Here is a 230,686-nt window from a genome sequence, read left to right as displayed (position 1 = left end):
AGCTATTTATGCCGAAAATCAACCGATTATGGGTTCTTTTCGTGATGTGCTTCTCCTTGTACGTGATTAGTCTGTTGATACCGGATGTTAACGCATTGAATTCATACCTGTACCTGAATTCTTTCTTTTGCGTTTATAGTGTTATCGGTTTTCCGATCATTGTATTCCTCGCCGCGCAATGGCAGCGAAAGAAGGTGAGTACATGAACATGAACATGCGCTCCATAAAGACTCTGATTGTTGCTCTAACCATGTTAATGTTACTTCCGGGATGCTGGGATACAAAGGATATTAACAAGCAATATCTGCCTGTTGTCATGGGCGTGGGAAAGGGGAAGACGGAGAAATACAGGATTATTCTTCAAATACCTGATGCAACTGGAAAAACTCAAATTCTTGACAAAGAGGCGAAATCCATTAGTAAAGCGATTGATTTGATACGTACGGATTCCGAAAAAAGCATCGAATTGGTACATTTGAGGCTGTTGTTGATCGACAGGAAAGTTGCAGAGCAGGGGATTGATAACATTATCGATTTTGCTGTGAGAGCGAATGATATTTCGATTAAGGGCTTGGTGGCGGTGATTGACGGTGATTTTGAGAAGACGATGTATCATCAAATCTCGCCAACACCTGAAATTTCTTCTTACGACTTTTTTAGCCAGGATGCCGGATGGACGCCGAATCAATCTATTGTCCGAATATGGGAAGCCTATCAAAACCAGAATTCATATACGGAAGACATGGCTATCCCAATGCTCAAAAACGGTGATCGAACCTTGTTCACTTTTAAAGGCACGGCTGTTATGCGGGATGATCGCATGGTAGGAACACTGAATCAGGAAGAGACGCTTTTGTTTAATTTATTTAAAGGGAAGTATTCAGGGGGAACCATTGAAGTGGCTCAGAACACAAGTGTTCTTATTCAGGATGCCAAAATTAAACATAGGACCCAGTGGTCGGAAAAGGGCCCTTCAATCCAGACGGATGTTACTCTTGACGTCGTCATTACAGAAAGTCCTGAAGGAAAAGGCAACGCGGTGATTGAGAAAGAAATGAAGGAACAATTGAGCAGTCAATTCAATGAAACCGTGAGAAAAATTCATTCCTTAAAATCAGATGTACTCGGAATAGGCATGATATTCCGTCCGAAGATGTCGGAGGGGAAATTAAAGGAATGGAAAACCAAGTGGTTTCCGAAGTTGGAGCAAAAGATCAACGTTCGTGTAAACGTTCTGAACGAAATTTATTTTAAAGAAAATGCCAACGATAATGAGAGTCAGGGACAAATGTTAAAAAAATAGCGTAGCACTGTTCACCTGCCATAAGAGAGGAAATGCTTTACCGTTATGGAGTCGCCCTGGTGGCGACTTTTTTTATAATATCAGAAAGGTTTATCATGACGCTTTATTTATGAAAGATTCAGTTCCAATATTTTATTCACTTGCTCTTCCATTCCCGTAAAAAACAATATGTAGGCTACGGTGCAATGAAATTAAGCATTCTGAGATTGGATAACTCTTCGTAAAATAACATATCGCAGCTCTTACGATTATAAGGGCGGGTTAAGGGGATAACTGTTATTTGGAGAAAATCATTCACAATATATAGCTGTAAAGGAGCGGGATCATGTCCTTCTTTAGAACACTATCCGTACGGGCAAAGGAAGACGAATTGATGGATGATTTCTCCATGGGGGGAGAAGAATTGAGCGAAGCGCTCAAACATTTGAGACGGCTGAACAAAATATTTGCTGCTCCCGCTCCAACCCGTGCAGGGGTGGAGAAGTTATGGAAAGCGATTGGCCGACCAACTACGCTGACCCTTCTGGATGTGGGAGCAGGTTCAGGCGATGTAAACCAGAAGTTATTGCGCTGGGCGGACCAGAAGGGCGTTAAGCTTGAGATTACTCTGGTTGATCTGACAGAGGAGGCATGTGAGGAAGCGAGAAACCTTTTCCGGAATGAACCGAGAATCAAGGTTCGACGTGCCGATGTCAGGGAATTACCGGATGCCTCAGCAGACATCGTGACCGGCTCGCAATTTGTCCATCATTTTGAAGGAAAGCAACTCGTGGAGATGGTCTCGCATATGCTGCGTGCCTCCAAATATGGCGTTGTCATTAACGATATCCATCGGCATCCCATATCTTATGCAGCTGTCTGGGTAACCACTCGAATAATCTCACGCAATCGGTATATTCGTCATGATGGACCGCTGTCTGTTGCAAAAGGCTTCACGGGAAAGGATTGGCGGGAATTGAAACAGCAGTTGAACCATGACACGCTGACCTATGAATGGAAGCCATTGTTCCGCTATTCTGTCGTGATACCCCATCATGGGACGTTATCATAACATCATTACATCAATAGGCAGTTATCTTAAATGGACAATGAAAGGCGGGTGTTCTTACGTGTCTACATCAATGGATGCCATAGTCATCGGAGCGGGAATTGCTGGCAGTACCTGTGCGTTGCAGCTTGCCAGGCAAGGGCATCGGACACTACTGCTGGATCGGCAAGAATTTCCACGTCACAAAACATGCGGTGAATTTATGTCGCCTGAGACAACGGAGATGCTGGATTATTTGGGGATTAACCTTAGTGAACAAAAGATAAAGCCGAGTACCTTGGACCATGCCAAGATTATTATGCCTCAGGGCGGGGAGATCGTGGCACCTTTGCCGGGATTGGCCTATGGCATTAGCAGATATGAGCTGGATCGGATTTTACACGAGCAGGCCACAGCTGCAGGCGTTGAGATCGTTACGAGGGCAACGATAACCAACATTCAGCAGTTAGATGATTATAGTTATGAAGTCGAAGCCAAACAAGGAAATGAGCGGATTCATTATAGTGCAAAAACCGTTATCGGAGCCCATGGCTCGAAGAAGCTGAGGGGGATGACCTCGCCAGCAGAGCTGCGGGATAAAACAGCATATGTTGGTGTCAAATCGCACTATCGGGGGATCACCATCCCGCAACGGGTAGAGTTATATTTTTGCAAGGGAGGGTACGTCGGCATTTCACCGATTGAGGAGGGTATCGCAAATGTAGCTGCATTGCTGACACTTGATACGGTGCGGGGAAGCGGCAAGTCTGTAGAGGATATTTTGCAGTCTGCTTCCTTGACTAACGAAAGATTGGCAGCGAGGCTAGCCGAGGGAAGACCAGTTCAAGGAACACAGGTCTCGATTGCACCACTCCATCTATCCAATGTTCCTGAACCGTGGTCCCAATATCCTCATATTGGGGATGCCATGCTGATGATCCCTCCTTTGTGTGGTGACGGGATGTCTATTGCGCTTCGTTCCTCATTGCTGTGTGCTGAATGGACTGACAGGTATCTTCAAAGGAAGATCAGCTTTGCGCAGTGGCAGCACGAGTATTCGAAGGAAGCCAATCTTGATTTCTCCCGACTGCTCCGGCGTGCACGACGGATTCAAAAGCTGGCTTTTGCCAAAACGAATAAATTCTATCCTGGTTTGGCCCGCATGATCCCTGGTCTGGCGACTTATCTGGTGAAGGCAACACGGTTATCGGAAATTAATCTTGTCCACCGATCATAGATGGCAGCAAAGTGACATCCATAAAGTGAAATCCGTAGGAGTATGGGGCGGCTTATGTCAGCCTCTTTTTGTTGTTTCTCTGCCAATTTTGTCGAGACCGTTTAGAAATCTGCCAAATACTCGTATAATAGAATCTAATTGTAGTTATAGAGACAAGAGTCTGATTTGAATTCGGGAGGCATTATTTTAAGATGAACTATTCATTTTCCAACCGGATTGCTGCATTACAGCCATCCATCATTCGCGAGATTCTGAAGGCTTCTTCGGGTCAAAATGTAATTCCGTTCTCTGCGGGAAATCCCGCTCCGGAGACTTTCCCTATTGAGGCCATTCGCACATTCACCCAATCAATTCTGGAACAGGACCCGGTAACAGCACTGCAATACGGAATTACCGAAGGTTATGCCCCACTGCGGGATACATTGACTACACATCTGAAGACAGGCTTTGACACAGGCAAAGCATCGGATGAACTGTTCATCGTGTCTGGAGCACAACAAGGAATTGAACTCGCATGTAAAGTATTCTGTAATGAAGGGGATACGATTATCTGTGAGAGCCCAAGCTTTATCGGTTCACTGAACTCTTTCCGGGCTTCAGGAGCAAACCTGGTCGGCGTTCCGATGGAGACGGACGGTATGGATATCGGGAAGCTGGAACATGCCCTGCAAACCGAGCAGAATGTAAAGCTGATCTATGTCATTCCGAGCTTCCAAAACCCTACAGGTTTTACCACCAGCTTGGAGAAACGCAAGGCGATCTATGATCTTGCCAAGAAGTATGGAGTCATGATTCTGGAAGATAATCCATACGGAGAACTTCGGTTTAGCGGAGAAGATGTAGCGACGATTAAGTCGATGGATGATGAAGGTCTGGTTATTTACGTAGGCTCTTTCTCCAAGATTCTGTCCGCTGGCTTGCGTGTTGGTTATGTTCTGGCTCCTTCCGAGGTTGTTCAGAAGATGGTTGTTGCCAAACAGGGAGAGGATGTACATACAGCCATGCTGCCGCAGATTCTGGCACACAAGTTCATGACTGAGTATAACTATGCAGAGCATATCAGCAGTATCCGTGCGATTTATCGCAGGAAGTCTGCCTTGATGATTGACAAGCTGCAGGAGCATATGGGTGAGTCCATTACCTTTACTCAACCGGATGGAGGGCTGTTCCTCTGGTGTGATCTGCCGGCTCATATCCCGATGCTGGATTATGCCAAAACAGCTGCTGCGGAAGGTGTAGCGGTTGTTCCGGGCACTGCTTTTCTCGTCGACGAGAACGAACCCTGCAATGCGATCAGACTTAATTTCTCAACACCTTCCGATGAGCAAATTGTGAAGGGCATCGAAATTCTGGGACAGGTTCTGCACAAATTCTAATTGGAGGCATATTTTTATGAATCAACGTTTTCGGATCACTCGATCCATGCAAGAAAATAACGAGGAGCAATCCATCTCCTTGGAAGAATGCAAACAGTATTTTGCATCCAAACCCGACTTTACGTACTCACCTGTTCTTACCGTCCAGGGACCGGAGAGCGTCATGTCCATCGATGGGGATTTCTTCATGTGGGCGTATGAAAACCTGCAGATTCCATTTCGTCTGTATATGGGAGATCTGTATGTTGCCATTGTCAATGAAGCTGTTGTTCCGCAAATGATCGAGGTTGCTACGGATTTGCGAGCCGATGTGATTGAAGGGTAAGCAGAGGCTTGGAATGAAATGCATCCGTCCAATTGTAACCATATAAGTGTCGGGAAAGTCGCCAATCTGGCGACTTTTTTGCTCTGAATCTATTCGTCAGTTTGCTTATTGAAATATTCAATCGATGGGGAATTGACGCTAAGGACCTGTTCGTGATAATTTATATAAATCACAAAATCCAATAAATCCAATGAGGGAAAGGGGTTTTACGCAATGTCGTCAATCGTGCTTGCAGCTGCCGAAGATATACGAAGCGAGGATTCGGAACTTTTAATCAAGGAGCTGAGCGAAGAACTGGGATTGTTATATGGCGGCGATGGTACAGCGGGATTTCAGCCGTCCGATGTGGAGACACCACGAGCAGCCTTTATTGTCGCGCGTTTGGATGGATATCCGGTAGGCTGCGGAGCCATCAGACCCCTTGATGATACATCCGTGGAGGTCAAGCGCATGTATACACGTTCGGATTTCCGTCGCAAGGGTGTGGCCCAGGCCATTCTCGCCGAAGCAGAGCGTCTTGCGCTAGAATTCGGCTACACCAATCTGAAGCTGCAAACTGGCCCCAAACAGCCTGAGGCGGCTGCCCTTTATGAAAGAGTTGGGTACTATCGGATACCGATTTTTCACGGGGACTGGGATCGAGTGCTTGCTTATCAAAAAGATCTGGTACTCAGTGAAACTCACAGAAATGAACATTCTTCCTCATTGAACGCATAGATATCATTTATAAAAAACGAACCGAAATCTCTTGTCAGCATCCAGAGATTTCGGTTCGTTTTTTTGGTGTGTGAAAAGCTAATGGATTCAAGAATAACGGAATTCCTTTACTCTTTTATAACAGAGGCATTGACAGCGCCTTCCATCTGATTATTGTAGGTACGGAATAAACCAAGGCGCCAGAAGGCAGCTCCTTTGAGATCATACCGCTTGGCAAGACCCAGTTTATCATCTATGGAAGATGAAGTTTCACTATTTAAGCTGATACCGAGCAAAAGCTTTTGTTTGGAAACACCAGCATCTAACGCAAGCTGGATGGCCTGATCCACAAGACTGTTCGGCTCGGGAACCTGCGCTTTGGTGCCGACCGGATTATATTGATAAGCCATAATGATGATGTCGTCTGCCAATGAAGCGAGCGTTTTGTAATCATAACCTTTATATGCACTATTTAATGGAGGTACGGCCAAAGATAGAGCGATGTCTTTAGGCAAGGAATCTTTCAATTGCTTGACGTAATCGTTCAGCAGCTTCTGCTGCTCTACAGCATCCAACTTAAAACCTAGTCCTTCAAAATCAAGAACAACCCCTCCGAAGCCATTCTCAGCTATGGCAGCAGTTATGCCCTCAATGGACTTCTTGCGCATACTGCTGTCACTCAGCACCTTGGTCAGTTCTCCGTTTCCATCCAAAGAATAAACCATAAGATACGGTTTAATACTCTGATTCGCTGCATCAGCAACGATGGATTGAGGTGTAACGTCACCGGCAGCAGCAGGAATTTGATACTCATCACCCTGAAGTGTAAATTGACCTTCGCGATCGATGCGACTCCAGCCAAAAGCGACCGAGTTCATGGATGACACCAAATCGATTTCCTTATAGGATTGCAGCGCATAGAAGGCTCTCAAATGCATTTCACGTTGAGGTGAAACAAGAGAAACGGTACGAGTTGACTGGTTCCAGCCTACATTAACACCGAACTGACTACTGAACGAACTGAGTGGAATAAGCACACGACCTTCCCGCTGAACAGGTGGCGCTGCGAGCTTTACTTTTTCTCCATTAACGGTTGCTGTAGTGCTTCCCACTTGAAGCAGGGCTTCCGTCGCCTGACCTTTTACATTTCCAATCGCTTTCACGGTTTGCGTTTTACTGTTCCATGTAATGCTAATTCCCAGGGCTTCGCCAACTGTCCGGAAAGGGACATAGGTGACACCTTTATCAATCAGAGGGGCAGCATCGAATTTCAGAGGAACATCATCCAGCAAGACCGAAATGGCTGGTGCGGCGTAGGCATCATTAAGGTTTGGAGTGGTTCCGAGCAAGGATATGGCAAGAATAGTGGCAGCAGCAGTTTTTCCTATTCGTGTATGAAACATGTTTTTTGTATTCCTCCAACTCATCAAATATAGTAGAATTGCATCTTATCTGAATCATGATCTAGTATAAAATAGTATAGCAAAATTTTCATAGAGTTCCAATTACAAGATATGATGGACTTTTGCAGAGTAATAATTAAAACAAGCGATATTAATTTTAGTGAAGCAGGAGGAGAATGCGATTGGACTTGCGTGAAAAATTGGAGCGTTATGCAGCACTTGTGGTCAACGTTGGTGTTCATGTTCAGAAGGGACAAACGCTTGTCATAACCGCGCCAATATCGGCTGCACCGTTTGTTCGACTAGTTGTAAAACATGCTTATGAGGCCGGCGCTCATGATGTCTATATCGAGTGGAACGACGATGAGATTACGCGTTTAAAGTATGAACTTGCACCAGATTCGGTGTTCCACGAATACCCGGCGTTCCGGGCAGCCGGTTGGGAGAATTTTGCCGAAAAAAATGCAGCTTTCCTGACGATCACGGCACCCAATCCCGATCTTCTGCATGGAATAAATCCACAGCGGATCATGAATTTGAATGCAGCCAAAGGTAAGGCATTAGCCAAATTTCGCAGCTACGGCATGTCCAACAAGGTCAGTTGGTCTATAGCTACGGTTCCATCAATGGCTTGGGCTTCCAAGGTGTTTCCTGATGTTGTCGAGGAGCATTTGATTGATACGATGTGGGAAGCTATCTTTAACGTTACGCGGATTAATTCGGCTGATCCCGTTGAGGAATGGAAGACACATCTTGAGCTGCTTAGAAACAAGACGGATCAGCTTAATCGTAAAAAGTATCGAGCACTGCGATACCGTGGACCTGGTACGGATCTGCGGATAGAATTGTCGCCTAAACATATCTGGGTTAGTGATGCAGATAACATTAATGAAAAGGGTGTTTCATTTTTGGCAAACATTCCGTCAGAAGAAGTATGGACTACCCCGTTAAAGCAGGGGGTGAACGGCACGGTTCGCAGTACTAAGCCGCTAAGTTATGAAGGATATCTAATCGATGATTTCTCCTTGACGTTTGAAAATGGGAAAATTATTAATATTCAAGCAGCGCAAGGGCATGAGGTGCTAAAAAGATTAATAAGCATCGACGAAGGGGCGGCCTATCTGGGCGAGATTGCGCTGGTGCCCCATCATTCTCCTATTTCGGAATCAGGGCTCATTTTTTATAACTCTCTTTTTGACGAAAATGCATCCAACCATCTCGCGATCGGTAATGCTTATCCCTTCTGTCTTGAGGGAGGGAACGAGATGACTGAAGCGGAAAAAGCGGCAAACGGTGTGAACTCAAGCCTCATTCATGTCGATTTTATGTTTGGATCGGCTACTATGAATATTGATGGAGAACTTGCAAATGGGGACTTGGAACCTGTGTTTCGTAACGGTAACTGGGCCTAGAATTAATAATCATAGATCAATAATTGGTAATAAAACGGAGGAGGATTCAAATGTCACCCAGAAACATTTTGAAGGACCAACAAATGAGAAAGGAACGCATTGAGCATATCTTAAATTCAGCCTTACAAACCATGGCTAAACGTGGGATAGATTCAACCAATATTAAAGATATCGCCAAGGAAGCAAAACTTAGCGTAGGCAATATTTATACCTACTTTACATCGAAGGACGAAATTTTCAGTGAGGTTCTGCGTCGAGGACAAACGATGTATGGGAGGACAATTGCACAGATAGCAGACATGGATATAGATCCTCGTGAAAAACTATTCGAGATTAGCAAAGGGTGGTTATCAAACGAGAGTAATTGGGCCTTCACCATCATGCTCCAAAGTATACGAACGAATCAGGCGGTCAGCACCGAAATAAAACAAGCTGCAACTCAGAGATTTACCGACAATCTGGAACCTTTGGCAGAGATTTTTCGCCAAGGACAGGAGAGAGGCGGCATCATACATGGAGATACTCGACAACTTGCCTTTTATTTTGTAAGTCTGATTCAAGGTCTGACCTTGCAGCTCGCTCCAGGTTATGAAATACAAGTAGATATTGACCCGGAAAAAATCGTTCGTCTTTTTATGATACCAGAGAAGGAGGGTTTAACAAGCGATCTGTTCAAGAAAAACAATGATTTAAGTTACATAAATAAAAAAATGTTTGACAGGTAAGAATTGGTATTGATAATATATCGTATAACAAAACGAACCAAAATTCACTTTGTTGATTTGCAAACGCTGAGATTTACACTGCACCGCTCTATATGCTGTGGGAATGGGTAAATCTCTTTTTTCGGCCTCAAAACCAAGTAAACATGTAAGTATTATTGATTAAATGCGAAAGGGTGTCTTTAATGTCTGGGGATATGCTTATGATCAGTGACCTGAACAAAACGTTTGTCGCCCCTGTAGGCGAAATCATTGCGTTAAACAACATTCAGCTCAACGTTCGAAAAGGTGAATTAGTAACCATCATTGGTCCAAGCGGATGCGGGAAAAGCACGTTGCTTAAAATTGTGGCTGGCTTAGATACGCAGTATACGGGAACCGTCCTGCTTAACGGTAAACCAATTGTCGGCCCCAGCATAGAGAAAGGATTCATTTTTCAGGAGCCCCGGCTATTCCCATGGTTAACGGTGGAGAAAAACATTGCAGCCAATCTCTCTCTTAGAGATGTGAATGTCCGCCGAAAGGTAGAGGAACTAATTGATCTGGTCCGCTTAAAAGGGTTTGAAAAATCATATCCTCGCGAATTATCAGGTGGTATGGCTCAGCGCGTCGCCATTGCCAGAGCTTTGCTGCGTAATCCAGACGTATTGTTGCTGGATGAGCCGTTCGGAGCGCTCGACGCTTTTACTCGGTCTCATTTGCAGGAAGTGCTGCTTGATATTTGGCAACGTAATGGAACAACAATGCTGTTTGTAACCCATGATCTTGATGAAGCCGTCTTCCTAGGGGAACGCGTCGTCATTATGAATCCGCGTCCAGGTCATATTCGGAGTATTCTTTCGATTGATTTACCTTTTCCCCGAAAAAGATCAGGTAGTGTATTTCAGGAGATGCGAAGACTGGTATTAAATGAGTTCGAAAAAGTGGATGAGCCTTTATATGACGTAGGCGGCGGTATATAGCGTTATCCATAGACGAAGAAGGAAGTACAGCATATTAAAGGGAGAGTGGATTATATGAAAAAATCTCATCTGGTTCTTGTTATGGTACTCACGTTGTCTTTATTGACAATGGCTTGTGCATCCAAGAGTTCAAATGAAAATGCAAGTGGTTCAGGTACGAGCCAAAATGTAACTGTCAAAATTGGGATTCAGGGAAGCGGTGGCTTATTCGGTAAAGCACGCGAAGAAAAATGGTTTGAACAAGAATTTGAAAAAACAGGTGCCAAAGTGGAATGGATTGAGTTTCAGAGTGGACCGCCTATGACAGAGGCGATTGCTTCCAATAAGCTGGATATCGCCAGCCTGGGGAACATGCCTATTATCGCAGCACAAGCTGCGAATATTCCTTTTAAAATCGTATCGCAAGTTCTGGACGGAAAAAATAACGTTGCGATTATTGTACCTGCCGGTAGTACCGCCCAGTCACTTAGTGACCTGAAAGGCAAGAAGATTGCCGTGACAAAAGGAAGCAATGCATATAACTTTTTATACCGTGGTTTGGAGAAGTCCGGTCTGACGGATAAAGATTTTGAAATCATTCAGTTACAGCCTGATGAGACACAGTCTGCGTTTGAAACCGGCAGTGTCGATGCCTGGGCGACATGGGACCCTTACATTACACTCAATACCTTAACCGGAAAAGGAAAAGTGCTATCCGACGGAGAGCAGCTTGGCGTATTGTCCCCTTCGTTTACGATCGCGGGAACTGGTTTTGCAGAGGAGCATCCAGAGCTTGTGACTCTGTACTTGAAGGTAGTTAATAAAGCATTGAAGTGGGAAAGCGAGCATGAAACCGAAGCGATCGACAGATATGCAGCTGAACGTAGTGTTCCTGCCAGTGTTATCAGTGGGACATTCGAACGTTCCCGCATGATTAACACACCAGTTAATGAAAATATTGTAGAAGAAATGCAGCAAACAGCGGATTTCCAATATAAAGTGAAGAACATTCGGAATCAGGTTGTTGTTAAAGCAATAACGGACAATCAATATATCGACGCAGCTCTCAAGGATCCACTGAAATAAACATAATGACCCCTATAGAAGAGAGGCGTTCACTACATGCAAATGCGTGCGGAAAAGGCGGTTATCCCGCCTTTAATTCAAAAGAAAAACTCGGTTAAGCGGCGAAAACTTTACTTAAGAGCTAGCAATATGGTACTAGGGCTTATCGTTCCGGTGTGTCTGTTAATCGCGTGGGAGGTAGCCGGGACTATGGGATATTTGAACCCCGTTCTGCTTCCAACGCCAAGCAGTATATGGAAAGAGCTCGTCAGCATGACGGAGACAGGTGAACTTGTAAGGCATTTGGGCATATCGACGTGGAGAGCTCTACTTGGTTTTCTGATCGGAGGCGGTCTTGGTCTAACAATGGGCTTGTGGGTCGGGTTTTCTTACAAGACAGAGCGACTGCTGGACCCTTCCTTTCAAATGCTGCGGACGCTGCCTCACTTGGCCATTGCTCCCTTGTTTATCTTGTGGTTCGGTTTCGGTGAAACTTCAAAATTGCTGCTGATCGCTAAAGGTGCTTTCTTTCCGCTGTATGTTAATACTTTTCTGGGTATCCGATCCGTTGACAGTAAGCTTTTTGATGTAGGACAGGTGCTGCAATTCAGCAAATGGCAGATGATCACGAAGTTAATTCTTCCAGCATCTCTGCCGAATATCTTTCTGGGTATCCGATTATCCGTCAGTGTCGCCTGGTTGGGTCTGGTCGTTGCCGAATTGATGGGTTCCAGTGCAGGCTTGGGATACCTGATCAATGATGCTAGATCGTTCTCACTCACCACCGTAGTGTTTGTGGGAATCATTGTTTTTGCTTTCGTGGGCAAACTGTCAGATTCCATCATTAAACTTTTGGAAGCGAGAGCACTACGGTGGCAAGACGGTTTTAAAGGAGAAGAAGCAAAATGAGCAAGCTGGAGATTGGTAAACAAACCGAACGAGCAGGAGACTGGCTGAGCAAAATTCCGGGTCGTCTTCACGGGTGGATTATTCCGTTGGCTATTCTCCTCATCTGGGAATTGGCCTCTGCCCTTCAGCTGGTTTCAGCGACCATGCTACCCGCTCCTTCCAAGATTGCAGAGCAGTTCATCCGTCTAATCTTGAACGGCGAGTTGCTGGAACATCTCGGGATCAGCTCCTATCGAGCGGGCCTGGGATTTCTGCTTGGAACAGCTGCCGGGCTCATGCTCGGCCTATCCACAGGGCTTGGGAAATTGGCGGAGCGCACACTTGACCCTTCATTACAGATGCTGCGGATGATCCCGCTTCTTTCCCTCATTCCATTATTTATTTTATGGTTTGGTGTAGGAGAGTTTTCAAAAATTCTAATGATCTCGCTAGGTGCGTTTTTTCCTGTATATGTGAATACATTTCTCGGTATACGAAACGTTGATATGAAGCTGATTGAAGTCTCCCGGATTTACGAGTATTCAAGATGGGAGTTACTCGGCAAACTCATTATTCCTGCGGCACTTCCCAATATTCTGCTTGGAGTCAGACTGTCTCTGGGCGCGGCGTGGCTAGTCCTTGTTGTGGCTGAAATGATGGGAACCAGCGCAGGTGTCGGCTACATGATACAGGATGCTCGTGCTTACTCGCAAACGGATATTGTATTTGTCGGTATTGTAGTCTTTGCGGTTGTAGGAAAGCTCTCGGATTCGACTGTCCGGCTCCTTGAAAACAGATGGCTTCGCTGGCGAGATACGTTCAAGGGGTAATCCGATAATTGAAACAAGAAGGGGAGATTTATATGGGGACGAGACAAGAGCAACTTCATCTAGGAGCATTCATTTATTATACAGGTCATCATCACTATGGCTGGCGGCGCTCGGATTCAGGAGCGGAACAGATTTTTGATTATAAGTTTTACAGGTCCATCGCACAGACGGCTGAACGAGGCAAGTTTGATATGATGTTTCTGGCTGATCTTCTCTACGTGATGGGCGCTGATCAATCGGCTGCAGGGATGCTGGACCCGCTAACGCTCCTGTCGGCCTTGGCTACGGATACAGAAAAGCTGGGTTTGACCGCCACCGTGTCGACTACCTATAACGAGCCATATAACGTAGCTCGAAAATTTGCCACATTGGACCATATCAGTGAAGGACGTGCAGGATGGAACATCGTGACATCCCAATTGGATGTTGAAGCAAATAACTATGGAAGAACAGAACATCCCGAGCATGGGCTTCGATATAAAATGGCCCGGGAATTTGTCGAAGTAGCCACCCTGCTCTGGGATAGCTGGGAAGATCAATCCTTAATTGTGGATCGGCAGGCTGGGCTATTTGCGGACCCGTCTAAACTAAAGGAAGTTTCATATAAAGGGCAGTGGTATTCTACCCAAGGTACAATCAATGTTCCTCGTTCCCCGCAAGGATATCCTGTACTCATCCAAGCCGGATCATCCGAACCGGGACAGGATTTTGCAGCCAACTATGGTGAAGTGATTTTCACGGCCCAACAGTCTCTGAATGCTGCGAAAGAGTTCTATAATAACGTCAAATCCAAACTCGCTCTATATGGACGCGAACAAGGCAGCATGAAAATAATGCCTGGTTTATCACCGATTTTGGGTAAGACGGAGCAGGAAGCTCAGCGGAAATATCAAGAACTACAGGAGTTAATCCCTCCGGCGGCTGCAGTTGGTATGTTATCCGGTATGCTTAAGTTTGACCTTTCAGAGTATCCTGTTGAAGGCCAGTTGCCTGATATTCCAGATCCCGTAGAAGCTTCCAATGGCATGAAAAGCCGGGTACAGCTGATTATGGACATGGCTCGAAAAGATAAGTTATCCATTCTTGAGCTGGGTCGGAGGCTGATAGGGGCAAGAGGGCATATGCAGTTTGTTGGGACCTATGAACAACTGGCTGATTTGATGCAACAATGGTTTGAAGAATATGGTTGCGACGGATTTAACATCATGCCACCCGTTTTGCCGGGAGATTTGAATGAATTTGTGGATTATGTAGTTCCGATTCTTCAATCGCGGGGGCTCTTCCGTACGGATTATACGGGCAGCACGCTTCGTGATCATCTTGGGCTGGATCGCCCGGGTATAAGTCATTTTCAAAAAGAGAAGACGTTAGATAAGACCTCCATAACAATATGAGCATACCCGTTTTAGTCTGATTTTCAATTAATGGTCTTCCTAAAGAAGAAAGAGAAAAGAAGTCGCCTATTGGCGGCTTTTTTCGTTTGGGACGATATAAGTTCTTGTTCCCAGATAAAAAAATTCAAAAAATTCATCTTCTTTAAAACTATTTTCGACTCTCAGCTGTCTAACATGCGAAACAACATACAAAGTAAGCTTTATTAAAAATGCGGCAATAATCAAAATATACAGTCGCAACGGGGGTGGACAAACTGAGCAAGGAAATTACAGCACTAACTGAACAGCAGTTCAGTGATCGTCTGGAGGCATGTAAAGAAAAGCTTTATCGCTTCGCGTTCTCTTATGTGAAAAATGAACAGGAAGCATTGGAAATCATATCTGAGGCCTCTTATAAAGGTTTTCTATCTTATGAAAAAGTGAAAACTCCTGATTATTTTGAAACCTGGATGACCCGGATCGTCATCAACTGCTCTCTGGATCACATCAGACGAAAGAAGAAATACACGTATATGGAAGACAGTACAATACCGTTTGCAGCCGAAGAGAGTTCCATAGGGCTTGAAGAGCAATGGGATTTATACGAAGCACTTGATCACCTGCTTCCCGAAGATAGGGCATTTATCGTTTTGAAATTTTTCCAGGATCAGCGATTCAAGGATATGGCGGAGGTATTGTCCCTGCCGGAAAGCACGGTGAAGACCAGGTTCTATAAGATCTTAAACAAACTCAAAAAACATCTGACCAAGGAAGAGGTTGATTTTACATGACAGGAAAAGAACGATATGAACAGATCAATATTCCATCCGGCCTTTCCGGAGTTATTCAGCAAGCCCGTCAGCGCGCACGAAACCAAAAGCGAAGAAAAATGATGATCTGGCGTAGCTCCTCCCTGGTTGCTGCCTGTGCTGCGGTGATGATAACAGCTAACGTTCCAGGTGTAGCCAAGGCATTATCCGATGTACCTGTTATAGGTTCTGTCGTCAAAATTTTGCAAGTTGGTGGTGGCGGGGAGCGCACAGATGGGGTTTCGGTTACAACGACCAAAGAATCGGATACACTAAACATTCATTTTCAGATCGATGGTGAACAGATCACCTCTGCTCCATCGTATACTGTGGATCACAAAGAAGGGCCGAATCGTCTGATCTTCACCTTCAATGGGGTACGTCATCTGGATTATGACAAGTTGGAGAAGGATATTAAAGCACTTAAGAATGTAAAAGATGTCTATCAAAATATCATTTTGGATGATTCTGCGATTGGCTTTGTGGTTGAACTGAAGGATGATGTGGATTATTCCGTGTCAGAGTATCAGCAGCCTGGCTATATTCAGTTGAAGCTTTTTTCCGACGGGAAGACAACGCAATCGCATGAGCTTTTCTTTGTCCGTAGCGAAGACATGGAGCAGGGTGAATCACTGGCCATGTTGGCTGAACAATATTCAGCCGATGGCAGCAGCGTTGTGCAGACCCAAAATGGAAAATTTACCGTCGTTATGGGTGCCTTCGAGAACCGTGCAGATGCAGAGAAACACCTGAAAGAATTTACTGACCGGGAGGACTACAGTGAACCACTGCGTGTCGACAGTTGGATGAGTAATGAAAATCCGCAATAATGAAAGTGGCCTGCCTTAACGCAGGCTTCTTCTTGTAGACTTTATTATCGAAGTTCATTTCCGTTATCTTTTACGAGTCGCCCTTTTGGCGACTTTTTTTGTTGTAACTATGAGAAGTGTAAATCTGTAATCTTACATCGTTGTCAGTTTTGTGTAAGTTTGATCGATAGGAGCTGAAGTGGCCTTAATATACACTTAAATCAATTCAACGCACGACATTCACACCTTTAGGAGGCCAAACAATGAAAAGTGCATATGCGGATCTACTGAAAATAGGAAGTAAAAACAAGTCATCTATTCAGTTGAGGAGATCCCTCGGATGTACCGAGATACTTGGGCTGAAATAGATTTAACGCAAATTCGCGAGAATATCATAGAGATCCGCAAATTTCTACCCCGTTCGACCAAATTAATGGCCGTTGTTAAAGCAAATGCATACGGGCATGGAGATATCGAGACAGCCAAAGAAGCAGTAGAGGCAGGCGCGGATTATTTAGCGTGTGCCTTCATTGAAGAAGCCATCCGCATTAGAAATGCCGGCTTACAACAACCGATTCTTATTTTGACTCCGATTCGTCCCGAACTTGTACCTCTGGCTCTTGAACATGATTTGATGCTTACCGTTACACAGGCGTCATGGTTTCATGAGATGAGAAAATACAAGCCTATCCATACCCCACATAAGTTATCTGTGCATGTGAAAATGGATACTGGACTTGGGCGAATAGGTATACGCACGCAAGAAGAGTGGCTTGAAATGGTTCCTTGGCTCAGAGCACCAGATGTAGTAGTCGACGGGTTCTATACCCACTTCGCGACTGCAGGTGAGGCAGACAACCGTTATCTACAGCTTCAGATTCAACGCTTTCTGGAAATGAAAGAATGGAGCAGTATATCACGGATTCCGATCAATCATTATCACTGTGCGGGAAGTGTAGCAGCACTTCGATTCCCGGAATTGTGCATGGATATGGCTCGAATAGGAGCTGCAATCTATGGCTTTTATCCTGAAAAACTAGTACCTAACATCCAACTAAAGCCGGCATTCAGTATGCACAGTAGATTATTGCAAATGAAAAAATTAAAAGAAGGCGAATATGTGGGGTACAACAATGCTTATCAAACAGACTCAGATCAATGGATCGGAACAGTACCTATCGGCTATGCCGATGGATGGTCGCAGAGAATGCAAAATTCGGAGGTTTTGGTGGAAGGGGTTCGCGCAAAAATTATAGGGAAAATCTCCATGGATCAATTGATGGTCAAGCTTCCGATGTATTTTCCGGAAGGATCAAAGGTGACCTTCGTTGGCTATTCAGGCGACCAAGAAATTCAGATTCAGGAACTGGCCAATCATATTGGTGGTGTCTCTCAAGAAATAACGAGTTCCATCACGGACAGAGTGTTACGAATTTATAAAGAAGGTGGGGGAGTTCATCATGAAATCACGGGAAGTCGTACAAAAACTTATTGAAATCAGCGTAAGTAACGAAGAACGGTTTCAAGGACACTTAGTGTTAATCAATGATCAAAACCCAATCAGAAGGCAAGTACAAGTCCACCAACTAGAGTCATTGGATTCATTGCCTTCAATAAAGAAGTTAAATAAGGAGATGCTTCTGGAGATGCAGTGTTTCAATCAATTTCATGCTCTGCTTAAAGCTTGTGGGGGGACGGATGATATTGTCGCTGTCAGCGCATATCGAACAAAAGAAGATCAAGTCCAGATCTATCAAGATTGTTTGATTGAACAGGGTTCGGAATATACTTCCAAATACGTAGCCTTGCCTGACCATAGTGAACACCAAACGGGGTTGGCTATCGATGTGGGTAAATTGGAATCGAATATCGATTTTATTGCTCCTTCCTTTCCGGATACGGGCATTTACAAGTCCTTCAGACAACATGCCATACAATTCGGTTTTATCCTTCGATATAAACAAGAAAAAGAATCAATCACGCGTATTGCTTATGAGCCATGGCATTTTAGATATGTAGGATATCCCCATTCCAAAATCATGGAAGAGAACAATCTATGTTTAGAGGAGTATATCGATTTTGTACAGCAGTATCGGTACCCTGGAGAGCAGCTTACGATTAAAGAAAAGGACATGACAATCCAGATATATTACGTTCCCGCGGATAAAGGGACATCTAGCCATATCCCGATCTTGAGTTGTGATTCTTATCGGATATCAGGAACGAATCGTGAAGGATTCATTGTTACGACATTCTCTAAAAATTAAGTTATAGCAATAAGGATGATTTAGACATATCACATTTTAGGAGGATTTTACGATGCAGAAGAAGTCGATTGCGGTATTGTTTGGCGGATGTTCAGGTGAGTATAACGTATCTTTGAGCTCAGCCGCTTCAGTGATTGAAAATTTGGATACCGAAAAATACAATCTTGTATTAATTGGAATTACACAGCAAGGCTCTTGGCTCCGATATAGTGGAACGGTTGAGGATATTCGCAATGATCGGTGGCATTTGCATCCGAGTTGTATCCCATCCTTTTTCTCGCCGAGTAGAGAAGTCAGAGGACTCATTGAGCTTGTGCATACGGAATATCATGTAACAACGATTGATGTTGTGTTTCCAGTGCTTCACGGCAAATACGGTGAGGATGGAACCCTGCAAGGATTATTGGAACTGTCGGGTATACCGTTTGTTGGATGTGGCATGTTATCCTCTGCGTTATGTATGGACAAGGAACTGGCTCATAAACTGGTGCAGCCAGCAGGCATAGATACGCCGTGTTCCCTTACAATACATAGGAGTGAACGGATGGAAGAAGTGTTATCAGAAGCAGAAGCACTGGGCTTCCCACTCTTTGTTAAGCCGGCTAGATCAGGATCGTCATTAGGCATATCGAAGGTGAACAATAGGCAAGAGTTGATTACCGGAATTGAACACGCCTTCATACACGACAGCAAAGTAGTCATTGAGCAAAATATTAACGGTTTTGAAGTGGGTTGTGCTGTATTGGGCAATTCTGATCCCATCATCGGTATGATTGATGAGATTGAACTACAGGGGCACTTTTTTGACTTCTCGGAAAAGTACTCCTTGATCAGTTCGAAGATTCACTTGCCAGCCCGCATTGATGAAGACACTGCAACGAAGGTTAAGGAGAGCGCTCTGACTATTTATAAAACGCTTGGATGCAGAGGTTTTGCCCGAGTAGATATGTTCCTGACCGCTGATGGAAGAATTGTGTTCAATGAAGTCAACACGATACCTGGTTTCACATCGAATTCCCGCTATCCCAACATGCTCCAAGCTAGTGGCATGACTTATGCAAATATTCTTAACCAGCTCATCGAGCTCGCCATTGATGAGAACTGAGAGCGTGGCTTAACTCGATGAGGAAAATCAAAAAAAGATCGGATTCAACAGCGGGGGAAAGACATCGACGGTTTACAGTGTAGTGAAGAGTAGAATGATTGTTATGATCCCTTTTATGGATGAAAAGCCATGTGAAAGAACTTGGGATTAGAGAAGATCAGCTCATGGTAGGCGGAGAAAGCGCTGGAGGAGGACTTACCGCCACACTTACTCTTTACGCCAGGGATAAAGGAAAAGTGAACATTGCATTTTCAAATGCCGCCAGCATCCTATGATCGATGACAGAATCCGCTAAGGTCAATAATGCCCCCATTTGGAACTCTGCTTATAATGATATTAAAAGGCGGACATTCCATAACATAGGAATGTCCGCCTTTTATAAAAGAATTCTTGAATTATTTATCTATTCAACTTAAACCGTTGTTGCAACGTGCTTTTCACGAGCAATCTTGGTTGCATCAACCATGTTGCGCAAGGAAGCAACGGTTTCTTCGAGTCCACGAGTTTTGAGACCGCAATCCGGATTAATCCAGAACAATTTAGGGTCCAATACACGCAAGGCGCGTTCAATCATGCTCGTCATTTCATCCACACTTGGAACACGTGGGCTATGGATATCGTATACGCCAAGTCCAATGCCCAGTTTATAAGTGTTCAACTCAAAGCTGTGAATCAGTTCACCGTGACTGCGGGATGTCTCGATCGAAATAACATCGGCATCCATCGCTTCGATGGAATCGATCATGTCATGGAATTCGCAATAGCACATATGTGTGTGAATTTGAGTCGTGTCTTGAACCGTGCAAGTGGAAATACGGAAAGCTTTGACAGCCCAAGCCAGATAATCGGCTTGCTCGTTTTCCTTCAACGGCAGTCCTTCGCGAACCGCAGGCTCGTCGACCTGGATCATGCCAATACCTGCTTGCTCCAACGCTTCGACTTCTTGTCTCAGTGCATACGCCAATTGATATGCGATATGCTCGCGCGGGATGTCTTCACGCACAAATGACCAGTTCATGATAGTGATCGGTCCAGTAAGCATACCTTTTACAGGACGTTGTGTCTGGGACTGTGCATATTTGGTTTCTTCAACGGTCATTTCTCCAGTAAATGCAACGTCTCCGAAAATAATTGGTGGTTTGACGCAACGGGAACCGTATGATTGTACCCAGCCAAATTGTGTGAAGGCAAACCCAGCAAGTTTTTCGCCAAAGAACTCTACCATGTCGGTACGCTCAAACTCACCATGTACGAGAACATCGATCTCGATCTCTTCCTGAATTTTGATCCAGATATCAATCTGATCCCGGATGAACGCAGCATACTGCTCATTGTTCAACTCACCCTTACGCCACAATTGACGTGCTTTACGCACTTCTGCGGATTGTGGGAAGCTGCCGATAGTCGTTGTCGGGAAAAGTGGCAATTTCCATTTGTCTTGCTGCGCGATATGACGCTCGGCAAACGGTCGGGAACGTTCCGGCTGTTGAACGCTGAGTGTTGCCACGGCTTCTTGAACAGCAACACGATTGCGCTCTTCGGATTGCTGGAGAGCCTGGATCGTACGATCGGAATTTTCAATTTCAGCGATGATTTCAGCGTTTCTTGAAGACAATGCTTTCGTCAACAGAACGATCTCGTCCAACTTTTCATCTGCAAATGCCAGAGCATTTTTCAGTTCGGATGTGAGTTTAGTTTCACGCTCTGTCGTTACCGGAACATGAAGCAAGCTGCATGAGGATTGCACGATTAAACGTTCAGGTGTTACGAGTTCAGCCAGTTCATCCAACAGCTTCAGTTTTCCTGGCAAAGAGGCTTTCCAGATCCCGCGGCCGTCAATAACCCCAGCACCCAAAACTTTATCCGCTGGGAAACCTGATGCTTTAATGGATTGAATGTTACCGGTAGCGCCGTGAACAAAATCAAGTCCGATACCTTGAACCGGTAGGGCAACAATGTTGCTATAGTTCTCTACGGATTCAAAGTAGGTTTGCAGCATAATGTTCAGACCTGGTACAGCAGCTGCAAATGTCTCATAAATTTTGTTCAGCAGCTCTAGGTCAGCGTCACTTGTTTTGGTAACGAGGATTGGCTCGTCAATCTGTACCCACTGAACTCCTTCATTTGCAAGCTCTTGAAGCACTTGTACATAGAGCGGAAGCAAGCGGTCCAGCCAAACGTTTGTTTCGGACTTATCGTATCCTTTGGATAGTTTCAGGAAGGTTAACGGTCCAACAAGAACCGGTTTGCCTTCAATACCGAGCTTCTCTTTAGCTTCGCGATAAGCAATAAGTGGTTTATTTTCCGTAAGGGCAGGGGAAGCACCGTCCAGTTCAGGTACGATATAGTGATAGTTCGTGTTAAACCATTTTGTCATTTCACTTGCTGCTGCATCTTTTGTTCCCCGAGCAATTCCGTAATAGACGGACAAAGGTACAGCGCCACCGTCATATGCAAACCGTTTTGGAACAATGCCGAACATAACGGCAGTATCCAGAATGTGATCATAGTAACTGAAGTCATTAACAGGAATAAAATCGATACCTTTTTCTTGCTGCTTGCGCAGGTGATCTAACCGAATCTCCTGCAATTTTGCTTGAAAATCTGTTTCTTCGAGCTTACCTGACCAGAATGCCTCCAAGGCTTTCTTCCATTCCCGATCCGCACCAATTCGTGGATATCCCAATACACTGCTTTTTGCCATGACGTAAAACTCCTCTACAATATGTTACCAAAAAGTTATCACATATCCGGAGTTATAATGTAATTCCATTAAGTTATATCTAGCTATAGCCTATGGCTATACCCGCAGGGTCGAGAACACCGCTGTTGGATTCAAACTGGGTTAATCGATCGTTTTAGTATATAATGACGTTTGATTCAGGAAGGGAGAGGTATTCGATGATACGTGGAATAGAGGCATTCACAGGTTCAAGGCATTTCCGATTGAATGAGGTTGCTGAGGGTGTATTTGCTGCGATTGCAGTTCCCGGTACAGGTTCATTGGGCAATGCCACAATCGTTGATTTAGGCAATGCAACGCTAGTTGTGGACACATTCACGACGGTGCAGGCAGCAGAGGATTTGCAGATAGCGGCTGAGTACCTCACGGGAAGAAAGGCTTCTTATGTAATCAACACACATTGGCATAGTGACCACACATGTGGCAATCAAGTATTTGTCCCTGCAGCTCAGATTATTTCCACATCGATTACTCGCGAAATTATGGATACTTTTGTTAGGAACAGAATAACGCAGCAGTTGGCAAAACCAGAAGCGATATATGATGCTATAGACGAACTTGATGAAAAAATACAACGAGAGACAAACGAAAAGTTAAGGCAGGAAATGCAATGGGATAATGCCAGTGATCGTGAATATATGAAGATGCTCCCCGATCTAGTATATTCATTACCGAACTTAACTTTTGATCAGCACATGACTATTCACGGCAGTAAGCGCAGTGTTGAACTTATTACTTTTGGCGGAGGTCATACCCAGAGCGATGCCCTGGTCTTTATTCCGAAAGACAGAATTGCCATAATGGGGGATCTGGTGTTATCTAAACATCATCCGGTTCTCATGTATGCCAATCCTCAGCAATGGCTGGATATTTTGAACAAAGTCGAACAGCTGGATATAGAAATCATCGTACCGGGGCATGGAGAAGTGTGCTCATTTAATGCATTGCATGAAGTCAAAGCCTACATAACGGATCTATTGGAAATCGTGACCGACGCTGCTCAAAGAAACGAAAACTTGGACGAAATCACTGTACCATCAGCCTATCAGGACTGGTTCTTTACTACGTATTTCAAGTCCAATGTGCAAAGCATCTATGAATGGATCGAGAAAAGTGGTAAAAGTAAAACCGATCAAAGGCAGCCAAACGATTGAATGTCATGCTCGTTCAACATTTCTATTTATCTTGGAGAATTCGTAAAGTTGATAGACTCATAATAGGGGCTTCTTAACAAATGTTGAGAAGCTTTTTTGTTTGTCCGACCGTTTTTTTTAAGCTCGATTAGAAGGGACAGCTATACTTGATGCATAATAATGATAACTAGATCATGATTGAACTGGAAAATGTGGAAAGGGTGATTCAATGGGTGTACCTACTTTTCTTGAAACAGGTCATATGACAGAGGGTCTTCCAATCCGGGTGATTCATACCGAGAATCAGTTTAATTTTGCCGCCCACTGGCATGAAGAGGTGGAAATGGTAGTGGTGGATGGAATGAACGGAAGAATAGGCGTGAACAACCATGTGTATGAGCTGAAACAAGGAGATGTGTTGCTTATCAAACCAGGAGATGTTCACTGTTTCTTGCCGGGAACCAATCATCTTACCATTATCCAGTTTCGATTGGAGTTGCTGACGGGAAGTTTCATAACGGATAACGAAGCACAGAATCTACGAGAGCTTTTCAATAAAACGGTGGTCATTCCGTCAAACATCAGTAACGAAAAAAATCTGGGGAAGTATATAGATGCTTTAGCGAATGAAGAGAAGGATCAACAAGCAGGGTATCGCTGGTTAATGGTTGCCAGATTATATGACCTTATTGTTCATATGCTGCGCACAAATGCACCGATTACAGATAAATTAACTTCAGGATGGCCATGTTCTTCTTCCAAAAAATTTGAATTTCTTGAATCGGTCTGTGAATACCTGGAAGAGCACTATGCAGAACCCATTAAACTCGATCAGGTCGCGGAGCACATTAAATTCAGCAAGTTTCACGTATGTAAACTGTTTAAAGAGATCAAAGGAATCACTTTGATGGAATACCTGAACCATTTTCGAATCATCAAATCGGAATGGGCATTATTGTTTCGTGAAGAATCCATTCTGGATATTGCCATTGGTCATGGTTTCAACAATGTGAACTCATATAACCGTCTTTTTAAAAAATATAATGACTGCACTCCTTCTGAATTTCGTAAGAAGCACCGTACAAATATCACAACATATGAAGGATAATTCACAATATTTGAAGAGAAAGCCTTCTCCAAAATCCATATACTCTAATAAATTGTAAGCGTTTCCTTTTTGAAGGAGGGGGCCCATGAAGAAGTTTAAGCTTAAATATATCTCCATGATTGCACTCGTAAGCGCAGTGATAATGGTGTCTGGCTGCCAACCAAGTGGAGCCAACCAGTCCAAGCAGGCGGAGATCACCGTCTGGAGTTTTACGGATGAAGCAGGTTATGCGATTGAGAAATTCGAGGAGAAATATCCGGACATTAAAGTGAATTTTGTCAATATTCCGGGCAATTTCTACATCACCAAGCTTAAGTCTGCACTACAGACAACGTCCAAGGCTCCGGATGTGTTTATGATCGAGAATGCAAATATAAGAGAGCTGATTGATGTGCCGTACCTGGAGAATTTATCGGAGGCACCGTATAACGCCAATGAACTAATTACAGAGCAATATGCTTTTGTGCAAGCTAATGAGAAGGATAGCGAAGGAAATGTTAGAGCGATCGGTTATCAGGGAACGCCCGGAGGCATTTATTATCGGAGAGATCTGGCCAAAGAATATCTAGGAACGGACGATCCGGAGAAGGTAGCGCCGCAAATTGATACATGGGAGAAGATATTCGAGATTGGAGAGAGGGTAGAGCAGAAAAGTGGAAATAAAGTTCATGCCCTTGCCAACTGGAATGCAATATCTAATTCATATGATGGTATCCCATGGGTTAAGGATGGGAAGTTAGTCATCGATCCCACCTATATGAAGGTGCTTGACCTTGTTCGTGAAGCACGTCAGCGGCATGTGCTTGCAGAGTTGGATGATGGTAGCGCCGGATATGCGGCTTCAATGCAAAAAGGTCAGGTGATGTTCTATCCGGGAGCAACCTGGGCCTTGCAATACACCTTTAAGGCGAACGCTCCGGATACCGAAGGATTGTGGGGTCTCGCACCGGGGCCATCCGCTTTTAGTGCGGGAGGAACTTATATTGCGATGTATAGCAAAAGTGAAAAAAAGGATCTAGCCTGGAAGTTTATTGAGTTTTACAACTTTGATCATGATTTTCTGTCTGGGCTTGCGACGGAACAGGACTATTTTACAAGCAATATGGTCGTGAATGATCAGCTTGCAGGCTCCGTATCTTCAGCGTATTTGGGCGGGCAGAAGCATTTTGAGTTTTTCTCGGAAGCAGCGAAGCAGGTTCCTGTATATGAGCGAACCAAATATGACTCAATCATTAACAATGATATCTTCAAAAATGTACTCCAGTTGTATCTCAATAACGACATTCAGACCAAAGAAGAAGCCGTAAAACGAATCAATCGTGATGTCAAATTGAGATTTCCGGAGCTGGAAGTGGATTAGCTTAGAAGTAAGCAAATGCCTTTTAATCATCCGATGACTGGGGGTACAAAACATGTTTGCCAAGTCAATCCGCAAAGACCATTACGGATACTATTTCATTGCTCCGTTTTTCATTCTTTTCGCCATTTTTGGACTATACCCTATTCTGTATTCTCTCTATATCAGCTTCACCAACTTTGATGGAATTACTACGCCGGACTTCGTCGGAATGGGTAACTATATTGCGGTTCTGCAAGATCCTTTGTTCTACAAGACGTTATTTAATACCCTTTTTATCTGGGGTGTCTCTGTAGTCCCACAACTAACCGTTTCGCTTGTACTCGCCTTTATTCTCAACGACAAGTTGCTTAAGGGAAGAGATATTTTCAGAGCGGTTTATTTCTTTCCCAATATCGTTACGGCAGCATCATTGGGTCTACTTGTGAGTCTGATCTTTGATTGGCAATCCGGCGGTTTGAATCATTTTCTGGTTCAAGTTGGACTCATCGATGATCCGATTAACTGGAAAAATGATCCTTGGTTTATGCGACTGATCGTTTCATCCATTCTGTTCTTTCAATACTTTGGTTACTCCATGGTCATCTATCTGGCAGGCCTTCAGGGTATTGATCCGTCACTGCAGGAAGCTGCTCAAATGGATGGGGCGAAAAAGAAACATATTTTCATTCATATCATCGTTCCAATGCTGCGTCCAATCATTCTGTTTCAGATGATCACATCCATTATTGGGGGCATTCAGATTTTCGATCAGCCGTTTACATTGACGAATGGAACGGGTGGTCCGGATCGTGCAGCCATGACGAGTATTATGTATCTGTATAATGTGGCATTCCAAAGTACACGTTTTGGTTATGGAGCGGCCATTGCATTCTGTCTGTTCATCATCATTATCCTGCTATCGGTCGTATCCTTCATGATGACGAAGCGCAAGAGCCGTGCATAGGGAGGGGGAAATGAAATGCCAACCGTCAAACCAGTCGAACAACAAAAAGTTACTCTACAGCAATACGATACTGTGAGGCGTCTGACACTGGGCAAAGTCATTATTTATCTGTGTTTGATTAGCCTAGCCGTGCTCTGTATCATTCCATTTTATCTCATGCTCATCTATTCCACGCATAATAATGCGACGATTGCATCGACATTTACGTTTCTGCCCGGCCCCTTCTTGCTGGATAATTATACGAACATGGCTTCCAAAATCAATATCTGGCGCGGGTTTGCCAACAGCTTTTTCATTGCCGGAACGTCTACGGTGTTATCCTTGTATATTGGTTCCCTAACGGCATATGGCTTCGCCAAGTTCAAATTCAAAGGACGCAACTGGCTATTCCTGTTCTTGCTTGCAACCATGATGGTGCCTGGGCAGCTTGCACTGATCGGGATGTATCGTCTGTTCAGTACGTTAGGTTTGCTGGACAGCTATGCAGCGATCATTTTGCCGGCAGCGGCGAATGCATTTAATGTATTTTTTATCAAACAATTTATGGAGAGCAGCATTCCAGACGAGATTATTGAATCTGCACGTGTAGATGGTGCAGGGGAGTTTCGCACGTTCAATCAGATTGTCTTGCCCATTCTGGGCCCAGCCATATCGGCGCTTGGCATATTCACCTTTATCGGTTCGTGGAATAATTTTCTCACGCCGCTGGTCCTGTTTTTCTCGCTGGATAAATATCCGCTTCCGGTACTCGTTGCATTGGTACAAGGATATTATGGAATGGATTACGGACTGTTATATTTGGGTGTTGCGATCTCGATCTTGCCTATTATCATTGTTTTTGCGATATTCTCCAGACAAATTATAGGCAGTGTTGCCTTGGGTGCGGTTAAAGGATAACATGTGTACGGAACTAGTCGCCTTCTTGGCGGCTTTTTTGTTGTTTACAAGTTATGCCTATTGCAAAAGTGGCGGAATACCATTTTGAAAGCCTTTCCAAAAATCTATGATATACTACGATATGACTGGCATACCATGGAAAAAAGATATTCCACTTATCGTTTTCTTCACTTTCACTTGCAAAGGAGATGTCATGATGTTTAATGTTCTTGTTGTTGACGATGAGAGCGTTCAAAGAGAAGGCATTAAGGATTTGATCTCTCACTACGGCTTTCCCTTTCAAGTATTGGAAGCTGAGAACGGGATGAGCGCAGAGCGAATTCTGGTTCAGAACGCGATTGATATCCTTATCACCGACGTCAAAATGCCGCTTATGGACGGACTGGAGCTTAGCAAACAAGCCAGGAAAACGCAGCAGAACATAAAGATTGTCATCTGCAGCGGTTATGATGAATTTGAATATGCCCGCAGTGCGATTCGGCTGGGTGTAGTTAATTATTTGCTCAAGCCACTGGTCAGGGAAGAGTTCTTACAGGTGATGGAAGATATTACGCAGATCCGTGCTTATGGCGGAGGTCCCGAACCGGAATCAGTGGAATCGAAGGTCATTCAACAGGTGAAGGATTATGTGAAGGATAACCATCAGAGAGATATTTCATTGTCCGAGGCAGCCCACGATGTTTATCTATCTCCAGGGTATTTGAGCATTTTGTTTAAAAAAGAGACCGGGGAAAACTTCTCGAAATATTTGACCGATTACCGTTTGCGGCGTGCAAGCCATCTGCTGGCTCATTCGAATATGAAAATCAATGATATTGCAGGGGCCGTTGGCATAGACAATCATTCTTATTTTGCCAAGCTGTTCAGAAACAGATTCGGTGTCAGTCCGTTACAGTTCAGAGAGTGCGGGGTGCTTCATGATCGGATGGATCAAGAGCAAATTCAATGATATCAAGTTCCGAAACAAGCTGCTGCTGTCGCATTTGGTAATCGCACTCATTCCGATTCTTCTGCTGGGGTTGCTCTCCTTCATTCAATCTTACCGAATTCAAATGAAGGAGTTGCGGAGCGAAGCAGAAGCGAGTCTGGAACAGGTGTCTAACATTATGGATTATAAGATTAATCGGTACAACACGTTAAGTGAGTTCATGGTGCTGAATCGGGATTTATCGCAAATATTTACGAAAGACTACGAAGAAAATTATTATAATATGTACCTGGATTTCCGGGATATCCTGGAGCCGTTGATCTCGAACATCCGGCTGATGGATGATGATATTGAAGATATTACCTTTTATACGTCCGGGGAGTTATTGGGAATCCGCAATAATATTTTGCCAATTGGGGATCTCAAGAGCAAGTCCTGGTATGACGGATTTCGAGGCAGGCGCTGGATTGTGGATGGGGAGAAGCTTTATCTCGTTCAGGAATTGATCAGCAATCCGAAAGACAGCAATTTTATGGTGATCTCCATTCAGCATGATAGCATCTTTGCAGACCTGGACAATCTGTCGGAACATGTAGCCGTTTATATTGAGGATGCGAAGCAGGATGTGATCTTTCAGGAAAACCATGAGCATGTTGCTGCGGCCGCAGGTTCGAAAGTTGAGGAGTCTGGCGATCTGAGTCTTAGCCGCTCACTCGCCAACAACGGCTGGACCATTCACTATAATCTGCTGAATACCAATGCGTACGCCAATGCAATGAGTATTTTTCAAATTACGCTGTTTGTCATCATCCTCAGCCTGATTATTACCTTCTTGCTCATTTATGTTATTTCTAATAACTTTACGCAAAGAATTATCCATATCAAGAACAAGGTGGACAAGGTTGAACGGAACAATCTGGATGTGATTATTCGAAGTTCATCCAGAGATGAATTTGGTGAGCTGACTAACGGTATCGGTAAAATGCTGACAAGGATCAACAGCCTGATCTCCCAGGTGTATCACGCCGAAATTGCCAAGAGGGAAAGTGAATATAACAAGTTGATTAGTCAGATCAACCCTCACTTCCTGTATAATACACTTTCATTTATACGCTGGAGGGCCGAGAAAAGGGCGGATATAGAAACGAGTTATATGGTATCTGCATTAGCCCGTTTCTATAGGACAACACTTAACCAGGGGAAGAATATGGCCACCATTGCGGCTGAGGTGCAGCATATTAAGGCATATTTGGATTTGCAGCTCATCATGAACGATGGCCGATTTGATGTGGATTATCATATCGATGACGATGTACTACATACAGAGGTGATTCATTTTATTTTGCAGCCGATTGTAGAAAATGCCATCAAGCATGGTTTTGTGGAGGCAGCTGCGTCCGATTGTCAAATTCACATAGTGGTTGGCCGGGTGGAAGAGGGGATTAAATTAACCGTTCGTGATAACGGTGTTGGCATGACGCCTATACAGACAGCAGGTTTGTTAACAGGAGAGAACGGCGGGTGTGGTGTCCGAAATGTTAATGACCGAATCAAGCTGTATTATGGTGTGGATTACGGGCTTGTTATTCATAGTGAACGGGGCAGCGGAACGGAAGTGTCAATCGTCCTTCCTGCCACATGATTGCGTGTAATTATATTAAAACATAGCGCTAGTACTGAAGCGGTTGCTGTTGCGACCGCTTATTTGTTACTGTTTATAAAATTTAAACACAGAGAAATAAAGTAAATTGGAGGTCATAAAAAAAGTGTTACATATCCGAAAAATGTGGCATATACGCCAATTTTGAAAACGCATACAATTTGGTTATCAAAAGCAAATCAGATAAAGGGGATGACAGGATGAAGAAGCGTACTAAGATGGCTACGCTGCTGATTGGAAGCATGATGATGGCTGTAATCAGTGGCTGTACAGGGGGCAATAACGAGAGTGCACAACCGCAAATTTCACAACAGGACTATGAACCTTATGGTAAATATGAGACACCCGTGGAATTTACGATTGGCCGAAATACCAATCATGTGAACAATCTGCCTGCCGGCGATACTATTGAAAACAATCTGGCTACACGCTATGTAGAAGACCGGGTGAACGTCAAGGCCAAGGTAGCTTGGGAAACAGATGATATGGATCAGAAGCTATCACTCTCGATGACGACAGGTGACCTCCCGGATGTAATGCTTGTCAGCCGCGAAATATTTAATCAACTGGTGGATAACGATCTCATTGCCGACATGACAGAGGTTTACGAGAAGACAGCATCCGAGGGTGTTAAAAATATTTATGGTTCCTACGGAGATTTGCTACTGAATCAGGTAAAGGTGGACGGAAAAATCATGGGTCTACCTATGACGAATATCGGAAACCAGCACCAATTGCTGTGGGTCCGGAAGGACTGGGTGGATAAAGTAGGCGCGAAGCTCCCAGAATCCGTTGAGGATGTATGGAATCTCGCGAGAACGTTTGTGGAGAAGGACGTTTCGGGAACAGGCAAGACGGTAGGCATGGTCATTGATTCCAATGCGATGAACTTTACGCCGATCTTTGCTGCACACGGTGCCTTTCCGATGAACTGGATTCAGAAAGACGGTCAGGTTGAATATGGATCTGTTCAACCTGAAGTGAAGCAAGCGCTGACAGAGTTGAGCGCCATGTATAAAGAAGGTTTGATTGATAAACAGTTTGCTGTCCGGTCGAACGAAGAGAAGGAAGCCCTAGTTATCAACGGACAGGCAGGAATGGTATTTAATCCATGGTGGATTGGCTACACCAACTACAAGGATTCAATTAAGCAAGATCCTGAAGCAGTCTGGGTTGCCGTATCCGCACCAGTAGATGAGAATGGCAAGTTCAAGACGATCCGGCAAGATCCGGTGGGGGGCGGCATCGTCGTTGTGAAGAAGGACTTTGCGCATCCTGAAGCGATCATGAAATCAGTTAATTTAACAACGGATTTTCTGTACTCCTTAACGGAAGACGCAATCAATTACAAGAAAGAGCATCCCGACGAGTTGCTGACCGATGCAAGCCGCTGGAACAATGATCCTACCCAGATTCCGATGCAAGTCGATTATGATGATGTACTCAAGCGTTATTACGATGATCTGATCAAAGCAGATGAGGCAGGTGATGCTTCTGCTGTTCAGGAAGACCGAGTCGTTTCTTTCAAGGCCTATCAGGAATTCAAAGAGAAAGGAAATGCGATTGATGCAAATACCTACGGTGAATACCTCTCCCGGATCGAAGGGCAGCGTGAGGCGAACAATCCGAACCTGGAAGTGATCCCCGCAGGCTTTTATGGAACAACTGAGACGATGAAACTGAAGTGGGCGAATCTGCAGAAGCTAGAAGAGGAAACCATGCTCAAGATCATTATGGGGGAAGCGCCTGTAGATGAATTCGATAAGTTTGTCGACACTTGGAAACGTACGGGTGGCGATGAGATTACAGGAGAAGTTAACGAGATGAGCAAAAGATGACGATTGCGTGAGCTTAGGTGCGGAAGCCTGATTGTGGACTTTCGCACGGGCTTTCGCCGATAAATCCTGTCCAATTAGGCACATGATGGAGGTGGAAAGGACAATGGCTCAAATGGAAACAACCGTTAGTCAAGAGCGGGAAGTGCGTTACTGGAGGAAAAAGAAACGTAAAACTTTTGATGAAATGACCTATCATATTATGCTGCTGCCTGGCATGATCATGCTGTTCATTTTCTCAATTGTACCGATGTTCGGGGTTGTGATGGCATTCCAAAAGTTCATTCCTGCCAAAGGAATATTCGGGTCCAAATGGGCAGGTCTATCCAATTTCACGTATATGTTTCAACTCCCGGACGCGAAGCAGATTTTCATTAATACATTGGTCATTGCAGTTGGAAAGATTGCTCTAGGGTTGATTGTACCTATCGTATTCGCTCTCCTGTTAAATGAGGTGCGTCTGAAAGTATTCAAGAGTACGATTCAAACCATCGTCTATTTGCCGCATTTTATGTCCTGGGTGGTTCTGGGCACGATGCTGACCATGATCTTTTCCTTTGATGGCATGGTGAACAACTTCCTTGAGTTTCTAGGCTTGGAGCGAATTATGTTCTTGGCGAGCAATGACTGGTTCAGGCCGCTGCTCATTGTGACGGACACGTGGAAGGAATTTGGCTACGGGACGATAGTCTATCTGGCTGCATTAACGGCAATTAATCCTGCATTGTACGAATCTGCCGCAATGGACGGCGCAAGTCGCTGGAAACAGACGCTGAATATCACGCTGCCGGGTATGTTCCCGACGATTATCCTGCTGGGTACGCTGAGTCTTGGTAATGTACTGAATGCGGGTTTTGATCAGGTGTTTAACCTGTATAATCCGCTGGTATATGAAACGGGCGATATTATTGATACTTTTGTGTACCGTATGGGTCTGATCAACATGCAATATTCATTTGCAACAGCGATTGGACTGATGAAATCGGTGATCAGCTTTGTTCTGATTGTGATTTCCTACAGACTGGCTTCGAGGTATGCGGGGTACAGAATTTTCTAGGAGGGTTAGCATGATTCAATCCAAATCGCTCGGCTCCAGGCTATCCCGCCTGTTGATTATGTTTGCGTTAATTCTGATTACGTTCATGTCCTTGGCGCCGATTGTCAATACCATTATGGTGTCTGTCAGCAGTAGTACGGCTGTTAATGCAGGTCGTGTCTATTTTTTTCCAGTGGAGCTGAATTTCTCATCGTATGGCCAGATTCTGAATGATACGAAGTTTTGGAAGGCCTTTGTTATCTCGGTCGAGCGGGTGGTGCTTGGAGGAGCAATCAATATGTTTTTGACCATTCTCATGGCCTATCCGTTGTCACGAAGCGTCACACAATTCAGATCGAGAAACACATATATGTGGATTATTGTGTTTACAATGCTGTTCAGCGGCGGAATCGTACCCTGGTATATGGTCATCAGCAAGTTGGGGTTGATCAACAGCATTTGGGCGCTAGTTTTGCCGGGGGCAGTTCCTGTCTTTAATGTAATTCTCCTCATGAACTTCTTCAAGGGAATTCCAAAGGAACTGGAAGAGGCCGCATTCATTGACGGTGCCAGTCCGCTTAAAATTTTGCTCAAAATCTTCATCCCCATTTCCATGCCGAGTCTGGCAACCATCATGCTGTTTGTCATTGTCGGGCACTGGAACAATTTCTTTGACGGGATCATTCTGATTAACGACAGCTCCAAAATCCCGCTCCAGACCTATCTGCAGCAGCTCAGCCTCACACGAGATCAGATGCAGAATCTTTCAGTCGAACAGTTGCAGCAGTTCAATAAAATCTCCAATACAACGTTGAATTCTGCCAAAATTCTGGTATCCATGATTCCCATTCTGCTGATTTATCCTTTTCTGCAACGTTATCTAATCCACGGAATCGTACTCGGAGCCGTAAAAGAATAGTTCTGATTATCAGCATCATTAGCCGTCTGTCTGAGAAATGTGGAAGGGGGTGAAGGCACGCAACGTCGTCAGGTACAGGCATGTACTGAGCTGGAGCAAGGGATTGACACAGCTTTACGAGTGAACTGTTAGTTAAACGTCGACTGGAGAAGGGAAGGGATCTGATGAACAAAAGGAAAATGGTGAGCCTCACGCTGGTACTCAGCATTATACTGGTTACCACCATGGGGGCAACAAGTGGTGGCAAGAATCGCTATGCCGATCAGGCGCAGTGGGCGCAAGAGAAGCTGCATGAATACTACTGGAATGATGCATCAAAAATGATGAATAATGCTTATCCATCAACACCAGAAGGTGAACAGGCCTTGAATTACTGGTGGAAGGCTCATGCGGTTGATGCATTGGTGGACGGATATGAACGTACAGGAGACAAAGCGTACACTGAACGTGCGGAAGAACTCGTTCGTAGTATCATTGCTCGCAACGGTTCACTTCACAATGAATTTTACGATGATATGGAATGGCTTGCTCTTGCTGGACTTCGTCTGTATGATGCAACAGGCAGCGAAGAGATGAAGGGATACGTATTGGATTTGTGGGATGATATCAAGACCGCCTGGTGGGAAGATGAGCTTGGCGGTATGGCTTGGAAAAAGGATCAGCGATATAACCGAAATGCGTGCTCCAGTGGGCCTGCCGCCATCTTGGCTGCAAGGCTGTATGAACGTTTTGGGGATGAGCGGGATCTGGAATGGGCCAAAAAAATATATGATTGGGAGAAACAATATCTGGTAAACCCGCAAACGGGCCTGGTAGCGGATGGTTTGGTGCTGAAGGAGGATGGCACACTGGATGTGAATGAAGCATGGATATTCACGTACAATCAAGGCACGTTTATCGGAGCGGGTGTTGAACTCTACCGGATAACAGGGAAGAAGACGTATTTGAAAGATGCCGAGAAAACGGCAGCAGGTTCTCTGAAGAGCTTAACGGATGAGAAGACGGGCATATTTAAAGAGGACGGCGACGGGGACGGTGCGTTGTTCAAAGGCATACTGATTCGCTACATGGTTGAGTTGTATGAAGTCGGGCATAACAAGAGCCTTAAAAAGGCGGTTTATCGCAATGCCGATGCCTTACTGAAAGGTAGCCGGGACAATGGATTATTCGGTCAAGCTTGGGGGAAAGCAGCCCAGAACCCACTCGACCTTACCGCTCAGCTAAGCGGCGTATTTCTGCTGGAAGGAGCGGCTAAGCTGGAAGCAGGTAAAGCGGATAAACCAGTGAAGAAGTAGGCATTTGAGTGGATGATAGGTTAATAGGATAGTAATGATTAGAGGTCAGCGCCTGCATGATTTTTTCCAAAAGAAAGATCATGCGGTGCTGTTATGTTCCGGTGTCACTGTTAAACGGTAGATCAGCGGTGAGGTTTCATTCGAAAAAAGCATCGTACCCGATTACTCAGGGTACGATGCTTTTATGTGTCAGGAGATTCATTGTAAGTATGGTTATTACTTGCTAGGGGGTAAGTGGTAGCTTTCACGGATTAAGGAGAAATAGTCATCAGCACGGACAACTTTGAATTCTGTTCCGAGTTCTTCGGTGATCGCCAGTGCATCGGATGGAGTCGTGCTCCATGCAAGCAATCCAAGGGAAACGAACAATGGAGACTTACCATCCCAATTCGCTTTCGCTTCATTCAGCACTTGTAATCCGTCTTGCACCGTACTTATTCCACGAATTGTGGATACGGGTAGGCTATCGTTAACGATTTCCACACCATAGTTGTCTTCATAGCTGATGAATAAGCCGGGCGCATGATAATCCTGTGCATAAGCCTTGGCTTTAAAAGGCGTGAGAGGTACATTCTCGCTGTCTACACGGTTCAACACATAAGGAATGGTCATACCGGTCTTTTTCATATATTTTTCGGTTTGCTGCAAAAATAGCCGGAAGCTTGAGTCGGGCCATGCCTCTGGATAGAAGTATCCTGCACCGGACGGTCCTGCGATCAGCAGGTCATTCGGGGTCGCAGTGTTCACATAATAATTCAATATTGCTGGTGCACCTTCGTAGAGAAGCGGGCTAGAAGTCCAGTTAATCGGAACCTTACCTCTGGCCGGATCATCCCACATCACACGCATGCGATGCTGGTTATACTGAAAATTATCACCCTCCGTAAAGGTATACGTTACATAGATTTTGTTCTCCAGCGCAGGTCGCGGAGATTTTTTCACCGGGGTGAGATTCGGTTTTGTCCCCGAGAAAACAGTCAGGTTGCTGAACCAATCGGCTGCAAGAACATAGACGCCATATCGAGATGCGATCTCAACGGAGCTGAACTCACCTTCGACATCATTGCTAAACCAGCCAAGGTAGGGAGTTCCGGGTTTTACATCAGACATGATCTTCTCGAAGAGTGCTTTTTGCTCAGGTATATTGGAATCCAACCAGAATACCATCGCTTTATTAGCGACTGCATAATCCCTTAAATATGCATAAGGCTCCCGTTGCTCAGCGGAGAGAGGGCGGATATTACCCGCGGATACTTTATACTGATTCCACATGTCCACTTCAGCCGTCAGGTTCTGAGTACCTACAGGAGGACTGAATTCATACACAAAATAATTGCCATTATCGGCGAAACGGTGGCCGCCTTCTCCTTCAGCAACCTTGGAATTTTGTCTATCATACAGGAATTGTTCTTCTTCCGGTGTTCCTGCAATGAAGTTAGCGATCTCTTTTCCATCCGCCTTGACCGTAACCTCATGTACAGCCGGTCCCCAGCCATCTTGAGTAAAGGCGTCATCAAATCGGAGATATACTGAAGATTTTCCCAAGAGTGTAGAAAGATCCAGGGAATACGTATTACGGTTGCTTGCATCTCGAATCTGTTGTTTTTCCTCCGTTATCGTAACAAAGGATTCAGGCATCCCGGAAGGGATGCGAATCGCTGTATCCGGATCAAGTCCAATTAACATTTGGTGGTTCGTTTTCTTCCACAGATTCTCATATTGCCAGGTATAGGCATCTATCCTACTATTGAATTTACCCCGCAGGTCATCCACAATCTTCAATTTGTAAGGGGCTTTGGACAATTTGACTGCTAACTCGGGACTGGCAACCACAGCATTTTTCAATCCTGCGAGCGTGGTTGCTACGTTGATTGTATCAGGTACTTGGGGATCATATACAACCATGCCTTTGACTTCGTTGCGATAAGCAGAGAACACTTCCCAGTAATCCTGATGAAGCGTGTAAGGCACCTTGATGTCCTTAAGCCAGGTCAATTTTCCTTCTTCCTGGGACTCAATCAGATAGATTCGGGGTTGTTCTCTGTTAACGATTCCCTGTAATGTTCCCAGCAACAATTTGATGTCACCTGGCGCATCATAGATGTCGGCTGCATCCAAATGTTTAGGCTTTTTGAAACTTGGCAGTTCACGGTGTTTGGACCCATCAGGTTTGGCAGTCTGCACATCCGTTTTCGAAGCTGAAGCAGCGCCGGCGGTTAATGAAAAAGCGCATATGAGAGCTAAACAGAGCATCGTGAATCTACGAGCCATGGCGAATTCACTCCTTGTTATAGTCAAGAATTAGAGCTGTGCCTTCGTAATACCCACCCTCCTTTTTTGGTCAAAAGCCAATCCACACATCTCTATCCAACACATATTAAATATATTCATATATAATTTTACAAGGGGTTCGACAAAACTTCCCATTATTCCTGGAAATCAGGCATTTTAAATGCGATGATATCAAGGAGATGTTCTTTTTAACTGCAGATAAGCTCAGCTTGTTTATTGCACTTGCAGGTGAAAGGATATATTATATATCTCAAATATTATGAATGAATTGGTGATGTGATCAAAATGAGTACAAATGATCGAATTCCACTGTATCAACAAATCCAGGACTATATCAGACATGTCATAACTCAAGAAAATATGAAACCCGGTGATCGCATACCGACAGAGAAGGAACTGATGGATCAGTTTCAGGTCAGTAAAATTACAGTTGCCAATGCCTTGACCGGATTAGCAAATGAAAAGTTAATTGCCCGTGTGCCGGGGAAAGGCAGTTTTGTAGCTGAAGAAGCGGATAGTGCTTCTATGACCTCAACGCAAGCGAACACAATGAAAGGTAGAGAGGGGACACTGTCTACAGGAATGATTGGCATCATTGTGCCCTCCATCCATGATTATTTTGCCATCCGGCTCGTTGAGGGAATTGAGCAAGCCTTGCGTGACGAAGGATATCGCAGCATGATCATGTTTACGCATGGCAAGGTGGATAAAGAGAAGGATGTCATCAAGGAAATGAAGGCGCTTGGGGCAGAAGGTCTATTAATCTTTCCTGTGGATGAAGAGAACTACAATGAGGAGATCCTCGGCATGAAGCTCTCGGGTTTTCCTTTTGTACTGATGGACCGTTATTTGCCAGGGGTCGAGACACATTATATTGCGGCAGATGGCAGACGGGGCACAAGGCTAGCTGTGGAGCATCTATGGGAGCTGGGGCACCGGGATATCGCTATTTGCTCGGATTCTCCCCTTCAGACAGTTACGGTGCAGGAGCGGATTGAAGGTTATATTGAGGCTTTAAAAGGCAAAGGCGCGTTAATCAATCCCGCTCATATGATCACGGATTTCCAACCGCTAACTGAACTTAAGGAAGCGGAGGCCCACCCTTTGTATCGATATATCCAAAACCGGATGGTCACAGCCTATGTTTCGCTTAACGGCAGGTTAGGTGTGCAAATCTATCAAATGGCCAAACAAGCCGGGCTTCGAGTGCCTGAAGATGTATCGATTGTAAGCTTCGATGATCCCACCTCAATCGTGGAGGAATTCAGTATATTTACCCATGTTAAGCAATTTGAGCGGGATATGGGGTATCGGGCAGCTGCTAAATTACTTGAAGTATTACGTGGTCATGGGGAAGCGAAAAGTTATAGCAAAATGCTGATTGAACCCAAACTGGTCGTACGTCAAACCACCGGAACGGTTCCTCAAGCTTAATTTTCACAAGAAAAGAAAACCTTTTCCGGAGAGAAGCGGAGAAGGTTTTTTTATGTTTGCATAAAAAACATATTGAATATATTCATATCATATATTATAGTCTAGAAAATGATGGATAGTCATACATTGCAACCCAAATCAAATACGAGCTTGGGGAGGTTAAGAAAATGGCACGAGATCGAAAGGAAGAGCGTACCGGATTTCAAGAATCTGCTGCTTACCATCCGGATTATGATCTGCAGACTGACTTTGTGATGGTTTACGGGATTGATGAGTCGATGCAGGAACGCATTCTGAAGTGGAAAGAAAAAGGATATGTGGTTCATTTGATGACTGGAGTTGCTTGGGGGACCTATAACAGCTATCTGGATGGCGAGGTCGATGGGGCAATACATTGGGATGAAGCTCAAATGGACCGGGAAGGCAACATGATTCTTCATGGGAGCGAACCAGTTATTCCATACATGGTGCCTACCATTTCCTTTGGTCATTACATAGCGGATCGAATACGTATTGCCGTTGACGCCGGTGTGGAAGCCATCCATCTGGAGGAACCTGAATTCTGGGTAAATGGAGGCTATTCGGAAGCTTTTAAACGGGAATGGCAGTTGTATTACAAAGAGCCTTGGATTCCGCCACACGCTTCACCTGATGCACAATTTCGAGCTTCCAAATTAAAGGCATATTTATATACACGTGTCCTGGACCGATTATGTGCCGAGATGAAGGACTACGCGTTAAAACGTTATGATCGTGTTCTTCGCTTTTATGTTCCGACCCATAGTCTGATTAATTACACACAGTGGCGTATTGTCAGTCCACAATCTCAACTCTTAGAGCTGCCCTCCATCGATGGGTATATTGCACAGATCTGGACCGGGACATCTCGAACCCCTAATGTGTATGAAGGGTTGCGTAAGGAACGTACGTTTGAAACCGCTTACCTCGAATACGGCGTCATGCAGGAACTGGTTCGTGGGACCGACAGACGAATGTGGTTCCTGCATGATCCGATCGAAGATAACCCGAATTACACCTGGGCTGATTACCGCCAGAACTATTTAAAAACGGTGGTTGCCTCACTGCTGCATCCCGGGGTCGCTCATTATGAAGTCGCGCCTTGGCCTCGACGCATCTTTCAAGGCACTTATCCATCCGAGGATGGCACTGGTAAGGAGCAAATTCCGTCAGACTATGCCACAACTTTGCTTCAGGTCATGCACACCCTTGGTAACATGAATCAGGATGTGATTGAAACAGCAGAGGAGCCATTACAAGTTGGCGTTTTTATTGCAGACTCAGCGATGTTTCAACGAATGAAGCCAGACCCTAATGCACCTCATGCCGGTAAATATGATGGAACAGATCCTGAAGGATTCCAGGAGGATGGCGATACAGAACTGCTAGATTTCTCTCCTTTTTACGGTCTGACACTGCCGTTATTGAAACATGGTATTCCTGTCCGTCCACTTCAACTGGATAATGTAAGGCGGTATCCGGGTTACTTGGCAACTTATCGTGTACTCATACTGAGCTATGAATTTATCAAACCGGAATATCCGGACATTCATTATGCCCTTGCACAGTGGGTACAGGATGGTGGAGCGTTAATCTATGTAGGCGATGACAGCGACCCGTATCACGACATTCGTGCGTGGTGGAATCATGACCGCAAGCAAGGGCAGTCAGATCAGTCGTATAACTCCCCTCGATCACATTTGTTTGAACAGCTAGGTCTAAAAGATAAGAGGCAAGGTGTCAATAAGGTAGGAAAAGGGGTAGTTTGCTGGCTGAAAGAACATCCGACTGACTTCACTTTATCCAAGGCAGGGGCTGATCGGCTGCGCCATTCTGTCAAAGAAACAATGGAAGCTGTCCACGGACCAGAACTACAGTGGGAATCGAAGCCTTATTTCAAAATTAGACGAGGTCCCTATCTAATCGTATCGGTTCTCGATGAATCGGTCAGCGAAGAGGCAGTAGTCATTCCAGGACCAATTGTGGATTTGTTTGATTCAAAGCTCTCAGTGCTGAGTCAGTTGACCCTAAATCCGGGAGAGCAAGCCTTGCTCTATGATATTGAAGCGGGTCGTCCAACGGCTGGAGAAGTATCCGTCATTGCTGCTTCTTCCCGAATAGAAGGTCTATCCCAGTCGAACACAGGTTTTCGATTCATTGCAAGAGGACCTGCCAACATGAAGGCAACAGCAAGGTTGTACTGCAAGGATAAACCATTATCTGCCGAGTATGTGGTTCGAGAGCAGATGGCCCCAGTGGTATGGGAATGGGACCCGGATTCGAAGACAGTGCTTCTTCAGTACGAACATGGCAACGAGAACAATGCAGAGGTTCATGTCCGCTGGACTTCCTGAATTCACAATACAACCTGATTGATGTAACAGAGAGGAGTATACTAGCATGCCCTACGAACCGATAAGGCCAGAACGGTTAAAACAGATGTTAAACAAACTTCGGGAAGCCATATATGAGCCGATTGACGAATTGGAAGTGACGGCTTGGGTTACACCAGAGCCCGTACCTTACGAGGAACGGATGACCGGCACGAAAGTGACACTCAAGCAAGGAGAACAATGGGGGGAGTTATGGGACTGTGCCTGGTTCCGTTTTGCAGGTAATCTTCCGGCAGTCACAGGTAACCAAACGACGGTCCTCTTGCTGGATGTCAATGGAGAGCTGTGTCTGGTTGACCATGAAGGATCACCTATCCAAGGATTGACGACGATTAACTCCGAATTTGATTTTTCATTAGGTCTCCCTGGCAAACGAGTCGTGCAGCTCAATGAGACGTCTGTGAATGGCCAGGAAGTTGAAGTGTGGGCAGATGCAGGCAATAACGATCTGTTCGGCAAGTATCGGGGAGGAACATTGAAAGAAGCACTCATCGCCTTCTGCAGGGGAGATATTCGGGATCTCTATTACGATACCGAGGTGCTCTTGGAGACCGCAGAGCAGCTCCATGAAGGTTCCGCCCGGAAGGAAAGAATCTATCAGACGCTCTATGATATTTCAGTACAGTTGATCGATTTCTCGAAAGAGAATGTCGAGCAAGCGAAAAAACGAGTAAATGAACAGTTAACCCTGCAGGGGGGCGATCCGGTCTTAACTCTAAGCGCTGTGGGTCATGCTCATATTGATTTGGCCTGGTTATGGCCGATCCGTGAAACGATCCGTAAAGGAGCTAGAACGTTCTCAACCGTGCTTCGCATGATGGAGCGTTATCCCGATTATGTGTTCGGAGCGAGCCAACCGCAGCTGTACGATTGGATGAAGCAGCATTATCCCAAGCTTTATGACCAGATCAAGGAACGTGTACGTGAAGGCAGATGGGAACCGCAAGGCGCCATGTGGGTAGAATCGGATACCAATGTGCCTGGTGGTGAATCACTCGTACGCCAGATTTTGTATGGCAAGCGTTATTTTCAGCAGGAATTTGGCCTGGAAATGAAATCGCTCTGGATGCCTGATGTATTCGGCTACTCGGCAAGTTTGCCCCAGATATTAAAGAAATCCGGTGTGAATTACATGATGACCCAGAAGCTCTCCTGGAGTGAGTATAACCGGCATCCTCATCATTCCTTTCTGTGGGAGGGAATTGATGGTTCAGCTGTATTAACACATATGCCGCCAGAGGATACTTACAACAGTCCTGCAGCTCCGCGTTCGATCATCAAAGCCGAACAGGGGTATCTGGATAAAAATGTATCAAGCCATGCGCTAATGCTCTTTGGTATAGGAGACGGAGGCGGAGGGCCTGGCGAAGAGCATTTGGAGCGGCTGACACGGGAGAAAAACCTGCTTGGCTTGTCCCCAGTTATACAGGAACCATCTTGGAAATTTTTCGAACGACTTAATGAAGAACGTGAACGGTTCCAGACATGGCGCGGTGAGCTTTACCTGGAGAAGCATCAAGGAACACTGACCAGTCAGGCGCGAAGCAAGCGGTATAACCGGAAGATGGAGAAAGCACTGCGCGAATTGGAGTTCGCCTCAGTACTTGTGGCTTCACAGCTAGGCAAGTCTTATCCGTCCGAGTCACTGGAAACGATATGGAAGGAAGTCCTCCTGTATCAGTTCCATGATATCCTTCCCGGCTCTTCCATCAAGCGTGTGTACGATGAGTCACTCATACGATATGAAGAACTTTTAGATCAGACAGAAAATATGATCAACGAAACCTACAGCCATATGGCAGACCAGATCCTTTCAAATATCGAATCCTTATCCAGCTCCTCCGTGGTGATATTCAATTCATTGCCTTGGGAGCGTCAGGAATGGATTCACACGAATGGAAGCTGGCGCAAGATTCAGGTTCCATCCATGGGATACGCAGTGGTATCAGATCATGTGGACCAGGGCGCTATAGATGAGATCGCATCATGTGCCCAGTTAGTTCCGGGAATACAAGAGTCGGAATCTCACGTTTCCGCTGAAGAACGCTGTGTGGAGAACGACACATTCATCGTGAAGTTTGATCGGAATGGAGCCATTATCTCCATCCGGGACAAGGCTGAAGCGCGTGAAGTCATTCCGCAAGATCATCCCGGAAATGCACTTCGTGTGTATCAAGATGAAGGAGATGCTTGGGATTTCAGTCATGACTATTCCGCACATACAGGTATGCCATTAACGCTTCACGACATTCGCGAGCTTCGTGAGGGTCCAAAAGTCGGGCTGGTCTTCGAATATAACTATGGAGAATCCACTCTGATCCAGACCGTGGTTCTGACAGAAGGCAGCAGACGGATTGATTTCGAGACTACCGTGAATTGGAGAGAGAACGGGAAAATGCTTCGAACTTCATTCCCGGTGAATATCCGTACAGATCAGGTTCACTGTGAGATCCAATTTGGCAGTTTGACCAGACCAACTCATCGGAATACCATGTGGGACTTCGCCAAGGATGAGATATGTGCTCATCAGTGGATTGATTTTTCGGAGCCGGATTATGGAGTCGCATTGCTAAATGATTGTAAATATGGTCATAGAGCCATCGATAATGTGCTTGGTCTGAATTTGCTGCGCAGCAGCTCGTATCCTGATCCGGAAGCGGATCGTGCGGAGCATACGTTCACCTACTCGTTATATCCGCATCAAGGCAACCATGTTCAGGCTGAGATCTATCGAAGAGGTAATGAACTGAACATTCCGCTTCGTACAGTTTCCTTATCATCTGGATCTGGTAAGCAGAACGGTAAGCTCCCATATTCGAAAACATTTCTTCAGCCGGATCATCCACACATCATGGTGGAATCCGTCAAAAAAGCCGAGGATGGAGACGACATCATCGTCCGTCTATATGAAACTTCGGGAACACATGCCACCTCGGCATTACATCTTGGATTCCATATAGCAGAAGCCTGGACGACTGATCTTATGGAAAATATCATTTCACCCGTTTCATTTGAAGGAGCATCCGAGATGGCTTTATCCTTCACGCCATTTGAAATCATCACGTTACGATTGAAGTTAGGACAGTTATAGCTGGGATGGTTGACCGTCCATCATGAGAAAGGAGAGGTTGGAATGTGATCAAGACACGAGTGAGCAACAATCGATTGATGAAACGAATCTGGCAGCATAAACTCTTTTATTTGTTTATGCTGCCCGGAATCGTCTGGTTTTTCCTGTTCTCCTATGTACCGTTATATGGAATTCAGGTTGCTTTTAGGGATTACAATTTCGTTGGTGGATTCACCGGAAGTCCATGGGCAGGCCTTAAGTACTTTCAACAGTTCTTCAATTACTATCAATCCGGTGACATCATCCGTAACACGATCATTATCAGTCTCATGAAACTGCTTATTGGCTTTCCGATGCCAATCATTCTTGCACTCCTCTTAAATGAAGTTAGAATGATTAAATTCAAAAAGACGGTTCAGACCCTTTCTTACTTACCTTATTTCGTATCCTGGATCGTTGTGGTTACGCTGATGCAACGACTCCTAACGCCATATGGTGGACCAGTCAATGACTTATTAGGTTCATTTGGAGCCGAGTCGATCCAGTTCCTAAACAATCCAACATGGTTCTATCAGATGATCGTCGGTTCAGACATTTGGAAGAATATCGGTTGGAATTCCATCATCTTTATGGCCGCGATTGCGGGTATTGATCAGCAGCTTTACGAAGCTGCCAAAATGGATGGTGCGGGACGCTTCAGACAGATGTGGCATGTATCGCTTCCAGGTATCCGCAATGTAGCTATCATATTATTCATACTCGCTGTGGGCAGTCTGATGAGCGCAGGTTATGAACAACTGCTTCTCCTGAATGGACCGGCAACCGCAAGCCTTGGCAGTGTACTGGACGTGCATGCCATTAACTCCGGGATTCGAGAAGGACGTCTCAGTTACGCTGCAGCTGTCGGACTATTCCAAAGTGTTATTGCACTCATTCTGGTTGTAACCGTTAATCGCATCGCCCGCAAAGTCAGTGATGTATCCCTGTTCTAAGGAGGTGACCTTATGGAACGAAAATGGTCCTTATTCTCGGTGCTTAACTATATTTTTCTTGCTTTGGTTGGATTCTCGATGATTTACCCGTTTATATATATCTTGGCTTATTCACTGAACGACGGTAAGGATTCGATGCAAGGCGCGATTTATTTTCTTCCTCGCCAATTTACGTTGGATAACTATGCTCAGGTATTCGATAACGCACGGATCTGGAAGGCATATCAAATTACGATTATGCGCACCGTGCTGGGTACTTTTCTCCACGTTGTATTGTGTACACTCATGGCCTATGCACTTTCCAAAAAAACATTGCCAGGTCGCTCCTTTTTCACCTTTTACATCTTTTTGCCTACGATTTTCAGCGCAGGATTCATCCCGTTCTTCATTACGCTCCAAAAACTGCATCTGATTAATAGTTTCTGGGTATACGTTTTGCCCTTGTTGTTCAACTTCATGCACATCATCATTATTCGGACATTTCTGCAAGGGATACCGGAGGAACTGGAGGAATCGGCCCGAATTGATGGGTATGGTGATTTTCAAATCTTCGTACGTATCATTCTGCCTCTTTCCGGGCCGGTACTTGCAACGATCTCGCTGTTCATTGGGGTAGCCCACTGGAATGACTGGTTCTCTGGCGCCTACTACGTATCTAACAAAGATTTGATACCGGTGCAGACCCTACTGCAAGAAATGCTGACAGAAGCAGAGGCATTATCCAATTCGATGCAGCGTGCAGCACAGCAGGGTGGTCAGACGGTTGGTGGAGTCGGTGGAGCAGGAGCAACACCTGAATCACTTCGAATGGCATTGCTTGTCATTACGGTTTTCCCGATCTTATGTATATATCCGTTTCTACAACGATATTTCGTGAAGGGGGTTATGATTGGTTCGGTTAAAGGGTAGATCATCCTGACCTGAATTTGCTAGAGCTTTACCGAGATCATTTATTCAAGGAGGCGATTGGTTTGAACAGGATTTGGTCGAAAGGCGTATCCATCTTGCTCGTGTCCATCATGGTTGGAGGTTTGCTGAGCGGTTGCACGAATTCATCAGGGAACGGGGAAGGCGCAGAAGGCGAGAACGGAAATAAACTCAAAATCTTGCACAATTGGAATGGCTCAGGCGGATCGGATAATGGGATAACCCCTGTTGAGGAAGTCATCAAAGAGAAAACTGGCGTCACATTAGAGTGGGAATATACGAAAGGCAGCGAGACGGAGAAAGTAAACCAGATTTTCGCCACACAGGATTTGCCGGATATCTACACCGGACCTGCATGGGGCGGCGAGCTGGACGGGATCATCAAGGCTGCCAAAGAAGGACAGCTGGTAGATATATCCGATAAATTGGGGGATTACCCGAACCTGGCGAAATCCATTGCAAAAGAGAATGTGCCGCCAGCATTGTATGAAAAAGCGATAGATGCGTATGACGGCAAGAAATATTTACTTTTACAAAATCAGCCCGCAACGAACGAAGACGGCATGGATTGGCTGTATGGCTTCTATGTTCGCAAAGATATCGCTGAGAAAGTCGGCGTGGATCCTCAGTCTGTCGTGACGAAGGAAGACTTCTATAACTTCCTCCAAAAAATCAAAGATGCCAACCTGAAGGAGAGCGGTCAGCCCGTGTTTCCGCTGGGAGGCTTTAGTAACGGATGGTCCGTAGGCATCGGAAACACGATGTTCTATTCGGGCGCAGGCTATGTAGACAAAGGTGACGGAACGGTAGAACATAACTTTTTCACCAAAGGATACGAAGAATACACGCTGTTCTATCGTAAACTGGTCGAAGAAGGGCTGATGGACCCCGAAGCCTTTACTCAGACGGATCCTATTGCTAAAGAAAAAATTAATCAAGGACGCATTGCTATCCTTGCCGCACATTATCCGGCCATTTTGGACGCCTCCAAAGAATATGTTACTTCACATCCTGGAAGCGATTACATTCCACTCGGACCATTGGAGAGGGCAGATGTTGACCCGAGCCGGCCTGTTGATCTTGGCATTCAAGGAAACAACGTAACGGCTATCACCAGTAGCTGCAAGGGCGCGTGTGTAGATGCAGCGCTCAAGTTTCTCGATTACATGGCTTCTGACGAAGGCTTCATGCTGGCCCGGTACGGAGTTCAAGGGGTTCATTGGGATATGAAGGATGGTAAACCTGTACCGAATAAAGAATGGTTCGATAAGTTTACAGCAGATCAATCCGGTAAAGTTCGCAAAAACGAGGGCATTTCCATTGGGCTGGAATCGATTACGGGGCTTGACCGGATCAATTCGGCAGCAGGTGGCGACATCTGGGCAGACCAGGAAAGACTAGATGCCATGGAAAATGCCCGGAAAATCCTGCGTCCAAACGGCATTCAGGTAATTACAGCCTACAACCCGGGCGATGTGATCACCAAATCACCGGAATGGGAAATGTTGAAGCCTTCCATGGACCGGATGGGAGATGCCTGGAAGGAAGCCATTTTCGCAAAATCGGATGAAGCGGCCCTTAGCATTATCAATGACCTCAGGGAACAGCTTCGGAAGACCGGATACGACCAAGCGATGCAGTTCACCAATGAAAATCTGAAAGGGAAAGATATCGTAACTGTTCAAATGCCGAACTGATGCTGAAGGGTTAAATTACCGATTATTACGGAAATCAAATAGGCTTTGCAGCGCCTTGGTTAACAAGGCGAGCGAAGCCTTTCCCTTTTGGATCAAGAAGCACAGTTTTCGTTGGAAAAATGAATTGAAGGAGATGTAATAAATGACGACGTTTAGACCACCTTCCGTACCTTTGATCACGGTAGACCCTTATTTTAGCGTATGGTCTGCTGCTGACCATCTCTATGATGATCACACCAGGCACTGGACGAACAAAACTCAAGGTATGGTTGGCATGATTATCATTGACGGCAAAATCAGAAGGTTTATGGGGAAAGTAGGCGTTCGCGAAGCTTCAACCGTTGAGGAGCCTGACGTGCTCAATCAGACAAATCTAACCGTTGAGCCGGTGACTACCCGTTACACCTTTGAAGGAGAAGGCATCGAACTTGAGGTTCATTTTACCACCCCCCTATTGCTCGATGATCTTGAACTGTTATCCAGACCTGTGACGTATGTTACGTTCCATGTTCGAGCGATAGATGGTCAAGGCCATCAAGTGAAAATCTATTTTGATGTGACAGGTGAATGGTGTGTACATACTCCTGATCAGCAAGTCACCTGGGAGTCTCATGTAATTAATGAACAGTTACACACCATGTCTATAGGAACGGTGGAACAACCTATATTAAAACGTGCCGGAGATGATACGAGAATAGACTGGGGTTATATGTATCTGGTGGTTCAGCGATCTCATCAATCTCAATCGGTCATCCATGCGGTATCCAAGCGTGAGGAGTATGCCCGGTCAGGTCTTTTTAAGACAGGAGATGATTCTATCCAGCCAAAGTCCATATCTGGCGATATGGCTATTATGGCAACTGAAATGGATTTGGGTCTTATCCATGAAGAGCCAGCATCCCGCTACCTAATGCTCGCCTATGATGATATTCATGCGATTGAATATTTTCACAAACCGCTGAATGCGTATTGGAAGAAAAATGGTATGACATTTGAGGAGATGCTGGTAAAAGCAGCGGATCAATATGAAGAGGTAGTACAACGATGCGACCGCTTTAATCGGGAACTCTTAACGGAGAGTCAGGCTACAGGTGGGAACCAATATAGTGACATTCTGGCATTGACCTATCGGCAAGCGATTGCTGCACATAAACTGGTTGCTGATGAAGCAGGAGAAGTATTATTTTTCTCCAAAGAGAATTTTAGTAACGGCTGTATCGCGACGGTGGATGTGAGCTACCCCTCGATTCCGTTGTTTCTGAGGTATAACATCGAATTGGTCAAAGGTATGATGCGTCCAATCTATAAGTATGCCGAAAGCACGGATTGGACGTTTGATTTTGCTCCACATGACGTGGGGACATACCCTCAAGCTAACGGCCAGGTTTACGGAGAGAACAAACTTGAATACCAGATGCCTATCGAGGAATGTGGCAATATGCTCCTGATGGCAGCAACGGTAGGCAAATATGAGAAGAACGCGGAATTTGCACGTGAGCACTGGGGACTTCTCACAACTTGGGCTTCATATTTGCTGCAACATGGACTGGACCCTGACAATCAACTGTGCACGGACGACTTTGCCGGACATCTGGCGCACAATGCGAACTTATCGATTAAAGCGATATTGGGCATTGCCGCCTATGCGTATATGTGTGATGAACTTGGTTTGCCGGATGGTGCCGTTTATCGTGAAGCGGCTGCAAAAATGGCAGAGGAGTGGTCCTCCATGGCGACAGCAGGTGATCACTACAAGCTGACTTTTGACAGCTCGGATGAGTCATGGAGCATGAAATACAATCTGGTGTGGGATCGTTTGTTGGACCTCAACCTTTTCCCAAAAGAAGTGGCTGCTAAAGAGTTGGCGTATTATCAGCTAAAACAGAATCGATATGGCCTACCGCTGGATAGCCGTGAGACATACACCAAGTCCGATTGGCTCGTATGGTGTGCCTCCATGAGCGAAACGCAGCTTCAGTTCGAACAGCTGATTTCACCTCTGTGGGACTTTATGAATGAAACATCGAGCCGTGTACCAGTTACAGATTGGTATGACACCATCACCGGAAAGCAGTTAAATTTTCAAAATCGGTCGGTTGTCGGTGGATTTTTCATTCCTTTGCTGAGAAAGACATCTGTATCAAAATCATGATGAGATCAGGTGATGAATTGGAGTTGAAAATCACGGATATTCATAAATTACAACAGCAGTTCAAAAATCCTGAGGCGACGTATCGTCCACAGCCCTTTTGGTTTCTGAACCACAGTTTTAGCAAGCCAGAGCTAGAAAACCAAATTCAATCCATGGTTGAAGCAGGGGTTGGCGGCGTTGTATTGCATGCACGTCACGGGATGCAGGCCTCGTACCTGTCAGAAGAGTTCATGGATACGTTGGATTTCTGCACAAAAGAGTGCCAGAAGCGTGATATGGTTGTCTGGCTGTATGATGAGGACAATTGGCCGAGCGGAACACTGGGAGGTAAACTGACCAGGCAGTATCCCGAATATCGGATGAGATACTTGAGGGTTGAGGAACGAAGATATTTACACGATGCACAGCAGGAAATGTTATCTCTCGATTTTGCCACCTACGCTAACAATGAACTCATCGCAATTCTCGCTTATCGTGCCATCCAGCAAGAAGGGGAATGGCTGATATATGATCAACCTGAGGATATTACAGAGTTATGCGGACAGGAATGGAAGCCTGATAACGACGAGGATTATATTATACTTGCCTGCTGGTCCTGTGAAATTGCTGAAGGGATCACGTTTGCAAAAGGGTATTATCTGGACACGTTGAACCCGGAAGCCGTGCAGGCTTTCATTCAGTCGGCATACGAGCCGTTTCAGCAATTTCAGCCTCATTTCGGTGTGACCATTCAAGGTGTATTCACGGATGAACCTGGGCTCATGATCCACGACGGTTTTTTTGGAGTCGAAGCCATCCGAACGTCGGTTCAGGATGTGAATGCAACTCTGCCCGGAATCGTATTCGCTTGGACACATGGGATGGTGGAGCGGTATGAGCAGGAGAACGGATATGATCTGATTCCAAGATTAGGCGCGTTGTTATATGGTATGGCCGATGGCAGCAGGTCTGCGAGGCAGGACTATTATGATACGATTACCCGTTGGTATGTGGAAGGTTATCATGAAGCTATTCGTTCGTGGTGTGAATCACACAGCTTGCTGTACATCGGCCATACGCTGGAAGAACCCGTCTGGGGGCAGGCTCGGTCGCAGGGTAATCAAACCCGTGTATTGCAGCAGTTCCATTATGCGGGTGTGGACTACCTAACACATGGAATCGGTACAAAGGAGAATCCACATCGTATCGTATCCGTAAAGACGGCCGCGTCTGTCGCACAGTTGGATGGAAAAAAAAGAGTTATTTGTGAGTCGTTTGGTGCAAGCGGTCATGCCTATGCCATGCGACAAAGGCGTCTCGATGCCAATTTCATGGCATTTTTGGGTGTTAATTTATTTATCCCGCATGCATTTTACTATTCATTTGCAGGGTATCGGAAAACGGATTTTCCACCTACGGAATTTAAGCATGCACCGCATTGGCCACATTATCGGACTTTTGCCGATTATCTTGGTCGGTTGAGTGTACTGGGTTCTTCCACGAAGCGTACACCTGAAGTACTTCTGTTATCACCGATCCACACGGTATATGAGCATATGTTCTTATCCGGTGAATCGAACCAGCATCCAGCTGCGGATCAACTGTTTTCATTATTGTCAGACCGCATGCTGCGCAGCTCTATTGATTACGATTATGTGGATGAGTGTCAGCTCAGGGAGGCGAAGATTACTCATGCTGGAGGATATCAGTTTAACGGAGTACTAAACGAATATTCGATTTTGATTTTGCCGGAAATTACGGTCATGTCTGTAGATATCGCAAAACAGCTTGTGACCTTTGTAAACCGTGGTGGAACGCTTATAGCGGTTGGGGCAATTCCTTGTGATAGTAAGCGACAGCGCCAAGATCCGGAATTACGGAAGTATATGAACGAACTATATGGCTCCGATCCTCAGCCAGGGGAATTACAAGCGATTGGCAAAGGGTACAGCCTATTCTATTCCATGAAAAACACAGCTCATAACGACACACTTATGAACTTTTGTGTTCAGTTAAGAGAGTTAACGACATCATCACCAGCCATTGCCTGGAAACAGATCGAGGGGCAAGCTGAGGATCTCATTAGCGTTGAACGCAAAATTGAAGATCATGTGCACACATGGCTGATGAACTGGTCGGAGCAGCCCGTGACCATTCGACTCCATCAGAAACCTGTGAAAGAACACATAGAAGAACAGATGGAAGAATGGAACTTGGAAAACGGGAATATAAACCCGTTGAGTCAAGATGCTGTTCTAACATTTGTACCGGGAGAGCTTCGGGTTCTATCCGTTAGACCGGATCATGTACCTGATCCGCTTCACACTGAAGATTCGACGCATCCCAAACCGCAAGAGCCTATAAATCATAAAGTGCAACATACCACCGATGTGTTGGTACTAGGTGATCATTGGCAGTTTCAGACCGTCGAACCCAATGTGCTTGTGTTAGATCAGTGGAAGGTCATATTGAATGACCGTCAGTCCAGAATGAATGCAACGATGCCAGGCCAAGTCAACACGTACCGGACAACATTTGTCGTAACAGAAGAATGGATCGAGCTTGTGAAATCACAGCGAGATGCAGTCTATTTAAACGAACCTGGAAATGAGCAGATCTTCACGATCGAGCTAATCCTTGACGATATCGAGCAAAAAATCCCATCCCATATTGGTTTCCTCCAACGCAGACGTAATGTTGAAATCTTTATTAATGGAATACGGATGGAAGCACTCCAGCCTTCACTGTGGCAAGATACTCATTACGCTGGTGTGGATATTACCAAACATCTGGTGAAAGGCGAGAATGAGCTTGAAGTTCTCACGGTTTCATTGCTGGAACCTATGCCAGCCATTTCATTTCCTGCTTATCTGGTTGGTTCATTTGCTATACAAAATCAGACTACATTAACCATTGAACCTGAACAAATGACTGGGGTTTGGAATGTTGAAGGTTATCCTTTCTATTCGGGAGCAGGAGTGTACTCACAGCAAGTGAATTTGTCTGGTATCAGCTTGAATACGGCCAATGAAATTTGGCTGGAAGCGGAAGACATTAGAGAGACGGCTTGCCTGTACGTGAATGGGGAGCAGGTTGGCATCCGGTTATGGCCACCCTATCATTGGAACGTCACGTCTTACATGCTGCCAGGTAATAATGTAATCGACATTCATGTGGCTAATACACTAGAGAATCTATACGGAAAGTCTTCACTACCTTCGGGCATGAATGGGCAGGTAAAACTTGTAACTAAAATATTAAAATAATGCACGATTCAGGTTTAGGTTTTGGATTCGTCGGGAAAGAATATGAACACATTAAAGTCGCCATATTGGCGGCTTTTTTTGCATTGGAACAAAAAGACTGAGCTTTACTTCGCTGGAAATAATTATATTTGAACCGAGTTATTCATCAAATGATAAGACCTCACACGTAATGAAAGCGATTTAAAATTGTATTGACGAAAACCATTTTCATAATTATTATGTAAATGAAAATAGTTTTAGAGAGGTGGATATCACTGTGAAGCAATATTTTGAGAAGGCTCAGAAGTTTGGTAAATCGTTTATGCTTCCTATTGCTGTTTTACCAGCGGCGGGTCTATTACTGGGGATTGGAGGGGCTTTGTCCAACGCCAATACGATTAACTCGTATCCATTTTTGCAGATCACATGGTTGCAGCAAGTGTTTACGGTGATGAGCAGTGCAGGAAGTATTGTGTTTGATAATTTGGCATTAATCTTTGCTATTGGTGTGGCTGTTGGACTCGCTAGAGCGGACAAAGGTACAGCAGGATTGGCAGCTGGACTTGCCTATCTGGTCATGAATGCATCGATCAATGCGATGCTGGTCAATTCGGGTAAACTTGCCGCGGATCATTTGGCTAGTGCTGGTCAAGGTATGGTACTTGGAATCCAAACCTTGCAAACTGGTGTACTCGGAGGGATTGTTGTCGGATTAGTTACCGCATGGCTTCATAATCGGTACAACAAAATAGAACTTCCTCAATTCTTAGGGTTCTTTGGAGGTTCACGTTTCATTCCTATCGTTTCATCTTTTGCGGCCATCTTTATTGGTATTGCTTTGTTCTTGATCTGGCCAACCATCCAGCTCGGCATAACGCAGCTTGGAGGTTTGGTCGATAGAACTGGGTATATCGGAACACTGTTATACGGATTTGTTTTACGGATGCTGGGTCCACTTGGGTTGCACCACATCTTTTATCTGCCTTTCTGGCAGACGGGAGTTGGAGGAACAATGGAGGTTGCGGGAAAAGTTTACGAAGGAACACAGAATATTTTCTTTGCTCAATTGGGAGACCCTGCAACCGAGAAGTTTTTCTCGGGTACATCCCGATTTATGTCAGGACGTTTTATCACGATGATGTTTGGTTTGCTCGGTGCGGCACTCGCTATTTATCATACGGCCAAGCCTGAACGTAAAAAAGTAGTTGGCGGATTGATGTTGTCTGCGGCACTCACTTCGTTCTTGACAGGAATTACGGAGCCTCTGGAATTCTCATTCCTGTTTGTTGCTCCAATCCTGTATGTCATTCACGCCGTATTTGATGGATTGGCATTTATGCTTTCACATATTTTTGAGATTACAATCGGTCAGACTTTTTCAGGTGGATTAATCGACTTTATCTTATTCGGGGTACTTCAGGGTAATGCCAAAACGAACTGGATTATCGTTCCCATCATCGGAGTGGTCTGGTTCTTCCTTTATTACTTCACCTTCCGAATCTTGATTGTGAAGCTCAATTTAAAAACTTCGGGACGTGAGGAAGAAGTAACATCAGAGCCAGACGCCAAAACGCAAAGTCAGCAGTCTAATACACCCGCATCAACGAAAGGTGAAGAACGCTCCATCGCTATCCTGAATGGACTTGGCGGTGCAGACAATATTAACGAATTGGATTGCTGTGCAACACGGCTTCGCGTATCTGTGAAGGATATCGAGAAGGTTCAAAAGGATGCGCTTACAGCTACTGGAGCCAAAGGGGTAGTACTTGTCGGTAACGGAGTGCAGGTTATTTATGGCCCTCAGGTTACCGTGATCAAAAATGAAATCGAAGAAATTATGGAAACGGAGTAATTGCAATGAATGGAGATAAATTAGATAACTTAGGTTTACAAGGTGGTCTCGTTGTATCATGTCAGGCTTTGGAGCACGAGCCACTTCATAGTTCGTTGATTATGGGACGCATGGCAGTCGCGGCAAAAGAGGGGGGAGCGATCGGTATTCGTGCGAATACTGCTGTAGATGTGAAAGAGATCAAAGAACAGGTTGATCTTCCCGTCATAGGTATTGTGAAAAGAAACTACGGAACCAATCCCGTATTTATTACACCAACGATCTTGGAAGTGGATGAACTTGCCGAGGTCCATGCAGAGATTGTTGCGGTTGATGCCACTTTGCGTGCACGGCCGGACGGTAAATCACTGGATGAATTCGTACATGAAATTCGCACCAAACATCCTCAACTTCTATTAATGGGGGATATTGCAACGAAAGAGGAAGCCGTTAATGCAGAACGACTTGGTTTTGACCTGATCTCCTCTACATTGGTCGGATATACAGAGGAGACAGCAGGGATTAAACTGTATGATAATCAATTTGCAGCCTTGAAAGAAATTCTAACTAGCGTACAGACGCCTGTTGTTGCGGAAGGGAATATCATGACACCGGAGATGGCGGCAACGTGTCTGGAAGCTGGAGTCTATTGTGTCGTTGTTGGTGGAGCCATTACGCGTCCTCAACAAATTACGGAGCGTTTTGTCTCTGAAATTGCCAAATTGAAAAAAACTTCTCCTTCTGTCCTATAAAAAAGAGAAGTTAACAAACAGCCAACGAATCAAGTTGGCTGTTTTGTTATTCAGCAGAATATAGAGCTTTTAACGTTTGCTGCCGCGCACTAAGTAAATGTTCATCCTCAAGTAATAGCAGTGAAATCACATCCAGGATGTAAATAATGGCCAACTGGCTGTTGATAAAGTTCACATCTCCGGTTCGCCCAATATCCGGTGTGAAAATGCACAAATCCGAGATTTCGGAGAGGGGGGTGTGATCAAAATTAGTAATTCCAACAACTTTGCTTCCTCTTTTTTTGGCAGCATTTAATGCATCACTGACTTCTAAGGTTCGTCCTGAATTGGATAAACCAATAACCAGATCATCTTCCCCCAAAAGAGAAGCACTCATGATCATCATGTGTGAATCCGTCACCGCATCAATGACGATATCCATCCGCATTAGTCTGTATTTGAACTCCAGAGCAGATAAACCTGAACTTCCCAAACCATACACATAGATTCTGCGAGCTTTTTTTATGTACTGGACCACTTGTTCGATTCTGTCGGTATCCAGCATTTCTGCGGTTGCGTTGATGATATCATTGTGGATCTGCTGTGTTCTTATAAAGAAATCCGTTTGATTGCGGGGTTGATCCACTTCACGGTTAAGTCGAATTTTAAAATCTACAAAGGTAGAACAACCTACTTTTTTACAAAATCGAGTAATGGTTGACATGGAAGCATTGGTGTAAGCAGCCAAATCCCTAATATTAATATTATTAATGGATGATTTATTACGCATCACATAATCAGCTATTTCCTTTTCTTTCGCTGAAAAACGTTGATATTCAAGCTGCAGCATGTCGATGACACTAGATGACATTATGATTCCCCTTTCCCAGAACATGTTAACTTTTGTATAGTCTATCCTCATTAGTCTACTTCCTAAAAGCCAATTCATCAAACCTTTAAAAATAGTCTGTATATTTTGATCCAAATAGGAGGAAAACCATATTAATTATTATGTTAACTAAAAACATTGTCCATATTATAAGTCAAATAAATGTAAGAGTTTACATAAGTTTTACTTCCCGCTAACCGGTTGCTGATCTTCCCTTGTTATGCTAGGCCTGTTTGGATTTACATAAGCCAACCAATCATACATACAAAGGAGAGAATTATGATCAGTCACCTCTACAAAAAGATGTTATCCATCCTGTTATCGATTGCTTTGATATTCGGATGGCTTGCGGGATTTGGGGGAGTTAATTCAGCCCAAGCCGCATCATTGTCTGAGCCTGAGATGCTGTTAGAGCGTAATGCCAATTGGCATTATTTCGATCAGGGTCAGGATCTACAAGCGGAATGGCGCGCTTCATACGATGATTCGTCCTGGAATTCAGGACAGGCTCCATTTGGTTACAAAGACAACGGTAATGGCGTAAGCACTTCCTATTTTGGATCACTCAAAACGGAAGTCAGCTACGGTCTGGACAAAAAAAATAAACCCCGCACAACCTATTTCCGGACCAACCTAAACGTTAACAAAGATCAAATTGACGGTTACGGGCAAATTCTTGGCACATTCGGTATTGATGACGGTGCAGTGATCTATGTGAATGGTGTGGAAGTCATTCGTTTTGGCATGCCGGATGGAGAGATTGTGTACTCTACTCAAGCAACCTCAAATAAGGACTTGCCGGTAATGTATGAGAATATCGACCTAACTGAGCCAATGAAAGCCAATTTGCATGAAGGCTCAAACGAAATTGCGGTCGAAGTGCATCAACAGAGCGACAGCAGCTCTGACCTGTATTTTGACATGGAGCTTAAAGCCTTGGCTAATGCGCCATCGCTGGATATCAGCAAAATAACGGTTACCTTCTATGGAGATGCAACAAGTAGCAAAGGCTTCACTTGGTATACTCCTCTTGCATCTGCACAGAGCACTGTTCAAGTGGTGCCGAAACAAGGAGGAGGCGTTGCCGACTTCAGTCAGGCCCAAATTTTCAATGGGCGTGCAACCGTCGCTTCCAACTCCCCGGGAGAAATGGTGCATAAGGCGGAAGCGACAGGCCTTTCCCCTGACACTTCTTATTCTTTTCGTGTTGGTGATCAAGATCTGGGTATATGGAGTGAGGTTGGAACGTTCAAAACGGCTCCGGTTGATGGAGCATTTACCTTTATTGACCTGACGGATACACAAGCGAAGGAAGAGGATGAGGCGATCCTGTCCGGCTCTACTCTATCCAAAGCACTCGCGACTGTTCCGAATGCTGAATTTGTCGTCCATAACGGAGACGTTGTGGAGAATGGCACTTCAGAGCAAGAATGGAATTGGCTGCTTGGTCATTCGCAAGCCACTCTTATGAACACGACCATTGCACCGTCTGCTGGCAATCATGAGAATAAAAATTATGCGTTCTACGAGCATTTTAATGTGAAGCAGCCAGACGGTGCTGCAACGGTAACAGGCGCATATTATTCGTATAATTACAGCAAAGCTCATTTTATCGTATTGAACTCCAACGAGGATTCATCGGCCTACGCCAACTTCTCGAATGAGCAAGTCGCATGGATGAAGCAGGATGTAGCGGAAGCAAAAGCCGCAGGAGCCAAGTGGATTATCGTTAATATTCATAAAGGCCCGTATACGACATCGAATCACGCCACGGATAGCGACATTATTGGTGCAAACGGGGAACGAAAAAAAATCGCCCCGCTCATGAACGAACTGGGGATTGATCTGGTCCTTCAGGGACATGACCATATCTATGCACGGACGAAGCCGATCAAGAGCGATGGTACCGCTGAAGATGTGTCCAAAATAACGGAGACCTTCAATGGACAGAGTATCGAATACGCGGTCCAACCGGATGGAACCATTTATATGATTCCTGCTACCGCCGGGGCCAAAGTATACTTCAAAAACGTAAAACCAGAACTTGGTGAAGCGTACTTCAGCTTGTTCGAGCGTGCGGAAGAAAACCACTCACGGCAATATGGCGACACCACGAGCGCAGCCAGAGGGCAGGTTCAGAACTTCGTTTCATTGACTATTGACGGAGACAAGCTGTCCGCCGTAACGTATGAGATTGACCAAAATAAGAATGCAGAACCATTTGTCGTGGATACTTTCGGGATTATCAAGGAATCGGATACAGTTCCTGTTCCAGAACAGGTAAGCAAGGTAACGGTAACGTTCCATGGAGATCCTACCAAGAGCAAGGGGTTCACGTGGTACACTTCAGATCAAGTAACGAATAGCGACCTTCAGGTTGTAGAGAAAACAGCTGCAACACCTGATTTCACGCAAGCCAAATCGGTTCAAGGGCGCTCTGCAAAACCTGCGAATGCTCCTACAGAACTGATGCACAAAGCAGAAGTGACAGATCTGAAAGCTAATACAACTTATTATTTCCGTGTAGGGGATGTTTCCCAGCAAGTATGGAGCGAGACAGGTACCTTCCGTACAGCACCGGAGAAAGGCAAATTCACTTTCATTGATCTGGCGGATACACAAGCGAAGGAAGAGGATGAGGCAATTCTATCCTCTGAGACATTAGCCAAAGCATTGGCTACAGTACCGGATGCACAATTTGTCGTTCATAACGGGGATATCGTGGATACTGGTGTGAAAGAGGAACAGTGGAACTGGCTGCTAGGGCATTCGCAAGAAAGCCTCTTAAATACAACCATCGTTCCGTCCGCAGGGAACCATGAGGACAAGAATTATGCGTTTATCGATCATTTCAACATCCAGTCACCGGTGAATTCCGCTACGGAGACGGGAGCTTACTATTCTTATAATTACAGCAATGCGCATTTTGTTGTGTTGAACTCCAATGAGGATTCGGATGAGTATGACAACTTCTCATTAGAGCAAGTCGAGTGGCTGAAGAAAGATGTTCAGGCTGCCAAGAAGAATGGATCCCAGTGGATAATCGTTAACATTCACAAAGGGCCGTACACGACGTCAAATCACGCAACGGATTCGGACATCATGGGAGCAAACGGTGTACGTACCAAGATTGCACCGATCATGGCGGAGCTTGGCATCGATTTTGTACTCCAGGGACATGATCACATCTATGCCCGCACAAAACCGATTGATCAGCAGGGGAAAGCGCGTCAGCCTGAAATGATCACGGAGATGCAAAATGGACAGAAAATCGAGTACTCTGTGAATCCGGATGGCACAATCTATTTGATCCCGGCAACAGCTGGTCCAAAAGTGTATTACAAAAATCCGAGCACAAGTCTCGGTGATGCTTATTACAATCTTTTTGAACTGGCAGAGGAGAATCATGCAGCCAAATATGGTCCTGATCCGAATGACAACCGTCGACCAATGCGCAGTCAGGTACAGAATTTTGTGGGCATTACGATTGACGGCAGCAAACTGACAGCTGTAACGTATGAAATTGACCAAAATCAAAATGGAGCAGCGCCGTTCATTGTTGATCAATTCGGTATCGTGAAGAAGACGGAACCATCGAATCCGGGACCAGGAACGTCCAATCCGGGAACATCGAATCCCGGCTCAGGTTCAGGTTCAGGTAATGGTTCCGGTAGCAGTAATGGTTCTTCAGGAACCGGTGGCGATACAACAACCGGAAACGGTTCGAACAGCGGTAGTGGTAGCGGAACTGATTCCGGCAACAAACCGGATACTGGATCTGGCAATAACGGAAACGGAGGCACTGCGCCAGCCTTGAAAGATACAGCCGGACACTGGGCAAAATCAGCAATTGATAAAGCCGTGACGGCTGGATTCGTCAATGGTTATGGTGATCAGACCTTCCGTCCGAATCAGAAAGTCACACGTGCCGAGTTCATTACGATGCTGGGCCGTGCCTTGAATCTGAATACCGTAAGCGAGACTATTCACTATACGGATGATAACAAGATTCCTTCATGGGCGAAGCCTTATATTACAGCCGCTGCATTCGCTGGCATTGTCAATGGTTACGAAAATGGCTCGTTCGGTCCTAGCAAGACGCTGAGCCGGGCGGAGATGGTAACTATGATTGCACGCGCTGGCGGAATTCAAACGAATTCCAATGCGAAACTGGATTTCAAAGATGCAAAGGATGTCCCAGCATGGGCCGTATCCTATGTAGCTTCTGCCGTGGAAGCAGGTCTGGTGGGCGGTGTAGGTGGCAATCGATTTGCTCCGATGCAGACAGCTACCCGTGCTGAAGCAGTTACACTTATTGTTGGGCTTCTTGAACAATTGAAATAACGCTAAACCTAATTTCCTGGAAACCAATGCGGAACGTTCCCGCATTGGTTTCTTGTTTTATTCTGGAGACCAGGAAATATTAGAGACATTGCAAAAGAATCAGAGTCCCTGTACAGTGGATGAATCATTAAGCAACAATGACTCCAAGAAGGAGGGTATCTATGAAGTCACACACCTCTGAGCGTATTAAATTCCCGGCAGGGTTTTGGACAGGCTTGCATCAATTAGGGATTGCTGCCCACGATGTAGCTCGCAAAGCACAACTGCCGCTCATGATTATAACTGAACCAGCCGTCACGACCGCTCAATATTTCGCGATCTGGCAGGCATATTCCGATCTCGTTGGTGACACTGCCGAAGGAATCATCAAACTTGCAAGCGTCTTTGAAACGGGGAAATACCCGCCGAGTGTCTTAGCGACCTACCATGCACGTGACTACCGTGATGCATTACACCGAATGGCTCGGTACAAACAACTTTGTCCCCCTGAAAGCTTGCGTATCACTGAGGAGGGCGATGATTGTTCAATTGAACTGGAATGGTCTAACGAACAACCAGGTCCGTCATTGCTGGTTGGAGTCACACTGGCATTTCTCCTCGAACTTGGGCGCCGGGGAACAGGTCAACCTTTGACCGCGCGGCTTGTCGAATTTTCGCACACCATGGGTGATGTTCGAACCCTTGAGACTTATTTTGGCTGCCCAATTCGGATTGGTGCAACATGTAACCGGCTCACCTTACATCGCAAAGATTTGGACCGTCCGTTTCTTTCATACAACGAAGAGTTACTGGAGATCCTTACTCCCGCCCTGGACCGATCGCTGAATGAACAGCAGGGCAGTCGTTCTATTACAGACATGGTCAAATGGATTATGAAACGCAGTCTCACAGGAGGTCGCCCCGACATTCAGGTCGTTGCCAAGGAATTGGGTATGAGCGATCGGACCTTGCAGCGCCGGCTTACAGAAGAGAATACAAGTTTCAAGCATCTATTGACGCAAGCAAGACATGAGCAGGCACGAGCCTACTTGGCAGACCCTACACTGGACATTAAAGAAGTAGCTTTCTTAATTGGATATGAAGACCAGAACTCATTCTACCGTGCCTTTCGTTCATGGGAAGGGGATACGCCAACGAATTGGCGTACGGAATATTTAGGAACGAATTCGCTATCCGAAGGATCGCCAGAATCATCAACTCTTCATTAACTGAATGCTTTATATCATTTGGCGTGTGATGCAAGAACTTTGGCGCAACACGCTAGTTACTCGGCTATGTAGACAAGGTAATATAAATCCTATCCGGAGCACAAGACTGTTTATAACATGATAACGATTCAGCTTGCCGCTACAAGAAAATAAAAGGAGTAGTTGATATGGATATGGGTTTATACGGTAAAACAGCTTTGGTTACAGGATCGACGAAGGGGATAGGGAAAGCCATTGCCATTGAACTTGCCAAAGAAGGGGTTAATGTGCTCATCAATGGACGAAATGATGCAGAGGTTGAGCGCGCAGTTCATGAAATAAAGACCGAGTTTCCCGCTACCTCACCTCAAAAAGCTACAGCTGATCTGGTGGACATTGGTCAAAGAGAAGCCTTATTTGAAAAATACCCCCAAATTGATATCCTAGTGAACAATATGGGAATTTATGAAATGATGCAATATGAAGATATCAGCGATGAGGTTTGGGAGAAATACTTCCGTACGAATGTTCTCGCTGCAAATGCTTTGTCCAAATTTTACATGCCTAAAATGTTGCAAAATGATTATGGCCGCATGATCTTTATTGCGAGTGAAGAAGCCATCATGCCTTCAGGACAAATGCCTCAGTATTGTATGACCAAATCCATGTTATTATCGTTGTCCAAAAGTTTATCGAAATTAACGGTAGGAACAGAAGTTACCGTCAATACAATCATGCCAGGACCCACCCTCTCTGAAAATGTGCAACAAATCATAGAGAGCATCTACCCTGATGAATCGATGACTTTTTTAGAAAAAGAGAAGGATTTTATGCGCAAAAACCTGCCTCAATCCGAAATTCAACGATTTATCAAGCCTGTTGAGATAGGCAGATTGGCCACATTTGTGTGCAGTCCGTATGCATCGGCATTCAAAGGTTCTCCAATCCGTATGGATGGGGGAATGGTGCCAACCATCTTCTAAACTTTGCTTTTCACTATACAACTGAACGTAAAGAACCTTGAGGGAAGCCCAAGGTTCTTTTTTCGTTTCCATATATCTATAAGCTTAATGGATCAAATCCGATTCGTTTTCTGATACACTGATTGATTTTATAACAAGCTCACTGAAAGCTTTAACGGCTGGAGATAGCCATTTTTTCTTTTTAATCAGCATATGGGAGTAAAGGGGGTCAAACTGTTCGGAATGACTCACAATCTTAAGTTTTCCTCGTTCCACGTCCTCTTTAACTGTCATGTAAGGTAAAAAAGAAAAGCCGAGTCCACTCATAACGGTTTGTTTGATGGCTTCAATACTCCATAACTCCATCGTTTGAAACGGAGGAATATCATGTTTTACAAGATGTTTTTCAAACATGGTTCGATAACTGCATCCTTCTTCGTTGGTGATAAAAAAGGTGGGGTTGTTCTCCAGTTTATACGCATCAAAATGTTCCGGGCCGTCATTGCTGGAAACCAGTACTATTTTTTCCTCGATTAGCTGGTAATGAATGCATTTTTCCGGATGCAGCTCTGGGTACACCATCAAAGCTACATCTACACGCCCACTTATCAAATCAACCTGGTTTTGCTCACATGTACCGTTGGTAAGGATGAATTGAACTTGAGGATATTTCGATGAATACTCTTTGATGATCGGACTTAATCTGGAAATTGTTAAAGACTCTGGTGCAGCTATCCTTAATATACCTTTAACTTCCTGTTCGCTTCTTATACTTTTAATCTGATCATGAGTTGCCAGCAAATCTTCTGCCAGCGGTATTAATTCCCTCCCCAGATGTGTAAGCTTCAATTGTCTTTTTTCGTATGTGAAAAGCTCCCCGCCAATCTCTTCTTCGAGGGACTGTATATGAGCCGTGATCGTGGATTGTGTGTAGCCCAATTGGGATGCGGCACCGGTATAGCTTCCAACCTCGACAATCGTCTGAAATGTGACAAGATGTCTAATTTCCATCCAAGTTCTCCTTAGCTTGAGACATGTATCGATAAAAATGATAATGCTTTTAATTATTTCGATTTTATTAAGGGTTTAATTCATCATACAATAAAGTCCTTCAGATCGTAAATGATTTCATTGGGGGGTACAGCTTGAATATTGTAGCATTTCTAACGTATGTGATCGTGACCTCCATAACACCTGGACCAAGCAACATCTTGATGATGAATGAGGCACGGAAATTTGGCTTTATTAGATCATGGAGATTTAATGGTGGTATTTTAGCGGGGTTTGGCTTATTGGGGATCATAAGCGGCGTATTTACAACAAGCCTATATCACTGGTTGCCAGTTGTAGGGCCGTATTTTAAATGGGCTGGTGCAGCATATATGCTTTATCTGGTGTGGCTTATGATGGGGAATAAAAGTTCGGAAAAGGATTCGAGGGATGTGCAATCGTCATTTTTATCCGGTGTTATGCTCCAACTTATCAATGTCAAAAGTATATTGTTTTTTCTAACGGTGATGAGTGCTTTCATTTTGCCTTCTTCACCTTCTGGCGGGAGTCTTGTTATTTATTTGAGTTTATCGATCCTTCTGGGATGGTTGTCGTTACTTGTATGGTCGGGGTTTGGCTCTATGTTCAAAACCTTTCTAACTGTCCATGACAGGTCATTTCGATTGCTGATGTGTCTGTTGTTGACATACTCAGCGATACGTATTTTTATTTAACTCAAACCGTAGGAGGATAATTGAAATGAAACCGTTCAAGATCGCTATTCCAGAGCAACAATTACATGATTTATCTAACAGATTGAAACAGGTTCGATGGCCCTCTCGATTCTCTGAAGAACCATGGGCTTTGGGGACAGATTATTCCTTTTTGAAGCGATTAGTGGATTACTGGAGTTCGGAGTATAACTGGCGCGAGCAAGAAGCAAGACTGAATCGTTTCCCGCAATATATTGAGAACGTGGATGGTTTCGATATACATTTTGTTCATGTTCGAGGTGAAGGAGTTTCATCACGGCCGATGCTACTGACTCATGGTTGGCCAGGATCATTCGTAGAAATGTTAGAACTGATTCCTTATCTAACAACCCCATCATTATATGGTGGACAGGCTGAAGACGCATTTGATGTGATTATTCCTTCTTTGCCGGGATTCGCATTTTCGAGTAAACCCACTCAGCCTGGGGTAGGTTCCAAATATGTAGCTACACTTTGGGCGAAACTGATGGATCGTCTGGGTTATGAAAGGTATTTTGTACAGGGAGGGGATATTGGAGCAGGAGTCTCAACGTGGTTAGCCTTCATCTACCCTGAGCGGGTGAGAGGACTTCATCTTAATTATATTCCTGGAAGCTACAGGCCACCACTTACTCAGAATACACCTTCGATGAGCAAAGAAGAGCGCACATACCTTGACTCCGTAGCGGAATGGTCGGAACGAGAAGGCGCTTATAGCGCCCTTCATAGAACCAAGCCGGAAACTTTGGCTTTTGCACTGAGTGATTCCCCGGCAGGTCTTGCCAGCTGGATGCTAGAAAAATTTCGGGGGTGGAGTGACTGTAAAGGAAATATTGAGAGTTCCTTTTCACTTGATCATATCCTCACGAATATCTCGATATACTGGTTTACCAATACGATTGCATCTTCCATGCGAATCTATACTGAAGGTGGCAAAATGCCACTGCATTTCACGGAAGGCCAGCGCATTACTGTTCCAACAGGGGTTTCCGTATTTCCCAAGGAGTTGCCGATGCCTCCACAAAGCTGGGTAGAGCGTGTGTATCATGTTACGTACTGGGAGGAAGCGGATAAAGGGGGGCATTTCGCTGCGATGGAACAGCCAAAGTTATTAGCTGAACATCTTCATCGTTTTATTCATTCCATTAATTAATTTCTCATACAATCCTTTTCTGGACTTTAACGGGAACAAAACGTAACCATTCAGAAAGTCGCCTGTTGGCGGCTTTTTATATAGTTATGCAAGTTTGTTTATGCAAGTTTGTTTGGTTACGAATGATATTCTCTAACCGTATATATGCAGTTTCTTCCTCCAGCCAAAATATACTCTCCACGTTCAATATGAACTTGATCCCCCAGAACCGTTTTGAATAAATGCAATTCATTCTTACATAAGCCGGTACATACTGCTGCAGCTTCACAGATGGGACAATGCTTCTCTATAAATAAGAGGCTACCATCGCCTTGATCCTTAACCTCGGCCATATAGCCTTCATTTGTTCGAATTTCAGCCAGTTTCTCCAGCCTTTCCTTCACGCCGGATGCATCACCAATGTACTGAAGATATTGTTCTTGCATATTTTTATTCCGAACACTGAGCAGCTTGTCCAGTCCTTCATTTCCGAAAGCTTCTTTCATGGAATTGATCAGACTGACGGATAACTCCGAATATCCACTAGGGAAAAAACGATCAGCAGCGGGGGTTAATCTCCATAGCTTGGTTGGTCGACCCATGGGACGAGCCTCTTCTTCGAAAGTAACCAATCCTTCTTCTTTCAGTGCATTTAAATGCTGCCTGATAGCCATTCCAGATAACGCAAATTGGGAGGAGAGTGCCACAACATCCATTCCACCTTGCTGTTTAAGCAGGTTAATGATTGCTTTTCGGGTACTGGTTGAGGCATCCTTTTTCGTTTGATCCCGGCTCATGGTGAACCTCCTTTTTAAGCAACTGAATCTTCATTATTTCATACATTTTAAACAAATACATTGACAAAGTCAAAGGCGAACTGTAGTTTAAACTTTGTAAAGTAAAATGTTTACTAAGTATCCGGATACGGTGTATACATAAAATTCTCTTGGAGGTCCCATATCATGTCGTCCCATTCTCAAAGTATTTTCAGTCCGCGTTATTTTGCATTATCCATAGGAATTATATTGTCAGTGATGGCTGTTGGATTTGAAGGTTTGTCGGTAACGACAATTGCTCCTTCAATTGCTGGAGACCTGAACGGTCTTAACCTGTTCGGCTGGATATTCAGTACATATTTGCTTGCACAGATTATAGGCACCTTGGTTGTTGGTCGGATTATTGATAGAAGGGGACCTGCAGTACCATTTACGCTCGCACTTCTATTGTTTATTGTCGGGCTGGTCGCAGCCGCAACTGCAGGAGATATGTACACCATGATCGCGTCACGGGCCATGCAGGGTTTGGGTGCTGGAGCTATGATGACTTGCGTGTACACGGCCATTTCCTTAAGTTATCCGGACGAATTACGCGCCAAAATACTGGGAGCATTCGGTACAGCCTACGTTCTTCCGTCCATGCTTGGTCCATACATTGCAGGCCTTATTGCAGATCAGTGGTCATGGCGCTTTGTGTTCTGGGGGATTCTACCAATCTTGTTGATTTCAGCACTCCTTAGCTTACCTGCATTTACGAAATTAAAATCACAGCCTGCCCAAGGGGCGAATGGATCTGCCGCAACTTGGATGGCACTGCTATTAACGATAGGTACGGGGACTTTATTAGTGGGACTTGGCAAGCTTCCGTCAATTATTGGATTTGTTATTGTCCTTATCGGGGGAGTACTGATGGTATACCCACTGCGCAAACTGCTGCCGGAGGGAACCCTTGCTTTGCGAAGAGGTATGCCCGCTATACTCGCTACGCGTGGATTGTTCTTCGCTGCTTATACCAGTACACAAAATTTCTTGGTATTGGCTTTAATTGAGGTCAAAGGCATTACACCTTCTCAGGCTGGTTTAATTGTAGCAAGCGCTGCACTGAGCTGGTGTGTCATTGCTTATTTGCAAGGTCGTTGGGACTCGGCAGATCAGGGTCGTGGACGTCATAGACGAATTATTACTGGTGTTTTCCTGCTTGCCATCGGAATTACCATCGTATTTTGGGTTCCTGTTGTGACCGTTACCGTAGCGGTTATAGGCCAGATCATAGCTGGAATAGGCATTGGATTAGCACATCCGATTAGCGGTGTTGTTGCGTTTTCCCAAACAGGAGAGGAAGGCGTTGGCAAAACCTCGGCAAATCTGCAATTTGCAGATTCGTTTACACCGGGCGTAGTCATCGGAATCGGTGGTTCCATCCTGGTGGTGTGTCAAGTTGGCGGGATGTCATTGCAATCAGGATTAATCGTAACGATGGGCTTTCATCTGTTGTTGATTGTCTTGAGTTTGATTGCCAGTACTCGGATTGCTCCAGTAACAGACCAAATAAGAACGGGACTGCAATCGTTGGGTGTGAAAAACAAATAAACGGGGGTAAGCCAAGGAAGGTGTGATGGTACGATGTTGACTTCGGATACCGAGAAACTTTTCACAGCCTATCGTATTATTGGGACGAAATGGACGATCCATATCCTATGTACTCTTTCGCAAGGTCCTAAGAAATTCAGCGAGATTTACGAAAATGTGCCTTCCATCTCAGAAGCGATCCTATCCAAACGATTAAAAGGTCTTCAGGATGATCAGTTGGTGAAGAGAAAAGTTCGAACACATCCCATACAGATCATGTATGAACTTACACCCAAAGGGGCCGCTCTAGCTGCTTTCATACCCTGTTTGATGGAATGGTTTACTACAAATATGAATTAACGCAATGGAATATCCTGCGATTGCCATCATTTTTTCCGGAGGTTTTCTGAATGAACCATGTGTTAATCCTATCAGATACGCATCACATTGTTAAAAGTTTAAGTTTGTTGATTCAAACCGAGCCGTCGTTACATGTACTGGAGGCTACTCGTGATGTGATCGGCAACATGGATCAACTTCCGGATAATTCTGTGATCATCGTAGATATGAATGTGGACAATATTGAGCTGCTAATAGAACAATTTCCCGAGAAATATCGAGTGATATTGTATAGCGGATCGCTGGAACTTATGGATATTCCTATCCATCTGCAATCAACAGGTTGTCGTTATTTTAATGCATATACGAGTCCTGAAGAAATCATTAAGATTTTAATGGGCTGCGTTTGAAAAGCAACAGCTTAGCCAAAAAATACGCTCCAAGGAGGTATAACAATGATTCAGGTCAGTGAAGCAGCAGCAGAAAAAATCGTTGAAATCCTGGCAAGTGCGGATACCCAGAATTCTTTCCTTCGGGTCGGGGTGGATGAGGGGGGATGCAGTGGTTTATCCTATAACCTTATCGTAGATGAACAGCAAGAAGAAGGGGATATTTTATTAGATAAAGGTGTGTTTCGTATATTGGTTCACACCAATTCGGTCCCATATATTGAAGGACTTGAGATTGATTACGAAGAAAGTGGAATGTTAGGGGGATTCACCATGAATAATCCTAATGCAAAAGTTTCATGTGGATGCGGGGCCAGCTTCCGATTGGCGAATTACCGTGGTGAGGTCAAAAAATGTGATTAATTGTCAGGATGACGGAATATTTTCAACCAATATCTCATATTAAACATACAATGAAGGAGCTTTCTATTGGCCGATCGTGCAATCATGTCTTTTCAACTCAGGGAGAGAATGTCATGAATATTTTTGAAAATCACATACCTTTGGAAAAATTGAAATGGAATGAGCCATTAAAAGACCACACGTATATCAAACTGGGTGGTAAAGCAGACATACTTATCCATCCTACAACGAAAGAAGAAATTATTAACGTGATTAACATTGCAAAAACACATCAAATACCTCTGACGGTCATTGGAAAAGGATCAAATGTCATTATCAAAGATCAGGGCGTACGTGGAATAACGCTTTCTCTGAGCCAATTTGATCAGATTAAAGTCTATGGTGACAAGATTGTAGCGCAGAGCGGTTCCAACATTATTGATGTGTCACGTACAGCTTTGGATAACAGCTTAACAGGTCTGGAGTTTGCATGTGGGATACCCGGAAGTACAGGTGGCGCTTTATATATGAATGCAGGAGCTTATGGTGGTCAGATAGATGAGGTCGTTGAACGAGCGCTAGTGGTTACTAAACATGGAGAGCTGCTTAACATGGTCCGAGATGACATGCAGCTTGGTTATCGAAACAGTATCTTCCGAACGGATCACTACATCATACTTGAAGTGGAATTTAAGCTTAAACCAGGGAACAAGGATAACATCTCGAGTACCATGCAGGATTTAACGTTTAAAAGGGAATCCAAACAACCGCTTGAATTTCCCTCTTGCGGAAGTGTATTCAAACGTCCAGAGGGACATTATGTTGGAAAACTCATTCAAGAATGTAACTTACAAGGCACTCGCATTGGGGGAGCAGAAATTTCCAAGAAGCATGCTGGTTTTATCATTAATGCAGATGACGCCACTGCTGAGGATTATTTGGAATTAATCAAATTAATTAAAAAAACAGTGCGTGATCAATTTAATATTGAATTGGAGACGGAAGTCATTATTTTGGGAGAGTAGGCTGCTATGAACAGTGAGCTAAGTGTTGTCATCTATATTCTGGTTCTCCTTAGTTCACATGAAAATGAGAAGTTAACCAGTACTCAGATCTCTGAAAGGATTCGGGTGAACCCGGCAAGGATACGCCGAGTCCTTAGCTCGATCAAAAAAGTGGGATACGTTAAGTCAAAAGAAGGTATAGACGGTGGTTATGTTTTGTCCAAAGACCCGCATGAGATAACCTTGAAAGATGTGTACACCCTGGTATCTTCCAAACCGCTTCAGACCCCCAAACCATCCATGATGACAAAAGGGAATTTAACAGCAGAGGTAGATATTCAGCTCGTGAACATTTTCATAGAAAGTGAAAAACAGTTAATGCAGCAGTTAGAAAAAATCACCCTAGGCAGTATGCTTCATGTGATGAAGGAATGTGCGTTGGGAAACGTGGAATCGTTTGATGATAAAGAAGAAATCATTGGAGGTTAATGTTGTGAAATTAATCGGATTGTCCGGGTCACTGATTGGATCAAAGACACCAGTAGGTGTGGATGCTGTACTCCAATTCGTAAAAAATAATCATCCAGAAATTGAAGTTGAACTCATAGATTTAAGAGATTATAAAGGGATCGAATTTTGCGATGGTCGCAAGTTGGAGGATTACAATGAAGACACCCAGTCGGTGGTTCAAAAATTGATAGATGCTGACTTTTACGTGATCGGCACACCAATATATCAATCCTCTCTGACAGGCGTACTGAAAAATGTATTCGACCTTCTGCCTGTGCAGAGTATTTACAATAAAGTGATGGGTTTTCTAGCAACCGGTGGCACCTATCAACATTATTTGGTAGTGGAAAATCAATTAAAACCGATTGCCGGCTTTTTCCGCTCTTATGTCGCCCCAAGCTATGTATATCTGAATAGTGATCATTTTGATGCTGAGAATAACATTAAAGATACTGAAGCCTTAAGTCGTCTGGAAAAGTTGGCTGAGGAGCTGGTCTTCATGCAGACTCAATTAAAAGCTTGATCCCGCTGAAATAAGCAAGGAGTCGCCAATTTGGCGGCTTTTTTGTTTTAAGTTCAATATAAATCTCATAACAAGAGTATAACTATTAAGCAATTCAATGCGTTATATTCATAAAGATTATAGATACGATAGCTCTCTCAAGAAATACACATCTATTAAGGTAACTAATGTAGAAACTATTACAATGGAGGGTATTATGCTCAAAACGAAAAAGAATCGACCGTTTACGAATTTGAAAGGTCAACTATTCCGATGTATCGTCGCAAGCTTTACAGCTGTGGGGCTTCTTGCTCTGGGGGGGAACGCCGTTATTCTGTCTCAAGCACATGCAGACGCACCTGATGTTTCGGTACGCAACTGGTATTCCTACATGGGGATTTCGGTACCAGAACTTAAGCCTTCCTGGACTGCAAAGGTGGACAATTATTTGAATATGAACGAACCTTATATTGGTCATCAGGCAGTAGCAGAAGAGGGTAAGGTATTCACTTTCGCTGATAGAAAACTGATCTCATTGGATGCAAAGACAGGCAAACGGCTATGGTCTTACGGAAAAGGATTAAAACCCTATGTTGTTTACCATAATAACGTCATTTACGGTCTTACTGGGGAGCATAAGCCTTATGCTTTGAACGCGAAGACAGGAAAAGCGATTTGGCAATCAGGCTCATCCACCTGGATCGATACACGATATCGTACAGAAATGTTAGTTCCAACGGGCGATACGCTTTATATTATCCAAGGCAGTACAACATTTGCATTTGATATGAAGACGGGCAAGCTGAAGTGGAGGGCTGACGAGCCGCTTGGTGAAGGAAACGGTACCGACTACCTGGAGGAATCTAATGGCGTCGTGCTTCGAACCTTTTATGTACAGGGGGCACTTACGTCCATTCAACTAAATGCATATGACAAGAAGACAGGCAAAAAGTTATGGGACGATTTCGGTCAAGGAGAAGCACTTCAAATTAAAGACGGTCTCGTGTATTCGGTTGATTATCATTCTTCCAAACTGACAGAATATCAATCAAAACCGGAACGTAAAGTGAGTGTGAATGCCTATAACCTCAAGACTGGCGTACAAAAGGGGAGCCTTGAATATAACTGGAAAATGAATGGTGATCCACCGTATGACTATGGGTATGGGAGTGTATTTGCAAGCAATGGAAAGGTATACATTGAACAAGGAGATCGGGTGGCGGAATACAACTTTGACAAATATATAGCTAATGCAGATCCTCTTCGGACTTATCCGCGCCCTTTTTATAAAGAAAACGGGCTGTCGCTTGGTATCGTGCAGGAAAGGCTGATATACAAAAATGAAACAACGGGAGAACTAGCGGGTATCAAGCTGGTGAATGGTCAGGAAATCAAGTGGTATGGCGACGCCCCTGTTGCTCAAATTAGCGTGTACGGCAAAGGAATGTACCGAACGCAGCGTAACGGAACAATGTTCGGAATTAATATGTTGACTGCTACACCCGTCTTTCGGGTAACCACCGGGGCAGATTTACACGAAGCGACGCTGAAGACAGATGGTATGATCATAATACAGGCGGAGGGTAAACTCCTCGGTGTAAAGCTGCCCGCATCGCTGAGATAAGCAAAGACTGAGTTGTGCTTCCATAAAAGAAAAGAACAAAGGTAGCCGGTCAGTGTGATCGGCTGCCTTTGTTTGTTTTTCATCTTCATAAAAGCAGAATTCATACTAAAGAGGCCAAAAAGTCAAAAATTATTTTTTCTCATGCGTGGCTTTTTTGCTTCCTCCGGTGTCTAATTAAATGTAAATCAAGAGGAGGTTCCCCACCATGTCAGGAGCTCATGACACGAAACCTGTTTATCCGGATGAACAGGACAGCATCGCCATCTTTGAGAACATGTATGAGCAATATCGTCAACGAATCAGCAAATACTTCTCACTGAAATTGAATCCGTTGGTTGCAGATGATTTGACCCAACAGGTATTTTTGAAAGCAGTCGAAAATATTCACAGCTTTAAAGGAAGCTCTAATTTATTCACCTGGATCTTTAAGATTGCTCAGAACACGGTGAAGAACGAATATCGCAGGTTATCGCGACAAAAAGAATCTCCTTATGATTTTACAGATTATGAATCGCAATCGATCTCTCTTGAATTTACGAAACATGTTGATATTCGCATTGATATTGGCTCTGCGTTACAAAAGCTGGATGAGATTGATCAGGAAATTATTGCATTACGCTTTTTCGTTGACTGCACCTTGCCCGAAATATCCAAGATTGTTGGACGACGGGAAAGTGCAGTAAAGAACAGACTGTACCGGGCTTTGGAGAAATTAAGAAAAGAACTGAAAGAGTGGGGGGATATTGCCATCATGTCTATTCAAGACCTGATTTCCATTGTAAATAAAGGTGAAAACCAAGATACGAATGATCGTACGAAGAAAGTGCATCAAGATTTGTTCGATGAGCTCAACAATAGTGTTGAACGAGTGTCGACCAAATATAAACATCATCCATCACAAAAGGTAGTTATTGAAATTTATCCTGATCTGCCAACGTTCCATCAAGCTGTCGGCGAAACAGATGCTCCGAATTGGTTTATGGGCACATATGAAGGGCGTACTCTGAAAATTGTCTCTCCATTGGAGCCGGGACCGGAGCATACGTATCAATCCATTCTGAAAGGCACAGTCCACTTGTTCGCCATGTGGCTAATCAGCGATATTAATCCTGCAGCTCCGAAATGGATCAGACAGGGCATTGGTGGATATGAAGCTAAACAGATGTCCCAAGATTTCATTAAAGGATCAACGGAAGATAATATTCGTAACCAGTCGATTCCATCTTTTGATGAATTAAATAACGATACGTGGGATTTTGAAACGATGAAAGGTTTTCAGTTCTCTTATATGATGGTGGAATTTGTGGTTGAGCGATACGGGATAGAGGCATTAAACAAACTGATTCGTAATCCTCAAGATTTTGAAGGGATCTTTCAATGTAGTGAGACTGAACTGTATGAGCAATGGGTGAAGTATATAGAAATATAATAGAAATACAACCTTATACTTTTGTTTATAGGCTCGGTGATAAATCGGGCTTTTTTTGTATTCGTAAAGTCTTGGAGCATTGAGGTAGAGGAATTCGTTCATATTTGACTTAGAGTACACTTTAAGTTGTAAACTTGAAGAAGACACATCTGGAAGGAGATTATTTTGATGAACCAGGATAATAAGCCAAAAACCTCACAACATAAAATAGGTTCCGGATTCAACCATCGCACGACAGCTGAGGAAGTGTTGAATAACACGGATTTATCCGGGAAACTTGCTATCGTTACAGGTGGATATTCCGGATTGGGACTGGAGACTACACGTGCACTCGTTCGTGCTGGAGCCAAGGTTGTTGTAACCGCACGTCGGTCAGCCATCGCCAAAGAGGCTCTTACAGGGCTAGCTGGTGTAGAGATCGATGAAATGGACCTCGCAGATCTCACCAGTGTCCGTGCTTTTGCCGATCGTTTTCTGTCAAGCAACCAGAGTATCGACATGTTGATCCTTAATGCGGGGATTATGGCTTGTCCAGAGACTCGCGTAGGGCCGGGCTGGGAAGCACAATTTGCTACGAACCATCTTGGACATTTCACACTAACTAACTTATTATGGCCGGCACTCGTAAGTGAGGAAGGAGCACGGGTTGTATCTGTTGCATCAACAGGACATCATTTCTCACCAATTCGCTGGGACGATATGCAATTTGAGAACGGCTATGAAAAGTTTCCTGCTTACGGACAGTCCAAAACAGCAACCATTCTGTTTAGCGTTGAACTGGATAGACGTGGTGCAGATCAGGGAGTGCGTGCGTTCTCTGTGCATCCGGGTGGAATTCTGACGCCGCTGCAACGACATATGCCGAAAGAGGAAATGATCGCATTGGGCTGGATTGATGAGTCTGGTCAAGTTGCCAATCCAAACTTTAAAACGCCAGAGCAAGGGGCAGCAACGCAAGTATGGGCAGCGACATCTCCGCAACTTGAGGGAAAAGGTGGCGTGTATTGCGAGGATTGTGACATCAGTGAGCCAGCTCCTGCGGATGGAGCCTTCTTTGGAGTCAAGGACTATGCTATCGATCCTGAGCAAGCCCGTCGTCTATGGGAAGTTTCCGCCCAGTTGACTCAAACGGATTTACCAATCTCTTAAGATCTGTTTTCTGTTCACGAGGAAAGTCGCCTGAAATGGCGGCTTTTTTTGTGTTGGAAATGCCCTTCGTGAACAGCATCCTGTGCAAAAGATGTTTTAAAATAAAGTTCAAGATTTAGAAACTTAATCATTTCAAAAGAGAAACGTAAAACGCATCAAATCCTTAGACTCGATGCGTTTATTTTATATTGAAGTCACAGGTTTATTTTTTAGTATAAGATCCTAATTGTTTCTGTGAAAAAGAATGAACGGAGTTTTTGTTTCTCAGCCACATATTGCCTTTAACAATTAAAACATAGACAGCTACGATAAAATAAATGGTGCTCCACATCCAATTTGCTGGTGTTAACATATTCTGTTCATAGGCACTTTTAATGTACCAGATTCCAATTGGCAAATGCAGAAATATCGCTGAAAATAATCCGGGATTATATATACTTTTTGCCTTTATATTGGCGAAGATGCCATGCCAGATAATCTGGAAAAAACCCATTAATACAGGTGCCAGACCCAGCCATACAATGGAAGGGAAGAATACAGGCGGTAAATAAAACACATAGGCGATAATCAGATTAATAATCATGGCTGACTGCTGATTTAACGGGTATCTCTCAGGTGTCTTACTTTGGAACAGAGCTTTATTAAACAATCCTGCAAAGTAACCCGGCCATCGATATTCTTCAAATTGGTGCAGGAGTATGGCAATAAAGCTTAACCACAAAATGCTGTTAATGCGCGGAAGTGTTCCCCAATCCAAGATGAGATAAATGCATACAAGGCATGCAATGATCAATCCCAAGTCTTGCCAATGTTTTCTTAACATGTTCAACTGAATCGCCTCCATCAATGTTGTTTAATGAAAGTATCTTTCAAAGAGCAAGTCAATTTGTGCTTCTATCGGAGCAATCTTCACAGATGCTCCTTTTTCCAGAATAGGACTCATAAGTGCCGGGAGAAAAAGCGCCCCGAAAACTTGCGTCATCATTGTGGTCAGTCGTTCCGGTTGTTGCTCTCCGGTTATCTCTTTTAACGTATTTTGAACTTTGGGGAACCCCAATAAATTTAAGAATGAACCGTATTCCTGTTGAGATGAGAAATCTGCTGAACCCATAAGAATAATTCTGGATAACAATTCGGGATATTCACGGATGACTTGTAAATAATCCATTAAGAATTGCTTTAATCGATCTCGGGCGGGAATAGATAATTCATCGAGTATAACAAAGGTATGCTGAAAGCTACTCAGAATCATTTTAATAGATTCACTGATCAAATTTTCTTTGGAGCCGAAGTAATAATTAACCAGGGATACATTTGTGCCAGAGGCTTCGGCAATTTTTCGAATGGTGATGCTTTCAAATCCACTTTGTTTGGTGAACTCCAGTGTGGCTTGCATAATCTTTTCTTTTGTTTCACTTTTCTTGTCTGGTTCCATATGTAAAACCTCCAATAAAGTTATTCAAACAATGTTTTAAACAGTGTTTGAATTTATATTAGCACGATTTCCTAATATTGCAAGTCATACATTTGGATTATTGACCATTAACTAAGAAACATCATATCGAAGGCTTTTTATGAAGACATGTGCAGTTTTTCGTGGTGTTTTACTATGAAATGCGGAAAGGTTGATGTAACAAAAATATCTCTAAACAAAAAGTGCTATACCTGTGGTATGTTTTACGTACGAATACCGCTTTAATGTGAGAGGAGATTGTGTGCCACAAGTGAAAAGAGTAATTCGGAGCAAGTGGTTTCTATGGATAACGGGTGTTGTCGGTATTTTGATCGCTGCATTTTGCGTACTATCCTTCTTCCTCGTAAATTCGGTAGCGGCTACTTTTGAAGCCGGAAGTGTTGAAGGAAAATATGCTCTGCCCGGCACGTACGAGGTAGATACGCTAGAGATCAAGGACAAACAAGGCGAGAAGCTCTACAGGGTTTATTCTCCGCAATCAACGGATGTCTTGCACCCGCTCATCGCTTGGGGCAATGGAACGGGGGCATTACCTGACAATTATGATCAGTTGTTAAGACACCTGGCCAGTTGGGGATTTATTGTCATAGATACATACAGCCAAACCACAGGTACAGGAAAAGAAATTATGGCTGCGATAGAATATATGCTTAGTGAAAATGAAGCGACGGTCAGCCCGTTCTATCACAGGATTCAAAAAGATCAGGTCGGTGCGGCAGGGCATTCCCAGGGATCAACAGGTGTGATTAACGCTCATACCAATTTTGAGAACGGGGATCTCATCAAAACGGTAGTTTCGATTGCTCTGCCTGATCTGAAATATTGTGATCCAGAGGATGTGTATGATACATCAGCGCTGAAGGTACCATTTTTTGTTATAGGGGGAACCCGAGATTTCATCATCTCCCCGTCAGATTCCAACAAATTGGCGTTGGAGAATACCAATCCGGCTCTTCCGGTCTTAATGGCCATGGCTAAAGGCGCAGCACATACAGCGATAGAGCAGGATGGCGGGCAGCATAGAGGTTATCTGACAGCATGGATGAGATATCAATTAATGAATGATTCGGACGCAAGAACGGCCTTTGTTGGAAAGCATGCTGAAATAGGAACGAATAAACATTGGAAGGATGTTACTTCCGCAAATTTACAATAGTCATAGTTCACATAAATCGAAGGACCCTTCTCAAATGGAAGGGTCCTTCTTCGTAATTACGTTGAACTCTCAATAGATTACTATAAATATAAACGTTTTCAGTAGTGGTATCCTGTTAAATACCAAGTAACGGTAGCTATGATTTCGCCTTTGCTGTTGACTGTCTGGGAATAAGCATCGTGGGTAACTTAACCTGAAGATACTCACTGCTTGGATTCTCCACTTGTTTCAGGATAACTCTGCCCGCTTCTCGTCCGAGTTCAAGTTCCTGCTGAACAACAGCCGTGGGCGGGATGGTACAGAACTCCGGAAATTCGACATCATCGAAGAACACAACGGATAAATCTTCCGGTACAGAGATCCCCATCTGCATCGCCGCTTGAATAACATGAGGGCTGAAATTGGAAGACAGAAGGGCCGTCATCTGTGGATTTGCCTGTAAAAACTTCTGAATCATCATGATAACCTCTTCATCGCTGTCACTCATGGCCAGACGTGTCATCTGTATACTGCGATCAATCAGAATATGACGGTCCTCCAAGGCTTTCTCATACCCATGCAATCTGTCCTCAATACTTGATGTCCCCTCTGCAAGAGTGGAAATAAAGCCAATTCGACTGTGCCCAAGCTCATGAAGATGCTTAACTGCCTGAATAGCTGCCTCATGGTTGTCTGAGCTGATGGAGTTGGTCTCCACCCCTTTTAGATTGCGGTCCAAAAGGACTAGGGGGAAGCGATTTAGCGTAAGCGCAAGAATCTCATTGTTATAGTGTTCACCCTCAACGGGATAGATAATTAGTCCTCTAACGCCTGCCTGTTTCATTTCCTGAATTTTGAGAATCTCCGTCTCTTGTGAATCATTCGTCTTGGCAAATAACAATTGATAGCCATTCTCTGAAAGGGTGTCCTCAATTCCGCTCAGCAGATTGGCGGTGAAGCGATTGTCGAGACGGGGGAGAAGGAACCCGATCGTTGGTGCTATGAGCTGCTCTTTTACCGCTGATGTGATGTTATGAATCTCCTCGGGGCTGTGATCGTTAACAAAGGTGCCTTTGCCTTGAAGTCGGTAGACAACTCCTTTATCGACCAAAGCAGTGAGGGCATTTTTCACTGTGATACGGCTCACACTGAATTGCTCAGCCAGTTCATTTTCGGAAGGAATTCGGCTGCCTGGTTTCCAATTTCCGCTTCGAATCTGGTCAATGATATATGTTTCGATTTTCTTGTACATTGGCTTGAAGGTTCTAACCATCGCATTTTATCTCCATTCACTATTAGTTCGTTCTAAATATATTATATTAATACAACATATACAAGTGCTAAAAATCAATAACAAGTGAGTAAGACAAGAAGAATGAAATTACGAACAAATATAATAAAAAAACCTTATGAATAAACAATTTATTAGGAATACACTTTGTTAAGTTGTATCTAAAAATAAACATTTACAAGTAAAAGTATGTTGTTTATATTGTTTTTAAAGTTTGTTGGATAAAGCGTTTCCAACGAGCCTTCCCAATCTTATCTATGCTTCGAATTTTTTATCAAGTGTTCTTTAATTTAAAAAGGGGGTGCAGCGGTTTTTAACGCCAATTTGTTGTCGTGGAATATTCATTAAGCCAGAAACGATCCAAAATTAAAGATAAGGGTGGTTGCGGGATGAAAAAAAGAGCAGGCATGATCGTTACTTTGTTAACTGTTTTCTCACTCATTGTAAGCGCTTGCGGTGATACGCAGTCCGGGGGGACGGAACCCAAAGCGAGTAAAGAGCTGACGATGTGGACGTGGAAGGTTGCTTACACGCCAGGGATTGAAGCAGCTGCGAAATTGTATGAAGAGAAAACAGGAATCAAAGTCAAACTCGAGACCTTTACACCAGATGATACGTATCGCCAAAAATTCCAGGCGGCAGCCAACTCCAAAAATTTGCCGGATATCGTGAACTGGTGGGCAACGGCAGGGGATTCCATAGAGAACTCGGTGCTCGAGCTGTCTGGTGAAGTGAGTGATGATCTGTTGAACAGCTACTACAGTGCTGCAATGGACCCGATCATCGTTACACAGAGTCAGGTTGACTCTTGGAAAGAAGATAAGAATGCCACCACAATTCAAAAGTCACTGAAGACTGGCCAGTTCTACGGACTGCCGCTTGATATCGGAGGATTCTTTACTTTCTATGGTAACAAGAAGCTGATCGAAGAAGCAGGGTTGACAGCCGAAGCGCCCAAAACGTGGGAAGAATTCGTCACCATGATGGAGACTGTCAAAGAGAAAACAGGTACTCCTGGGCTTGTGTTTGGTGCCAAGTTGCCCGATCTGTGGGAAAACTGGGCCGGTTCGGCACTGTCCATCATGCTGAACGAACCTCAAGGTTATATTGATCTGCTCGAAAGAAAGTCCAAACTAAGCGACCCTTCAAATCTGCCGGTAGTGAAAGCCATGGAGACACTGGCAAACAAAGATCTGCTTATGCCGGGAATTTTGTCAACGGATATTGATGGAGCAGACCAGGCGTTTGCTGCTGGCAAAGCCGCTTTCGATCTCGGTGGTTCGTTCACAATGTCTACCCTACTGGCTATGGGAATGAGTCCTGACGATATTTTCACCTTCCCGGTACCTCCGCTTGAAGGATCTAAAATTAACAGCTGGACGACTGATCCATTCACGTTAACGATGTTGTCAGTAAATAAAGATTCGCAGAACAAGGCTGAAGCGCTCGATTTCATTAAATTCCTCACCGGTGATCCGGATGCTGCTGTTGCTTTTGCTAATGCGGCGTATACAGTACCTGCGCTGAATCTGGGCGATCGTGCAAATGATCTGGACCCGAACCTGAAATCAATTTCAGATGCATTCGCTGCCGAACCTGGTCCTTACAGTCAAGCCTCACCAGCAATCAATACGTATCGTGGCAAGCACAAAGAGTGGGAAGTGTATGCCCAGTCCATGCAATCCATGATCGAGAAAAAGATGACTGCTGAACAAGTCGCCAAGAAGTTCGACGACACCATGGAAAGTCTGAAAGCGAGCGGGAACTAGAACACCAAAGCAATTGGCAAGCCCCGTAAGGGGCTGTCGATTGCCAAATTGAGAGCAAAAGGTGATTGATCATGATAAAAAGTCGAAATAAGTGGATGCCGTATCTCTTTTTACTACCTGGTGTGCTTTTGTTTCTAGCCATCGGCGTGTATTCGGTCGGATTCTCGATCATGCTCAGTTTTTATAACTGGTCCGGGATCGATTTTTCCACCGCAAGGTTTGAAGGTCTAGCGAATTTTCGTCAGTTCCTGCTCGGTGATGATCCGATTGTAACCCGAAATTTCTATAATGCCGTTCTGCACAATCTGATTATTGCCGTTTCACAGGTTGTGGTCGTCGTCCCAATCGCACTTGTGCTGGCATTTGTGCTGCAAAATACGAAGGCAGCAACGTGGTACCGGACGATTTATTTTCTGCCGATGATCGCATCTGGCGTAGCTATCTTTTATGTATGGAAAGGTTTGTTTGAACCTAGTGGAGCATTCAACTCACTCTTCTTATGGATGGGCTTGGATTTCCTTGCTGTACCTGGTGGAATGCTGGGGAGTTCGTCTACTTCTTTACTCGGTATTATTTTGACATCAATATGGGGCGGTCTGCCTGGAACGCTGATTCTGTACTACGCTGGTCTGACTTCCATTGATCCGACACTATATGAAGCAGCAAGTGTGGATGGTGCCAAGAAAACAACCATGATATTGAAAATTACCTGGCCGTTACTGAAGCCAATCACGCTTATTGCCGTCATTCAGATGGTGAACGGAGCCTTTCAGGCCTTTGAGAATGTGTTCATCATGACAGGCGGCGGACCGGCTGGCAGTTCGGAGGTTATTGGTACGCTCGTGTACCGTACAGCTTTTCTAAACAATGATTATGGTCTGGCCAGCGCTATCGGCTGGGTATCATTTCTGATTACAGGTGCCATTGCCATATTCAGTATTCGCTCATTCAAGGCAGACATCTAAAAGGAGGAGCACATGGTCAAATATATTAAGCATATCATTCTAATCTTGTACGGATTGACCTGCCTGTATCCTTTTGTCTGGATGATCGGCACTTCGCTGAAGTCATCACAGGATGCACTAGCCAATCCACAGAGTCCGTTTCCACAAGCTGCACCGATGTGGTCCACATTTGGTGACGTATGGAACAAATTGAACTTCTATCAGTTTTTCATCAACAGCGTGATCGTAAGTGCAGTCGTGATTATAGGCGTTATTCTCATCTATACCATGATGGCCTATTCGTTTGCCAAATTTGTCTATCGGGGCAAAAAATTCATCTATTACACGTTTATTGCCTTGCTACTCGTTCCAGGTGTAACCACATTGATTCCGCTTTATATCAACATGACCAATCTCGGGCTGCAAAACACGTATATTGGCATGATTCTGCCCATGATTAATGGTGCTGCACCCTTCGCCATTTTCCTATTCACCAGTTACTTCCGCACAATCTCACATGAGTTATACGAGAGCGCAGTACTGGATGGATGCAACAATTTCAAAATCTACTACAGAATCTATCTGCCATTAGCGTTGCCAGCTATCGGAACCATTGCGATTCTGAACTTTATCGGAAGCTGGAACAATATTTTGTGGCCGATGATCATCGTGGATAGCCGGGATATGTTTACGTTACCGATGGGACTCATGTATCTGGATTCATCTTCATTCAAGAAATGGAATGAACTCATGGCAGGGGCTTTGATTACGGTCATTCCAATCCTGCTTGCCTTCCCGTTCATGCAGAAGATGTATGTCAAGGGCATGACGGTAGGTTCAGTAAAAATGTAAATACACAACAACTAAATCATACAAGATTGGGATGAAATGAATGACTACAAAAACCGCGCATATTGTCGCACATTCTCACTGGGACAGGGAGTGGTATTTATCCTTCGAGAAGCACCGAATGTTGCTCGTTCAGCTCATGGAGGATTTAATCGAGACGTTTGAAAATGACTCGGAATTTACCAATTTCCATCTGGATGGGCAGTTTATTGTACTGGAAGATTACCTGGAAATCATGCCGCATAGGTCGAACCAGGTCCGCAAGTTAATTGAAGAGGGCAAGCTGATTGTCGGTCCATGGTACATCCTTCAAGATGAATTTCTCGTCAGCAGTGAAGCCAACGCACGTAACCTGTTAATTGGTATTCAAGCCTCAGAACAAATGGGAGGATATGCGAGAATCGGATATTTCCCGGATTCCTTCGGCAATATGGGTCAGGCACCACAGCTCATTAGCCAGGCAGGCATTGAGGTAGCTGTATATGGACGTGGAGTGAAGCCAGTTGGATTCAATAACGAAATTCAGTCTGGCAATGAACATACCTCCAAATACTCGGAGATGTATTGGGAATCTCCCGATGGTACTCGTGTACTGGCGATCCTGTTCGCCAATTGGTACAACAATGGCATGGAAATTCCGGTGGAACCAGAGAAGGCGAAAGTTTACTGGGCCGAAAAACTGGCTGCAGCAGAAGAGTTTGCTTCAAGTTCGGAACTCCTGTTCATGAACGGATGTGATCATCAGCCGCTTCAGAAAGATCTGACACAAGCGTTACAGACGGCTACCGAGATTATGCCAGATGTGGCGTTTCGTCACTCCAGCTTTCCCGATTACATTCAGGCTCTGCAAAAAGCGAAACCCCAATCATTGGACGTCATTCGCGGTGAACTTCGAAGCCAATGGACCGACGGCTGGATCACACTTGTAAATACGGCTTCAGCAAGGGTGTATATCAAACAGCAAAATGTAAAAAGTCAGACGTTACTGGAGAAAGTGGCTGAGCCGCTGGCAGTCATGGCCTCTCTGTCCACAGGCATTTATCCACGGCATGAGCTGTTATATGCCTGGAAGACGTTACTGAAGAATCATCCTCATGACAGCATCTGTGGGTGCAGTGTTGACGAGGTCCATAGGGAAATGATGACCCGATTTGCCAAATCGCAAGAAGTGGCTGAAGCCATATCAGTTCAGAGTGCTCGTACAATAGCCGAATCCGTGGATACATCTGGCTTTGACGCAGATTGTGCGTTGCCTTTTGTAGTGTTTAACACTTCGGGACATCGACGATCCAATGTGATTGTAACTAGGATGGACATTGAGAGACGTTACTTTGACCACCGGCCTCCGCATGAAAAGTATCAGGAGTTTAAGCGTGAATATGAAGCCTTTGACTCGAACGATTGGGTTGTATTGGACGCGGAAGGCAAGCAAGTGGAAGCCGTAATCACACCCATTGGACCGACATTTGGATATGATTTGCCGGATGATCGATTCCGTCAACCTTACTGGGCATATCAAGTGGATGTAGAGCTTCATGTCCAGAACATCCCTGGTTTTGGATATCATAGTTTTGCTCTTGTGCCTAAGAGTGTTTCTGGAGAGAATGCGCTTAGCGAACTGACTACCACTGAACTTGTTACAGAAGAGCAAGTGATGGAGAACGATTATGTGCGGATCGAGATTGCGGGGGATGGGTCGTTTACCATGTTGGATAAAGTGAACGGTCGTAATTATACAGGGCTTGGCATTTATGAGGATACGGGGGATATCGGAAATGAGTATATGTACAGGCAACCGGATCAGGAAGCTCAGTTGACTACGCAGGGACTGCCTGCCCAGATTAAGCTGGTACATCATACACCACTGAAAGCCGTTTATGAGATCGTGCATATCTGGAAGCTCCCGGTAGGCGCAGATGAACTGCTGGATGAAGAGATCCGCTCCATGGTTCCATTTCGTTACCGGAAATCCCGGCGGTTGGATGAAACTAGGGAGGTGAGCATTCGTACAGAGCTGATCCTTGAAAAAACGGGTCGTTCGGTTGGCATTAAAAGTTATATCGATAACACGGTTCAGGATCATCGAATTCGCATGTTGTTCCAAACGGGACTCGAAGCAAGTCATGTTACCGTTGACTCTATTTACGAACTGGCAAAGCGCCCGATACAGCCGGAAGCGGAATGGAGAAATCCCAGCAATGCGCAGCATCAAAATGCATTTGTCAGTATCAGCAATGGTCGTGAAGGGCTAACGATTGCGAATAAAGGTCTTAATGAGTACGAAGTATTGGCTAATCAGAATACTATTGCTGTGACACTGCTGCGTGGGGTACGTGAGCTTGGGGATTGGGGAGTATTTGCAACGCCTGAAGCACAATGTCTCGGACAGCACATTATGGAAATGGAGCTCATTTCACATGATTTGGATGTTATTGAGTCCGAGGCTTATGTGCAGGCGTACCAGTTCCCGGTTCCCTGGACCGTTCAACAGACAGGGGTACATGGTGGAACGTTACCCACTACCCACGAGTTTTTGCAATGGGAGGGTGATCATCTCGCTTTTAGTGCGCTTAAAAGGGGCGAGGCAAATGATGATATGCTGTTCAGGGTGTTCAATGTATCATCGGAGACGACTTCACTGAAAGTAACGCCTTCGTTTGAGGCTAAGGAAGTGTACGAAAGTACAATTGTTGAAGATCAAGGTGAAGCCATGAAGGTAGCGGATGAGGGAAGTTATGCTTTGAATGTGGGACCGGCAAAAATTCAGACGATCGGCATTCAACCCACAATACGTTTGATATAAACAATTCAGTCTTGGAGTTCTCTCCACTGCTGCGGATTGAAAACGGATGCATCATGTTCCACATACGACAACCCTGTTTTCGTGCAGCTTGATTACATGATCAAGTTAATGGGAGGTACGATTGTGAACAAACGATTATGGTTAGGTGCCAGGTGTACCATTTCAGTTATGTTGACTATTGTCATGTTATGTTCAGGGCTATACATCACACCAGCGACCACACACGCGGCAGCAGAGGGGGGAGATATTACTGAACAGGGAGACGTCCATCTAAATGATGTGTCACCTGACTCGGTAAGTATTACGTTGGGGGAAACTCCTGTGCAGCAGGGCATAACGGCTCGTCCCGGCGATGGACCTTCAGCAGGGCTTCAAGTGGGGATATCTGACGGCAAGGAGTATTGGAAAACCAATCAGACGGTGAATCCCACAAATCCGGCCGATAACATCCTGTATTTTTACTTTAATGTTGCGGATGAATATTTGTTTGAAAATACCGATCAGGACGTGTTCGTCACTGTTGAATATTACGATAGCGATAGCGGAGCGATGTCTCTGCAATACGATTCGAAGCAATCCAATTTCAAGGATGCTCCTTTGTTCCGGTATGAAAATACGGGAACCTGGAAGACACATACCTTCAAGCTCAGTGATGCCAATTTCGGTAACCGCACCCATGATGCGGATTTCCGAATCGGGGTTAGCGGTGCAGGGGCACCAGCCAACAATCCGGAACTTCATCTGGCGAAAGTAACTGTCCATAAGCAGCCTCAGCAACAGGGAGGTACTCAGGCGAAGGTTTATGATACGGAATTCCCTACATCAGATATCGTCATTGCAGATCGGAGCGTAACCGATTATGGAGCAATAGGGGACGGTGTCTCGGACGATACTCAAGCTTTCAAAGAAGCGCTGGCAATAGCCGGAAATCAAGGCGGCGGAGTTGTGTTCGTACCATCCGGAACCTATAAATTAACCGGAGAGCTGGTTATTCCAACAGGCGTTACACTTCGCGGAGATTGGGGGAACCCCGACGAGCATGGCGGGTTAGTCAAAGGCACAATCCTTGCTGTATATGGCGGCAAAGGTCAAGCTAACGGGAACAGCTTCATAAAGATGGAGCCTTCCAGTGGGGTAACACATGTGTCGATCTGGTATCCCGAACAGAATATGAATAACCCGGTGGCCTATCCATGGACGATGGAACAGCTTCCAGGTGACAGTGCTACGGTGAAAAATGTAACACTCGTCAATGCGTACCAGGGGATCAAGATTGGCCCGGAATGGAACGAACTTCATTATGTGAAGGATGTATACGGCACCACACTGAAAACCGGTATCTTTCTGGATTTCACAACAGACATCGGGAGACTGGAAGAGCTTCACCTGTCCCCGAATGTATGGGCGAACTCTGGTTTGCCAGGAGCACCTGAGCAATCTCAATTGCGTGAATATATGATACAGCAATCAGAAGGTATCGTAATGGGGCGCTCGGACTGGGAGTATATGTCGAATATTCATATCTCGGGTTATAAGACAGGCATACGAATCACGACAAGAACAGGAAGCCTAGAAACAGCCAATGCGCAGCTGTACAAGATTCAGATTGACGACTGCAACGTTGCGCTGAAGATTGAAGGCGTCAATGATTATGGATTGCTGGTGACAGATAGCCAATTCGAAGCGAGTGCTGGTCCGAATCCTGTTGCCATTTATGCAACGGAAGGTTTTCACTCCATTGCCCAGTTTAACAGCGTAACGGTGGGCGGGGAGCCCAAACATGCGGTGGTGAATGAAGGGCGTGGAACGTTGTCCTTTGAGAGTAGCTCTTTCGAGAATTGGGGTGAAGGAAGCGGAGATTATGCCATAGTTGCGAAGAGTGGTTCGCTTATACTGGGTAGTTCTACCTTCGCCAAGCCGGATCGGCACCTGCTTCTTCAGGGAGATGTGGCAACAATCAATGCCATACATTCCGGATACGAAGGCAACCTTGCAGTGAACGATGAAAGTACCTCGGCGGAACTGAACATCCATAAGGAAGAAAATTTGGTGTTGGAAACGATCCCTAATGTTCCTTCAGTAGATATTGCTGTGCAGCCCAAGCCGGGTACTCGCGAATTGTTTAACGTAGTGAGCCAGCCCTATTTGGCTGATAACACAGGGAATACGGATTCATCCCAAGCCATTCAACAGGCATTGAATGATGCCGAAGCAGCAGGTGGAGGAACGGTCTATATGCCGGCTGGCATATACCGCGTCGAACAGGCTTTGGTGGTCCCGACTGCCGTAGAACTGCGGGGCAATTATGATGTACCTCATCATACGATCGGGAATGGAACCGTTATTTTTACGAACTATGGAGAAAACGACCCGGATGCCGATGCCTTCATTCAGCTGAAGCAAGCAGCTGGATTACGCGGATTATCCGTCTATTACGATCAACAAACATGGTCTGATGCCAATCCGGTGAAGCCTTATGCCTGGACTGTGCAAGGTCAAGGGAAAAACGTATACCTGATCGATACAACCTTGGTTAACCCTTATCAGGCTGTCGACTTCGGCACCCATGATACAAGTGGTCATTATATCGATTATGTAGCGGGATCTCCGCTCAAGGAAGGCATATATCTTGGTGGCGGGTCAGACGGAGGATACATGCGGAATGTGCAGTTCAATCCGCATTATTATGGTCGGAACAATTATCCAAATCATCCATCGAATGATGAAGAATTTAATCAAATTTGGAATTATCAAAAAGAGAATCTGGACGCCTTCCGTATAGGGGATGTTACCAATCAGGTTATTTTTAATACATTTGTATACGGATCAAAGTACGGTATTCATTTTGAAGAACAGAATGGAAGAGGGCCCGAAGCTATCGTTATTGGTCATGGCACGGATGGCAGTAAAAAGGGAGCCGTATTACAACATGCGGGAACAGCTGGTCTTTCGTTTATCAATACAGAGCTTGTTTCCATGAGTACAACAGACAAGGTATACGTGGAGGTTGGGCCAGATTTTGGTTCCAAAGCGGTGTTCTTCAATACGTCCATGTGGGGAGACACAACAAGATCTTTTGATATTCACGGAGGAGATATCCGCATACAACAGGGAAACTTCACAAACGTTGGTGAAATCGGCATTAATGCAATCGGTGGTGATATTACCCTCTACAATTCCTATTTTCAACAGCCACGTACGAATCATGTGGTTGCAGGTCCAAACGTAGAGAAGATGGTGATATCCAACAACCTGTTTAATGGCGGTTTTCAGATTGAGAATGAAGCCCCTCCTGGAAAAGTGACGGGTACCAATCTGTTTCCTTTGGCACTCAAACTGAACCAGCTTGGGTATGATCCATCCAGACCAGGTGATCCCGGAAGCACGCTGACTTTGACTAATGTTGCAGGTGAGGCTTTGCTTAAAGGGCAGATCGAACTGATTGAACCGAGTGTGTATCAGGCGATGTTTAAGCCAGTACGATTTGAGGGGCTGGGCATTGGGAAAAGCAAGGATGTGGCGCTTCCCTATATATCAAGTGACTTGCTCAAATTCAGAGTAACGCTTGAAAACGGATTCCGTTATGAGACTTCAGTCAAACTGTCACAATCCTTTGCGGCACAAAAAGATGCTGTTGGAACGCTGCCATTCATTGAGGTTTCCAGTCCGGAGCATTACAACAGTGTCGGTGGAAGCTGGGGAGGTCCGAATGACCTCAGCATTCAAGCTAAAGCAAGTTGGGATGCGGAAAATTTGGTTCTCAAGGTGGACGTCAAAGACGATATTCACCATCAATCCAATACCAATGGCGATATATGGCAAGGAGACAGTTTACAGCTCGGTATTGACCTTGGTAAAGAGGATGGTGCGGCCAGCAAACAGGTGAATGAGCTTGGTTTTGCACTGAATCAGGAAGGTGTCATCACGAAATGGAGATGGCGAGCTCCGGAAGGGGTTGCACCAGGATTATTGGAATCCGCATCAGCAAACATTACCCGGGACGAGACGACTCATATTACTCATTATCAAATTACGCTGCCTTTTGCAGCACTTCATCAGGAAGGATATTCATTCCAACCTGACAAACCTATCGGTTTTGCATTGCTTGTCAACGAAAACGATGGCGAAGGACGATCAGGCTTTATGGAATTTAATGGAGGGATCGGTACAAGTAAAGATGCACGATTATTCGGAAACTTGTACCTGCTTACGGGTGATTATGTGACATTGTTGGAGCAATCGGCCGAGGCGAGTGTTCGTACTGCGGAGCAAAAGAAAGATGTTACCTCTATAGATACAGCAGCCAACTTCGTCACTCTGCTACCAGGCGGCACGTTAAAGTCCTCATTACTCGTGAGACTCGCTGTTCTTACATCAGGTTCCAATCCGAATCCCGGGGGACCCAATCCACAGCCAGGCTCGGGTTCTGGTTCGCAGCCAGGTGCTGGAGGGGGCCCTACGACTGGAGGGAAGAATGAACCAACACCCGCCGCTCCTGGTGCTACAATGCAGCTTCAGCCCAAGCTGGATAAGGCTGCTGCATTGGCAACAGCCGAGCTCACCAACAAGATGATGGAGGATGCATTCAACCGCATCACCCCTGATCAGGACAGGAAAAAGAAGCTGATTGTAGATATCGAATCCGTAGATGATGCTGAAGGGTATGCTCTGACACTTCCATCCAGCTTTTTGCAGGAAGTACCATCTACCCATTGGTTGGAGATTCGAACAGCATGGGGAGTGCTGCTGGTTCCGAGCAATTTGCTGGCCAATACCAAAGGAACGATTGGAGAGCGTATTAACTTGGTATTAAGTAAGGCTGATCGAAGCACTTGGAGTGCCAAGATGAAATCAGACTTAGGAGAGCGGCCTGCGATTTCATTATCTGTGATATCGGATGGAAAATCCGTTGCATGGCAAAATTCCATTACGCCAATCACAGTAAGTTTACCCTATCAGCCTAATGTAACTGAACTGCTGGACCCGGAAAAACTCGCAGTACAACGTATCGCGGATGACGGGCAAATGATCTCCATTCCAAATGGGAAGTTCAATAAAAAATCGGAACAAATGATTTTCAAGACACGACAAAACGGAGTTTATGCAATCACTCAGGATAATCGAACATTCCAGGATATACAGCAACTATCATGGGCCCGCCATGCCATCGAAGTTCTAGTGTCCAAAGGGGTTATTCGTGGAATGACAAAGGCAGAATATCAGCCTCAATCCATGATCCGCCGAGCGGATTTCGTAACTCTGCTTATCAATGCCTTAGAATTACAACCAGATCAGGGAACCAAGGTGGAACGCTTCGCGGATGTACCTGAGCATGTTTATTACGAACAGTCCGTGAATACCGCAAGAACGCTGGGCATCATTCAAGGGGCAGGCGCGGATCGATTCTCGCCAGCGTCTCCAATTACCCGGGAAGAAGCAGCGGTTATGATCTACCGAGCTATGCAAGTTATCGGGATGCAGCCTCCTCCTGAAGGTGAATCCGGTCTGAATGACTATAAAGATACTCATTTGATTAAGGCATATGCCCGCGATGCCATTGATTCATTAACCAAATCAACAATAATGGAAGGAAGCAATGGCAGCTTCCATCCGGAAGATACAATGACACGTGCTGAGACCGCAGTGCTGCTGTATCGTTTATACAACCGTTTGCCTTAAATCTTCCGATAGGATTGAAATGGAGCAGATGAGGAGAGTGAACACATGGCTAAAATTACACGGATAGAATGCATACGTACAAGGCACGACGGAAGCTGGACCATTGTGAAGATTTCGACGGATCAGGATGGTCTTTACGGATTGGGTTCTGCTTCCGATCTTTATAATCCCGAAGCGGTGGTACAGGTCATCGAGCAACTGCTGGGACCATTGCTCATAGGGAGGGATGCATCCCAGATTGAAGATTTGTGGCATCTCATGCATATGAGCGGATATTGGAGAAATGGGGCAATACTTCATACGGCCATTGGTGGAATTGACATGGCCCTGTGGGATATCAAGGGCAAGGAAGCGAATCTACCGGTATATCAATTGTTAGGAGGGGCCTGCCGTTCGGCAGTTCCCTGTTACGGCCATGCCGGTGGTGCTGATATCAGCGAGCTGAAAGAGGATGTATCTCGTTTTATGGAAGAAGGATACACGGTCATTCGAGTGCAGATGGGAGGTTACGGTGGCGGGGGATTTGTTAGCGGCAAGGACGCGAATTTGCCGCGCGAGCCCTGGAGCAGCGGTCCTGTATTCGATGAACATGCGTATCTGCATGCGATCCCTGACATGTTCGAGAAGTTGCGCCTGGAATTTGGTAATGGGATTCAGTTTACCCATGATGTGCATGAGCATTTGTCCCCCATTCATGCCATTCAGCTGTCGAAGCGGCTGGAACCTTATCATATTTTCTTTCTGGAAGATGCACTTGCTCCGGAACAGATCGGTTGGTATCGACAGCTGCGTCAACAGAGTGCTACGCCGCAGGCCGTGGGAGAATTATTTGTTAATCCTCAGGAGTGGACTGGTCTGATTCAAGAGAAGTTGATCGATTTTATCAGAGTTCGGGTATCGAAAGCAGGCGGAATCAGTGCTTGTCGCAAGATCGCTGCACTTGGCGAAGCCTACGGAGTACGAACAGCCTGGCAGGAGGGTGGGGAGAATGATCCTGTTAACCAGGCAGCTGCTGTCCATCTGGATATGGCCCTGTGGAACTTTGGTATCCAGGAAATCAATCATTTTAAACCTCATGAGTTGCAGGCATTCCCGGGACATATCGTCAGAGAGGGCGGATATCTATATCCTTCCAACAAACCGGGACTGGGCATTGAACTGGATGAAGTGAAGGCCAGATCATTACTAAGTGACTCATGGGATCACAACAAATATCATCGGCCGTATCCTCTAGACCGCAAAGCGGATGGGACATTGGTGCGACCCTAACGAAGTGACAAGAACAGACAGGAGAGATATAGGAATGAAGACGATTGCAGTTACAGGCGGAGGCGGAAAGCTGGGTTCACAGGTCATTGAGAAGCTGCAATTACAAGGTCATGATGTCGTATCGCTGGATAAACACCTGTCTGACCGGGTGCGTTGCAGACAGATTATTGTCGATCTGAACGATTATGGTCAAGTCGTGGGAGCACTTGCCGGAGTGGATGCGATCATCCATCTGGCCGCAATTCCTGCGCCGCTTCACTACCCTCACAGCTACATTTTCGCTAATAATACACTTTCCGGATACCATGTGCTGGAAGCAGCCTCTTTGCTCGGTATAAAAAAGGTGATCATGGGCTCCAGTGAATCATCCTACGGATTTGCCTGGGCCAATAAACCCTTCGCTCCCGATTATTTCCCGGTGGATGAACAGCATCCGCAACAGCCGCAGGAATGTTACGGCCTGTCCAAGATCGTTAATGAGGTCACTGCAGAGATGTTTCATCGGAGAAGTGGGATACAGGTGATTTCCCTCCGTTTTTCAATGATTGTCGGACCAGGAGAGTACAGACATTTGGCTATTGCGAAGGCGGAAACGTTCAAGCACATATTGTGGAGCTACATTGATATCAGGGATGCCGTGGATGCTTGTTTGGCTGCTCTGCACGCCGATTATGATGGGGCTGTTCACGTTAATGTTACCGCTAATGATACGTTAAGTGATCGGCAAACGACAGAATTGCTCGCCACCTTTTATCCTAATGTAAAAGATCTACGGACACCTTTCTCTAGTCGACAAGCCATTGTTAGTAATGGAATGGTGAAAGAGCTTCTGTCCTGGGGCCCGAAGCATTCGTGGGCGGATGAAGAACAGGAGTAGCTTATACGCAACTAAAATGAATAGGGGGATAATATGCTAAATTTCATGCAAAAAAACAAGAAGGTTTTGGCTTTTGCAAGTGCGGCATTATTGATTCTTACGTTGTGTTTGTCTATATCACCTTCCATCGTATCGGCAGCTTCCGCGTTTAATCAAACGCAGGCTTCCAGTTATAACAGTCAATCCGGAGTCCAACTGGAAAGTTCCAGCGAGGGAGGGCAAAATGTCGCATTTATCGACAACGGCGATTACATTGTATTCAACAATGTGGATTTTGGTAGCGGTGCCAATTCAATCGACGTGAGAGTAGCCAGTAATAACAGTGGCGGTACGATTGAGGTCCGTCTGGATAGCCTAAACGGGACACTCGCGGGAACTGTTGCTGTTCCAGCTACGGGCGGGTGGCAATCCTGGCAAACGAAGTCCGGGTCAATCAGTGGTGCCACTGGTGTACACACAGTCTATCTTAAATTCACGGGCGGAACCGGCAATTTATTCAATCTACTCTGGTTCAAGTTCAGCGCTTCCGCCGCAGGCAGCGGAGGCGATGTCGTAGGCAAGCTGTATGCCGGGTATCAAGGCTGGTTCAACGCAGCCGGAGACGGTTCACCGAACGGTGGCTGGGTGCACTGGTCCAAAAATAGCAGTGCGCCATCAGCAAATGGCAACGTGAATTTCGAGTTGTATCCAGACCTTCGCGAATATTCCAAGCTGTATCAGACTAGTTTGGCGAACCTCGGTAATGGTTCTCCTGCCAAATTGTTCTCCTCTTACGATCAGGAGACGGTCAACAAACATTTTGAGTGGATGCAAACCTACAATATCGACGGTGCAGCATTGCAACGGTTCGGCGCAGATGAGAGTGACACACCTAACAACTGGAAAAGCAACCGGGACAGCGTAGCCGTCAAGGTTAAAAATGCCGCGGAATCTTATAATCGCAAGTTCTATGTCATGTATGACATTACGGGCATGAATGCGAGCAATTGGGTACAGGCAGTTAAGCATGACTGGACGACCAATGTTGTGAACAACATGCACCTGCCATCATCTTCGGCCTATGCGAAGCAGAATGGCAAAATGGTTGTCTGCATCTGGGGTATTGGCTTCACGGATCGGCCGGGTACGGCAGCAGAGGCGGCCGATTTGATCGGTTGGTTCAAAAACCAGGGGATCTATGTCATCGGTGGCGTGCCTACGTATTGGAGAACGGGAAATAACGACTCTCGATCTGATTTTATGAACGTCTACAAATCGTTGGATATGATCTCGCCTTGGTCCGTTGCCCGCTTCGGCAATATTCAGCAAGCGGACAGCTTCAAAACCAATCAGCTTCAACCTGATCTGGCTTTCACACAGCAAAATGGAATTGACTATCAGCCAGTGATCTGGCCGGGTTCGGCTTGGTCGAACATGACTGGTGGCCCAAGAAACGAGAATCCTCGTCTGCATGGAGACTTCATGTGGAGGCAGGCCTACAATCTGAAGAGCATCGGTATCAATACCGGATATATCGCGATGTTTGACGAGTACGATGAAGGTACGGCTATTGCCAAGATGGCAGAGAACAGCTCCATGATTCCAACCAATCAATATTTTCTAACGCTGGATGCCGACGGTGTTGCCGTATCTTCAGACTTTTATCTCCGACTTGCAGGGGATATCAATCGCATGTTCAAAAACCAGATTCCAGTGACGGCAAACCATCCAACAAGTCATCAATAGAGCCCAAATGGCATGATTTTAACAAGTTCGTATACGTTCAGGAGGATTAAAAATGACTACTAATGATATTGGCTTCGAAACCACACGCCAAAAGACGACATCCATGAATCCAGCAATCACATCTATATATACAGCAGATCCTTCGGCCCATGTATGGAACGACGGTAAAATTTACATTTACGCATCTCATGATATGGACCCAGCCAGAGGTTGCGATCTCATGGACAGATATCATGTTTTCTCCTCGGAGGATATGGTTCACTGGTTGGACGAAGGGGAAATACTCCGTTCAGACGACGTTTCCTGGGGCAGACCGGAGGGCGGCTTCATGTGGGCGCCTGACTGTGCATACAAGAATGGGACCTATTACTTCTATTATCCGCATCCAAGTGATTCGAACTGGAATGATTCCTGGAAGATCGGGGTTGCCACCAGTAGCTATCCAGCGCATGGCTTTACGGATCAAGGGTATATCGAGGGGCTTGGCGGGTTTGCACTGATTGACCCGTGTGTAATTGTAGACGATGACAATAGCGCCTATATCTACTATGGTGGCGGCAGTGTCTGTCTGGGAGGCAAGCTCAATGAAGATATGATGTCACTGGAGAACGGCATGACAGAAATGCAAGGACTTGAGGATTTTCATGAAGCGGCCTGGGTGTTCAAAAGAAACAATCTTTATTATCTTACCTATGCGGACAATCTGGAAGACAACAACCGTATGAGATACGCAACAAGCGAGAATCCGCTTGGCCCATGGACGTACCGAGGCATTTTTTTGGAGCCGACAGGCTGTTCCACGACCCATGGCTCTGTAGTAGAATTCAAAGGGCAATGGTATCTTTTTTATCACAATCAAGCGATCTCTGGAGAAGGTACGCTGCGTAGCGTATGTATCGACTATCTGGAGTTCGATGAAGATGGTTCCATCAGACCTGTGGTTCAGACAAGGGAAGGTGTAACGTCCGTTGGTCCAGCCCCGGTTCCTGCACGGCAACAGAAAGTTTATGCAGGTGCAGCTTGTCAGGTTTTTGGTGGAGCTGAAATCAGGACATTGCAATCCGGTCAAACCGTGGTCGGGAATCTTCAATCCTCAGAAGCGTACGCCTTGTTTAAGAATATAGATGGAGGCGAAGGCGGAAGAACATCGATTGAGCTTCATTATGCGACTGGTGAACAACTAGCCAAATTGCATCTGACGATTAATGACCAGGACTATTCTTTACTGAATGCGCTATCCACTGGCGGTTTGCAGGAGTTCGGCGGAATCACCAATGTCACCGTTCCTTTGGAGCCGGGTAATGTTAACACAATCCAAATTTCAGGTGGACATGGTGAGATCAATCTTTTAAGCCTCACCGTTACCCCATTGTTGGATTAATACGTAAGAAACGGGATAGACGTTTAAACCTCAGGAGAGTTTTCCTGAGGTTTTTTCTTGTGAATATGAACGAGTGAGTTCTAATAAAAAATAAGCACTTTTTTCCAACAAAATGCCAATTAAATGACAACGAAATGTTATTTCTATTTGTAACTGCTTACTTTATGCTAGATTTCAACACCCGATGAAGAGACTGGATTATGTCTGTACATACGGTTATGAGGGTTAGCCGTTGTGCAGAAGAAAACAAGTTCTTCGGATGTAAGACAGAAGCGCACGTAGAGAACCTTGATGTATTTGTAAGCGGTAACAAAAAACAGACTAGGAGGAAATCATGTGAGGAAGAGTCGTCGATTCATGTTCACGCTGTTGGTCATTTTATTAATGGTTTCGTCAGTGCCACTCCCTGCCACAGCCTATCAAAATCCGCAAACGTTACCGGATGAATGGGGACAATATGGACTCGGGGACCCCTATGTATTGAAATTTAATGGATACTATTACCTGTATGTAAGCACAAGAGATACGGACGACGGTGTCAAAGTCTGGAGCTCTAAAGACCTGGTGAATTGGTCGTACCGTGGATTAGCTGCAACAGATCCCATTACGCACGGAGCTTATGCTCCTGAAGTTGTTTACTGGAATGGCATGTTCTACATGTATACATCACCTGCCGGAAAAGGACATTACGTGCTGAGCAGCACAAGTCCTACCGGACCCTTCAATGTAGTAACGGGCAACCTTGGAAAGTCGATTGACGGTAATGTGTTCATTGACGATGATGGCTCGTTCAGCTTCTATCACGCAGCACAGGGCCGAATAGATGCAGCACCGATGAGCAGTCCGACTGAGATCGGAGTGAGTGCGTCAACAGGAGTGGGGATGGGAGGCTGGACTGAGGGTTCAACCGTCTTCAAACGAAATGGAAAATACTATATGACCTATACAGGTAACCACGTATTTAGCAAAGGATATCGGGTGGATGTGGCAGTTAGCACCACAGGTCCGAGGTCCGGATATGTTACGGATAGCACAAACCCGGTATTAATTCGTACAGAGGGTCCAACCGTGGGATTAGGACACAACACTGTAGTAACAGGACCTAATCTGGACACTCACTATATGATGTATCACAATTTGGAAGGTAACGGAATCATTGGACCGCTGCGGCATCTGAACATGGACCGAATTGTATGGAATAACGACAAGATGATCGTGCAAGGTCCGACTTCAACGGATCAACCCAATCCAGAAATGCCTGTTTTCTATGACTACTTCGATCGTACTGCAATCGGAAGCAATTGGTCCAACGTGAACGGTGGTAATTGGGGCATCTACAATCAGGAACTCATGTGGCAAAATTCAATGGGCAGCTCAACTTGGTATAAACAAGTGACGGCTTCGAGCAGCGCATCGGATTATACGGCTGAATTTAACATGAAGGAAATGAATCGGGGAACGTCCACCAATCCGAGATACGGCGCTACATTCTCCTATACGAATGAGAACAACTACGGTGTTGCGCTGATCAGTTCGAAAAACAAAAGACTTGAGACATTTTTCCGAATTAACGGTGTGGATCAGGCTTGGCAAACATTCGATCTGCCTGCCGACTTCAATTATTCGAAATGGCATAACATACGGATAGAAAAATCGGGATCAACGTTTAAATACTACGTAGATGGTATGTTCAAAGCAACGCGTACCGCCAATGTAGGAGCAGGCAAAATTGGTGTTCTGACAGAGGATACACATGCGGACTTCGGCTATACTGCTTTTAGCAATGATGTGAACGGAAGCAGTGCATGGAATGCCTCCAAGCCGATTCCAGGCACAATCGAGGCCGTTCATTATATGAAAGGAGGCGAAGGTGTCGCTTATCACGATACAACGGCTGGGAACCTGGGCGGGGCTTATCGGACCGATGCCGGGGATATTCGCCTGAATAACGAAGGACTGTTCAACTTAGGCTGGAATCAGACGGGAGAATGGTATAAATACAAAGTAAACGTAGAGTCAAGTGGATATTACGATATTGATTTTCGCATGGCTACCTCGTTGGACGGGGCTCAGATCCGAGTGTGGGATGGTTCGACCGACTTAACGGGTATCGTCAATGTACCTAATACGGGCGGATGGGATAATTGGAAAAACATCTCCAAGAAAAAGGTCTATTTAAATGCTGGACAACGGGAATTAAAGGTTGAATTCGTAACAGGCGAAGCTGATTTCTCAAGAATGACGTTTCAGAAGAATGCTGATGTGACAAGTGTAAGTGATAATTTTAACGACGGCGACGATAATGGATGGACACGGTTTGAAGGAACCTGGGCTGTAGAGAATGGTGAATACAGTGCAGGGAGCACCGGACCTGCTAAATCTACATTTGGGGATACAGGATGGGCAGATTATACGGTAGAGGCGGATATTAAGATGATTGACTCAGGGGGAGACGGGGGTTTACTTGTCAGAGTGAGCAATCCATCCCACGGCACAGAGCGAGGCCAGAACAATTATGATGCATTACAAGGATATTATGCTTATCTGACCACAAGCGGAGTCAGTCTGGGCAAGATGAATTATAATTGGGCGCTCCTCAAGAGCAACGCGCAGTCATATTCCACCAATACCTGGTATCATATGAAAGTTGCCGTTAATGGTACAAACATCAAAGTTTATGTGGATGATATGGTTACTCCGAAGATCGATTATACGGACAACAGCCTGAATCCGTTCACGCATGGCAAAATCGGTGTTAGAACGGCAAACAAGCATACGCATTTCGATAACGTATCGGTTACTCCCTGAACCCGGAAGCCAAACGTTGAGAATGCAAATCGTTGTAACAAGAACTGGAATGCATATTAAGCCGCCAATTGGCGGCTTTTTTGCCTTAAACGATATAAACTATTGCGACCAAATGATGCCTTCCTCTGATCTCCTTCACCACCGTCATTTCCCATTAGCCAATCCAACCCATTTCATTGATAATTGAATGATGGATTCGTCAGGAGAGGGTGGTTGGTAATGAAGAGTAGTGAACTTCTGATTGGATCGCATGTATCCTTTGGAGGAAAAGAGATGCTTCTCCAGGCTAGTAAAGAAGCCGCTTCTTATGGCGCATCTACTTTTCTGATGTACACTGGCGCACCTCAGAATTCGAAACGAAAACCTATTTTGCAATATAATACAGAAGCAGGCCATATGCACATGAAGCAGCATGGCATTTCCAACATTGTAGTACATGCTCCATTCCTGATAAATTTGGCTAATAGTTACAAACGAGAAGTATTTGATTTTAGTGTACAGTTCCTGCGGGATGAGATTGAACGAACGGCAGCGCTGGGATCCAATCAGCTGGTCCTTCACCCCGGTGCCCATGTTAACGCTGGGGTAGACATCGGCATTCGGCAAATTATCCGGGGATTAAACGAAGTATTACAGGACGAAATTTACCCTGAGGTCCAGATTTCGTTGGAAACGATGGCTGGAAAAGGAACAGAATGCGGAACAAGTTTTGAAGAACTGGCACAGATTGTCGATGGCGTGCAACGGAATGAACGACTCTCCATATGTCTGGATACTTGTCATGTTCATGATGCCGGATACGATATTGTTCATCATTTTGATGGAGTACTCGAGCAGTTTGACAAGGTTCTTGGCCTTGATCGACTAAAAGTACTGCACATCAATGATTCCAAAAATGTACGGGGATCGAGGAAAGATCGCCATGAGAACATTGGACACGGACATATCGGGCTTCAGGCCTTGGATTATATTGTGCATCACCCCCAACTTGCGTCACTTCCAAAATTGCTTGAGACGCCGTCGATTGGTAAAATTAAATATAAAAGTGCACCTTATCGACATGAAATTGCCCTGTTAAGAAGAGAGTGCTCAGAACCTGTGCAGAAGGAAGAGGATTCTTTAGAAAACAGTAAATAGAGAGAATTACAAACATCCGCTCACTCATTCCATGTTTATTCTGACGGGACATATGTTAAAATGGATGTAGAACGTTACTTTTTACTAAAAAGGAGGCCGCCATGCAGCCAATAGAGCCTCAAGACATCCAACACCGGATCAATCAACTTCTCGATCAGGACCTTTATTTACACCTCGAACTCACGTCAGGTGCTTACGCCAGTCACTTCGATAGCACCCGGCACCCGGGGTCGGCATTCATTTCCAATGCGGTCATACGATATACGCAAGGATCTATCTCGGGCACTGGCCCATACCGAGTTGGCTTAAAAACCACTCACGGCTGGATATACGCTGAAGGACTTACACACATTGACGAGCTGGAACAAGAACGACTTATTCTGGCTGGTCACGATAGTCAAGGAAAGCTGGTTGTAGCTTTACAACTTAGTCGGGAATTGTTCTGATGAAAGCGGAGGATCAAATAAGCATGAATAACAAACAGATTGAACATCAGCGCATTTTAGTTGTGTTTCCCCATCCCGACGATGAAGCGTTCAGTTCATCGGGAACATTGGCGAAATACATAAAAGGCGGTGCTCAAGTCACTTATGCTTGCCTGACTCTAGGGGAGATGGGACGTAATATGGGCATCCCTCCATTTGCCAACCGGGTCACCTTGCCAATAATCCGTAAGGATGAACTCATAGAGTCCTCCAATGCGATTGGTATTCAAGATTTAAGGATGCTCGGTTTTCACGATAAAATGATCGAGTTTGAAGATCCTGAACTGCTAGATGGCCATATTTTGGCCCTGATCAAGGAGCTTAATCCTTCACTGGTCATTACTTTCTATCCGGGCTATAGTGTGCATCCCGATCATGATGCAACCGGAGCTGCGGTTACGCGAACGATTGGTCGACTGCCTGAAGAGGAGAGACCAATTGTGTACTGCTGCGCATTCTCGAACAATCACGAGGAGAGCATCGGAAAAGCGGATGTGATTGAAGATGTGAGTGGATTCCTCGCCGAGAAAATGGCATCGATTCGAGCTCACCGTTCGCAATTCCAAGCGCCTGAACTTGTCGGCAAGCGGGAGTTGGATGATGAACAAATCCGAAATCGGTTTGGAAGAGAAGCGTTTTGGACCTATAAGTTCGATTAATTTTACAGTTTGTACAATCTAATTTTCGTAAAAAGTCGCCATTATGGCGACTTTTTTTCGTTTTAAACATAACATATTGTTCAGAGGTGATTGGATTGGGAAGGGGCAATCGTATGGTTTCCATTCGCTTGCACGGGTAATAACATATTGACCATTAAACTCGTAAGGAGTGATACAATTGAAAGAACTTCGTTCTGTTTTTATTAAAATCCCGATGCTCTTTATGTTTGTTGCACTTACAGCTTGCTCTGGAGAAACGGAGCCGTCGTCCACCACTGAAACGTCAACACAAACAAATGAATCGGTTACAGCTCCCACCACAGAAAACGAGAAAACATCTGAAACGACACGACCGCAAACAGAAAGTTTTGATTTGATGTCAGGGGAGGGCAATTCTTCACAAACGGCAACCTTACATCAAGGAGAGGGTTTTTCATTGTACGTGTTCGAGAAGTTTTCTTTTGACGCTGCCAAAGGCCGCTTGTCGCTGACAAGCAATCCGGACTACTATGTAGATATTGAACCGCTGCCCTCAGATTATGATCTGGAAAAGCTTAAGACGACTGGGCAAGAGGACTTGGAAAAATTCGGTGAGGTGACTGATTATAGTGGAGAACTGATCGAGCATCCGCTTGGTTTCGCTGAGCTTTATCTTCAAGCCTCAGCTGAAAAAGGGATAAACGATTATATGGTCTGGAAATCAGAAAAAGGTGACGCTTTTTTATTCCGTCTTCACAATCCCAAAGGTGAAGAAGCCTCTGATTTCGCTGGTCCGGTCCTTGTGTCCTTATCCACGGTTCAAGGCGAATAGTTGTCATCGTCATCTTAAGGAGTGAAAGGACATCGTAATACCAAAAATGCGAAGAAAAGGAATCATTCGAATTACTGCGATACTCATTTTACTTTTGCTCATATCATGCATCGCATTTGTTTATGTGAATGACAGACCTGGCGGACTAGCCGACCGGCGTATGTCCAAAGCAATGGGAATGAGTGAAATCATACATATTCCTATAGGAAAAACTGCTGAAGAAGCGATCCGAAAGTTTAGAAATAATGATGATTCATTACAAATTATTCATCAAGAACCGGTGGACGGCGGCATAATTTTGTTTAAACAAAAAATGGGTCAGGAAAATAACAGCAATCTTCAGATGGAGTATGCTCGGAAGATAATATTCGGATGGAAGTGGGCTTGGGGTGGCGGATATTCCATTGGTGAATCATCTCAATTCACGTCTGCAATGGATTACATGAGCATACCTGAATTGAGTCATATATCGACACCTTTCCCTATGCTGTTTGGACATATACTAGACCCGGCTATTCAGCGTGTAACTGTCGAGTTCGAGGGGAATGAGAAACCAGTACTTGCGGAAGCCAAGCTGGTTGAGGTGGGCCCGGAAAGCATAATCTGGTTTGTATCACTGCCCTCGTCTGCAACAATTCCGTATGAAATAAAGGGATTCAATGATAAAGGGGAGCTCGTAACCCATAAACAAATGGATGATCCGAATGGCATGGGTTCCATGGTTCTGGAAGAGCGTTAAAGAGTGATCGTACGGGACCTGCGAGTAGGGCGGGATCGTCAAGTTTGGAAAACAATAAAAAGGGAACAACCCATTGTTGAGGGTTGTTCCCTTATACGTTACAAGGAAATTCGAGTTTACAAAAAAATAAGTAAAAGAATTCCGACTACGAAGCAATAGTATGAAAAGTAAATCAAGTTCCCTCTTGCCATAATTCCCATGAACCATCTCATTGAAAAGTAGGTTACGATAAGGGTTGTAATGAACGCTAAAATGTAAGGTACAGCCAACTGCGCTCGGTGCGGATCGGTTACAATGTCAGATGCACCTAAAATTACACCACCGATGCTAATCGGAATGTAGAGCATAAAGGAAAATTTCAACGCCGTTTCTTGTTTCATCCCGACAGCAATAGATGCAATGACTGTTGCACCAGAGCGGCTTATTCCCGGTATAAGAGCCACCGCTTGAGCCAGACCCACCAGTACTGCGTCTTTCGCAGACAAATCGCCATCTCTTTTGCGCCCGCGAAGGTTTCGAATGAGCCATAGGGCAACCCCTGTAATCAGTAAACTAATCGCAACCGTATAGACAGAAGTGAATATTTCTTCAATTTTATCCTTGAACAGCACAGCCCCGATCGCAGCAGGCAGGGTACCAATGATTATGTATAGACAAAACATAAAATCTGCTTTGTACTCCGCATTGCGAGAGACTAGGAATCGCCAGCCTCCTACAATAAGTTTTTTGATATCTTCCCGAAAGATAAACATAATGGCAATCAGTGAGGCTGTGTTCGTCAAAATTTCAAAGGATAATCCGTTCTGCTCCATGCCAAGCAATCGTTGAACGATAATCAAATGTCCGCTTGAAGAAACCGGAATAGGCTCTGTAGCCCCTTGTACGATACCTAATAACACATATTTCAACCATAAAATAAAGTCTTCCATTGTATCCTCCTACTCATTATTTTCGATTGGCTTTGACATATTTCAGTTGGGCCACAATAATGACACTAATAATCACCAAAAGGAACCACGAACTGATCTTGCTAAAACTGACCAGCTGCCAGGAATCATGCTGGTCAGGGTATTTCCAGCCGTTAAAAAATGTAGCTATATTTTCAGCGGTCCAGATGAAAAAACCTACGATGATAAAAGCGAGTGTTAACGGCATTCGATAGGTAGTTAATCGTACCCGATAGATAATCCATGTTTTTCGAAAAACAATAAATACCAGAGCGGTCAACCACCAACGGAAATCGGGAATAAAATGATGTGTGAAAAAGTTGATATAGATGGCTCCACCTAACAGAAACGAAGATGCAAACCCAGGCCAGCCTGTCATGTCCATACGCAATCTGCGCCATATTTGACACATAAAGCTTGCAACACTTGCATACATAAATCCGCTATAAAGGGGGACACCAAAGAGCTTGGTATAACCAGGCTCGGGGTATGACCAGGATCCCATCCATACCTTATACATCTCCAGTACCAATCCAATCACGTGAAATATACATATGACTTTGATTTCATCACGTGTTTCCAATCCGCTCCGGTACATAAGGTATTGTACTGCTAATAAAACAAGCAGAATGGCATCATAGCGATAGAGAAAGGGTATCTGAATTACGCTAGAAAGGGCCAACGTTCCAAAGATCGCCACAGGAAAAATGCAACTCATCGCCTGATGATAACCGAAATGCAGGAGCTGTACTAAAGGTTTCAAGTTATGTTTATCTCCTTCCTAAGCCTTGTTCATAATAATATAGATATGGTCCGTTTGTAAAAAGAGAAAAAAAGATCTATATATTTTCTTATTTTCAATTCGTGCTTAATCAAAGACAAATAAGGCCCCTCGTCAACTAGAGGGACCTTGTTTTTTTGGACAATTCAATTATGCATTTGCAGACAGCTTGTAGGCAGATTTAATCGTATGTTCGATGAGCGTCGCAATCGTTACAGGACCAACACCGCCTGGTACAGGTGTAATTGCTGAAGAAGGAACAAAGCAAGCTTCGTAATCCACATCTCCGACGTTGCCTTTGTTATAACCTGCATCAATAACGACAGCACCTGGTTTAATCCAATCTCCTTTAACAAAGAGCGGTTTGCCGACGGCTGCAATTATGATATCGCCAAGCTTCACGATTTCCTCCAGGTTCACGGTTTTGGAGTGGCAGGTCGTCACCGTTGCATTCCGGTTTAGCAGCATGGCTGAGACAGGTTTGCCCAGAATTGGACTTCTTCCGATGACAACCGCATGTTTGCCCTCGATCTGAATATTGTAGAAATCCAGAATACGCATAATAGCCTGTGGTGTACAGGAAGGGAATTCTGCATCTCCAAAAGCATTAAGTGCAAAACCGAGGGTCGTTACACCGTCAACGTCCTTCTCGATGCTAATGGCATCAAAAGCTGCTCTTTCATCGATGTGATTCGGGACAGGGTGCTGAAGCAAAATACCGTGTACGGAAGGGTCATCATTTAGCTTGTTAATTTCTTGAATTAATTCATCTGTGGTGGTATCCGCAGAAAGAACGACCTTAATAGAATGCACGCCTAATCGAGCACAAGCATTTCCTTTCATTCGCACATAGGTCGCTGAAGAAGGATCATCTCCGACGAGAATTGTTGCGAGACAAGGCTGAATGCCTTTTTCCTCCAGAATGGCAACCTTCGAGGCCATGTCTTCCTTCATAAAATCCGCTACCGTTTGTCCATTCAAGATCAGTTTGTCAGTACTCATTTTCACATCGCCCTTTCAACATAAAAAAGAGGCAAGGAAATAAATATTCCTTACCTCTGCCCAGGCGTACGGCTTATTACAAAACCATATGCTCCCTCACGGTTCACCGTGTTCGCCAGTTACATATGATCGTTTGAATTGTTTAGATTGATAGTACTTGAAAAAGCAAAATTGTTCAATAGTTAATGGATTTCACTTTGATTTGTATGGGGTATTAGTTTCCCTGGTAGCCACAATCTTCGTCATATAGTTGATAACTGTTATCACTCGTGTTATATTGTTAACTAGTAAACTATTTAATATTAAATTCCTGAATTAGTTTAATCATTTAAGGGTTTTTTATTATTTATAAGTAAATAAGGAGCGATTGAAGAATGGATTCAAACGATCGAACAAAACAGTTACTGTATGACCAATTTATCCGATTTTTACATGTTTATGAGAATCACAAGGATACGGAAATTGAACATTTTCTAAGTATCGCTCAGCGGGAAAGCATGGACAAAATCCCTCAGCATTTGACCGCGGTTCATATGATAGATTGCATTGGCAAACATGAGCCTATTAACAACACGGGTATTGCTGAGGCGATGAATTTGTCCAAAGCGAGTATTACCAAGATCGGCAACAAACTGTTGGAGGAAGGATTCGTCAAACGTACGAAAATGAATGACAACAAAAAGGAGAGCTATTTCCGTTTGTCACCGCAAGGCAAAAAGATCTTTGAACTGCATGAACGTTTACATGTACTTGAGGCTGAACGGTTCTATCGTTCTTTGGACAAATATTCGGAACCGGAGCTGAAAATAATACATCAATTTCTTCAAGACAGCAGCATGGATATGGAATCCAGATAAACTGAAGGAGAGTGAAACACTTGAGTCTGGCAGAATTGATCAGGGAACGCAGAAGTATTCGTAAATGTAATTCTACACCGGTGGAACAGGAGTTGGTTGTTGAATTGCTGCACAAGGCAACACGGCTTCAACCATCTGTTGAATTTGGCTCATGGCGTGTTGTTTATGCCGGAACTCCCGAAGCACGCAAACGGTTGGTAGACTGCATGCTGGAACAGATGTCGCAGAGCAAGTTCGGCAAGTTGATTCCGGGAAAACTGCTGGATGTGTTTAAAAAGAGGTTTACCGATATTCCTGCTCATGTCATTGTTATGTCGACTGTAGGACCGGATCGTCTGACCAATGACCGCAATTATGCGGCTGCCTGCGGGATGATGCAGAGCTTCCAACTGCTGGGATGGGAACAAGGGTTAGGAATGCTGTGGGATACAGAATCCATGATTCAGAATGAAGGCTTTTTCAAAGGAATTGGACTGCGTGAGGATGAAAGATTTGTTGGCATTCTTCATATGGGATATTACGACAAAGCGCCAAGAAGCCGGAAAAGAACACCAGCTGAGCAAAAGTGGACTGTATTTCAAGGTCAGACTACGTAGAAGGGGAGGATGTAAATATGGAATTGGCCAATCTGCAAGGAAGCATACACAGTCCAAAAGATTTTTTGGATCGACCGGTATCACAGGAGCTAATCCTTGAATTGCTCAATCACGCCGTGTGGGCGCCAAATGATGGACTTCGTGAGCCGTGGCGATTTATTTTTGCCGATAATCGTAATGGGAACCTCATGCAGGGATTGCAGGAGCACGCTCCAGCCTATCTTCTGGTCTTGATGAAGGAAGAGGCGGATCATCATAAGCGGGAAGAGGACTTTGCAGCTGTCTGCTGTCTGATCCAAAATTTTCGTTTGCTTGCCCATGAACAGGGGCTGGGTGTGCGCAGCACGTTGCATGACTGGATGTACGACCGGAGCCGTGCTGAAAAGTTTGGCGTGTTAGGCAACGAGCGGATTGCTGCGGTTCTGGAATTGGGATATGGCGCTGTACAGCTGGAAGGGAAAGCTGAGATGGCTGAACCTCAGCTCCAGTTCGAACTGCTGTAGCGGGAAAGATATAGGGAAGAGAATTAAAATGAAAGAGGAACGACAAAACCTTAGCAGGGATTGTCGTTCTTTTTTTATGCGGTACGTATACGATTTGAAGATTAAAAATCAGCTAAAGCGGATACACACGACTAATCCAGAGATTCACCTATTTTAAAAAAAGATATTTCTATAATGTGTTAATTTCCTTGTTATAAGAACTGAATCGTGTTCTATTCTGTAAAGTAGATAAATCACCATCTAAATTCTTCAGATTTGGAAGGAATGCTGCGGCGGCCGAACAAAGCAAGGGGAGCAGTCCCAAAGACAAGAATAAGAAAGGCAGACCATAGAGTTCTGCAACCGCTGCACCTGCAAATGCACCTACAGGCTGCAATCCGCCACCAATGAGGAACCGTATTGAGTTGACTCGGCCTTGCAGAGGTCCAGGTACAAGAGTGCCATGCAAAGATGAACTGAGAGAACCAAAGAAAGGTCCTGCTGCACCAGCGGCACATAACGCAACGAGCGCAAACGGGTAACTCGGGAATAGGCCCAGTAAGGCGTTAAAAAGCCCGATGGCGGCTAGGCTGCACAGCATGACTGTCCGTCGTTTTTTGATTTCACCCATCCACGAAATGATCAAAAGTCCTACTAATGTGCCACATGCTGAAGCAGTGGTGAGTGTACCCATAGCAGCGGCATCCCGATCTAACACTTCACGAACAAAAGGAATCATCATGGTCCAGATCGCTACAGAAGACATGTTGCTGATCGAAACCATGCCCATAATCGAAAGCATAGCCGGGAAACTGCGATAAAAGGAGAATCCTTCATGGATATCTCTGAGATAAGCCTTAATTGAAAAGGACGCCTTAGCTGCTACTGGCTTCTGCATTGTGGGCAGATAGAGCAACGTGGCAATCGCGGCGGTGTAACAAACGGCGTTGATGCCCAGCGTTGGCAATGCCCCAGCTACGGCAGTAAGAGCTCCGGCTAAGGCTGGGCCCAACAATGCAGCTGCATTACGGCAGCCGTCGATTACCGCGAATGCACGCACCAGTTTGCGTTCATCTGATACTCCGGGGACAATTGCCATTGCGGTGGGCATGAATAGGGCAGAACATGCCCCGCTTAGTCCTGCGGCCAGAAAAAGGTGCCATAATTGCAAGTGGCCAGCGAGTCCCAGACTCAGCGGTAATAAGAGAGCAAGCAATCTAACAGAAGCAAGCACTGCCATGAACCGCCCTCGGTGTAACCGATCGGATAACGGCGAGCCGAGCAACCGAATGACCACTTCTGGAATGCTAAAGCTTAGTGCCATCGCACCCATAGCCATCTTAGATGCAGTTATTTCATAGACAAGCCATTCCATAGCCAGAAGACCAAATACGTCACCAAATGAACTCAGAGTGACAGTAGCAAGTAAACCATAATAACTGCGTTTAAGCATGAGTGTTCCTCCGTGTGCGTAGGTTAAAGGGCATTATCATTATTCTTCAATATAAGCTGAAATCTGTTCCGAAAGCTTGTTGAGTGCTTCTAAACGCAAGCTGTAAGAGGTAGTTTTCTGGTTATAATGCACGATAACAAGCCCCGCTGCTCTCAATGAAATAAGGTGGTAGTGTACCGTGCTCTTAGAAAGTTTAACCTCGCTAACGATCTCAGTGAATGTTAACTGCTTTCCGGCTAATAAACGGAGGATGTATAATCTGGTTTCGTCGGACAATGCTCGTGTTAGACGCAACAACCGATGTTCAGGCCGGCCCGTTGCTGGTGGGAGAATATCGGCAGAGTAACTGGTGAAAATCAGTTCATCAAAGATGGCTGAGGTAACAAAGGGACGAGCATGATATTGAGGGATTAGAATCACTTGTTTGAGCAGTGGGGTGGGATAAAGACGCATACCCTCCGTTGCCTCCTCATAGACCTCTAGGTCATTGGTTCCGTTTAGCATGGACCGTCTGGTTTCAGCTTCTAAGGCAAGACCTTCGATAATCGCCGAATCAATTTGGCTGAAATAGTGGGTATCCCATTCACGCAGCGCTTCGGATGTCCGGCTGCGCAGTTCCGGGAGATTGGAGGGAACGGACAACTTCACATTAGCAGCGATGTCATATAGTTGGCCCGTGGTTAGGTCTTCAAGCCAATCCAAAAAACCACTCACTGAGCGTTCACCAGGACAACTCCAAATATAAGGTGCAAGGCTAAAATCATCTACAAGTTTCATCGTCTCCCGCATTTGTTGCAGTTTGGCAGGTGCGAACCGATCTTGTACTTCTCTGACCCATAGTTTTCCAGCATCCAGAGCATTATGATTCTGTTTGCTCATGAAAACCGTCAGGCTGCTTACACATTCATAAATGGGCGCGAAATCAACTTCCACTTTGTAGTTCATAGCTCGAATTTTCCCCTCGCCTTTCGTGTTCTATATTTATAGAACAACTAATTTGTTTTATTGTATACGAACAATTATGGGTTTGCAACAAAAATGTCCAATGATTTACTTAATCTCTTCAACGAAAAAAGACGTTCCACGGGTGGAGAGCACCTGGAGAAGCGTCTTTATGATTTATAATGACAGCAAGATGAGCAGACTGATTTTAAAATAACTGAATAATACTCACCGAAAGTGTATATTGAAACTTTAATCTTGGTTGAGTGCTGCTATCTGATCTTTGACATTTACATCACTCAATCCTCCGTGGTAACAAACAACGGATGTAATGTCGAGATATGCATACTTTCTTAACGAGAGTTTTGCTGCGTTCATATCCGGTGTAGTCGGGGCGTGAATTCCACCAAGCATACCGTCTACACTGTACATAGAGTCCCCGGCAATGAGGGTTTTACTTTCCTTCAAATAAAGACTGATATGACCGGGTGTATGTCCAGGTGTGTGAATAACGCGAATCCCACCGCAAAACGGCAGTTCCTGACCATCTATTAAAGTATGATTTACTGTGCCCTTTGGCGGATTATCCAGGTGACCATCTTTTATCAGAGGCAGTTCCCCTTGGATGTACGGCTTATCCAATTCGTGTGCATATACTTTAATAGTGTTGCCACGCATCTGTAAAATCTCCGGAAGATTCCCTATATGATCGACATCCTGATGGGTCAAAATCACCGCATTTAATTTGTCTAGAGAGACACCAGCCTTCTCCATTGCCACACGTAAATCCTCAAATTGACCTGGAAAACCAGTGTCTATTAGAATATTCATTTCTTGGTCCTTTAAAAGAATGGGGTGTATCACATTCCCATGATAGTCTAGATGGAGCATTTCGACTCCCTTTGAAATTTCCATAATATTAGTCCTCCGTAGAAAGAAATAGTATCTCTTTGTAAACGAATCAACTCCGTAAAAAGATACGGGGGTAGAATTGAAAAAAAAGATTAGTGTTTTCTTGTGAACCAAACCAAGTATAGGATGATCTAATGAATAGAAGGAATGAAGGAAAGGGGGAGCATTGGTGGATTTATCAGAAAAAGCCGAACTTGCAAGACAAGGAGATAAGGAAGCTTTTGTATTTTTAATACGTGCTGTTCAACAAAGCCTATTTGTTATAGGAAGATCAATCGTTAAAACGGATGAAGATTGTGCAGATGCGATACAGGAGACCATTGCTAAAGCTTTTTCTAATGTACATACACTGAAAGAGCCAACTTATTTTAAAACTTGGATCATTCGGATTTTAATCAATGAGTGTAATCGGATTATTAAGAAAAAAAAGCGAGTATCCCTTGTCCCTTATGATATGAGAAAGACATCTTATAAGGGGGATTTTGAACAAATTGAGCTGTTTGAGGTAATTGACGAATTGGATGAACAGCTTCAAACCATCGTGACACTTTTTTATATCGAGGACTTATCGGTCAAGGAAATATCTAGAGTGCTTGTAGTTTCCGAAGGAACAGTAAAGTCAAGGTTATTCAGGGCCAGACGACAATTATCAGAGCTCGTTCTAGAGGAAGGAGAGGGCAAATATGAATTTTCATGATCCGGTTGACCGTGAGATCAAGCAATTATTAAATGCTAAAAGAAAAGACCTTATCATTCCTGATACAGTTCAACTTGCTATGGAGAACGCACTTTCCTCCATTTCTGAACAGAAGGTAAAAAAGAAATATCCCCATAAAAAATGGAGATGGGCAGCAGCAGTTATAGCCCTCTTTTTCATCCTAGGAGCGGTTTCGATTTATTCCGTACCAACATTTGGTGAAATGATCCGGTCTTTATTTGCCAAGGATAACCCAGATATTGGACTTTTGCGGGCACAAGAATTGGGACTAGTGCATAATCCTCATATCAAAGTAAAGGACAAAGGTTATACGCTGGTAATTGATGAAGCTGTTGCAGACCCTACCCGAGTGACGATGGCTCTTCAACTCTTTGATAAAAAAGGTAAGCACGATCGCTATAAGTTACTCCTTGGAGATCTGAACAACATTACAATCAAAGATGCTAACGGTAAAGACTTGGACACCATGTACGATATGGGGTACACAAATGATTTTTATTATATGGTTGCTTTCTTCAATGAGCCCTTGCAAACAGACAAGATTACAATAGAAGGGAATATTGGGACGCTTGGCAACAGAAACGAGCCTTTAATTGAAGGAGATTGGAACTTTAGCTTTGATATAGATATGAGAGAGGCTAACCAGCAAACGAAGATAGAAGAATTATCTGGTAGCTACACAACGCCACACGGAATGACAGTCACTTTAAAGAGGTTAACGAGAATGGTGCAAGGAGTCCGTTTTGAACTGGAGACTGAACTCAATAATGCTGCAATGGCAAGGTCACCCGGTGATTTATGGGAAAAGCAGATGTTGAGCTTTCACTTTGAAACCATAGAGAATGAAGAAATTCATTCGGTAAATTCGAGAAAGAATGGTGACATGGTTAGTCTGATGTCTACTGATTATGCAGTCATTGGAGACGGAAAGATACGTTGGAGTTATATTTTCAAGTACTTGCCAGAGCACGAACCATATCGTTTTATTTTGGATGGTTACTCGGTCGCGGAAACAGACGGTAGCAGAATTTCCTTTAGGCCATCGGACCTGATAGAACCCAAAGCTTTTCAAATATTAACAGACCGCATAGAGTTGGTTGGGACGTCGCTTGAGGACTCACAAAACCCTGATGCCACATTTGAAACCGCCGTATCGTTCTACGGGGAAATGGATAACGAAATAAACAATGAAGAATGGAAAGCATACGATTCAGCAGGCAAGCAGTATGACGTTAGTAAGTGGGGGATTTCAACCTTAAAAAATACGCTTTCTAATAATTGGAGAGAGGGATTTATTAGTATGGGAAATCGCGATACGCAGCAGCCTTATGAATATCGGATTATGGGGTTAGACCACATTCCGGAGGAACTTATCCTGGTAAGACGTGTAGTGGATAAAAGGTACAAAGACCCGGACTGGTCCGTAATGCTAAAATAATTTATTAATGTGTAGTCTATCCATCACTAATATCCTCAGCATCACTTTCACAGCCGCCCTTCTGGGCGGCTTTTTTGCATATTTGTTTTCCTGTAGGTAGAAGTCGATTTTTAGAAGGAAAACAGACATAAATCTAAACATATTAGAGATTAATCTTTAGTTTGTCAGGTTTTTATGTAACCGCTATCATTCTATAATTTAGTCAGAAAGGAGGTAAAAGTAAAAAAAAGAATTGCATCAAATGGTAATTGAGAACTTCAACCGAGAATCAGACGAAAGCAGTCGATAAGGCAAATACAATCATATTGGGAGGTAGAGTATGTTTAAATTTAGCAAAAAAATGTTGACGGTCATTCTTGCGGCTTCCATGAGTTTTGGCGTGTTTGCAGCAACCTCAAGTGCAGCGACAGATTATTGGCAGAATTGGACCGATGGCGGCGGTACGGTTAATGCTGTGAATGGATCGGGCGGAAATTACAGTGTGACATGGCAAAATACGGGGAACTTTGTTGTTGGTAAAGGCTGGAATGTTGGATCTCCAAACCGGACAATTAACTATAATGCTGGGGTTTGGTCTCCATCCGGCAATGGCTATTTGACACTCTACGGGTGGACAAGAAATGCACTTATTGAATATTACGTTGTAGATAGTTGGGGCACATACCGACCAACCGGAACGTTTAAAGGTACTGTCAACAGTGATGGAGGAACCTATGACATCTATACAACGATGCGATACAATGCACCTTCCATTGACGGTACACAAACCTTTGCCCAGTACTGGAGCGTAAGACAGTCGAAGAGAGCGACCGGGGTTAACTCCGCTATTACGTTCAGTAACCATGTGAACGCATGGGCAAGCAAAGGAATGAATCTGGGTAGCAGTTGGTCTTACCAGGTGTTAGCGACAGAAGGATATCAAAGCAGCGGAAGTTCCAACGTAACGGTGTGGTAAGCAAACCCATGGTGACTCATTAAATGAAAGTAAATCAGATTCTTATACATTAGGGACAGGCTCAATGCCTTTTCCTCAGTTCTACCATCAGTCCGGATATGTTGAAGGCCGTTTCAGTCAGACAAATGGCCTTCGACGTTGCCGGATGAGAATGGCAGGCATCATAGCCAATTATTTTCCCATTAGCTTAAAGGAGATCGTTCAATGAGAAAGCTGTTGATGTTCTTTTTAATAGCAACAATGCTAGTGATCAGTGCTTGTTCGCAGGATAAACCCGAACCGAAGGATAACCTTGTATTCGTGCAAGGTGGAACGTTTAAGAACAACAAGACCAATTTTGCCGGTAGAAATGTGACCCTGTCGAACTTTTATATCGGAAAATATGAGGTAACTCAAAAAGAGTGGGAAGATGTCATGGGAAATAATCCCTCCGGATTCAAAGGAGAACAATTACCCGTAGAAATGGTGAGTTGGTATGACGCGGTAGAGTATTGCAATCAAAGAAGCATACAAGAGGGCTTGAAGCCGCATTACAACATCGATAAGGGCACCCAAGACCAGAATAATAAGAATGATAACGATAATATAAAATGGACAGTAACGATTAATGAGGGAACTAACGGTTACCGACTGCCTACAGAAGCGGAATGGGAATATGCCGCAAGCGGAGGTCAGGAGAGCAAGAATTACACATACAGCGGTAGCAACAACGCCGATGAAGTCGCATGGTATTGGAAGAACGCCGGGGACAAAATCTTAACTGGAGACTGGAACTGGCCTGCCATAGAGAGCAACAAAAACAAAACCAAATCAATTGGTACCCAGCAGCCCAACGAGCTTGGAATCTACGATATGTCTGGCAATGTCAGAGAATGGTGCTGGGACTGGTACAGCGATGCTGAGAGTCAACTCCCATCATTTCGGGTTGTAAAAGGCGGAGGGTGGATCGGCGGTGTCAACAACAACGAGATTGCTTTTCGAGGCAAATTCGATGCAAATGGTTTTGGTCCGGATCAGGGTTTTCGTGTTGTTCGCGGAGAATAGTCGAAACGTTGTAAAGTACCCAACCAGACTAAACTGCTCTCCTAAGCCGCAAAGTAAGTGGTTAAAGCAAAAGAGGTGCTCAAGCTAATGATGATTAGCCAAGGCATCTCTTTTTGAATTGCTTTTATTTCAATCTAATGCAGCGATTGATCATGTTCCCCTTGTGGTACGTCAGAAGCTTGAATACGTTTAACGAAGAATCCTAGCAACAAAGCAAGAAGACTAATGAAAAAAGCAACCTGAATCGCGACTTGCATCCCGCTCACCAATCCGTTTATCGCTTCGGCAGGTGCCATGGGATCGGAAGAGGATTCCAAATATTTTTTAGTTCCGTTCGAAAATATGCTAATGAACAATGCTGTACCGATTGCTCCCGAAACCTGCTGTAACGTACTCATAATGGCAGTGCCATGTGGATAAAGCTTCTTGGGAAGTTGATTAAGCCCAGTCGTTTGTGCAGGCATCATAATCATGGAGATGCCGATCATCAAAATGATGTGAAGCGTAATTAATACTCCTGTACTCGTTCCGAGATCAACTCTGGATAGCAGGAATAAGGATACAGCTGTAATGACAAGTCCAGGTACGATCAACACTCTCGGTCCAAATTTATCGAAAAGCTTGCCAGAGATTGGAGACATGATTCCATTGGCGATACCTCCCGGCATTAATGTCAAGCCTGCTGCCAAGGCTGTCATCATCATAGCCTGCTGCATATATAGTGGCAATATAAGCGCTGTCGAGAAGAGTGTCATTGTCATGACGATCATTAGAGAGACAGTCAGAGCAAACATCGGATATTTGAATGCCCGCAAATCCATCATGGGTTCTTTGACGACCAGCTGTCGCCAGGTGAACAAGATAAGGGATATGAAGCCTGCAGTAATGGTCCAAATGACCTCTGGTTCTGACCATGATACTTCGCCGGCTGTACTGAAACCGTAAACGATACCACCGAAACCGATTGTTGAGAGTAAGATCGATAACAGATCAACCTTCGGTTTTGTAATATCAGAAACATTTTCCAAATACATAAATCCGAACACAATGGAAACCACGACTAACGGAATAACAAGGAAAAATAACCAATGCCATGATAAGGAATCAATAATAAGACCTGATAAGGTAGGACCAATAGCTGGACCGAACATGAGAACGAGACCCATCATGCCCATAGCCGCACCACGATTGCTTGGTGGAAAAATAATAAGAATGGTATTCATCATAACCGGAATCAGTAATCCAGTACCCGATGCTTGAATGATTCGTCCAATTAAAAGTACAGGAAAAGAACCGGAAAATCCGCAAATTATTGTACCTACCAAAAAGAGTAGCATCGCCGATAAAAACATCTGTCGTGTGGTAAACCATTGCTGAAGCATGGCTGTCACGGGTACCAGTATACCGATAATCAGCATATAGACAGTGGACAGCCATTGAATTGTGGACGCTCCTACTTCGAATTGCTTCATTAAATCCGGAAATGCAATACCAAGCAATGTTTCATTTAATATCGCTACAAATGCTCCTATGATCAAGGCTATGATAATGGGTCCTCGTTTTATGGAGCTTAAATCCAAATCTGTCTTCGTTGAACTACTTCCTTTTGATATCATTTTATTGCCTCCTATTGATGTGGTTTCTTTTTTTTCGTTTCATCCACTACCTAAGTATAAGGAGGTTTATTTACTCGAAATACACCGGATATTTTGTTGATTAACAATTCAAATAGTATAATAACTTTAGAAAACTAATTAGAATCGTTAAGGAGACAAGAAAGTGGAGCTTCAGCAATTAAAATATTTAGTGGAGGTTGCCAGTCAATTGCATTTTGGCCGTGCAGCTGAACGTTTACATGCTTCCCAGCAGACGGTAAGCCACCAAATTGGGCAATTAGAGAATGAGCTTGACCTCAAGCTATTCAAACGAACAACACGCAAAGTCGAATTGACTATGGCTGGAGAGGCACTATTAGCAGAAGTCCAACTCGCTTTCAAGCATTTGCAACGGGGGATAGACGAAGCCAAAAGAGCAGAAACCGGCAGAAGAGGAAGGCTGACCATCGGTTATTTTGGAATTATGCTATATACCGTTTTGCCAAGTGCTATACGGCTTTATCGTGAGCTCTATCCCGATGTCGAGATTGTTATGCAAGAGATGGAATCCGATCAAGTGGAGCAAAAACTGTTACAGGGCAAAATAGATATTGGTTTTTCAGTTGATCTAAATGACAAGCATAGTGAACACAGCATGAATTGGCTTCCGTTTTCAACGGAGCCCCTCGTCGTAGCTCTGCCCAAAAAACATCTTTTATCGGATAAACAACACATTACTCTCGCAGATTTAAAAAATGAATCCTTCGTTATCTTAAATCGGAATGATTCCCCAGCCTTGTTCGACTCCTTTATTCTGTTATGTCGCCAGGCTGGGTTCACACCCCATATTGTGCAGCAAGTGGCAAGTGACCAAGCAGTAGTCGGTCTCGTAGCCACGGGCATCGGTGTCGCTTTTGTACTTGGATGCATGAGTAAAATGTTTGAGAATGACGTTACGTTTATCCCGCTCACGGAACCAAGTTTTGAATTAACTTTGGCAATCTGCTGGCTGCGCAGCAATCAGTCCTCGCAAGTCGATCATTTTGTAGACGTCATGCGAAGCTTTAATGAAGTCTAGATATATAACATATAGCATAAGATCCGAGAAAGAAGGAGTTACTTGGAGAGTCGCCTAACAGCGGCTTTTTTTACTGTACCTGCAAGCTCGTTTTACAAGCACAGGATGGAAAACTTGTTACAAAATCATACCATTCGATTCTTTATTTTGAAGGATCAAAAAGTATCCTACGACACAAAAATGATCGGATCATACAAAAAAGTGCGTACTATTCAACGGTTAGGGCACCTGATAATCTAACATTCGAAGGGCAAGTTGAATTGTCGTTCAATATAAAAAACGTACTGAAGGGGTGGGAAAAATGCCAGCGTATCAACTTCACTTGAAAGATAAACGGATCGTATGGGGAAACGCAATAGATGTGGAGTCTCTCATTGGCACATATCCACAGGACTCGATTAGAACAGGCGAGAATGTGGCTTTGGATTGGAAATTGCCTGACGGCATATATAGAGCAAAAGAGGTCGTCATAGAGCTGGATAAACTGCTTGAGGCGATTCTGGTTCAGCTGGGCGAACCGATAAACGGTGATCCTTCGGTGTTATTGGATAGCCTTCAAGCCAATTTGGCAATCTCCGGTGATTTGTCATCGCTACCGCTTGGTCCATTAGCTTTGAAGGATAAGGCAGGTGTTGAAATTACGACACAGGCGGCACGCATTGGTGAACAATTGGTTCACTGGGCAAGAGAGATTAATTCTGAAAAGAGGGCACTGTCGCAATATGGAATAGAGACCCTTGGAGAGCTGGAATTTAGAAGTCATTGCTACGGTCATACCCTAATACCGGAAGCTATTGCTCAGGTTTGGGGTCCCGCTGGGGGGCCGAGAGTTATGCAGTTATATAATGAATACTTACACCAATTTGTGTTACTGCGGGATGCATTACTTCCTTTTGCCAATTGGGAACAAGTACCTTTTGAAGTCAAGGAACACGCGCAATTCAAAGGATTACGTTTTCTGGAGCCTGCCCGTAAGGTCTTTTTAACTCAATTGCTTGGGAAGGAATTAACGCACAAGGCGATTGTCCAGTATGCACAGAGTGTGCTTAGCTCGGGTTTGACTTCGGTAGGTTACGGCTTTCAATATCCTTTGGGAACGGTGTTGCCCGCTGGATTGGGAGAGTCGGCTGGAACGGCTGCGCGTTATCTTCTGAAATGGCATCCGGTACAAACCATTGAGACTAAAGATACAAAAGATATAGTTGCCATCTCATTGGAATATGAATATGACGATTATTATGCTGCACCACGAAATGAAGCAGGAACGGGTATACCTGGCAATAAGGATTACCTTCATATTTCAGAAGACCATAGTGATCTCCCATCCATCGCAAGGCTGCTTCCGAATACAGGGTCAGATCGAACAACCGTGCGTTTCACTGTGGAGAGAGATGGTCATGCATCATCTAGTGTAGAATCTAGTGTGGATCTTGGTCAGCTTTTCAGGGGACATCGATTTTCATATCGGCCTGAAGAGAACAACCATTCCAAGGCAGCTACTGTGAAGCGAACATCAACGAGCATTCATCAGGTAGCAGACATTTTGTCGCATTCCGGATTGGTGACAAATACGGATAATGGAGTCCATATCATACCAACAGGCGGAAATGAACTTGTACAGTGGGCTTTGTTAGGCAAGCTGTATCCCGAAAATGTGGTGTTAGTGGACAAAGGAGATCAAGAGGAGCTGGAAGCAGCTTTGGTTTCTGGGAAGGGGTATGGAACGCAATTTTTGGTGTTGTAATGCTATAAACCATTCGTGACAGATGATATGACGACGGCAGCGTACTCGTACAGAGCTGCTGCCGTCTAATTACGACTACTTTAATTTACATTAGCGATGTCGCGGCGAGAGTCATCATTGTCGCAAGATACTTCGTCGGGGAATTTCTCGATATAAGTCGTGCCAAACTTGCACAACATCTGTAGCATGGGGGCCAGTTCCTCGCCCAGATCGGACAAATAATATTCTACTTTTGGCGGTGCAACCGGATAGACCTTGCGAATAATCAGGCCGTCACTTTCAAGCATTCTGAGCTGCATTGTAATCATGCGTTGGGTTGCGTCAGGAAGAAGTCGCTGAAGCTCATTAAACCGAATGGGACCTTTAGTTAAGTGATTGAGTATAGAAATTTTCCATTTGCCGCTAAGTAAGCTCATAACAATTTCCGAGGTACAGCGATAGGTTTTATTTCTAAAGTTAATCATCCTCCAACACATCTCTTTCACTTTGATTTTGTACTCCCCACTCACATAAACCTTCCAGAACGGGCAATAACGTTTCCGCTTTATCGGTCAGTCTGTACTCGACTTTAGGCGGGACTTGAGGATACTCTTTCCGTTCGACCATACCATCCGCTTCCAATTCTTTTAGTTGTGAACTCAGTGTTTTAAACGTAATCGCTCCAATTTGTCTTTTCAGTTCATTAAAGCGTACCGGTTGGTTTTCTGCTAAAAGATAAATAATGACCATCTTCCATTTGCCGCCAATGACAGACAATGTATAGCCAAAAGGCGTATCTTGAATATGTTTAACCTTACCTTGATATTCAGCCATGCTCATATTTATGCTATCCTTTCGGGTAGTACCTGTCATAATTGTGCGTACTACTTTTTGATTTGCGTTCAGTTTATACTAACCTTACTTTGAAGTAAAGGAGAGAAAACATGAATCAAAAAACAATACGTCTGTTAATGCCACAATGGCAAGGCGGGAATAATCCTAACTACTCTTTTGGCGCGGAACTGCTTGCCTGGCTGGCTCCTGATAATGATCAACCACTGATTCAAGTTCCTGTACAAGCATATGATGGAACTCCACTGGAAAACGAGAATGGTGTAAATGGGAGGAAACAACTCCTTGAACAATTGGAAGCAGCCCAGCATATTATTCATGCTCACAAGCCTGACCGCATCGTCATGTTTGGTGGAGACTGCTTGGTCGAACAAGCTCCGTTTGCCTATTTAAACGAACGGTATAATGGAGAGTTAGGCTTGATCTGGATCGATGCGCACAGTGATTTGGTTGGTTACGTGGGATATGATAACGGACATACGCTACCACTGGGCAATCTTTTGGGAGAAGGGGATGAGGAGTTTGCACAACATGTAAAAATTCCTCTACAACCTGAAAATGTCTTTATCGCGGGGTTGGCAACGCCTACAGAACAGGAGGGCGAAGTGATCTCAGAAGCGTTTGAACGATTAGGTATAACGACTGTAGAATCAGATACAGAAATGATTCAAAGACTTGGCATTAGAACTTCCGGAGCTGAAGAGTTAACAAAAAGTACGGAATCCATAAAAGAGTGGATCAAAGAAAGCGGTATTAAGCATCTCGCTATTCACCTGGATCTAGATGTGCTTGATCCTAAGGCTTTTCGTTCGTTATTATTCGCGAATCCTGAAGGACCTTATACGTTCTCTCCTGCGGGCAGCTTGCAAATCTCCCAGCTCCTGCATCTACTCAAAGAACTATCGGAAGAAACAGATGTGGTGGGATTGGGTATAACCGAGCACATGCCATGGGATGCAATTAACCTGAAAAACCTGCTGGGGGAAATACCTATTTTAAATAAGTGAAATTATATGCGAGGGCTAATCATCGCTGAACAATATAATTTATCTCACCAAAGCAAAAAAAAGGGCCGTATATGACTACGGCTCCTTTTGTTTATCTTTCTTATTACTTGCCTCTGAATGAGAGCTTCAATGAAAAGGAACTGAACGATCTTCCGGAAGGGTCAGATATCAAGTTTACGTGTACCGATCCACTTCACCATCTCTGGGTCGTTATGAGAAAAGAATAGACTCTGCTTCGTATCTAATGCAGTAATCGATTCCATATCATCTTGGCTTAATTCAAAATCAAAGATATTGAAGTTCTCAACAATTCTTTCTTTACGAACAGACTTCGGAATGACAACGACATCTCTTTGTGTCAACCAGCGCAAAACGACCTGAGCAACAGATTTATTCACTTTTTTCCCAATGGATAGCAATACATCATTCTGGAAAAGATCATTTCTTCCTTCAGCAAAAGGCGCCCAGGATTGAATCTGAACATTATTCTCTTTCATAAAAGCAGCACTTTCGATTTGTTGATTGAAAGGGTGTGTTTCAACCTGGTTTACGGCAGGAACTACCTCGGTATGAATGATTAAATCGATCAGACGATCCATCTGGAAGTTACTAACCCCAATGGCACGGACCTTTCCTTCACGATACAATTCCTCCATTGCACGCCAAGAGCCGTACACATCGCCAAAAGGCTGATGAATTAAATACAGATCCAACACATCCAATTGCAATCGTTCCAGAGATTTTTGGAATGCTTTTTTAGTGTTTTCATATCCAGTATCCTGAACCCAAAGCTTTGTAGTAATAAATAACTCTTCTCTTGGGACACCACTTCGTTTAATGGCTCGACCAACGGCTTCTTCGTTCAGATATGAGGCAGCTGTATCAATCAGGCGATATCCTGCCATAATGGCATCGTAAACGGTTTGTTCGCATTCATTTTGATCTGCAATTTGATAAACACCAAAACCCATAATGGGCATCTCCACACCATTGTTAAGTATTACTTTTTCCATGTTAAAGCCCTCCTTTTTATATATTTATTATGTACCAAATCATAATTCTAGCGTTATATCATTCATATCAAATGTTTGCCTAATTATCTCACAGGACGTATAAAATTGATTTTTGACCTTCAAGTAAAAGACTTCTATTCTGCCTCGAATAGAAGTCTTAGGATTCTCCTTTAAAAATTACCCTTGCTCAAAACGTCCAAGCGGATCAAAAGAACTAAGCTTTCTTTTATAGCTTGACCCAGGCTACCAGGCCATCGGGTTGATCCGGGTTAATACCGTGCCGTTCGGCATTAGCCAAAGCGGCTATTTGCGAGATGAAAATGAAAGGAATACCCCGTACTGCTGTGTTAAGTGGATGACTTGTTGTGATCTCAAGGTCTATGAACTCTTGCGGGATGCCCATCGCCCGATCGGCAAATGTAATAATGGTGGCTCCACGCTCCTTAATATCCCTCAACAGATTGCGTTGATGCTCAATACCACTGTCCGATAAGGCAGCGATCACTAAAGTATCCGAGCTTACGGTGACCATCGGCCCGTGCCGAACGTCAAGAAGATGGTATGCGTGGGCTTGTGTCTTGGCAATCTCGGTCAGAGCGATGGCGCCCTCGGCTGCCAGCCCTTGTAGTTCACCGTCTGCGAGCAGGACTGCGTTTGTCCAATTGAAGTTGGAGACGCGGCGGATGCTGTCCTCTACACGTGCCATGTAGGCTTCACCTTGATGAATCGCTTCCTGCATATCGATAATCAGCTCCTCATCACCAGCAAGAAAAGCGGCAAGCAGCAGATTGGCTGCATACAGATTGGTTACTGTGCGGGTCTGGCAAACGCTATGGTCGAAAGCCCAGGGCAGTTCCAGAGGGAAATCGGCGCTTTTGGATAACGGCGAGTCCGTTACACAAGAAATCGTTAATAAAGGAATACGTCGATCAGACTGGAGCAAACGCAATGCTTCAACGACTTCACTCGTACTGCCAGATCGTGACGGCGCTATGATCAGACTACCCTCCAGCATGGGACGATAGCGGTCTGCATGGAGCATGAGATCACCCGCGGCAAGTGACATTGCAGGCAGGCCGGCACGCAAACGGAAGGAAAAAGCGGCCGCTTCGCTCAAGCAATAACTGGACCCGGCGCCAACAAAGGTTACGGAGGTAATCGCTTGAGCTTGGACAAAGGCAGTAAATTCCGTGCGCTTGGCCAGTAAATAGTTGTACGTCTGCTGCAGGGCCTTATATTGTTCTTTTACTTCACGATAAGTCAAACTCATAAAAAATACCTCCCGGGAATGATTTAGATTGATAACTTCAGTTTGTGATCTTTTCGATCAAATATATAGTTATATGATTGTGTTAATCATAATTATGCCTTTACAACGCACTAAATTGCAATAGTTTTCCAAAATAATGATTGATTTAATCAAATAAAAAGATTATTATGATCACAAGCTAGAAATTATCAAATGTTTTCCCATACTCATCTGACCCGTGAAGGGAGGTGCAGGATCGTTCAAATCGTCGCGAGCGACGAAACCTTAAAAGGGGGAATGGATATGCCACTGATCTCGTCCACTGAAATGCTGCAAACAGCTCGCAGAGACCAATACGCCATCGCTGCATTTAATGTTCATACCCTGGAGATGCTTCAGGCTGTCGTTGAAGCGGCTGTAGAAACTGAGTCACCACTCATTATTCAAACTACGGTGGGTACAGTCAACCACTTGGGTCCAGATTACATTGCTCATGCGGCTAAAACCGCAGCGGACTTGACGGATATCCCTATCGCACTTCATTTGGATCACTGCACTGATTTTTCAACGATTATCCGATGCATACGAGCAGGTTATACCTCTGTAATGATCGATGCATCCATGTATCCTTTTGAAGAAAACGTGAACCTAACCCGTAAAGTGATGGAGGTTGCCCAGGCATCTGGCGTAAACGTGGAGGCAGAGCTTGGCAAGGTTGGCGGCGTTGAGGACGATATTGTCGTTGAGGAACAGCATGCTTCCCTAGCAGATCCGGAAGATTGCGTACAATTTGTTGAACGCACCGGCGTAACTACCCTCGCTCCAGCAATTGGTACCGCACACGGTATTTATAAGGGACAGCCGAACATAGATTTTGTACGAATTGAAACCATTGCGAATCGAGTATCGGTTCCTTTGGTGCTGCACGGTGGTTCGGGCATTCCAGCTGAACAGATTCATCGGGCGGTTGCACTGGGGATGTCCAAGGTAAACATAGCCACAGAGCTGCGTATTGCTTTTTCCGAAGCTATCAAAGATGTATTTGTAATCCATCCAGAAGAGAATGATCCACGCAAATACATGGCTCCGGCGAAGGAAGCAGTTAAACGGCTTGCCATGGAGAAAATACGGTTATGTGGAAGCACTGGCAAAGCCGGCGTAGTCCGATGATTACCACAGTTACACTCCATGCGGCCATCGACCGGACGTTGTATGTTGACAAGTTTGGCGTAGGTCAAGTGCATCGAGTGACAAGACAGGTTAATGAGCCAGGTGGCAAAGGCAATAACGTAGCCAAGGTGATCCGGCAGCTCGGCGGTGAAGTCACAGCTACAGGCATTATTGCCGGCAATAACGGTGTATTTATTGAGAGAAATCTGACTGAACGGGGAATACGGACTGCTTTTATCCAATCAGAGGGAGACTCCCGAGTCTGCCTTAACATTGTGGACGATTCCAGTGGTACCTCTACAGAGCTGCTTGGGCAGGGCCCAACCATGTCAGAAGCCGAAGTTGAAGCGATCAAGAAAAAAGTACAGGAGCTCGCCACTCAGTCCAGTGCAGTTGTGATGTCTGGAAGTTTACCCCCAGGTGCGCCGGACACATTGTACGCAGAATTAATTTGTATTGTCCGTTCAGTAGGAACGAGAGCCTTTCTGGATACAGGTGGAACAAGTTTCAGCATTGGACTGAGTGCAACGCCCCATTTCGTGAAGCCAAATGAACTGGAACTGGCCGAGTGGCTGGGGCAAAAGCCGAAAGACATTAACGGATGGGCCCGTGCAGCGCACAGGTTGGCGCATCAGGGCATTGACGAGGTGTGCATAACACTCGGCAGTGACGGTGCTCTGGCTATTTTAAATGGAAAAGCATATCTGGCAAAACCGCCATCCATTCAGCCTGTGAATACGGTAGGTTGCGGAGACGCCTTTGTTGCCGGCATGGCATATGCAGGAGAACGCGGTGATTCGCCCGACTCCAGACTGCGTATGGCTATCGCGGCTGCCGCAGCGAATGCAATGTCTTCCAAAGCAGGTGACATCGATCATGTACTCTTTGAGAAGTACGTACATCAGGTGCAAATTATACCTTTATGATAGTTGAAGGTTTGGAAAACCAGCTTCATATCCCTCATGAATAACCGTTAGATAGATGCTTTTCTTATGGGATGCAGTTCATGTCGACATATTGCAATCCATCCTTTCATCCTACACAATAGAGCTAGCACGGGCTGAAGTTAACGGATATCATGCAGGCCCAGACATATTAAAGGAGAGACTTATGCAATATTCAAAGGGTGAACTGCGCAGAGCACAAACATTGGAACTGATTAAATCGCATGGGAAAATATCGCTGCAAGAGATTGTCCAGACGGTTGGCTGCTCGGAAGCAACCGCAAGACGTGACTTGGACGCACTTGAAAAAGCGGGCGAGATTATTCGAACAAATGGGGGAGCCATATATGAAGGAGGCCTGACGTCGGCGGTATCGGAGCTGCCTTTTGCAGCAAAACGCGATTTCCGACGGATGGATAAGGAACGGATTGCGGCCACGGCGGCAGCCCTTGTTAAAGAGGGAGACATTATCTGCCTGACGGGAGGTACAACGACGTTCTTTATTGCGAAAGCACTCAAAACGCACCGTAATATTACGATTGTCACCAACGCGGTGAATATTGCTTATGAATTGGCTGATGCCGAAGATATTCAGGTCGTCGTGATTGGCGGCGTTATGCGGTCTAAAAGCTACGAGTTATGCGGTCCGCTGGCGGAAAGCGTAATCGACAAAATTAACATTACGAAAATGTTTCTCGGGGTGGACGGAGTAACGCAGAATTTCGGCTTTACGATGCATTCCGAGCTTGAAGCTCGTATTGCCCAATTAACAATGGAACGTTCCAGCGAGGTTTATGCTGTATTCGATCAAAGCAAGATTGAGAAAAGTGCTTTGTTTACGATTGCTCCCTTAACTCAGGTGACTGGAGTGATTACGAATAAACAGCCGGAGGGATGGTTTGAGCAGGCGTGCCGGGAGCATCAGATTGCGATACATACAACTTCAGACCACATTGCTTCTATATAAATACACGTAAAACTCAAATGTCCTTCCCTTCATATGCTGGCTAATTTGCAGGACAAGGGAGGATATGCGAATGCATTTTTCCAAGTTTATGCTGATCATTGCGATGGTTTGTGTTGTATTCGCTGAAGCGGGCTGTTCCAGCTCCTCCTCTTCAGGCGGCGATACATCCGCAGACCCGCAAGGTAAGGTGAATCTGGTCTTTTGGAGTCATCAGGAAGACGCCATTGTGGGCGCATACAAGAAATTAATATCCAAATACCAGACCTTACACCCCGATATAACGATCGAGTATCAGACCTTTCCATATGATGTATACAGCCAGAAGCTGAAAGCCTCATTCTCCGCGAAGAAACCACCCGATATTGCCGAATTTTTCGGCACGTGGGTTCCCGAATATTCCAAGAACGACCTGCTTGTCGAAATCCCTGATAGTGAAAATGTAAAAAAAGAGTACTATGATGCTCCCCTTGGGGGATATTTGCGAGATAACAAGTTATATGGGCTGCCACTTGAGTACAACATTGAGAATGGCGGCATGTTGATTCACCCGCAAATGCTCAAAGACCAAGGCTTCGATCACGCACCGTCCAACTGGACAGAGCTTGTGGACTACGCCAAAAAATTGACTGTCCGTGAGAACAATGTCATCAAAGTCAAAGGCTTCGATTTTGTATCTGCAGACAATATTACGTTTACTTTCTTATCCCTTATTTTGCAGCAAGGTGCAAGTTTTATGGGTGAAGACGAACATGTTAATTTCCACTCACCGGAGGCGGAGAAAGCGATGTCCACCTTGGTTTCGCTCGTGGCCGATGACAAAGTTGCGGATTTAACCACGTTCGGAAGCGAGCTGGATACCTCTGACTATTTTTTTCAGGGGAAATCAGCCATGACCTATCGCGGTCCGTGGACGATTGCTGCGGGACAGAACAACTACAAAGTTGATGATTTTGAATACGTTTCCGTGCCTTCCTTTACGGAAAATCCACCTGTTTTTGCTGCCGAATCCGGTTGGGGGCTAGCGGTGTCCAAGAAAAGCAAACAACAGGAGGCTGCGCTTGATTTCATCCAATTCATCTCGGAGAAGGACAACCTCTCGACCTGGAATACGGATACCTTTACCGTTCCAGCCAAAAAAGAAATTGCCGAAAACCCGGAATTCCTGAAGAACAATCCTCATCTAAAGCCCTCGCTGGACATATTGGCGTTAGGTCAATGGATCGGTCCTATAGCAGACCGGGATTTCTTCTTCAAGCAGGTTAACGACAATTTCCAACTGATGGCCAGTGGGCAGCAGAATGTTCAGGACGGGTTAGCGAACATCGAACAGACAATCAATGATAATCAGGATCAACATAAGTGATAGGGGTGCTGGGGTATGAGTACTGCTATATCTACCAACAAGGCGGAAAAGGTTAACCCAGCGGTAAAGTCAACAGCTTACAGGGCAAAACGAAGGTTCATCATCATCTCACTCGTACCGATCTTGCTTCTGTTCGGGGTGTTTGCTTTCCTTCCCATCGCTTGGAGCCTGGGCTTGTCCGCATTCAAGTATGATCCGCTCAGCTCAAACGCGATATTCGTGGGGGCGCAGAACTACATTCGTATGTTTCAGGACTCCATCTTTCTGAAGTCATTGTGGGTAACCTTCAAATTTGTATTTATCGCCGTATTGATCAACATTGTTATTACACTGTTGATTGCTTCAGCGATACAGCGAGTCCGCATCCCTTGGCTCAAAAATGGCTTTCGGACCGTATTTTTTCTTCCCACGATCGCTCCGCTGGCGGGAACGGCTATCGTATGGAATACCATGTTCAATTACAATGACGGCTTGTTCAACATGATTCTCGCCAAGCTGAATATGGCGCCGATCCAGTGGCTCAGTGATCCGCATTATGCGCTCTATTCCATCATTATGATGACCTTGTGGGCTGATATTGGCTATAATATCGTTCTTTTCATTGCTGGACTCGATTCTATCCCGGATATGTACTATGAAGCAGCGACGCTGGAGGGAGCGGGCCGATGGCATGTCTTTCTTCACATCACACTGCCACTGCTGCGCAGAACGTTGCTGTTTGTATCCATCACGACAGTTGTTTCCTATTTTCAGGCCTTCCCACAATTTCAGATTATGACCAAGGGCGGACCCTTCAACGAAACACGAGTGCTGTCATTGCAAATCTATGAACAGGCATTCTCCAGCTCCAATATGGGGTACGCATCTGCTATGGCAACCGTATTTCTAATGATCATCCTGCTTGTGACGCTACTGCAACTTCGGTGGGGACGCACGCAATGGGAACATTGAGAGGAGAGGGGAGAAGAAGCCGATGCCGCGTAAATTCAGCCTGTGGGAAGGGTTTACTATCGCAGTTCTTGCAGTTATAGCTTGTGTTATGCTTTTGCCTTATGTATGGATGGTGCTGTCATCACTAAAAAGTAACATGGACATCGTCTCGGGTTCCGGCGGTTTTTTTCCAAGTAAGCCGAGTCTGGACGGATACCGAACGGTTTTTAGCGAGGCGCCGTTTGTCACGTGGTTGCTGAACAGTCTGGTGACTTCCGTCATTATAACAGTGGTGACCTTGTTTACTAGCGCTCTAGCCGGATATGTTTTTGCCAAGCATCAGTTTAAAGGCAAGAAACTGCTATTCATTTTGATCCTGGCAACCATGATGATTCCCTTTCAGGTTATTATGATTCCCACGTATCTGATCACCGCTGAGCTTGGACTGGTTAACCATTTGCTGGCGATTATTTTGCCTAATCTGGTTAGCTCCTACGGCGTATTTCTGGCCAAGCAATTCATAGAAGAGATTCCACAGGAGCTGCTGGAGGCAGCAAGGATGGACGGTTCTGGCGAATTCAGGCTGATGCTTCGTATCGTTATGCCGCTTATTCTGCCGATGTTGTCAGCGTTGGGGATATTCACGTTTATGAACTCCTGGAACAACTATCTGTGGCCATTGATTGTATTAAATGATGAGAGCAAGATGACCGTTCCACTGGCATTGGTCTATTTTAATGGAACGCATCAGGTCAATTACAACGTCGTTATGTCAGCTGCGGTACTGATTACAATACCGGTTATTATAATGTTCCTGATCTTCCAGAAGCAATTTATTAAAGGCCTAGCTATGACGGGCATGAAATAACGGGTGAGGAGAAGAGTTATGACTAAAATCTCAATTATCGGAGCAGGCAGTGCATTTACGCGAGAGATCGCTATGGATATCCTGCTGATTGAAGGCTTGGAGGGTGGCACCATTGCCCTGGTTGATATTGACCAGCGACGGCTTGAGTTGGCACGTAGGCTGGTACTTCAAATCGTAGAACGGACAGGAAAGAAGTGGGAGGTGCTTGCCTCTACGGATCGCAGAGAGGTCATCGGCGGTTCACAGTTCGTGATTAACCAAATTGAAGTAGGCGGACTGGAGACGGTTCGTTATGAATATGAAATTCCGCTGAAATACGGGGTTAAGCAGTGCATTGGCGATACACTTGGACCCGGAGGACTATTCAAGACACTCCGTACCCTTCCCAGCTGGATTGAAATCGTGCGGGACATTGAAGCGCTCTGCCCAGACTGCATCATTCTAAACTATACCAATCCAATGTCGGCGGTTACACTCCTGACTTCCCGCATTACGGATATTCCGGTAGTGGGACTATGCCACTCCATTCAGAATACGTCGGCTCAACTGGCCGAATATGCCGGAGTTCCATATGAAGAGATGTCATGGAAAGCCGGAGGTATTAACCACATGTCCTGGTTTGTGGAGCTGTCGCACGCAGGGAGGGATCTGTATCCAGTACTACTGGAGAAAATGAAAACTCCTGAACTGCTGCGGCAGGACCCGGTCCGCTTTGATGCGATGAAATACCTGGGTGCATTCGTCTCGGAATCCAGCGGCCATTTCTCGGAATATATCCCATATTACCGTAAACGCCAATCGCTTATCGACCAGCACTGCAACTCAGGTTATAACGGAGCTACGGGGTTCTACGCTGACAACTGGCCGATCTGGCGGAGAGAGAATGATGAGCAGATCGTTTCACAGCTTGAGGGAACGGTACCGCTTGAGCTGAAATCCAGTAATGAATATGCTGCCATCATCATCGAAGCAGTATTGAAGAATGAGCCGAAGGTCATTTATGGTAACGTTCCTAACCGGGGGCTGATTGAAAATCTGCAGGCTGATGGCGTGGTGGAAGTGGCCTGTCTCGTTGATGGGAAAGGCGTTCAGCCCTGTCGCTTTGGAAGACTGCCCGAGCATTTGGCCGCATTATGCCGCTCGAACATGGCTTTTTTTGACCTGGCTGTAGAAGCTGTGCGGAGGAGTGACAGGGAGATGGCTCGCCATGCACTGATGCTCGACCCACTAACTGCTGCCGTATGCTCCCTGGAGGAGATCGGAAGTATGTTCGATGAACTGTATGAGGCGGAACAGGGATTTGTTCCGGTATTGAAATGATGCAGAGACAACAAACAAGTCCCGTTGTTGTCATTGCTGGCGAGCTAAATGTAGACGTCATTGTATCGGGAACGGATGTCATGCCGGAATGGAATCGGGAGAAAATGGTCGATGGCTTCGAGATTGTACTTGGTTCCTCTTCAGCAATAACGGCCTGTGCGCTGGCAAGTCTGGGAGCGGATGTGAGATTCGTTAGCGTAGTGGGAGATGACGATTTCGGCAAATTCTGTATAGCTGAGCTGCAGCGTATGGGCGTAAATACAGAGCATGTAACCCGATTATCTGGCATCAAGACAGGTGTAACTCTGTCGCTCTCCACACCCGATGACCGCGGGTTGTTAACTTACGCTGGCAGTATCCCATTGTTAACACCGGATTATATCCCGGAGTCCCTGCTACAGCAGGCCGCACATCTTCATTTTGGTTCCTATTATTTACAGGATGGAATGAGACCTCATTGGCGAGAGCTCTTTACAAGATTGCGGGCAGATGGAATCAGCACGTCTTTTGATACCGGTTGGGATGTATCCAATCAATGGGACCGCGAGGGCATAAGTGCACTACTGACGGTGACTGATTTGTTTATTCCCAGCGAGGATGAACTGCTGCACATTTTCCCTGCCGACGGAGTGAGCCATGTGCTTGATTCCATGCTTCCTGATGTGGCGGGTATTGTAGCGGTCAAACAAGGGTCAAAAGGTGCTACACTGCGCGAACTGGACGAAAGTAGAATATCGGCCGAATCTTACACTTTGACGCCCTTCGATACGACAGGAGCAGGAGACTGTTTCAACGCAGGAATCATATATGGATACTTGCTTGGAATGCGAAGCGATGAACTGCTGCGATTTGCCAATGCATGTGGAGCATTGTCCACACTTGGCATTGGTGGCACAGGGAGTTTGCCGACGATGGAGGCTGTTCTTCTTTTGCAGGCTGAGCATGAACAATAAATCCTGATTTTAATCTAACACAACCAAATTGATCAAAGGGAGTTGAGAATATGTTGAAATTCGGTAAAACATTGCTGGTGGGATTAAGTATGGCGGTAGGGATAGGACTGATTTCAGGCATTGAATGGTCCTCATCTGCTGCAGCAGCAGGTACGGATTACTACGTAGCGACAAACGGAAATGACTCCAACACGGGAACGAGCAGCGCTCCATGGAAGACGCTCCAGCACGCAGCGGATGCTGTTCCTGCAGGCAGTACAGTGCATGTTCGTGGCGGTGTGTATAACCAGAAGCTGAAGATCACCCGCTCAGGCTCTGCTTCACAAGGGCCGATTGTATTCACTAACGATGGTACGGAGACACCGATTATTGACGGCACAGGACTTTCGGTTAGCGGGATTGAAGGGTTGATTGACCTGACCGATGTGAATTACGTTACTCTTCAAGGATTTGAAATTCGCAATTATACTACAGCTACCAAGGACGTCATGCCCGTAGGCATTTATGTTCACGGATCGGGCAGCTTTATCAATTTGTCTGGCAACAAAGTCCATGATATCAAAAACACGGCCACTCCAACTGGTAGTGATCTGCTTGGCCGTGACGCACATGGGATCGCCGTATACGGCACAAAAGCACCTGAATCCATTCACGATATTACGATTAGTGGTAATGAACTGTATAATCTTGTGCTCGGCTCCAGCGAATCGCTGGTTCTCAACGGGAACGTGGACACCTTCTCGGTGACGAATAATGTTATTCACGATAACGACAACATTGGCATTGATCTCATCGGTTTTGAGGGGAAAGCGCCGAATACGGCTTACGATCAGGTGCGGAACGGACTCGTGAAGGGCAACAGAGTCTACAATATCACTTCCAACAATAATCCTTCGTATGGGAAGTCACTTCCGAATAACAGTAATGCGGCCGATGGCATTTATGTGGATGGTGGCAAGGATAGTATTATTGAACAGAACTACAGCTACAACAATGATATCGGTATCGAGATTGCGTCAGAGCATGCCGGTAAATCTACCAGCAATATTACAGTACGCAGTAACGCAGTCTACAACAACCGACTCACCGGCATCGCGATGGGCGGTTATGATACTAAACGCGGCTCCACAGTAAACTGTAAGATCGTTAACAATACCGTATACAAAAATGATACGCTTGGCGATGGCAGCGGCCAGCTTTACGTTCAATACGATACACAAAATAACGTAATTAAGAACAACATTTTCGTAGCCAGCTCTACAGATGTATTGATTTACAATGAATACACCAAGAATTCCGGAAACGTTGTGGATTATAATCTTTATTTTGCCCCTGCCGGAAGCAATGGAGCCAGCTGGACATGGAAAAATAAAGATTACACAGGATTCTCCGCTTATAAAACGGGAACTGGCAATGACGCGCATTCCTTGTTCATTGATCCCATATTTGTGAATGCTTCGGGATACGATTTCCATCTTCAATCTACATCTCCAGCAATTGATGCCGGGAACACGGACAATGCAATTATTGGAACACTGGACATTGAGGGGAAACCAAGAGTACAGGGAGCTGCTGTGAATATCGGCGCTTACGAGTGAGACTTATAACCTAACGGGAAGACTCTCCCGAAGGCAATCCAACAAAGGCAGCTGAGTAATCAGCTGTCTTTGTTTTATTTTATTTTAAGAGTACTAACCCATTTTAAATAGCTGTACCTGAATTAGACCTTACGTAAACTCATATTTAGGTAGGGAGCGGCATTTCCATTTCGAGCCAAGGATAGTAAAATCGGTTATAGCATGATTAATGCTAAGGTTAATTCACAACTGTAGCGAAGAAAGGAGGGGATGGAATGAAACTCGGTTTTATCAAGTACAGCATGATTATCTATTGGGCCATAATCTTAATGCTAGTTTTGAGTGCGTGTTCCCGATCAGAGCAAAATGTAAATCCGTCACTCCCACAACCCGCTCATCCTAAACAACAGCCAGCTGAATACAGGCCAAACCCTGATGAACCCGGATGGAAGCTTGATAACACACCTGTGGATTTGACCTGGTTTGTGGGTGCGAACTGGTATGGTCACACATGGGGTGAGAGCATAACCTCCAAGATTGTAACTGAGAAAACAGGTGTCAACATTAAATTCGAAATGCCATCCGGCGAAGCCAGTGAACAAATTGCGCTCATGATGGCCTCCGATAAGCTGCCGGATTTGATAACAATAGGTTCGTGGGAAAGTGCGATTAATAAGTTGTGGGAAGGAGATCAGGTATATGCCTTAAATGAATTGGCGGAGCAATATGATCCTTACTTTTTCAAGGTCGCTGGGGACGGTGCATTGAAGTGGTATCGTCAGGAAAACGGCAATACATATGGCATTCCAAATGATTCATACAGCCCCAGCCTGATGCAGGCCACTGGTTTGACGGCTGCGAACCAAACCTTCTTGGTGCGAAAAGATCTGTATGAGGCTATGGGAAGACCGGATTTGAGCACTCCGGAAGGCTTTCTGAACGCACTGCAATTGTTAAAGGATCAGTATTCTGTGTATAAAGGTCAGCTCATCAGTCCTTTCTTTGCTCAGGGGAATGTCTCTTACGGAATGACTGATTACCTGCAAAACCTGCTGGCTATTCCGCATGAAAAGGACGGCAAATTTAACGACCGTATGACCGACCCGGACTATATCACCTGGCTAAAAACCTTCCGCACAGCATATGAGCGAGGCTTGATTAATGTAGATTTTCTGGTGGACTCGAATGCTCAGGTAGAGGAAAAAACCAGTAATGCCCGTTATTTTATGATGATTCGCGAGTGGACTGGTATGGCGGCTATCAATCCGATCCTGGCTGCGGGTGCATATCCGAATTCGTACTACATCGCTGTGGATGGACCGCAAAACAGCCACGGTGATTCCGCCAGACTGTTCCCTGGCAACATGGACGGCTGGATGGTTACGATGATTAGCAAATCCACCAAGAGTCCTGAAAGAGCCATCCGATTTTTGAGCTATTTAGCGAGCGAAGAAGGCCAAAGGGATGTATTTCTGGGCAAAGAAGGCGAAACATGGGCGGTGAGGGATGGCAAACCGCAGTTGACAGCCGAAATGGTCCAATTGCTTGACACAGATAGGGAGCGTCTGGAAAAGGAATACGGTATCATGGATACCTACTGGATGCTGCGCAACCCTGCTTTCGTTAACCAGTGGAGACCAGAAAAGGCGGCATCCGTTAAGCAAATGGAGGAGTTCGCGAATAAACAGGCGGATATGGACAGCGGCATCTATAAGGGAATAGATCCTGTTGGAGATTCCGATATAGCCTTATCCTGGTCGCGTATTTCTCAGAATTGGGAAGAAGTTCTGCCTGAACTGATTACTGCCAAAGATGAAGCTGCTTTTGATAAAATATTCGAGAATTTCTTGGCCCGCCGTGTGAATTACGGTTTTAATCAGGTAATGGAGTACCGTCAGACCGAGCTGGAAGCGAGAAAAGCTAAGATGGCTGAATAATCATTTCCTAACAACCTCGCTTTCTATCGACTAACTTGTAATATATGGTATAACAAAGGTGGTGAGGATTTCAGAGTGAATTACCTACTGACTAGATTGAGGAAACTTTACCGCAATGCCCGTATATCCCAAAAGCTGTTTCTGGCGTTCAGCCTGATGATTGCCATTCCCGTTATTTTAGTATCCTTTTTATATATTCGCATGCAGGAAACCCAGCTATACAAGGACGCTATGTCAGCGGGCAACAGCCATGTTTCATGGTTAAACGAACAATTGCGCAGCAGAATGGACATCATTGAGAACGCTTCCAACACGGCGCTCACTCAAAAGTCATTTGTGGATTTTATTCATTCCAATATGCTTGTGGATGGACTACGACTGGTGAAGTTTAAGCAAAACCAATTTGAGCAAATGCAAAATATCATTCAGAGTAATGCGATGATCAGTGAGCTCAGCTTTTACGTGGATAACCCGAACTTGTATGAAATCTGGCCTGAAATCTATCATTATCAGAAATTTTGGCCGCAAGATTACTGGGCTAAGCTTCGGGATGAAGGTGGTGCGGCTTACCGCTTATTTTCTTTTAAGGATGGTGAACATACGCTATCATACTACCGGCTGGTTCGCCTTCAGGGTCAGGAGAAAAAAAGGCCTAGTATTATGGAAATTCGCGTTCCACACAGTATGTTTTTCAGCGATCTGCTCCAGGAGAGCAAGGGAGACTTCTTCTCTGTTTTAATGAACGAAAGCGATCCTCCCCAATATGTTTATAATCCTGAGCATGAGTTTTCTCGAAAAGCCGGAGAAGGACTGGACGAAATCCTTGGTGGTATTCATCGCCAGCTGGATGTACTGCCACAGGAAAGTCCCGTTAAGATTAAGGTAGGTGATCAGAGCTACTATGCACTGTACCGATATATCGCTCCGCTAAATACTTATGTGGTCGATATCGCCTCCCATCAGGCATTGATGAAGGGGCCACGCAGCTGGTATGCATTTGTGGTAACGATTACATTATTTGTTCTGCTGCTCATCATGCTGCTCGTATCACATACAACTCGGCGCATTTTCCGACGGCTGGACAATGTACTGGCTTCAATGCGTCAGGTACGAAAAGGAGAACTGGATGCAACGATTGATACCGGCCTTGATGAGAACGAAAGAGGGGATGAGATTGATGAAGTGGCTGTGAGCTACAACAAAATGTTACATGAGGTTAAACGTCTGATGACACAGGTCGTGGATAAACAATTGATCGCCAAAAATGCACAGCTGCATTCACTGCATTCGCAGATCAACTCTCATTTCTTGTATAACGCACTGGAATCTATTCGAATGCTCGCGGAGGTTCAACGGCAACCTGCTATTGCGAATTCATTGGTATCATTAGGTTCGCAACTTCGCTACAGCATGCAGTGGCGCAGCGATACGGTTGCGCTTCGCGAGGAACTTGCCAACATTCAAAGTTACGTTCAATTTATTAATTTAATGGAAGGCGGCAGCATCATATTGAGGGCAGATCTTCCGCAGGAGGTGCTCCGCTATGCAATTCCTAAAATGTGCATGCAGCCTATCGTTGAAAATGCAGTGCATCACGCTGCACCATCAGGCGGGAGTGTGTGTATTCAGATCACCGTTTCAGTGGAGAATGACCGCTTGCTCATTAACATACGAGATGATGGTGAGGGGGTAGACCCGGAGATGTTAGTACGACTGCAAGGGGCACTGCGGGGAGACTCGGATTCGCCGATTGTTACCAGCAAGAACGGACTTGGTTTGGAAAATGTGAATAAGCGGCTGCAGCTTCATTATGGCGAGGATTACGGTCTTTGGATTGATAGTGTTCAGGGCGTTTATACCTGTGTAACGATACGTTTGCCTTGGGAAAATGTAAATCTTGGAGGGTGGTAGGAGTGATCAATATTCTGGTTGTGGACGATCAAAAGCATATCCGTGACGGTCTGCAGGCGATGCTGCATCAATTTCCTCTGGAGCTGAACAATATTTACTGTGCCGCAAGTGGGATGGAGGCGCTAATCCTTTTACGCCAGCATAACATTCACATTGTTATTACTGATATTATGATGCCGGACATGGACGGGCTGGCACTGATGGCACAGACCAAAGAGGAGCGCATCGAGGTGGAATACCTCATTATTAGCGGTTATAGTGATTTTACATATGCTCAAAAAGCCATCGAACTTGGGGCAAAGGGATACTTGTTAAAACCTTTGAAGCGAGAGGATCTGCAAACTTCACTAGAGCATGTATGGCAAGAAATCCAGACACGGCAGGCTCTTACGCACAACATTCAGCATATCTCCCGTCTCGCCCGAGAGACTGATCGTAAAGAATTACGAATGTTTATGCGGGGAGCATTAAACGATGAGGCTTGGATCCTCCAAATCCAGGAACAAAATCCTTCGCTTTGGCACAATTATCGCTTATGTTTGCTGCGAGAGAAATGTTGGATCAACCAGCCGGGTTCCAGCAGCGTCCATAGCATGGAAGCTATTGCTTATGGTGTGTTCGGTAGACAAGGTTGCGTTTGCCTGCAACACAGCCCGCATCTGATCCTCGCAGTGAGTGCAGCCATAGACCCGGAGGCTTTGCCAGCGGCGCTCAAGGAAGGAATGATCGATGCGATAACCGTTATGACTGACCCGCAGCAAGGATTGAAGACGTTGCCCGGCAGTTATACACAAGTACATGAGTTATTCCACCATAGTTATCTGTTTCCAGATCAATATATCATCCTGCCAGCAGCTATTGAGCATATGGAGCAGCAGTGGCAACTCCCTTATGAAGAGCTTTATGAACTGTTCCAGTCTGTTGGGACTGACGATAGTGGTAAAATTGCTCAGGGCGTGTCCGCAATATTTCATAAAAATGTGCTGCAACGCTATCATATTCGCTATACCCAACAGCTCTGCGGCGCCACAGTGCAGATGATGGAGGAATACGAACGAGTTGTTCGTCCCTACATGGGTGAAGAATCGCTGGATCTTGAATCTTTGCGTAATCTCTTTGATTATCCGGGGATGCGCGATTATATTCAAGCGCTGCAACAGCAGCTGCTTCGACTGAATCAGTTTTATTTTGAATATAAGCACAGTTATCGCAATTCTCAGGATCTAAATGAAGCCATCCGTTTTATACACGAAAGCTATCATAAGCCGCTGGACCTTGCGATGGTATCCAATCATGTGTCGCTTAATTACGCCTATTTCTCAAATCTGTTCAAGAAGAATATTGGCAAAGGTTTTGCCGAATACCTGAGAGATGTACGTATGGATAAAGCGCGGCGTCTTCTAGCCGAAACCGACCATAAGATTGTTGAAGTGGCTGCTATGGTAGGCTATGAAAGCTACAAAAGCTTTACACGAGCGTTCCGCCTTGCGATGGAAATTCAACCCACAGAGTATCGACAAATGATGCGCCAAAAGGTAGAACGTGAAGTGCAATACCACAGTACAAATATATAAATTGAATCAAAACCCAAAAAAATGGGATATAACAAAAATAATTGTACCTTTTCAGCAGTTTATCCTATTCGATAGAATAAAGATGTTCCCCGATGTAAGCGATTACCTTTAAACGCATAGATTGGGAGAAACTATTATCCTATCAAAGGAGGGCAATTATGAAACCATCTCACTTTACGGAGAAACGGTTTATGAAAAAGGTACTTGGTTTGTTCTTAGTGGTTGTGATGCTGGCCAGTGTTGGTGTGCTGCCAACTACAAAAGTTCAAGCAGCTGGAACGACAGTTACCTCAATGGAATATTTCTCACCAGAAGATGGACCTGTGATTTCAAAATCTGGCGTTGGCAAAGCCAGCTACGGATTTGTTATGCCTAAGTTCAATGGGGGGGCCGCTACCTGGAATGATGTTTACAGTGACGTGGGTGTTAATGTGAAAGTGGGTAACAACTGGGTTGATATTGATCAAGCCGGAGGTTATATCTATAACCAGAACTGGGGGCACTGGAGCGATGGAGGATTCAATGGTTATTGGTTCACCCTTTCCGCAACAACCGAAATTCAACTGTACTCCAAAGCGAATGGGGTTAAGCTTGAATACCAACTTGTATTCCAAAATATTAACAAAACAACCATCACAGCGATGAATCCGACACAAGGGCCGCAAATTACAGCAAGTTTCACAGGCGGTGCAGGCTTTACATATCCAACGTTCAACAATGATTCTGCGGTGACCTATGAAGCCGTAGCTGATGATTTGAAGGTATATGTAAAACCCGTAAACAGCAGCACATGGATTGATATTGACAATAATGCAGCCAGCGGCTGGATTTATGATCACAACTTTGGCCAATTCACCGACGGTGGAGGAGGTTACTGGTTTAACGTAACGGAATCGATCAACGTCAAATTGGAATCAAAGACTTCCTCGGCTAACCTTGTTTATACCATTACGTTTAATGAACCTACAAGAAATTCATATGTCATTACGCCATACGAAGGTACAACCTTCACAGCAGATGCGAATGGTTCGATTGGAATTCCACTTCCCAAAATTGATGGGGGTGCGCCAATCGCCAAGGAACTGGGCAACTTTGTATACCAGATTAACATCAATGGACAATGGGTGGATTTGAGTAACTCCAGTCAGAGCAAGTTTGCATACTCGGCTAATGGCTACAACAACATGTCTGATGCCAACCAGTGGGGATACTGGGCCGATTATATCTATGGTCTTTGGTTCCAGCCAATTCAGGAAAATATGCAGATTCGTATCGGATATCCGCTGAACGGACAGGCGGGTGGAAATATTGGTAACAACTTCGTCAACTATACCTTCATCGGCAATCCAAATGCTCCGCGTCCGGATGTATCCGATCAAGAGGATATCGCAATCGGAACTCCAACCGACCCGGCTATCGCGGGCATGAATCTTATCTGGCAGGATGAATTTAACGGAACTACGCTGGATACAAGTAAATGGAACTATGAAACAGGCTATTATCTCAATAACGATGCTGCTACCTGGGGATGGGGAAATGCAGAACTGCAGCACTACACAAACAGCACCCAAAATGTATTTGTACAGGACGGAAAGTTGAATATCAAGGCTATGAACGATAGCAAATCTTTTCCGCAGGATCCGAATCGGTATGCACAGTATTCCTCCGGTAAGATTAACACCAAGGATAAACTTTCCTTGAAGTACGGCAGAGTAGATTTTCGTGCCAAGCTTCCTACTGGTGATGGCGTTTGGCCAGCACTGTGGATGCTTCCAAAAGATTCTGTATACGGCACATGGGCTGCATCAGGTGAAATCGATGTTATGGAAGCGAGAGGACGTCTTCCAGGGTCTGTAAGCGGTACTATACACTTTGGTGGACAATGGCCCGTGAACCAGTCTTCGGGTGGCGATTATCACTTCCCAGAAGGGCAAACTTTTGCCAATGATTATCATGTGTACTCCGTAGTCTGGGAAGAAGACAACATTAAATGGTATGTAGACGGTAAGTTTTTCTATAAAGTCACTAACCAGCAGTGGTATTCCACAGCTGCACCGAACAACCCGAACGCGCCTTTCGATGAGCCGTTCTATCTTATTATGAACTTGGCAATCGGTGGAAACTTTGACGGGGGCCGTACTCCGAACGTGTCCGATATCCCGGCAACTATGCAAGTAGATTATGTACGTGTGTATAAAGAACAGTAATAAAACAGCCGTTTGCGCGATTGGGGTCGTGTCGAGGCCATTCACCATAGTTATCGGTGATGAGGCAAATTGAACGGAGAAGACTGGAAGACCAACAACAGAAATGTTGTTGGTCTTTTGGTTTGAGAAGGTAGCTGGTTAGTCTTAAGCGAAACTAATCTTTTCTACAATAATGAAGCAACCTTCGTTCAACAATTGAACGAAGGCTGCTTGTAATTCCATGAAAATGCTTTTAATGACGGGAATATGATTGCGCTGGTACTACAGAGGCCTCTTCACGAACTGCCGCTTGTACTGTTGGACGTGTTACCCCAGCTGCTTCTTCACGAACTGTGGCTTGTGCTGCCGAACGTGTTACTACAGAAGATTCTTCACGCACAGCCGCCTGTGCAGATGGACGTGCCACTACAGCTGCTTCTTCGCGAACTACCGCTTGTGCTGATGGACGTGTTACTACAGGCGCTTCTTGACGGGCTACCACTTGGGCATCCGAACGCGGAACCACCGAAACTTCATCACGAGCTGTCGCTTGAGCTGTTGGGCGTGCTACCACTGGGGAATCTTCACGATCTGATGGGCGTGCTGCTGCAGGAGCTTCTTCACGGACAGTCGTTTGCTGTGATGGACGCGTTACCGCGGAGGCTTCCTCACTCGAAACCACCCTCGGAGTATTGCTGGAAGCCCAAGCTGTTGTCACTGTACTAATTGCAGCAACGACGAATAGCGTCGATATCGCTACAACAAAGGTTTTCTTTTTCACATTCTTTACGTTAAGCATAAAAGTTAATCTCCTTTTTAGTTGTTTGCCATCCCCGGATAAAGAGGAGCAGAATTGTATAGGTAGATTCCTTGATCCTGCCACTACGTTCAGGATGGTTTCCCCATATCGTTTACGATCCGCAAGGGACATTCCCTTTACAACTTCTTCATCGCAGGACAGTTCACTCCACGTATGAATATCTTTCGAAAGCATATGAACCAATGGATTGAACCAATGCAATGCACGGGCTACTAATATGAGCGCCTTGATCCATAGATCTTTCCTTTTCAGGTGGATCAGTTCATGATGGAACACCATACCGATATCCACACTTTCAGAATTCTTCAGAGGCAGATAAATAGTAGGTTTCCTCAATCCAATTAAAAAAGGACTGCGAATTAGAGCGCTGTAAGCAAGACGAACCTCGCTCTTGAGACCCAGATTCTCCTTGATTACAGGGAGCAGCATAGCAACATCGCTAGTCTTCGGAACGCTGGTTCGCGTAAGTTTTAATGTCTTGAGAAACCTGTGATAACAATATGTTTGCCATGCTACAAAAGCTATGGTCCCGATTCCCCATAAGCATATAAAAGCGAGAGCTACGTTTGCTGAAATGGTCTGTACCTGGATGGCAGGAGCCGGATTGAATGGTCCAGGTAAAACTTGTTGAACATTTAAGGGTAACTCGTTTAATGTAGTACTGGATGTAAACAATGAAAAAATCCAATGAAAGACCAGAAAGATGGGCAATAGATACAAAGCTAAAGCCATTTTCCCAATTCCAAAACGCCATTTTGCAGGAATGACTTGAAAGGGAGCAAGGCGCAAAGACAGAATGAAAGCGACAACGACACTTCCGGCAACAGTCAGCGTAGACAGTAACACAAGAATGGTATTCATAGACTACACCTACTTTTCTGAAAACCATTGTCTCAGCTCTGCAATGTCTTGATCAGAAAGCTTGTCGCCATCATACAAAGCTGAAATCAAATTTTTTACAGAGCCTTGATATAATCCATCCAGGACTTGTTGTGCCTCCAATAGCTTGTAGTCTTCGGGCGAAATACGGGGGACATACTTGTTGGTACGTCCATCCCTTGTAGCTGTAAGAGCCCCTTTGTCTACTAGCCTAGAGAGAAAGGTGGAGATGGTTCGCGCCTTCCATGCTTTACCCCTTAGGGAAAACATGTTCAGCAGTTCGGTGGAGGTGACAGGTGGCTCACACTCCCAGATCACTTCCATCAGCTCCATTTCAGTATCCGATAATTTTTGAAGATGGTTCACAGTGAACACTCCTTAACTTCGTTATGCGTCCATATCGAAGGTTATTACTACACTACGTAGTAGATATAAATTACTACAACGTGTAGTAGATAGTCAAGTATTGAATGGATGCTGCGGAATCAGAGGCAGGTCTGTACTAGCTATCAGCTCAATCTTTGATTGATTATAATGCAGAGACGAATGTCTGGAGTATATACTTAGTCATAAATTCTGAAATCACTATAGAGGAGAAATGATATGAATCTGTTTCATATACAATCTACATTGCAAGAGATCGATTGGACCGCATCGTTCCTGGAGAATAACTTTATCGGTATTGGTTGGCCGGCGACAGGAGATTTGGAGCATGAGCCTGCAGAAGAATGGAAAGAGCAATTAGTTCAACGCTACAGGATAGGAAAGACGGAAATTCGTGATGTCCTGGACACGCTCCATACTTTTGCCTACGTCATGCAGGACGGGGATTATGTTTTGATAAATGATGATGAATGGACATATGTAGGGGATTTGGGTGATTATTTTTACGATGATTCCAACGGAACCGGAGAGGAATACATATGCCACCGACGAGGCGTTACCTGGCTGGGACGCATTCCCTTAGCAGAGTTAAATGATAAAGCACTTGCACTTGTGAGTCATTACTCAATCATTGCGAAATTCGAACACCCAATTATACAGGCTCAACTGGAGCCCTGGGTTTCGATCACCTCTGTAGCCACTGAAGGAGATAATCATTCTTCAGTTAGAGTAGATGAAGGCACTATTCAAGAAGCACTCAATGTTCTAAAAAAGGCATTGCATAGCGAAGAAGAGGACCTGCGAATCCGTGCAGCAGCGGCAATTTTACAATACGCCAAATCCTAGGGCTTTCTCACTTTGTTTTCTTTAATATCGGGCTTTCTAGTAATGGAGAAGAGGTGGGACAAAGGACATATGTATATGAGTTAAATAATAGTTAGTGTTGACCAGACGCCAAATGGTGTCATAATATTTAAGCGACACTACATGGTTTCGAATGAAATTAACTTCCTTTTCTTGGCAATCATATGTAAGAGAGAATTTTTTTAGAAAACACAATAAAATGATTAGCATGATGAAGGATGGTCCCTGATGACAACTAATAAAACTAATCCCAAGGTGGATGAATATTTAAACAAAGCAAAGAAGTGGAAGGAAGAATCAGAGAAGCTAAGAGAGATCGTTCTTTCCTGCGACCTGACCGAAGACTTTAAGTGGATGCATCCTTGTTACACGTTGGAGAATAAAAACATCGTTATCATTCATGGATTTAAGGAGTATTGTGCGCTTCTTTTCCATAAAGGAGCCTTGTTAAAGGATAAGCAGGGTATTCTAATTCAACAAACAGAAAATGTACAAGCTGCTCGCCAGATCCGGTTCACCAATCTTCAACAAATCGTTGACATGGAAACCATCCTGAAAGAGTACATTCTTGAAGCCATTGAGGTTGAAAAGGCCGGATTGAAAGTGGAACTCAAAAAGAATACAGAATATGTTGTTCCAGAAGAGTTTCAAACGAAACTGGATGAAAATCCTGCTTTGAAAACGGCTTTTGAAGCACTGACACCTGGACGTCAACGAGCATACCTTTTTTATTTTTCCCAACCGAAGCAATCCAAGACTCGCGTGTCCAGGGTGGAGAAATCTACACAGCAAATTCTGGATGGAAAAGGGTTAAATGATTAAACCGTTAATTTAATTTGGGAAGCAGCTGTTTTAAAATTCATTTATATGCGTTGAAGCACCTGCCTTGGTAGGTGTTTTTTTGTTTTGTCTTTTGTCGAATATGAAATCATCTTGTCAAATGTACTATTGCATGGTATCGTTGATAACGATTATCAATATCATTTGAAAAAGGTGGGTTTATTTTGCTGAAACGAAGAAATTCGATATGGATTATATCTGCATTGATTGTATTGCTCGTACTGAGTGCATGTGGTCAGTCCGCAACATCAAGCAATACAACGGAGACCGCAAACACAACCGGAGCTGCGGACAAGGAATCATCAACCGGCTCAACTTCTGCGTCTGATGCCGATACTACAACAGGTGCCGAAGGAGAGACTGTTACATATCAATCGGATGCAGGTGAAGTGGAAGTACCTGTGGAGCCGAAACGAATTATCGATCTGACCGCATTTTCAACAGGGTACTTTGTTGCACTCGATGCTCCAGTCGTCGGAGCCTTGTCAGGTGCAATAAACAACAAGTACATCAAGGATCAGCTCAAAAGTGAGGGGACAACAGATCTGGGAGAGCAGCCAACAGCTGAGCAACTAATCAGCCTAAAGCCTGATCTGATCATCGCATACACAGGTACGGAAGGTCTCGACAAGTTGTCGCAGATTGCACCAGTGGTACAGTTACAATATGGTAAGCGCAATTTCAAGGATCTTATGTTGGAGATGGGCAAACTGACTAATAGAGAAGCCGAAGCAAAAGACTGGATCACACAATGGGAAGCGAAGATCAATGAGTTGAAGCCAAAAGTGCTTGCCGCTGTAGGAGATCGTACAGTCTCCATTTTGAATCCATACGCCAAAGGATTATTTGTATTTGGTCATAATTACGGTCGTGGCGGTGAAATACTCTATGACGAATTTGGCCTGAAGGCACCAACAAGGGCTCAGACAGAGGCAATTGATAGTGGCACAGGCTGGGCCTCAATATCGATGGAAGTGTTACCGGAATATGCAGGCGACATCATCTTCACTAGCCCTTGGTCAGGAGATACAACCGATCCGAAGATTGTTTACGATAATACGGTGTGGAAAAACCTAACTGCGGTCAAAGAGGGCCATGTGTTCCAGCTTGATCCGACCTCTGATACATACAACGACCCTGTATCGCTTGAAGGTCAGCTGAAGTTTATTTCGGATAGCCTGCTTTCGGTGAAGTAGCCCTTGAGTAATATATATTCTTTCAACCCTTTGGCGAATTCGGACCAAAGGGTTTTTCAATTTCATTTTCATGATAATATGAGATGAAGTATGCGAAATAAATCTTGGTTAGGAGAAGATAATATGGACGTTTTTTCAGAATATCTAGCACGAATTGATAACCTGGGACATCGGGACCGTACGGAAGAAGTTTTAGAATGGATTATCAAGAAGTACCCAAATTTAGTACCTAAAATAGCGTGGAATCAGCCCATGTTTACCGATCATGGCACATTTATTATTGGATTTAGTGTATCCAAACATCATTTGGCTGTGGCGCCTGAGAAGGCAGGGATTAATCATTTTTCCGATGAAATTGTAAAGGCCGGTTATGAGCACACCAAGGAATTGGTGCGTATCCGGTGGGATGGACCGGTTGATTTTTCATTACTGGAACGAATGATTGATTTCAACATTACGGAAAAAGCAGACTGTTCAACCTTTTGGCGGAAATAGGCATGATCGATAGCCTACAACAAAAGACCTCGCTCTCACTTACGTCGGTGAGCGGGGTCTTTGTAATGGGTCATTCAGCAATTGGTTTGCACATTGCACCAAAATAATCTATGACTACGCTGCGAAACGCGATAGCTGCTTTCGAGATATATCTGTTTTTATGCGACAATAATGCAATTTCCCTCACTAGGTTCTGATCCTCGATCCGGAGATATACAATTCGTTCCTGCGGGTTTCTTGCTGTATTGGGTATAAAGGCAATCCCGATCTCCGCCTCCACAAGTGCAGTTAATCTTGCAGGCTCATCTCCTTCATAAACATACTTCGGTACGAATCCGACGGATTGACATTTGGAGTCCACCAGATCACGAATACCATATCCTTTTTTCACCCCCACAAACCACTCATCCTTAAGCTCTTCTAATGTGATGCTGCTTCGATTCGCATATTGATGACCGAGAGGCACAGCAACTACAATTGGGTCCTGGAACAGCATCTGACATTCGATATCATCTCCCTGGATTGGAGGGGAAGACAGACAAAAATCAATTTCGCCTCGGTGGAGAAGCGTGCACATATCGTCCAACGTAACCATTTGTACATGAAACTGAACATTCGGCTTATTTTTTCGGAATTCCCGCAAGATTCCTGGTAATGTGCTTGCTGTAGTAACTGCCAATTGAAGTGTACCGTGATCCGGGTTGGAGAGATCAGCAATTTCCTGTTTTCCCTGTTCCAATTCGAATAAGGCTTTTTCGGTCCGTCGAAGGAATGTTCTTCCGAATTCGTTTAACCGCAGTTTTCTGCCCAATCGATCAAATAACGGTGCACCCAAGTCATCCTCCAAACGTTGTATCGTCTTGCTCAGTGAGGATTGAGTGACATGCAGCTTACCCGCAGCTTCTGTCACATGTTCACATCGGGCTAACGTCAGAAAATAGCGTAGCTGAAGAAGTTCCATTTCGCACCACTCTCTTATTCCTTTTAGTTCATCAAATCATAACATAAAATGCGTTGGAATAAATAAAGGGATTCCATTAAGATGACAACAGAAGAAGGAGGGATATACATAATGAATGCTCGAAATATATGGTTAATGATATCTGTGGGCTTGGGAATTATGCTGAATCCGCTCAATTCCTCCATGATATCTATAGCAATTGCAAGACTACAACAGGAGTTTATACTTGATGTTACGACCGTGTCATGGATTATTTTTTCCTTTTACATTGCAAGTGCTGTGGCTCAACCGGTCATGGGCAAGTGCAGTGATCTGTTCGGCCGCAGAAAGATATTCCTTATCGGTCTGGTTGTTGTCTTTGGTTCCTCCATGTTAGCTCCGTTATCTCCAGACTTTTCTTGGCTTATCGTATTCCGGATCATTCAATCTGTTGGCACAAGCATGATGGTAGCCGTCGGAATGGCGATTGTAAGAATCCACGTTACTGAGAAACAGGCTGCTGCCCTGTCTATCCTTGCGATGTTCCTGTCTGGTGCAGCCGCGGTAGGCCCTTTTATTGGCGGTGTATTGATTCATTGGTGGGACTGGCAAAGTATTTTTCTAGTGAATATTCCATTGGTAATCGCAAGCTTTATATTCGCCTGGAAAACCATTCCCAAAGAAGCGACCCTCAAATCCAACTATGGCGACATGTCCATCAGAAAATGGTTCCTGCTGATTGATGCGCCCGGCATACTTTTGTTCACCGTTGCATTGGTGACTCTGCTAATGAGCGTGCTTTCCGTTAAATCAACCGGACATCTTTTAACTTGGCACCTTATGGCAGGAGGGATCGGATTGCTTGCATTAGCAAGTTTTATCCGACATGAATTGAAAACAGCGTCCCCCTTTATTCCGCTGAGGGTATTTGCCAAATATCCCGAAATGACCTGGGTGAATGTACAATTTATGCTGGTTAACACTCTGTTTTACGCTCTGTTTTTTGGTGTGCCATCTTATTTACAGCAGGTACGCCATCTGAACGAAGTTCATACAGGACTATTGATGCTAACCCTTGGTTTATGTTCACTCATCAGTTCTCCTCTCGCCGGACGCTGGATTGACAAATCAGGTACGCGGCCAGCTTTGATCGTTTCAGCGGTGTTAATGACGTTCGGGTCCATCTTGATTGTGGCATTGGATAAAGGCTCACCAGAGGTGAATGTCATCTTGCCCTTAGCTGTATTTGGTATAAGTAATGGGCTCAACAGTGTTGGTATGCAGGCGGCTTTGTTTAAAAGCACACCCAAAGATATGATCGGTGTCGCATCAGGTATTTTTAATACATCGAGATATCTGGGGACCATTTTGTCATCGTTGTTGATTGGAATTGTCATGGGAGACACATTCAGTTTTATAGGATTTCAAACGCTTGGAATCATCCTGACAGTATTAGCTGCATCTTTAATCATCATGACCTTACGACGCCAGAAATCATCCTCAACGCAGACGTTATAGTGCCGAATCTCATAATTCATATCATTACGTAGTCATATATTGCTTTCGAAATTGAAGCGGAGACAACCCGATATACCGTTTGAAACAGGATGAGAAGTATGGAGCATAACGAAAGCCCACTTCTTCTGCAATGCGATCAATCAACCAGTCTGTAGTAACCAGTAATCGCTTTGCACGTTCTAAACGAAGTTCATTTAAATATTCAATTGGTGTTTTACCATACTTCATCTTCATGCAACGGATAACATAGTTGGGATGAAAATGGAGAGCTGCTGCCAACGTTTCATTCGTGACCTTTGTCTTGTAATTCTGTTGAATATATATTGCTGCTTGTTCTGCTAATCGTGTCTGCACGGAATCCATTACCCGCAAGCTGCCTTCTTCCAGCATGGAAAGCAATTCACCTAGCAAGCGCTGCTCCTGCCAAAAGGAGCTATCCATTTCTAGTGTCAATAATTGCTCCAGAAGATTGAAAGCCGCTTGTGGATGGGCTAATTTCGAATGTTTAGGAAGCCTTAACGTATAAGGATTGCCAAACGGTCTGGAGGAATCTTGCAACTCCGGTTCATGATCAGAAGAGGTCAGCAAGCTTTCATATCTTTCAACATGCTCGAAATGCAGCCAGTAAAATACCGTTTTCTGTGAACACGGCCTGACCGAATAGTGTTCTCCTTCTGGCAGCAGGATTAGTGAGTCTCCTTTCTCCAAGGTCCATTGCTGATCATTCTCTCCAATATATAATTCTCCCTTGACCACAATCAGTACATCGTAGATACCAAGATTTTTTCGGTTCGGATGTTGATCTCCGATTTCATATTCAGAACGTCCTGCTCCTAGATAATAGGGGAGTTGGGGGACGTTAAGCTCTATGATTCCATCTCCATTCAAAACAGATAACCCTCCCTATTAGTGTTAAATTTTATAGAAAAGAGTTCAATTCAATTCTATTTTCCCATGTAATCACAGCTTATAATTGAAAACCACAAGAGTCAATTTTATAGGAGGAATTCCATAATGCGAAAAGCCAAAGTAGCCATTCAAGACACCTTCTGGAAAGAATACTCCGAATTAGTCCGTCAGACTGTCATTCCTTATCAATGGGAAGCGCTCAATGACCGAATCGAAGGCGCGGAGCCGAGCTATGCCATCCGTAATTTCCGAATTGCAGCTGGCTTGGAGAAAGGTGAATTCGGGGGATGGGTATTTCAGGATAGTGATCTCTACAAATGGTTGGAAGCGGTTGCTTATTCGATCGGTAACCATCCTGATCCCAAGCTGGAGAGCATCGCTGATGAAGTGATTGATCTGATTGGTCAAGCTCAACATGAAAATGGCTATGTAAATACCTACTTCACCATTAAAGAGCCTGGAAGACAATGGACCAATCTGTATGAAGCTCACGAGCTATATTGTGCTGGACATATGATAGAGGCAGCAGTTGCATATTATCATGCGACAGGGAAGCGCATTTTTCTCGACATCGCATGTCGGTTCGCTGATCTCATTGATAGCTTGTTTGGAACCGAGCAAGGTAAAATTCAGGCGTATTGCGGGCACCAGGAAATTGAATTAGCTCTGGTTAAACTGTACAACGTTACAGGAGAACAACGTTATTTGAATCTGAGCAGTTATTTCATTAATGAGCGCGGTAACAAGCCAAGTTATTTCGTGGAAGAGTGGGAACGCCGGGGACGGAAAAATATTTGGTCACAGGGGACTCCCAATCTTGAGGTATATCAGTCTCATCTGCCAGTGAGAGAACAAACGGTCGCTGTGGGTCACTCTGTTCGTGCAGTCTATATGTACACCGCCATGGCCGATTTGGCACGCCTCACGAATGATTCAAGTTTGCAAGAAGCCTGTGAGCGGCTCTGGATCAATACAACGCGCAAGCAAATGTATATTACCGGCGGCATAGGTGCAACACATCTGGGGGAAGCATTCACGTTTGACTATGATCTGCCTAACGATACGGTTTATGCAGAGACCTGTGCTTCCATTGGACTAATTTTCTGGGCACGTCGGATGCTGCAATTGGAAGCCAAAAGTGACTATGCTGACGTCATGGAAAGAGCACTATACAATAATGTGCTTGGCAGCATGTCCAAAGATGGACAACATTTCTTCTATGTAAATCCACTAGAGGTATACCCGGACGCAAGTGAAAAAAATCCAGACAAACATCATGTGAAGCCCGTACGGCAGAAATGGTTTGGTTGTTCATGCTGTCCGCCTAATGTGGCACGTTTATTGAGTTCACTTCATGATTATATTTATGACATATCTAATGACGGAAAAACGGTGTATGTGCACTTGTTTATCGGTAGCGAGCTTCAATGGGTGACAGGAGACGGTCTGCAAGTAACAGTACACCAACGATCCGAATTACCGTGGCATGGAAAGGTGGAGTTCTCGATTTCTTTGGCTGGTAATGATGCTAAAGCTGCTCCATTTGAGATTGCAGTCCGCATTCCTCAGTGGTTTCAAAGTCAGGATCCAATATTAAAGATCAACGGAGAACCTCAACATTATCGTAAGCATAATGGTTATGCAAAAATGGAACGTGCCTGGTCCGATGGTGATACAGTAGAGTGGATATTGCCACTAGAGACCCAATTGATCGCTGCTCATCCTCTGATCCGGCCAGATGCTGGGAAAGCTGCCATCCAACGCGGCCCACTCGTTTATTGCCTGGAGCAAGTGGATAATGGATCTCCACTGTCTTCACTCTCATTCGCAGAGGAGCCAGAGTTGAGAGAACACGAAACGCCTGAACTGCTTGGTGGCTGCATTACTGTAGAAGTTGATGGGCTACTTGTGGATGAATCCGTGTGGTTGGATAATCAACCTTACCAGCCGTTACACAAAAACGTCAAACCAGTACAACTCACAGCAAACCCTTTTTATTTATGGGGCAATCGACAAGCCGGAGAAATGAATGTTTGGCTTCGTACCTGATTCTATAATTCGTTTGTGACACCTTTCATTGAAAATCGGTAAAGAGACACAATTACAAAAAGTCGCCTAAATGGCGACTTTTTGCTTTATGGTCATGCTCATTTAATACAAACAGCTTCTTTTTTTAAACGAAATTTAAGATCCGCATTAAACCAATGTAAGGTTGATCTTCTATACTTGCCTCTGAGCTTCAAAAATCATTCGAGGGAGAGATTTATATCAATCATACACGTTCATACACATCAAATCGAATCAGAATAACAGCCATCAGCGCACTCGCTATGATTCTGACCGCATGCCCGATCATAAGTACGGGTAGTGCTGCCGCTAATGCAGCTCCTGTATCAGCTATTTCACAAGCAACAAAAGATATTCAGGCTCAAGCGCCTATCCAATATCGAATTCAAGCCCGGCTGGATGAGAAGAAGATGACCATAGAGGGGAGTGAATCCATTACTTACAGAAATACGAGCAAAGATACATTGAAGCAACTGGTTTTTCATACTTATGCTGATGCCAATCTTTCGGAATCGACACAGACGACCATGTTTAAACATTCCAATGAAGAGATTAGCAAAAATAACCCTGATAAGAAACCGGAAGACTTTCTTGGAGGAATTGATATTGAGAAGGTGACGACCGGTGGGCAAGCCCTTGATTTCAGTAATAAAGACCAAGCTATGTCGGTGAAATTGGAGCAACACCTTCAGCCTGGTGAATCCGTGACGGTTCAAGTCCACTTTAATCTGAAGATTCCCTATGGCTCACAGCGGTTATCGTATTACAAAGATATTATCAATGGGGCTCATTGGTTCCCTGTAATGTCAGTCTATGATGAGGCCAAGCATGAATGGGATAGCAAACCTTATAGTAAAACATTTGAAACGGATTATTATACTTCCGCGGATTATGAAGTTCAGTTCAATGTTCCCGATCAATATCAGGTAGTGATGCCTGGTACGATAACCACACGGGATGATGCAGAGACTGGACGCAAAGTGGTATCCACCGTAGCTGAGAATACGAGGGAGTTTGCTTTCTTTGCCAGCCCAAACTTCAAAGTGGACAGCGTAACCCGGAATGGCCTCACCGTAGAGTATTATTATTTTGACAACCAGCCAGGTAAGAAAAAAATCGTTGATGGGTATGTTGATCAAGCATTCAAAGCCATTGATTTTTTCAGTGATAAATACGGTAAATACCCTTATCCTGAATTTCGGATTGTTGAATCATATGTAGAAGGTGTAGCTATCGAGTATTCAAGGCTAATCCAAATGGGGCAAATCGGAATAAATTCTGCTCCAGAACAGGACACCGTATTTGTGCATGAAATCGCGCACCAGTGGTTTCATGCGTTAATCGGGAATAACTCGGAGACAGAGTCTTTCCTGGACGAAGGATTTGCAGATTTCTCCAAAGTGTATTTTTCTGAGAAGCAGGGGGATACGATGAATGGCTTCAAGTCCATCCAATTTGACGATTCCACTGTGGATAAGGCTATTGCTTCAACTAATGACGAGGTGGGAGATTGGGCAAGCCCAGTTTATTACGATAAAGGCCGTCAAGCGATATACCAATTGTACCGTTCCGTCGGTGAAGAGAAATTCGATGCCTTTATGAAAGAGTATTTTAAACGCTATGTGTACCAAAACGCTACGATTGACGGACTTCTTCAAACGATAGAAGATGTACTGGGGAAAGAGGCGCGAGATGATATGAAGACGGTTTTATATGAGCCTAATTTTACGCTGAAGCCCGAGTATCAACTGTCGAATGAGGAGAAAACGGCATACCTGCATGATCAGTTTCAATCGCTGTATGGATCAGCGTTAACTCAGGTTCCGAATTTACCTTTTGAAACGATGAGCCGTGTGATGGATAAAGCCCTTCAAGGTGAGCGATTAGCCATTGTGCTAAGTGATCAGGTGAGCAAGGCAGCGAACAAACAACAGGAAGCTATGGTAAACCAACTGACAACTCTTCTGGATTTAACCGGAGTGAAGTATGACCTGATCCAGGACCGGCAGGAATTGAAGCGAAAAATGAAAAAAGAACTGGCTACCAGCAACCTGATTGTACTTGGTAACGCCAAATCAAATGGTTTTGTACAAGCATTAAAATCCAGCATTATAGACCGTGCTACCCATATCGGTTTTCAATGGAAAACGACTATGAACCAACCGTCTGCTGCGGGAGCCTATGTGATCAAACACCCTTATAATCAAAATCGTTTGATGCTGCACTATTTCTGGAATGAAGATCATCTGAGCAGTGGGAGTCTTGAACCATTTATGATGAAGATGCAAGAATCCATTGGATTCAGCAGCGCTTATTATCAGTACTATATGTTGGACAAGAAGGGCAAGGTAACATTGGATAAAAAAGTGGAAAATCCACTTTCAAAATTTTTCGCTGAAGAATAACCCGAAGTGTCCATTCTTATAAAGAAAGATTAAATACCTTGGCAATTGTCATGCGAAGATCATCATATTGTCTGTTATAGAGTCGCCTATATGGCGACTTTTTTTATTTAAGTTCATTTTAGGTTTTTAAAACCTGTCCTGAAGGGTAAATATAACGTGGATCTTTAAATGGATGTAAAATAAAACGTTGCGGAGGAACATGAAGAATGTTAGGGAAAGCATTGATTGTTAATATACTGCAAATAATAACAATATAATGTGCAAAGACACCTAAAAATGTACGACACGACAGTAACATCAATGACAAGAAAATGATTAGGATTCGGAGAACACCGAGATGAGGAGGACATATGAAAACAACCAAGGTCTCATTTTTTGTACTATCACTAATTCTGCTCCTAGTGGCGGGGTTATCCGGATGGTCGGGGGATGCCAATGCAAACTCCAATTCAGGTAAAACCTATGTGATCGGCACGGACATCACATTTGCACCGTTTGAATATCAAGATGAAAATGGGGATTATGTAGGCATCGATATGGATTTGCTGGATGCGATCGCCAAAGACCAGAACTTCAATTATCAAATCAAAGCCCTGGGATTTAATGCGGCTGTGCAAGCTCTTGAGTCCAATCAGGTGGATGGCGTCATTGCCGGGATGAGTATCACGGATGAACGCAAACAAAAGTTTGATTTTTCAGAATCCTATTTCGATTCAGGTGTAGTTATGGGTGTGAGCGCAAATAACGATACCGTAAAAAGTTACGAAGATCTTCGCGGTAGAAAAGTCGCCGTGAAGACTGGCACAGAAGGGTACAGCTTTGCTGAATCCATCGCCTCAAAATACGGCTTTACCATCGTTCCGTTTGATGATTCTTCACAAATGTATGACGATGTAAAGACGGGGAATTCAGCAGCGTGTTTTGAAGATTATCCAGTACTGGCTTACGGGGTAAAACAAAATAACGGTTTAAAAATCGTGACCAAGAAAGAAGATGGGGCTTCCTATGGATTTGCGGTTAGCAAGGGGCAGAATCAGGAACTCCTAAAGATGTTTAATGACGGCCTAACGAATATTAAGGTAAGCGGGGAGTATGATCGTATAAAAGAGAACTACCTTGGCGAGAATGTTGTCGCAAACCAGGGTCGTTGGGAATTAGTTCAAAAATCTCTACCTGTGCTGTTCAAAGGTATGGGGAAAACACTCTTGTATACGATTATGTCGCTGTTTTTCGCCTTTATCATCGGCTTGATTTTTGCTTTTATGAAAGTGGGTCAAAATAAGTTTCTTCGTGTTGTTGCTACTGTATTTGTGGATATTTTCCGCGGGATACCGTTGATCGTCCTGGCATTATTTATTTATTTCGGGATTCCTCAGGCGATGGGCTTCACCATGCCACTGTTCCTGGCCGCCATTCTGACGTTGAGTCTAAATGCAGGAGCGTACGTAACGGAAATTATTCGCGGGGGTATTCAATCGATTGATCGTGGACAGATGGAGGCCGCCCGTTCATTGGGGCTTCCTTATCGCAAAGCGATGATAAAGATTGTAATCCCTCAGGCCATACGGGTTATGATTCCTTCATTCATTAATCAGATGGTTATTACATTGAAAGATACGTCGATCTTGTCCGTTATTGGTCTGGTGGAGTTGACGCAATCCGGTAAGATTGTCATCGCAAGAACATTCGCCTCTTTTGACATTTGGTTGACTGTTGCGATTATGTACCTGATTGTTATCATCACATTGACTAAAATTGCTGACTACCTGGAGGTGAGGGTTCGTCGTGGGTAAAATTAAAGTAGAAGGATTAAAGAAAAGTTTTGGCACGAATCATGTGCTGAAGGGCATCGATATATCGCTCAACGAAGGTGAAGTTGTCTGTGTCATTGGACCTTCAGGTTCAGGTAAAAGTACGTTTTTGCGCTGCATAAACCAGCTAGATGAGATCACAGCTGGACGGGTTATCGTAGATGATAGGGATCTAAATGATCCCAAAACGAACATTAACAAAGCTCGCGAGAACATAGGTATGGTATTTCAGCACTTTAACCTGTTTCCTCATTTCAGCGTGCTCAAAAATATTATGTTTGCACCCAAAGAACTTGGGAAATTAAAAGAACAGGAAGCACGTGATACGGCACTTCGTTTACTGGATCGGGTTGGTTTGTCGGATAAAGCTAACAGCTATCCCAACCAACTTTCGGGGGGACAAAAACAACGCGTAGCGATCGCTCGTGCGCTTGCCATGAATCCGGACGTTATGTTATTCGATGAACCAACTTCGGCGCTCGACCCCGAGATGGTAGGCGAAGTCCTTGGTGTAATGAAGGATCTTGCGAGCGAAGGTATGACGATGATTATCGTGACTCATGAAATGGGCTTTGCCCGTGAAGTTGCGGATCGGGTTGTCTTCATGGATGGTGGATATGTTGTAGAGCAGGGCACCCCTGTTGAAATATTCGGAAATCCAAAAAATGAACGGACGATCAGCTTCTTGGAGAAAGTACTCTAAAAAGCCAAATCAAAACCCCTTCAAGATCATTTCTTGAGGGGTTTTTGGTGTGCATTTAATTTGAATGGGTCATTGCTCGTAGACGTTTTACATCTTCTCTTGGCGGAAAACCAAACATGCGAGAATATTCACGACTGAATTGTGAAGGACTTTCATAGCCGACCTGGAAAGCAACATCCGCAGCATCCGTCGATTCAGACAATAACAGACGCCTTGCTTCCTGCAGTCTTAATTGTTTTTGGAACTGAATAGGACTCATGGCGGTAACCTCTTTGAAATGTCTATGCAGTGAAGCCACGCTCATTTTTCCAATCTCCGCAAGCTCCTCGATGCGAAACGTTTGATTATAACTACTTACAATCCGTTCAATCACATCTCGGATGCGGTACGTAGCACTTCCTTCAAGTGCAATCTGCTCTAACATGCCTCCATGCTCACCTTCAAGAACTCTGTAGAGAATTTCCTTGATGTACAGAGGGGCCAATATCGAGATATCCTTTGGTTTATCCAGCAACCGGACTAATCGAATTAGGGCATCCAACATCGTTAACTCCGTCGGGCTAACATATATGCCTCGTTTGGCATTTTCCTTCCGCCTACCTCGCAATTCGGTATCGCGTAATACATCCAGCACTTGCTCCGGCGTAAATACAAGATTTAGAGCCAAATAGGGAGCGTCTGAGGAAGCCTCAACCACTTGTGCGGTAACCGGAAGGTCCAAGGAGGCCACAAGATAATCGGCTGGACTGTATCTGAAGCGCTCCTCGGCCAGCCATACATCTTTTGCACCTTGAACAATAATGCACAAGGACGGTTTGTAAACAGCATGCTTCGGACCGGTCACTGATGAGCGACGAATAAAAAATAAAGAAGGAATCGCAGTTTCATTTAAACCTTCGTGTTCTGAATATTGCTGAATAACACGGGCAAGATCTTCCTGTTGCTTATATATGGGCTTAGACATAATATCCTCCTTCAACGGAATAGCCCAATTATAAACCATGAAGATCCTATATATAAATGGTCTTGAGAAGATTAGGCAATCTTTTGCGATGAATTGGTTATCGGTCTTAAATTCACTTGGTGCATAATTGGATGACAGAGACACGGCAACAGCCTTACTTTTTTAGAGAGGAGAATCAGAATGAAAAATCGTTCTCTCGCTATTAACGAAATGCGTTCTGACTGGAGGTGAGAATTTGTTTACACGGATTAAAAATCTGTTTGAGATAAAAGGATATCGTTTATTCATCATTTGCATTCTGCTGGTCGGAATAGGTATTTCAATTACTCAGCCATATCTGTCCTTGTATGCCACCGAAGTTTTGGGAATGAGCATGGGAACCTTTGGCGTTTTCATGGCAGTAAGTTCATTAGGTGGAGTACTGGTCAACTCGCTTATTGCCAAACGGTCAGATCGCGGCTTGGATCGGAAATGGTTAATTATTTTGGCAATGATATCGTCTGCGTTGGGATACGCTTCATATTTGGTATTTGATCAATTCATTATTCTGTTGGTTGTCATAACTTTTTTTAGTGGATTAGGCGCACCTGCGATGCCGCAAATCTACGCCTATGCACAGGAATCGGCAGTAGCAAGTCAAAACAATGATAAAACGTTCGCAATGTCTATATTACGTTCACTTGTGTCCTTAGGCTTCCTGATTGGACCACTTGTCGGTACAGTTATATTGGGTGTACTTGGATATAAGGGTCTCTTTCTGGGCACGTCCTTTATCTATATTACCATCGCATTTCTTGTTTTCTTTTTTCTACAAAGACGAAAATTAGTCCAGCAAAATAAGGATAAAGTAAAAAGCGCACACACTTCATCGCTGAAAAACAAAAAAATCATGCTGCCGTTTATCGCCTTTATCTTCCTGTTTGCTGTAAATGCGATGAATACCATCAACACACCGTTGTTTATTGTTCATGAGCTTCAGGGTACACCGATGGAAGTTGGATTGGTCGTTAGTATCTCTGCTTGTTTGGAGATCCCCATTATGCTTGTATTAGGTTCCTTGGGCAAGAAGATATCAAACCACACTTTGTTGATAATCGGTTGTTTTGTTGGGCTTGTTTATTACGCCATCTTAAGCCTATCCACCCATTCCTGGCAGCTTATCGCGGCGCAGCTCCTGCAGGCAATATATGTAGCCATTGTGATGGGGAATGGACTAAGCTATTTCACGGATTTGTTGCCTCATTCACCGGGACAGTCCACGACGCTCTATTACAATGGCTCTATTATTGGTCGTCTTGTGGGAAATATGGGCGGCGGTATTCTTGCCCAAATCATCGGATTTCGTCATGTGTACTGGATGTGTATCGTTATCATGATTTTCTCTGTGTTGATCCTATGGGCGACAAGGGTTCATTCAAAAGCCAAACCAACAGCAGGACACTCCGCGTAGTTCTTATTGCTTCAATTCCATGTTCAAAAGAAAGAGGCTGGCAGGTGTTCACTCAGGTGAATCTTGTTTAGGCTTCTTTTTCATCTGCAATGGCCTTCTCGCCCGTTGAATAAACCAATTGGTTACGAACCAGGGAGGGCAGGAATCTTAGATAGAAAAAGCTGACAGCGATCGTGCAGAATGCCAGCATGTAATGCAGCCAGGTGACCGATAACCAGAATGGAAAGGTGAGGGCGATACCTCCCAGAGCCAGTGAGTGCCCAAGCATCATAATTGGCTCGATTAATGAATTAACTCGGCCCATATTTTGCGGGGGAACAAGCTCTGGCATCCAACTGCCAAGCGCAATGTTAATGGGAGCTATGGTGATTCCCGCCAACAGGATGAGAACAAGATAGACTTCGATCCGCACGGTTGTTCCAAGTCCTCCGATGAGCAGGCTGGAAATGATTAGCCCCGATATCAAAATCGGAGTTCTTGTGAAGCGCCGGATGAAGTGAGGAGCAATGATACTGCCTATCAGAAAGCCGATCCCCATAAAGACAGTAATAAGCGAAGAATGAACGACGTAATTGTCGGGGCTTAGCTTGTATTTCATGGTGAAGATGGGGAGTACAGAGAAGACACCGTTTACAATACCGAAAAACAGAAATCCACTAATCAGTACGAGAAGCAATCGATTTTCGGAAATATACCGAAGGCCATGCCAGAAATCCTTAAAAAGAAGTGATAGCCGTAGTTCCCGAATAGAGGTTCTTCCGTTGGGGATACGGGCACGTTCGGGGAAATCTCCCCAGGCTAATAGAAGACCGGAGATCAGGAAACTGACACAGTCGATGATAAAGGCACCTTTAATGCCGATAAAATGATAGGCCCCTGCTCCTAAGCTCATGCCAAAAAGCATGAACATCCCCATGATCATTTGATTGAGGCCGGAGGCCTGAACGTATTGGTCCTGATCAATGCTGCCTTGCAGCAATCCCATTTCTGCTGGACCAAAAAATTTGGATATCGAGCTGCGTAAGAAGAGCATCAAAAAGCAGAAGAACAGCATGTCATAATGAACAAATAATAGCAGCAGCAGGGTAAGGCCTGCCCTGATCCAGTCACTGTAGGCGGCAATATGCTTGCGGTCGAATCGGTCAGCGATGACACCAACGATCCAGAACACAGTCAAGGTAGGCAATGAATACATCAGCTCTGCCATCGTAGCGAGTGATGGGCGCTCACTATACCTGTCTACCAAATAAAAGGCGAATGCCATATTTCCAATCACGGTTCCTAGCTGTGACGCAAAAGCCGCAATGAAAAGCTTACAGAACGTTGAATTACGAAAGAGCGTCTTCATTCCTTCCTTCCCCCCTAATGTTACATCTCTTTGATCGATACTGGATGGAGCAGATTCTTCAAATAAAGCATCAGTGCCTCATACTGCATCCGAGTGTTTGCTTTTTCAGGACCAATGGCAATGTAGTGAGTCATAATCCCCTCCTGAAAGGAAGCTGCGAGTCTGGATATATCCATAATGTTCATGACAGGTGAGAACTCTTCACGTTCCACACCGATTCGAAGCAGCTCCGCAAACTGTGCGATTCCCTTTTCATATCGTTCAAGAAGCAGCTCGCGGCGTGGCTCTTCGCGCCACCCGACCAGAAAGTACTCATAGAACGCTGGCATCAATCCTCCGTGGGGAGAACGATGGAGTTCTTGCAACTGCTGGGAGTAAATCGTAGTCACCATTTCCCATATGGAGGAAGAGGAATCCATTAGCTGATTGATATACTGTTCATAATCGGCATCCTGATAATCCAGTAATGCTTCGAAAATATCCTCTTTGGTCTGATAATACAAGTAAATCCAGCCCCGACTCATTCCAGTTTCCTGAATGATATCCTTTAACGTCGCTGCACCATAACCCTTTTCGGTAAACACCCGTTTGGCTGCTTCAAGTATTTGCAGATTTCTCCGTTCTTTTTGAGTATCTGTTAGTTTGGGTGACATTTCACCACTTCCTTCCCGTTTCATCAAAATGAACCTCGTGTCATTTTTATAATAATGACACGAGGTTCATTTTGCAATAGAAAAAAATAATCAACGCAAGAACAATTCTTCAAGTGCGTTGATTATTTTTATATCACTCATCCAAATTGAAATTCTTCAACGAATAAGTAGTCATTTGCATGTTATTGGCGTAGTCAATTTGAAAGATACAGGAATATATCACGTTTAATACGTAATCAAAGGCAATTTGTGATGAAAACGTACCAATCTTTGCATGTTTTGTTTCGTCATTCGGCACCTGGATACAGATCGTACTCATCTTGGCCAACTCACTTTGATGATTCGCGGTAATCGTAATAAATGGAATTTTTGCACGCGAGAAATGTTGGGCTGCCTTTAGGAAAATGGGCGATTTTTCATGATAGGTCAAAAAAATGGCGCAATCCTGTAGGGTAAGATTTATGGTGTGGTAGGCCCATTCAGATAGCTCTGTTGTGATCACGACGTATTTATTGATTTTAATCAATTTATTCTGAAAGCTCTTCGCGCGAATCTGAGAATCCCCCAACGCATAGATGAAGATTCGTTTCGCCTGATCAAGCAAATGGGCTGCTTCTGTTAGAGAGGCTTCATCCATAAAAGCAAAGTTTTTCTCAATCGTTTCTTTCATTAGTTCAGCTATATCTTTTGCCACCTGGAGTGAAGATTCGCCAAGAGCGAACGGATAATTGGGATCGATATTGGAGATGTTCTGAGCATCCTGCTGAAACTCTCGGGCAAGCTTAATACTGAACTCCTTAAACCCTGAAAGTCCAAGCTTATGAGTTAAGCGATTGATGGCAGAATGTGACGTGAATGTAGCTTTGGCAAGCTCTTGAATATTCAAATGAAGCATTAGCTCCTTATGAGTCAGAATATAAGAAGCGATGCTTTTTTCATTTGGTGTAAAGTGGTTCATGTCTGTTAATTGGGTCAATATTTTCAACAGGTTCACCCCGGATTCATTGAAATAACGTTGATGTAGAGCGTCCAGTAAACATTTTGTTTAAAAAGAGGGCATCAGAATTACAAAACATTGATCAAATGTACCGTAATTTCTTCAAAGCTCCTCCGGAGGATTTTCTTCTTCTATAATAAACAAAAAAGAGCCTAAGGGGGAATTCATATGTTAACCATCGGTTACATTGGCAATGGCAAAAGTACAAATCGTTATCATCTTCCTTTTTCATTGAATCGGGATCATTTGAAAGTAAAAACGATATACGCCCGTCATCCGGAGAAAACGGAGTGGGAGAAAGTTCCTGGTGTTCTGTATACAGATGATCTTGCAGCTTTTATGAATGACGATGACATTCAGTTAGTAGTGGTATGTACACACACCGAATCTCATTATGAGTATGCAAAGAAGGCACTCGATCACGGAAAGCATGTACTTGTTGAAAAACCTTTTATGCTGACCAAGGAAGAAGCCGAATCCATTTTCCAATACGCCAAAGAAAAAAATCTCTTGATTCAATGTTATCAGAACCGACGATATGATTCGGATTTTCTGACGACTAAGAAAGTGATTGAGTCAGGAAAGCTTGGCGATTTGCTGGAAGTGGAGATGCATTACGATTATTATCGACCGGAGATCCCGAATGCTACCACCCATTTTTCCAAATACAAAAGTTATTTATACGGGCACGGTGTTCACACCATTGATCAAGTATTATCCTATTTCGGGCAACCGGACAAGATACATTACGATGTCCGTCAATTGCTGGGGCCTGGCAGAATGAATGATTATTTCGATCTGGACTTTTATTACGCTTCGCTGAAAGTATCAGTCAAATCTAGCTTTTTCCGCTTAAAGCCCCGCCCGAGTTTTATAGTATACGGCAAAAAGGGAGTATTCGTAAAACAAACTGAGGATCGTCAAGAGGAACATCTGAAGTTATTTTACCTTCCTGAGGGACATCCCGATTTTGGTAAGGATTTGCCTCAACATTATGGCGTACTGACATATCTGGATGACGCAGGAATCTACCATGAAGAAAAAGTAATCTCTGAACAAGGCGATTATGCAAGAGTGTATGACGATATCTATGAAGCCATCAACCATGGCAAAGAAAAAGTGATTCAAGACAAAGAAACGATCGCGGTTATGGAAATATTGGAAAAAGGTATGAAGGAGTGTAACTAATATGAAACTTGGAATTGTCGGAGCTGGAATGATTGTAAAGGATCTATTGAGCTTTATTCATGAAATTCCTGCGATTACGTTAGAGGCCATATGTTCCAGACCTGGTCATCAGGATAAATTGCTAACTCTGCAAGAAGAGTATGGTATTGCACAAATATATTCGGAGTACAGCGAGATGATTGCAAATGATGAAGTGGATACGATCTATATCGGACTACCAAATCATCTTCATTATGCATATGCCAAAGAAGCGTTATTGGGCGGCAAACATGTTATCTGTGAGAAGCCGTTCACTTCCAATTTGCAAGAATTTCTTGAACTTAAAGAGATTACAGGGCAAAAACAGCTGGTGTTGGTCGAAGCCATCACAAACCAATATTTGAAGAACTATTTGTCTATGAAGGAGAATCTGCACAAACTGGGTGACATCAAAATTGTGGAGTGCAACTATTCCCAATATTCATCCCGCTATGAGGCTTTTCAGGCTGGAGAAGTGCTGCCGGCATTTAATCCGGAAATGTCTGGTGGAGCCTTGATGGATATTAATTTGTATAATATTCATCTGGTCGTAGGGCTTTTCGGGAGTCCGAAGAAGGTGGAATACTGGGCCAACATGGAACGCGGAATAGACACTTCAGGTATGTTGCTTTTGGACTACGGTGAGTTCAAGTGTGTGTGCATTGGTTCCAAAGACAGCACAACCCCCAATGCAACGAACATCCAGGGCAATAGAGGGTATATCCATATGACGAGCTCGACCAACAAATGTGAATCCTTTGATCTTGCGCTTCATAAGGAAACGCCGATTCGGGTAGATGTTAAGGATCATCCTCATCGCATGTATGACGAGTTTGTTGAATTCGAGCGTATGATTCGTGAACAAGATTTGGAGAAAGTCACAGATATGCTTGAGCATAGCGAGAAGGTGATGGAGGTTATTGAACAAGCCAAACAATCTGCCAATCTTGTATTTGGACCTGATCGATAATATATTCTGAAATTACAGTATGATTATTGTATTATCTTTTTGTGCATTTCCCAAGATGACTGTGTTAAAATGCGGTGAAAGATATAAAAAGTTTATATGTCAGTGAACCAATAACAGTCTTCTTGGGGAGTATTTAATGATAACGATTAAAGACGTAGCAAAGTTAGCGGGTGTCGCGAGTTCAACTGTGTCCTATGTACTCAACGGCAAAAAACATGTAAGTGAGCACACAAGACAGAAAGTACTTGCAGCAGCAAGTGAGCTTAATTACATCAAGCACGGAGCCGCATCCGAATTAAAGCGAAAAAACACACAAACGATTGGTGTTATTGTTCATGATATGTCCGTCCCCTATTTTTCCGACTTGGTGAGTGGAATTGAATCCAGCGCCATAAGTCAGGGATATGATCTGATCGTATGCAGTTCTTTAGGCGGAGAGCGATCGACAGCCGCACGCTTTATCAGAGAGAGAAGGCTGGACGGCGTGATTGTAATCGCTGAAAATATTGAAGATGAGTTGTTGTTGCAGGCTGCTGAAACGGGATTTCCTATTGTTGTGATGGACCGGGAACTCCATAGTGAGCATATTGTAAATGTTCTGATGGATGATGAGCAGGGGGGTTATATGGCAACCCGTTTCCTTCTGGATAAAGGTCACCGCGCAATAGCCTACATTAGTGGACCTTTAAGTTCGGATTGTAATCTGATGCGATATCAGGGTTATCTGAGAGCTATGCATGAAGCTGGGGTGGAAGAAAATGAGAATTGGAGACTTGGCGGCCAATTTCTGAAAACTGGTGGCTACAACGCAGCCAAGTTGCTAATGGAGGGAGAGCTTCCAACGGCAGTCTTTTTTGCGAATGATGAAATGGCCATTGGTGGCTTAGAGGCATTTAAAGAACACCAGGTTTCCATACCCGAAGATCTATCCATTATTGGATTTGATAACATACATGTAACCGAATACTTAAATCCGCCTCTTACGACTTTTCGACAACCCAAAACAGATGCAGGCTCCTTTGCTGGACATGTACTCATTCAAATGTTAAAAGGAGAAGCTGTTGAGTCTACTTATAGGATCAATATACAGTGTGTCGAGCGAGACTCTGTTTCGCAGATGATCCTTTCTGAATGATGAGTGCACATACATTTTCAATGAACACCCTTAAGCCCTAATCACGGGCTGTTTTTCTTTTCATAAGAAATTATCCTCTTAGATCTTCTGAGACTGTAAAAAAGGTTTATCGTCTCATTCAAATGGATATCATTCCAAAAACATTGATTTCCGTTTCCTGTTATTCTATTATTAAAAGCTAAAAAGGCGGGACTATCCATGTCCATGAGAAACGGAAAGATAATCAAGGCACCACAAGAGATGGAACGTGCACCAGACAAGCAAGGAAGCTTAAAACAGAATGGGTTATCCGTTATTCAATTCTGTTTGCATACACAGGGGACAACAGGTTCATTTTTTCTGAAAGATCACATGTTGTTGTTCGTTATATCGGGTGTGTATACGGTCCGATTCAAGGATCAGGAGTACACTGTGCGCAGTGATGAAATGGTGTTTCTTCACAAATCGATTCGTATTGATTACATAAAGTCGGGTGAACCCGGCTCTGAATTTATGCTGGATTATATGATGTTTTTCCTGAATGAAAGTATGCTCGAAGAGTTTGTTCAGTTTTCTGGCTTCAAACAGACAAGTTGTGTGAATCAAATCACTCCGGTGTCCATTATTCCGGTCAATGAACTCACTCGCTCTTATATAGCGTCATTGAAACCCTATTTCGAACATCCAGACAAGGTACAAGATGGACTTGTCCGGCTTAAATTCATGGAACTTCTGTTTCATCTGGCGCAAGCCAATGAACAATTCTTACATCAACTACTGCAACCGAATCATAATCAAAACAGTACCTTCGGCAAAATAATGGAGGAGAATATCACGAATCCCATCTCCATAAGCGATTTGGCTTATTTGTCCGGCAGGAGCCTGTCTACCTTCAAGAGGGATTTTCAGACGCTATACCACACTTCACCCTTGAAGTGGATTCGTAATCAGAGGCTGGACAAAGCCAAGAAACTATTGGCCGAGACGTCTCTGTCCGTCACCGACGTCTGTTTCTCAACAGGTTTCGAAAACGTTGCCCATTTTTCCAAAGTGTTTAAGCTACAGTTCGGGCTTCCGCCCTCGGAGTTTAGACAGCAATGCAAACGAAGCGAGGAAAAGATTAAATAGGGCCAGCATATTCTGTCCATACTCTAATAACAAGTGACTATGTGCAACTTTTGTGTAAAGCGCTTCGCGATAAAATATCGTGAAACGCTTTTTCCTTATTCGAGACAAATGAGCTAAATAAACAAATCCAATGAGCTTAGCAGCAAAGAAATGCATCTATTTTCTTGTTATTCTTGACACATGCGTTACAACGTTGTCTCAACCTAAATGTCGAGGAGGATTAACCAATGGAATATGTGAAATTAGGAAATACAGGCATGGATGTATCTCGGCTTTGCCTTGGCTGCATGGGATTTGGTGAACTAGGACGTGGTTTTCATCAATGGGTGTTAAATGAAGAGAATAGTCGTCCCGTCATTCAGAAAGCGTTGGAGCTAGGCATTAATTTCTTTGATACAGCAAACGTATATGCTGGCGGAACAAGTGAGGAGATTCTCGGTCGGGCTCTTAAGGACTACGCTAATCGAGATGAAATTGTCCTTGCAACAAAAGTGTTTTCCCGCATGCATGACGGTCCGAATGGCGCCGGACTTTCTCGAAAGGCAATTATGAGTGAGATCGACAAGAGCCTCAAGAGGCTGGGAACGGACTATGTGGATCTATATCAAATTCACCGCTGGGACAACCATACCCCTATTGAAGAGACCATGGAAGCATTACATGATGTGGTGAAGGCAGGGAAGGCAAGATATATTGGTGCTTCTGCCATGTCAGCATGGCAATTCCAAAAGGCTTTGTATGTCGCCGAGAGAAATGGATGGACTCGCTTTGTATCGATGCAGAACCACTATAACCTAATTTACCGTGAAGAGGAAAGGGAAATGATACCTCTTTGTCAGGAAGAGAAAATCGGAGTAATTCCTTACAGCCCACTTGCTTCTGGTCGGTTGACCAGAGATTGGCAGGAAACAACACAACGTTCCGAAACGGATCAGGTTCAAAAGGCCAAATACGATGCGACAGCCAGCACCGATCAATTGGTAGTAGAGCGGGTTGCAGAAATCGCAGAAAATCGCGGCGTTCCCCGGGTACAAATCGCTCTTGCCTGGTTGCTGCACAAGAATCCGGTTACAGCTCCGATTATTGGTGCTACGAAGACATCCCATCTCGAAAATGCAGCTGAAGCTATATCGATTGCGTTAACATCAGAAGAAATGGCTTTCTTGGAAGAGCCGTATGTGCCTCATCCGGTATATGGACTTAATGTTGGATTTAAGTAATGTAAGAAGAAAAACCAATCCGGAAAACGGATTGGTTTTTTTGAACAGAACAACATAGAAAACAGACTAATTCTTTCTTTGTTGTTTGATCTCATTACTCGAGTTCCGAAAACTCTTAGGCGTTTGGTTTTGATGTTTTTTGAAAGACTGAATGAAGTTATTTACATGGTTAAAACCAACCCTATGAGCTATTTCAGTTACTGTATAATCGGTTGAAATTAATAGCTCCATGCTCTTTTTGATCCGGTACTTAATTAAGTAATCATACGGTGTCATATGAATGGTCTTCTTAAAACTCCGGGTGCACTCCGAGATGCTCAGATGTGCTGTATCAGCAATTTCTTGCAGTGTGATATTCGTTGAATACTGCTGATGGATAAAGCTGAGCATGAGTTGAAGGCGCTCTTGCTGAAGCTTTACATATTTGGGCGCCTCCTCGGAGGAAAGCGTAATATTATGAATCAAAATTAACCACAATTGTACGGTTTTGATCGAAACCTCATATTCCCAACCCCATTTTTTTGTCATATCAAATCTCTTTTTCATATCCCATAACATATCTAGCACAATCTGTTGCCATTCTACATCGCCCTTGATTACCAGCGACACCAGTGAAGAGTCTGTATAAGGTAAGACATAATTTTTCTCCATGGCACTATCTGCGTAGAAGGCTAACAGCTTTTCAGGGAAATTAAAACTCACATATTGACCGTTGTGGGTCAGATGTGTTGTAACATGCAAGACTCCTTTATTAATTAGGATAGCTTGACCAGCTAATAACTCATGATCAACACCGTTTACCTGTATAACCAACCTTCCTTGAGTAACCAATGTAATCTGTAGTTCTTCATGCCAATGCAAGTCATTAAATCCTCTACCTTCAGGAATAATTTTCTCAGAATTAGCTGTGTACATAATGTAAGGAAATGAAGCATCAGGGAAAAGAATCGTCTCGTGAAGCTGCTTTGACATTTAAATGCGTCCTTTCGAATGGTGATATTTATATATAATATAGCGATATTATTACACAATTAAAATATTAACGATGATATTATTATATCCAATCTTTGTTTTATCACCTTAATCCTGTGCACAGAATTTGGATAGAACATGTTGAAGGAGTAAGTATGAAAATGAATAAATCGTTGTATCCGCCTCATCCGTACCTGTTGCTTTTTATCAGCATTTTGTCCATCTCCATTTCTTCCATATTAATAAAGTCCTCAGAGACACCAACCTCTGTAGCTGGGATGTACAGATTGTTCATAACCGTAATACTAATGCTTCCTTTTGTTCCTTGGAAAAGTCTTCGAAACTTTAAGATGAGCAAAAAAGATTGGAGTGTTGTATTTTTAGCCGGATTCTTTCTCGGGTTACATTTCTTATTCTGGATGGAGTCACTGGTGCATACCTCCGTTGCAAGTTCCATGGTCATTTTATCGTTGCAGCCCTTATTTGTAATGGTCGGGTCATACTTCATCTTCAAGGAACGAGCAAACATGGTTACGATTCTATGTCTGGTCACAGCTCTTGCAGGGTCAGTTATTATCGCATGGGGTGACATCGGAGTATCTAGAGAGGCGTTGATCGGAGATGGATTATCTTTATTGGGTACCATCGCGGTTTCGGCATATATGCTTGCTGGACAAAAAGTCAGTCATAAAATCGATGCAAATGTGTACAGCATTATTGTCTTCTTTCTTGCGGGGAGTGTCTTGCTTATCTACAGTCTATTTAATCATATCTCCCTGACCGGATATAACACTTCAGATTGGATGTATTTCTTGTTGCTTGCCATAATCCCAACCATTTTTGGACAATTTCTTATTAATCTATTATTGAAATCTTTAGGCGCAACGACGCTTTCTGTAGGCATTATTGGAGAGCCTGTTCTTGCGATCATACTCGCCTTTGTATTTCTGGGAGAGACCATCTCTCTGTTTCAGTTTATAGGCGGGATGATGACTGTACTCGGCATGGGGGTATATTTTTGGGCAAAATCCTGGCGATACACCGTTTCTGAAGTTCGAACTTGACGTGAATTTACACAACTACAACTATAAGACAAGTAGAAGAGGAGAATATATATATGGCTACCATTGATGATTTTTTGAAACTGGATATCCGTATCGGAACCGTTACAAAAGCTGAGTTTTTTGCAGAAGCGAAAGTACCTGCGATCAAACTTGAGATTGATTTTGGAGAAGAGATTGGAATAAAAAAGTCTAGTGCACAAATTACTAAAAGATATGCAGCCGAGAAATTGATCGGTAAACAAGTCATAGGGATAGTCAACTTTCCGCCGCGCCGGATAGCCGGGTTCAAATCAGAAGTATTGGTTCTGGGAGGAATACCCGAAAAAGGGGATGTCGTTCTGTTAAAACCAGATATCAAACTGCCCGATGGAACTCCGATTGGATAATAGCTCGTTTTGTCATATTGGCGTAACAGACAACGGGTAAGATGGCTATCGAGGTGATTGATCATGAAGAAAATATCAGCCAAATCGAGTTGGCCAATCGGAAGAAATGTTTTACTCTCGGCGGCCATTTTGGTTGCACTAGCTGGATGCAGTTCTAACTCTGCTTCTCCAAAGCCATTGGAGATTTCAGGGATGAACAGCAGTCAGGAGGAGAAGCAGGCTGTTCCTTCGGAGAAAATGAGCTACTGGAATGAACAGCGAAAAGGGACCAATTTTATGAACTCCACATCTCTTCCTGATAACTATGGAGCAGCCAAGGAACAGGGCATAGAGTTCGTCCGGCTTGCGCCCGATAAGTGGAGTAAGGATCGAGATTTTTTGTTTAACGACAAGCCAGATGCCAATATCAACGCAGATTTTTTGATAGGCAGCTCGGATAAGTACGTAGGTATCGTGGAAGCGGATTTTGCCCGACTCAAAGCGGATCTGGACGCCGCCGAGGCTAAAGGGATGAAAGTGATTATTACAGTGCTTAGCTTACCGGGAGATCGCTGGCGGCAGTTTAACGGGGCCAAGAATGATGATCGGATCTGGAATGATACTGAATATCACAAGCAGGCTGCTCAGTTTTGGAAAGATCTTGCAGCACGATTGAAAAATCATCCTGCCGTCATCGGCTATAACCTGATTAATGAACCTCATCCGGAAACGGGTACGGGCTTTCATGACTTCTGGACGCAGGATTATTCCGATTGGTATGCCAAAGTGGAACATACCGCAGCTGATCTGAATTCACTCTATGACACGATAACCAAAGAGATCAGGACGGTAGACCAGACAACTCCCATCATTTTGGATTCGGGGCTCTACGCAACACCTTGGGCCTTTACGTATCTGAAACCGATTAATGATCCTAACGTGTTGTATGCTTTTCATATGTATGAGCCTTATGAGATGACAAGCCAGAACAAGAAAAAAGGATTTACGTATTCTTATCCGGGGAGCGTAAAGGTTGGAGATGATGAGACGGAAAAAGAGTTTAACCGTCAGACTCTGAAACAATTTGTCGAGCCTGTCGCCAAGTGGGCTTCTGATCATAACATACCTGCGAACCGGATTATAGCTTCCGAATTCGGAACGAACCGAATGGTTCAAGGTGCAGAACGCTACATGTCGGATCTGATATCAATCTTTAATGAATACGGATGGCATTGGGCCTTCTATGCATTTCGTGAAGATACCTGGGATGGGATGGACTATGAACTAGGCAGTGAGAAGCCCAACTGGAAGTATTGGGATGCCATAGAAAAAGGAGAGCAGCCATTACGCGGTACGGTAGACAATCCGATTTGGAATGAGATCAAGGAAAGCCTGACGAAGTGAAATGGATAAAGATCACCATTGCATTAGTGCTTGTTCTATTAGGGATCGGCTGTTATGCAAGGGAGATTGAACCTAAAGCTCTGGCAGTAACTCGCCTGGATATCGTCAATGAATTCGTGCCAGTATCTATGAATGGAATTCAAATCGTGCAATTTTCTGACACCCACTTGGGTTCCGATTATTCGGTGGATCAGCTTCAATCCTTAGTTGATCGTATGAATCGTCTGAAGCCAGATATCGTAGTGTTTACTGGAGATTTAATGGATCATTACACACGCTTTGGCTCAGATAATAGAAAGAAAGCACAACGAGTATTAGCGAAAATAAATGCACCTCTCGGAAAATATGCGGTTTACGGAAATCACGACAGGGGGGGAGGAGGAAGCCAAAAGTATAAGCAATACATGCAGGACGCGGGGGTTACCGTATTGGTCAATGAGGTACACGCGATCCGTACTGCTACAGGGGATAAAATAAACATAGCCGGACTCGATGATTTTTTGCTTGGAAAGCCGCAAGTTAAGCGTACGCTGCAATCGCTCCGTAAACAGGATTTCAACCTGCTACTCGTCCATGAACCGGATGTTGCGGACCAATTGAGCGCATATCAGATTGACCTGCAACTGTCCGGCCATAGCCATGGTGGGCAAGTCAGAATTCCTTTGATCAAACCGCTTATTACAACTGCATTAGCTCACAAATATGTCGCAGGACTATACTCCTTGCAAGGCAAAAGCAAGCCGCTAAAGCTATATGTCAATCGAGGAATCGGAACCACCCGAATGCCTCTGCGCTTCTTCGCAAAACCCGAGTTAACCGTGATTCGTTTGACTGCCGCTGTAAGCTGATGTTAACTAAGTAAAGCTACTATTCACGGCAGATGCAACCTAGAATGCAGAACAGCCTCCGAAAAATTATTCGGGGGCTGTTCTTGATTTGAAGTTCATTCTGATGATGAATTCTGGAATAACTAGCAGCAAAGCAATAGAGCCATAAATACTTACAGTGTAGCTTGTAACATAAGCCAACCCGAATCCCAGATGAAAAAGGGAAGTGATGAGGTGAATCAACATGTTCGTGAAGCAAAAGGCATAACTTCGAATCATCCAGTTCCGGTGTTGAACCATTCGTTTCTGTTTAATTTGAATGAGAGCAGTAATCGTAATGAATAGCCAGATGATATTAAGCGCATTGAAACCGATACTGCCTATTTTCCCTCCAGTAGCGTAAGGGGCCATATAACCGGAAGTCAGTACAACAAGCGCTACGGACACAATGTAAACATAACCATTTATACGGTGGAACCTGCGGCTCTTTTCAAAAATCCGATTAGAGAAGTTGAGTAATCCAGACGCCATGGCCAAACATGCAAACGCAACATGAACGTACATGACATTCAGCCAGATCGGAAGATGAAGCTCACGCTTCGAACCGGTCTTATGGCTTAAAAAGCTTGAAGCTTCAGGGTCTATCCAATAGTTCTTCACTAGAGCATACACAATAAAGAAAATACTGACGCAGGCCAGCCATCCGTATAACGTTCCTCGTTTCTTCATATCAAACTACAACCCCCGAAACTCTTTTTTGTGCACATAGCTAACCAGGCTAGTTTATTCGTTTTCCTGTTAATTTGGAAGCAGGAAGAAGGCCAGCCTTAGCGATTCCATTCATTTTATCTCCATCCACGGCAACTTCGAATTTCAGATTCAAACGCATAGGTTTAGTAATTGACAGGCTCCAGGTCAACTTGTTGTCGCAGAGTACAGGGTTCATAAATGGGATTGTTTCGTTACCTTGTGTTGCCGTGCCCTGAATCACACCAGAAATTGTCTTTATGTAGAGTTTGACCTCCAGTTTACCGACAGGTGTAGCGATTGTTGTGTCCCAATTCCCATTAAAGACGGTTGTCTGAGTGTTCTCATTAAGCAGTATGCCAGAGGTCACTACCGTTTGATTCATTACAATGTTCGGTTCGTTGTCCGTCAACGACTTGTGAGTGGTGGGCGCAATGCCCTTTGCTCTCCAAACGGTTCCTCTACGCTCATACTCAAACAACTGCTCTATCTCGTGTGCGATACGTGGTCCCAGTTCACGTTCGACCAGATACAACGCAACATCAAGCCCCGAGGTCACACCGCCGCCAGTAACCAGATTACCATCATCCACTACGCGTGCCGGGACAGGAATTGCCCCAGTCGCACCAAGTAAATCCATACCCAAACGATGTGTTACAGCAGATCTTCCTTCCAGGAGTCCTCCCATAGCTAACAAGAGGGAACCACCGCAGACTGTAGCGACTAAGATGTCTTTGTGGTCGAGAGCTGTCTTGATCATTGTAGTCAATTCCGTATTCATGGCTTTACCAAGAATGGCAGGAATCGAGTCTGGACCATCTCCTTCAACATTACCGGCTGCACCAGGCACAAGTATGATACCCCCACGTTCCGGGTCAAGAGTGTTGCTCGCTTCAATTGTCAAACCATTCATACCACTAGTCACTGGTCTTGGACCTTCAGCCGTGACCATCTCTACTCTTACGGCGTTGTCGGTATGCATGGAAGCGGCGCAAAATACTTCGTAAGGTGCAACGGCATCCAATAGGTCGAAGCCATCAAATAACACGATTTGAACAGTTAACATTTCATCCATCCCCTTATCTTTAAGTCGTCTGTACTCACAGTTAGAATCGTAACAAACGAATATCTCAAAGGAAGTCCTAAAAAGGTCACAAAACGATAAACAAATCATCACAGAATTTAGTCTCGACTTGGTAAAGGAAGAAAAAATGATAAACTAGATGGCAGAGGTGGGATAAGCATGAGTATGTATCATACGATACTTGTTGTAGATGATGATCAGAGCATCGTCGAGCTATTAAGGGACTTTCTAGAGAATGACCAATTTCACGTAAAGACTGCTTGTGATACGGAACAAGCTTGGGCCATACTGCAACAGCATTCCATAGATTGCATTGTACTGGACATTATGATGCCGGGACAAAACGGATTTGAGCTATGCCGTCGAATTCGAGGGGACAGCAATGTTCCAATCCTTTTCTTGAGTGCTCGCAGTGATGATGTGGACAAGATCCGTGGCCTTACGCTCGGAGGAGATGATTATATCGTCAAAACGGCTTCGCCTGGGGAAATTGTTGCCAGAGTGAAAGCCGTGTTACGGCGCACTACTTCCAGGCAACCCATGGAAAGGAAGATATTGGATTATGGACGTATCCAGTTAAATCTGACTGCAAGAGAAGTCCTGGTCGAAGGGGGAAAAGTCGAGCTTACACCTAAAGAATATGAGTTGTTGCGATTATTTGCGGAGCACCCGAGGCAGGTTTTCTCCTACGAACAACTGCTTGCAAAGTTTTGGGAAGGTGTAGGCGACAGGCATACCATTCGGGTACATCTTAGCCGGCTTCGCGAAAAAATTGAATCCGATCCAAACCATCCACAATTCCTCATCAACGTGTGGGGAGTAGGATACCGTTTTGAGGGAGTGTAACATGAGAAAACTCCGTATTCGTACATTTACTATGCTTTGTTTATTCTTGTTGCTTACATTACCTTGGATCTTTTTTGTCACGGCTCACTTTATGGACACTCAGTCGTTTAGCATCTCTACAAGCCAACAGCAAAATGAAACGCTGCAAAGACATCTCACTGAGATGATCCACATGATTGAAGTTGGTACGGATAAATGGACGGATACCGGTTGGCAAAACGAACTTCATACTGAGTTGAGCAAAGCAAAGATGGATGTGGAGATTGAATCTGCGTCCAATTCGGAAATATATCGTTCCAGCCCGAAGCGTCACAGTCGATTCTCGTCGACCGAACAGTTCTCTGTCATAAAGGATGGGGAATTGCTGGGGAGGGTTGTTCTTTATTTGCCTAAATCCAACGGAGTTCCAATGATTGCTGCATTTTTCGGACTGCTGCTTTCTTTCTTTGTGGTTGGAGTTGAAATGAGAAGATTCCTTCTTAAACCTCTTGAGAAAATGAGCAAGGCGGCCAGAAAAATTGCAGCAGGACATTGGGAAGTCCAATTACCTAAATCCAGAATCACGGAAATTGCCGAAGTCCGTGATGGATTCGAAGTTATGGTGAAGGGGCTTGAACAATCCCACCGTAAACAAGTGGAGCTTGAGGAAGAACGCAGATTTGTCACCGCAGCCGTTGCACATGATTTACGCACACCGCTGTTTGCCTTGAGGGGGTATTTGGATGGATTGGAACAAGGAATAGCTCAGTCACCGGAGAAGGTCACCCGATATATTGCCGTATGCAAAGAGAAATCCGCTCAGTTGGATCGATTGGTTGAGGACCTCTTCACTTTTACAAAAATGGAGTACTTGGAAAGTGAACTTAACACAAGAACGCTAGATTTAACACAGATCCTCCGAAGGTCGATAGAGAGTGTGAGTCCACAAGCTGAGCAGAAACATATTTCTATCTTAAACCAATTAACTGACGGTTGTTTTATTAACGGAGATTCGTATGTATTGGAGCGTGCGATGAACAATATATTGGAGAATGCCGTTAGATATACGCCATCAGGTGGCGCAATAACAGTCCGATGCTGTAAAGACGGCAAGAAAATCAGGTTTACAATCCGTGATACTGGACCTGGTTTCTCTTTCGAAGAATTAGAGCGCGTTTTTGAACCTTTGTATCGTGGGGAAACGTCTCGAAGTCGTGCAACTGGAGGCAGTGGATTAGGATTAACGATCTCACAACGAATGATGAAGCAACATGGAGGCGAACTTATGGTAAGTAACCACCCTGACGGTGGAGCAGTTCTGACAGGATGTTTACCGCTAACTGACCCGAATTAAAAAGATTTGAGCGGTCCTTGTCTCCTAAGATTAGGGTATGTTATTTAACGCGTATTATGATGGATTTTGACTTCAGACTGGAAGAGAGGTAAGCCTTATCCCAGCTTCCAGTCTGGATATCACGATATTATGCTTGATTTGTTAACGTGTTAGATATAATATGTTCATATGTTTAAACTCTTGAACGTAATGGAGTGATTTAAATGCAAGCCATGGTAATTGAGAAATACGGGAAGAATGTTCCCTTGATACAGAAAGAAATGCCTATTCCTCAAATCGGAGATCATGATGTATTGGTGGAAATCCATGCAGCAAGCTTAAATCCGATTGATTTTAAAATAAAGGAGGGGAAGGTAAAGCTCCTGCTGAATTACAAGATGCCATTGATCCTTGGAAATGATTTTTCCGGTGTTGTGGTCAAGGTGGGTAAACAGGTAAACGCTTATAAACCTGGAGATGAGGTATATGGAAGACCTCGTAAAGACAGAATTGGAACTTTGGCTGAATACATTGCTGTCCATGAAGAAGACATCGCGCTGAAGCCCCAAAACTTAAATTTTGAAGAAGCAGCATCCATACCACTGGTCGGTCTTACGACATATCAAGCCTTTTACGATATTTTGAACCTTCAGAAAGGCCAAAAAATTTTGATTCACGCAGGCTCAGGAGGGGTTGGCACGTTCGCCATCCAGTTGGCCAAATTAATGGGAGCTTATGTTGCTACTACTGCCAGCGATAGAGGTTACGCATTGGTCCAATCCCTTGGTGCCGATCGTATTATCAATTATCGTAAAGAAAATTTTGAAGAAATACTGTCGGGATATGATGCGGTGTATGACACGATAGGAGGCGAGGTGCTGGAAAAATCCTTCCAAGTACTTAAGCCGAATGGGAAAATAGTATCTATTTCCGGTTTGCCGAACGCGAGATTCGGGCGAGAAGCCAACTTAGGCTGGTTAAAGACCACACTGCTATCGATTGTGAGCCATAAGATAACAACTCTTGAGAAGAAAAACCAAGCAAAATATCATTTTCTGTTTATGAAACCAAGCGGGATGCAATTAGAGCGAATAAAGGGTTACTTGGAGGAAGGTCTCATTAAACCAGTGATTGATAAGGTTTATGATTTCAAGGATGTTGGGCAAGCATTTCAGTATCTTGAAGGTGGAAGTGCCAAGGGAAAGGTCATCGTTAAAATGAAGTGAAGTGTTCAATGGAGATGGTTACCGTTCTTGTCCGAATGGAGGGCAAGAACGGATACTATAACTCTCGTTCTCGTTATTTTATCGGTATCCAGATTTGTGGCGGCTTGTGAGGTCCTGAATATACTTCAAGTTCAGGTATACCCGCATGCTCGTAAGGGTTGGAAGGAAACCATTCAGAAATAATCTGCTTCCATAAACGCTGCATACTTTCTGGCATCGGACCTTCAACTTCAAAGACACTCCATTTAGAAGCTGGAATTGTGAAGGATGATAATCCTTCAGTCACTTCACCATCATAAGCCGTAGCAATCCAATATTCCATCTGCTTCTCCTGGATTTCGTTCTGATCCACACAGACACCTAACAATCCTTGAATTACACCATTATTCAATTCAAATAAACGATCTTCTGTACCACTCGTATACGCATCCTGCCACATTTTGGATATGCCTCGCAAGTTTTCCCCATCGATATAAGAGAAAGCCTGCTTTATCCCTACTAATGTAAACGCAGCTTGTTCAACAATTCTGTGATTCATCGGTTCTGCTCCTTTTAGACTTAATTGAATAACTAAACGATTATACGATTTAACAGAGGTACTGTTCTTACGTGCTTCACTGGGGGCAATTCCGTGCTGTCTACGAAAAGCTTTGGAGAAAGATTCAGGAGTGTCATAACCATACTTGAGCGCCAGATCAATGATTTTGTGATCACTCTGTATGAGTTCATTGGCTGCCAATGTTAACCGTCTTCGTCTGATATACTCGGCTACCGTAACATCAGTTAATAAGGCAAACGTACGTTGAAAATGAAAGGGAGAAATATGAGCTTGAGCTGCAATTTGCTCCATAGTCATATTTTCGAGTAAATGTTCTTCCATATATGCAATAGCTGCCTGTAATGATTCGATCCAGTTCATACGGTTAACCACTCCTTGATTCCTATAATAGATGAAGACTGATTCAAGAACCTGTCATTATGTGCTTTCATTTGTCCGGTTAGGGAAAGAGGGAGAGGAAACCCAATACACACGAAAAAAGATGACCCTGATGAATTCAAAGGCCATCTTTTTCAAAAAAAAGAATTGAACGGAAAATAACGCTATGATATAATCGTTAGCGCCATTGACAAACAAAATGAAAGTATGTACTTATATTTATCCCTAATTTAATTTTACATCTGGAATTTTGATTTGTCAATGCTCTTTTTCATCCCAAAAATAGGAAAAGGAGTGGTTCGGAGAGATGCAAACACAAGATTGGCAGCTGGAACAGGAACGTCTAGAGTCTGTAAGAAGCAAACTGCAGGCCAGAATCACAGAATTGGAGCCAGAGGTTGCCGGAATGCGTGACCAGGCTTCGGAAATTCGCAAGCGCTTTTGGGAAGAGGTGACGATCAATACCAGCACCCACGAAGATTTCGAAGAGACTTTCTATACCATTAACCAGCAGTCCGCGGTATTGGCCGAGCGGGAACGCGGTCACATGCGGTTGGCACAGCAATGGAATAACATGAAGCGTTTGCTCCCGTCCCCTTATTTTGGCCGCATCGACTTTCAGGAGAAAGGTCTGGCCCTCCCCGATCAGATCTATATCGGCGTATCTTCTTTTGTCGACGAAGACGGATTGAGTTTTCTGATCTATGATTGGCGTACACCGATCGCGAGCATGTACTACGACTCTTCCCCTGGCGTAGCGTCCTATGTGACACCGATCGGGCGAATCGATGGCACAATGCAGCTCAAACGGCAATTTCAGATCCATAACGGAGAAATCCGCAATATGTTTGATGCAAACGAAACGATTGGAGACCAATTGTTGCAGCAAGTGCTCGGCAAAGGTGCAGATTCACAAATGAAAAGTATCGTGGCAACCATCCAGAAGGAACAAAACGTCATTATCCGTAATGACACAAGCCGAATGCTAATCGTACAAGGAGCAGCTGGTAGCGGTAAAACTTCCGCAGCTTTACAGCGGGTGGCGTACTTATTATACAAACACCGCCAGACGATTAGTGCTGATCAGATCGTCCTTTTCTCACCGAATCCGATGTTTGGCAGTTATATTTCCACTGTCCTTCCGGAGCTCGGCGAAGATAATATGCAGCAGACTACTTTTCAACAATTTCTCGACTATTGGCTCGGCTCTTCGTTGCGTCCGGAGGATGTCTTTGATCAGATTGAATATGTACTAACCTCGCATGGAGCTCCGGGCTATGAGGCGCGGCTTCAGGGGATTGAATATAAAGCCTCCGATGCTTTTCTGCAAGCCTTGCAGAACTATGGAAACTGGCTGGGGCAGGAAGGCATGCGATTCAACAGCATTCGGTTTCGAAATCGTGATTTGATTACTGCGGAGCAAATGAGAGCCAAATTTTACGGCTATGATCGTTCCCTGCCCTTGCTAAATCGCGTTGTACTCTTACAGGAATGGTTGCTGAAAGAGCTGGCTTCGCTGGAACGCAAAGAACGTGAAGAATCGTGGGTACAAGAAGAATTGAATTATCTAGACAATGATCAGTATGCGGATATCTTCGAAGTGCTGCATAAAGATAAGGAAGTATTCGATATCGCGGAACAGTACGCCCAAATTCGCGAGAAAATAAGCAACAAGCGTCGGGAAGATGAAGGTGATTTTGACTTTGCCCAGAAGGAGGAGGAACTGCTCGGCCGCAAGATCGTGAAAGAACGTTTTAACCCACTAAGAAAAGGTATCAAGAAATTCTCGTTTGTTGATATCAAAGGTATATATGGCGATTTGTTTGTTGACGAAGCCGCTTATCGGGAGAAAACGAATGCTACGTTTATCCCCACGCTATGGCCTGAGATATGCAGTCAAACCAAGGAAAGCCTGCTCCAGAACGCGTTGTTCCATGAGGATGCGACTCCCTATTTGTATGTAAAAGAAATGATTGAAGGTGTTCGGACAAACACGGAAATTAAATATGTCTTTGTTGATGAAGGTCAGGATTATTCAACATTTCAATATGAATATCTCAAAAAGCTGTTTCCCCGAGCTCGTATGACCGTGCTCGGCGATTTCGGGCAAGCGATCTTCACACAGGCTACTAATTTAGCCGCAGCTGATTCACCACTAGTCCGTCTCTACGGTGAAGCCGAAACAAGTCTTTTCTCCCTAGTACGCAGTTATCGCTCTACGAAGGAGATCGTTGAATTTACAAGAGCGATGCTTCCAGAAGGAGATGAAATTGTACCCTTTGAAAGAAAAGGCCTAAAGCCCCTGCTGACGAGAAGCAACGACAGAGAGAAGCTGGATGCACAAATGGTGGCAGATATCGCGTCGCTAAGAGCCGAGGGATTTGATTCCATCGCTATTATTACGAAGACCGCCGCCGAAAGCCATAAGGCCTATGAATCGTTACAGATTCAAGGAGGCGAAGCGTTGCAGCTCGTTACGAAGGAAACGTTCAATTTCGAAAAAGGTATAATGGTCATCCCTGTGTACCTTGCCAAAGGTGTTGAGTTTGATGCAGTCTTGGTTTATGATGCTTCGTCTGGAGCTTATGGTCGCGACAATGAACGGAAACTGCTTTATACGGCGTGTACGCGAGCTATGCATCGGCTTCATCTGTACATGACGGGCGATTGGTCACCTTTCATACAGGCCTTGCCAGCAGATTTGTATGAGGAATCAGAAGTTTATACAACGGAGTAAACATGCTCGCATTGTCTGATATCTAGCAGCGTATGAGAATTGAACTACTTAAATAAGTAGCACTAGTCGCCTTTTAGGCGACTTTTTTTTGAATTTCTAAGTCATTATAGAGACGAACCTGTCAGCGATAACCTTTGGATTATTTCCATATTGTTATACTCAGCATAAATTTTATTATATGGGTGGACTAAGCTTACAGTTATATAATAGAAATACGTAACCAGAAGAATAGATTGCATACATAAAGTATAGAGGAGCTAAGATCATGTTAACCAAAATGAACGTGCAGGGAAGCTGGGAGCTTCAACTGGATGAACATAAACAAGGCGTACAAGGTCCATTTAACGATACCATAACGCTGCCGAACACGACTTCTCATGCGCGCAAAGGAAGAAAGAATGATGTGGCTCACATTGGGTCTTTGACTGATGAATATTCATATGAAGGATGGGTGTGGCTGAAAAGGGAGATTGATATACCTTCAACGCTTGCTGGCAAGAAATGCAGTTTGTATCTGGAACGCACGCGCATAACCAAGTTATGGGTCGATGGTGAAGAAGTTGGAGCGCAGGATAGTCTTAACACCCCCCATGTGTATATCTTGCCGGAAGGGCTATCGGAGGGAGAACACACCCTCACCATCCGGGTCGATAATACGGACTATCTGACGAAAGGCGGGCATCTTACATCCGTTGATACTCAGACCAACTGGAACGGAATTACCGGGAAGCTGGAGCTTCATTTTTACCACGACGTGCACTTGGGTGAGGTACAGATCTATCCCAATGCTACAGAGCGAACATTCAGAATCACAAGTACATTGTCCAAATCGATACCAGGTACTGTATTGTCCGTTACTGCGCAAACCTTCAAGCCACTCTTAAAAGAGACTTATGGATATGTGGCATCAGACAGAAATCATGTGGTGAATGAGCAAACCTATCCATGTAACCAGGATGAAGTTAACGTGCTCTACAATATGGGAGTCGACGCATTGCTCTGGAGTGATTCAGACCCACATCTGTATGTGCTGACCCTTACTCTGATGGGTGAACATGGCGATGTGCTGGATACAACTGAGATCATAACAGGACTGCGAGATTTTGAAGCAAATGGAGATGCTTTTACCATCAACGGTCGAAAGACCTTTCTTCGTGGAAAACATGATGGTCTAATCTTCCCGCTTACAGGTTACGCGCCAACCGATGTGGATGAATGGCTGCAAATCCTGAGCATTTCCAAATCGTATGGTATAAATCATTATCGTTTCCATACCTGTTGTCCGCCTGAAGCAGCGTTCACCGCTGCAGATATGCTTGGCATCTATATGGAGCCTGAATTGCCATTTTGGGGAACAATCACGGATGAACTTGACCCACAGCATAATCAGGCTGAACAGGACTATCTCATTCGAGAAGGCTTTGCCATGCTCAAGGCGTATGGGAATCATCCTTCTTTTGTAATGATGTCACTCGGTAATGAACTTTGGGGCAGTAAAGAAAGACTGAATGCCATTATCAAAGCGTATAGAGCATTTGATCCACGCCCTCTGTACACCCAGGGTTCAAACAATTTTCAGTTCACTCCGCTGATTCTAGAGGAAGAAGATTTTTACTGTGGCGTACGTTTTTCCAAAGATAGACTTTTCCGCGGCTCTTATGCCATGTGTGATGCACCGTTGGGTCATGTTCAAACCGACGTGCCTGGTACTCTGAAGGACTACGACGACATGATTTTGCCCGTTGGAGCAGTTTCAGAGAATGAGAGAATTCAAGCAGAAGAATCTGAAATTCAAATTCAATATGGCACGGAAGCCAAGACCGTGAAAGCCGCTTCTGTTGAACAACAACTCATTCCACATCTACCCGTCATCTCCCATGAGATTGGACAATATGCCATGTACCCCAATTATGAAGAGATCGAGAAGTATACCGGATCGCTGAAGGCAAAAAACTTCGAGGTGTTTCGGGAACGATTGCAATCCAAAGGAATGGGACATCTGGCTGAACCCTTTTTCAAAAGCTCTGGCAAACTTGCAGTAGCCTGCTATAAGGAGGAGCTTGAGGCGGCATTTCGATCCAATCATCTGGCAGGATTTCAATTGCTCGATCTTCAGGACTTTAGTGGACAGGGGACAGCACTGGTAGGTATTTTGGATGCCTTCATGGATTCGAAAGGGCTGGTTACTCCCGAGGAGTGGAGAACGTATTGCTCCGATGCAGTGCTTCTGGCCCGATTCGAGAAATTTAACTACAATTCGGGTGAAGATTTTAATGCCCACATTCAATTAAGGTACTACCGAACAGATTCATTGAGGGGTCATACTGTGGAGTGGGAAATGCGTGATTCGGATCAGCGAATTGCACAAGGAAAAGACGAGATTTCCTTTGTCTCTGGAGAAACTTGGTTTGAGATTAGCCAAATTAAGTTCAAGCTGCCTGATGTGAAAAAGATGACGCCGATCACTCTATCCCTGCATATTCCAGGTACCGATATTCGGAAACAATATGACCTATGGATATACCCTGATCATGATGTGACAGCTATTGAACATGACTATATTTATAAGGAATTGTCCGATGAAGTCATTAATTTACTGGAAAAAGGCGAGTGTGTGCTGTTACTCCCAACACTCGAGGATAACGATAATTCAGTTGAAGGCACATATTGTACCGATTTCTGGTGTTATCCGATGTTCCGATCCATTTCGGAAAGCATGAACAAGCAAGTTCCCATCGGCACACTCGGACTTCTAATTAATAACGCACACCCAGCATTGAAGCACTTCCCAAGTGAGGTGTATTCCACTTATCCTTGGTGGCATATCGTTATGAATTCACGGTCTATTATTTTGGATAAGGTCGCAGAAAATGTTCAGCCTTTCGTTCAAACCATCGATAATTTTGAACGTAATCATAAGCTGGGGCTGCTGTTTGAATGCCAGGTTGGAAAAGGTAAGCTGCTTGTTGGGGCACTAAATTATGATAAATTGATTAATCAGACAGAAGGGCGCCAGTTACTTTACAGCCTTGCACAATATGTAAAAAGTGAGGACTTCCAACCGGAAGCCAAGATAGAGCTGGATGAGCTTCAACAGTTGTTAGGCAAGAAATAGAACCTGAATAGCAGGTTCTTAGTGACAAAAACATCCACCGATCAGATCCGCCATACTAAACGCGAGTTTGTTCTCAGAAACTAACAAGAAACCCTTCAAACTGTTTTTTTTTACAGTTCGAAGGGTTTTCATTAATTATAGACGCTTAAAAGTGTCACTACTGTTTTACTCCCAAAAGCATCGACGTAATCAACAGTAACATAGTTAGTTAACAAGACTATTGTTATGTAAACTAAATAAAAAGTCAGTTTTATTTCTTTTTACCTTAATGACATAAAACCTCCATCATATGTAAACCGTAATGGGGTACGCATGAAGGAGGATACATATGAAAAGCCATGTGCATCAAAAAGAAGAAGATAAACTGAGCTGGATTAGTCTTTCCTTATTTGGAGCAGGATGTACGCTAGGGACCGGATTTTTCCTCGGAACAAGTCTGGCTATTCATTGGTCCGGTTTATCCGTGCTTGTACTTTTGGTGCTGGCTGCTGCGGGGACCTATTTTGTATTTGGAGCATTGGCTCAGATGACGGCAGAAGATCCGAAAGAAGGGGCTTTTCGAACATATGCCGGGGAAGCGTTCGGCCCATGGGCCGGTTTCGGAAGCGGATGGATGTATTGGTCTTCCGAAATGCTGATCATGGGCAGTTCATTAACGGCGCTCGGATTATTCTCTCAATTTTGGTTTCCTAAGTTTCCATTGTGGGTGTTTGTGGCAGTATACGCATGCATTGGATTGTTCATCGCCGCATTGGGAGCCAAAGGGCTAACTCAAACAGAAAATGTGCTCGCCGTAATCAAGTTAGCTGCAACGGTTGCTTTTATCGCGATTGCAGCTGCGGCTTGTCTTGGCTGGTTAGATGTGAAGATTACACCGCAGAAAATAACGAATGAATGGTTCCCTCACAAAATAAAAGGCGTGTGGACTGGGTTTATTTATGCCTTTTTTGCCTTTGCCGGGATTGAGGTCATGGGTTTAATGGCAGCCAAGCTGAAAGAACCTAAGGACGCTGTGAAGTCAGGCAGAGTGATGTTGTTAACCGTCAGTACGCTGTATGTTGTGGCGATTGCCTTGATCCTGCTACTGGTCCCCGCTGCTAAGTTAACACCAGACGAGAGTCCTCTCGTCAAAGCAATGTCATCGATTGGATTTACGGTTGTGGTTCATATTCTCAATGGGATTTTAATAATCGCAGGATTCTCCACGATGGTCGCTTCAATCTATGCGATTACGTCCATGTTGGTTAAACTGGGTGAGGACGGAGATGCACCGAAGATGTTTACGAAGACTTGGGGAAAAAAGAACATGCCCCTATATTCATTAGGATGCACTGCGGCTGGATTAATCCTTTCTACTCTCCTGGCATTATGGATGCCTAAGAGCCTATTTGAATATGTAACAACCGCAGGTAGCTTGGTATTAATGTATACCTGGCTTCTGATTTGCATCACGTATATCAAGAAAATGAAGCCAACAAGTTGGAATCGCATCAAAGTGTGGATCGCCATGGTCCTTATACTTGCAGCAGTAGCTGGCACGGCTATGGAAAAAGCCAGCAGAAGAGGTCTGCTGGCAAGTATAGGTCTTGTTGTATTGATAGCCTTGATTACTTACATTGTAAACAAAGTACGAAAACCGCAATCTTCGCCATCTACTGAGCCATCAAAGCCTTGAATGGGTGGACTGGTATCAGCTATTTCGTCAATTTGCTAATGGCTTGCTTCATGCGCAAAAAAGGACATTTGGAAGGGGTCTGCTCGTCATCGGGCAGGAAGTATTGTTTCCATTCCAGATTATCCTGCTCCCCATACCACATGAGCGAAGGATGAGCCGGAACGGCATCATAGGCTGCCAAACGCTTACGAATCAAGGTTTTCATTTTCCGGCCAAGAGGTGTGTTGTCATTAATGGATTCAAACACCCACCTTGGTTGAAAAGCAAACATAAGATAAGGGAAGTGCCTACTGGCTCTAAGCTCGTGCGCGGGAGTGGCACAGAAACAAAAGTAAGGCTCCCCGCCAAAGCAAAATTCCCATGTGGCTTCATGCGGATCAGTTGAAATATGTTCAGGCCAGGAGGCAGTATCGAGTGAACTTACCCGGTTAAGCATCTCCCAGAACAAGGACTGATACTGCTCCACCGTTGTGTTGTTTCTCAAATCATCCGGTGTCTCGCAAATGACAACCAAAGAAGCGTAATGTCCCGTATCCCGGGAAACGGGTCCATATTGACTAAGTAATTCCGCCATGTCTTCAGCAGAAGCTTGTGTACGCGGATCCCTGGTGAATCCGTATCTCAAATGTCCTGAGAGAAAACCCATCCTTCCGGGAACACAAGGATACGTATTACCCTCATCTGCAATCATATTGGAAAATTTTGAATAAGCGTCCTGCTGCCATTCGGGCAGACCTTTGAATGATGCATTTATTTCATCGGCACTGTACAGCTCTGCCATGGATTCCCCAACTCCATTCCACATGATACCGTTAACGTATTAATGCGGATGGCGTTGGGTGACTGTCCAGTGTAGTTTTTATGTCAGAAAAAGATAGATCGTACAGCTTCAAAACCGAAGTACAGGCCAAATCCGATCAGACAGATCCCCGAGATAATGGAGATCCAGCGCAAAACGGTTTCGTTGCTGCGTTTATGAAATCGACTAGCCATGCCAGCCATGATGACATCCCAGACAAGGATGCCTATGAAAATACCAGAACTGTATATTAGCAGATGAGCGGTGTCAGTATGCTTCACGGTTGTAGCAAGAATAGAGCCGTAAATACCGAGCCAAAATAAAATATTCAGCGGATTGGACAGGGCCATGAGAAAGCCAGAAACAAAAGATTTCCCAACCCTCGCTTCTGCTGTAGAAGAGGCCTGAATGCCATCTTTTAACTTAGATAGTGTTTCCACACCGGTATACACCAGAATAAAGCTGCCAAATGACCAAAGAAACGAGCGCATGAACGGCGTGTCCAGAAAATGAGCAACTCCAAAGTAGATCAGAAGCATGTACACCAAATCGGCAAACATGGCTCCCAGTCCCAGAATCCAGGCATGCATAAATCCGTGGCGGGCTCCGCGATCCAACTGAGCGGCATTAATCGGACCAATTGGAGCTGATAGTGAGATTCCCAGAATAATATAACTAAACAGTACAGACATATACGCGTTCACTCCTTAACGGGTTCGACGAATTGTACCGGTAAGTCACACACATATGGGTACAAGTCATCGTATTCCCGTCTGGAGCAAATTAGAACAAGCTGTTCGTCGCTTAATCTAATAAGGACTCTACATCCAGCTGAATAGCTGTACAATGATATCCGTTGCATGAGCTTTCTTCACATGGGCAGGCGGATAAACCGACAACCAGATCGGTCAATGCCTCCATCTCCACATAATCACCAGCACGCGAATCAGGAGCTACGACATCAATCTTGCCCAGATCATCTACAACCGATTTCATAAACAGATTAAATGGATAATGCTGATCCGGTGGCAAAATCCCGAACGGTTCAAGAGCCTGATTTAGGTTATGATAGCAGCTGGCATGATCTTTTTTGTCATATAATACTTCATACATTTCCGGACGACAGGCGGAGTTGAAGAAATCATGAACACCAACCGTGTCGCGAACGATCTTAAGCAATGGTTGATATTGATTGGAATACACGGATTGTCCTGGTTTGATCCGGTAGGAGCGCAAAACGTCCATCGTTACACCTGGATCTAGTCGATTATTGGCATTTTGAGCATCATATGCAACAAAATCAACGACCTGCTGCCCCTCCAAATCGGTCACCCGAATTAATGAACCTTTATTTACCTTAACGGCATAACCCGTTTTGGCCGGGATACGAACAGACTGCTTATGGCGTTCCGTTGTATTCATATTCATTCGTCACATTCCTCCGCTGTTTTTGCTTTCAGTATGCGGAGCTGACATGGCTTTCATGCACTTTGGCAAACATACGGCTCACATTGAAAATGATGTAGGTTGTATTCTGTTTTTATACTGGAAACAGTGGATTACCCTTCATGCCGACCCATAGTTCGGATGTTTCCAGCTGACCAGCCAGATGAAGCAACCAGTCTTCACGGCCTTTCGTTGCCATAATCTGTACACCCATCGGCAGGCCTTCAGGAGTCAGATGCACAGGAACACTCATGGCTGGTTGACCCGTCAGATTCGCGAGCTGAGTGAACGGAGTGTAGGTAAGACTTGGCTCAAACATCTCATAAATCAGCTGCTGCTGCTGGATCTTGTCCAAATCGCTAATACGCATCAGATGCTGAATCTGTTCATCATGAGGTGTCAATTCGCCGATTTTGGGTGCTGGAAAAGCATTGACAGGTGTGACATAAAAATCATAGCGTTCAAACAATGTGGACATCTGAGCTGCGGCAACATCCCATTCGGCCAGACTATGTACGAATTCGGCAGCGGATACTTTTTTGCCGGCTTCAGCCAGCACCCAGGACTCGATCTCCATATCAGCAGAGGTTAATGCTCTGCCCATAGAACGTTCCATCGATGAGATCATCGCCGCCATTTCGCCGCTGTTCATCATGTAATAGTTCTCCATCAATTTGACTCCATTAACCGGACTCAGCTTTTCTTCAACCTCATGACCTTGTTCTTCCAGCCAGCGGACGAGCTTGTATACAGATTCTTTGGCTTCCGCGCTGACAGGTGTCCCCACAGGCGAATCCGTAGTATACGCAATTTTCAGTTTGCGTTGATGAGGATAGTTCATATCAGCCAAGTAGCTGCCCGGAAAGAGGGGAGCATGGAACGCAGCTTCGGGTTGAATCACTTGCAATGTATCAAGCAAAGCAGCGCTGTCGCGAACTGAACGAGACAATGCAAAATCAATCGAAGCACCCTGCCATTGACGGCCAACACCCGGTCCAACAGGTGTCCGCCCACGTGTAGGCTTGAGTCCGAACAGGCCGCTGAATGAAGCAGGGATTCGGATGGAACCGCCACCGTCACTGGCTCCCGCAAGGGGTACAATACCCGAGGCTACTGCGGCAGCGGCGCCTCCACTTGAACCGCCTGGCGAGTGATTCGTATTCCATGGATTTCGACTTGGTCCGTGAAGACGGGGCTCGGTAATATTTTTCAGGCCAAATTCCGGTGTATTGGTATGTCCAATGATAATGAAGCCTGCATCGCGCAAATGGGAAACGAAATTAGAATTCCGCTGCGCGCGATGCTCACTGAGAAGAAGAGAACCCGAGGTGAGAATTTCACCTTCCAGGGATTGAGAGATATCTTTCAATAACAAGGGCACGCCGGCAAAGGGCTGCTCTCCCGGACGAACTATACTCGCTTCCTGACGTGCACGTGTTTCATATGTACGAATGACTGCATTAAGCTGCGGGTTCACTTCTTCGAGGCGTGCATACGCCGCTTCCAGCAATTCGACAGGGGATATCTCCCGTGCGCGAACCAGTTCAGCCAAACCTATGGCATCGTAAGATGTATATGAAAATGATGAAGATGAAGACATGATGATCGTTCCTCTCTAAATTGACTTAATCTACTATTCCATAAGTCATCGTACCACCGGAATAGCGAAAAGACAAAAGGCACTGAACATCTCAAAGGATGTCCAGTGCCTTAATTGATTTGCTTTTATATAAAATTCAATTCGTACGAAGTTTTGGTGCACCGTCAGCCGGAGTCGCTGATCGTTCTTGCTGTTTGGAGATGGCGAATAGGGCAATCCAGATGAGGATGAAGCCCACCAGTTGCTCCCATGTAATTAATGTACGGAATGCAATCCAGTTTACCAGTACACCGGCCATCGGGAAGCTCAGTTCTGCAAGCGTTGCGACTGAGGCCTTGGTGGAAGAGAGCCCTTTGTAATATAAGAGAAGACTCAGTAAGCCTGGCAGTAAAGCCTGGCCCAGAATATTAAGTGCTACAGCCGCCTGTTCACCTGTAGCGGAAGGGAATGTCCAGGCAGCACCTTCGTTCCACGTCATAAAGATCAGTAGCGGCAAGGCTACGACAAAGCGCAGAGAGGTGACCGTTTCATAACGGGTTTGCCCCAGCATCAGCCGCCCCATAACCGTTGAACCGCCCCACAACGCAGCTGCACCCAGTGATAACAGGCTGCCTGCATGAACCCAATTGTCCCAGTTGCCAAGGGGAAGGGTAAATCCGAAAGTGAGCAGGTATGTTCCTGCAAGTGCAATGATAAACAGTCCACCGAAGCGGCGAGGCAATGTTTCTTTCAGCAGCAGCTTAGCCAGAACAATCGCAAATAGCGGCTGCATCTTTTGCAGTAACAAAACAGTGTTGGGATCGTTATGCGTAAGTGCCAGAGTGAACAATACCGTGGCGAGAGCAGATCCTCCCCAGGAGATAAATATCACGGCTATCCAGTGGCGTGCACGCAGGTTTTTCAAATCGGCCCGGAACTTCCACAAGACGGGAATTGCCACAAGGCTGACAATAATATGTTCCACCAGTACAATCTGAGTGGAGGTCATCGTTTTGAGCAAAATAATACGGAACAGTGGATCTACACCCCAAAGGGCGGCGCCGAGCACGACGAGCCAGAATCCGGTATTACTTCGTTCCTTGTGGTAAACTGTTGATGCAGATTGGGTCTTTTCCATATTCAGGACTCCTTCGTCAGAACACGGAATCTTCAGTTGGCAAAATCGACAAAAGCCCCCGTTTTGGTATACACCAAATAAACGGGGGCTCAATCATTAACATGTCGTACGAAAATAAGCCTTTCCGTAACGGCATGTCAATGTGTTGATCTTCTCTCATCCGGACTGTACCGTCGGCCTTGGAGTCACACCAAGTCAGTCGCTGAATCCCTACATCGGGTCAAACAGCGAGTCGCGGGCTGGTTCCGAAGAACATCACCGCCGGTTGGGAATTGCACCCTACCCCGAAGATCCTATTCAATTATATTGTGTTGAACAAGCTGTAACATTAATAAGTCCATCTTATTCCTGTAAGCGCTAGCAGTTCAAGTGTTTTTTTAGAATATGATATTCCAGCTTCCCTGTTGTCTGCGTAATAATACAATCTGCCCTGCATGATACGCATCGTGTAGTACCCAGCGAGCTAGTTCATGTGCCCATTTTTCATCCGTATCCATGTACGGAGCTTCAAGATCGGATTCTTCTAATGAAGAGAGCTGATCACGAAGCTGTCCGGCTAATTGTGTTGTGTTTTGCATAAGTGCACTCCAGCCAGTGGTATCGGAAGGGTCGCCGGGATCTCCAAAGGTGGATTCATTGTTTTCGGCAGGTGTACCGGAGGGTGTTTTGCCCTGAATACGACTCAACAAGCGATGATTATAGTAATACATATGGTTAACCAACTGCCAGATGCTTAATCCACCGGATGATGGAACCCAGGCTGCCTGTTCAGCAGTCAGTCCTTCGAGTGCCTTGGATAAAGGCACAATCCAGTTACATTGATCCCAGGTATCATCTTTCTGAATGAGCAATAGTTCTGTTGCTGTTGTAGTCATTGATTTTTCCTCCCTAAAATGAATTCATGGTAACTAGCTAAAGTGCTTAAATGTGGTTACAATTAATATAACCCAAACACGAATAATTGTAACTATCTTTTTAATTTTAGATGGTTACAATTTAGCGGAGGTACGTATGGATAGACTATGGACTGATTTTGTAAACAGTGATTACCATGACTGGCGTGGTGGAAATCGCTCAGAGGACAGGCTTGGCAAAGCCGAATGGCAGCAGGCATTCCTCAAACAATGGCAACTGAATGCATCTGTACCTGCTTCTTCTGAAGAAGAGGGAGTTTTGAGAAACTTCAGAAATGAATTGCAGGCTATTGCAACTGGTTTATCTGACGGAAATGCATTATCAAACAAAGACCAGGAATGGCTTAACGGCATAATGGAGGAAGGTCAAGTCATAAGAAGACTGAACGCTGGAGATGAGGGACTGAATCTTTCACTTATTCCTGTAGGAACTCAATGGCAGCAGGTCATGGCAGAGGTCGCAGCCGATTTTGCCATCACTGTAGTTGAAGGGGATGGGGGAAGAATTCGTATCTGTGACAATACGGATTGTCGTTGGATTTTCTATGACGATACACGTAGTAGAACCCAGAAATATTGTGATGACAAGATGTGTGGTAATCTGATGAAGGTTAGAAGGTTTCGGGCAAAACAGAAGAAGGATTAGCAGCAAGAGTAGGGTATATGCAAGGAAAGTGTGATTTATTGTACTTTGCAACAGACAGGAAATATTCAATAAGATTTGTATAAAACCAAAATTGAATCTTACTATCCACTTCTATATAATGGTTATATACTTAAAATATTTCAGCTAGTCATTTCATCAGAGATTAACATCCAGGATTCAAGCGTATATCCAACAAAAAATAATGATTGGAGATGTGTCTTGTGGGGACAAGTTATCTACTGAAAAATGGTTGTGTATTGTCTATGGATTCGTCGGTGGGTCAGTATAAACGGGCGGACGTTCTCATTGAGGATTCTCTTATTACTGCTATCCAGCCCGATCTGAGTTGTATTGAAGCGGAAGTGATAGATGCATCGGAGATGATCATACTCCCTGGACTTGTAGATACGCACCGGCATGTATGGGAGTCACTTGTAAAAACAGCGGGAACCAACTGGTCACTGCCGGTCTATCTGCAGAATCTCTACTATGGAGCGATGGGAAGTAAACTCCGGCCACAAGACAGCTATATCGCCAATTTGCTGGGTTCATTGGAAGCGCTTAATGCAGGAGTGACCACGGTGCTTGACTGGAGTATGCCTTATTCCCCGGAGCACACGGATGAACTGATTCGCGGACTTCAGGATGCGGGTATTCGGTCGGTTTTCGCTTATGGTGTACCAGGTGAGACGCCCTACTGGAACAGAGAAAGCAAGCTGACGTATTCGAATGATGTGAGAAGAGTTAAGGAACAGTATTTTTCTTCACGGGATCAGCTGCTCACGTTCGGTCTTGCTATTCGAGGTCCGGAGTTTAGCCATTGGGATACCACGGTGAAGGAAATTCAGCTTGCCCAAGAGCTGGATGCGATATGTTCAATGCATGTTGGCTTTGGAAGCTGGGGGTCTGTAGATCGTTCGATAAGTAAAATGTATGAGGCTGGTTTACTGAGCCCAGGTCTGAACGTCGTACACGGAAATACAATGGATACGGATGAATATAAAATGTTGGCCGATAGCGGCGCATCACTGTCCGTCACACCGGAAGTAGAGATGATGATGGGGCACGGGTATCCGGCAACGGGGTACTTCCTTGAAAATGGTGGAACCCCAACGCTCGGAGTCGATGTTGTAACATCAACAGGTGGGGATATGTTCTCCCAGATGAAATTTGCGCTTCAAGCTGAACGTTCCCGTGAAAATGAACAACTTTTGCTCCATGGTGAAATGCCTGGTGAGCTTAATCTGCAATCCAGTCAAGTGCTGAGATTTGCAACTTCTGCTGGAGCGAAGGCTCTGGGACTTGAGCGGAAGGTTGGCACACTTACGCCAGGTAAAGAAGCCGATCTGATTATGATCCGAACCACCGACCTTAACTTGTTCCCGGTGCATGATCCGGTTGGAGCCGTCGTTCAATTTGCCAACCCATCCAATGTGGATACTGTGTTTGTAGCAGGTCGTCCGGTGAAGCGCGGAGGCAAGCTGCTGCATGTCGATCTGAACGAGGTCCGGCGGAAGGCTTTGGACAGCAAGGAATATCTGCTATCTCAATATCGGATGTCGGATGCAGAACGAATTGTATTTTCATAAGTTAGACAATCCATGTGAGTGAAAGTTGATTCTCTTCTGGAATGAAAAGAGAGAGTTTTCATCTGGCTTATACATTTAATAGCATTACAAGTGAGGGGCCGCATAAGGGTATGCGGCTCTTTAGCGTACCTGATTATCGTGCAAGATGACAGGTGGAGCAAGGAATAAACCACAAAAAGAGGCGAAAAGGCACTGTATTGGCATGGTTGCATGTAACAACGAGTTTATAATGCTTTGTTGAAGAAAAAAGCTGTTAAAAAACTGCGCATAATATAAATTATACGCAGTTTTGTTTTAAAACGATTTTCATATTCACCCCTGCCCAACAGATCATGATAATTTTCGTCTGGAATGGACAGAATATACCATCATCCCAAAATAAATTTAACAAAGCAACGCGACAAAGTGTAGAAATCGATAGATTTTTGTAGTTGGTCAGTAAGATAGAACAAAGGGATTTTTCATAGAACAGATGAACCAAACAAATATTTGAAGTATAGAGACACAATCATCATTTTCAATACGAGAGGAAACTGTGTATGAACCAAAACCAGAATCGATCTTCCCTGTTTAGAAAAAAGCCGATTGCCACCGGAAATAACGAAAGCAATATGTTGAAAAGGGTGCTTGGCCCATTGGATCTGATGACTCTTGGGGTAGGTGCGATTATCGGTACGGGTATCTTTGTACTCACAGGCGTTGCTGCCGCAAAATATGCAGGCCCCGGTTTGGTACTGTCTTTTCTGCTGGCAGGTATTATCTGCGCCTTCGCTGCTTTGTGTTACTCGGAGTTTGCATCCAGTGTGCCTGCTTCAGGAAGTGCGTATACATATAGCTATACCGCTTTTGGCGAAGTCATTGCCTGGATTCTAGGATGGGATCTTATTCTGGAGTATGGATTTGCGAGTGCCGCTGTTGCTAGCGGTTGGTCTGGATATTTTCAAACGTTATTGTCCGGATTCGGATTGCAATTACCCCATGCGCTCACCAGTGCATTTAGTCCTGAAAAGGGAACCTATTTTGATATCACCGCAGCAGCGATCACGTTAATCATTACGTTCCTGCTCACCCGAGGGGTGAAAGAGGCTGCTCGTGCCAACGGAATTATGGTAGCGATTAAAATTATCGTAGTTCTGATCTTCATCGGTGTGGGTGTGTTCTATGTGCAGCCGGATAACTGGCAACCATTCCTTCCATTTGGTATCTCCGGGGTAACCGCAGGGGCGGCAACGGTATTTTTTGCTTACATTGGGTTCGATGCTGTCTCTACGGCTGCGGAAGAAGTGAAACGTCCTCAACGGGACTTGCCAATTGGTATCATTGCATCTCTTGCGATCTGTACCGTGCTTTACATCGTTGTATCCTTGATCCTGACAGGGATTGTACCTTATCACATGCTGAATGTGAGTGATCCAGTTGCCTTTGCTTTTGAATTTGTGCAGTTGAAAGGATTGTCCTGGATTGTTTCGCTTGGAGCGATTACAGGGATTACCACTGTATTACTTGTTATGATGTATGGTCAGACACGTTTGCTTTATTCCATGTCACGGGACGGACTGTTGTCTCCGGTTTTCTCCAAAGTCAGTGGCAAAAGCCAAACACCTGCTACCGGCACTTGGGTTGCTGGGATCATCGTCGCTTTATTCTCGGGATTCATCTCACTTGGCCATCTGGCAGAGTTGACCAACATCGGAACACTGTTCGCTTTCGCGGTTGTGAGTCTGGGGATTATCGTATTGCGGAAAAACAACCCGGAACTGAAAAGGGGATTCCGCGTGCCTTTGGTTCCACTGATTCCTATTCTAAGTGCTGTTGGCTGTATGTATCTCATGACACGTCTTGCGGCTCTGACTTGGATTACGTTCTTCGGTTGGTTGATTATTGGTTTAATCATCTACTTTGCCTACGGTCGTCATCACAGTCATTTGAATCCGGCACGGCGTATATCGGACTCGTTCAAAAGAACAAATGGGAAATAGCTGTCATAGCTGATTCATACATTGTAGAGATATCGTGAAAGATTAGTAAATTAATTTGTCACACTGAAACTATACGTTAATAGAGTCAACTCAACTGTCTCATACCGTATCGCCAAAACGGCGGGGTATGGGGCTTTTTTTTGTGCGAGCAGTTCGTGTGTTATGAAAAAAATGCTGATATTTAAGGTTATATTTGGGTCTCTAATAAGTAATATATCTATCCATTTGAGCGGAGCCGGGGTTGCGGTCAGGGCAAATATGACATATATTTGGGGGTGTGACATGCCATCAGACATAGGAGAGGGGATGTATCATGAACACACCATTACATACCAATCAACATCACCAAAATTCGAATTTCGGTTTTGCGTTGGCTGACTCAGCCGTACTTGCCGAGGCGAAGCTAATCCTTTCACATCCAGAAGACACAAACGAATTTCAATTGGACATTGATCCACAGCGCCTTTTGAAGGATGGACGCAAAGTATCGGTTGTTGCGCGGCATATGGATACACCGCCGGATCGGCAAGATACAATTATCATATATGGGGAGGAGTTGGGATTTGCACAATATACAGTTGATCTGCGACCAGACAGTACATGCTCACTCACTCTCATTGAAGGAATAGATCATCCGATCGTATTGGATTTGGGAGAATTTGCAGAAGGGGAGTACGAGCTGCGAATTTCACTGCACGTGAAAACACCCCGCATCGCAGAAGGACCACTGGAGCCCGAGCAGCACGCCATGGTGAAATATGCTCAGGTTGTAACTGTAGCGATATGTCTGTTTCCAGCCGAAGCTGTGCAGATGAACGCTGTACCCGAGAAGGTATGGACACGGGATAATCATGTGTTTGACTCCTACGGCAGTGGTGGCTTTATTCTCGCAGATTTGCCTCGTATGGCGAAACGTGTAGAAGATCTGATCGGTTCTGGAAACCATAATCTGATTGAACAATTCAGTGAGGGTGACCTTTCGGACACCTTGCTGGAGGAAGGTCTCATGGCGATTGCCTGGGGAGTAACACCATGGTGTTATTCGATATATTCGGCTCCGGATGAACATTCGAGAACTTTACTTTCGGTAGACAAGCTGGGTGATGAACCTCAGACTACGGGAATATACCGTGTGCATCCTGGAATTAAACAATTAAGTATCGTGCCGGTAAACGAATTGGCCTACTGGCCATCTTGTGCAGAGAAAGCATGGCCTGTAATTGATGTTGCGGGTGAAGGTGAGACGCTGCGTATGGACTTGTATGTTCAGGTCTGTGAATCAGTGAATGGACTGCACGAAAATCCACTACCTTCATTTGTACTCACCCGCAGTGAGGGACAACCCGAAGCGATCATTCCACTAATCGATGTTGTAATTGTAGATTAATAAATAGAAGTGTGGTGACGAACACAGATGATGACCGAAGAAATTCAGGAGCAATACGCCGATGAGCTTGAAGCTTTTCATATATGGATGAAAGATGCGGGCTACACGGGACATACGGTAAAATCATACACAGGTGACGTTGCTGAATTTCTCGTCTCTATTCATGGAAAGTCACTGGAGCAGGTCAAAAAACTTCATGTGTTATCCTTCTTGTCCCGAGCTCGAGAAAGAGGGGTCAGTGACTCGACACGAAATCGGAAACACGCAGCGGTGAACTGTTTTTATAAGTCATTGATTGAGCTTGAATTGGTGACCAATAACCCAGCTTTCGGAATCAAAAAATCCAAAACCGAGCAAAATCGGGCCCCCGTCTTCCTTGATGAAAGCGGTTTGGAACGATTTTTGCAATCGGTTGAGGGTAAGTACCGTACACGAAACCTGGCTATTTTTCTACTCATGGGATACATGGGATTGCGGGTCGGAGAGGTGCATGCCTTGAACTGCAAAGATTATAATGCGGAACGGCGCTCACTGGATGTATTCGGTAAGGGCCGGAAATGGCGTACATTGCCTGTGCCTGAGACCGTTGCCGAACTGTTATCCCAGGCTCTTCAGGAGCGGCTGGATCCATGGCGGGCGAAAGAAGAGGCATTATTCGTCTCGCAAAAGGGGAAACGATTGTCGATACGCAGTATTCAGCTTATATCAACCGAAACTTTTGAACGCTTTCAGCAGGAATCATCCTCCAATCAGCGTGTGAACTATTCCAGTCATAAACTGCGTCACTCATTTGCGACCATGATGCTTAGACGCGGAGCAGATCTGCGAACGGTTCAGGAGCTGTTGGGTCACTCCTCCATTCAAACCACCACAGTGTACACCCACGTAACCAGCCGCGAGAAGGAAGAAGCGATGGCCTTGCTGGATGTCAAACTTCCTGCGTTTGCGGCTGATATGTAAGAGAAAAGCTTCGTTTATATAATAGAAGAAAGTAATGATAGAGAAGCCTGTCTACGTGACAGGTTTTTTTGTGATTTTATGGTAGAGGAGTATTAATACATTTAATGGAAATATGAGAGGTGATCAGAAACAATAAAATAATTAAGCTGTATATGTAAACGGAATAATTATTATGTTAACTTAAATTCGAAATCAATGTATACTTTTCTTTTCCATATGAAATAGGGTGATATACTAGCCAGAGATTGACCTTCAATTGAAACTTAAAGATATACAATAGTGTAAGCTATGCTAGCTCAGTTTGGAGGCTACTATTAATACTTATTTATAATAAGACCAAAGGACCACTCGCATCCTCATAACGAAGATACAGGTGATCCTCTAGTTATACAATCTTAACGATATTGCTCATGATAAAATAACGTGATTAGTCAAACGCCCGATTTGGATTTACTCCAGTCCGGCAATCTGTTCCTTCAATTTGTTGGCAGAGGCTTGGAAAGCGACTTTCTCTGTCTCATTCAAAGGAAGTGGAAGAATCTCGCGCACACCGTTGCGATCAACTACACATGGAACACCCAGATATACATCGGATACGCCATTGTAATCTTCCAGCAATGTGGAAACGTTCAGTACGGAGCCTTCATTGCCCAGAATGGCAGCCACAATACGGTCCAAAGCCAGCGCAATTGCATAGGAAGTGGCTCCTTTGGCATTAATAATCTCATAAGCCGCATTTTTGGTCCGATCAAAGATATCCTGTTGTGTTTCTTCATCCAGATCCAGATTCGTTCCAGCAACGTTGGCGAGGCTCCACACCGGTACTTCGGAATCGCCATGCTCCCCGATAATATGAGCGTGAATACTGCGTGGATCAATTCCTTTGTTTTTACCAATAAGGTAACGGAAACGTGCGCTGTCCAGCAACGTACCAGAACCAATCACGCGCGAAGCGGGCCAACCGCTTTGTTTCCAAGAAGTATAGGACAAAATATCTACAGGATTCGTTGCAATCAAAAGAATACCATGGGAATTAACTTCAGTAATACGTTCAATGATCTCTTTGAAAATGCTTGCATTTTTCTTCAGCAAATCAATGCGAGTCTCTCCTGGTTTTTGGGAAGCACCCGCAGTAATAATAATGATGTCTGCGTCTTTGCAGTCGGAGTAATCGCCTGCCCATACTTTAACGCCCCCAGTAAATGGGAGACCGTGATTCATATCCAGCATTTCGCCGGTAGCCTTATCATGATTCACATCCACAAATACCAACTCGGACGAACGCTGTCTTAACATCAGCGTGTATCCCGTTGTTGTTCCCACCGCACCCATGCCTACAATAACGACACGACTTGGTTTGAGCGCTGCACTGTTTACCATTTTCATATCCTCTCCTTTTTGGGGTATACTTCCATCCATATTAAGGGATAAGCGTTCGAAAAGCGAGCCATGTCTATAAACTTTTTCACATTTCATGTCTTTTTGCAGAAGATTTCGTCGAAAACCTGGTTTATGTTTTAAAGAAGAAACAGATGCAGCAAAAAGATCGCTGTCTGCTTCCAGAGAGTGGAGATGAACCTTTTCGACATCGTTTGTGGTAGAATAGGAGCAGTGGATTCAGATGAATCGTAAAAACAACATGAATGGACAGGCATGCGCGCCTGCTTATTGGATGAGAGAGGTGGAAACCACTTGCGTTCGCAATGGATCAAAATAGCGCAGACAGCATTGCTGTCTATCGGTATAGCTGCTCTGCTGGCGGCTTGCACCGATTCGGGAGAGACCCCGGTGGCAGAACCGCCGCAGGAGCAAGAAGATAACGGGAATATGGGCCAGACTTTAACCGTTGTTCCCCCCGCAAACAGTACACAAGCTGCGGATACAGCCAAATATCAAATTCAGACCCGTTTAACCGATTTTCAGCTGCTTAACGGTAACGGTGGATTAGCATGGGGAGTGACGCGGAACGCCCTGCGTTTGTATTATACTCAGGATCAGGGAAGTACCTGGACCAATATCTCACCTTCGGAAAATGTTCAGTTTCCGGCTAATCCGCAATATGGACAAAGCATTTATTTTGTAGATAGTACACATGGATGGATCGTTCGTGAAGGAATGGGCGGAACAGATACGATGGTGCTGCGCACGAACAACGGAGGAGCTAGCTGGAGCCTGTCCTCTTTGTCCAAAACGGATAAGGTGACGGCCATCACATTTGTTTCTCCTGAAAAAGGCTGGATACTGACAACAGTGGATACTTCCATTGGCAAGCAAGACAAGAAACTGTATCTTACCGAAGATGGCGGTATTACCTGGAATCAGATGACCTCCAGTGATGAGGACGGCAAACCAGCATCTGCAGAGATCCCCACACGGGGTTATTCAACTGGGATGACTTTCTCGGACTCGGATCACGGGTTCTTGACCGCTCTAGAGTTCGGTACGCCGAAATTGTACGTTACAACGGACGGGGGCCAGCATTGGAAGGCGGGTCAGTCATTCTTTGACCGAAACAAATTTAACGGGTGTGGTAATTTTAACATCAGCTCGCCACAATTTTTTGGACGGGAAGCTAAAACAGCTTGGATGTCGATATCCTGTTCTCAGGGGGAGAGCACCAAATTCAACGGATTTTTCACAACCAATGGTGGAGAGAGTTGGCAGTTATCAACGTTTAGTCTGAATAAACAAACCGGAATCAATCGCGGTCTGACTCCCACATTTCTGAATTCTTTGGAAGGCTGGGTCATGCAGAAAGGCAAGACTTATTACACCAAAGATGCCGGCAAGACTTGGAAAGCACTTCCTACAAGTGAAGTATTGGAAAACATTCTTAAAGAGTACCCTGAGATCGTCAAGCTCCAAATGGTTTCTTCAAAACTAGGCTGGATTTTGGTCGAAAATACAGATGCCAAAAGATCACTGTTGCTGCAAACCGTAGACGGCGGTGTGCGTTGGAAAGTACTATAATTGTGGTTGAATAGAACGTGTTTAGAAGAGGAACCTCCGGGTTTCTTTTCATTTTAATTACTTTGTGAATTAAATCACAATAAATCCCTTCAAATGATGTTATATTGAATTCAAGAAGAGATGGGAGTGATGAACATGAGAACGAATGAACAAGCTCAATTCACGCAGGCGGACGAGTTAACCAGATATATGCTCCAATTATGCTACACATGTGATGATGCCAACCGTTGCACTACTGAGGAAGAAGTCAAAGCCTGCATGGCGAAGTACGCACAGGCAGATGAGCCTGAGCAGACGGATGGTGGAGAAGTAACACGCGGATATATGGATCTGATGTACGCTTAAAGTGTAGAAAACAAAAAAGGCGCTGACAGCATAACGCTATCAGCGTTTTTTTGTTTGTGTTTTAGTACCCCTAATGAGCTAACCTACCATGTCAGTAGCCTTTCTTTGTTGGAAATAGATTAATAATAGTTGTTTTGTCCATACCTCCATCTAACTACACACGTACATTAAACTATATTTATAGGGAGATGTCTTGATTGAGTTGTCCAGATGAGAAAATGGTCCCCAAGGCTTACAGGCGATCCAAGGAATACTAGGTGTAGAGGGCATTCCAGGATCATAAGGTCCAGCGGGAGCAGTAGGCCCTCAAGGCGAAGCAAGACCATGCAGGCCGATAGGCGTCTGGAGTAACGGGAGTAGAGCTGGCGTAGCAGGTTCAACGGATCCGACTGGTGTTACTGGCGCTACAGGTGCAGTCGGAGGTTTTTCCCTTCGACATATTGGATTTGGATCCGAATAACAAGTTCCGTGTTAACGTGCATATATATTACAGGAGACGGGTCAAGACTCCGGCTGTCCTAGGTTTGATGAACGGAGGGGAGAGACATGGGCATTGAATCATCCTGGATGTTTGATTTTTTTGGAACCGTCTTTCCGGTAGTATTTGTCCTGATTATAGGTATTGTTCTTCTGTCGGTAGGGAAAGAAGTGTGGAGATGGGGGCGTAATAACTCAGAGCCTCTGCTTACTGTACCTTCACGTATTACCAGCAGAAGAATACAGATGAGTCAGTCGCACTCCGAACCAGGAAGTACAGCCCGTACGCTTTATTACATCACTTTTGAAGTGGAGAGCGGGGATCGTCTCGAATTCAAAGTGAATGGTGATGAGTACGGTTTGTGCGCCGAGGGAGATGAAGGTCGACTCTCTTTCAAGGGAACGCGTTATGTAGGCTTTGAACGCTACAATCGTTTGTATTCAGAGCGTGTACGCGGATAAACCGGCTGGCTTGCGCCATAGTGGCGTAAGCTTTTTTTAATTTCTTTTACGGACAAGCGTTTCTTAATGGGGCTAACGGGTTTCTATATAAGAAGAGACTTTATTCAATTTATGGTCCATATTCGGTGAGTTGATGTAGACTTATATGATGAATGGACCATCCCAATAGAGGAGGAAATGATGATGTCATTTACAGATCAAGTCGTGGTTGTGACGGGAGCAGCCAAAGGAATCGGTCGAAGTGTTGCTGAGGCCTATGCGGTTGCAGGGGCTAAAGTCGTACTTGCAGACTATGAGGAAGCGGAAGGGGCTGCTGCTGCTGCTTCGATTCGCAATGAAGGCGGAGAAGCCATCTTTGTCCAATGCGATGTACGTCAAGAGAAGGATATAACGAACCTCATTCAAACGACAATGGAAGAATTCAAACAAATTGATGTGCTCATAAACAATGCGGGTGTCTCCAGATGGAAATCTCCCTATGAGCTAACGCTGGAAGAGTGGGACGATATACTCAATACCAATGTGCGAAGTTGCTTTCTCGCAAGCCGGGAAGCGGCCAAACATATGAAGCACAACGAAAATGGTGGAGCGATTGTAAACATGGCCTCAACACGTGCGTTTATGTCAGAGCCAGAAACAGAGGCCTATGCTGCATCCAAGGGAGCTATCGTGGCGTTGACACATGCGATGGCGGTCTCCTTGGGTAAGGACAAAATTCGGGTCAATTGTATCAGTCCGGGATGGATTGAGACAGGCAATGTTGAAAAATTGAAGCTAGAGGACCATGAACAGCACCCAGCAGGACGTGTAGGTGTTCCTTCGGATATCTCCCGTGCTTGTTTGTATTTGTCCGATCCGAGCAATACCTTTGTCACAGGGACCAACCTGATTATTGATGGGGGCATGACCCGAAAAATGATATATGAGGACTAGTACCGGGATTTCTCCGGTCAATTGTAAACTTTTGAAAACATAGCAGAAATAAGCCCAAGTTAAGCACTTGGGCTTATTTGTTTTTGGTAACTCGGTTGCTATAATAAATGTGATTTTACCACAGTACAGGAATGGAGGGAGAATATGTTCGGGAACTCATCCCGGAAAGTGTTTTGGCTATTACTGCTGATTGGAGGGATTATAATGACAGGCTTTGAATCTACTGCTGAAGCTGACGCAGATATACGAGCAGCCTGGGTATGGCAGGCCAAGTCTGTCAGTGATGGAGGAAATGAGCTGCTGGACAATGCGGCTAAACATAAGATTAACAGACTTTATGTGAATGTGGATATGAATCTGTCAGAAGAGGTCTATCATACGTTTATATCCAAAGCCAGCAAGGCAGGAATCGCAGTTGAAGCTCTTGGCGGAGATCCTTCATGGGCAGTGAGTGGTCGTGAAGGTCCAATGCTCAAACTGGCGTCCTGGGTGAGCAATTATAACCTGGCTGCAAAGCCGGAAGAGCGTTTTGACGCCATTCACCTGGATATCAAACCGTATGTATTGCCACAGTGGAATGAAGATGCCAAGCCGCTCGTCCAGTCCTGGGTTGTTAATATGAAGCTCTTGCTGGAACAGGTGAAACAGAATGGGGCGGTTGAAGTGAATGTCGACTTGCCTTTTTGGCTGGATTCATACACGGTGACAGGTAGCAGAACTACTGACGATGCGGATAACGAGTCGTTGTCACACTGGTTTATCGGACAATTTGATAATATTACACTGCTCGCTTACCGTGACAGCGCGCAAGGAAACAATGGCATTATACGTTTGGTAGAACAAGAAATGATATGGGCTGACGCCAGAAGTGGTTCGATTACCGTTGGCGTAAATACCAAGCCGATGCCTGGGGAAGAGTTCACGACTTTTGCTGGCAAAGGTGCGGCGCAATTGGAGAGTGTCTTAAGTGAAGTGGCATCTGCATTCACAGATCATGCTTCCTATGCAGGTTCGGCTGTGCATGACATCGTGTACTGGGGGCAGCTGGAGCCAGGGGAAGTACCATTACCAGAGAATCCATCCAATCAACCTGAAATCCGAGGAACCTATATCTGGCAGGCTTCTCAGGTTACGAATGACGGTGGAGATCACATTCTGGAGTTCGCCAAAGCGCAAAACATTAATTGGTTATACGTCCGGCTTGATTTGGATCAACCGTACTCCAGTTATCGCAGTTTTGTGAAACGTGCTCAGGCTCAAGGTATTGAGGTTCATGCGATGGGCGGTCATCCAATTTGGGGTAAAAAGGAAAATCGGCCACGGATACAGCGCTTGATCGATTACGTGAAAAATTATAATGCCGAATCCGAACCGGATGAACGTTTTAAGGGAATCCATCTGGATATTGAACCGTACACCTTACCTGAATGGGAAAATGATCGGGATACGCTGCTGACCGAATGGGCTGCCAATATTGCTTATTTCCATGAAGAGACGAAAAAGGACAGTGATCTGGAAACGAGTGCTGATCTGGCTGTTTGGCTCGATACGTTCCCGTTACCGGGAAGAGACATGACTGTCAGTGAATACATGATCTCAACACTGGACCACATATCTCTAATGGCATTCCGCAACATTGCTGAAGGCTCCAATGGAATTGCCGACGTCGTCAGTCAGGAAATGAAAATTGCGGATCGTTTGGGTAAACCACTCCTGATCTCGGTGGAGATGAAAGAGAATTTTGAAGGTAAACATATTTCATTTTATGATAAGGGAGCAGCGGAGATGGAACGCCAGCTGGCACTGCTTCCAGATCTGTTAAGTGAGTATAAAGCCTACAAAGGCAATATCGTCCATGCTTACGATTACTGGATTCAAGCCAAGCCCTGAATAGGCAGGTTATATAGGAAATGTTATGTCTCGGGACTTCACTTAGGGTGAGGTTCCGGTTTTTTTTTATGGTAAAAAAATAAAATCGTGTCACCGAATGGGCATCTGCACAATACGATATACGGTGATGAAGAGGTTCAACAAGGGAGGAAACAGGATATGGCTGTTATTAAAGCCAACTCGGAAGACGTCAAGCTGCTCGCTAGACTGATGAGAGCGGAGGCTGAAGGTGACGGCGAACAAGGCATGCTGCTTGTAGGCAATGTGGGTGTAAACCGGGTGCTCGGCGATTGCTTGGATTTCGGTGATATTCGGGACATTAATCGAATGGTGTTTCAGAATCCGGGTGGCTTCGAGTCTACGCAAAAAGGGTACTTCTACCAACGGGCAAGATCATCGGAAATACGCTTGGCACAGCGTGTCATTAACGGCGAACGCTTCTGGCCAGCCAGCAACTCCCTGTGGTTTTTCCGTCCGGTGGGGGAATGTCCACCAACCTGGTATAACCAGCAAAATACAGGCCGTTTCAAGGCGCATTGTTTCTTCAGTCCGACAGGCGAAGACTGTCCAACCGTATATTAAATTTTGGGAGGAATCATTATGATTAACCAGCCGTATCAACCGACACAAGTTATGGGCCAACAGGCCAATTCGCAAGTCCAAGGAACATCATATAAAATCGGTAACGGTATGCCAATGATGTCCCCAACACCAGGCATGGTTTCACCTAGTTCCACAAGCGTACCTCCGCTCGTATCAAGCGGTGCTCCAATGACACCTACGGGTGGAGTGGTAACCACTACTGCGCCACAGTTTGAACAATCCTACATTGAAAATATTTTACGGCTTAACCTGGGGAAATGTGGAACATTCTACATGACATACGAAGGCAACAAAGAATGGAATGCCCGCATTTTCCAAGGCATTCTGGAAGCTGCTGGTCGTGACCATATCATCATCAGTGACCCGAACAGCGGAAAACGGATCATGCTTCTGATGGTCAATTTCGACTATGCTACATTCGATGAGCCGTTGTTGTATCAATATCCAGGTGTGATCGGGAACTATCCGCAACAACCGAGCAGACGTTAATCTGTAGAGAAAAAAGAACATAATTATAATACGGTAATACTCAGGCTGTCTCGCATGCGTTTATAATTACGCAAACGGGGCAGCTTTTCCTATATTATGATATAAAGCATAAACAAATAAAAAATTAAAGCATAAGCAGAAGTAACCTTTTCCTCCAATCAGGGCACTTAAAGATAAATACATCAAGCAGCAAGCGCACAGGAAGGAGCAAAACATATTGAAGACATGGATCGATGGAGCACTCCAGGGGCAAGCCGAGGCTTATGAGCAACTGGTGACGCAATTTAGCGGGATGGCACTGGCTGTTGCTTATCAAAAATTAGGGGATACGTTCCTGGCCGAAGATGTGGTACAAGAGGCATTCACGGAGGCCTTTGCAAATTTGTCCAAACTGGACAACCCTGATGCTTTTCCCGGATGGTTCAAAGTCATCGTGGAGAGACAGTGTTACCGTCTAATGAGGCGTAAGCAGCATGGCACCGTCCCGGTCCTGGAGATTGAGGATGTAATTCAGGAAGAGAATCTGGCTCATAATCCTGAAGAACAGGCTTTGAAAGGAGAGGTGCATCGCCTCCTGCGAGATTCGATTTCCAATTTGCCAACTTCCATGCAGCTTGCTGTTGAACTGTTTTATTTTCAGGGCTACTCGCTCAAGGAAATGTCGGAATTTCTCGGGGTTAATGTTCCGGCTCTGAAGAAACGGTTGTATGATGCCAGATCCAGGCTCAGACGTTCATTGCCTGTGGCGGATGTGATTTCAGTATTTAGTGATCTATACGAAGGAGGAAAAGGAATGCTTCACATTATGAATGGTGACCATGCGGCAGATCGATTAAGACAAAGCGGGATTCAAGGTGAAATTTTGGTCTGGCGAGAGCTTTATACATTTGGACCGATAACAAGAAATATGAGGAATGAGAAGGATCGAAGTGAACGAGCACAATATTTGGAGCATCACTTGGGTATTCCACAGACTGAATACTTGAAAATCAAGGAACTTGAGCAGACACTAAAGTCATTCCATCAGCACGAAGAGATCGTCCTGTGGTTTGAGTATGACCTCTATGATCAGGCAATGCTATCGTATTTGCTGCACTATTTCAGGGAACAGGACCTGAAGAATACAAAGCTGAATCTGTTATGCATCGATAACTATCCAGACATAGAACATTTTCGGGGACTTGGGCAACTCACACCCTCACAGATTGGACGTTTATCAGGTACCTGGCACGTGATGGGGGTGGAGGAAATCCAGGCTGGCAGCGAGTTTTGGGCAGCGTATGCATCATCTGACATTCAGGATCACAGGGACTACTTGCTAAAAAATACATCGGTGCTCCCTTTTGCACATGCTGCATTCAAGGTCCACCTGTCCCGTCTGCCTTCTGTATCGAACGGACTGGGCATAATTGAGCAATCGACACTGGAGGCTATAAGAGAGGGCGTGAATAGTCCTTATCCATTGTTCAAGCATGTTGGAGACCAATTGCATATCTTGGGAATGGGTGATCTGGAGTACTGGGCTCATCTGAATAGAATGACAGAGGAACCACATGCTTTACTTCAATTAAGCGGTGTACAAGCTTTTCCTAACTTCCAGCAGCATCATGATGAATTTCGTCACGCTGTCTTGTCTTTGACCGAACTCGGTATTCAGGTGCTGAATGGAGAAGTAGACTGGGCACTATTAAGACATGATACTTCTTATACTTCCTGGATTGGTGGTCTTCAGATAGGCGAAGAGGAAGACACGCCTTGGCGCTGGGACACCGTTAATGGGAACGTAGTGATCCTATAGAGAATGCGATGGCATCAGAAATAAAATAAAAGCAGTAGAGGGGTAATTGCTTAGCTAACGTGCCAGCTAATCCTCATCATCCATAAAATCATGAAAAAAGAGTATCCTGCCATGCCTGAGCATGAGCTAGGATACTCTTTTTGTTAGTTCAACCTTTATTCTACTTGGCCGCATCCAACTTCAATGCAGTTACCATCTTACGGAACACATCCGTATTATCGAGATAGCCGGAGAACAGGTGGGACCCTGGTCCCGAGGCGTTGATTGGCACATCGTCGAATGTGTGGACTTCCTGGCCTTCATCATGAGGCAGGTTACCCGTGTAGTGAACACCGTCCGGGTCTTTGTCCGGGTTAGCGATATACCATGCCTTGTCTTTGACGTTAGGGTCCTGGATGGTAGGACTGATTGGCACCGGATTAGCGAGATAATCCTCATTGTTATCCGGCATATTGCCCCAGCCAACAGCGATCTTCCACTCGGAATCCGGATTGTCCGGGAATCCATCACCGTTTGCATCCACATACGTCGGGAACTTGGAATCAGCATATGTGCCGATCAATTCACGGAGTTCGTCACCCGATTTACCTTTGGCGGCTTCCGTGTTATACGTTCCGTTTAGAGTAAGGGAATGACCGTGGTCGGATGTGACGATAACGAGCGTATCCGGGTGTTTCTTCGCATATTCCTTAACCTGACCAACCGTTTGATCGAATTCAATTGCATCCCATACGGAGCGTTCAAAATCCATCGTGTGAGCCTGTTTATCAATCGATGCACCTTCGACCATCAGGAAAAATCCGTTTTTGTTCTGTTCCAGCACTTGAAGGGCTGTGTCAGTCATTTCCATCAACGTTGGCTGATCGGTATCCTTGCCCACAATTTCTGCATTGTTAGGCTGAGTATACTCCCGGTCATAATATACGTTCATGTTGCCTTTGCGGAATAATCCAAGCAATGATTTGGTAGAGGCAGACTTGTCCAGATTTGTTGCATCTGTCACGTAGGTATATCCTTCTTTTTTGAACTCCTCCACAATATTACGTCCATCTTTGCGTTTTCCGCCGTCAGCTGCTGGAAGGAACCACTCCAGACCACCGCCAAGAATAACATCCGGTCGATTGGCTTCATTCAGATACATGCTCGCAATCGCTTCTTGCTCCCCGCGCTTACGAGTATGTACAGCCATTGCAGCAGGTGTCGCATCTGTCACATCCGCAGTCGTTACAAGGCCGGTAGCCATGCCACGTGTCCGCTTCACCAGCTCAACGATGTTTTCCACCTTCGGATCGTCAAAAGGGTCTGGTGTATTGTCCGGGTAGACACCCTCGGCATTGACGGCCGTTTTGTGACCAGTTGCATAAGCGGAAGCACTATTGGCTGAATCGGTGACGATCGAATCCATTCCAGAGGTGGTGACCATGCCCATGGCATCCATTTGTTCCATCTCCAGCCAACCCTTGAATTTGCCTTCGTTAATACCCTTGGATACAACACGAGCGGCGGTGCGAATATTGGCACTCATGCCATCGCCAATCATTAGAACGACATTTTTGGCTTGCTCACCGTTTGTCAGTGTCGCCGTGTCTTTGGAAGGATCGAACACTTGGTATACGACCCGTGAATATGTACGCTTGCCTGTAGCCGTCGTCTCGGCGGTTACCACAATGGAATCACTCTCTTTGAAGGCAACATCCCGTATGGTGTATTCTGTGCTCAGTTCGGTGCTGCTTGTCCACGTTCCGGACTTGCCGAAGTATTTGTCCGGTGACAAGCCATTAACCTGGATTTTAATGTCTTGCGATTTTAACTTGGCACCGTTCAATTCAACTCGGAAATCGAGCTTCTGGCCTGCCAGAATCTGAGCGCGGTCAATAGGTAAAATGGTAAATGCGGCCGGGGCCGTCTGTTGCTGGGCAGATACGGGTTCAGCATTGACCTGCCAAGGCACGGCTGTAATTGCAACAGCCGCGCTAAGTAGTAGAGCATTCCATTTCATAGCATGATGGCTTTTCATGAACATACCTCCGAGATCAATTTGTTGTTCTATTTGGAAGTATATAGCTGAATGATTAACTGAGCGTAAGAGAAAAGTTAAACCGTAAGCAAGAAGATGCATATATTTGTTAGTAAAACGTAAAAAAAACTGCGCATTCGGTACATTTGTTAACGAAATAGCCTGTATGCATCATTTCGTTGTCATAGGACACGGATTGACTGTGTAGTGTAGAATTATATAATAAAAGAAGCATATCCTTGTTATTCGACAGAAGAAGGTGGAGGTGAATGCATTGGGAAGTTGAAACTGCATATGAGCGGCAGAATGGCAAATATCCTACATTTTCGAAGGAGGTGGACCTATTTGCCGAAGAATGACGGCGAATAGGAAGATAATTTGAGTGACCCCTTACCGAGTATATTAAATTTATTTTTAATTGCTTTGCTTGTATTGATGAATGGTTTCTTTGTCTCGGCAGAATTCGCGATGGTCAAAGTTCGTGGCAGCCGGATTGAAGCTTTAGTGGAAACAGGTAATAAAAATGCGATTTATGCTTCTAATATTGTACGCAACCTGGATGCTTATCTGTCTGCGTGCCAGTTGGGCATAACGCTTGCTTCACTTGGACTCGGTTGGCTAGGAGAGCCAGCGATTGCTCACCTGTTAGAGCCCATGTTTACTGCATTTGGAATGGGTCCGGTATACGTACACGGTATTTCCATTGCCATTGCTTTTGTTATTATTACGATTTTGCATATTGTACTCGGGGAACTTGCTCCCAAGACGATGGCTATCCGCAACTCAGAGACGATCACGTTATGGTCTGCGGCGCTACTTACGTTCTTTTACAAATTAATGTATCCCTTTATATGGGCATTGAATGGTATGGCGAACAGCCTGCTGAGAGTGTTTCGCATGGCACCGGCCTCGGAGCATGACTCAGCGCATAGTGAAGATGAAATACGCATTCTGATGAAAGAAAGCAATAAGAGCGGTTTAATTGATAATACTGAATTGGCGCTTGTTGATAATATATTTGATTTTACGGCAACAACCGCCCGTGAAATTATGATTCCGCGGACGGAAATGATCTGCCTGAATGCCAATCAGTCCATGCTGGAAAATCTGGAAATTGCCAGTGAGAGCATGCGTACCCGTTATCCGGTTTATAACGGTGACAAAGACCATATTATCGGTTTTATTCACATTAAAGACCTGATGCGATCTCAGCTTACAGATACCATCTCGGTAATTCGGCCGATTCTCGCAGTACCCGATTCCACTCCGATCAGTGACCTGCTCAAGCGGATGCAGCGTAGCAAGACACAGATTGCCATCCTGATTGATGAGTACGGAGGAACCTCCGGCCTTGTAACGCTTGAAGACATCATGGAAGAGATCGTGGGCGAGATTCAAGATGAATTTGACCAGGAGCGTCCGGTGATTGAGAAAGTGGATGAGATGGAATACTCTATTGACGGGCTCATGCTGATTGAAGAGGTTAGTGAGCGCTTTGGCCTGGATATGGACCGGGCAGATTATGATACGATTGGCGGCTGGTTATACTCCAGAGTAGAGACCATCCCACCCGAAGTAGGGCAGTCGGTAGAGTATGATGGATATGTCTTTGTCATTCAAGAGACCGAACATAAGCGGATTTCGCGTGTGAATGTGATTAAGCTGGATCTGATGGTTGAAGGCGAAGGCGCCTAATCCAAAGTATTATTTATGGAGACAGGAGATTCCAGTCTATAGAGAGGCCGTACGGTGGATTATTCCATTGTGCGGCTTTTTGTTTATCCTATAATCGTAGCATGCACGGCTGCAAACAGGGTATAATGGAACGACTTTGCAAGATAGGAGAGGTTGAGATTGAGCTATCGCATTGAGGTTGGATTTACGCCTGTATTTGAATTCATGGCCAGTTTGCATACATATATTTGCCGGAAATCGCATAAAAAGATTGATTTATCCATAGCCTGGGCGCAAGAAACAGAAGGGCAGCTAACACCTGAGCTTGCTGCTGTCTTGCAAAATATGAACGTGGATGATGATTGGAAATGGATGTATCTGCTTGTCTGTTTGCAAGTGGAAGCTGAGGAGCCAGAGGATTTTATTGAATGGTTTAGCCAACGAACAGTGCCTGATCTTCATGACATTTTTAGTCGGTACAGTTTCCCTTATACGGATGATATCGCTGCTTTCCAGACCAAGATGACCTATGTCTTAACCGGCTGGAATGAGCAATATTTTCGTTTGCTTGATCCCGCCATCTTGCAGCATCTGCGCCAGGAGGTTCTGAACCGCAAGGAACAGTTAAATCAATCTCCCCAGAAAGAGGTACTCGACGATGCGACCAACGGGTTGATGTTCCGGGACATGAAGGGGCTGGATAGACTACTGCTTGTGCCACAATTTCATTTTCAACCGCTAAATGTCATCCTGCATTTTGGGGATACTCTGCTGTGCCATTATTCCTCCAGATTGTATATGGGAGATCACGAATATATTCCGACCCATCATTTGCGTGTGATTCGCAGCTTGGGAGAGAAGAACCGACTGAAAATCATGCGTTTTCTGCATCAGGGACCACGTTCGTTCATAGAAATTGTTCGTCACTTGAAGCTCTCCAAAGGAATTACTCATGACCATCTTTCCAAGCTTCGTGGAGCAGGGTTGGTCTATGCGCATTTTGAAGGAGAGAGCCTGGTTGAGTATTCACTTCGTCTTCATGCACTGGAGCAAATTTTACCGAATGTCATGAATTATTTGGAGCAATAACGTTTATCAAAATGTGGTTTTTAGAAAAAAAGTATTCCTCTGATACAGCCGTATGTTTGTTGTGGTCGAACTGAAATTTATTCAGTAAATCCGCGCAAAACATACGGCTATTTTATCGCTTTAAAGTGGATATTAATGGGTTTAATATAAATATTTTTTTGTGGTTCTCTATTTACAGAACCAAATGCGGTTCTTATAATAGGGCTTATCGAACTTATACCTTACTAATTTCATAGGAATTATATATATTCTGGATTATTTCGGGAATTAGGAATGGCTGAGCGAGAAAAATATGGATCATTTATGAATTGGGGAGGATTTTATGAGAGTGAAAGGTTTATCCGTGGCATCGTTAATCATCAGTAGTGCGATTGTGTTATCGGCATGTGCTGGAGGTGGGGGAGCAGAGACCACTATTGCTGGAAGCGGGACAACAAATTCGGGCACACAAGCGACTCCGGTTTCAGCAGCACTGGATGCACCCTTTCAGGCAACGGACCTGAATCAATTACCTGAGACGGCAAAAAAACGAACGGATACGGTGATTGTGGGACTTACGGATCCCAGTGGGGCTTTCACACCGTACTTCCATCAGAGTGGATATGATGGCAACGTTGCTTCATTGCTATTTGCTTCACTTGTGACCGTAGATGAGAAAGGATTGCCTGTTCCTGATCTTGCTGAAAGCTGGGATGTGTCAGACGATCAGCGTACATACACGTTTCATCTGAGAAAAGATTCCAAGTTCAGTGACGGCTCCGCGCTCACCGCAGATGATATTGCTTTTACATGGACCATTCTGCATGACAAGTCGTATGACGGTGGATTCGATATTTTCTCCACCAAGGTGAAAGGCGGTAAAGCGTATACCGAAGGAAAGGCAGATCACATCGAGGGTATTAAGGTCATTGATCCGTTAACGATCTCGGCCACGCTGGAACAACCCAACGCAACTGCTCTGCTTACATTGGGCTCAGAGGTGTTATCCAAAGCCTACTACGGCAAAGACTATCAATTCGGCAAGCTTGAATACATTAAAAATCTTCATGCAACACCTGTAGGCAATGGTCCTTATAAACTCGAAAAGTTCATTCCGGGTCAGGAAGTTCGATTCGTTGCCAACGAATTCTACTACAAGGGCAAACCGAAAACCGAGCACTTCATATATAAAACATCGGAAGGAGACACCTGGCAGTTTATTGAGACCGGAGAGATCGACTTCACTTCGTTCACGGCTACCCAGGAGAATATCGATAAGCTGAAAAATATCCCATACCTTAACCTTCTGCCTTACACACCAAGTACATACGGATATTTACAGCTTAATCTGGAGCATGAACAGCTTCAGGAAAAAGAAGTGCGTCAAGCCATCACCTATGGCCTGGATCGTCAGTCCATCTATGTGGACGCCAACCAAGGGGCAGGGGCTGTTGCCAACATCCCGACTTCACCTATTTCCTGGTCATATACGGAAGAAGGTATTAATCCATATGCCTATGATCCGGACAAAGCCAATCAATTGCTAGATGATGCAGGATGGGTGCCTGGAGCCGATGGCATCCGTGAGAAAAACGGAAAGAAATTGTCCCTGCATTTCCTCGGAACGAAGAGTCCGGCCACGGATATCTTCATTGCGGTGGCCAAAGAAAACTTTGAAGCGATTGGCGTGCAGTTCCAGCCGGAAGTCTTCGCTGATTTCAACTCGCTTGTTTCCAAAGTGGAGGGCGGCGATTACGATGTAGCTTCCTTCTCTACACCGATGTTAACGGATCCTTCGGACGGTGTACTGCAATTTGTGGATGGTGAGCTGAAGGGCTACGACAATCCCAAAGTGAAAGAGCTGTACAACAAAGGTCTGGCTACGACAGACATTGAGGAGCGTAAGACAGTATACAAAGAGCTGTACCAGTTGCTCAACGATGAGCTGCCTGTCATTTTCACCAGTTACAAAAAAACAGTCTACGCCTATAACGGTCGGATCGATGGACTCTCTGTCAGTCCATACCGCGGGATTGCAACCAGCTTGCCGGAATGGTCTCTGAAATAAGCGGTGGTATGAATCAAGAAACATCAATACCGAAATAAACAAAACGTCCCTTGTGTTTGCGATGTCGCAGATGCAGGGGACGCATTGATAAGGAGCCTGATATGAGCACTTACATTGTGAAACGGATGACATATATGGTTCTTATTTTGCTGGCCGCTTCCGTTCTGATCTTCAGTCTGTATGCACTTACCCCTGGCGACTACATCTCCAGCAACATTAAGCTGAGTCCTGAGCGCAAGGCCGAACTGCGAGAATTATATGGACTGGACAAGCCCGTTATCGAACGATATCTCATCTGGATGAAAAATGCTGTACACGGGGACTTCGGATATTCATTGGCACAACAAAAGCCAGTGCTCTCGCTGTTCAACGAATATATCTGGAATTCATTCCTGTTAGCTGCGGTGACCACATTCCTGACCTGGTTTATCGCGGTTATTATCGGTGTGATCGCTGCCTATAAGCAGTACTCGTGGTTCGATACCTTCGTGATGATAGGCATATTTGCAGCCATGTCCGTGCCATCTTTCTTTATCGGATTGTTTTTGATCAAACTGCTGGCGGTTGACCTAAAATGGTTGCCTCCAGGCGGCATGATGACTACAGGAAGTAATGCTACCGGTCTGGCCTATGTCAAAGAGGTGATTCAACACATGACCTTGCCTGTAATTGTTATGACTCTTCTTGGGGTAGGCTCACTTACCCGTTACTTCCGCAGCAACATGATTGATGTGATCAAGCAGGATTATATTCGCACAGCACGAGCCAAAGGTTTAAAAGAAAGCAAAGTGTTATACACCCATGCCTTGCGCAATGCTCTGTTGCCTGCGATAACACTAATTGGATTCGAGCTGCCGTCCTTATTCGGTGGTTCACTTATTATTGAGAAAATATTCAGCTGGCCGGGTATCGGCCAGTTATATATGCAGTCCTTTTCGCTACGGGATTATCCGCTGCTGATGGGCTTTACCATGTTTATCGCCATTCTGACCGTCATTGGAACGCTGCTGTCTGATGTGCTCTATCACATCGCAGATCCGCGTGTCCGTTTGCAATAAGGGGGCTATGAACATGACAATCTCTTCATCGTCTGTAACGAGAAATGCCGCAGAAGCTGCCTTACCTTCAAAGGTTCCGGCCAAGTCTTCTTTATGGAAATTGTCGATCCGAAGACTGCTCAAGAACAAACTTGCTGTTGGCGGATTCATCGTGGTTTTGTTGATGTTTGTTGCTTGTTTCATTGGACCGCTGTTCTCACCATATACCGATAACAAGATCAATATGACAGCGATGAAACAAGGTCCCGGCATTCATCACTGGCTTGGTACGGATGCGCTTGGTAGGGATGTGCTTACCCGTGTGCTGATGGCTGGTCGTATCTCGCTCACTGTTGGTTTGGCTTCCATGGTTCTATCCGTATTTATCGGCTCCTTGCTTGGAGCCATCGCCGGATATTATCGTGGCATTGTTGATCAGGTCATTATGCGGATTGCCGACTTGCTGCTTACGATCCCTGGATTGCCGCTGCTGTTCATTTTCGGCGCGTTGTTATCGGATTGGAAGGTTCCTCCGGATTCCAGAATGTATATCGTCATGTTGATGCTCAGCTTTGTCAACTGGCCCGGTATGGCCCGAATGGTACGGGGACAGATGTTAAGCTTGCGAGAACGTGAGTTCATGCAGGCTGCTATTGTTCTTGGCTTGCGTGACCGTCGCAAACTGTTTCACCATCTTCTGCCCAATATCGTTCCGCTTCTCATCGTCATGGCGACTCTGAATATCGGAGGGTCCATTCTCAGCGAATCGGTACTTAGCTTTTTTGGACTGGGTGTCATGCCCCCAACGCCTACATGGGGCAATATGATCGATGCAGCCAACAACATGATTGATTTTCAACAGCATCCGTGGTTATGGATTCCGCCAGGGCTGTCCATTTTCGTGACCGTTATTGCGATTAACATTTTTGGTGATGGTCTTCGAGACGTATTAGATCCCAAACAGAAGAGAAGGTGAGCACGCCTCATGCAAAATATGATTGAAATTGAACAACTTGAAACTCATTTTTACTCAGAAGAAGGAAATGTCAAAGCCGTGGACGGCGTAAGCCTGAATGTACGTGAAGGGGAGACGGTGTGCATCGTTGGTGAATCAGGCTGTGGAAAAAGTGTAACCGCCATGTCGATTATGGGTTTGATCGAGGAACCGGCAGGTAAGGTGGTTGGCGGTGCGATCCGGTTTGGTGGACGGGATCTGCTCCGTGAAAGTAAATCCTCACTGCGCGCCATCCGGGGCAATGACATCTCCATGATTTTTCAGGAACCGATGTCCTCTCTGAATCCCGTGTTGAAGATCGGTGAGCAATTAATGGAGCCGCTGATAGTACACTTGAAAATGAGTAAAAAGCAGGCTCGTGCCAGAGCGGTTGAGCTGATTGCCGAAGTTGGCATTTCACGTCCCGAACAGATTGCAAACAGCTATCCGCATGAGCTGAGTGGAGGTATGCTGCAGCGCATTATGATTGCCATTGCCATCTCATGTAACCCGAAACTGTTAATCGCGGATGAACCAACTACCGCACTGGATGTGACCATTCAAGCGCAGATATTGGATATGTTACAACACATCAAGTCCCAATCAGGAACCTCCATTCTGATGATTACGCATGACCTTGGCGTTGTAGCCGAAATGGCGGATTATGTCGTTGTAATGTATGCAGGCAAAGTGGTGGAAGAGGGGGAAGTGGTGCAATTATTTGAATCTCCCAAACATCCATATACCCAAGGATTACTACGCTCCAAGCCAATTATCAATCAACGGCAGGATGAATTGTATTCGATACCCGGACATGTACCTGATCCACTGTCCTTAAAAGATTCCTGTCATTTTGCTGATCGTTGTGAGCACTGTATGTCGATATGCACCAAGCAAATGCCGACGCTGAAGCAGCTTGGACCCGGACAGAAGGCTGCATGCTTTCTGTATGAGGAGGCATTGAGTCATGTCTGAACCTCTATTGGAAATTGAACATCTCAAAACCTATTTTCCAGTTCGCAATGGCTTATTGAATCGTACAGTAGCCCATGTGAAAGCGGTCGATGATATCAGCATCACGATCCATGAAGGCGAGACGTTTGGATTAGTGGGTGAATCCGGAAGTGGCAAGAGCACCGTTGGAAGAACGATCGTGCGATTAACGGAAAAAACGGAAGGACAGATTCGTTTTCAAGGTGTTGACTTGCATCAGTTATCTATGCAGGAAGTGCGGAAGATCCGTCCGCAGCTTCAACTTATTTTCCAGGACCCCTACAGTTCACTGAACCCGCGCATTCGCATTGGTGATGCGATCGGGGAGGCTGTATTGGATCACGGGTTGGCTACCGCAAGCGAGGTTCGTGATCTCGTCAAAGAGGTACTCGGAGCCTGCGGATTGTCATCTTATCATATTGATCGTTTTCCCCATGAGTTCTCTGGTGGACAGCGACAACGGATTGGGATTGCGCGAGCTTTGATCTTAAATCCGAAACTGATTATCGCAGATGAACCGGTATCAGCACTGGACGTGTCTATTCAGGCTCAGATTATTAACCTGTTCAGACGGCTTCAGCAAGAGCGTGGCCTTGCTTACTTGTTTATTTCGCATGATCTGAGTGTGGTGGAACATCTGTGTGACCGTATTGGAGTGATGTATCTGGGCTCCATGGTCGAGACGGCCTTCAGAGATGAGTTGTTCGGCAATCCACTGCATCCGTATACGAAAGCCCTGCTATCAGCTGTACCTGTACCGATTCCCAAATTGAAACGGGAACGAATTGTGCTTAAAGGGGATATCCCCAGTCCGGTGAATCCGCCAACTGGATGCAAGTTCCATACACGTTGTCCATGGGCAGAAGATATCTGCAAGCAGCAAATTCCAGCGTATCGGAACGTTGGAGCGGATCATTTTGTAGCCTGTCATTTGGTTTGAAGCATGTGAGAGTAATTTCATATCAACGGTATCTTATGGATACGTAATGGAATTATTTAGGTTTCATCCATTCTGTATGTGTTCATTCGAAGAAGTATCAAAGTACCAAAAGACGCTGCCGACATGTAAGTCGGAGCGTCTTTTATTTTTTTGAAACCTTCTAACCACTACATCCGTTTAATACTTACACAAAATCAAATTTGGAAAATGAAGGGTGGATACATATGCGGAAATTAAGAATAACGTCCATGCTGAAAGTCATGATTGTTGCAGCACTAACGGCACCCATAATTCTTGCGCTACCAACCGAAGAGGTTGCTGTTGCCAGTCCAAGTATCCAGCCTCACGCGCTTACTCCACCGCCACCGCCTTTGGAACCAAGTATTCATGCACTGACTTCCCCAAAATATATTTATCAGGCAGAGGGGACGGTTATACCTGGAGGGGGGCTGACTGCGGTTGTAAATACAACAACAACGACCTTCTCGGAAATGAAATCGCTGCAAGTCGATTATCGACTTGAACGCTGGACGGGATCGGCCTGGATTCTCTATCAATCCGGTTCCAAGAAGAAAACCCAAACGCAGACCCTGAATGCCCAATCGAGCTGGACCGTGATAACCGGCTATTACTATCGAGTCGTCAGTCTTCACACGGCCGATGATGGGGTCAAGCCTGAGACGACAACACATATTTCAAGCAATGTATTATTTTAATTTACTTGCGAGTACTACCTGGAAATTTTTGTTCCTGCAGGTCGTTGGCAATGGCAGTCATCTCTTCTTCCGAGACGGTTCCGAATAAGCTCATATTGACAGAACCCATCATCCATTGAAAGGTATTATAGGGGGGACCGAGGTACATAAATGCATCGCTGCCATCAGCCAATTTGACGATACTTGTTTCGCGAAGCATGGGCCCCTCAATGACCTGACCAGGCGAAACATAGGCATAATCAAACTGAATGACTTCTTCTTCACCATTTTTGCCTTCGCCGCTATAACGAACCCTCATTCGTTGAGATTCGTAATAATCTTCCGGATTGACGGGATTGAGGGTATCCAGCATGAGCTCAAATTTGATCTTTGTAAACCGCTCGGGAATCGCTTTTGATAACAAAAAATCACCCATAAATCCCGAGCGTGCTATTTCCTTGGTTACAACAATAGGTTCAAGTAAATGTGATGTCTCATAGAAGGGGAGAACAATATCTTCATCCTCTTCTGGTTCGTCTCCAGAATAGAATTTGGGAGCTTCATTAACTCCTCGTTCAGGAGGTGGAGGGGTCTTAGCTGTCGACGGATCAGCGCCAAAATGAGTAGTGCGATCCTCAATAACAATGGATTTCATCCCATTGCCCCATTCCTTGATCGATTGTACAAAAGGGGAGACGGCTTGCGTCCCGGTAGGCATACTGAAGATGACGGCGCCGATGGTCACGGACGCAGCCACAATAACAGATAAACGTATGGTGCGCATTCTTTTCTTGCGTGCGCCAACCCGGGAAATTTCCTTTTGAACTCGGAGCCAGGATTGACGCATAGGTTCGGTGTTGGAAGCAGGGGTGGCAGATGCAGCCTGATGGAAGGCTTCGTCAAAAGCCATATCAAACGCGGCATCGAAAAAATCGTCTTCCAGCTCTGAATCGAATGAATCAATATGCTTATCGGATTTGCCTTTGCTCAATACTTCCACCCCATTCCTTATGTAATTTCTTTTTGATACTTCCGCGGGCTCTGAACAAACGTTGCTTCACAATTTCTTCGGATGTATCAAGCAGATCGGCCATTTCCCGATAGGAAAGACCCTCTTTCCAGCGTAGCTCCACAAGTACACGGTATTCCGGCTTAAGCTGTTCCAGATAGAATTCGATGGATTCCTGCATCATTTGAGTCTCCACCGTGCTCTCTACGGAAGCGGCCGTCTGATTAATTGTCTCCATATCTATAAAAACACTATCCGTATCCAGTTGGTTACGGTTATTTTTATTTTTTCTCAGATAATTAATGGCGGTATTCCGTGTGACAACCTTCAGCCATGCTTTCAGTTTGACTTCGTTGTCGAAGAGAGGTTTGTTTTTAATGATTTTAATAAAAGCTTCCTGAATGATATCTTCTGCTGCTGCACGTTCTTTGATGATGTAAACGATGAGACCATGTACCATATTATAGTATTCGTAGTACACTTCTTCTTGAAGCTGCGGGCCCAAATTATGGAAATCTGAGGCTAAGAGTAATTGGAGCCGATTGGCCATGATGTTCTCCTTTCTGGTGAACAATCCACAAACATTGGTATCATTTCATTTTACAACATTATATGGAAGCGATACAATGGGAGGTTAGTCTGACAGAAGCAGAAAAAGTATAGCCGAAATAGAAAGAGGCCGCCTCACTAACCACTAAATCATGGTCAGTAGGGCAGCCTCTATGAGTTACTTAATAATCGCAGAATAACAGGTACAAATGGCTTAGAAAGCCCAGTCACCGTTCAGGAAGATGGCTTCACGCTCACCATTCGCTGTCACGCCATAAATATTCGTTTCCGGCGATCCCATCATGAAGTCTACGTGAGTAATGCTGGAGTTCATGCCGCGAGCTGCAAGCTCCTCGGTTGACAAGGTTTTGCCACCATCGATATTGAAGGCATAGGAACTACCGATAGCGAGGTGACATGAAGCATTCTCATCATATAGCGTTGTGTAATAGAGAATACCACTTTCCGAGATTGGAGAATGGAAGGGCACCAAAGCGACTTCACCGAGATAATGGGAACCTTCATCCATATTGATGAGTCTTTCTAGTGTATCTTGACCTTCTTCGGCGTGGAAATCAATGATGCGTCCTTTTTCAAACGTAAGAGAGAAGCGATCAATGATACTTCCGCCATAACTGAGTGGTTTGGTGCTGGACACTTTACCGTTCACCCCAAATTTGGCTGGTGCTGTGAATACTTCCTCTGTCGGGATGTTGGCCACAAAACGAGTGCCTTGTTCATTAATGCTGCCCGCTTGCGCCCAAATGTGCCCTTCAGGAAGATCAACGGTAAGGTCGGTTCCCGGTGAGACAAAATGCAGAGTTTTATATTTTTTGCTGTTCAGGGCAACTGCTTTGTGCTCCAAACGCTCAATATGCTGCTCCCAAGCCGCTACAGGATCTTCCAGATCAGCTCTTACAGCAGCAAAAATGGCTTCCCAGAGCTGTTTCATCTGCTCAGCAGGGGGAAGGTCAGGGAATACTTTGGCGGCCCAATCCGGCGAAGGACAGGCTACTCCTGTCCAGCTCATTTTGTCTGCCTGCTGATACTGACGATATTTGGACATCGCCTGACCGTATGTACGCTGATGAGTGGAAATGCGTTCTGGATCGATGCCTTTTAGCAGGTCCGGGCTGGATGACAATACGGTCAAGAACGCAGCATTGTTCGCTGCCAGCTCCTCAAGCTCAGCGGCATGCCATTTCGGTACATCTTGGAAGGAGTCCTCAGGGGCCATTTCAAACCGCAGTCGATTGACAGTTTCGTCTCCATATTTGATGATAACTTTCTTTGCTCCGGCCTCGTAGCCTTTGCGCACCAACAAACGCACGAATTCAGCTGTATCAATCATCGCGCTGATAACGAAGATTTGTCCGGGCTGAACGTTGGCTCCAACTTTTACAGCCAGTTCAGCATAACGATCCAGTTTTTGTTCAAAACTCAACATATCAAGTTCCTCCATATCATGAATGCCCCGCATACGCAGGAAAAGAGAGGAGTGACCCTCTCTCTCATTTACACTATTTTAAATTAGAAAGCCCAGTTGCCTTGAAGGAAGATTGGCTCTTCACTACCTTCAGAAGTAACACCGTGAATGTTCATTTCTCCTGATCCAATCATGAAATCCACATGAGTGAGACTGGAGTTCATGCCATGGCTGATCAATTCCTCTTTGGACATCGTTTTGCCGCCTTCCAGACAGAAGGCATAGGCGTTCCCGATAGCCAAATGGTTGGATGCATTTTCATCAAAGAGGGTGTTGTAGAACAAAATATTCGTGTCTGAAATTGGCGATTGATGTGGAACGAGAGCTACTTCACCCAGATAATGTGCGCCTTCATCCATTTCAATCAAGCTTTTCAATGAATCGAGTCCTTGTTCGGCAGTATAATCGACAATTCGGCCATTTTCGAAAGTGATGGAGAAGCCGTCGATCAGGTTGCCGCCATAGCTCAGTGGCTTGGTGCTGCGAACTGTTCCGTTAACTCCAGTTTTCAGTGGAGCTGTGAACACTTCCTCTGTAGGCATATTAGCAACGAAGACATGTCCCTGCTCATTGATGCTACCACCGGATACCCACAGATGTCCTTCAGGAAGCTCTATTGTCAGGTCTGTGCCAGGTGCAGTATAGTGAAGCTTTTTGTATTTTTTCTCGTTAAGCAGATCTGCACGGGAGTCGAGATTCAGCAAATGTGTTTTCCATTCTGCGACAGCATCCTGCTCACCGATACGAACGGTTTTGAAGATGACATCCCATAATTTATCAATTTGCTGCTGTGCCGGAAGATCAGGGAATACTTTGGCCGCCCATTCAGGGGAAGGAACGGCCACAATGGACCAGCTGAATTTGTCTGCCATCTGATAGGAACGATATTTCTCCATCGCTTTACCACGAACTTTCTGACTAGTCACGATGCGTTCTTGAGGAACGCCTGCAAGCAGATCCGGATTTTCTGCAATAACATGCAGAATGGCGGCACCTTCTTCTACGAGTTCAGTCATTTCTCCGGCAAACCATTTTGGTTCAATAGAGAAGGATTCTTCTGGTGCGAGATCATAATGAAGACGTGTAATAACCTCATCGCTCCAGTTTACTTTGACCAGCTTGGCACCTGTGCCATAAGCAGCTTTGACGATTAGGCGTACAAAATGTGCTGCCGAGATTGGTGCGTTCACGACGAGAGTCTGCCCAGGATGGACATTAACACCGACTTTGACAGCCAGTTCGGCATATTGTTGTAAATTCGTTTCAAAATTGTTCATGCTATTTTTTCCTCCTGTTTGGTATAATGTCGTAGCTGTTTGTTATTATAGTCCTCATTACAGGTATGTAAGGAGTCAGTATGGTTCCCTCATTGAATAAGGTATACGTTGCTACGATATATATTGTACAATTAACCAATAATAATTACCAAACTAGGTTTACCATAAATTGTGGAGACCTGCAACTGAAGAGAGATTAAAGGAGAGAACGATTGTGAATATTGAGATTATTCGTGCAGAGATGCGTCGTGAAGATGAGAAGAATTATGTAGGTAATACGGTTTTTCGTACAGAAGGCGAAAAGTCAGTTTATGAGATTACGTTTATGAGCAAGAACGGCAAGGATTGGGACTATAGTCTGCATTTCACTGAACAATCCGGTGATGAAGATGAATTGTTGCGTATGGACGAGCTGCTGGAAAACGATGACGATATGTACAATCAGCTGCTTGATGCGGCACTGGACGCTTTCCCGGCATAATAGGATCGAGAGGTTCTTGTTCTAATATGGAATGTAGCTGATTATACTAGACGGTGTATGCCTGAAACAGGGCGTCCACCGTCTATTTTATTGGGAATAAGGAATAGTTACTCCAGAAAAGGGAAGTCTATGACAGATGAATGGAACCAGAGAGACAATCCGCCTGAATGGGAGGTAACCGTGAATGGCATCTGACAATCTGATTACAGCAGGAATGACGGGACTTGAAGAAGTCGCGCACGATATCCTCAGTCTGCGTACACTGTTCGTTAATGTTTTGTTCATCGGGGAGCCTGGAAGCAGGAACTGGGTGCTCGTGGACACTGGAATGGCGAGTTTCACTGATCAGATTCTTCATGTTGCAACTGAACGCTTTCCTGGTCCACCGTCTGCGATTATTTTGACACATGGTCATTTTGATCACGTCGGGACCGTCATCGAACTGGAACAATTCTGGGGCGTCCCAGTGTACGCACACCCGCTGGAACTGCCTTATTTGACAGGTGTGAAGGATTATCCTCCGGCCGACCCTACTGTTGGTGGCGGTTTGATGGCACGACTGTCATTTGCTTACCCTAATGAAGCTATTAATCTGGATGATCGGATATTCAGTCTGCCGGATGATCATTCCATCCCAGGTGTTTCTGGCTGGGAATGGTTGCATACACCAGGTCATACACCGGGCCATGTGTCGCTATTTCGAAAAGAAGACCGTACACTGATTGCAGGAGACGCGATCGTCACCGTGAAACAGGAATCGCTCTGGAGTGTGCTGCTTCAGGACAAACAGTTGCACGGTCCACCGGCGTATTTCACGACGGATTGGCAAGCGGCTCATCGATCAGTTCAGCATATTCGTCGACTGGAGCCCATAGTTGCTGTTACCGGGCACGGACATTCCTTAACCGGAGAAATGCTGAGAGATTCGCTGGAGCGACTCGATCTTGATTTTGAACAGACCGCCGTTCCGGATCACGGCAAATATGTGGATTAATAGAGCAGATGCCATACATGGGTATTCCATTGAAATCTGGAATGATTCATTACGGCAGCATAAGGGGATGGAGACAGCCACGGAGCATCGTAGCTGTCTTTTTTGTCGTTCCATCATGAATTTGTTCTCTATCATAGATTGGTATTTTGTGCCCGGTCATGATATAGTCGAGCCGTATAATATAACCTTAGTATGCAGGAGGTACATATAACGATGACACAGCAAAATGCAGCTTTCGAAGAACAATTTGGAGGTATACCAGCCGTCTGGCTTCGTTTTAATCAATTCGAAGCGGCAGTTATTCCGAGTGTGGGTGCCAACCTGGTCGCTTTCCGTGATACAGAGCAGGGATTCCGTTATTTGCGGGAGCCAGACCAGGAACAGATGGATGAATTTATGGCTGCACCTGCCGTATACGGTATTCCGATTCTTTCCCCACCAAATCGCTATGAGGATGGTCGCTTCCCCTGGAATGGTGAAGTTTATCAACTACCTATAAACGAACCAGCTACAGGCAACCACCTGCATGGATTCCTGCATGATGCCGAGTGGAAGGTTGATGGGTTCGGTTCTGACGAGTTGGAGAGTTATGTTGTGCTCAGTCAGGAAGTGAAGGAAGGACATGAGTTCTACAAATACCTGCCGTTCACCTTCACAGTGACGCTCCGTTACTCGCTAAGTAGTCTGGGACTTCAGCAGCAATTGAATGTTCGGAATAACGGGAAGGAACGTATGCCGAACCTGTTCGCATTCCATACAGCCATTAGCGTACCTTTTGCACCGGAAAGCCAGGCATCCGATTACACCGCCAAAATAACGATTGGTCAGCGTCGTGAATTGAATGAACGTTCTTTACCTACAGGACAATTTCAACCGCTTACACCAGAGGAAGAGCAATTAAAGGAAGAGGGCGTTAGTCCGTTTTTTGCAGCCATGGACAACCACTACACGGCTGAACCACAGAACGGTCGCAACTATATGGAGCTTACTGATCATCGTACCGGTGACAAGCTGGTATATGATGTAGGGACTTCGTACAAGCACTGGATGATCTGGAATAACAATATGGCTGGCGGATTCTTCTGTCCTGAGCCACAGATGAACCTCGTTAACGCCCCGAATGTACAAGGCATTCCTGCTGAAGAGATCGGTCTGATTGGTCTTGAGCCGGGCGAATTATTCGAGCAAACCAGCCGTCTATATCCGATCAAAGCTCAAAAATAAATACTCAAGCACTTTGCTTCACGCTTACATTTTTGTCGAAAAGGTGAAAATTGCACAGGCAATCATGTATAATATGACAAGATACACAAGCTTTGCTCATAAAAAGCATTTTGCATAAATCCCAAAAATGACTTTGGAATCAACAGATGTAAGATGCTGTGAAGAAAAGAATGTATACGTATTTTTTTAGAGACCCAAACCATCTTTTTGGAGGAGGAAAAGCAAGTGGAATACCGCATTGAGAAAGATACGTTAGGTGAAATGAAAGTACCAGCCGACAGGCTGTGGGGAGCTCAAACGCAACGCAGTAAGGAAAACTTTCCGATTGGTCGCGAGCATATGCCGATGGAAGTCGTGCGTGCTCTTGCCATTTTGAAAAAAAGCGCTGCAGCTAGTAACCATAAATTAGGTAAATTGTCCGCTGCCAAATCGGATGCGATCGCTTATGCCGCTGATGAAATTATTGCAGGTCGGATTGATGATCATTTTCCTCTCGTGGTATGGCAGACGGGTAGCGGAACACAGTCCAACATGAACGTAAACGAAGTCATTGCCAATCTGGGTAACCAGTTGCTTGAACAAAAGGGCAAGGAAGAACGTCTGCATCCGAATGATGATGTAAACATGTCCCAAAGCTCTAATGATACATTCCCAACGGCTCTGCATGTTGCAGGAGTACTTGCTGTTGAAGATCAACTCTTGCCGGCAATCGCGGTGCTGAAATCCACTTTTGCAGACAAATCGGAACAATTCAAAGATATTATCAAAATTGGACGTACTCATCTTCAGGATGCAACGCCAATTACACTCGGTCAGGAGATCAGCGGCTGGGAAGCGATGCTCGATAAGAGTGAACGTATGATCCGCGATAGTGTGAATTATATGAAAGAACTCGCAATTGGTGGTACAGCTGTGGGAACCGGAATTAATGCACATCCTGACTTTGGTGATTATACAGCCAAGGAAATTGGCAAGCATACCGGCAAGGATTTTGTATCCGCACCTAACAAATTCCACGCACTTACAAGTCATGATGAAGTGGTCTATGCTCACGGTGCAGTTAAAGCGCTTGCAGCTGACTTGATGAAAATTGCCAATGATGTTCGCTGGCTGGCTAGTGGCCCACGCAGCGGTCTGGGAGAGATTCGTATTCCGGAGAACGAACCGGGCAGTTCCATTATGCCAGGTAAAGTGAATCCAACTCAGAGCGAGGCGATGACCATGGTGGTTACGCAAGTCATGGGGAACGACGCTGCGATTGGCTTCGCGGCAAGTCAGGGTAACTTCGAGTTGAATGTGTTCAAACCGGTTATTATCTATAACTTCCTGCAATCTGTCCAGCTCCTTGCTGATTCCATTGTTGCATTCAATGATAAATGTGCGGTGGGTATTGAGCCTAACCTCGGCCAGATTGAACACAATTTGAATAACTCGCTTATGTTGGTTACCGCTCTTAATCCGCATATCGGATATGAGAATGCAGCCAAAATTGCCAAGCTTGCGCATAAGGAAGGACTGTCTCTGAAAGAAGCAACATTGCAGACAGGTCTGCTTACGGAAGAGCAATTCGATCAGTATGTTGATCCAGCGAAAATGATTGCCCCGAAAGCTTAATCAGTCATTATCATGCGAACTTCATTCCAATAAACAAGCGACCTGCATACGCAGGTCGTTTTTTAACTCGTGCGGTTCTTGAACTAATGCTTGTCAGTAAATACGTATACATATAAACTACATATGCGACTGTTTTTTTAATTGATCGGAATTGTTTATTTCATTGGAGGTTTCTGCGTTGTCGAAAAAGAGAAGATTTACGATACGCTCCAAAATTCTATTGGGCTATCTAGTGGTTGTGTTGTTATTTGGTGCCGTTTTGCTGGTGTTATCTGCCCAAATTGATGCATCGCAGAAGGAAATCGATTTTATCAGCCACCACGACCTGGAAGTGCATAACCTGACCAATGCAATTGAGAAAAATGTTCTGAATATGGAAACAGGACAGCGGGGATTCATGATCACCGGGGAAGAAAGTTATTTGGAGCCATACAACCAAGCGCTAACCCAGTGGAACTCCAATTATGCCGAACTGTATGAGCTGGTTAGTGATAACCCATCCCAGCAGATGACTCTGGAAACCATCAAAACACATATTGTCCGCTGGATTGATGTTGCCGGATCAGCCTCGGTGGCCCTAAAGAGACAAGGAGATCAGGATAAAGTCATTGAATTTTTCCATTCCGATCCAGGGAA

At 44.8% G+C, this 230,686-nt stretch carries 190 protein-coding genes and 2 riboswitches (2 of these 192 running past the window's edge); of the genes, 146 read left to right on the top strand and 44 right to left on the bottom strand.

The annotated features are described in order from the left end of the window. From ACR1R9_RS12640 to ACR1R9_RS12610, 7 genes are all read left to right on the top strand, one after another. A protein-coding gene (locus ACR1R9_RS12640) for a GerAB/ArcD/ProY family transporter (protein ID WP_326065604.1) crosses the window boundary here: on the top strand, window positions 1–206 show its final stretch. It extends 865 nt beyond the left edge of the window; only the last 206 of its 1,071 coding nucleotides appear in the window; its start codon lies beyond the left edge, outside the window; its stop codon occupies window positions 204–206. Continuing rightward, window positions 203–1,303: a Ger(x)C family spore germination protein gene (locus tag ACR1R9_RS12635; protein ID WP_076288469.1), complete on the top strand. Its 1,101-nt coding sequence runs from the start codon at window positions 203–205 to the stop codon at window positions 1,301–1,303. Before ACR1R9_RS12640 ends, ACR1R9_RS12635 begins: the two co-directional genes overlap by 4 nt. 325 nt (window positions 1,304–1,628) lie before the next feature. Then, entirely contained in the window at window positions 1,629–2,354 is a 726-nt protein-coding gene (locus ACR1R9_RS12630) for an SAM-dependent methyltransferase (protein WP_433923537.1), read from the top strand. A 58-nt stretch (window positions 2,355–2,412) separates the two neighbouring features. Continuing rightward, window positions 2,413–3,567 (top strand): NAD(P)/FAD-dependent oxidoreductase, encoded by a 1,155-nt coding sequence (locus ACR1R9_RS12625; protein WP_433923538.1) that lies wholly within the window; start codon window positions 2,413–2,415, stop codon window positions 3,565–3,567. A 191-nt stretch (window positions 3,568–3,758) separates the two neighbouring features. Then, window positions 3,759–4,943, top strand: a complete 1,185-nt coding sequence (locus ACR1R9_RS12620; protein ID WP_076288472.1) for a PLP-dependent aminotransferase family protein — start codon at window positions 3,759–3,761, stop codon at window positions 4,941–4,943. 16 nt (window positions 4,944–4,959) lie between these two features. Next, the gene (locus ACR1R9_RS12615) at window positions 4,960–5,268 is read left to right on the top strand and encodes a hypothetical protein (protein ID WP_433923539.1); all 309 of its coding nucleotides are present in this window, start codon (window positions 4,960–4,962) and stop codon (window positions 5,266–5,268) included. Window positions 5,269–5,481: 213 nt separating this feature from the next. Beyond that, entirely contained in the window at window positions 5,482–5,985 is a 504-nt protein-coding gene (locus ACR1R9_RS12610) for a GNAT family N-acetyltransferase (RefSeq protein WP_076288474.1), read from the top strand. Between the two features lie 107 nt (window positions 5,986–6,092). On the opposite strand, the gene ACR1R9_RS12605 is transcribed toward ACR1R9_RS12610, so the two are convergent. Next, window positions 6,093–7,367: a stalk domain-containing protein gene (locus ACR1R9_RS12605; RefSeq protein WP_433923540.1), complete on the bottom strand. Its 1,275-nt coding sequence runs from the start codon at window positions 7,365–7,367 to the stop codon at window positions 6,093–6,095. A 182-nt stretch (window positions 7,368–7,549) separates the two neighbouring features. Here ACR1R9_RS12605 and ACR1R9_RS12600 point away from each other — a divergent pair, with 182 nt between their 5' ends. The 13 genes from ACR1R9_RS12600 to ACR1R9_RS12540 all read left to right on the top strand — a co-directional run bounded on the left by ACR1R9_RS12600 (window position 7,550) and on the right by ACR1R9_RS12540 (window position 19,863). Further along, window positions 7,550–8,779, top strand: coding sequence for an aminopeptidase (locus ACR1R9_RS12600; protein WP_433923541.1), 1,230 nt, complete (start codon window positions 7,550–7,552; stop codon window positions 8,777–8,779). A 50-nt stretch (window positions 8,780–8,829) separates the two neighbouring features. Then, window positions 8,830–9,504: a TetR/AcrR family transcriptional regulator gene (locus ACR1R9_RS12595; protein ID WP_076288477.1), complete on the top strand. Its 675-nt coding sequence runs from the start codon at window positions 8,830–8,832 to the stop codon at window positions 9,502–9,504. A 182-nt stretch (window positions 9,505–9,686) separates the two neighbouring features. After that, window positions 9,687–10,463, top strand: coding sequence for an ABC transporter ATP-binding protein (locus tag ACR1R9_RS12590; protein WP_433923542.1), 777 nt, complete (start codon window positions 9,687–9,689; stop codon window positions 10,461–10,463). 54 nt (window positions 10,464–10,517) lie between these two features. Next, window positions 10,518–11,528 (top strand): aliphatic sulfonate ABC transporter substrate-binding protein, encoded by a 1,011-nt coding sequence (locus ACR1R9_RS12585; protein ID WP_433923543.1) that lies wholly within the window; start codon window positions 10,518–10,520, stop codon window positions 11,526–11,528. Between the two features lie 42 nt (window positions 11,529–11,570). After that, entirely contained in the window at window positions 11,571–12,416 is an 846-nt protein-coding gene (locus tag ACR1R9_RS12580) for an ABC transporter permease (protein WP_433923722.1), read from the top strand. Continuing rightward, a complete protein-coding gene (locus ACR1R9_RS12575; protein WP_175382774.1) occupies window positions 12,413–13,225 on the top strand; it encodes an ABC transporter permease in 813 nt (270 codons plus the stop codon). Before ACR1R9_RS12580 ends, ACR1R9_RS12575 begins: the two co-directional genes overlap by 4 nt. 32 nt (window positions 13,226–13,257) lie before the next feature. Further along, on the top strand, window positions 13,258–14,619 hold the full coding sequence (locus ACR1R9_RS12570) for an LLM class flavin-dependent oxidoreductase (protein WP_433923544.1): 1,362 nt from the start codon (window positions 13,258–13,260) through the stop codon (window positions 14,617–14,619). 245 nt (window positions 14,620–14,864) lie between these two features. Next, a complete protein-coding gene (locus tag ACR1R9_RS12565; RefSeq protein WP_433923545.1) occupies window positions 14,865–15,389 on the top strand; it encodes a sigma-70 family RNA polymerase sigma factor in 525 nt (174 codons plus the stop codon). Then, window positions 15,386–16,237, top strand: coding sequence for a hypothetical protein (locus ACR1R9_RS12560; RefSeq protein ID WP_433923546.1), 852 nt, complete (start codon window positions 15,386–15,388; stop codon window positions 16,235–16,237). Before ACR1R9_RS12565 ends, ACR1R9_RS12560 begins: the two co-directional genes overlap by 4 nt. A gap of 319 nt (window positions 16,238–16,556) precedes the next feature. Next, the gene (alr, locus tag ACR1R9_RS12555; RefSeq protein WP_175382778.1) at window positions 16,557–17,711 is read left to right on the top strand and encodes an alanine racemase; all 1,155 of its coding nucleotides are present in this window, start codon (window positions 16,557–16,559) and stop codon (window positions 17,709–17,711) included. Window positions 17,712–17,862: 151 nt separating this feature from the next. Beyond that, window positions 17,863–18,483, top strand: a complete 621-nt coding sequence (locus tag ACR1R9_RS12550) for a D-alanyl-D-alanine carboxypeptidase family protein (protein ID WP_433923547.1) — start codon at window positions 17,863–17,865, stop codon at window positions 18,481–18,483. A gap of 52 nt (window positions 18,484–18,535) precedes the next feature. Beyond that, entirely contained in the window at window positions 18,536–19,588 is a 1,053-nt protein-coding gene (vanG, locus tag ACR1R9_RS12545; protein ID WP_433923548.1) for a D-alanine--D-serine ligase VanG, read from the top strand. Between the two features lie 119 nt (window positions 19,589–19,707). Further along, complete coding sequence (locus ACR1R9_RS12540; protein ID WP_099854216.1) at window positions 19,708–19,863, top strand: alpha/beta hydrolase; 156 nt, start codon at window positions 19,708–19,710, stop codon at window positions 19,861–19,863. 137 nt (window positions 19,864–20,000) lie between these two features. Here ACR1R9_RS12540 and metE read toward each other — a convergent pair whose 3' ends face one another. Beyond that, a complete protein-coding gene (gene metE / locus ACR1R9_RS12535; RefSeq protein ID WP_310852958.1) occupies window positions 20,001–22,292 on the bottom strand; it encodes a 5-methyltetrahydropteroyltriglutamate--homocysteine S-methyltransferase in 2,292 nt (763 codons plus the stop codon). Window positions 22,293–22,534: 242 nt separating this feature from the next. Between metE and ACR1R9_RS12530 the strand changes: the two genes are divergently transcribed. From ACR1R9_RS12530 to ACR1R9_RS12480, 11 genes are all read left to right on the top strand, one after another. Then, window positions 22,535–23,485: an MBL fold metallo-hydrolase gene (locus ACR1R9_RS12530; protein WP_433956447.1), complete on the top strand. Its 951-nt coding sequence runs from the start codon at window positions 22,535–22,537 to the stop codon at window positions 23,483–23,485. A gap of 208 nt (window positions 23,486–23,693) precedes the next feature. Then, a complete protein-coding gene (locus tag ACR1R9_RS12525) occupies window positions 23,694–24,572 on the top strand; it encodes an AraC family transcriptional regulator (RefSeq protein WP_076288488.1) in 879 nt (292 codons plus the stop codon). Between the two features lie 85 nt (window positions 24,573–24,657). Next, a complete protein-coding gene (locus ACR1R9_RS12520) occupies window positions 24,658–25,932 on the top strand; it encodes an ABC transporter substrate-binding protein (RefSeq protein WP_433923550.1) in 1,275 nt (424 codons plus the stop codon). A gap of 52 nt (window positions 25,933–25,984) precedes the next feature. Further along, complete coding sequence (locus ACR1R9_RS12515) at window positions 25,985–26,875, top strand: carbohydrate ABC transporter permease (protein ID WP_076288490.1); 891 nt, start codon at window positions 25,985–25,987, stop codon at window positions 26,873–26,875. Between the two features lie 15 nt (window positions 26,876–26,890). After that, the gene (locus ACR1R9_RS12510) at window positions 26,891–27,772 is read left to right on the top strand and encodes a carbohydrate ABC transporter permease (protein WP_064638483.1); all 882 of its coding nucleotides are present in this window, start codon (window positions 26,891–26,893) and stop codon (window positions 27,770–27,772) included. 193 nt (window positions 27,773–27,965) lie between these two features. Beyond that, window positions 27,966–28,721, top strand: coding sequence for a response regulator transcription factor (locus ACR1R9_RS12505; RefSeq protein ID WP_433923551.1), 756 nt, complete (start codon window positions 27,966–27,968; stop codon window positions 28,719–28,721). Further along, on the top strand, window positions 28,690–30,342 hold the full coding sequence (locus ACR1R9_RS12500; protein ID WP_433923552.1) for a sensor histidine kinase: 1,653 nt from the start codon (window positions 28,690–28,692) through the stop codon (window positions 30,340–30,342). Before ACR1R9_RS12505 ends, ACR1R9_RS12500 begins: the two co-directional genes overlap by 32 nt. A 218-nt stretch (window positions 30,343–30,560) precedes the next feature. After that, on the top strand, window positions 30,561–32,198 hold the full coding sequence (locus tag ACR1R9_RS12495; RefSeq protein WP_433923553.1) for an extracellular solute-binding protein: 1,638 nt from the start codon (window positions 30,561–30,563) through the stop codon (window positions 32,196–32,198). A gap of 112 nt (window positions 32,199–32,310) precedes the next feature. Beyond that, window positions 32,311–33,252, top strand: a complete 942-nt coding sequence (locus ACR1R9_RS12490) for an ABC transporter permease (protein ID WP_433923723.1) — start codon at window positions 32,311–32,313, stop codon at window positions 33,250–33,252. A gap of 10 nt (window positions 33,253–33,262) precedes the next feature. Further along, entirely contained in the window at window positions 33,263–34,150 is an 888-nt protein-coding gene (locus ACR1R9_RS12485) for a carbohydrate ABC transporter permease (protein ID WP_310852965.1), read from the top strand. A 164-nt stretch (window positions 34,151–34,314) separates the two neighbouring features. Next, window positions 34,315–35,445 (top strand): glycoside hydrolase family 76 protein, encoded by a 1,131-nt coding sequence (locus tag ACR1R9_RS12480; protein ID WP_433923554.1) that lies wholly within the window; start codon window positions 34,315–34,317, stop codon window positions 35,443–35,445. A 216-nt stretch (window positions 35,446–35,661) separates the two neighbouring features. On the opposite strand, the gene ACR1R9_RS12475 is transcribed toward ACR1R9_RS12480, so the two are convergent. Beyond that, window positions 35,662–37,716, bottom strand: coding sequence for a GxGYxYP domain-containing protein (locus ACR1R9_RS12475; protein WP_433948950.1), 2,055 nt, complete (start codon window positions 37,714–37,716; stop codon window positions 35,662–35,664). Window positions 37,717–38,022: 306 nt separating this feature from the next. Here ACR1R9_RS12475 and ACR1R9_RS12470 point away from each other — a divergent pair, with 306 nt between their 5' ends. The 10 genes from ACR1R9_RS12470 (at window position 38,023) to ACR1R9_RS12425 (ending at window position 56,227) form a co-directional block, all read left to right on the top strand. Beyond that, window positions 38,023–39,171 carry a GntR family transcriptional regulator gene (locus tag ACR1R9_RS12470; protein ID WP_433923556.1) on the top strand — a complete coding sequence of 383 codons (1,149 nt, stop codon included), beginning with the start codon at window positions 38,023–38,025 and terminating at the stop codon, window positions 39,169–39,171. A gap of 167 nt (window positions 39,172–39,338) precedes the next feature. Continuing rightward, window positions 39,339–41,543 (top strand): hypothetical protein, encoded by a 2,205-nt coding sequence (locus tag ACR1R9_RS12465; protein ID WP_433923557.1) that lies wholly within the window; start codon window positions 39,339–39,341, stop codon window positions 41,541–41,543. A gap of 46 nt (window positions 41,544–41,589) precedes the next feature. Then, window positions 41,590–44,673, top strand: a complete 3,084-nt coding sequence (locus tag ACR1R9_RS12460; protein ID WP_433923558.1) for an alpha-mannosidase — start codon at window positions 41,590–41,592, stop codon at window positions 44,671–44,673. Window positions 44,674–44,717: 44 nt separating this feature from the next. After that, window positions 44,718–45,644 (top strand): ABC transporter permease, encoded by a 927-nt coding sequence (locus tag ACR1R9_RS12455; protein WP_082935088.1) that lies wholly within the window; start codon window positions 44,718–44,720, stop codon window positions 45,642–45,644. Window positions 45,645–45,656: 12 nt separating this feature from the next. Then, entirely contained in the window at window positions 45,657–46,553 is an 897-nt protein-coding gene (locus tag ACR1R9_RS12450) for a carbohydrate ABC transporter permease (RefSeq protein ID WP_063565068.1), read from the top strand. A 62-nt stretch (window positions 46,554–46,615) separates the two neighbouring features. Further along, window positions 46,616–48,268 (top strand): extracellular solute-binding protein, encoded by a 1,653-nt coding sequence (locus ACR1R9_RS12445; protein WP_326065590.1) that lies wholly within the window; start codon window positions 46,616–46,618, stop codon window positions 48,266–48,268. 142 nt (window positions 48,269–48,410) lie between these two features. Beyond that, window positions 48,411–50,420 carry a glutaminase domain-containing protein gene (locus tag ACR1R9_RS12440; protein ID WP_433923559.1) on the top strand — a complete coding sequence of 670 codons (2,010 nt, stop codon included), beginning with the start codon at window positions 48,411–48,413 and terminating at the stop codon, window positions 50,418–50,420. Further along, window positions 50,417–53,665: a glycosyl hydrolase gene (locus tag ACR1R9_RS12435; RefSeq protein WP_433923560.1), complete on the top strand. Its 3,249-nt coding sequence runs from the start codon at window positions 50,417–50,419 to the stop codon at window positions 53,663–53,665. Before ACR1R9_RS12440 ends, ACR1R9_RS12435 begins: the two co-directional genes overlap by 4 nt. Before the next feature lie 256 nt (window positions 53,666–53,921). Then, window positions 53,922–55,496, top strand: coding sequence for a glucose-specific PTS transporter subunit IIBC (ptsG, locus tag ACR1R9_RS12430; RefSeq protein WP_433923561.1), 1,575 nt, complete (start codon window positions 53,922–53,924; stop codon window positions 55,494–55,496). A 5-nt stretch (window positions 55,497–55,501) separates the two neighbouring features. Further along, window positions 55,502–56,227: an N-acetylmannosamine-6-phosphate 2-epimerase gene (locus ACR1R9_RS12425; RefSeq protein ID WP_310852974.1), complete on the top strand. Its 726-nt coding sequence runs from the start codon at window positions 55,502–55,504 to the stop codon at window positions 56,225–56,227. A 46-nt stretch (window positions 56,228–56,273) separates the two neighbouring features. Here ACR1R9_RS12425 and ACR1R9_RS12420 read toward each other — a convergent pair whose 3' ends face one another. Further along, window positions 56,274–57,056 (bottom strand): MurR/RpiR family transcriptional regulator, encoded by a 783-nt coding sequence (locus ACR1R9_RS12420; protein WP_175382795.1) that lies wholly within the window; start codon window positions 57,054–57,056, stop codon window positions 56,274–56,276. Window positions 57,057–57,374: 318 nt separating this feature from the next. Between ACR1R9_RS12420 and ACR1R9_RS12415 the strand changes: the two genes are divergently transcribed. From ACR1R9_RS12415 to ACR1R9_RS12405, 3 genes are all read left to right on the top strand, one after another. Further along, the gene (locus tag ACR1R9_RS12415; protein WP_433923562.1) at window positions 57,375–61,439 is read left to right on the top strand and encodes an S-layer homology domain-containing protein; all 4,065 of its coding nucleotides are present in this window, start codon (window positions 57,375–57,377) and stop codon (window positions 61,437–61,439) included. Window positions 61,440–61,600: 161 nt separating this feature from the next. Then, window positions 61,601–62,647, top strand: a complete 1,047-nt coding sequence (locus ACR1R9_RS12410) for a helix-turn-helix domain-containing protein (RefSeq protein WP_433923563.1) — start codon at window positions 61,601–61,603, stop codon at window positions 62,645–62,647. A gap of 167 nt (window positions 62,648–62,814) precedes the next feature. After that, the gene (locus ACR1R9_RS12405; RefSeq protein ID WP_076288505.1) at window positions 62,815–63,609 is read left to right on the top strand and encodes an SDR family NAD(P)-dependent oxidoreductase; all 795 of its coding nucleotides are present in this window, start codon (window positions 62,815–62,817) and stop codon (window positions 63,607–63,609) included. Between the two features lie 84 nt (window positions 63,610–63,693). Here the strand turns inward: ACR1R9_RS12405 and ACR1R9_RS12400 are convergent, their stop codons facing one another. Beyond that, on the bottom strand, window positions 63,694–64,599 hold the full coding sequence (locus ACR1R9_RS12400; RefSeq protein ID WP_433923564.1) for a LysR family transcriptional regulator: 906 nt from the start codon (window positions 64,597–64,599) through the stop codon (window positions 63,694–63,696). Between the two features lie 134 nt (window positions 64,600–64,733). Between ACR1R9_RS12400 and ACR1R9_RS12395 the strand changes: the two genes are divergently transcribed. After that, window positions 64,734–65,312, top strand: coding sequence for a LysE family translocator (locus ACR1R9_RS12395; RefSeq protein WP_433923565.1), 579 nt, complete (start codon window positions 64,734–64,736; stop codon window positions 65,310–65,312). A 25-nt stretch (window positions 65,313–65,337) separates the two neighbouring features. After that, a complete protein-coding gene (locus ACR1R9_RS12390) occupies window positions 65,338–66,483 on the top strand; it encodes an epoxide hydrolase family protein (protein ID WP_076288508.1) in 1,146 nt (381 codons plus the stop codon). Window positions 66,484–66,599: 116 nt separating this feature from the next. On the opposite strand, the gene ACR1R9_RS12385 is transcribed toward ACR1R9_RS12390, so the two are convergent. Next, window positions 66,600–67,259: a helix-turn-helix transcriptional regulator gene (locus ACR1R9_RS12385; RefSeq protein ID WP_072732814.1), complete on the bottom strand. Its 660-nt coding sequence runs from the start codon at window positions 67,257–67,259 to the stop codon at window positions 66,600–66,602. A gap of 165 nt (window positions 67,260–67,424) precedes the next feature. Between ACR1R9_RS12385 and ACR1R9_RS12380 the strand changes: the two genes are divergently transcribed. From ACR1R9_RS12380 to ACR1R9_RS12335, 10 genes are all read left to right on the top strand, one after another. Continuing rightward, window positions 67,425–68,828, top strand: coding sequence for an MFS transporter (locus ACR1R9_RS12380; RefSeq protein ID WP_433923568.1), 1,404 nt, complete (start codon window positions 67,425–67,427; stop codon window positions 68,826–68,828). Window positions 68,829–68,861: 33 nt separating this feature from the next. Further along, window positions 68,862–69,167 carry a winged helix-turn-helix transcriptional regulator gene (locus ACR1R9_RS12375; RefSeq protein WP_076288510.1) on the top strand — a complete coding sequence of 102 codons (306 nt, stop codon included), beginning with the start codon at window positions 68,862–68,864 and terminating at the stop codon, window positions 69,165–69,167. 50 nt (window positions 69,168–69,217) lie between these two features. Further along, complete coding sequence (locus ACR1R9_RS12370) at window positions 69,218–69,556, top strand: hypothetical protein (protein ID WP_076288511.1); 339 nt, start codon at window positions 69,218–69,220, stop codon at window positions 69,554–69,556. 45 nt (window positions 69,557–69,601) lie between these two features. Then, window positions 69,602–69,958, top strand: a complete 357-nt coding sequence (locus tag ACR1R9_RS12365; RefSeq protein WP_310852982.1) for a HesB/IscA family protein — start codon at window positions 69,602–69,604, stop codon at window positions 69,956–69,958. Between the two features lie 113 nt (window positions 69,959–70,071). Beyond that, the gene (gene murB / locus ACR1R9_RS12360) at window positions 70,072–70,962 is read left to right on the top strand and encodes a UDP-N-acetylmuramate dehydrogenase (protein ID WP_433923569.1); all 891 of its coding nucleotides are present in this window, start codon (window positions 70,072–70,074) and stop codon (window positions 70,960–70,962) included. Between the two features lie 6 nt (window positions 70,963–70,968). Next, window positions 70,969–71,430, top strand: a complete 462-nt coding sequence (locus tag ACR1R9_RS12355; protein WP_433923570.1) for an Rrf2 family transcriptional regulator — start codon at window positions 70,969–70,971, stop codon at window positions 71,428–71,430. Between the two features lie 4 nt (window positions 71,431–71,434). Then, window positions 71,435–71,974 (top strand): NADPH-dependent FMN reductase, encoded by a 540-nt coding sequence (locus tag ACR1R9_RS12350; protein WP_433923571.1) that lies wholly within the window; start codon window positions 71,435–71,437, stop codon window positions 71,972–71,974. A 196-nt stretch (window positions 71,975–72,170) separates the two neighbouring features. Then, window positions 72,171–73,577: a PQQ-binding-like beta-propeller repeat protein gene (locus tag ACR1R9_RS12345; RefSeq protein WP_433923572.1), complete on the top strand. Its 1,407-nt coding sequence runs from the start codon at window positions 72,171–72,173 to the stop codon at window positions 73,575–73,577. Between the two features lie 205 nt (window positions 73,578–73,782). Then, window positions 73,783–75,006 carry an RNA polymerase sigma factor gene (locus ACR1R9_RS12340; RefSeq protein ID WP_433923573.1) on the top strand — a complete coding sequence of 408 codons (1,224 nt, stop codon included), beginning with the start codon at window positions 73,783–73,785 and terminating at the stop codon, window positions 75,004–75,006. Between the two features lie 168 nt (window positions 75,007–75,174). Next, complete coding sequence (locus tag ACR1R9_RS12335) at window positions 75,175–76,155, top strand: SDR family NAD(P)-dependent oxidoreductase (protein WP_433923574.1); 981 nt, start codon at window positions 75,175–75,177, stop codon at window positions 76,153–76,155. A 202-nt stretch (window positions 76,156–76,357) separates the two neighbouring features. Here the strand turns inward: ACR1R9_RS12335 and ACR1R9_RS12330 are convergent, their stop codons facing one another. After that, window positions 76,358–76,984 carry an HXXEE domain-containing protein gene (locus ACR1R9_RS12330; RefSeq protein ID WP_433923575.1) on the bottom strand — a complete coding sequence of 209 codons (627 nt, stop codon included), beginning with the start codon at window positions 76,982–76,984 and terminating at the stop codon, window positions 76,358–76,360. Window positions 76,985–77,008: 24 nt separating this feature from the next. Next, window positions 77,009–77,590, bottom strand: a complete 582-nt coding sequence (locus ACR1R9_RS12325) for a TetR/AcrR family transcriptional regulator (RefSeq protein WP_076288519.1) — start codon at window positions 77,588–77,590, stop codon at window positions 77,009–77,011. Between the two features lie 289 nt (window positions 77,591–77,879). Here ACR1R9_RS12325 and ACR1R9_RS12320 point away from each other — a divergent pair, with 289 nt between their 5' ends. Beyond that, window positions 77,880–78,785 (top strand): alpha/beta hydrolase, encoded by a 906-nt coding sequence (locus ACR1R9_RS12320; RefSeq protein ID WP_433923576.1) that lies wholly within the window; start codon window positions 77,880–77,882, stop codon window positions 78,783–78,785. Between the two features lie 136 nt (window positions 78,786–78,921). On the opposite strand, the gene ACR1R9_RS12315 is transcribed toward ACR1R9_RS12320, so the two are convergent. After that, window positions 78,922–80,016 (bottom strand): GntR family transcriptional regulator, encoded by a 1,095-nt coding sequence (locus ACR1R9_RS12315; RefSeq protein WP_175382805.1) that lies wholly within the window; start codon window positions 80,014–80,016, stop codon window positions 78,922–78,924. Between the two features lie 428 nt (window positions 80,017–80,444). Between ACR1R9_RS12315 and ACR1R9_RS12310 the strand changes: the two genes are divergently transcribed. From ACR1R9_RS12310 to ACR1R9_RS12240, 15 genes are all read left to right on the top strand, one after another. After that, window positions 80,445–81,824: an ABC transporter substrate-binding protein gene (locus tag ACR1R9_RS12310; protein WP_433923577.1), complete on the top strand. Its 1,380-nt coding sequence runs from the start codon at window positions 80,445–80,447 to the stop codon at window positions 81,822–81,824. A gap of 71 nt (window positions 81,825–81,895) precedes the next feature. Further along, on the top strand, window positions 81,896–82,789 hold the full coding sequence (locus ACR1R9_RS12305) for a carbohydrate ABC transporter permease (protein WP_024631712.1): 894 nt from the start codon (window positions 81,896–81,898) through the stop codon (window positions 82,787–82,789). A gap of 12 nt (window positions 82,790–82,801) precedes the next feature. Further along, a complete protein-coding gene (locus ACR1R9_RS12300; RefSeq protein WP_433923578.1) occupies window positions 82,802–83,620 on the top strand; it encodes a carbohydrate ABC transporter permease in 819 nt (272 codons plus the stop codon). Between the two features lie 40 nt (window positions 83,621–83,660). Beyond that, a complete protein-coding gene (locus ACR1R9_RS12295) occupies window positions 83,661–86,420 on the top strand; it encodes an alpha-mannosidase (RefSeq protein ID WP_433923579.1) in 2,760 nt (919 codons plus the stop codon). 123 nt (window positions 86,421–86,543) lie between these two features. Continuing rightward, entirely contained in the window at window positions 86,544–92,099 is a 5,556-nt protein-coding gene (locus tag ACR1R9_RS12290; RefSeq protein ID WP_433923580.1) for a glycosyl hydrolase family 28-related protein, read from the top strand. A gap of 45 nt (window positions 92,100–92,144) precedes the next feature. Next, entirely contained in the window at window positions 92,145–93,368 is a 1,224-nt protein-coding gene (locus ACR1R9_RS12285; protein ID WP_433923581.1) for an enolase C-terminal domain-like protein, read from the top strand. Window positions 93,369–93,402: 34 nt separating this feature from the next. Beyond that, window positions 93,403–94,245 carry an NAD-dependent epimerase/dehydratase family protein gene (locus ACR1R9_RS12280; RefSeq protein ID WP_433923582.1) on the top strand — a complete coding sequence of 281 codons (843 nt, stop codon included), beginning with the start codon at window positions 93,403–93,405 and terminating at the stop codon, window positions 94,243–94,245. A 45-nt stretch (window positions 94,246–94,290) separates the two neighbouring features. After that, a complete protein-coding gene (locus ACR1R9_RS12275; protein WP_240342932.1) occupies window positions 94,291–95,970 on the top strand; it encodes a carbohydrate-binding protein in 1,680 nt (559 codons plus the stop codon). A gap of 52 nt (window positions 95,971–96,022) precedes the next feature. Next, window positions 96,023–97,351, top strand: coding sequence for a family 43 glycosylhydrolase (locus ACR1R9_RS12270; RefSeq protein ID WP_433923584.1), 1,329 nt, complete (start codon window positions 96,023–96,025; stop codon window positions 97,349–97,351). 336 nt (window positions 97,352–97,687) lie between these two features. After that, window positions 97,688–100,159: a family 43 glycosylhydrolase gene (locus tag ACR1R9_RS12265; protein ID WP_433923585.1), complete on the top strand. Its 2,472-nt coding sequence runs from the start codon at window positions 97,688–97,690 to the stop codon at window positions 100,157–100,159. A gap of 219 nt (window positions 100,160–100,378) precedes the next feature. After that, window positions 100,379–101,296, top strand: coding sequence for a deoxyribonuclease IV (locus tag ACR1R9_RS12260; protein ID WP_433923586.1), 918 nt, complete (start codon window positions 100,379–100,381; stop codon window positions 101,294–101,296). A gap of 101 nt (window positions 101,297–101,397) precedes the next feature. Continuing rightward, window positions 101,398–101,742, top strand: a complete 345-nt coding sequence (locus ACR1R9_RS12255; protein ID WP_024631702.1) for a YojF family protein — start codon at window positions 101,398–101,400, stop codon at window positions 101,740–101,742. A 23-nt stretch (window positions 101,743–101,765) separates the two neighbouring features. Continuing rightward, complete coding sequence (bshB2, locus tag ACR1R9_RS12250) at window positions 101,766–102,440, top strand: bacillithiol biosynthesis deacetylase BshB2 (protein ID WP_099854589.1); 675 nt, start codon at window positions 101,766–101,768, stop codon at window positions 102,438–102,440. A gap of 169 nt (window positions 102,441–102,609) precedes the next feature. Continuing rightward, window positions 102,610–103,251, top strand: coding sequence for a hypothetical protein (locus tag ACR1R9_RS12245; RefSeq protein ID WP_433923587.1), 642 nt, complete (start codon window positions 102,610–102,612; stop codon window positions 103,249–103,251). Window positions 103,252–103,345: 94 nt separating this feature from the next. Further along, complete coding sequence (locus ACR1R9_RS12240; protein ID WP_433956446.1) at window positions 103,346–103,990, top strand: hypothetical protein; 645 nt, start codon at window positions 103,346–103,348, stop codon at window positions 103,988–103,990. Window positions 103,991–104,106: 116 nt separating this feature from the next. Here the strand turns inward: ACR1R9_RS12240 and ACR1R9_RS12235 are convergent, their stop codons facing one another. The 3 genes from ACR1R9_RS12235 to ACR1R9_RS12225 all read right to left on the bottom strand — a co-directional run bounded on the left by ACR1R9_RS12235 (window position 104,107) and on the right by ACR1R9_RS12225 (window position 106,720). Continuing rightward, window positions 104,107–104,919, bottom strand: coding sequence for an undecaprenyl-diphosphate phosphatase (locus tag ACR1R9_RS12235; RefSeq protein WP_175382815.1), 813 nt, complete (start codon window positions 104,917–104,919; stop codon window positions 104,107–104,109). Window positions 104,920–104,935: 16 nt separating this feature from the next. Then, window positions 104,936–105,700: a DUF817 domain-containing protein gene (locus ACR1R9_RS12230; protein ID WP_076288534.1), complete on the bottom strand. Its 765-nt coding sequence runs from the start codon at window positions 105,698–105,700 to the stop codon at window positions 104,936–104,938. A 168-nt stretch (window positions 105,701–105,868) separates the two neighbouring features. After that, on the bottom strand, window positions 105,869–106,720 hold the full coding sequence (locus ACR1R9_RS12225; RefSeq protein ID WP_433923589.1) for a bifunctional 5,10-methylenetetrahydrofolate dehydrogenase/5,10-methenyltetrahydrofolate cyclohydrolase: 852 nt from the start codon (window positions 106,718–106,720) through the stop codon (window positions 105,869–105,871). Window positions 106,721–106,771: 51 nt separating this feature from the next. After that, window positions 106,772–106,853: riboswitch (ZMP/ZTP riboswitch) on the bottom strand. 241 nt (window positions 106,854–107,094) lie between these two features. Between ACR1R9_RS12225 and ACR1R9_RS12220 the strand changes: the two genes are divergently transcribed. Genes ACR1R9_RS12220 through ACR1R9_RS12210 form a run of 3 tightly spaced genes read left to right on the top strand, consistent with a single transcriptional unit; the run spans window position 107,095 to window position 108,676 of the window. Next, window positions 107,095–107,577, top strand: coding sequence for a MarR family transcriptional regulator (locus tag ACR1R9_RS12220; protein WP_175382819.1), 483 nt, complete (start codon window positions 107,095–107,097; stop codon window positions 107,575–107,577). Window positions 107,578–107,597: 20 nt separating this feature from the next. Then, on the top strand, window positions 107,598–108,173 hold the full coding sequence (locus ACR1R9_RS12215) for a nitroreductase family protein (RefSeq protein ID WP_083678840.1): 576 nt from the start codon (window positions 107,598–107,600) through the stop codon (window positions 108,171–108,173). Window positions 108,174–108,190: 17 nt separating this feature from the next. After that, entirely contained in the window at window positions 108,191–108,676 is a 486-nt protein-coding gene (locus ACR1R9_RS12210; protein ID WP_433923590.1) for a nitroreductase family protein, read from the top strand. Window positions 108,677–108,845: 169 nt separating this feature from the next. Here the strand turns inward: ACR1R9_RS12210 and ACR1R9_RS12205 are convergent, their stop codons facing one another. The 3 genes from ACR1R9_RS12205 to ACR1R9_RS12195 form a co-directional block, all read right to left on the bottom strand. After that, window positions 108,846–110,108 carry an MFS transporter gene (locus ACR1R9_RS12205; protein WP_433923591.1) on the bottom strand — a complete coding sequence of 421 codons (1,263 nt, stop codon included), beginning with the start codon at window positions 110,106–110,108 and terminating at the stop codon, window positions 108,846–108,848. A 39-nt stretch (window positions 110,109–110,147) separates the two neighbouring features. Then, entirely contained in the window at window positions 110,148–111,053 is a 906-nt protein-coding gene (locus tag ACR1R9_RS12200; RefSeq protein ID WP_310853006.1) for an ArsR/SmtB family transcription factor, read from the bottom strand. 249 nt (window positions 111,054–111,302) lie between these two features. Then, a complete protein-coding gene (locus tag ACR1R9_RS12195) occupies window positions 111,303–111,965 on the bottom strand; it encodes an MBL fold metallo-hydrolase (protein WP_099854122.1) in 663 nt (220 codons plus the stop codon). Between the two features lie 166 nt (window positions 111,966–112,131). On the opposite strand from ACR1R9_RS12195, the gene ACR1R9_RS12190 reads away from it, so the two are divergent. The 4 genes from ACR1R9_RS12190 to ACR1R9_RS12175 all read left to right on the top strand — a co-directional run bounded on the left by ACR1R9_RS12190 (window position 112,132) and on the right by ACR1R9_RS12175 (window position 116,117). Further along, on the top strand, window positions 112,132–112,659 hold the full coding sequence (locus ACR1R9_RS12190) for a sigma-70 family RNA polymerase sigma factor (protein WP_326065563.1): 528 nt from the start codon (window positions 112,132–112,134) through the stop codon (window positions 112,657–112,659). Beyond that, complete coding sequence (locus ACR1R9_RS12185; RefSeq protein ID WP_433923592.1) at window positions 112,646–114,118, top strand: DUF4179 domain-containing protein; 1,473 nt, start codon at window positions 112,646–112,648, stop codon at window positions 114,116–114,118. The genes ACR1R9_RS12190 and ACR1R9_RS12185 overlap by 14 nt, the downstream gene beginning before the upstream one ends. Before the next feature lie 319 nt (window positions 114,119–114,437). After that, on the top strand, window positions 114,438–115,073 hold the full coding sequence (locus tag ACR1R9_RS12180; protein ID WP_076288544.1) for a glycoside hydrolase family 11 protein: 636 nt from the start codon (window positions 114,438–114,440) through the stop codon (window positions 115,071–115,073). Window positions 115,074–115,277: 204 nt separating this feature from the next. Further along, window positions 115,278–116,117 (top strand): formylglycine-generating enzyme family protein, encoded by an 840-nt coding sequence (locus ACR1R9_RS12175; RefSeq protein ID WP_433923593.1) that lies wholly within the window; start codon window positions 115,278–115,280, stop codon window positions 116,115–116,117. A 134-nt stretch (window positions 116,118–116,251) separates the two neighbouring features. Here ACR1R9_RS12175 and ACR1R9_RS12170 read toward each other — a convergent pair whose 3' ends face one another. Beyond that, entirely contained in the window at window positions 116,252–117,733 is a 1,482-nt protein-coding gene (locus ACR1R9_RS12170; RefSeq protein ID WP_433923594.1) for a DHA2 family efflux MFS transporter permease subunit, read from the bottom strand. A gap of 163 nt (window positions 117,734–117,896) precedes the next feature. On the opposite strand from ACR1R9_RS12170, the gene ACR1R9_RS12165 reads away from it, so the two are divergent. Both ACR1R9_RS12165 and ACR1R9_RS12160 read left to right on the top strand, forming a co-directional pair. After that, on the top strand, window positions 117,897–118,790 hold the full coding sequence (locus ACR1R9_RS12165; RefSeq protein ID WP_433923595.1) for a LysR family transcriptional regulator: 894 nt from the start codon (window positions 117,897–117,899) through the stop codon (window positions 118,788–118,790). 301 nt (window positions 118,791–119,091) lie between these two features. Then, entirely contained in the window at window positions 119,092–120,534 is a 1,443-nt protein-coding gene (locus ACR1R9_RS12160) for a hypothetical protein (protein ID WP_433923596.1), read from the top strand. Between the two features lie 80 nt (window positions 120,535–120,614). On the opposite strand, the gene ACR1R9_RS12155 is transcribed toward ACR1R9_RS12160, so the two are convergent. Beyond that, complete coding sequence (locus tag ACR1R9_RS12155; protein ID WP_063565020.1) at window positions 120,615–120,998, bottom strand: winged helix-turn-helix transcriptional regulator; 384 nt, start codon at window positions 120,996–120,998, stop codon at window positions 120,615–120,617. Then, window positions 120,991–121,353 (bottom strand): winged helix-turn-helix transcriptional regulator, encoded by a 363-nt coding sequence (locus tag ACR1R9_RS12150; protein ID WP_063565019.1) that lies wholly within the window; start codon window positions 121,351–121,353, stop codon window positions 120,991–120,993. The genes ACR1R9_RS12155 and ACR1R9_RS12150 overlap by 8 nt, the downstream gene beginning before the upstream one ends. A gap of 104 nt (window positions 121,354–121,457) precedes the next feature. Here ACR1R9_RS12150 and ACR1R9_RS12145 point away from each other — a divergent pair, with 104 nt between their 5' ends. Beyond that, the gene (locus ACR1R9_RS12145) at window positions 121,458–122,372 is read left to right on the top strand and encodes an arginase family protein (RefSeq protein WP_433923597.1); all 915 of its coding nucleotides are present in this window, start codon (window positions 121,458–121,460) and stop codon (window positions 122,370–122,372) included. Between the two features lie 161 nt (window positions 122,373–122,533). On the opposite strand, the gene ACR1R9_RS12140 is transcribed toward ACR1R9_RS12145, so the two are convergent. Together ACR1R9_RS12140 and ACR1R9_RS12135 are read right to left on the bottom strand one after the other, a co-directional pair. Next, on the bottom strand, window positions 122,534–123,385 hold the full coding sequence (locus ACR1R9_RS12140; RefSeq protein WP_433923598.1) for an aldo/keto reductase: 852 nt from the start codon (window positions 123,383–123,385) through the stop codon (window positions 122,534–122,536). A 226-nt stretch (window positions 123,386–123,611) separates the two neighbouring features. Beyond that, window positions 123,612–124,655: an SIS domain-containing protein gene (locus ACR1R9_RS12135; protein ID WP_099854110.1), complete on the bottom strand. Its 1,044-nt coding sequence runs from the start codon at window positions 124,653–124,655 to the stop codon at window positions 123,612–123,614. A gap of 282 nt (window positions 124,656–124,937) precedes the next feature. Here ACR1R9_RS12135 and fba point away from each other — a divergent pair, with 282 nt between their 5' ends. The 13 genes from fba to ACR1R9_RS12070 all read left to right on the top strand — a co-directional run bounded on the left by fba (window position 124,938) and on the right by ACR1R9_RS12070 (window position 142,355). Beyond that, a complete protein-coding gene (gene fba, locus ACR1R9_RS12130) occupies window positions 124,938–125,804 on the top strand; it encodes a class II fructose-1,6-bisphosphate aldolase (RefSeq protein WP_076288552.1) in 867 nt (288 codons plus the stop codon). Further along, the gene (locus tag ACR1R9_RS12125) at window positions 125,801–126,730 is read left to right on the top strand and encodes a 1-phosphofructokinase family hexose kinase (RefSeq protein ID WP_433923599.1); all 930 of its coding nucleotides are present in this window, start codon (window positions 125,801–125,803) and stop codon (window positions 126,728–126,730) included. Before fba ends, ACR1R9_RS12125 begins: the two co-directional genes overlap by 4 nt. A gap of 184 nt (window positions 126,731–126,914) precedes the next feature. Next, window positions 126,915–127,715: a DeoR/GlpR family DNA-binding transcription regulator gene (locus ACR1R9_RS12120; protein WP_433923600.1), complete on the top strand. Its 801-nt coding sequence runs from the start codon at window positions 126,915–126,917 to the stop codon at window positions 127,713–127,715. A gap of 70 nt (window positions 127,716–127,785) precedes the next feature. Next, window positions 127,786–129,078: an ABC transporter substrate-binding protein gene (locus ACR1R9_RS12115; protein ID WP_175382830.1), complete on the top strand. Its 1,293-nt coding sequence runs from the start codon at window positions 127,786–127,788 to the stop codon at window positions 129,076–129,078. Window positions 129,079–129,093: 15 nt separating this feature from the next. After that, entirely contained in the window at window positions 129,094–130,029 is a 936-nt protein-coding gene (locus ACR1R9_RS12110) for a carbohydrate ABC transporter permease (RefSeq protein WP_175382831.1), read from the top strand. A 22-nt stretch (window positions 130,030–130,051) separates the two neighbouring features. After that, window positions 130,052–130,876: a carbohydrate ABC transporter permease gene (locus tag ACR1R9_RS12105; RefSeq protein WP_076288557.1), complete on the top strand. Its 825-nt coding sequence runs from the start codon at window positions 130,052–130,054 to the stop codon at window positions 130,874–130,876. Window positions 130,877–130,894: 18 nt separating this feature from the next. Beyond that, the gene (gene melA, locus ACR1R9_RS12100; protein ID WP_433923601.1) at window positions 130,895–132,196 is read left to right on the top strand and encodes an alpha-galactosidase; all 1,302 of its coding nucleotides are present in this window, start codon (window positions 130,895–130,897) and stop codon (window positions 132,194–132,196) included. Then, window positions 132,193–133,149, top strand: coding sequence for a carbohydrate kinase family protein (locus ACR1R9_RS12095; protein ID WP_433923602.1), 957 nt, complete (start codon window positions 132,193–132,195; stop codon window positions 133,147–133,149). The genes melA and ACR1R9_RS12095 overlap by 4 nt, the downstream gene beginning before the upstream one ends. Before the next feature lie 50 nt (window positions 133,150–133,199). Beyond that, the gene (locus ACR1R9_RS12090) at window positions 133,200–134,747 is read left to right on the top strand and encodes a choice-of-anchor Q domain-containing protein (RefSeq protein WP_433923603.1); all 1,548 of its coding nucleotides are present in this window, start codon (window positions 133,200–133,202) and stop codon (window positions 134,745–134,747) included. A gap of 254 nt (window positions 134,748–135,001) precedes the next feature. Continuing rightward, a complete protein-coding gene (locus ACR1R9_RS12085) occupies window positions 135,002–136,663 on the top strand; it encodes an extracellular solute-binding protein (RefSeq protein WP_433923604.1) in 1,662 nt (553 codons plus the stop codon). Window positions 136,664–136,759: 96 nt separating this feature from the next. Continuing rightward, complete coding sequence (locus tag ACR1R9_RS12080) at window positions 136,760–138,574, top strand: sensor histidine kinase (RefSeq protein ID WP_310853018.1); 1,815 nt, start codon at window positions 136,760–136,762, stop codon at window positions 138,572–138,574. Window positions 138,575–138,576: 2 nt separating this feature from the next. Further along, entirely contained in the window at window positions 138,577–140,148 is a 1,572-nt protein-coding gene (locus tag ACR1R9_RS12075; protein ID WP_433923605.1) for a response regulator transcription factor, read from the top strand. 158 nt (window positions 140,149–140,306) lie between these two features. After that, window positions 140,307–142,355 carry a glycoside hydrolase family 16 protein gene (locus ACR1R9_RS12070; RefSeq protein ID WP_433923606.1) on the top strand — a complete coding sequence of 683 codons (2,049 nt, stop codon included), beginning with the start codon at window positions 140,307–140,309 and terminating at the stop codon, window positions 142,353–142,355. Window positions 142,356–142,587: 232 nt separating this feature from the next. On the opposite strand, the gene ACR1R9_RS12065 is transcribed toward ACR1R9_RS12070, so the two are convergent. Together ACR1R9_RS12065 and ACR1R9_RS12060 are read right to left on the bottom strand one after the other, a co-directional pair. Further along, a complete protein-coding gene (locus tag ACR1R9_RS12065; protein ID WP_433923607.1) occupies window positions 142,588–144,015 on the bottom strand; it encodes a M56 family metallopeptidase in 1,428 nt (475 codons plus the stop codon). A 9-nt stretch (window positions 144,016–144,024) separates the two neighbouring features. Next, window positions 144,025–144,399, bottom strand: coding sequence for a BlaI/MecI/CopY family transcriptional regulator (locus ACR1R9_RS12060; RefSeq protein WP_433956445.1), 375 nt, complete (start codon window positions 144,397–144,399; stop codon window positions 144,025–144,027). 237 nt (window positions 144,400–144,636) lie between these two features. Here ACR1R9_RS12060 and ACR1R9_RS12055 point away from each other — a divergent pair, with 237 nt between their 5' ends. The 4 genes from ACR1R9_RS12055 (at window position 144,637) to ACR1R9_RS12040 (ending at window position 147,812) form a co-directional block, all read left to right on the top strand. Beyond that, entirely contained in the window at window positions 144,637–145,263 is a 627-nt protein-coding gene (locus tag ACR1R9_RS12055) for a hypothetical protein (protein WP_433923609.1), read from the top strand. A gap of 246 nt (window positions 145,264–145,509) precedes the next feature. Further along, window positions 145,510–146,103: a YdeI/OmpD-associated family protein gene (locus tag ACR1R9_RS12050; protein WP_326065545.1), complete on the top strand. Its 594-nt coding sequence runs from the start codon at window positions 145,510–145,512 to the stop codon at window positions 146,101–146,103. A gap of 182 nt (window positions 146,104–146,285) precedes the next feature. Continuing rightward, window positions 146,286–147,317, top strand: coding sequence for an ABC transporter substrate-binding protein (locus ACR1R9_RS12045; protein ID WP_083678842.1), 1,032 nt, complete (start codon window positions 146,286–146,288; stop codon window positions 147,315–147,317). 123 nt (window positions 147,318–147,440) lie between these two features. Further along, window positions 147,441–147,812 (top strand): iron chaperone, encoded by a 372-nt coding sequence (locus tag ACR1R9_RS12040; protein WP_076288568.1) that lies wholly within the window; start codon window positions 147,441–147,443, stop codon window positions 147,810–147,812. Between the two features lie 70 nt (window positions 147,813–147,882). Here the strand turns inward: ACR1R9_RS12040 and ACR1R9_RS12035 are convergent, their stop codons facing one another. Further along, complete coding sequence (locus ACR1R9_RS12035) at window positions 147,883–148,773, bottom strand: LysR family transcriptional regulator (protein WP_076288569.1); 891 nt, start codon at window positions 148,771–148,773, stop codon at window positions 147,883–147,885. A 111-nt stretch (window positions 148,774–148,884) separates the two neighbouring features. Here ACR1R9_RS12035 and ACR1R9_RS12030 point away from each other — a divergent pair, with 111 nt between their 5' ends. Continuing rightward, window positions 148,885–150,270: an MFS transporter gene (locus ACR1R9_RS12030; RefSeq protein ID WP_076288570.1), complete on the top strand. Its 1,386-nt coding sequence runs from the start codon at window positions 148,885–148,887 to the stop codon at window positions 150,268–150,270. A gap of 24 nt (window positions 150,271–150,294) precedes the next feature. Here the strand turns inward: ACR1R9_RS12030 and ACR1R9_RS12025 are convergent, their stop codons facing one another. Beyond that, window positions 150,295–151,158: a helix-turn-helix domain-containing protein gene (locus ACR1R9_RS12025; protein ID WP_433923610.1), complete on the bottom strand. Its 864-nt coding sequence runs from the start codon at window positions 151,156–151,158 to the stop codon at window positions 150,295–150,297. Window positions 151,159–151,284: 126 nt separating this feature from the next. Between ACR1R9_RS12025 and ACR1R9_RS12020 the strand changes: the two genes are divergently transcribed. From ACR1R9_RS12020 to ACR1R9_RS12005, 4 genes are all read left to right on the top strand, one after another. Next, window positions 151,285–153,228, top strand: a complete 1,944-nt coding sequence (locus ACR1R9_RS12020; RefSeq protein ID WP_433923611.1) for a glycoside hydrolase family 127 protein — start codon at window positions 151,285–151,287, stop codon at window positions 153,226–153,228. 281 nt (window positions 153,229–153,509) lie between these two features. Beyond that, window positions 153,510–155,651 carry a M1 family aminopeptidase gene (locus ACR1R9_RS12015; RefSeq protein ID WP_143764618.1) on the top strand — a complete coding sequence of 714 codons (2,142 nt, stop codon included), beginning with the start codon at window positions 153,510–153,512 and terminating at the stop codon, window positions 155,649–155,651. 350 nt (window positions 155,652–156,001) lie between these two features. Then, complete coding sequence (locus ACR1R9_RS12010; protein WP_076288574.1) at window positions 156,002–157,444, top strand: amino acid ABC transporter substrate-binding protein/permease; 1,443 nt, start codon at window positions 156,002–156,004, stop codon at window positions 157,442–157,444. Next, a complete protein-coding gene (locus tag ACR1R9_RS12005; protein WP_433923612.1) occupies window positions 157,437–158,165 on the top strand; it encodes an amino acid ABC transporter ATP-binding protein in 729 nt (242 codons plus the stop codon). The genes ACR1R9_RS12010 and ACR1R9_RS12005 overlap by 8 nt, the downstream gene beginning before the upstream one ends. Before the next feature lie 55 nt (window positions 158,166–158,220). On the opposite strand, the gene ACR1R9_RS12000 is transcribed toward ACR1R9_RS12005, so the two are convergent. Then, entirely contained in the window at window positions 158,221–159,129 is a 909-nt protein-coding gene (locus ACR1R9_RS12000; RefSeq protein ID WP_076288576.1) for an AraC family transcriptional regulator, read from the bottom strand. A gap of 235 nt (window positions 159,130–159,364) precedes the next feature. Here ACR1R9_RS12000 and ACR1R9_RS11995 point away from each other — a divergent pair, with 235 nt between their 5' ends. Further along, entirely contained in the window at window positions 159,365–160,579 is a 1,215-nt protein-coding gene (locus tag ACR1R9_RS11995; protein WP_076288577.1) for a sugar efflux transporter, read from the top strand. A gap of 67 nt (window positions 160,580–160,646) precedes the next feature. Here the strand turns inward: ACR1R9_RS11995 and ACR1R9_RS11990 are convergent, their stop codons facing one another. From ACR1R9_RS11990 to ACR1R9_RS11980, 3 genes are all read right to left on the bottom strand, one after another. After that, complete coding sequence (locus tag ACR1R9_RS11990) at window positions 160,647–161,927, bottom strand: MFS transporter (RefSeq protein WP_076288578.1); 1,281 nt, start codon at window positions 161,925–161,927, stop codon at window positions 160,647–160,649. 20 nt (window positions 161,928–161,947) lie between these two features. After that, a complete protein-coding gene (locus ACR1R9_RS11985; RefSeq protein ID WP_433923613.1) occupies window positions 161,948–162,604 on the bottom strand; it encodes a TetR family transcriptional regulator in 657 nt (218 codons plus the stop codon). A gap of 109 nt (window positions 162,605–162,713) precedes the next feature. Further along, the gene (locus ACR1R9_RS11980; protein WP_433923614.1) at window positions 162,714–163,565 is read right to left on the bottom strand and encodes a MurR/RpiR family transcriptional regulator; all 852 of its coding nucleotides are present in this window, start codon (window positions 163,563–163,565) and stop codon (window positions 162,714–162,716) included. A 180-nt stretch (window positions 163,566–163,745) separates the two neighbouring features. Between ACR1R9_RS11980 and ACR1R9_RS11975 the strand changes: the two genes are divergently transcribed. The 5 genes from ACR1R9_RS11975 to ACR1R9_RS11955 all read left to right on the top strand — a co-directional run bounded on the left by ACR1R9_RS11975 (window position 163,746) and on the right by ACR1R9_RS11955 (window position 169,215). Next, a complete protein-coding gene (locus ACR1R9_RS11975; RefSeq protein WP_076288581.1) occupies window positions 163,746–164,765 on the top strand; it encodes a Gfo/Idh/MocA family oxidoreductase in 1,020 nt (339 codons plus the stop codon). Between the two features lies 1 nt (window position 164,766). Beyond that, window positions 164,767–165,753, top strand: a complete 987-nt coding sequence (locus tag ACR1R9_RS11970; protein ID WP_433923615.1) for a Gfo/Idh/MocA family protein — start codon at window positions 164,767–164,769, stop codon at window positions 165,751–165,753. Between the two features lie 136 nt (window positions 165,754–165,889). Next, window positions 165,890–166,888 (top strand): LacI family DNA-binding transcriptional regulator, encoded by a 999-nt coding sequence (locus tag ACR1R9_RS11965; RefSeq protein WP_326065540.1) that lies wholly within the window; start codon window positions 165,890–165,892, stop codon window positions 166,886–166,888. A gap of 198 nt (window positions 166,889–167,086) precedes the next feature. Next, window positions 167,087–167,995, top strand: a complete 909-nt coding sequence (locus tag ACR1R9_RS11960) for a helix-turn-helix domain-containing protein (protein WP_433923616.1) — start codon at window positions 167,087–167,089, stop codon at window positions 167,993–167,995. Window positions 167,996–168,222: 227 nt separating this feature from the next. Then, the gene (locus ACR1R9_RS11955; RefSeq protein ID WP_433923617.1) at window positions 168,223–169,215 is read left to right on the top strand and encodes an aldo/keto reductase; all 993 of its coding nucleotides are present in this window, start codon (window positions 168,223–168,225) and stop codon (window positions 169,213–169,215) included. 66 nt (window positions 169,216–169,281) lie between these two features. On the opposite strand, the gene ACR1R9_RS11950 is transcribed toward ACR1R9_RS11955, so the two are convergent. Then, window positions 169,282–170,187, bottom strand: coding sequence for an AraC family transcriptional regulator (locus ACR1R9_RS11950; RefSeq protein ID WP_099854058.1), 906 nt, complete (start codon window positions 170,185–170,187; stop codon window positions 169,282–169,284). Between the two features lie 155 nt (window positions 170,188–170,342). On the opposite strand from ACR1R9_RS11950, the gene ACR1R9_RS11945 reads away from it, so the two are divergent. From ACR1R9_RS11945 to ACR1R9_RS11930, 4 genes are all read left to right on the top strand, one after another. Further along, complete coding sequence (locus ACR1R9_RS11945; RefSeq protein WP_433923618.1) at window positions 170,343–171,251, top strand: DMT family transporter; 909 nt, start codon at window positions 170,343–170,345, stop codon at window positions 171,249–171,251. A 53-nt stretch (window positions 171,252–171,304) separates the two neighbouring features. After that, window positions 171,305–171,637, top strand: coding sequence for a chaperone CsaA (gene csaA, locus ACR1R9_RS11940; RefSeq protein WP_076288588.1), 333 nt, complete (start codon window positions 171,305–171,307; stop codon window positions 171,635–171,637). A gap of 192 nt (window positions 171,638–171,829) precedes the next feature. After that, window positions 171,830–173,020 carry a glycoside hydrolase family 5 protein gene (locus ACR1R9_RS11935; RefSeq protein WP_433923724.1) on the top strand — a complete coding sequence of 397 codons (1,191 nt, stop codon included), beginning with the start codon at window positions 171,830–171,832 and terminating at the stop codon, window positions 173,018–173,020. Then, window positions 173,017–173,868: a metallophosphoesterase gene (locus ACR1R9_RS11930; protein ID WP_433923619.1), complete on the top strand. Its 852-nt coding sequence runs from the start codon at window positions 173,017–173,019 to the stop codon at window positions 173,866–173,868. Before ACR1R9_RS11935 ends, ACR1R9_RS11930 begins: the two co-directional genes overlap by 4 nt. 66 nt (window positions 173,869–173,934) lie before the next feature. Here ACR1R9_RS11930 and ACR1R9_RS11925 read toward each other — a convergent pair whose 3' ends face one another. Further along, a complete protein-coding gene (locus ACR1R9_RS11925) occupies window positions 173,935–174,576 on the bottom strand; it encodes a DUF2306 domain-containing protein (protein ID WP_433923620.1) in 642 nt (213 codons plus the stop codon). Window positions 174,577–174,625: 49 nt separating this feature from the next. Then, window positions 174,626–175,660, bottom strand: a complete 1,035-nt coding sequence (locus ACR1R9_RS11920; protein WP_076288592.1) for a DJ-1/PfpI family protein — start codon at window positions 175,658–175,660, stop codon at window positions 174,626–174,628. 177 nt (window positions 175,661–175,837) lie between these two features. Between ACR1R9_RS11920 and ACR1R9_RS11915 the strand changes: the two genes are divergently transcribed. From ACR1R9_RS11915 to ACR1R9_RS11905, 3 genes are all read left to right on the top strand, one after another. Then, window positions 175,838–176,524, top strand: coding sequence for a response regulator transcription factor (locus ACR1R9_RS11915; protein WP_076288593.1), 687 nt, complete (start codon window positions 175,838–175,840; stop codon window positions 176,522–176,524). A 1-nt stretch (window position 176,525) separates the two neighbouring features. Next, on the top strand, window positions 176,526–177,857 hold the full coding sequence (locus ACR1R9_RS11910) for a sensor histidine kinase (protein ID WP_433923621.1): 1,332 nt from the start codon (window positions 176,526–176,528) through the stop codon (window positions 177,855–177,857). Between the two features lie 203 nt (window positions 177,858–178,060). Further along, complete coding sequence (locus ACR1R9_RS11905) at window positions 178,061–179,062, top strand: NADP-dependent oxidoreductase (protein ID WP_099854044.1); 1,002 nt, start codon at window positions 178,061–178,063, stop codon at window positions 179,060–179,062. A 73-nt stretch (window positions 179,063–179,135) separates the two neighbouring features. Here ACR1R9_RS11905 and ACR1R9_RS11900 read toward each other — a convergent pair whose 3' ends face one another. Next, the gene (locus tag ACR1R9_RS11900) at window positions 179,136–179,981 is read right to left on the bottom strand and encodes an AraC family transcriptional regulator (RefSeq protein WP_433923622.1); all 846 of its coding nucleotides are present in this window, start codon (window positions 179,979–179,981) and stop codon (window positions 179,136–179,138) included. Window positions 179,982–180,306: 325 nt separating this feature from the next. On the opposite strand from ACR1R9_RS11900, the gene helD reads away from it, so the two are divergent. From helD to ACR1R9_RS11885, 3 genes are all read left to right on the top strand, one after another. Next, window positions 180,307–182,736, top strand: a complete 2,430-nt coding sequence (gene helD / locus ACR1R9_RS11895; RefSeq protein ID WP_433923623.1) for an RNA polymerase recycling motor HelD — start codon at window positions 180,307–180,309, stop codon at window positions 182,734–182,736. A 265-nt stretch (window positions 182,737–183,001) separates the two neighbouring features. After that, a complete protein-coding gene (locus tag ACR1R9_RS11890) occupies window positions 183,002–185,851 on the top strand; it encodes a glycoside hydrolase family 2 TIM barrel-domain containing protein (protein WP_433923624.1) in 2,850 nt (949 codons plus the stop codon). Window positions 185,852–186,179: 328 nt separating this feature from the next. Beyond that, window positions 186,180–187,526 carry an amino acid permease gene (locus ACR1R9_RS11885; RefSeq protein WP_433923625.1) on the top strand — a complete coding sequence of 449 codons (1,347 nt, stop codon included), beginning with the start codon at window positions 186,180–186,182 and terminating at the stop codon, window positions 187,524–187,526. A gap of 19 nt (window positions 187,527–187,545) precedes the next feature. Here the strand turns inward: ACR1R9_RS11885 and ACR1R9_RS11880 are convergent, their stop codons facing one another. The 6 genes from ACR1R9_RS11880 to ACR1R9_RS11855 form a co-directional block, all read right to left on the bottom strand. Continuing rightward, on the bottom strand, window positions 187,546–188,307 hold the full coding sequence (locus tag ACR1R9_RS11880; protein WP_175382868.1) for a YqcI/YcgG family protein: 762 nt from the start codon (window positions 188,305–188,307) through the stop codon (window positions 187,546–187,548). Between the two features lie 83 nt (window positions 188,308–188,390). After that, the gene (locus ACR1R9_RS11875; RefSeq protein WP_076288601.1) at window positions 188,391–189,017 is read right to left on the bottom strand and encodes a LysE family transporter; all 627 of its coding nucleotides are present in this window, start codon (window positions 189,015–189,017) and stop codon (window positions 188,391–188,393) included. A gap of 112 nt (window positions 189,018–189,129) precedes the next feature. Then, window positions 189,130–189,753, bottom strand: a complete 624-nt coding sequence (locus ACR1R9_RS11870) for an urea carboxylase-associated family protein (RefSeq protein WP_256716779.1) — start codon at window positions 189,751–189,753, stop codon at window positions 189,130–189,132. A 112-nt stretch (window positions 189,754–189,865) separates the two neighbouring features. Then, window positions 189,866–191,371: an amidase gene (locus tag ACR1R9_RS11865; protein WP_076288602.1), complete on the bottom strand. Its 1,506-nt coding sequence runs from the start codon at window positions 191,369–191,371 to the stop codon at window positions 189,866–189,868. Between the two features lie 136 nt (window positions 191,372–191,507). Continuing rightward, window positions 191,508–192,488, bottom strand: coding sequence for a DMT family transporter (locus ACR1R9_RS11860; protein ID WP_076288603.1), 981 nt, complete (start codon window positions 192,486–192,488; stop codon window positions 191,508–191,510). Window positions 192,489–192,632: 144 nt separating this feature from the next. After that, a riboswitch (FMN riboswitch) is annotated at window positions 192,633–192,784 on the bottom strand. A gap of 81 nt (window positions 192,785–192,865) precedes the next feature. Further along, window positions 192,866–193,363, bottom strand: coding sequence for a DinB family protein (locus tag ACR1R9_RS11855; RefSeq protein WP_076288604.1), 498 nt, complete (start codon window positions 193,361–193,363; stop codon window positions 192,866–192,868). 136 nt (window positions 193,364–193,499) lie between these two features. On the opposite strand from ACR1R9_RS11855, the gene ACR1R9_RS11850 reads away from it, so the two are divergent. The 5 genes from ACR1R9_RS11850 to ACR1R9_RS11830 all read left to right on the top strand — a co-directional run bounded on the left by ACR1R9_RS11850 (window position 193,500) and on the right by ACR1R9_RS11830 (window position 199,963). Next, complete coding sequence (locus ACR1R9_RS11850; protein WP_076288605.1) at window positions 193,500–194,048, top strand: CGNR zinc finger domain-containing protein; 549 nt, start codon at window positions 193,500–193,502, stop codon at window positions 194,046–194,048. A gap of 221 nt (window positions 194,049–194,269) precedes the next feature. Further along, window positions 194,270–195,637 carry an amidohydrolase family protein gene (locus tag ACR1R9_RS11845; RefSeq protein ID WP_326065523.1) on the top strand — a complete coding sequence of 456 codons (1,368 nt, stop codon included), beginning with the start codon at window positions 194,270–194,272 and terminating at the stop codon, window positions 195,635–195,637. 539 nt (window positions 195,638–196,176) lie between these two features. Beyond that, entirely contained in the window at window positions 196,177–197,616 is a 1,440-nt protein-coding gene (locus ACR1R9_RS11840) for an amino acid permease (protein ID WP_433923626.1), read from the top strand. A 313-nt stretch (window positions 197,617–197,929) separates the two neighbouring features. Next, window positions 197,930–199,003: a hypothetical protein gene (locus tag ACR1R9_RS11835; protein ID WP_175382874.1), complete on the top strand. Its 1,074-nt coding sequence runs from the start codon at window positions 197,930–197,932 to the stop codon at window positions 199,001–199,003. A gap of 27 nt (window positions 199,004–199,030) precedes the next feature. Beyond that, entirely contained in the window at window positions 199,031–199,963 is a 933-nt protein-coding gene (locus tag ACR1R9_RS11830) for a tyrosine-type recombinase/integrase (protein ID WP_433923627.1), read from the top strand. 450 nt (window positions 199,964–200,413) lie between these two features. On the opposite strand, the gene ACR1R9_RS11825 is transcribed toward ACR1R9_RS11830, so the two are convergent. Next, window positions 200,414–201,343: an L-lactate dehydrogenase gene (locus tag ACR1R9_RS11825; protein WP_063564963.1), complete on the bottom strand. Its 930-nt coding sequence runs from the start codon at window positions 201,341–201,343 to the stop codon at window positions 200,414–200,416. A gap of 312 nt (window positions 201,344–201,655) precedes the next feature. Here ACR1R9_RS11825 and ACR1R9_RS11820 point away from each other — a divergent pair, with 312 nt between their 5' ends. The 8 genes from ACR1R9_RS11820 to ACR1R9_RS11785 all read left to right on the top strand — a co-directional run bounded on the left by ACR1R9_RS11820 (window position 201,656) and on the right by ACR1R9_RS11785 (window position 209,930). After that, entirely contained in the window at window positions 201,656–202,933 is a 1,278-nt protein-coding gene (locus ACR1R9_RS11820; RefSeq protein WP_433923628.1) for a VPS10 domain-containing protein, read from the top strand. A 135-nt stretch (window positions 202,934–203,068) separates the two neighbouring features. Next, window positions 203,069–203,278: a hypothetical protein gene (locus ACR1R9_RS11815; RefSeq protein WP_024632043.1), complete on the top strand. Its 210-nt coding sequence runs from the start codon at window positions 203,069–203,071 to the stop codon at window positions 203,276–203,278. Between the two features lie 546 nt (window positions 203,279–203,824). Continuing rightward, window positions 203,825–204,217: a DUF2500 domain-containing protein gene (locus ACR1R9_RS11810; RefSeq protein WP_024632039.1), complete on the top strand. Its 393-nt coding sequence runs from the start codon at window positions 203,825–203,827 to the stop codon at window positions 204,215–204,217. A gap of 183 nt (window positions 204,218–204,400) precedes the next feature. Continuing rightward, a complete protein-coding gene (locus ACR1R9_RS11805) occupies window positions 204,401–205,150 on the top strand; it encodes an SDR family NAD(P)-dependent oxidoreductase (protein ID WP_433923725.1) in 750 nt (249 codons plus the stop codon). Window positions 205,151–205,354: 204 nt separating this feature from the next. Then, complete coding sequence (locus ACR1R9_RS11800; protein ID WP_433948954.1) at window positions 205,355–207,040, top strand: hypothetical protein; 1,686 nt, start codon at window positions 205,355–205,357, stop codon at window positions 207,038–207,040. 159 nt (window positions 207,041–207,199) lie between these two features. Next, window positions 207,200–207,622 carry a cell wall hydrolase gene (locus tag ACR1R9_RS11795; RefSeq protein WP_076288615.1) on the top strand — a complete coding sequence of 141 codons (423 nt, stop codon included), beginning with the start codon at window positions 207,200–207,202 and terminating at the stop codon, window positions 207,620–207,622. Window positions 207,623–207,640: 18 nt separating this feature from the next. Beyond that, window positions 207,641–208,132: a spore coat protein GerQ gene (gene gerQ / locus ACR1R9_RS11790; protein WP_375165293.1), complete on the top strand. Its 492-nt coding sequence runs from the start codon at window positions 207,641–207,643 to the stop codon at window positions 208,130–208,132. A 217-nt stretch (window positions 208,133–208,349) separates the two neighbouring features. Then, window positions 208,350–209,930, top strand: coding sequence for a sigma-70 family RNA polymerase sigma factor (locus ACR1R9_RS11785; RefSeq protein ID WP_433923630.1), 1,581 nt, complete (start codon window positions 208,350–208,352; stop codon window positions 209,928–209,930). Between the two features lie 160 nt (window positions 209,931–210,090). On the opposite strand, the gene ACR1R9_RS11780 is transcribed toward ACR1R9_RS11785, so the two are convergent. Beyond that, window positions 210,091–211,947 (bottom strand): alkaline phosphatase, encoded by a 1,857-nt coding sequence (locus tag ACR1R9_RS11780; protein ID WP_433923631.1) that lies wholly within the window; start codon window positions 211,945–211,947, stop codon window positions 210,091–210,093. A gap of 378 nt (window positions 211,948–212,325) precedes the next feature. Here ACR1R9_RS11780 and ACR1R9_RS11775 point away from each other — a divergent pair, with 378 nt between their 5' ends. The 8 genes from ACR1R9_RS11775 (at window position 212,326) to ACR1R9_RS11740 (ending at window position 221,437) form a co-directional block, all read left to right on the top strand. Continuing rightward, on the top strand, window positions 212,326–213,642 hold the full coding sequence (locus ACR1R9_RS11775; protein ID WP_433923632.1) for a hemolysin family protein: 1,317 nt from the start codon (window positions 212,326–212,328) through the stop codon (window positions 213,640–213,642). A gap of 159 nt (window positions 213,643–213,801) precedes the next feature. Then, window positions 213,802–214,710, top strand: a complete 909-nt coding sequence (locus ACR1R9_RS11770) for an ArsR/SmtB family transcription factor (RefSeq protein WP_433923633.1) — start codon at window positions 213,802–213,804, stop codon at window positions 214,708–214,710. A 322-nt stretch (window positions 214,711–215,032) separates the two neighbouring features. Further along, entirely contained in the window at window positions 215,033–216,757 is a 1,725-nt protein-coding gene (locus tag ACR1R9_RS11765) for an ABC transporter substrate-binding protein (RefSeq protein ID WP_433923634.1), read from the top strand. Window positions 216,758–216,858: 101 nt separating this feature from the next. After that, window positions 216,859–217,815 carry an ABC transporter permease gene (locus tag ACR1R9_RS11760; protein ID WP_063563946.1) on the top strand — a complete coding sequence of 319 codons (957 nt, stop codon included), beginning with the start codon at window positions 216,859–216,861 and terminating at the stop codon, window positions 217,813–217,815. Between the two features lie 13 nt (window positions 217,816–217,828). Then, a complete protein-coding gene (gene opp4C / locus ACR1R9_RS11755; RefSeq protein ID WP_076288622.1) occupies window positions 217,829–218,770 on the top strand; it encodes an oligopeptide ABC transporter permease in 942 nt (313 codons plus the stop codon). 9 nt (window positions 218,771–218,779) lie between these two features. Then, complete coding sequence (locus ACR1R9_RS11750; protein ID WP_433923635.1) at window positions 218,780–219,763, top strand: ABC transporter ATP-binding protein; 984 nt, start codon at window positions 218,780–218,782, stop codon at window positions 219,761–219,763. Next, on the top strand, window positions 219,756–220,721 hold the full coding sequence (locus ACR1R9_RS11745) for an ABC transporter ATP-binding protein (protein WP_433923636.1): 966 nt from the start codon (window positions 219,756–219,758) through the stop codon (window positions 220,719–220,721). The genes ACR1R9_RS11750 and ACR1R9_RS11745 overlap by 8 nt, the downstream gene beginning before the upstream one ends. Window positions 220,722–220,945: 224 nt before the next feature. Further along, entirely contained in the window at window positions 220,946–221,437 is a 492-nt protein-coding gene (locus tag ACR1R9_RS11740; RefSeq protein ID WP_076288625.1) for a hypothetical protein, read from the top strand. Between the two features lies 1 nt (window position 221,438). Here the strand turns inward: ACR1R9_RS11740 and ACR1R9_RS11735 are convergent, their stop codons facing one another. The 4 genes from ACR1R9_RS11735 to ACR1R9_RS11720 all read right to left on the bottom strand — a co-directional run bounded on the left by ACR1R9_RS11735 (window position 221,439) and on the right by ACR1R9_RS11720 (window position 225,737). Further along, window positions 221,439–222,407 carry a hypothetical protein gene (locus tag ACR1R9_RS11735; RefSeq protein WP_433923637.1) on the bottom strand — a complete coding sequence of 323 codons (969 nt, stop codon included), beginning with the start codon at window positions 222,405–222,407 and terminating at the stop codon, window positions 221,439–221,441. Further along, a complete protein-coding gene (locus tag ACR1R9_RS11730; protein ID WP_076288627.1) occupies window positions 222,385–222,975 on the bottom strand; it encodes an RNA polymerase sigma factor in 591 nt (196 codons plus the stop codon). The genes ACR1R9_RS11735 and ACR1R9_RS11730 overlap by 23 nt, the downstream gene beginning before the upstream one ends. A gap of 213 nt (window positions 222,976–223,188) precedes the next feature. Then, window positions 223,189–224,421: an aminopeptidase gene (locus ACR1R9_RS11725; protein ID WP_433923638.1), complete on the bottom strand. Its 1,233-nt coding sequence runs from the start codon at window positions 224,419–224,421 to the stop codon at window positions 223,189–223,191. 83 nt (window positions 224,422–224,504) lie between these two features. Further along, window positions 224,505–225,737: an aminopeptidase gene (locus ACR1R9_RS11720; protein ID WP_099853969.1), complete on the bottom strand. Its 1,233-nt coding sequence runs from the start codon at window positions 225,735–225,737 to the stop codon at window positions 224,505–224,507. Window positions 225,738–225,951: 214 nt separating this feature from the next. Between ACR1R9_RS11720 and ACR1R9_RS11715 the strand changes: the two genes are divergently transcribed. The 5 genes from ACR1R9_RS11715 to ACR1R9_RS11695 form a co-directional block, all read left to right on the top strand. Next, a complete protein-coding gene (locus ACR1R9_RS11715) occupies window positions 225,952–226,218 on the top strand; it encodes a hypothetical protein (RefSeq protein ID WP_433923639.1) in 267 nt (88 codons plus the stop codon). A 184-nt stretch (window positions 226,219–226,402) separates the two neighbouring features. Next, window positions 226,403–227,212 carry an MBL fold metallo-hydrolase gene (locus ACR1R9_RS11710; protein ID WP_433923640.1) on the top strand — a complete coding sequence of 270 codons (810 nt, stop codon included), beginning with the start codon at window positions 226,403–226,405 and terminating at the stop codon, window positions 227,210–227,212. Window positions 227,213–227,425: 213 nt separating this feature from the next. Continuing rightward, on the top strand, window positions 227,426–228,436 hold the full coding sequence (locus ACR1R9_RS11705; RefSeq protein ID WP_163754218.1) for an aldose 1-epimerase: 1,011 nt from the start codon (window positions 227,426–227,428) through the stop codon (window positions 228,434–228,436). Window positions 228,437–228,661: 225 nt separating this feature from the next. After that, complete coding sequence (gene fumC, locus ACR1R9_RS11700) at window positions 228,662–230,050, top strand: class II fumarate hydratase (protein ID WP_076288632.1); 1,389 nt, start codon at window positions 228,662–228,664, stop codon at window positions 230,048–230,050. Between the two features lie 178 nt (window positions 230,051–230,228). Continuing rightward, window positions 230,229–230,686, top strand: partial view of a CHASE3 domain-containing protein gene (locus ACR1R9_RS11695; RefSeq protein ID WP_175382887.1) — the 5' end (the start) only. It continues 2,287 nt past the right edge of the window; 458 of the gene's 2,745 nt are visible here — the first part of the coding sequence; it begins with the start codon at window positions 230,229–230,231; the stop codon falls past the right edge of the window.

Source organism: Paenibacillus taichungensis (assembly GCF_050994985.1).
Taxonomy (GTDB): domain Bacteria; phylum Bacillota; class Bacilli; order Paenibacillales; family Paenibacillaceae; genus Paenibacillus; species Paenibacillus taichungensis.
This window is presented reverse-complemented; position numbering and strand designations above follow the sequence as displayed.

Excerpts from the sequence above, each read along its gene's own strand:
- ACR1R9_RS11860 (WP_076288603.1), bottom strand. The coding sequence starts at position 192,488 with ATGGAAAAGACCCAATCTGCATCAACAGTTTACCACAAGGAACGAAGT.
- ACR1R9_RS12270 (WP_433923584.1), top strand. The coding sequence starts at position 96,023 with ATGACTACTAATGATATTGGCTTCGAAACCACACGCCAAAAGACGACA.
- ACR1R9_RS11750 (WP_433923635.1), top strand. The coding sequence starts at position 218,780 with ATGCAAAATATGATTGAAATTGAACAACTTGAAACTCATTTTTACTCA.
- ACR1R9_RS11925 (WP_433923620.1), bottom strand. The coding sequence starts at position 174,576 with ATGAAGAAACGAGGAACGTTATACGGATGGCTGGCCTGCGTCAGTATT.
- ACR1R9_RS12580 (WP_433923722.1), top strand. The coding sequence starts at position 11,571 with ATGCGTGCGGAAAAGGCGGTTATCCCGCCTTTAATTCAAAAGAAAAAC.
- ACR1R9_RS12630 (WP_433923537.1), top strand. The coding sequence starts at position 1,629 with ATGTCCTTCTTTAGAACACTATCCGTACGGGCAAAGGAAGACGAATTG.
- ACR1R9_RS12160 (WP_433923596.1), top strand. The coding sequence starts at position 119,092 with ATGCCAGCGTATCAACTTCACTTGAAAGATAAACGGATCGTATGGGGA.
- ACR1R9_RS12605 (WP_433923540.1), bottom strand. The coding sequence starts at position 7,367 with ATGTTTCATACACGAATAGGAAAAACTGCTGCTGCCACTATTCTTGCC.
- ACR1R9_RS11730 (WP_076288627.1), bottom strand. The coding sequence starts at position 222,975 with ATGGCCAATCGGCTCCAATTACTCTTAGCCTCAGATTTCCATAATTTG.
- ACR1R9_RS12595 (WP_076288477.1), top strand. The coding sequence starts at position 8,830 with ATGTCACCCAGAAACATTTTGAAGGACCAACAAATGAGAAAGGAACGC.
- ACR1R9_RS12410 (WP_433923563.1), top strand. The coding sequence starts at position 61,601 with ATGAAGTCACACACCTCTGAGCGTATTAAATTCCCGGCAGGGTTTTGG.
- ACR1R9_RS11760 (WP_063563946.1), top strand. The coding sequence starts at position 216,859 with ATGAGCACTTACATTGTGAAACGGATGACATATATGGTTCTTATTTTG.
- ACR1R9_RS12175 (WP_433923593.1), top strand. The coding sequence starts at position 115,278 with ATGAGAAAGCTGTTGATGTTCTTTTTAATAGCAACAATGCTAGTGATC.
- ACR1R9_RS12035 (WP_076288569.1), bottom strand. The coding sequence starts at position 148,773 with ATGGAACTTCTTCAGCTACGCTATTTTCTGACGTTAGCCCGATGTGAA.
- fba (WP_076288552.1), top strand. The coding sequence starts at position 124,938 with ATGCCACTGATCTCGTCCACTGAAATGCTGCAAACAGCTCGCAGAGAC.
- ACR1R9_RS12260 (WP_433923586.1), top strand. The coding sequence starts at position 100,379 with ATGAAGAGTAGTGAACTTCTGATTGGATCGCATGTATCCTTTGGAGGA.
- ACR1R9_RS12325 (WP_076288519.1), bottom strand. The coding sequence starts at position 77,590 with ATGGAACCAGACAAGAAAAGTGAAACAAAAGAAAAGATTATGCAAGCC.
- ACR1R9_RS11900 (WP_433923622.1), bottom strand. The coding sequence starts at position 179,981 with ATGAACTGGATCGAATCATTACAGGCAGCTATTGCATATATGGAAGAA.
- ACR1R9_RS12460 (WP_433923558.1), top strand. The coding sequence starts at position 41,590 with ATGCCCTACGAACCGATAAGGCCAGAACGGTTAAAACAGATGTTAAAC.
- ACR1R9_RS12340 (WP_433923573.1), top strand. The coding sequence starts at position 73,783 with ATGTCAGGAGCTCATGACACGAAACCTGTTTATCCGGATGAACAGGAC.
- ACR1R9_RS12615 (WP_433923539.1), top strand. The coding sequence starts at position 4,960 with ATGAATCAACGTTTTCGGATCACTCGATCCATGCAAGAAAATAACGAG.
- ACR1R9_RS12020 (WP_433923611.1), top strand. The coding sequence starts at position 151,285 with ATGCGAAAAGCCAAAGTAGCCATTCAAGACACCTTCTGGAAAGAATAC.
- alr (WP_175382778.1), top strand. The coding sequence starts at position 16,557 with ATGTACCGAGATACTTGGGCTGAAATAGATTTAACGCAAATTCGCGAG.
- ACR1R9_RS12480 (WP_433923554.1), top strand. The coding sequence starts at position 34,315 with ATGAACAAAAGGAAAATGGTGAGCCTCACGCTGGTACTCAGCATTATA.
- ACR1R9_RS12440 (WP_433923559.1), top strand. The coding sequence starts at position 48,411 with ATGACGACGTTTAGACCACCTTCCGTACCTTTGATCACGGTAGACCCT.
- ACR1R9_RS11725 (WP_433923638.1), bottom strand. The coding sequence starts at position 224,421 with ATGTTGAGTTTTGAACAAAAACTGGATCGTTATGCTGAACTGGCTGTA.
- ACR1R9_RS12550 (WP_433923547.1), top strand. The coding sequence starts at position 17,863 with ATGCAGTGTTTCAATCAATTTCATGCTCTGCTTAAAGCTTGTGGGGGG.
- ACR1R9_RS12570 (WP_433923544.1), top strand. The coding sequence starts at position 13,258 with ATGGGGACGAGACAAGAGCAACTTCATCTAGGAGCATTCATTTATTAT.
- ACR1R9_RS11960 (WP_433923616.1), top strand. The coding sequence starts at position 167,087 with ATGTCCATGAGAAACGGAAAGATAATCAAGGCACCACAAGAGATGGAA.
- ACR1R9_RS11935 (WP_433923724.1), top strand. The coding sequence starts at position 171,830 with ATGAACAGCAGTCAGGAGGAGAAGCAGGCTGTTCCTTCGGAGAAAATG.
- ACR1R9_RS12500 (WP_433923552.1), top strand. The coding sequence starts at position 28,690 with ATGATCGGATGGATCAAGAGCAAATTCAATGATATCAAGTTCCGAAAC.
- ACR1R9_RS12095 (WP_433923602.1), top strand. The coding sequence starts at position 132,193 with ATGATGCAGAGACAACAAACAAGTCCCGTTGTTGTCATTGCTGGCGAG.
- ACR1R9_RS12180 (WP_076288544.1), top strand. The coding sequence starts at position 114,438 with ATGTTTAAATTTAGCAAAAAAATGTTGACGGTCATTCTTGCGGCTTCC.
- ACR1R9_RS12450 (WP_063565068.1), top strand. The coding sequence starts at position 45,657 with ATGGAACGAAAATGGTCCTTATTCTCGGTGCTTAACTATATTTTTCTT.
- ACR1R9_RS11705 (WP_163754218.1), top strand. The coding sequence starts at position 227,426 with ATGACACAGCAAAATGCAGCTTTCGAAGAACAATTTGGAGGTATACCA.
- ACR1R9_RS12285 (WP_433923581.1), top strand. The coding sequence starts at position 92,145 with ATGGCTAAAATTACACGGATAGAATGCATACGTACAAGGCACGACGGA.
- ACR1R9_RS11780 (WP_433923631.1), bottom strand. The coding sequence starts at position 211,947 with ATGAAAAGCCATCATGCTATGAAATGGAATGCTCTACTACTTAGCGCG.
- ACR1R9_RS12610 (WP_076288474.1), top strand. The coding sequence starts at position 5,482 with ATGTCGTCAATCGTGCTTGCAGCTGCCGAAGATATACGAAGCGAGGAT.
- ACR1R9_RS11905 (WP_099854044.1), top strand. The coding sequence starts at position 178,061 with ATGCAAGCCATGGTAATTGAGAAATACGGGAAGAATGTTCCCTTGATA.
- ACR1R9_RS12155 (WP_063565020.1), bottom strand. The coding sequence starts at position 120,998 with ATGATTAACTTTAGAAATAAAACCTATCGCTGTACCTCGGAAATTGTT.
- ACR1R9_RS11835 (WP_175382874.1), top strand. The coding sequence starts at position 197,930 with ATGAACACACCATTACATACCAATCAACATCACCAAAATTCGAATTTC.
- ACR1R9_RS11910 (WP_433923621.1), top strand. The coding sequence starts at position 176,526 with ATGAGAAAACTCCGTATTCGTACATTTACTATGCTTTGTTTATTCTTG.
- ACR1R9_RS12520 (WP_433923550.1), top strand. The coding sequence starts at position 24,658 with ATGAAGAAGTTTAAGCTTAAATATATCTCCATGATTGCACTCGTAAGC.
- ACR1R9_RS12275 (WP_240342932.1), top strand. The coding sequence starts at position 94,291 with ATGCAAAAAAACAAGAAGGTTTTGGCTTTTGCAAGTGCGGCATTATTG.
- ACR1R9_RS12150 (WP_063565019.1), bottom strand. The coding sequence starts at position 121,353 with ATGAGCATGGCTGAATATCAAGGTAAGGTTAAACATATTCAAGATACG.
- ACR1R9_RS12225 (WP_433923589.1), bottom strand. The coding sequence starts at position 106,720 with ATGAGTACTGACAAACTGATCTTGAATGGACAAACGGTAGCGGATTTT.
- ACR1R9_RS12515 (WP_076288490.1), top strand. The coding sequence starts at position 25,985 with ATGTTTGCCAAGTCAATCCGCAAAGACCATTACGGATACTATTTCATT.
- ACR1R9_RS11795 (WP_076288615.1), top strand. The coding sequence starts at position 207,200 with ATGGCTGTTATTAAAGCCAACTCGGAAGACGTCAAGCTGCTCGCTAGA.
- ACR1R9_RS12070 (WP_433923606.1), top strand. The coding sequence starts at position 140,307 with ATGAAACCATCTCACTTTACGGAGAAACGGTTTATGAAAAAGGTACTT.
- ACR1R9_RS12315 (WP_175382805.1), bottom strand. The coding sequence starts at position 80,016 with ATGTACAAGAAAATCGAAACATATATCATTGACCAGATTCGAAGCGGA.
- ACR1R9_RS12400 (WP_433923564.1), bottom strand. The coding sequence starts at position 64,599 with ATGGAAATTAGACATCTTGTCACATTTCAGACGATTGTCGAGGTTGGA.
- ACR1R9_RS11800 (WP_433948954.1), top strand. The coding sequence starts at position 205,355 with ATGACAGGCTTTGAATCTACTGCTGAAGCTGACGCAGATATACGAGCA.
- ACR1R9_RS12485 (WP_310852965.1), top strand. The coding sequence starts at position 33,263 with ATGATTCAATCCAAATCGCTCGGCTCCAGGCTATCCCGCCTGTTGATT.
- ACR1R9_RS11865 (WP_076288602.1), bottom strand. The coding sequence starts at position 191,371 with ATGTCTTCATCTTCATCATTTTCATATACATCTTACGATGCCATAGGT.
- ACR1R9_RS12355 (WP_433923570.1), top strand. The coding sequence starts at position 70,969 with ATGAACAGTGAGCTAAGTGTTGTCATCTATATTCTGGTTCTCCTTAGT.
- ACR1R9_RS12140 (WP_433923598.1), bottom strand. The coding sequence starts at position 123,385 with ATGGAAAAAGTAATACTTAACAATGGTGTGGAGATGCCCATTATGGGT.
- ACR1R9_RS12590 (WP_433923542.1), top strand. The coding sequence starts at position 9,687 with ATGTCTGGGGATATGCTTATGATCAGTGACCTGAACAAAACGTTTGTC.
- ACR1R9_RS12050 (WP_326065545.1), top strand. The coding sequence starts at position 145,510 with ATGACAACTAATAAAACTAATCCCAAGGTGGATGAATATTTAAACAAA.
- csaA (WP_076288588.1), top strand. The coding sequence starts at position 171,305 with ATGGCTACCATTGATGATTTTTTGAAACTGGATATCCGTATCGGAACC.
- ACR1R9_RS12000 (WP_076288576.1), bottom strand. The coding sequence starts at position 159,129 with ATGTCTAAGCCCATATATAAGCAACAGGAAGATCTTGCCCGTGTTATT.
- ACR1R9_RS12505 (WP_433923551.1), top strand. The coding sequence starts at position 27,966 with ATGATGTTTAATGTTCTTGTTGTTGACGATGAGAGCGTTCAAAGAGAA.
- ACR1R9_RS11805 (WP_433923725.1), top strand. The coding sequence starts at position 204,401 with ATGTCATTTACAGATCAAGTCGTGGTTGTGACGGGAGCAGCCAAAGGA.
- ACR1R9_RS12210 (WP_433923590.1), top strand. The coding sequence starts at position 108,191 with ATGGAATTGGCCAATCTGCAAGGAAGCATACACAGTCCAAAAGATTTT.
- ACR1R9_RS12420 (WP_175382795.1), bottom strand. The coding sequence starts at position 57,056 with ATGCTGCAGCTTGAATATCAACGTTTTTCAGCGAAAGAAAAGGAAATA.
- ACR1R9_RS11985 (WP_433923613.1), bottom strand. The coding sequence starts at position 162,604 with ATGAAACGGGAAGGAAGTGGTGAAATGTCACCCAAACTAACAGATACT.
- ACR1R9_RS11975 (WP_076288581.1), top strand. The coding sequence starts at position 163,746 with ATGTTAACCATCGGTTACATTGGCAATGGCAAAAGTACAAATCGTTAT.
- ACR1R9_RS12375 (WP_076288510.1), top strand. The coding sequence starts at position 68,862 with ATGTTGACTTCGGATACCGAGAAACTTTTCACAGCCTATCGTATTATT.
- ACR1R9_RS11965 (WP_326065540.1), top strand. The coding sequence starts at position 165,890 with ATGATAACGATTAAAGACGTAGCAAAGTTAGCGGGTGTCGCGAGTTCA.
- ACR1R9_RS12115 (WP_175382830.1), top strand. The coding sequence starts at position 127,786 with ATGCATTTTTCCAAGTTTATGCTGATCATTGCGATGGTTTGTGTTGTA.
- ACR1R9_RS12620 (WP_076288472.1), top strand. The coding sequence starts at position 3,759 with ATGAACTATTCATTTTCCAACCGGATTGCTGCATTACAGCCATCCATC.
- ACR1R9_RS12560 (WP_433923546.1), top strand. The coding sequence starts at position 15,386 with ATGACAGGAAAAGAACGATATGAACAGATCAATATTCCATCCGGCCTT.
- ACR1R9_RS12200 (WP_310853006.1), bottom strand. The coding sequence starts at position 111,053 with ATGAACTACAAAGTGGAAGTTGATTTCGCGCCCATTTATGAATGTGTA.
- ACR1R9_RS12085 (WP_433923604.1), top strand. The coding sequence starts at position 135,002 with ATGAAACTCGGTTTTATCAAGTACAGCATGATTATCTATTGGGCCATA.
- ACR1R9_RS11880 (WP_175382868.1), bottom strand. The coding sequence starts at position 188,307 with ATGGCAGAGCTGTACAGTGCCGATGAAATAAATGCATCATTCAAAGGT.
- ACR1R9_RS11945 (WP_433923618.1), top strand. The coding sequence starts at position 170,343 with ATGAAAATGAATAAATCGTTGTATCCGCCTCATCCGTACCTGTTGCTT.
- ACR1R9_RS12335 (WP_433923574.1), top strand. The coding sequence starts at position 75,175 with ATGAACCAGGATAATAAGCCAAAAACCTCACAACATAAAATAGGTTCC.
- ACR1R9_RS11970 (WP_433923615.1), top strand. The coding sequence starts at position 164,767 with ATGAAACTTGGAATTGTCGGAGCTGGAATGATTGTAAAGGATCTATTG.
- opp4C (WP_076288622.1), top strand. The coding sequence starts at position 217,829 with ATGACAATCTCTTCATCGTCTGTAACGAGAAATGCCGCAGAAGCTGCC.
- ACR1R9_RS11825 (WP_063564963.1), bottom strand. The coding sequence starts at position 201,343 with ATGGTAAACAGTGCAGCGCTCAAACCAAGTCGTGTCGTTATTGTAGGC.
- ACR1R9_RS11765 (WP_433923634.1), top strand. The coding sequence starts at position 215,033 with ATGAGAGTGAAAGGTTTATCCGTGGCATCGTTAATCATCAGTAGTGCG.
- ACR1R9_RS11855 (WP_076288604.1), bottom strand. The coding sequence starts at position 193,363 with ATGACTACAACAGCAACAGAACTATTGCTCATTCAGAAAGATGATACC.
- ACR1R9_RS12525 (WP_076288488.1), top strand. The coding sequence starts at position 23,694 with ATGGGTGTACCTACTTTTCTTGAAACAGGTCATATGACAGAGGGTCTT.
- ACR1R9_RS12255 (WP_024631702.1), top strand. The coding sequence starts at position 101,398 with ATGCAGCCAATAGAGCCTCAAGACATCCAACACCGGATCAATCAACTT.
- ACR1R9_RS12030 (WP_076288570.1), top strand. The coding sequence starts at position 148,885 with ATGAATGCTCGAAATATATGGTTAATGATATCTGTGGGCTTGGGAATT.
- ACR1R9_RS12295 (WP_433923579.1), top strand. The coding sequence starts at position 83,661 with ATGACTACAAAAACCGCGCATATTGTCGCACATTCTCACTGGGACAGG.
- metE (WP_310852958.1), bottom strand. The coding sequence starts at position 22,292 with ATGGCAAAAAGCAGTGTATTGGGATATCCACGAATTGGTGCGGATCGG.
- ACR1R9_RS11810 (WP_024632039.1), top strand. The coding sequence starts at position 203,825 with ATGGGCATTGAATCATCCTGGATGTTTGATTTTTTTGGAACCGTCTTT.
- ACR1R9_RS12105 (WP_076288557.1), top strand. The coding sequence starts at position 130,052 with ATGCCGCGTAAATTCAGCCTGTGGGAAGGGTTTACTATCGCAGTTCTT.
- ACR1R9_RS12135 (WP_099854110.1), bottom strand. The coding sequence starts at position 124,655 with ATGAGTTTGACTTATCGTGAAGTAAAAGAACAATATAAGGCCCTGCAG.
- ACR1R9_RS12010 (WP_076288574.1), top strand. The coding sequence starts at position 156,002 with ATGAAAACAACCAAGGTCTCATTTTTTGTACTATCACTAATTCTGCTC.
- ACR1R9_RS12470 (WP_433923556.1), top strand. The coding sequence starts at position 38,023 with ATGAGTACAAATGATCGAATTCCACTGTATCAACAAATCCAGGACTAT.
- ACR1R9_RS11830 (WP_433923627.1), top strand. The coding sequence starts at position 199,031 with ATGATGACCGAAGAAATTCAGGAGCAATACGCCGATGAGCTTGAAGCT.
- ACR1R9_RS12370 (WP_076288511.1), top strand. The coding sequence starts at position 69,218 with ATGAACCATGTGTTAATCCTATCAGATACGCATCACATTGTTAAAAGT.
- ACR1R9_RS12390 (WP_076288508.1), top strand. The coding sequence starts at position 65,338 with ATGAAACCGTTCAAGATCGCTATTCCAGAGCAACAATTACATGATTTA.
- ACR1R9_RS12120 (WP_433923600.1), top strand. The coding sequence starts at position 126,915 with ATGCAATATTCAAAGGGTGAACTGCGCAGAGCACAAACATTGGAACTG.
- ACR1R9_RS12345 (WP_433923572.1), top strand. The coding sequence starts at position 72,171 with ATGCTCAAAACGAAAAAGAATCGACCGTTTACGAATTTGAAAGGTCAA.
- ACR1R9_RS12385 (WP_072732814.1), bottom strand. The coding sequence starts at position 67,259 with ATGAGCCGGGATCAAACGAAAAAGGATGCCTCAACCAGTACCCGAAAA.
- ACR1R9_RS11920 (WP_076288592.1), bottom strand. The coding sequence starts at position 175,660 with ATGTTAACTGTTCAAATCGTGTTATTTGATGGCTTCGACCTATTGGAT.
- bshB2 (WP_099854589.1), top strand. The coding sequence starts at position 101,766 with ATGAATAACAAACAGATTGAACATCAGCGCATTTTAGTTGTGTTTCCC.
- ACR1R9_RS11990 (WP_076288578.1), bottom strand. The coding sequence starts at position 161,927 with ATGAAGACGCTCTTTCGTAATTCAACGTTCTGTAAGCTTTTCATTGCG.
- gerQ (WP_375165293.1), top strand. The coding sequence starts at position 207,641 with ATGATTAACCAGCCGTATCAACCGACACAAGTTATGGGCCAACAGGCC.
- ACR1R9_RS11950 (WP_099854058.1), bottom strand. The coding sequence starts at position 170,187 with ATGTCAAAGCAGCTTCACGAGACGATTCTTTTCCCTGATGCTTCATTT.
- ACR1R9_RS12125 (WP_433923599.1), top strand. The coding sequence starts at position 125,801 with ATGATTACCACAGTTACACTCCATGCGGCCATCGACCGGACGTTGTAT.
- melA (WP_433923601.1), top strand. The coding sequence starts at position 130,895 with ATGACTAAAATCTCAATTATCGGAGCAGGCAGTGCATTTACGCGAGAG.
- ACR1R9_RS12170 (WP_433923594.1), bottom strand. The coding sequence starts at position 117,733 with ATGATATCAAAAGGAAGTAGTTCAACGAAGACAGATTTGGATTTAAGC.
- ACR1R9_RS12055 (WP_433923609.1), top strand. The coding sequence starts at position 144,637 with ATGAATCTGTTTCATATACAATCTACATTGCAAGAGATCGATTGGACC.
- ACR1R9_RS12015 (WP_143764618.1), top strand. The coding sequence starts at position 153,510 with ATGATTCTGACCGCATGCCCGATCATAAGTACGGGTAGTGCTGCCGCT.
- ACR1R9_RS12380 (WP_433923568.1), top strand. The coding sequence starts at position 67,425 with ATGTCGTCCCATTCTCAAAGTATTTTCAGTCCGCGTTATTTTGCATTA.
- ACR1R9_RS12145 (WP_433923597.1), top strand. The coding sequence starts at position 121,458 with ATGAATCAAAAAACAATACGTCTGTTAATGCCACAATGGCAAGGCGGG.
- ACR1R9_RS11885 (WP_433923625.1), top strand. The coding sequence starts at position 186,180 with ATGAAAAGCCATGTGCATCAAAAAGAAGAAGATAAACTGAGCTGGATT.
- ACR1R9_RS11740 (WP_076288625.1), top strand. The coding sequence starts at position 220,946 with ATGCGGAAATTAAGAATAACGTCCATGCTGAAAGTCATGATTGTTGCA.
- ACR1R9_RS12195 (WP_099854122.1), bottom strand. The coding sequence starts at position 111,965 with ATGGAAATTTCAAAGGGAGTCGAAATGCTCCATCTAGACTATCATGGG.
- ACR1R9_RS12110 (WP_175382831.1), top strand. The coding sequence starts at position 129,094 with ATGAGTACTGCTATATCTACCAACAAGGCGGAAAAGGTTAACCCAGCG.
- ACR1R9_RS11875 (WP_076288601.1), bottom strand. The coding sequence starts at position 189,017 with ATGTCTGTACTGTTTAGTTATATTATTCTGGGAATCTCACTATCAGCT.
- ACR1R9_RS12635 (WP_076288469.1), top strand. The coding sequence starts at position 203 with ATGAACATGAACATGCGCTCCATAAAGACTCTGATTGTTGCTCTAACC.
- ACR1R9_RS12490 (WP_433923723.1), top strand. The coding sequence starts at position 32,311 with ATGGAAACAACCGTTAGTCAAGAGCGGGAAGTGCGTTACTGGAGGAAA.
- ACR1R9_RS12365 (WP_310852982.1), top strand. The coding sequence starts at position 69,602 with ATGATTCAGGTCAGTGAAGCAGCAGCAGAAAAAATCGTTGAAATCCTG.
- ACR1R9_RS12220 (WP_175382819.1), top strand. The coding sequence starts at position 107,095 with ATGGATTCAAACGATCGAACAAAACAGTTACTGTATGACCAATTTATC.
- ACR1R9_RS12405 (WP_076288505.1), top strand. The coding sequence starts at position 62,815 with ATGGATATGGGTTTATACGGTAAAACAGCTTTGGTTACAGGATCGACG.
- ACR1R9_RS12575 (WP_175382774.1), top strand. The coding sequence starts at position 12,413 with ATGAGCAAGCTGGAGATTGGTAAACAAACCGAACGAGCAGGAGACTGG.
- ACR1R9_RS12310 (WP_433923577.1), top strand. The coding sequence starts at position 80,445 with ATGAAAAAAAGAGCAGGCATGATCGTTACTTTGTTAACTGTTTTCTCA.
- ACR1R9_RS11850 (WP_076288605.1), top strand. The coding sequence starts at position 193,500 with ATGGATAGACTATGGACTGATTTTGTAAACAGTGATTACCATGACTGG.
- ACR1R9_RS11815 (WP_024632043.1), top strand. The coding sequence starts at position 203,069 with ATGAGAACGAATGAACAAGCTCAATTCACGCAGGCGGACGAGTTAACC.
- ACR1R9_RS11710 (WP_433923640.1), top strand. The coding sequence starts at position 226,403 with ATGGCATCTGACAATCTGATTACAGCAGGAATGACGGGACTTGAAGAA.
- ACR1R9_RS12205 (WP_433923591.1), bottom strand. The coding sequence starts at position 110,108 with ATGCTTAAACGCAGTTATTATGGTTTACTTGCTACTGTCACTCTGAGT.
- ACR1R9_RS12185 (WP_433923592.1), top strand. The coding sequence starts at position 112,646 with ATGAATTTTCATGATCCGGTTGACCGTGAGATCAAGCAATTATTAAAT.
- ACR1R9_RS11840 (WP_433923626.1), top strand. The coding sequence starts at position 196,177 with ATGAACCAAAACCAGAATCGATCTTCCCTGTTTAGAAAAAAGCCGATT.
- vanG (WP_433923548.1), top strand. The coding sequence starts at position 18,536 with ATGCAGAAGAAGTCGATTGCGGTATTGTTTGGCGGATGTTCAGGTGAG.
- ACR1R9_RS12305 (WP_024631712.1), top strand. The coding sequence starts at position 81,896 with ATGATAAAAAGTCGAAATAAGTGGATGCCGTATCTCTTTTTACTACCT.
- ACR1R9_RS12280 (WP_433923582.1), top strand. The coding sequence starts at position 93,403 with ATGAAGACGATTGCAGTTACAGGCGGAGGCGGAAAGCTGGGTTCACAG.
- ACR1R9_RS12510 (WP_064638483.1), top strand. The coding sequence starts at position 26,891 with ATGCCAACCGTCAAACCAGTCGAACAACAAAAAGTTACTCTACAGCAA.
- ACR1R9_RS12475 (WP_433948950.1), bottom strand. The coding sequence starts at position 37,716 with ATGGCTCGTAGATTCACGATGCTCTGTTTAGCTCTCATATGCGCTTTT.
- ACR1R9_RS12040 (WP_076288568.1), top strand. The coding sequence starts at position 147,441 with ATGGACGTTTTTTCAGAATATCTAGCACGAATTGATAACCTGGGACAT.
- ACR1R9_RS12585 (WP_433923543.1), top strand. The coding sequence starts at position 10,518 with ATGAAAAAATCTCATCTGGTTCTTGTTATGGTACTCACGTTGTCTTTA.
- ACR1R9_RS11870 (WP_256716779.1), bottom strand. The coding sequence starts at position 189,753 with ATGAATATGAATACAACGGAACGCCATAAGCAGTCTGTTCGTATCCCG.
- ACR1R9_RS12300 (WP_433923578.1), top strand. The coding sequence starts at position 82,802 with ATGGTCAAATATATTAAGCATATCATTCTAATCTTGTACGGATTGACC.
- helD (WP_433923623.1), top strand. The coding sequence starts at position 180,307 with ATGCAAACACAAGATTGGCAGCTGGAACAGGAACGTCTAGAGTCTGTA.
- ACR1R9_RS12235 (WP_175382815.1), bottom strand. The coding sequence starts at position 104,919 with ATGGAAGACTTTATTTTATGGTTGAAATATGTGTTATTAGGTATCGTA.
- ACR1R9_RS11720 (WP_099853969.1), bottom strand. The coding sequence starts at position 225,737 with ATGAACAATTTTGAAACGAATTTACAACAATATGCCGAACTGGCTGTC.
- ACR1R9_RS12435 (WP_433923560.1), top strand. The coding sequence starts at position 50,417 with ATGATGAGATCAGGTGATGAATTGGAGTTGAAAATCACGGATATTCAT.
- ACR1R9_RS12540 (WP_099854216.1), top strand. The coding sequence starts at position 19,708 with ATGAAAAGCCATGTGAAAGAACTTGGGATTAGAGAAGATCAGCTCATG.
- ACR1R9_RS12465 (WP_433923557.1), top strand. The coding sequence starts at position 39,339 with ATGGCACGAGATCGAAAGGAAGAGCGTACCGGATTTCAAGAATCTGCT.
- ACR1R9_RS12090 (WP_433923603.1), top strand. The coding sequence starts at position 133,200 with ATGTTGAAATTCGGTAAAACATTGCTGGTGGGATTAAGTATGGCGGTA.
- ACR1R9_RS12415 (WP_433923562.1), top strand. The coding sequence starts at position 57,375 with ATGATCAGTCACCTCTACAAAAAGATGTTATCCATCCTGTTATCGATT.
- murB (WP_433923569.1), top strand. The coding sequence starts at position 70,072 with ATGAATATTTTTGAAAATCACATACCTTTGGAAAAATTGAAATGGAAT.
- ACR1R9_RS12495 (WP_433923553.1), top strand. The coding sequence starts at position 30,561 with ATGAAGAAGCGTACTAAGATGGCTACGCTGCTGATTGGAAGCATGATG.
- ACR1R9_RS12425 (WP_310852974.1), top strand. The coding sequence starts at position 55,502 with ATGAATGGAGATAAATTAGATAACTTAGGTTTACAAGGTGGTCTCGTT.
- ACR1R9_RS12065 (WP_433923607.1), bottom strand. The coding sequence starts at position 144,015 with ATGAATACCATTCTTGTGTTACTGTCTACGCTGACTGTTGCCGGAAGT.
- ACR1R9_RS11955 (WP_433923617.1), top strand. The coding sequence starts at position 168,223 with ATGGAATATGTGAAATTAGGAAATACAGGCATGGATGTATCTCGGCTT.
- ACR1R9_RS11890 (WP_433923624.1), top strand. The coding sequence starts at position 183,002 with ATGTTAACCAAAATGAACGTGCAGGGAAGCTGGGAGCTTCAACTGGAT.
- ACR1R9_RS11745 (WP_433923636.1), top strand. The coding sequence starts at position 219,756 with ATGTCTGAACCTCTATTGGAAATTGAACATCTCAAAACCTATTTTCCA.
- ACR1R9_RS11915 (WP_076288593.1), top strand. The coding sequence starts at position 175,838 with ATGAGTATGTATCATACGATACTTGTTGTAGATGATGATCAGAGCATC.